The sequence below is a fragment of the Synechococcus elongatus PCC 6301 genome, from assembly GCF_000010065.1.
Taxonomy (GTDB): Bacteria; Cyanobacteriota; Cyanobacteriia; order Synechococcales; family Synechococcaceae; genus Synechococcus; species Synechococcus elongatus.
Genome location: NC_006576.1, coordinates 2,336,306 through 2,562,233 on the forward strand (window position 1 = coordinate 2,336,306; position 225,928 = coordinate 2,562,233).

Consider the following 225,928-nt stretch of genomic DNA (forward strand, 5'->3'; position numbering starts at 1 on the left):
GCACTCTCGACAGTCCCCATCTTTGTAGCCATCACATTTTTTGCCTCGCCGGTAGTTAGACGGCAACTGCGGGAAAAAGCAGAACGGAATGCTGAAACACAGTCCCAACTTGTTGAGGTTTTGAGTGGTATCCAGACTGTTAAAGCTCAAAATATTGAACTCAAAGCCCGTTGGCAGTGGCAAGAGCGCTATGCCCGTTATATTGCCGCAGGATTCCGTAACATCAACACGTCAACTGCGGCGTCTTCACTCACCAATTTCTTTAACCAACTGTCAGGCTTACTCGTTCTTTGGGTGGGTGTGTATTTAGTATTCGACAACCAATTGAGCCTTGGTCAACTGATTGCATTCCGTATTATTTCTGGTTACGTTACCCAACCGTTATTACGACTCGCTCAGTTGTGGCAAAACTTCCAAGAGACAGCTCTATCGCTTGAGCGTTTGGCCGATATCGTTGACACCCCCCAAGAATCGGATGATGACGACCAGGGCAAGATTCCAATGCCAATGATCAACGGCAAAGTTGAATTTCGGAATCTAAGCTTCCGCTTTGGCGAACAAGGGCCATTGCAGCTTTCGAACGTGACGCTGGAGATACCTGCTGGTGAGTACGTTGGTATTGTTGGGCAGAGCGGCTCTGGCAAGAGTACCCTCATGAAACTTTTGCCAAGACTTTACTCGCCGCTTGAAGGTGAGATTTTGATTGATGGCTACGATATCAGCAAGGTTGGACTATATTCCCTTCGGCGCCAAATCGGCATTGTTCCTCAAGATAGTTTGCTTTTCCAAGGAACCGTCGAAGAAAATATCTCTTTAACGAAGCCGAATGCAACAACTGACGAAATCATTACTGCTGCTAAAGCGGCAGGTGCTCATGATTTCATCATGACTTTGCCTTTAGGCTATAACACTCGTGTTGGTGAGCGTGGTGGTGCCCTTTCGGGCGGCCAACGACAACGAATTGCGATCGCTAGAACCGTCTTGCAAAATCCTCAGCTTTTGATCCTTGACGAGGCAACGAGCGCCCTAGACTATGATACGGAGCGTCAGGTCAGCATCAACCTCCAACAACATTTCCGGGGCAAAACAGTATTCTTCATTACTCACCGCCTAAGTACAGTCCGACATGCTGACCGAATTATCGTTATGGATAAGGGAGCTATGGTTGAACAGGGTAGCCATGATGAATTAATGGAACTTAGAGGTCGCTATTTCTGTCTATATCGTCAACAAGATGCTTTGAACTAACGAGAATTCCTTTGCACTGCTTCCATTTTTAAGAGAAAGACATGTCTATTTCATCGCCTACACCCAGTCCAGAACCAGCTCAAACCCCAGCTACGGATGCTTCTTTCAATCCTGATCAAGATGTAAGTCTGAATCAGAGTCGCTTATGGTCGCGACTGACAATTTGGACGCTAGTTGGAGTGACAGCTAGTGCAACTGCTTGGGCTTGCATCGCACAAATTGATGAAGCCGTACAAGTTCAAGGACAATTAGAGCCGAAAGCAGCAGTCAAGGATGTTCAAGCTCCTGTGGGGGGTGTTCTTGAACGGCTAGAAGTGAAGGAGGGGCAGCGAGTTACACAAGGCCAAATATTAGCGAGATTTAATGCGACTACAGTTGCAGAGCGGATTCGGTCTCTAACAGAGATCCGGGAACGCTTAGTTGCTGAAAATCAGACCTTCCGAGCGCAAATTGGCGAATCATCTGAAGGTTCAGTTTCCGTCAACCAACAACAGCGAATTGAAGCAGCCCGCCGTGAATTTGAAAGTCGGCAAGAAGCAGCTCGTTTAGAAGCATCTCAGCTTAAGCAACAGCAACTTCAAGTTGAAAGTGAACTACAGCAAGTTCGATACTCGCTAGACTTGAACCAGCGAATTCTCAATGACCTACGCCCCCTGTACGAGGAAGGGGGAATTGCTAGGACTCAGTACCTCAAGCAAGAAGAGACAGTTAGTCAGCTAGAAAGCACACTAAGAAAAAATCAAGCAGAACTCCAACGCTTGCAGTTTGCGGTCAGCCAAGCTGAAGCTCGCTTAACTAATACGCAAACAGTCACATTTTCAGAGGCTAGGGGACGTATTGAAGAAAATGCCCGTCGAATCGCTGAGATTGATAGTCAAATTACAGAAGCTAAACAAACATTGAAATATCAGATCGTTCGTGCTCCTCAAAGCGGAACAGTTTTCGATATTACAGCTCAAGGGCCGGGATATGTAGCAAACACCTCAGAACCACTAATGAAGCTGGTACCTGATGATGAACTTGTTGCTCGACTGTATATTCCCAACAAAGATATAGGATTTGTTCGGACTGGTCAGGATGTGGATATTCGTATTGACTCCTATCCGTTTAGTGAATATGGAGATCTCAAGGGTAAGTTGACGCGAGTTGGCTCAGATTCTCTTCCTCCCAACGATACCTATCAATATGTTCGCTTCCCAGCAGAAGTGACGTTGCAAGAACAAAAACTTGTTAGCCGGGGTCGGGAGCTGCCAATCCAATCAGGGATGTCTGTTTCGGCCAGTATCCGTCTACGTCAAAGACCTGTCATCACTTTGCTTTCAGATCTCTTCTCGCGTAGTAGTGATGCACTCAAGACAATTCGCTAGCTCTTAACTATCTCAATGGCTAATAATAACCAGCTACAAATAGATAGTCTAGTCGCTGCAATTCGCCGTGAGGCTACACAGCTCACAGATCATGAGGAAGCCTTTTGCACAACAATAGTCTCCTCTCAGCAACAGTCGTTAACTGAAATTGACAGATCAATCAATGCTGCAATACAAGCGGTGGAGGACTTGGTAAAGCCTCGTTTGTCCGCTCGGCCAAGCCCTCGTAATTTCTTCAAAAAACTCTGCACAAAAGTAGGGCTTACGATTCTTGATCGACTTGAGAGGCGACGTTGTAAAGCTGAACTTACTCTCCTAGAGACCATTCAATATTTACGGGCTAGTCAGCAACAGCTCAGAGCGGAATTTAATGATTTCCAATCTGTAACTGATCAAGCTTTAGTCCGACAGTTTAATCATCTTCAGCGGCAAATCGATCGCACAAGTGGTTGCGTAAACTTAAACCCTGACTTAGAAAAACTATTAGAAGCTTTTTACTGTCAATTTGAATCTGAATATCGAGGGTCTAGTGAATCTGTTCGCCATCGACTGAGACCCTATCATGATCGCCTACTCAACTCTGACTATCCTCTAGAAATCGTTGACCTGGGTTGTGGTCGGGGTGAATGGTTGTCTTTAGTTAATCAGCTTGGTCACAAAGCGAAAGGCATTGACTGTAACCCGGAATTCGTTAACCTTTGTAAGCAGCAAAATTTAGCGGTTGAGTTGGGAGATGCTATTGTCTGGTTGCATTCACAGGCAGATAACAGCTTAGATGTTATTTCTGCTTTTCATGTGATTGAACACCTATCTTTTACAACTCTAGCTGATTGGTTACAGCAAATATATCGAGTTTTAAAACCCCAAGGATGGTTGCTTCTGGAGACACCGAATATTAGCCAGTTCCATGTTGGGCTTGTTGATTTTTATCGAGATCCTACTCATATTCATAAGGTTCATCCCCAAACAATTAAGACTTTACTTCAATGTCTTCGGTTTACTGATATAGAGATAGGCTACGTTGATGCAAATGGAGATAAAGTTCAATGGTTGCCAACTGAAGAGGTAACGTTGCGAGATCCTGGACAATATGGAGCTTTACCAGCTGATATGGGCATTATCGCCCGAAAAAGAATAGGGCTCTGAGCTTATGCGGATTGCGATCGCAACAGTTCAAGTTCCCTTCTGCCGAGGAGGTGCAGAACTGCATGCAGAGCGTTTGCAAGCTGCTCTACAAAACTATGGATATCAATCTAATATTCTGACCATACCGTTTGCCTTCTCTCCCCCACAAGTAGTTAGCGAATCCATAGATATTTGGCAATCAAGAGCAATTCAGCAGCTTGTTGCGGCGAGCTGTGATGCTTTGGTTACACTTCGCTTCCCCGCCTATCTCATTAAGCATCCGAAACGCGTTCTATGGCTATTGCATCAGCATCGTGCAGTCTATGACCTTTGGGAGACACCCTACACAGATGAGCTATCTAAGAGTTCAGAAGGAAAAGCTTTACAACATAAAATTCAGGCTATTGACACAAGAGAAATTAGTCAATATCAACATCGATTTAGTAACTCAATAACGGTTTCTGAAAGACTTTATCAATTTAACGGTATCACCTCTGAATTTCTTTATCATCCACCACCACTGGTTGGTCGATACTACTGCCAGCCAGCTCAGCCATTTATTTTCTGTCCTAGCCGACTAGAGGATCTGAAACGTCAAGATTTATTGATTGAAGCAATCGCGAAACTACCCGATGTATGTGTAATCCTCGCTGGTGAAGGCGGTAACCGGCATCGTCTTGAAGCACTAATCTCAGATTTAGGACTGCAAGATCGGGTACGGTTGCTGGGGCATATCAGCGAAGCAGAACTATTGGCTTTTTATGCCAATTGCCGGGCAGTGTTCTATGCTCCCTATGATGAGGATTTTGGCTACGTTACGCTTGAAGCAATGCTTTCCCGTAAGCCCGTTATTACTTGTCTAGATTCTGGTGAACCTGCTCGTATTATTCAGCATCAACAGACAGGATGGATTTGCGAACCAACCCCTGATGCGATCGCTGAGGTTATTCAATGGTGTTGGCAACATTCACATCAACTAGAAGATATTGGCATTGCTGGATGGGACCACTATCAAAGCCTTGGTATTTCTTGGGAAAACGTGGTAAATCGTTTAACTTCTTCGTTCGCGTAGAAGTTGATCTGTAGAACTTTGCGGGTGTCATTAATTGCTATCAAGAGTTACAATGACAGGTCATTCAGCTGTGTAATTGTGGCTTTTTAACTATGCAGATTGGCATTATTGCTCCCAGCTCTGTCCCCTTCTGCATTGGTGGAGCTGAAAAATTTTGGTGGGGATTACAACGAGCCTTTAATGATCTAACACCTCACGCAGCTGAATTAATTAAGCTACCATCGCCTGAAAATAATATCTACGACTTAATTCAAAGTTATCAACGGTTTTCACGATTTAATCTGAATCATTTTGACCTGCTAATAAGTAGCAAATATCCTGCTTGGATGGTTAATCATCCCCGCCATCTTTGCTATCTTCAACATCGTCTTCGTGGCCTTTATGATACTGATAATGGTCATCAAGGAAATTTGAACTTAGCTCGCTATTCTCAACTCCAAAAAATTGAGAAAATCCTTGAAAAAAATGGCGATCGCTCCCAGCTAGAGCTTTTATTCTCTGAATTGAACGATTTCTTGAAAAATGAGCCTAGTGATTCTAAGCTTTTAGAGTTCCCTGGACAATTGATTCGGAAAGTTATTCACTTTTGCGATCGCATTGCCTTGAGCCCTACTGAGATTGCTGGTTACGCTGCGATTTCCCAAAATGTTGCCCAGCGCAAAAACTACCTTCCTGATTCGGTACGTCCGAAAGTAATTTATCATCCCTCTGATTTAGAAAAATTCTATTGTGATAAACAAGATTACTTTTTTACTATTAGTCGTTTAGATAACGCCAAGCGAGTCAGTTTGCTGATTTCTGCAATGCAGCAAGCTAAAACAGATATTCCATTACTGATTGCAGGGACTGGACCTGAATCAGAGAGTCTTAAAAAACAAGCTGGAAATGATTCCCGAGTTCGATTCTTAGGTTTTGTGAAAGATCGAGAGGTAATTGATCTCTATGCCAATGCTTTAGCTGTCCTTTATGTTCCCTATGACGAAGATTATGGGCTAGTTCCTATTGAAGCCTTTCGCTCTGGTAAGCCTGTTATTACAGTTACGGATGCTGGTGGCCCTTTAGAGTTTGTTCAAAACTTGACAACGGGTTGGGTCGTGCCTCCAAAACCTGCAGCGATCGCTCAAGCAATTGATGACTGCAGCCAGAACCCTAGTCGTGCAGCGGAGTATGGCAAGGCGGGGCAAGCGATCGCAGAAACGATTACATGGGAAAAGACTGTTCAAGAACTGCTAGATCTAGTCGAACCCAAATTACAGCCTGCTACACCGCGACGATCGCAGCTTGTAATTGGATCAACCTTCCCTGTTACCCCACCCCGGAGTGGCGGGCAAAGCCGAATTTTTAATCTTTATCGAGCACTCAGTCATGAATTTGAGGTTGAATTGATCAGCCTTGGCCCAGTTAATAGTGAGCCCAAAACCTATCAAATCAATCCAAACTTCTGTGAAGTTGTTATTCCTAAATCACCGATCCATCAAAAACTAGAAAGTCGGCTCGAGCGTCAAGCTGGTATTTCAATTGGAGATCTCGCTGCAACTTTTTATGGCGATCGCACACCGCAACTGCTTGAAGTGATTGAGCAGCGACGATCGCAGGCTGATGTTCTGATTGCTTCTCATCCTTACTTACTGCCTTGGCTACAGCCCAATTCCAGGGCTAATAAATTAGTCTATGAAGCACACAACTGTGAGTTTGACCTCAAGCGGGGTCTGTTTCCCCAAAACCGTAAAGGAACGAATTTAACCCAAGAAGTACTAAAGCTGGAAGAAAATGCTTGTCAACAAGCTGATCTGATTGTGGCTTGTCTAGAGGCTGATTGGGAGCGGCTCTGCCATCTGTATCACTGCCAAAAGACACCTTATGTTTTAGTTCCTAACGGAGTTAACTGCCAAGAAGTTACTTTTGTTGATTCCGCCCTGCGATCGCAGTGGAAACAAAAGATTGGTTATTCATCCTTTATTTTTCTATTTATCGGAAGTTGGCATCAACCGAATGTCGAAGCTGCCCACAGCATTGTCAGTTGGGCTATCGACTTCCCCGAGCAACAGTTTTTAATTGTGGGTAGTGTTGGCCACGCGATTGAGCAAGAGTTTAGACGAATTCCTCCTAATATTCATTGCTTGGGTGAAGTGGATGCACGGACTAAGCAAGTGGCTCTTAATGTCGCTGATGTAGCACTGAATCCTATGACGTCTGGTTCCGGTTCTAACCTAAAAGTAGTGGAATATTTAGCCGGTGGCTTACCGCTCATTACTACTGAGTTTGGAGTTCGAGCATTGCCTTTAGAACTGCAGGAACAGTGTCAGATTGGTGCTTTGAATGAGTTTCCAATGCTGATGCAAAAAGCGATTGATCAACCAGACTTACACGATCCTATCGCCCGCAGAAATGCTCGCTATATCGTTGAGCAAAAACTTGATTGGCGAGCGATCGCCAAGGACTACGCGATCGCCCTCAAAGAATTGTTGAAATAATCTAGTCCTAGCGAGCTTGAATTCTGACGCCTGAAGGTTGCAATTTAGACCTTTGCGAGGGTGACCCGCTCTGGCTGGTTCTGATATTTACCAAAGCGATCGGCGTAGGTGGTGTCGCAGGGTTCGCCTTCGAGGAATAGCAGCTGACAGATTCCTTCATTGGCGTAAATGCGGCAGTCGGCACCAGAAGAGTTGCTAAACTCCAGCGTCAAATGACCTTCCCAAGAAGCTTCTGCTGGTGTCGTATTTACAATGATGCCGAGGCGAGCGTAGGTGCTTTTGCCCAAGCAAACGACGGTGATGTTCGATGGGACGCGCAGTCGTTCCAGTGCCACTCCAAGGCCATAACTATGGGCAGGAAGGATGAAGTATTGACCATCCTGATCCTCATGCAATTCCACCGACTCTAGGTTGGCGGGATTGAAGCGCTTGGGATTGACGACGGTGCCGGGAATATGACGAAAGATCAGAAACTCTTGGGGCGACAACCGCAGGTCATAGCCATAGGAGGAACAGCCATAGCTGAGAACAGGGGCGTCGGCGCTGTGGCGAATCAGATTGGCCTCAAATGGCTCAATCATGCCGGCGCGGGCTTGTTCAACAATCCACTTATCGTTCTTGAGCATGGCGATCGCAGCAATTCATGCTCATCATAAGTTGCGATCGCAGAGGTTCTTCGATGGGTCAGCCACAAACTGCTGAGGGTTGGATTTCGGCGCTGGACTTGCAACCGCATCCAGAAGGCGGGTTCTACCGCGAGATCTATCGTGCTGACGGGATGGTTACTGCAGGCGATCGCCAGCGATCAGCGAGTACAGCTATCTATTATCTGCTGCGGGCCGGGGAGCGATCGCGATTACATCGCCTGAAATCCGATGAACTTTGGCATTTCTACGCAGGTCAGCCTCTGACTGTCCACCAGCTCATTCCTGAGCAGGGCTACCAGACGCTGACGATCGGGGCTGATCTCAGCCAAGGTCAGCAACTCTGTGGTGCAGTGCCGGCGGGTGTTTGGTTTGGGGCAACTGTTGCAGCCGAAACTGGATTCTCTTTAGTGGGCTGTACCGTCGCGCCGGGCTTCAGCTTCGAGGATTTTGAAATGGCGGAAGCAGAGGTCTTACTGCAGTTGTTCCCTAGGTCGCGATCGCTGATTGAACAATTAACTTGAAGCAAGCGGCGGAGCTCGAATGAGATAATGGAGACTCGCCATTTTCGTCATAGCAACGCCAATGAGCCGCGGTACCCTGTTCGACAAAGTTTGGGACTTGCACACGGTTGCCACCTTGCCCTCGGGCCAGACGCAGCTGTTCATTGGCCTGCACCTGATCCACGAAGTCACCAGCCCGCAAGCCTTTTCGATGCTGCGCGATCGCGGCTTGACCGTGAAATTTCCGGGACGAACGGTCGCAACGGTTGACCATATTGTGCCGACGGAAAATCAGGCGCGTCCTTTTGCAGACAGCTTGGCCGAGGAGATGATTGTCACCTTGGAGCGCAACTGCCGCGAGAATGGCATCCGCTTCTACAACATCGGTTCGGGCAGTCAGGGCATCGTCCATGTGATTGCGCCAGAGCAAGGCTTGACTCAGCCCGGCATGACGATCGCTTGCGGTGATAGCCATACCAGTACTCACGGGGCGTTTGGTGCCATCGCTTTTGGGATTGGCACCAGCCAAGTTCGCGATGTCTTGGCCTCACAAACGCTGGCGCTGAGTAAGCTGAAAGTTCGCAAGATCGAAGTCAACGGCGAGCTGCAGCCCGGCGTCTACGCCAAGGACGTGATTCTGCACATCATCCGTAAGCTCGGTGTCAAAGGTGGCGTCGGCTACGCCTACGAGTTCGCGGGTAGCACTTTCGCGGCGATGTCGATGGAAGAACGGATGACCGTCTGCAACATGGCGATCGAGGGCGGGGCGCGTTGCGGCTACGTCAATCCAGATCAGATCACCTATGACTATCTGCAAGGTCGTGAGTTTGCGCCCCAAGGCGAAGCCTGGGATCGGGCGATCGCTTGGTGGGAGAGCCTGCGCAGCGAAGCCGATGCGGAATATGACGATGTTGTTGTCTTTGATGCGGCGGAGATTGCACCGACCGTGACTTGGGGGATTACCCCCGGCCAAGGCATCGGGATCACGGAGACCATCCCGACGCCCGATAGTTTGCTCGATGAAGATCGGGCGGTAGCGGCGGAAGCCTACAGCTACATGGATTTGGAGCCTGGTGCACCGCTGCAAGGTACGAAAGTTGATGTCTGTTTCATCGGTAGTTGCACTAATGGCCGGTTGAGCGACTTGCGCGAAGCTGCCAAGGTTGCCCAAGGTCGCAAGGTCGCGGCGGGGATTAAAGCCTTCGTGGTGCCCGGTTCCGAGCGCGTCAAACAGCAAGCCGAAGCCGAAGGCCTCGACCAAATCTTTACGGCGGCAGGCTTTGAGTGGCGGCAGGCCGGCTGCTCGATGTGTCTGGCGATGAACCCGGACAAACTGGAAGGCCGCCAAATCAGTGCTTCTTCATCCAACCGCAACTTCAAGGGGCGCCAAGGCTCAGCTTCGGGTCGGACGCTTTTGATGAGTCCGGCGATGGTGGCGGCAGCAGCGATCGCGGGCGAAGTGACGGACGTTCGTAACTGGCTGAACTAGGTGCCGCCTCTGCGTCTGGCGATCGTTGGCGATATCCACGATCAGTGGACGCTGGCGGATCAACAACTGCTGCTGCAACTTCAGCCGGATCTGACGCTGTTTGTCGGTGACTTTGGCAATGAGTCGCTGGCCCTAGTTCAAGCGATCGCGGCGATCCCTTTGCGGAAGGCGGTGATTCTCGGTAACCACGATGCTTGGTACACGGCGACCCGCTGGCGGCGATCGCAATGTCCCTACGACTGGATGCGCGAAAATCGCTTTGAGCAGCAGCTAGAGGCGCTGGGGGGGCTTCATATCGGCTATGGTCGCCTCGATTTTCCTGAGTGGAATTTGAGCGTGGTCGGGGGGCGACCCTGTAGTGCAGGCGGCAGCCAGTGGCAGCATCGCCGCTTTTATCGCCACTACTACCAAGTTGGCAGCTTCCCTGAATCGGCGCAACGGATTGCCGATTGTGCGATCGCCTCACCCTGTGATCGTGTCCTCTTCCTCGCTCACTGCGGCCCCAGTGGTTTGGGCGATCAACCGGAAGATCCCTGTGGCAAGGATTGGTCGCGTCCCGGTGGAGATTTCGGCGATCCGGATCTGGCCATGGCGATCGCTCAAGTTCAGGCCCAGAAAGTAGTGCCCCTCGTCTGTTTTGGGCACATGCACCACCGCCTGCGGCATCGTCGCGATCGCCCGCGACGCAGTTGGCATCGGGATACTGCTGGCACGGTCTACCTCAATGCAGCTGCGAGTCCGCGCATCTTGAAAGCGCAGCAAACAACGCTGCACCACTTGCTCTGGGTTGAACTCAGCGACAGTCTGGTCACCGCTCAGCAGACTTGGTGGACGCCTGCGGGAGTCTTAGTTCAATCCGAAGAACTGCCGTTGGTGCCCCAGCCAGCTTGATAAAATCACCTGCGGACTGGGCGGAGAAAATGATGCAAGCAGCATGGCAGGAAATCTCGGGTGGTTTGACCGCACCGCGTGGCTTTCAGGCTGCAGGAATTACGGCGGGCCTCAAAGCGTCGGGGCAGCCGGATTTGGCGCTGATTGTCTCCGAGAGTGATGCGATCGCGGCCGCCGTCTTTACGACTTCGCAAGTGCGAGCTGCCTGTGTGGACTTCAGCCGTCAGCAGCTAGATGGCAACAGCATCGCCCGGGCAATTCTCTGCAACTCGGGGCAAGCCAATGCTGCTACCGGTGATCAAGGCTGGTCTGATGCCGTCGAGTCGGCGGAACAACTGGCGCAAGCCCTGCAGATTCCTAGTCATCAAGTGTTGGTGGCCTCCACGGGGGTGATTGGCCAGCGAATCAAGATGGAGGCTCTGCGTACCGGTATTCCTCAGGCGATTGCAGCGCTGTCTCCTGAAGGCGGACCTGCTGCTGCCCAAGCAATCCTGACCACGGATCTGGTCGCCAAACAGATTGCCCTGGAGCTGCCGCTGGGCGATCGCACCGTGCGGATTGGAGGCATCGCCAAAGGCTCCGGCATGATCCATCCCAACATGGCGACGATGCTGTCGTTCATCACCTGTGATGCGGCGGTTTCCCCTCAGCTCTGGCAGGAAATGCTGAGCCGAGCGGTCGATCGCAGTTTCAACCAGATCACCGTCGATGGCGACACCAGCACGAATGACTGTGTGTTTGCCCTCGCTAACGGCCAGTCGCGCACACCGGCGATTACCGAACGCGGCCCGATCGCAGATCAACTGGAAGCGATGTTGACTGCTGTTTGTCAGCACTTGGCGAAAGCGATCGCTCGTGACGGAGAAGGGGCTACCTGCCTGATTGAAGTGCAGGTCAAAGGTACGGCAGATGATGCAGCGGCTCGGGCGATCGCCCGCACGATCGCGGGTTCTTCATTGGTGAAATCGGCAATTTTTGGTCGTGACCCCAACTGGGGTCGGATTGCGGCTGCTGCGGGTCGAGCTGGCGTCCAGTTCAACTCGGAAAATCTGGGGGTTCGGCTGGGTGAGTTTGAACTACTCCGCAATGGCCAGCCGCTGCCCTTCGATCGCAATGCTGCCAGTCAATACCTCCGCGATCGCGCTGCAGGCGCTTACCTGCAAGACGATACGGTACTAATCCAAGTAGACGTGGGTGCTGGTACTGGGCAAGGGGTTGCTTGGGGCTGCGACCTCAGCTATGACTATGTCCGCATCAATGCTGAATACACCACCTAAAGGGCTCGATGCTCCCAGTGATCGTCAAAACAAAGAAGGCCTTCAGGTGTCTTGAAGACCTTTTGAGTAAATTAGGGCAGGAGTCGCTTGATCAGCTGCTTGAGGCGTTGCCGTTTTGATCCGAGGTCCGCTGTCGTCACAGCGGGGCGACTTTCGGGCAGCTCAAACACCACGTTAAACAGTCGTCGCTGCTGTCCTGCGGGGCAGGTGAGTGCCTCAACGCCATGCCACGCTTCAGGGGTATTGCGGAATAGGAAGCAGCGGTTGTTGAGAAACTGTGTGGGGATGATGGTGCCAAATTGGTTGAAGTCGGGATTCATCACCTTGGTTTTACGATCGCCTAGAACCAGCGTTGCCCCACCCCAAGCTGGATCCCAATTGGCATCGGTATTGAAGTAGAAAATCAGGGTGCCAATCTTCAGCTCGGAATCAAGGTGCGGCGACACTTCTGAACCACCCGTTCCCACATGCCAGGCAAAACGCATCAGGTAGCGATCGCTACCCAAGGCCTGACGAATGAATCGATGGAAAGACTCTGAAGTCTGAAGCTCAGTCAAGAATTGCTGCCACGGTAAGGGCAGATCTGTGAGTCGAGCGACGCCAGGAGCTGAGGCGCCAGCACTTGGCCCGTGGTAAATCGATGTCTCGTAGGCCAGGTAGTAGCGATCGTGAGGGCGCTGGCCATAGTGCCGACTGCGGCTTTCATGGCGTTCAAATAGACTGAGCGGAGGGAACTGCGCACACAATTGCTCAAATGCAGGAGCCGCAAGCAGCCCTACTGGGTTGAGCCACGGAAAAGGCGATCGCTGCAAGAAAGCATCCACGTCTAGGCCAGCGAGCACCTGCGGGTCTAGGAACGTTGTGGGAGCGAGCGTAGTGCCCATCTTTGATTTTTAGAAACCAAGCCAGTTCTTAGTCTAGGGTTCGAAACCAGAAATGAGACTGCCGCCTAGACCAGAATACCGGTGGTCACAGGTTGGTCTTTCTCGACAAGGATGGCAGGATACTGCCAAGCCCTCTGCTCCACTCTCTTTCTTCGGCCAAGGTTGACGCAATGATTGGCTACATCATCCTGCTGGTCTGCACGATCGCGTTGTTTGCCCTGTTCTATGTGGGGCTGAATTTGCACTGGGGCTATACGGGGTTGCTCAACTTTGGCCATGTGGCTTTTCTGCTGATTGGGGCCTACAGTGTTTCCCTGCTGGCGCAGCAGGGCTGGCCGCTCTGGCTCGCCGCGATCGCAGGAGTGACTCTAGCGGCTCTCTTGGGCTTGGTGATGGGAGTGGCGAGCTTGCGACTGAGTCAGGATTACCTCGGCATCGTCACGGTTGGACTAGCGGAAGTACTGCGCATTTTTGTCCAAAACGAAACGGGCTTGACTCAAGGCAGCTTTGGCGTTCAGGCTTATCCGATCATTCTGCAGGGCTGGGAACCGCCAATCTGGCAAACTCATTTACTGGTTGTGGGGCTGCTGGCGATCGCTGCTTGGGGCTATTGGCAACTGTGGCAGTGGTGGCGCAGTAGCGCGAGTCGGGGGAAACATTGGCTGGCGATCGTCGCCCTAGGGAGCAGTCTGATCGTTCTGCCGCCTGCGGCCTTGGGACTAGCGGACTATGAACGCTATCCGCGCTCGGGGCAAATGCTGCTGTTGCTGGGGGCGCTCTGGCTGACAGTCGCAGCGGTTGACCGCTTGGTGCGATCGCCCTGGGGGCGGGTGCTCAAGGCGATTCGCGAAGATGAAACGGTGGCGATCGCCCTCGGGAAGAATGTCCTGTCCTACAAGCTGCAATCCTTGGCACTGGGCGGGGCGATCGCGGGGCTAGCTGGAGTGTTCTATGCTTGGCAACTCACCGCCATCTACCCCGATAATTTCCGGCCTCAGCTGACCTTTGACGTCTGGACGATGCTGGTACTGGGTGGGACTGCCCACCGGTTTGGACCTGTCCTAGGCGCAGCGGTGTTTTGGCTCTACGACAGTCTGACGCGATTTCTCCTCCCGGCGATCCTACCTTTGGATGGATCGCAGATTGGTGCCTTGCGAATTGCCTTGGTGGGACTGTTGTTAATGGCCTTGATGATTTGGCGCCCCCAAGGCATCTTGGGACGACGGGAGGAACTGAGTCTTGGCCGCTGAGTCTTGGCTATTGGAAGCTGAAGGACTGAGTAAGCGCTTTGGCGGCTTGCAGGCGGTTCAGGATGTGCGGCTGCAGGTGGCTGAGGGGACAATCACCGGTTTGATTGGTCCGAACGGAGCGGGCAAGTCCACCCTATTTGCCCTGCTCTCGAACTTCCTCAAGGCAGATGCCGGAAAGGTGCGGTTTCGGGGCCGTGCGATCGAGAAGCTGCAGCCCTACCAATTGGCGCAGTTAGGTCTGGTGCGGACGTTTCAGGTGGCGCGATCGCTCTCCCGCCTGACGGTGCTAGAGAACATGTTGCTGGGCGGGCAACAACAGCGCGGGGAAAAGTTTTGGCAGGTTTGGCTCCACCCCCAAGCGATTCGTCGTCAAGAGCAAGAGCTGCGCGATCGCGCGTTCTCCCTCCTCAGTGATGTGGGGTTGGCTGCTAAAGCGCAGGACTACGCCGGCAGTCTTTCGGGTGGGCAACGCAAACTACTAGAAATGGCGCGAGCGCTAATGGCGCAGCCGCAGCTCGTGCTGTTGGATGAACCGGCCGCCGGGGTCAACCCAGCACTGATCGAAAAAATCTGTGATCACATCCAAACCTGGAATCAGCAGGGTATTAGTTTCTTGATCATCGAACACAATATGGACGTGATCATGTCGCTCTGCGATCGCGTTTGGGTGTTGGCCGAGGGCAAAAACCTTGTGGATGGTCCGCCTGCCCAGATTCAACAGGATGAACAGGTTTTGGCAGCCTATTTGGGACTGGAACTTGCCTGAACGGAGTCTTGGCAGTGGGAACAGGTTGTTGCGACCACAGGCTGACCACAGGCTGGGCAGAGTTGATGCTGGGGTGTTTGGAGCTGGCGATCGACGGCAATTCGCTCATCAAAAACGAAGCAGTCCCCTTGCCAGTGATTCTCTTCTGGCGCGATCGCTTCCAGATAGTTAAGAATTCCGCCTTCTAGCTGATAAACCGTTTCGATACCCTGTTCTAGGAGATAGGCAGAGGCCTTCTCACAACGGATACCGCCAGTGCAAAACATGGCAACCTTCGCTGGCGGCTGCGGTAAGAGTTGCTCTTGCACAAAGCGTGGAAAGTCACGGAAGCGATCGGTCTGAGGATCGATTGCCCGAGGGAAACTACCGAGAGCAATCTCAAAGCGGTTGCGCACATCAATCAGCACAACCTCAGGGTCTTGTAGCAATTGGTTCCAGTCCTGGGGGGCGACGAGGGTGCCTGTCCGTTCTGCTGGGTTCAATTCGGGACAACCCAAACTGACAATCTCAGGTTTCACCTTCACCTTGAGTCGGGCAAAAGGCCAATCGGTGACCGTGGCAGATTTGAAGCTGAGGTTGGCGAAGGGAGGATGCTGCTGGAGTTCCGACAGGAATTGAGCGATCGCTTCAGTGTTGCCCGCTAAGCCGGCGTTAATGCCTTCAGGGGCCAGCAAAATCGTGCCTCGTAAGCCCAGCGCCGTGCAGAGATCCTGCAGCCACTGTCGCCAGCGATCGCAGTCTCCAAGCGCAACGAAACGATAGAAGTTGATGAGAACGAGGCTCATGCCGGAGCAATGACGGGAGCACTGACAAACGGTTCAGGGCGCTCAGTCTTTTCGATAAAACTGCGAATATCGTTCAGATCGATGTAGCGATCAGTGGCATTCCGTAACTCACGCGCGATCATGCCATCGGTCGATACGACAGTGATGTGAGTCTGCTTGGCGCGCAGCAGTTCAATGGCACGCTCGAAATCACCATCGCCACTGAAGAGCACAATTTCATCATATTGCTCAACCGTATTGAACATATCAATAACGATTTCAATATCTAAGTTAGCTCTCTGAAAATAACGATTGCCGTTGGACTCATCATGAAACTCCTTCAGCATTTTCGTCCGCACGGTATAGCCTAAGCTAACTAGTGCGTCCCGAAACCCCCGTTGATCTTGGGGATCTTTGAGACCGGTATACCAATAAGCGTTAACCAGCTCAATTTCTGGTCGATTCGCAAAATAGTTCAGCACTCGACGAGGATCAAAGAACCAACCGTTCTTTTGCTGTGCATAGAACATATTATTACCATCAATGAAGATGGCCAAGCGACTAGGGCGAAATGCCATAAAGTCTTGCCTTTAACAATCAGCGAAAGGTTACTAGCCTTACAACCATCCTATAAATTTGCTGACCACGCAATTACCAACTGGGTTGTCAGGTCTTGGTGAGTCGAGGGCTGAGGGGCTGTCAGGATGGTAACAGGAATCGTCTTTTGGGTAGAGCCTAGTTGCTGGGACTGAGGGTTGGAAGGGGGGTGGTCTCAGTCAAGCCTGGCGTTGGTGACTGACGACTGGTGTACCAAAAACCGACGATAACTCCCGCGATCGCGGCGAGAACTATCATCCCGATGAGGCGGTGGCGGTAAGGCTGCGGGACGGTCTTGATTGGTCGCTGTTCAGCTCTGACTGAGGCGGTTGGTGGTTGGTAGCCTGCGGTGAGGGTCTCTGCGAGCCGTAGGTTAGTTTGCCAGACTAGCTTGCCCTGGGCGGTACAACCCTGGATTTGCACCATCGATACAGGAATCTGCAGTTGGTGCAGGACCTCTGTCAGATACGGGCGCAGGAGGATCTGCTGCTCGGCCGTGACTCCCTTCAGCCTAAGCTGTAGTCCCGTCGAGGTTTTCTGCCCGCTGACGGTCACGCCTTGGGGCCGCAACTGGGTATCGAGGAGTGCGGCAATGCTGTTAGCGTCCCCTTGCTGGGCTCTTTCGAGCGACTCCGTCATCCGCATCTGATCACCCTCAGTAAAAGCACTTGGCAGTAACGTACACAGATCGCTGAGCAGTATTGCAAGGCAATAGGCGATCAGGAACTTTATCGATAGAATCTGGGGCAAAGCGGTGATCCCCGTTGATCCCCAGCGAGCGATCGCCAGTCGCTAAGGAATGATTTCCCTATGAGCCTTGGATATCTTGCCCTAGTTCTGCACGCCCACCTACCCTTTGTGCGGCATCCCGAAAGTGACTATGTCTTAGAAGAAGAATGGCTCTATGAGGCCATCACTGAAACCTATGTGCCGCTGCTCTTGATGTTTGAGGGGCTGCAGCGGGATGGGGTGGATTTCAAGCTGACGATGAGTATGACGCCGCCCCTGGTGTCGATGCTTCGCGATCCCCTGCTGCAAGAGCGCTACAGCAAGCACCTCGATCAATTGATCGAGCTGGCAGAAAAAGAGGTTGACCACCATAGCCAGAATGGCCACCTGCGTTATTTGGCGGAGTACTACGTCGAAGAGTTCACACGGGTTCGTGAGACCTGGGAACGCTGCGATCGCGACCTCGTGTTGGCTTTAAAGCCCTTCCTGGAAAGCAACAACCTCGAAATCATTACCTGCGGAGCGACCCACGGCTATCTGCCGCTGATGCAGATGTATCCGCAGGCGGTCTGGGCTCAAATTCAGGTCGCCTGCCAGCACTACGAAGAAAACTTTGGGCGACCGGCGAAAGGGATCTGGCTGCCAGAGTGCGCTTACTACGAAGGAGTAGAGCGGATGCTAGCGGATGCTGGTCTCCGCTATTTCATCATGGATGGCCATGGCTTGCTCTATGCCCGCCCACGGCCACGGTTTGGCACCTATGCCCCGATTTTCACTGAGACTGGCGTGGCGGCCTTTGGACGCGACCATGAGTCTTCCCAGCAAGTTTGGTCCTCGGAAGTGGGCTATCCGGGCGCAGCTGAATATCGCGAGTTTTATAAAGACTTAGGTTGGGAAGCCGAGTACGAATACATTAAGCCCTACATCATGCCGAATGGGCAGCGTAAAAATACCGGCATTAAATATCACAAAATCACAGGTCGTGGCCTCAGCTTGCATGAGAAAGCACTCTACGATCCCTATTGGGCACGAGAGAAAGCCGCTGAACATGCTGCCAACTTTATGTTTAATCGGCAACGGCAAATCTCTCACCTGAGCAGCATGATGGGCCGTCCGCCGATTGTGCTCTCGCCCTACGACGCTGAACTCTATGGCCACTGGTGGTACGAAGGCCCTTGGTTCTTAGATTACCTATTCCGCAAGACTTGGTTTGACCAAAACCAGTTCTCAATGACCCATTTGGCCGACTATTTACGACAGCATCCTCAACAACAAGTTGCTCGCCCGAGTCAATCGAGCTGGGGCTTTAAGGGTTTCCATGAGTATTGGCTCAACGATACGAATGCTTGGATCTATCCCTATTTGCATAAGGCGGCAGAGCGGATGATTGAGCTAAGCCGTCGCGAGCCTGTTGATGAGTTGGAATGGCGAGCTTTAAATCAGGCAGCACGGGAATTGCTGTTAGCACAATCCTCGGACTGGGCGTTCATCATGCGAACAGGAACAATGGTGCCCTATGCTGTGCGACGCACTCGAGTTCATCTGCAGCGATTCACTAAGCTCTACGATGATATTCTGGCTGGAAAAATTGACTCAGGCTGGCTTGAAAAGGTAGCAGCGATCGATAATATCTTCCCATCCATAAACTACCGAGTATATCGGCCTCTCGATGGCTAAGTAATGCTGGATTCGCTGGGCTGACTAGGTAAGAATAAGTCAGCTCAGTGAGCCGACAGGCAATACAATAACGCTTGCTTAAGCAAGCGTTATATTCAGGTTCTTGGAGAAATGCCAACTACTAGATTGCCGCGTAACGATCGCGATCGCTGATGGTCATGGTCCCAGCAGCTGGAATAGTAGCCCCAGTTGAGGGTGCCCCCTGCCGCCAGAATCAGCTGATCAAGCTCATAGGCGCTGTATTCACGATAGTGATAATGACCGTCCCAGTTCCCCGCAAAGCCTGGATGGTAAGGCTGGGGGTTTCTCCCTTGAGTGATCGGTAGAAGATTTTCAGACCGGAAATAGTTGGGAGTGCTGAGAATCAGTTGCCCCGATGGCTTTAAACGGGTTAATAAAAACTGTAGGACGACTTGGGGATCAGCACAAAGATGCTCGAGGACTTCTGTAAAAATGATGCAGTCATAAAGACCTTGTTCTGGTAATTTATCGGCTTGATCAATGTGCTCTAGATCGATCGCAAAATACTGATCAATTTGAAATTTCTGGCGACATTTAGCCTCAGTAAAGCCAATATAGTCATCTGCGACAGGGCGATCGCTCAAGTCAAGAGTTAACTTTTCAAATAAGCGGGGATAAAGTGCAGAAGCTTCTGAGTTGCCGAATTCTAGAAGCCTAGCAGGGCGATCGCCAATCACAAATTCAACCGCATTGAAGAGTTCCCAAAAGCGACCTTGATGAACTTTGAGATAGTCCTCTTGGCCGATAATCAACTCGCCCTTCAATAGTGATTGCCAGAATTGTTGGAAGTGAGTCAAATCTAATCGAGGGTCTTGCACAAATGGTGGCTCAGGCCACGCAGTATAGGCACGATCGGCAAGGATTCGCCAAATCTCTTGATCATCAATGATTGTGGAAGGAGGCTCTGGTTTAAAGGGCTGAAGGACTTGAGAAACAGTTGCTCCCTGGGTAAATGCCCTTTGAAAGCTTGCTAGCAGCTGGGCACTAGGGCTTTGGTCTGTGATGATTTGATAAGCAGCGATCGCAATCTGCAAAGAGTTAGCTCTGCGATCAGGAGTTCGGAATAAGCGATCGCGAATTTTCTTGATCTTTTTCTTGAGTCGGCTCAGGGGCATTTGTCGATTCAATCTCGTTAGCTGCCGAACAGCTTCAGGATATCAGTGACTGTAGAACCTGCTGGATCTGTTGCTGAACTTGTCCATCAGCAAAAGCCTGGATTTGCTGTGTGGCTCGCGAGCGTAACTCTGACAGCTGAGCAGGATAGCAACCCAATTGAATTAGTTGATCAGCAACTTCGAGGGGATGCTGAGGATTCGCATAGGTGGCCGCAGCCCCCATCACTTCACGCAAAACGGGAATATTGGCTAAGAGGCTTGAGCGTCCACAGAGGGCAGCTTCAATCATGGGAATTCCGAAGCCTTCCTGCCATGAAAGGAACGTTAAGGCACGACAATGGCGCAACAGACAAATTTTCTCTGCTTCAGTGAGATAGCCAGTCCAAAGAATCTGATCAGTCGAACGAGATCGTTGCTGCAACTGCTGGGCATAGTCTTGCGTATGAACATCTGCTGTCCCGCCAATCACCAGAGGTAACTGAGTTCTAAGGACAGCTACCTGTTGAGCAGCGATCAGCGTTTCTAAGTTTTTGCGAGGTTCGATCGCTCCAACAAAGAAAAAATAGCGATCGCGTTCTAATCCATAGCGTCGGAGAACTGCGGCTGCGAAGTCAGGGCGATCGGTAAGGGCGAGGGCTTCTGCTGAAAAACTGACAGGCTGATAAAGGGTTAGTGTTCGGGATTCCGCCTGTGGGAACAACTCGAGGAATTGCTGGCGAGTCGTTTCAGACAGACAAATGATGCGATCGCTATAATCTGCGGTTGCTTGTAATCGTCTGAGAAAGGTCACTGCTTCATCGGGATGTCGTAAATAGTTTAAGGGAATTAAATCGTGAATGACTTGAATCAGTCGGCTACTTGAGGACACTCTAAGATTTAACGGTGAGCTGGTTAGGACGACAGGATAGTTCTTAGTCTTAAGAAAGAAAGGGCGATCGCTGATTTTTGCCTGTAGTCGTAACTTGCGATAGAAAAATGGATGATTGATGAGTTGATCAATCTGCTGAAGATATTGGATGCGATCGCCAATGATTAAGTTTGAATCTACTTTGATTGGTGTTTGCCGCGATCGCCCTAGTCGCTCAGCAAAGTAAGACTGCGCGAGCTGAATCCGTGACCAGTTAGACGGTTGATCAAGATGGCGATGGAGACTTAGGCTAGCCAAACGGCCCTGCGCTAAACCTCCTGCACCTGTCAATAGATGGAGGGGGTAACCACTCTGGTGCAGTAGGCGAATCATCGCCTTCGCATAGGTTGCAATCCCTCGATGGATTGGCCCCTCTAGATCGAGTCCATAGGCTAGAAGTAGAGGAGGGAAATTAGTCATCAAAATACTTGTGCTTGGTACTAAAATTGGTTGCTAGACTATCACTAAATATTCAAAAAAGATTCGCTTGAACTTGCGTTCTTCCTTGAATTGAGTTCAGGATCTGCTTAGCTTGTGCCATTAAGCCTTGTAGATAGGGATGGTCTAAGTCAATCGCTTGCCAATCTTGCCCAGACTTCTGAATCTTTGCTTGCTGGCGATTGCAATCAATTCTGAGAATCGATCCTTCTGCGTTTGTTAATCGCCAAATTGTTGAGTTGGCAATAGTTTCAGTGGTGAGTTGATAGGTGCGATCGCCATATAAAAAAGTGATCGAATCTAACTCTTGGCTCAAACGAATGCCAGCAATTTCCAGTTGGAGTTCGCGACGATCGTTCCAGATGTTTTCGCGCAGGTAATAGGCGACATCCACTCGATCCTCGGGAACGGGGCGATCGCCCCACCGCCAGTAGACAGCTGTCACCTTGGACTGTCCGTCGCTCAACGTCAGCTTGAGATGCTCTTGACCGTTGCCCATCCGGCGCTGATCGAGAATGGCCAAATTTTTGGCCCAGTAGAGCGGCTCATCATTGGCAATGCCAAAAGGCTGGAGCTGCTGTTGCTGCTCAAACAAGTTCAGGCTTGCCAGAGCGATCGGCAATTCTGCATCAATCTGGATGGCTGGACGCCGACAGTCCACCGGTAAACAGTCAGCTGCAAAGGCTTCCAGGCGCGATCGCCAAGCTGAGAGATTCTCAGCCGACAACGAAAAGCCACCAGCAGCTCGATGCCCGCCAAAGCGACCGAGTACATCGCGGCAATGTTCCAGCGCAGCAAAGACGTCAAATTCAGGGGTGCCTCGGGCGGACCCCCGCAGATGCCCGTCCTCTTCGTAGCTAGAAATGAACACGGGTACCCCGTAACGCTCCACCAAGCGGGAGGCCACAATGCCAATCACGCCATGATGCCAATTGGGCTGTGCCAAGACCAGTACCGCAGTCTGGCGATTATCAAAGCCCTCTGCCTCAACGATTGCGATCGCTTCCTCTGTAATCCGATCGCAGAGCCCGCGCCGCTCTTGGTTGGTCACCTCGCAAATCCCAGCCAATTCTTGGGCGCGATCGCGGTCTTCGGTGGTCAGCAGCTCAATCACCACCTGCGGATCGCCAATTCGACCGATCGCATTGATCCGAGGGCCGAGCTTAAAGCCAATATCCTCAGGTTTAAGGCTGCGATCGCTGGTCTTGACGCCTGCCGCCTCCATGAGGGCTTGCACACCCACCAGTTGGGACTGAGGCAAGAGCCGGAGTCCACGCTGGAGCCAGCGGCGATTCACCCCCGTGAGCGGAGCGAGATCGGCGATCGTGCCGAGGGTATAGAGCTCTAGTAGCGGGCGAATCAGTTCTGCTTGGCGATTGAACTGCTCCGCCACACAGAGTGCTAACACGTAAGCAACACCGACACCCGCTAGTCCGTGATAAGGCGACTCTTCCGGGAGAAGTTTGGGATTAAGAATGGCGTTAGCAGGCGGCAATTCTGGTGGGAGATCGTGGTGATCGGTAACAATCACCGTCAGCCCCAACTCGCGGGCTCGAGCGATCGGTTGATAGGCGGCAATGCCGTTATCGACGGTCAGCACCACTCGGACGCCAGAAGCCGCAAACTCTTCGACAATCCGCTCGTTAATGCCGTAGCCTTCCTGCATCCGGCTAGGAATGGCGTACTCTGCCTTGGCTCCCAACTGGCGAAAGGTGCGCAGTAGTAAGGCAGTACTGGTCATACCATCGGCATCGTAGTCGCCGCAGATGGCAATGCGATCGCCGCTGCGAATCGCTTTCTCAAGCAGCAGCACGCTCTCGACGAGGTCTTCAAATTCCTCGCGAGGATCCGGTAATTCTTGCTGCTCTGGCTTCAGGTAATCCCTTGCGTCAGCGATCGCACCGAGCCCTCGGTTGATCAGCACTTGCGCCAATACGGGCGGCAGATTGAGCGCAGTTGCCAGCACCGTTGCTTGAGAACTGCTAGGTGCAAGGATCCAACGCTGCTCGGGCAAAGGGGTCGCCGCTTGGGCCGGTAGACTGATCAAGACCTCGGTTCCAATTCGCTTCTCAATTGTAGGGAGACTCAATTTCCATGCCTGCCTTGCAAGCTCTGATCTTTGATGTCGATGGCACCCTAGCCGAAACAGAACGAGATGGACACCGCATTGCCTTCAATCAAGCCTTCGCCGAAGCGGGTCTGGACTGGGATTGGACGCCGGAACTCTACGGCGAACTGCTGAAAATTACTGGCGGTAAAGAGCGAATTCGTCACTACCTCGATCGCTGGCAACCGGAAGCGCCGGAGGTTGAGGATCAAAAAGCCTGGATTGCTTCGCTGCACGCCGCCAAAAATGCTCGCTACCACGAACTTCTGCACGGTGGCCACATTGGTTTGCGGCCGGGTGTCGAACGCTTGCTGCTGGAAGCACGGGAGGCTGGTCTGACCCTTGCGATCGCCACCACCACCACACCAGAGAATGTTCTCACCCTGCTGCGCTGCACCCTGGGCGAGGAGAGCATCGGCTGGTTTGCTGCGATCGGGGCCGGCGATGTGGTGCCTGCTAAAAAACCAGCACCAGATATCTACACCCACGTGCTCAAGGAACTGCAACTGGAGCCAGAGGTTTGTCTCGCCTTTGAAGATACCGCTGCTGGTCTAAAGTCCGCTTCTGGTGCTGACCTAGCAACCTTTATCACCCAGGGTTACTACAGCCGCGACCATGACTTTACCGGCGCGATCGCGGTGCTGGATGGCCTTGGCCATGAAGAAGAACCCTGTCAGGTGATCAGCGGGCCGGACTACCTTGCCCCAGCGGTTCGCCTAGAAGCCCTAGTGGAACTCCACGCCAGCCAAGCATGAGCGCCGTTTACACTCTCGCGGAACTGCAAGCAGCGATCGCGGCGGAGCCCGATCGCTGGCGACCGCTGGTGCTGACCAACGGCTGCTTCGATCTGCTCCATGCCGGCCATGTGCGCTATCTGCAGGCAGCCCGGAACTTGGGGCGATCCTTGGTAATCGGCCTCAACAGTGATGCTTCGGTACGGGGCATCAAACCCCAACCCGAGGGGCAACCGCCCCGCCCGATCGTGCCGGAACAGGAGCGGGCCGAAGTCCTAGCCGCCTTGGGTGCCGTCGATGCCGTTGTCCTATTCAATGAGCCGACTGCGACGGAATTGATTCAGGCCTTGCAGCCCGAAATCTACGCCAAAGGGGGAGACTATAGAATTGAGTCGCTACCCGAAGCGCCTGCAGTCCAGAGCTATGGCGGTGCCATTCAACTGATTGCTGTTGAAGTCCCCAGCTCCACGTCTGCCTTGATTGCGCGAATTCGGGGCGAGTCGGCTGATTCGCTGATCAAATCCAGTACCTCGCGCTGATGACTTCGTCTTTGTCTTCCCCCGGGCTCGATCTTGAACAGTTGCGTCAGCGACTCCGCAGTAAAAGCGATCGCCCGCGACGGCAAGCCATCACCCAGTTATTGAGCTTGGGTGAGCCCGGCATCGAAGTTCTCAAAGACTATCTGCAAGATTGCCGCGATCGCGGCTTTGATTGGGTCGCGGGCACGATTTTTCGGGAGCTACTGGCCCTGCAGGATGAAGCGATCGCGCTTTACCTCGCGGAAGCTTTTCCCTTTGGGTTGCTCTACCTGCCCTCGGAAAAAGGCATCGACTACCAGCCAATTCAAGACGCGCTGATCGAAGGGGACTGGCAGGAGGCCGATCGCCTGACCACGGTCAAACTCTGTGAACTAGCGGGAACGGCTGCCAAAACCCGTAAATGGCTCTACTACACGGAAGTTCTGAATTTTCCGCGACTGGATCTGGAGACGATCGACAAACTCTGGCGGGTCTACTCCGAGGATAAATTTGGCTTCTCAGTCCAGCGCGAACTCTGGCTGAGCGTCGATCGCGTCTGGGAGCAACTCTGGCCTCGCATCGGCTGGAAGCAAGGCAACATCTGGACGCGCTATCCCGGCGCCTTTACTTGGAGTGTGGAAGCACCCCGTGGGCATTTGCCGCTGACCAACCAATTACGTGGGGCGCGGGTGATGGCAGCGCTGCTAGAGCATCCGGCCTTTTCCGAGCCGCAACCCTAGCCGTTCTGGCAGTGGATTGTGCCAAGTTGCAATCGCTCTGTTAACGAACTGCCGAGCTTGTACCCCTCTGGGGTAGGCTATCTCTTAGCTCGTGCGCAACCGAGCCATCGGGATGCCTGAGGCAAGCTGCGGCGGCGTTCTGAACCATTGCTCTCAATCTCGTCCAGGAGGTCTACAAGGGAATGAAACAACTTGCACAGCGACTGTTCTCCTTGGCGCTTGTGCTGGCGCTTGTGCTGGGTATTTCCGTGCAGTCTGCACAAGCACTGTCTCTTCAATCGCCCCTGCTAGCGGTCGCCGAAGCAGAGATTCGTAACGAAGCTGATGCTCAGCGGATCGAAGCTGGCGGCAAACTCGACCTCAACAACATTGGGGTTCGGGCATTCCAACAGTTTCCGGGAATGTACCCCTACCTCGCCAGCAAAATTGTTCTGGGTGGCCCTTACGACTCCGTGGATGATGTGCTGAAGCTCGATCTCAGCGATCGCCAACGGGAAGTCTTCGAGCAGTACAAAGAGAACTTCACCGTTACTCCTCCCCGCGACGCCCTCAACGAAGGGGATGACCGGATCAACAACGGCATCTATCGCTAAGGCCTCGTCCCTGGGTTTGTAAGCTCGCAGCGGTCGAAGTCGCTGCGGGCTTTTCTGTAGCTTGATCCCTTTGCCAACGCCCTGCCTTTGTCTGACTCTGCTGCGCCTGCTGCCGGTTCCACCGCCTACGACGTGATCATCGTCGGTGCCGGTGCGGCTGGCCTCTACACCGGTCTCTGCCTGCCGTCCCATTATCGGGTGGCAATTCTCAGTAAGGATCTGCCGCAGCGATCGGCCAGTGACTGGGCGCAGGGGGGCTTGGCGGCAGTGACAGCTCCAGATGATTCAGCCGATTTGCACTACGCTGACACCCTTAAAGCGGGTGCAGACCTCTGTGAACCGGCAGCGGTCCGCTTGCTGGTTGAGTCGGCTCCACGTTGTGTGGCTTCGCTGCTTGAACTGGGGGTTGCCTTCGATCGCACGAACGATCATCTGGCCTTGACCCTGGAGGCCGCTCATTCCCGCCATCGGGTGTTGCACGCGGCTGACACCACGGGGCGGGCGATCGTGACGACGCTGCTTGAGCAAGTTCTGCAGCGCCCCAATCTTGAAATTTTGGCTCAGAGCCTGGCAGTTGACCTTTGGCGCGATCGCGAGGGTCACTGCTGTGGTCTCTTGCTCCTGCAAGGTCAGCAGCTACGCTGGCTAGCTGCCCGCGCCGTCATTCTGGCTTGTGGCGGTGGGGGGCAAGTCTTCTCGCAGACGACCAATCCAGCTTTGAGCACCGGCGATGGCGTGGCTTTGGCAGGCCGAGCAGGAGCGAAGCTGCGAGATCTCGAGTTTTTCCAATTCCATCCGACTGCACTGGTTTGGCCGGGTGCACCGCGCTTTTTGATCAGTGAAGCAGTCCGGGGCGAAGGGGCTCATGTGGTGGATGCCCAGGGCGATCGCTTCCTGTTTCGCTACGACGATCGCGGCGAACTGGCACCCCGCGAAATTGTCAGCCGTGCTATCTACCGGCATTTACTAGAGACGGGTACGGAGCAGGTCTGGCTAGATTTGCGACCGATTCCGGCAGCGACCGTCGAGCATCGCTTCCCCAATATCTTGCAGAAGTGTCGCCGCTGGGGTTTGGATCCCCTCCAGCAACCGCTACCGATTGCGCCTGCTGCGCACTACTGGATGGGTGGCGTCTACACCAATCTCAACGGCGCAACCACTTGTCCTGGCCTCTACGCCGTTGGCGAAACAGCTTGTACGGGCGTGCATGGAGCCAACCGCCTTGCCAGTAATTCCCTGCTGGAATGTTTGGTGTTTGGTCGTCAGTTTCAAAACCTGCAACTTCCTGCTGCGATCGCCGCTTCTAGTCGCCTCGATTCAGTCCACCCATTAAGCGTGATGGGCGATCGCGATCGCTGGAAAAAGCAACGACAAGCGCTGCAGGATTTGGTCTGGAAAGCTGCAGGCATCTGTCGCGATGCCGATCGCTTGCAGGCGGCGTTAGCCCAGGTCGAAGTCTGGCAAGCCGACTTGGACGCTGAGCCCCTCAGTCAAGCAATCGCGGCGATTCCCCTGGGACAGACCCAGCAGCTAGACGGTCTAGACGCTGAAGCGCTGAGGGATTGGGGCGAACTGCGCAACCTCTTAGCGATCGCCCAGTTGATCCTCAAAAGCGCTGATTTCCGCACAGAAAGCCGGGGTGGTCACTACCGGAGCGACTACCCCAAATCCAATCCAGGTTGGCGAGTCCATACGGATGTTCAATCAGGCCGATGGGGCACGACCGCGATCGGGCCATGAGCAATCAGCCAGTCTTTCAGAATATTGGGCCCGTAGGCCACGCGATCGCTAGAGCCAAACGGCTAAACCCAAAACACTGATAAAGACGCCCAGCGTGATTAAGCCAATGATCGTCATCTTGCGTTCATGGCCATCGATTTCATGCTCGAGGGTCTTTTCCATGCCCTCACGGAAGCTGTCAAAGTATTGCTGCCGCAGCGCTTCCTGTTCTTCGGGGGTCTTTCCTTCGAGGTCTCGATAATGTTTTTGGGGCACAGGACATTCCTCAGTTGCAACCGAACGCGAGTAAACCGCTTAAACCAGCCCCTAGCTTGCAATTTCCATCGCTGTTTGGCAATTGTGAATTGAAATCTGCCCAAGCGCGACTGCATTCGTCGGGATCAGCGCGATCGCAACCAGCGCACTGCAGCGGACGAAAACCGTGCCCTTCGGCACTCCAGAGGGAGAAGGATCAGCGACCATAGAGGGGCTGTTGTTATCGGACCTGTGCCGGTGCTCTCAGAAACCCGTCAACCGTCTGCCTTAGCGACTGTCTTAGCTCAATTACAGACGGTGCTGCTGGGCAAGGAACGACAAATTCAGTTAGCTGTCGCCTGCTTGTTGGCAAGGGGGCATCTGCTGATTGAGGATTTGCCGGGTATGGGCAAAACGCTGTTGTCTCAAAGCCTAGCCAATAGTTTGGGCCTCAGCTATCGGCGGGTGCAATTCACCAGCGATTTATTGCCCGCTGACTTGCTCGGTGTCTCGATTTTTGAGCAGCAAGAACAACGCTTTCGCTTCCATCCGGGACCGATTTTTAGCCAGGTGTTGCTGGCGGATGAAATCAATCGGGCTAGTCCCAAAACCCAGAGTGCGCTCCTGGAGGCGATGGCCGAACGGCAGGTCAGCCATGAGGGGGAAACCTACCCGCTGCCGCTGCCCTTTTTTGTGATCGCTACCCAGAATCCGATTGATCAAGCGGGCACGTTTGCACTGCCTGAATCGCAACTCGATCGCTTTTTAATGCGACTGGAATTGGGCTTCCCCAATCGTCAAGCGGAGCTAGCGATGTTGCGCGGCAGTGATGGCGATCGCCCTAGTGCCGCTTTGTCATCCATCCTCAATGCTGAGGCTTTGCAGGAGTTGCAACTAGAAGTTGCGAAAGTCCGCGCCAGCGATCCGTTGCTGGAGTACCTATTAGCCTTGGTGCAAGAAAGTCGGCAGCGATCACAGATTCCCAATCCGCTTTCGCCACGGGCGAGTAAAGCGATTCTGGCGGCGGCCAAGGCTTGGGCCTTTCTATCGGGACGCGATTATGTGTTGCCCGAGGACATCCAGGTGATTTTCCCGGCTGTGGCCGAACATCGACTGCGGGGCAGTGTCACGGGGCAGGGCGATCGCCGCTATGCGGAATCCTTGCTGGAAAGCGTGGATCCTGTGCGATGAACTTGCGGCGATACCTGATGCATTGGGGGCGATCGCGTTTTGAAGCGTGGTTGGCGCGACAGTTGCCGCCGCGATCGCCAATTCGCTTGAATCGCGAGCGAATCTTTATCTTTCCCAGTCAGTTTGGGGCAGTTTTTCTAGCATTGGATATCGCCTTTTATCTAATTGGCACCAACTACCAAAACAATTTGGTTTTGTTGCTGAGCTTTTTGCTGCTGAGTTTATTTTTGGGCTGCATTTTCCAGAGCTTTCGTAATCTCGATGGCCTCGAACTGGAAGCCTTGCCCGCCCCGGATGGACAAGTTGGTGAGCCTCTACGTCTGTCGGTACGTCTCAAGACTGAAACGCCGCGCTATGCCCTACGGCTGCATCTACCCAAGAGCGATCGCCCGCGCATTGCCGAACTACGATCGCCCAGTGAGACTGTCAGTCTGACGGTGATTCCCCTGCAGCGTGGCTGGTATCGTCCGGGACGGCTGCAAGTGCGCAGCGACTATCCCTTGGGGCTATTTCGGACTTGGACGGTCTTGGATCTGGGCTGGCAAGCACTGATTATTCCGCAGCCGGAACGCTGGCCGCTCCAAACTGCCGCGATCGCTGCCACGGCTGCCACCGCTGATCAGCCGATCTCTAGCTCGCAACCTCACCCAGCCACCAGTGAAGACTTTGTTGGTCTGCAACCCTATCAGCCTGGAGAATCGCTGCGGCGGGTGGCTTGGAAACAACTGGCGCAGGGACGAGGTCTACATAGCAAAGCCTTTGCGGGTGAAAGTGCGCAGCAAAGCTGGCTGAGCCTGCAACAGACGCCAGGACAGGATCTGGAGCAACGGTTACGGCGTTTGACTTGGGCTGTGCAGGAACTCAGTCGCCGGGGCGAAGCTTTTGGGCTTTCACTCGGGGCTCAACGTTGGGAAGCCGAGACTGGCAGCCAGCATCAGCGCACCTGTCTGCAAGCGATCGCCCTCTACGGGTTGGAGCGCTCCGTATGACGGCTGCTGTCTGGTGCCCGCCACGGTTGGGGTTATGCCTGCTGAGCGGCGGCTATCTGATTGCCCTACTGCTGCAGCTAGGCGATCTGCCGCCCGTAGCTGCTTTTGTCGCGATCACCCTGTTGATTTGGGGACTCATTCGCCAGTGGCAACAGCGATCGCTCTTACCCCAAACGCTGCGCCATGGTCTGACCGCGATCGCCCTGATCTTGGCGCTGTTGGTGGGCCTTCCTCAGGGGTTGCTCAGTGTCTTCCTCGGGCTGTTGACTCTTGCTTTTGCTCTCAAGTTGTTGGAACTCAAGGAAGAGCGAGACTACCAAGCACTGGTGTTAATTGCCTACAGTTTGGTGGCTCTGGGTTTTCTGCTCCGCCAAAGTTTGCTGGAAACGCTGGTCTTGCTAATGGCAATCGCTTTGGCGACCTTGGGATTGGCAGCCCTCTATCGGCCGCTTAGTCGCCCACGCCAGCCCTTTGCAGCTTTGTTGCGACTCCTGGGGCCTGCGATCCCGCTGTTACTTGTGCTGTTTTTGATTGCCCCACGCTTGCCGCCCCTCTGGGGAGTACCGGTCGGTCAACGGGCCGTGACCGGTTTGAGCGATCGGGTGTCGCCCGGAGAAATTGCTGACCTCAGCCGCTCCTCGGCCTTGGCCTTTCGCTTCAGCTTCCCCGAGGCATCCCTCCCCAGCGATCGCTTTTACTGGCGGGCAATGGTCCATGAACTGACGGACGGACGGAGCTGGCAGCCGCTGCCCTACCGTGATCGCTTCGATCCGGGTGAAGTCGCCCCAGAACTGACTGGGGAAGGCGCGATTCCCTACACCGTCATTGCCGAGCCGAGTCAGCGCACCTGGCGCTATGCCCTTGAACTCAGTCGGCCAACGAGCGAAGGCATTGTCCTCGATTCGCGCTTCGAGTTTCGAACCAAGATTCCGCTCAGCCAGCAGAGCCGCTATCAAGGCGTGACTTTTGAGCGCTATCAGGCGGACTTGACGCTTTCAGCGCGCGATCGCCAGCTCAATTTGCAGCTGCCACCAGGGAGTAATCCCCAAACCCGCGCTTGGGCGCAACGGCTTCGCGATCGCTTCTCGAATGATGATGCCGCGATTGTGCAGGCCAGCTTGCAGGAGCTCCAACAGCAGGAATTTCGCTATACTCTGCAGCCGCCGCTGCTCACAGCTAACAACAGCATTGATGACTTTCTGTTCCGCAGTCGGGCGGGCTTTTGCGAACATTACGCCAGCAGTTTTGCCTTTTTGATGCGAGCGGCTGGTCTTCCGGCGCGGGTCGTGACGGGCTATCTCGGGGGGGAGTGGAATCCGCAGGCCAGTTACTACAGCGTCTTGCAGGCCAATGCCCACGCCTGGACAGAGGTTTGGCTAGAGGGTCAAGGCTGGACTCGGATTGATCCAACTGCAGCGATCGCCCCACTGAGACTCAGTGAAGGGCTGGAAGCTGCGTTAACACCGGAAGACCGTGCCCAAGCCGCTGGTGGCCTCCTTGGTGCGGCAGTGCTGCGCCGTCTGCCACTGCTGGATCAGGCTTGGCAACTCTGGGCTTCAATCGACTACCGCTGGACCTCTTGGGTACTGAGTTACGACAACCAGCGTCAGCAGGAGATTTTGGCTGCGTTGCTGGCACAGGTAGGACAGGTTGGGCTGTCTCTCTTGCTCGTCGCAACTTTACTGATCGCCGCTGGGTTGATGTGGTGGCTGTCCCGGTGGTTGGATCAGCGATCATCCGAGGATCCTAGTCTGCGCATCTATCAACAGGCCTGCCGCACGATCGCCAAAGCCGGTTGGCCGCGCTACCCCCAAGAAGGACCGGCGGCCTATGCTGAGCGGCTGCAACAGCTTCAGCAACCCTGGACCGCGGTCTTCAGTCAGCTCACCCAGCAGTATTTGGCTCAGCGTTATGCCCAACAATCGTTGCCTGCCCAGTCCCTGCAGCGATCGCTCCAAGCGCTCCGGCGGAGTTTGCGGGTGAAGACTCGTTCCTCCTAGCGGACTTGTAATTACTGGCAGATGGCGTTGCCGCGATCGCGCCTCTAAAATGACTGCGTCCCAAGTGGAGACTCTGATGCTGAGCCAGCGTGAAAAAGATACCCTCATTGCCCAATCTGCAGGATGGTTGAGCGTCGTCCTCAACTTGGGTTGCAATGGCACCGGCTACATCTACCAACGACGCTGGCGAGCTTTCTGGATCGGGGGATTACTCGCTTTTGGCTGTGCCTTCATTGGAGGCGCTGGCGGTGCGGTGTTAGGAACCGCGATCGCCCGTAGTGAAAATTTGACCGATGAGGAGTCGATTGGAGCTGCAGCCACCCTCGGGCTCGTGGGTGTGTATCTAGGCTTTGGCGGCGTTGGAATTGGGTCTGCTGTTGAAGCGGGTTTGCGAGTCTCGCGGGTGCGGCAACAGCTGGAGGCTGCTGAAAAAGCTGAGAGTGAGGGATTGGCCTAGAACGCTCAGGGCGATCGCCTCAGAAAGCAGACTGACAGGGGCGGGCCGAAAGTTGATTCGGGCTGAAATGTCAGAATGAGGGCGTCGATCGCCTCAGCCCTGTGACCCTCGATTTTGATACTGCCCGTCAGCAGCTAGACGACCTCATTCACCGTTATCGCGATCGCGCTGATTTTCTGGCGATTCGCCTCGAAGAATCCCAGGCAACGGACATTGCCCTGCGGGGCGATCGCTTTGAAACCCTCAGTGAAAGTTTGGCGGTGGGTGGTCAGGTTCGGGCTTGCTGGAAAGGCGGTTGGGGCTTCGCCAGTTTCAATCGCCTCAGTCAATTGGAAGAACGACTGCAAGAGGCGATCGCGGCGGCTCGCTTGATCGGCACGGAAACCACGGAACTCGCACCGGTTGATCCGGTACGGGCAATTTGGACGGCACCGCTCACAGGGCGATCGCCGGACCAAGTGGCGCTGGCAGAGAAGAAGGCGCTCTGCCAGCACTACACCGAGATTTTGCGCAGTGGCGATCGCCGCATTGCCAGTACGAGTGTGCGTTACGGCGACAGTCACCAGCGGTTGCTGTTGGCAACCTCGGAAGGCACCTTGCTAGAACAGTCTTGGTCAGACTGGGAAATGCGCTTTGCCGCGACAGCTCGCGAGGGCGATCGCGTTCAGACAGGGCGTGAGACGACTGGCTCGCGGCGCGGCTGGGAAGATCTGCTGGGTCTGGATGGGGCTGTGCAGGGGGCTCGCGATCGGGCGCTGCAATCGCTTTCGCTGCCGGTTGTGGAAGCGGGGACTTATACGGTCGTTATTGATCCGATCCTGACGGGGCTGTTTGTCCACGAAGCTTTTGGCCATCTGTCGGAAGCGGATATGGCCTACGAAAATCCTGAGCTGCTGGAAGTGATGAGCTTAGGCCGTCGCTTTGGCCCAGAGACCCTACAAATTTTTGATGGTGCCGCCCCTGAGGGACATCGCGGCAGCTATGCCTATGACGATGAAGGTGTTCCCGCTAGCACGACGGCTTTAATTACGGATGGTGTCCTCACAGGGCGCCTGCATTCTCGGGAAACGGCTGGAAAACTCGGGGAAGCGCCCACCGGCAATGCCCGCTGCTTGGATTTTCACTATCCGCCGATCGTGCGGATGACCAATACTTGGATTGCGCCGGGAACAACGCCGGCAGCCGATCTGATCCAAGGCATTGAGCAGGGTGTCTTCGCCCGCAATTGGCTGGGTGGCATGACCAATGGTGAGATGTTCACCTTCTCGGCGGGCGAGGCTTGGATGATTCGTAATGGTGAGCTGGCGGAGCCGGTGCGTGATGTCACGCTCTCAGGCAATGTGTTCTCGACCCTAGCGGCGATCGAAGCGATCGGTGATGACTTTGTCTGGGATGAGTCGGGCGGCTGTGGCAAGGGTGGCCAGAGTGGTTTGCCCGTTGGCTGCGGTGGTCCGAGCCTGCGAATTCGGGATGTCGTCGTCGGTGGCGAAGCGAGTGATTAAAAAGCGTTCGCGCTAGACGGGACTCTAGGTCAGACGCGAGAATCAGAGATTGCTGTGTTTGTGATCGCTCTCTCCCATGCCGCAGGTTGTGCTCTATCAGCCCGAAATCCCGCCCAATACCGGCAATATTGCACGCACCTGTGCCGCAACAGACACGCCCCTGCATCTGATCGAGCCCTTGGGGTTTGAACTGAGCGATCGCTATCTCAAGCGAGCGGGCCTCGACTACTGGCCTTACGTCCAGCTGACGACCCATCCTGATTGGTCCGTATTTCGGCAACAGCAGCAACAGCAGGGCGGCCGACTGATTGCGTTTACAACCAAAGGGGAATTGAACTATCTCGACTGTGACTTTCAAGCCACTGATTGGTTGCTGTTTGGGCGAGAAACTAGTGGCCTACCGGAAGATGTTTTGGCCAGCTGTGACCATCGCGTTCGTATCCCCACACCTCAAGCAGGAGTGCGCAGTTTGAATCTGTCGGTGAGTGTAGCGATCGGATTATTTGAAGCGCGGCGACAAGTTTACTTTGCGACTAATCCTGCCTAGTTTGAGACTATTACAGCGGAGTCTTGGCAACGCTCTCAATGAACTGACTGAGATTGGAGCCATGTTTTAGCCTGAACTTAGGGATAGTCGCGAATCACATAGCCAACGCCTCGCACTGTCTGTAAAATTCGTTGCGGATTTGAGGCTTCTAGCTTTAATCGCAATGCTCGAATATAGACTTCAATAATATTAGACTCGCCCATGAAGTCATACCCCCAAACTTGCTCAAGAATTTGGTCACGGGTAACGACTTGTCGAGCATGTCTTAGGAGAAACTCGAGCAGATCAAACTCCTTAGCTGTCAGCTCTAGTCGTTGACTCCCTCGATAAACTTCATGGGTTAGACGATGGAGTGATACATCAGCAAACTGCAGGCGATCGGGCTCTTCTGGATTGACCCGACGTAATTGCGCCTTAACTCGTGCCAGCAGCTCCTCGATGCTGAAGGGCTTTGTGACATAGTCATCAGCCCCTGAGTTTAACCCCGAAACGCGATCGGAAATTTCATCCTTAGCTGTCAATAAAATGATTGGTGTTTGAACACCAGTCGATCGTAGCCTCAAGCAGATATCAACTCCAGAAAGAGTTGGTAACATCCAGTCCAGAATGAGTAAATCGGGTTGAATACTTCTTGCTAAAGATAGACCGTCTAGACCGTTGTTGGCAACTGTTACTTGATAGCCTTCTAAGCTGAGTTCTTGCTCAACAAACAGCAGAAGCTTCGGGTCATCCTCAATGAGCAAAATATGATTGTTCATGGCAAGGATTCCCAGTTGGGTAAGATGATGGTGAAAGTACTGCCTTCCCCTAGTTTAGACCGCAGCGTAATTTTGCCCTGCATGCCTTCAATCAAGCTTTTGGCAATTGCTAATCCTAGCCCAGTTCCATCACGCGATCGTGTCATGGCTTCATCCACTCGGTAAAATCGCTCAAAAATGCGACTTTGGTGAGCAAGAGGAATTCCTACTCCTTGATCGATTATGTGAATTAAGGTCTGTTGATTAGACTGCTCTAAATTAATGTAGACCACTTGATCTTGATTCGAATATTTGGCTGCGTTATCTAGCAGATTGATCAAAGCTTGCTCTAAACGATTTTGATCAGCGTAGACAACAATTTCACTCTTAGGGGTTTGCATAATAATTTGACGCCCAGTGACACGTCGTGTCATCTCAGCAACTTCTGCTATCAAAGTATTTAACACAGTCGGCATTAAGCGGAAATGCAGATTGCCGCTATCAACTCTTGCAAGATCTAGTAAATCTTGAAGCATTCGAATCGTTCTTTCAGCTTCTGCAGATGCTGTTTCTAGGGCTTGATTTTGATAAGAATTAAGATTGTCACCTCTTCTCAAAAGACTTTGCAGATATCCTGAAATCACTGTGAGGGGCGTTTTTAACTCATGGGAAACATTACCTACAAACTGTTGTTGTTGCTCCCAACTGATCGATAGACGATTCAACATGTCATTGAATGCCTTTGCAAGCCCTAAAATTTCCTCGGGAGCGTGGCGAAGTTCAAGAGGATCAGCTCCGAGATCAATGATTGAAATGTTACTAGCAATCTGGCTGATCTCCTTAATTGGAGCCATTGCTCTACGGATTCGACTAGCTATCACAACAATCAAGGTAAAAACCAGTAAAATACTGCCTAGCTGTAGTTGACTAAACAAAGAATCTAACTGTCTTTGATCTTCTGTAATATCTTGAAGCCAATATACATTTCCAATAGGATTTCCATCAAGACTTAGAGCAGTCTGAGCGAGAATAAAAGACTGCTGCTGTATCTGAAAAACTTTAGGATCATTCGATGCGGGTAACTTGTTAGCCACTTCAATCAGATCACTTGAGGGAATATTCATCCCTCTCGATCGCGCTAAAAGTTCCCCTCTAGGGCTGCGAACCCAAATGAGGAGCCTCGGTTTAGAAACTTGGGCGATCGACCGTTCAAGCTCTAGTTGAATGGAATCATTGAGACTACTGATCTTAATTATTTCAGGAAAACTATCAGAAATATAACTCAAATTTTGTTTGTAGCCATTAATCAGAGTTTGTTCTAATCGCCAAGATGACCACAAGGTGATGCTGCATACACCTAATGCGGAGATTAAGGTCAGCTCAAGAGTCAGCCTAAATTGTAAAGAGTTTGTAGCAACTCGACTTCCTCCAAGCTTGTTAAAAATTGATTGAATATGGCGAAACATTGATTTGGCTAGAATTTCCTTTGATCAAGCTGTTGCTTAAGCTTATAAAACATTTCTAAAGCGAGCAGTACATGATTTTAGTCAAATGCTGAACTGCTCGCTAGAACTTCTATCTTTTTAGGGTGTCATTGTTGAGAATTTTAGGCCAATTCGCATTTGCTTTTACAATTTTAGTTGCTGTGTCTTGCTTCCATTCCTTCTGGGCTTCTAAACTGTAATTAAGGTAAAGCTTGCCATCGCGAATTTCCCAAGCATTAGGAATCGTTGTAGCTAAAACACCTGCAGATGCTGCTTTAGCGCAATAACCGCCGTACTGCGGAGCATATTTAGTTGGGTTTTTTGCGAATAAGTCACGATTCATTGTGCTTGAGAACTGCCACTTTACACCATTCCAAGTGTGAGTAAATTTTGGACTCCCTTGAACGAGTGAATTGCTTCGAAAATATGCAACAACATCTTGGCCATCTAAAGCAATACCATTCTCGTTGTAAACGGCTGGAAAACGAGTGGTTGCTTGAGCGAGCCTAGAATGACTGATAGAAGTTTCGACAGATTGAGTAGAGGTTGCAGCTTCTAGGCGGGTAACAACGCTAACAGATGCTAGGCCGACCAAACTGCAGATCAGAAGATAGCTAAGTTTCATGGTTCCTTGATTGTCCTTGTTCTGCTAAATGACTAATTAAGGTTTCAAGCCTTTGGATGTGAGCTGAAAACAAAAAATCAGATTCAGCTAAAGCAAGATTACCGATGCATCACTCGATTTAAGTGATGATTGGATGAGGAGAGGCAAAAGAATGATTAAAAATGAACGATTATCCTGCCCACATTATTCAGGTTTAATTCATTGAGATCCTGTACAACCTATCCATTTTTCTGACTGATCGCTCAGGACTTATGAAGGGTTCAGGTTCCAGTGGGTTCCTTCTCAAAACTCCTTGGAAACATTTTTATTGCATTCTCGTCACATCTCCTGTGGCGGCGGGAACTCACGATCGCCTTTGAGAGATTGCTGAGGGCGGCATCCTTACTGGCTATGTGTGCCAGCACACTAGCCTTACTCCGACCACTGCCGCTCTCATGCAGACTGTAAAGAGATCTTGCAAGTTTGCGTTTTCTGCCCTTCTCATCTTGTCTCCATGACCGTTTTTGCCCAAGCTCACGCCCGCCTCGGTCTGGCTTGTTTGTTGGTGTCAATCACAGCCTCGGGCTGTCAGATCTTGCCGCCAAGCTCTGCTCAAACCAATCGGGAGCAGCAGCGATCGCCCATCACTGCGGTGGATGCTGCGGTAGTTGAACGGCAACCCCTCCAAGAAGCCACCCGGTACACCGGCACGACGGAACCTTTCCAATCTGTGTCGCTGCGGGCTCAAGTTGAAGGTCAAGTGCTGGGGCTTTCCGTCGATGTGGGGGATCCAGTTCAGTCGGGGCAGTTACTCGCCCGCCTAGACGATCGCCTGCAAAGCACCGCGGTAGTTGCGGCAGCGGCAGAAGTGGCGGCTCGTCAGTCTGAAGTGGCTAGCCAAAGAGCTGAGGTGATTGCTGCTATGGCCTCCGTCGAGCAAGCTCGCCTCCAGCTCCAACAGGCCCGATCCGATGCAGCCCGCCTAACGCGCCTGTTTCAGGCGGGAGCAATTTCTGCGCAGGAAGCTGAAACAGCTCAGACTGCCGTATTGACGGCCGAACAAGCGGTTCGCACTGCCCAACAACAGGTGCAAACCCGTCAACAGGCTGTGGCGGCGGCTGAACGTCGGGTGGTTGCCCAACAGGCGATCGCCAACCAAGAACAGGCGCGGCGCAACTTCACGCAGCTGATTGCGCCGGTCACCGGTCTGGTTTTAGAGCGCAGTACGGAAGCAGGTAACCTCGCTCGTGAGGGCGATGAGATTCTCACGATTGGCGACTTTAGCCGCATCAAAGTTGTCCTGCGTGTCTCTGAGCTAGAACTTGCCAACCTGCGGGTTGGACAGTCCGTCCAAGTCCGACTGGATGCTTTTCCCAAGCAGACCTTTACGGGGCAAATCAGCCGGATTGCGCCGGTAGCTGATCGCCGAACCCGGCTGATTCCTGTGGAAATTACCATGCCTAATCCTGATGGTCGGATAGGCAGCGGTTTATTGGCGCGGGTGGTACTGTCCAGCAGTGCGCCTGACCCGATCGTCGTCCCTGAAGCGGCGCTCTCGACCGGGGAGACGCCCACTACAAGCGATCGCGGCACTGTGTTCGTCGTCAAAAAGCAAGGCGATCGCACCACCACCGAAGCGCGATCGGTGCGGTTAGGACCTCGGGCCGATGGCCGTGTGGTCATTCAAAGCGGCTTACAAGCGGGTGAAACGATCGTGGTGCGCAGTGCCAGTCCTCTCAAAGCGGGCCAGCAGGTTCGCCTCAGCATTCTGTCCACAGCGGGAGACCAGAACGGATGAGCCCAACGCCGCCTCCGAAGCTCAGCCTCAGCGGGCTTTCGATTCGTCGCCACATCGGTACCCTGATGCTGACCTTGGCCACAGTGGTTGTGGCAGTCTTTCTTGTCAGTCGGCTTCAGGTCGATCTCTTGCCGTCGATCACCTATCCGCGAATTGGGGTGCGGCTGACGGCACCGGGACTGGCGCCGGAAATCGCCGTGGAAGAAGTCACCAAGCCCCTCGAAGAATCGCTCTCGGCGACTGAAGGGGTAGTGCAAATCTTCTCGCGCACCCGCGAAGGCGATGTCAGCATTGACCTCTTCTTCGAGCCGGGAGGAAACATTGACCAAGCCCTCAACGATGCGACGGCCACCTTCAACCGGGCCCGATCGCGGCTCCCCGAGGGCATTGAAGAGGCACGACTATTCAAGTTCGACCCATCCCAGTTGCCGGTCTACGAGTTTGCCCTTTCCTCCACTGAGCGATCGCCCCAGGAATTGCGCCTGCTTGCCGAAGAAGAACTGGCCCGAGAGCTGACCTTGCTGCCAGGGGTCGCAGCGGTTGATGTCACCGGCGGTCTCGAGGAGGAAGTGCGGGTTCTGCTCGACCCCGATCGCCTGCAGGCTTTAGGCATTGGGCTGGAGACCGTCCTCAATGAATTGCAAGAGAGTAACCAAGATGTTTCTGGTGGCCGACTGCTGGGCAGTGCTGAGCCCCTGACGCGGACAACAGGACGTTTTCAAGACGCCCAAGACATTTTAGATCTGACCTTCGAACGAGCGGGTAGCGAAACCGATCCGTCCCAGCAGTTACGGCTGCGAGACTTTGCCCAGGTCATTGACGGCAGCGCTGAGCAGCGGATTTTCGTCAGCCTCAATGGTCAGCCAGCCGTCAAGGTTAGCGTCCAGAAACAGCCGGAAGCCAACACGATCGCGGTTGTTGACGCTGTTAAACAGCGCTTGAACCAACTTCAGGCCAATCAAGTCCTCGGCGAAGGAGTGCAGGTATTGCCGACCTTGGATGAGTCGATTTTTATTCAAAATGCGATCGGTAATGTCACCAGCTCCGGTCTGGCTGGGGCTGGCCTTGCCGCGCTGGCGGTACTGCTCTTCCTCGGCTCTTGGCGGCAGACCCTGATCATCGTGATTTCAATTCCGCTGGCGACGCTGGCCGCGATCGTGATGATGCGACTAGCGGGCTTCTCCCTCAACATCTTCAGCTTGGGCGGACTGGCACTGGGCGTTGGCATTGTTGTCGATAACTCGATCGTCATGTTGGAGACCATCGCCGATGGCGTTGGCATCACCCCTGGTCGCGATAGCCGCAGTCTGCTTTCGCCGCGACAGGTGATTGAGCGGGCGATCGACAGCAGTCAAAAAGTTGAGTCAGCCCTGATTGCTTCAACGACCACCAACTTAGTGGCGGTACTACCCTTTTTGATGCTGGGTGGCTTTATTTCCCTGCTGTTCAGTGAGCTGATTCTGACGATCAGTTTTGCCGTGGCGGCTTCAATTTTGGTGGCGCTGACGGTTGTGCCGGCTATGGCCTCGCGACTGTTGGCTCGCAAGGAAACCAGTGGTCTCGATCGCTGGCCCCCGCTGCTGGCCTTTCAGCACCAATTTGCTCGACTGCAAACGGCCTATGGTCAGGTGCTCCAGCGTCTGATCAACCGGCCGCTGCGCACGATCGCGATCGCTTTTCTCGTCTTGGGTCTGAGTGGCGCCTCCTTGCTGGGCCAGCTCTCCCAGGAGATTCTGCCTCGGATTAATACAGGCCAAGCGCAGCTCTTTGTCCAGTTCCCACCAGGTACTCCCTTGGTGGACAACCAACGGGTGATGGCGGCGATCGAGCAGTTGATCCTCGAGCAACCCGAAACAGACTATGCCTTTTCGACGATTGGGGGCTCCCTGTTTGGGGCCAATACGACCACCAACGTTCTACGCAGTTCCAGCACAATCACGCTGAAACCTGGCAGTGATGTCGATCAGTTTGTTGAACGACTGACGCCCGCCTTCAACCAACTCAATTTGGTGGATACCTTGGTGCGGGTCACCCCAGGCTCAGTACGCGGTTTGATCACCAATAACTCGCCGCTACGCGGTGCCGATATCGACGTCATTCTCCAGAGTGAAGATCGCGAACAACTGGCGATCGCGGGTGAACAGGTGATGCGAGCTCTGGGGCAAGCGCAACTCGCCCGCTATCGACCCGACAGCGATCGCCGCGAACCAGAATTGCGAATCCAGCTCGATCGCGAACGAGCAGCGGCTCTCGGCCTGAATCCCAGTCGCGTGGGCAATACAATTCAAACCGCGATTGAAGGTTCGATACCAACCCGTCTACAGCGGGGCGATCGCCTGGTGGATGTGCGGGTGGAAGTTGCCAACACGGCCATCAATACGCCGGCTCAATTGCTGCAGCTGCCGCTGTTTAGCAACACGGGCTCGCTGATTCGCCTCAATGACATTGCCCGTCTTGAGACGGGGGCTGCCCCCTCCGAAATTCAGCGGATTAACCAACGACAGGTCTTCCAAATTGCCGGCAACCTCAGTCAAGGTGCCAGCTTGAGTGCTGCGATCGCAGAGGCTGAGCGCCTGATTGACTCCGTCGATCTCCCCTCGGGAGTCAGTTTGTTGCCCAGTAGCGCTGCCGAGAGCAACCGGCAGTTGCAGGCCAGTCTGCCGATTCTGGGTGGCTTGGCTGGCTTCTTGGTCTACGTGGTCATGGCGGTGCAGTACAACTCGCTGATCGATCCGCTAGTGATCATGTTCACGCTGCCTCTGGCCTTAGCCGGTGGCATCCTGGGGCTCTACTTCACGAACACCGCGATCGGTGCAACGGTCGTCGTTGGGGTGGTGCTACTGGTTGGGATCGTCGTCAATAACGCGATCATCCTGGTGGAACTGGCCAATCAACTGCGGGAAGAGCAGGGCTGCGATCGCCGCTCGGCCATACTGCAAGCGGCCCCGCAACGCCTTCGCCCCGTGCTGATGACGACACTCACTACCGTGCTGGGGATGTTGCCCTTGGCGCTGGGCATTGGTCAGGGCAGTGAGTTCCTGCAACCGCTGGGGATTGTCGTTTTCTCGGGGCTCTCCCTGGCAACGGTGCTAACCCTGCTGGTCATTCCCTGCTTCTACGTGCTGCTCCATGGGCTTGCTGAGCGCTGGACCCAGCATCCTTTGACAGTGACGGCCCTGCCGTTCGTGCCCGGGGGGCTGCCGCGTCCTTCGGTGGGCTCCACAGCAGACAAGTCCTCGATTGACCCCTAGGAGCAGACTGCAGCAACCTGCGATCGCTAGTAACCGCCAGTGGTTGGCTCAAAGGCTGATTGCTGAGCGGTTTTCCAGTAGCGAGAGAAGCGCTTCAGATCGACATAGCCCTCGATCGCTGCAAACTCTGGCCCATCGCAAATCTCGAGGTTAAAGTCCGCTTCGATCGCATCGGCGATCTGGTTGAAGCGGGGACTGGGGCTGTCGGTAGTCGCAATGCAATCCGCTCCATGGGCTTGGGCAAAGCGCCGCAGTTCTGTGGCCGGATCACCACGCCGGATCGTGACGGGCAACTCCAGCAGACATTCGTAGATGAAGACGACGCGCTTGAGGCTGATCTGCCAGTCCTTGAGCAAAGAGTCATCCCAGACCCAAAGCGCCGGAGCTTTGGGATGGCGCAGGAGAGCGGGGTTTTGGGGGCTGAGGGCATCCCCGTGGATCCAGACAATTGGTTTCATGGTTTAGCGCTGGCGAGAGTTAGAGCGATCGCGGTGCCAGCGTCCGCCTTGGCGGGGTTGGTCGCGAAATTCGGCCTTGGGAAAGAGCTGATCGGCGAGCTCGTCGTAGCTGCCGTCAAAGGGACAGCGATCGCGGCTGGGGCAATCCTGACAATCGCGATCGCCGTTGTAGCGCTGCAGGTTCTCGCGGTTAAACCAGTAGGGCTTGGTGCTGAAGGTGCTGGCTACCCACTGCCACGAGAGGTTATTGCTGGCGGGGTCGCCATCGAGTAAATGCTGAAGAAACCAGCGCGCACCCGCCTGCCAGCGAATGCGCCGCCAATGCACCAGATAGGCCGCCATCCACATGCGGGCATGGTTATGCAGGTATCCAGTCTCCTTCAGTTCACGACTGAAGCGATCCATGCAGGCTAAGCCTGTCTCAGCCGCTTGTAGGTCAGGCGGAAGCGCCTCGCTGTATTGTTGGCTGTCCCAGCCGGTTTTGTAGGGCTCACGATCGCGCCAAATGCGATCGCCCCACTCCCAATAGATCCGTTGCCAGTAGTCGCGCCAAGCCAGTTCCGTAATCAGTTTTTCGCCATCACTGCGCTGGCGAATTTGAGCCAAGACGCGATCGCGGACGGTTGCCAAACTAAGAACGCCGTGGCGAATGTAGGGCGACAGGCGTGTCACTGCACCGTCCAAAAAGTTGCGGCTTTTGCCATAGCGCAGCGGGTTGATCGCCTCGAGCTGAGCGATCGCGGCTTGATAGCCGCCTGGGATGGGACTGACCTGGGCATCCACGGCCGCCGCTTCTGGAAATTGCTGCTGCAGATAGTCGATCAGTTCTTGGCGATCGCGAAAAGATCGCCGCAGATCATGGCCATCGCTGGGTTCTGAGCTCATGTAAGCAGCAACTTTACAATTCTTCACTTTTAACACGCTGCCCGAGCTGGGGGCGATCGCCCACTTGGGTCAGGAGCTCGGCGCCTCAGAAAAGCTGGGACAATTAGGTCACGTCGATGCAGTGAGGAGTGGCGAGGGTGAGCGAGGATTGGACGCTAGCAGAACAGCGGTTGCAGCAGTATCGCTGTCAGACGGAGGACCTGCAGCTCAGCCCAGAGGCAGTGCAACAACTGCGTAGCGATCTGCATACTCTGGTCACAGCAGCGGACTTTCTGACCCTGGGAATCTGCGCTGAGACCTCAGCGATCGCCCAAGCGGCCTTGGCAGAGTATTGGGCCGCCCTCCAGCAGCCAGCCCTCGAACCGACCGATCTACCGGCAATCGCGGAGCCCTGTTTCCTCAAAGCCAATGGGCGATCGGGGCGGTTGCTCTTGGATACCTATGAAGGAGCCTACCGAGGCGTACTGATCACCGTGCATTCCGACCTAGCGGCAGGCCCGAGCGGCACCTACGGTCATTTTCCCCTCGACCTGTTTGCAGCAGCCTAGTTGCGGAAATTGTTGTTGTAGTGAATGACGGCTCCCGCCCACTGCAGCTTCTCGCGCAGGATGCGGTAGAAGGAGCGATCGCTGTCTAAAACCAGGAACTGAGCAGGCTTTTCGGCCATGCGAATATCCACTCGTTGGCCCGGCCAGATCGAAGTGGCCAAGACTCCATCCATCCAGAGCTTGATCGTGGGATCTTGGGTGCCCAGGGGCCAAACGCTGACCACCGATCGCGGTGGAATCACGATCGGGCGGCTGGATAAACTCATGGCGCAGATCGGCGTGACCGCTAAGGCATCGACGCCGGGATGGACAATCGGACCGTGGGCGGCAGCGGTGTAGCAGGTAGAACCCGTGGGCGTTGAGACAATCAGGCCATCTCCTTGGTACTGGTCGATGATCTCGCCATCGACTTCCATTTCGAGGATGCAAACAGACATGCGATCGGGTGCCGCCGGCTTCACACACATGTCGTTGAGGGCGTAGTAGGTCTCGCTAATGGGTTCGCGATTTTCGCGCCCGCCCTCATGCAGGCTAGCGGCCAGCATCATGCGCTGTTCCACCGCGTATTGATCGTTGCGCAGGCGATCCCAGAGTTCAGCCTCGGGTTGAAAAAAGTCTCGGGGCTGCGTCAAAAAGCCGAGGTGTCCCCCGACGTTGAAGGTCAACAGCGGAATGCCTGCATCGGAGAGGTGGCGAGCGGCGGCCAACACGGTGCCGTCCCCCCCCAAAACGATCGCTAGATCAATCGGTTCAGTGGCCGAAGCCAGGAAAACTGGAAAGGGATTATCGCGTGCCCCGCTCGGCCCCAACATGACGTGAATCCCTTGGCTTTCGAGGCAATGGGCGCAGTCATCTGCAGCCGCTTTGCTGGTGGGATCACCGGCTTTGTAGGCGATGATCACTTGGCGCAGTTGCACGGGCGCGCTCTTGAACGCAGGTATAGCCTCAGCCTAACCTCGATCAGCCCACGGTCAAAAGAAGAAGATCCTGATCCCTTCAACGCTGTTGCCTGGAATCAATCTGCGGGGATCACAAACGAGAGCGAACGCCATCGAGTAACCAACTGACGAGGCCGGCTCCCAACACCAGCCAGAGCAGCGGCCAAGTCAAAAACTGCTCAACGTTCTGGATAGGGATCCAGAAAAATAGCTTGGCGATCGTGAGGGCAATCCAGACCAAGGGCAGAAACAGACCTAGTGCGATCGCCATGGGCTCACACCTCCCCCAGAACAATGCTGCCCTGCCGCAGAACTTGCCATTGTCCATCGGCTTGCCAGCGCACGAGCTGTCGAGGCGAGGCCAGATGGATCCGGCCAGGGATCCTCGGCCAAAACGGTGACCTCAGGAAATTCCGCTGCGATCGCATCTGGGTTTAGTAAGGCCGGTTCTCCAGAACGGTTGGCACTGGTAGTCGCCAGTGGCCCTGTTTCAGCCAAAATTTGACGGGCGAGCGCACAGGCGGGAATGTGGAGTCCAATACTGCTGCGATCGAGGGGATTAGCAGCTGCGGGTAGGCGATCGCTGGCTGGGAGAACCAGCGTCAAGGCGCCTGGCCAATATTGATTAGCAATCGCATTCCACTGCGCCTGATCCTCAGGACTCCCTTGGGCGAACGGCCATAGTTCTGCTGCCGTCGCGGCCATCAGAATCAGGGGTTTTTCGGAGGGGCGTTGCTTGAGTCGATAGATTTGCGCCGCCTGATCTGGTTGAACTGCTAGGGCGGGCAGCGTATCGGTGGGAAAACTAATCACCTGACCGGCTTGCGCCGCTGTGATTACTGCCGCTAACGAAAGACGCACCATCGTCCTCAAGCACTCCAACTGGCCGAAACAAAGCGATCGCGGCCCGCTAAATCGCGATGACTTTGGATCTCAGAATAGCCAGGAATGGCCGCCAGCAAAGCCGTTACAGCGGTACTTTGACCGGCCATGTGTTCGCAGAGCCACAGACCGAGCGATCGCAAATAGTCAGGCGCCGCTTGGGCTAAATGGCGTAGCGCTTCTAACCCATCAGGGCCAGACTCCAGAGCTTGACGCGGTTCATGATCGCGGACTTCCGGCTCTAGGGCTTGCCACTCTTGAGTGGGAATGTAGGGCGGATTGGAGATAATTGCCTGCAGTTGACCTCGATAGTCGGCCAAAGGCACCAACCAACTGCCCTGATACCAGCGGATGCGATCGCTTAAACCATAGCGGGCTGCATTGTTCCGGGCGATCGCCAGAGCCTCAGCACTGTCATCGACGGCAAGGACGGTGATTTGGGGTAGTGCCCGCGCTAACGCGATCGCGATCGCACCGCTGCCAGTCCCTAAATCCGCCCAGAAGCCTGTTTGTCGGGCTGGTTCTGCTTGGGACCAAGCGATTGCTAGGTCGATGATCAGCTCTGTTTCTGGCCTGGGAATCAGGACAGCGGGGGAAACCTGCAACTCCAAGTCGCGCCAAGGCGCATGACCTGCCAGATACTGCACCGGACAGCGCTGTCGGATCCGTTGTTGCCAGAGATCCGCGATCGCTGCTAGTGGGCAACGTAGCTCAAGGCGATCGCCTGGGGCTGCCCAGCGTTGACGTTCTAGCGGAACGCCGGCCACTTCCCGGAGGAGCCAGTCCAATTCTTGGCGATCGATATCCGGCGCCAGTTGCTGCTGGTGCGATCGCCAAGTGAGCACAGCCTGCCAGGTAGTGGTTGCCATCCAAGGCTGGGGCTAGTTAGCCGGACGAGGTGTTGGGGTTGGGTTGGTGGCTCGTGGTGGAGTTGTCCCAGTTCCTGCTGCGGGTGGGGTTGTCGTCGTTGCTCGCGGCGGTGTGGTGCCGTTGGTAGGCGTGAGCTGCTTCACCAATTCTTGGAGGACTGGCAAGCTGCTGACCGGTGGAAGTAATTCGATCAAGCTCTCGTTACTCCCAGGCTGTGCCGCAGTCAGGGTGTTGATAATCGTCAACAAATCCGTGACCGTAATTGCGTATTCCCCTGCCTTCGCATTGGTGTCCTGTTTCTTGAGTTTCTCCAACTCTGCTGCCAAGGGTTCGTATTCCAAGAAGAGAGGAATGCGGCGGATGGCATTGCCCTTTGCGTCCTTCACCGGCTGACCTTGTTGATTGGTCATGGTGATTGAAAGGGACTCGGAGTAGAAGATTGGGACAAAGGCTTCAGATTCTAGCTGTTTGAGTTGCTCCGGCTTGATGTTCTTATCCGCTTTGTAGAGCTCCAGTGCCTTTGCCCGCTGTTTGGGATCCGGGATAATTTCGTAAGTGACCTTGGGGTCATTGGTCTTCTTCAAGAAGTCAAGAATGAGTTCCAAAGCTTTAGGCAACAGAAGTGAGCCAATTCTGGCGTCTTTGCCGAGGGGCTGATTACTCTTTTGTAGTTCTGCAAGAGCAGCTTGGGCTTGAGTTTGGTTGATAAAAACCGGGAAGGTTTTGTTAACTTCTTTTCCGTCCTTGTCCCGAGACGTGAACAACAGGGGCTGTTGTTCTTTGGTCAGGATGACAAAGACAGGGACTCTGCCAATGCGGGCTGCTACTTCTTGATCCGAAAGGGCGATCGCGGCAGGTGGGGCAATCAGAGGGATGGCAACGCCTCCAGATAGGGAGATGACTAGAGCGGCGGCACTGGTAAGAAATTTGTTCACGTCAATCCCTAATTCACGACGATGCTGGTGGCGTAGATCTTGAAGCAGGGCTCTCAGCCGACCTAACTCTACGCTGAATTTCGACTGTCTCGCCATAGACGGCCAAGAAGCAGAAGCGGTTCCAACCGGCTAAAATGCCTGCGAAGTTCAGACTGATCCATGATGCAGCGATCGCGGTCGGCTTGTGTTGCACTGATGTCTACAGTGCTACTGGTCAGTTGTCAAACGCAAGTCCAGTGGCCGTGGCAGGATCCGGGGGGGCTCAAGTTGGGTAGCCTGCTGCCGCTGACGGGAGATTTGGCTCAGTATGGCCGACCCATGCAAGACACTGCTGAATTGCTGGTGCAGACGGTCAATGCCTGCGGCGGGGTGCAGGGGCTGCCAGTCCGCCTGATTCCAGCAGACGATGAAACCAAACCCGATCGCGGCGTTGCGGCCATGACCAAACTGGCGGAAGTCGATCGGGTAGCAGGGGTGGTCGGCGCAGCGGCCAGCAATGTTTCGGATGCAGCCTTGACCCTAGCGGTCAACAACCGTGTGGTGATGATCTCGCCTTCCAGCACCAGTCCTCGTTTTACGGAACGGGCCCGCCGGGGGGATTTCAAAGGCTATTGGTTCCGAACGGCTCCCTCCGATGCGCTGCAAGGGCCAGCCTTGGCCAAACTGGCGCTGGATCAAGGCTGGCGATCGGTCTCGGTCATTGCCATCAATAATGACTACGGCAATGGGTTGCTGCGATCGTTCATTCCCGCTTTTGAGCAGGCCGGCGGAGTGGTGTTTAACCGCGATCAGCCGGTGCTTTACACGCCTGATGCCAGTAGCTTTGACAGCGAAGTGGAACAGGTTTTTCGCGATCGCCCCGATGCTGTGGTGTTGATTGGCTACCCAGATTCCGGCGCCCTCATTCTGAAAAGTGCTTACGAAAAAGGACTGTTGGGCCAGTCTACGCAAATGTTGCTGACCGATGGTCTGAAGACTGATCAATTGGCGGAGCTGGTCGGACGTAATCCTCAGGGTCGCTACATCGTGCAGGATCTCGTCGGCGTTGCCCCCAGTTCGGGCGGCCCGGGCCGCGAGGCGTTCCTCAAGCGTTATCAAGAGCGTTTTCAGCGATCGCCGCAGGTGTTTGATGCCAATACTTGGGATGCCGCAGCGCTCTTGGTTCTGGCGGCTGAGAAAAGTAAGTCCTTGGAAGGGGAAAAGCTCAAGGACAGCGTGGCAGCGATCGCTAATGGTCCGGGAGAGCCAGTCAGTGATATCTGTCAGGCCTTGGCCCTAGTGCGCGCGGGCAAACCGATCAACTATCAAGGGGCCAGTAGCGAGCTCAAGCTGGACAACAATGGCGATGTTTCTGGGCGCTATGACTTCTGGCAGTTTGATGCTGATGGCAAGGTCAAAATCCTCAAGACCGAGAGTTTTCAGTAGAGGATGACGCTGAGTTTCAGAGCTGATTGCCAAGCTGTGAAGATCTCCTTCAGGGCTTGTCGATGGGCGATCGCTGATTGTTTCCGGCGCTGCCTGGGCTCCGGCGATTGCTTGCCGATCGGCTCGGTGCGATCGAAGCACTAGACTGAGAACGAGCATGGAGCAAGCTGTGAGCGACGCCGAGATCCTGTTAGTCGATGATGAGCCTGGACTGCGTGAAGCCGTTCAAGCCTATTTAGAAGACAGTGGCTTTCGAGTGCGCACAGCTGCCAATGCCCAAGAGGGTTGGGAGCAACTTCAGCAAGCCCGTCCTGATTTGGTGATCACTGATGTGATGATGCCTCGGGTTGACGGCTATCAGTTTTTGGCTCAGCTGCGAGGTGATGATCGCTTCAAGGCTTTGCCAGTGATTTTGCTGACAGCGCGGGGGATGACGGGCGATCGCATCCAAGGTTATGAAGCGGGCTGTGATGACTACATTGCCAAGCCCTTCGATCCAGATGAACTGGTGGTACGGGTCGAGAACCTGCTGCGCCGGCGCCGAGAAACGATCGCGGCTGTTGCTGACACGGGTAATCCTGACTTAGCGGAAGTTGCGCGACAAGTCGCAGAAATTCGAGCCATGCTCCAGCAGAAGCCGCAGTTGCAAACGCAGGCCACACCGCTCGCCCTGGACCTCACCCCTCGCGAAGAAAGTGTTTTGAAATTGGTTGCTCAGGGCTTGATGAACAAAGAAATTGCCCGAGAACTCGATACCAGTGTGCGCAACATTGAAAAATACGTCAGCAGGTTGTTCAGTAAGACAGGCACCAACAGCCGCACAGAATTGGTGCGCTTTTCGCTAGAGCATGGCCTAGCTGATTGATTCATGCCCGGTTGATACAGCGAGAAAACTATCGATTTCAACGGCTGGTAACGGTCGGCTAAACCAGTAGCCCTGTCCGTATTCGCAGCCAATTGCCTTAAGAAATTCAACCTGCTCAGCGGTTTCAACTCCTTCGGCAACCGCTTGCATTCCCAACCCGTGAGCCATCGCCACAATCGTTTTAACAAGGGCACAACTTTCGGTGGAATGGGGAATATCTCTGAGGAAGCTTTGATCGACCTTCAGCGATTGAAATGGATACCGTCGCAGATAGCTAAGGGCAGAGTAACCCGTTCCAAAGTCATCAAGGGCGAGGGCAATTCCTTTGCGATGAAGAGTATCCAGCATTTGCGCAATAGTCGAGGTATTATCGAGCAGCATTTGCTCGGTAACTTCGAGCTTGAGATAGTTCGGTCGAAAGTTATGTCTTTGTAGGATTTTAGCTGTAATTTGGGTGAAGCGATTGCTGCGCAATTGCCGAGGTGAAAGGTTGACCGCAACCCAAAATGGATAGTTGTATTTCTGTTGCCAAATAGCAACATCTTGGCAGGCTTGTTCGATAACTCGATAGCCCAGAGGAATAATTAAACCGGTCTCTTCAGCGATGGGGATAAAGCGATCGGGGGGGATGTTACCCAGCTCAGGATCATGCCAGCGTGCCAGAGCTTCAAGGCCAACCACATGATTATCTTGCAAACTGATGATCGGTTGATAGAAAACCTTTAGTTGGTACTGCTCTAGGGCATGTCGTAGATGAGTTTCAAGTTGAATGCGGGCGTGAGCTTCAGCATTCATCGTCGGCATAAAGAGCTGGAAGTCATTGCCGCCATTACGCTTAGCGCTATACATCGCGGTATCAGCGTTGCGCATCAAAACTTCTGGCGTGACGCCATCGTTGGGATAGCAGGCAACACCAATACTTGCCGTGATCACGAGCTCCTCAGCCTCAATAGTGATTGGCTGAGAAATAATCTTGAGGAGCTGTTGAGATAGTTTTTCTAGGTGGATATTTTCCTTGACGGCAGGGCAGATAATCAGAAACTCATCACCCCCAAGGCGTGAAATAGTAATTTCTCGCGGGAGATGATAACGCAGCCGCTTCGCTATTTCTTGAAGCAGGCAGTCGCCATAGGAATGCCCCAAAGTATCATTGATATTTTTAAAGCGATCGAGATCGAGCAACATCACAATGACAGTATCGTTGCTGCGCTCACTCAAAGCAGTTGCTTGTCGCAGTCGATCAAGGGCAAGACTGCGGTTAGGCAGATCGGTTAAGCTATCATAATTAGCTTGATGATCAAGCAACTCGCGGTTCCGTTTTTGCTCAGTGATATCTTCTTTGACAGCAACAAAATGAATGATCTGTCCTGCTAAGTCCTTGACAGGCGAAATCGATGTGCGATCCCAAAAAAGCTCACCTGTTTTGCGCCGATTGTAAAGCTCACCGCGCCAAGTTTCGCCAGCCGTGATCGTCTCCCAAAGGTCTTGATAAAAACTAGGAGACATCAAGCCTGACTTGAGAAAGCGAGGATTTTTACCAATCACTTCATCAGCACCATAGCCAGTCATGAGTTCAAAGGCAGGATTAACATATTCGATGATGCCTTCGGCACTAGTAATCAAAATACTGGCAGGGCTATTTTCAGTTGCTTCTTGTAGTAATTTCAGGCGCTGCTGAGTCTGCTGGAGACTGGTAATATCGGTGAGAAGTGCGAGATAAGCTTTGGATTGCTGCCAAGGAATTGGTACGATCGAGACTTCGACATAGCGTAGGCTGCCGTCCGGTTGCACCAGATCGAGCTGAACCGTGACGTTAAGGGTTAACGGCAGCCCTAAATACTTACCTTGTAATTCGCTGAGGGATTGATCAAAGACTTGCTCAGCGACATGGTTGGCGAAGAGGACAGCACCTTGCTCATCGAGGACAAGAATACCGTTGGGATTGCTTTCAATCAGGACTTGAAAACGGGTTTCGCTATCTTGAACGAGGCTGAGAATATGATGCTCTTCAGTAATATCTCGGATATTCCCTACTAAGCTAAGCAGCTCGCCTGTCTCATCATGATGCAGCAGACAGTGGCATTCAAACCAGCGATCGCTATGAGCCGTTTTAACTGGAAAATCCCATAGATAATGCGATCGCTGATTGCCTAGAGAAATAGCATTGGCTTGAAGGCTTTCCAGCGAGCTATGACAATGCTGCAGAAAACTAGTGAGTGTAAAAGGTTCATGAAGAGAGCGGCCTATCTGCGTATAAATATGTGGCGGAGCAAGGAACTCATCTGCCTGACTTCGATTCCAGCTCCAGTGCCCAACTTTATGGCTGAGCCGCTGAACTTCTAGAGATTGGAGTTGTTGCCAATCGAGAAAGAGATTTTGATGAGAGTCTTGGCAGGAACCCGTGACGAGCAGGAAGCTGGCCTCTGACTCGACATCCGCAAGCCACTGTAATTCTAAGGTCAGGGGAATATGAACGACTTCAGTAGCCAAAGCCACTCGCAGCTGCTCAACTTGTGGCTCTAAGTTTTGGTCTAAGTGATTGCTAGCAAGAACTTTCTCAATGACCTGCTGGAGCCAGCTGGGAATCGACAGTGTATTGGGATCGCTAAGCAGACTAAGCTGTTGCGCCGAGGGACTGGCTAGCAAAAGTTGCCCTGCTGGCGTAAACAGCCATGTCAAAGCCTCGCCAGCGAGTTGCTGAACGTTGGCGGGCTCTAGAAAAGGCTGTAGCGGGGACGACATGCTTAACCTACGAAGAGGAGGCGAACGCCCGAAATTAACACTGCTGTTTCATTGTGCGCCGAGTCAGTCTAAAAAGCCCAGAGATTCTAATCTCCGGGCTCTCAAGCTCAAGTAGGACAGTGATTATTCGGCTGCAGTTGCTAACTCTGTGCTGCCGCGTACAAAACGGCGTGTCAGGGAATTAAAGAACATCTTGCCGATCGCTGCGACAAGATTTCCTTCTAGCTCTTGGAACATGGCCATATTCATCCCAAAAGCATCATTGGCTTCTTCAACAATGCGATCGGCGGTTGCTTCATCAACTGGCAACGTGTCCATGGCTTGCCGATAGGTTTGTTTGAAGGCTTTTTCATCTTCAATCGCTTCGAACTCGTAGAAGGCGGTGCCTGCCCCGTCCAAGTTCATGCCGCGTTGCGCGATCGTTTTCAAGATTTGACCGCCCGACAGGTCGCCCAGATAGCGAGTATAGGCATGGCCAACCAATAGCTCAGGTGCAGTGTTGGAGACCTCCCGAATACGAGCTACGTAGGATTGGGCTGCTTTGGAAGGTTGGATTTGTTGCCGCCAATCTTCACCGTAGTAGAAGGCGAGATCCCGCTCAAGGCTGGTCTTCCGATTCAGCACAGGAAAGTAGATGCCTGCAATTTTGTCGTTGTCGCGATGGCGTTCAAGCTCCTCTTCCATGGCGGAGTAGACGAAGTAGAGGTTCGCGACCAGCTTACGGTAGGAGTTTTTCTCGACAACCCCTTTGAGGAAGCACTTCACAAAGCCGACGTTTTCGGCCATGGTGTGTGCCTTTTTGGTGCCTTCACGCAGTTTGGTTGCTAGATTCGCGCCCATGCTTATCAAGTCCAGTCCTTGTAGTACAGCGGCCCCGTTCAACAGTTCGGAGCCTCGAAAAAAGGTTTTAATCGGGCTGGGCAAGATACCCGCCTAAAGGATCAAGGTAAACCGTTTTTTCTGAGCGTTGCCGTTAAGTTTCCTTACAGCGTGGCGATCGAGCCGGAATGGTTGGGGAGCAGGAGACTCGCATGCGCTGCGGATTAATCGGAACTGGCTTACTGGGGACCGCGATCGCGGAACGCTTGCTGACGGTTGGACAGCTGCTCACGGTTTGGAACCGAACGGCTGAACGGAGTCAGCCTTTAGTCGCTTTGGGGGCCACGATCGCCCCGACACCAGCCGCATTGCTAGCCGACTGCGAGGTTTGCCTACTCTTACTCAGTGATGCTGAGGCGATCGCTGCAACCCTATTGACGGAGGAATCGCGATCGCAACTTGTCGGCAAGACCATCATCCAGATGGGCACGATTTCGCCGGCTGAAAGTCGAGCGATCGCTGACCAAATCGCGGCGGCTGGTGGGCAATATTTGGAGGCACCGGTGCTGGGGAGCCTGCCAGAAGCACGCAACGGCACGCTGATCGTCATGGTGGGGGCTGAACCGGCTGTCTTTGAACAATGGCGATCGCTTTTGTGCCATCTCAGTCCTGAACCTGAATGGATTGGGCCTATTGGAACAGCGGCGACTCTGAAATTAGCGCTCAACCAATTGATTGGCTCATTGACCAGTGCCTTTGGCGGCAGTTTGGCGCTGCTGCAACGGAGTGGTCTAGCTGTAGAACCCTTCATGGCAATTCTGCGTCAGAGTGCGCTGTATGCCCCAACCTTTGATAAGAAGCTGTCGCGACTACTTAGCCATCAGTACGATAACCCCAACTTCCCAACGACTCACTTGGCGAAAGATCTCCGATTGTTCCGGGAAACTGCAGCGGATCTTGGGATCACAACGGATGCAGTCGAAGGAGTTGAGTCCATTGTCCAAAAAGCGATCGCCCAAGGTTGGGGCGATCAAGATTATTCAGCCCTCTACGAGGCGATTAATCCTGATTCAAACTAATCTGCTATTCACCAGTAGATCGCGATCTCCGTTGCTGAAACCAGTCACGGAGAAGCTGTCCACAAGGCTCAGCTAAGATGCCAGCCAGGACAGATAAATGATGATGGGAGACTGGACTATCAGGTAAATTGAGGAGCGATCGAATTGCCCCAGCTTTGGGGTCATCAGCGGCATAAATCAATTGCCCAAGCCTAGCCTGAATGATAGCTCCTGCGCACATAGGGCAGGGTTCAAGAGTGACGTAAAGGTGACAGTCACTAAGGCGCCAATCACCGATCCGAGCTGCTGCTGCCCGAATCGCTATTATCTCTGCATGGCCACAGGGGTCACGATCGCGTTCGCGACGGTTTTGTCCGGTGGCTAACAGGTGCCCTTGATGGACAATCACTGCGCCAATTGGTATTTCGCCTGCTGTCCCTGCGATCACTGCCTGCTCGTAGGCGATCGTCATCCAGCGATGATGGGTTTCGTATTCGGGATTCGCGATCGACGGTGGAGGAGGTGCAGCCATGATCACGTTCCTTGAAGTATTAGGAATGTTGTCGTTCGGTGAGGGGCATCTGCCCAACCTATCGGGGGACCTATCGACTTAAGGCAGTTGCTTGCTGACAAGCTTGCAAAAAATTCTGAATTAACCAGGGCTTGCCTCCAAAGTGAAGATGGAGATAGGAGGCATGGAGATTGGGCTGACTGTAGCCTTCTCCATAGTGCAGAGATCCATCAAAGTTTTGGAGCTGGAAGAGCGGCTGTGCGATCGGCTCTCGCAGGCTGGAACGGTGGAATTCATGACCCCAAACTACCTGTCCTTTTTGCAGCAAAGGACTCGCCTGTTGGGCTGTTGCTTCTCGATAGCCCAAGGTTAAGCGAGAACCCATTTGTGCTGTTGCTGCGATCGCTCCAACCATTGGATATTGCGTCTGCTCAAAGTCAATGATGTGCTGACGGAGATACATCAAACCGCCACATTCGGCATAGCAGGGAATCCCTTGAGTGATCGCAGTCTGCACGGCTTGACGTGCGAGTAAATTATCACTCAACTCAGCTGCAAAAACCTCAGGAAATCCACCACCTAGATAGAGTCCTTGGACACCTGCTGGGAGTTGTCGATCTTGAAGGGGACTCCACTCAATTAACTCTGCTCCAGCAGCACGTAGTAGATCGAAGTTGTCAGCATAGTAGAAATTAAAGGCCCGATCTCGAGCGATCGCAATGGGAACTGATGACTTTAGAGAGATTGATGGGGTGGTAGACTTGAAAGCCGTGCTATTTAAATCAGAATTTGAAAGCAATGGTTCTAGTCGATTCCAATCAAAACACTGTTGACCCAAAACAGCAAGACGATCGATGACCGATTGTAAGTGGGGGAGCTCCGATGTTGGAATTAGGCCCAAATGGCGATCGGGAATTTGAATCTCATCCTGTCTCCTTAGAACACCGAGAATTGGAATTTCTAAGGGCTCTAAAGCATCTTTCAGTAACTCTAAATGACGATCGCTGCCAACCCGATTGAGGACAAGCCCAGCAATCTTGAGGCGAGAATCAAAGTTTTGATAGCCATAAGCGATCGCAGCGATCGACCGAGCAGTACTACTGCAGTTCAAGACTAGGAGGATTGGAAGATTGAGAATCCTAGCGATATGGGCAGTACTGGCAGTATCTGTTTTGCCAGTTAGACCATCAAACAAGCCCATCACACCTTCAACTAAAGTGTAGTCTGCGGTTTGGCTGTGCTGCTGAAAGCAATGTTGAACGTAATCCTCATCAGTCAGGATTGGATCTAAATTTCGACAATCTCGACCCGTCACAAATCGATGAAACATCGGGTCAATGTAGTCAGGTCCAACTTTGAAAGATTGAACAGATGCCTGACGAGCTTTCAGGGCAGCGAGTAAGGTGAGAGTCGTAGTAGTTTTGCCAACACCGCTACGTTCACCAGCAATAATGAGAGCCATCGGTTAGTAGTAGCGCGGGGTATAAAGCCAGTGGCGACCAGCTGATTCAAACTGACGCGTTTTACTAGAACCAATTAAGACAACGGTATTCATATCAACTAGATCAGCCGATAACTCAGCTAGATCAATGATTTGAATAGATTGCTTTTCTCGGCCAATGTTTCTCGCCAAGAGAACGGGTGTCTCTGGCGATCGCCAAGCCAACAGTAAGTCCCGTGCCGCCTCCAATTGCCATCGTCTAGTTTGGGAGACTGGGTTATAAAACGCGATCGCAAAATCTGCCTGTGCTGCTGCTGTAATTCGTTCAGCAATAATCTCCCATGGCTTGAGAATATCCGAGAGAGAAATCGTGCAAAAATCATGACCAAGTGGTGCACCGACCTGGGCTGCAGCTGCCTGCATTGCAGAAATTCCTGGACAGATGCGAATATCAAGCGTTTGCCAATCTAGATTTTCTGCAGTTTCCAAGACTTCAAATACTGCTGCTGCCATCGCATAAATACCCGGATCGCCGGAAGAAATGACAGCAACCTGTCGACCGATAGCAGCTAAATCCAAAGCATATCGAGCTCGATCAAGCTCAACCCGATTATCAGAATCATGACGCTGGGTCTGAGGCGATCGCCAAGGCTCAGCTAGATTTAGATAGGTTTTATAGCCCACCCAATCAGTAGCGTGCTGCAGCATTTGTCGCGCTTCTGGAGTCAACCATTCGGCTGAGCCGGGGCCAAGGCCAACGATACTTACCCGTCCACAAGCTTGGCCAATTATTTCGGGTTGGATTGGTTCTTCTGCGATCGCAATAGCGATTGTGGAATTTTCAGCTAGTATTTGAATATCAGAGCCAAGGATGCGCCTAGCCTGGTCACTTGCTGTTGCTGTCGGTGATTCTCGAATCAAGCGGACAGAGACTTGAAATTTGGCAGCGATCGCTTGAAGAGTTGCATGATTAGCCAGTTCAAATGGCACTCCGATTAAAGCGATTGCATCAGGGGCAATCTGATTGTCTGATAATAAATGATCGATTGCGGAAATAGTCTCAGAAATATCGAAATTATCTTGTGATTGGATGAAGATCCCAATGTTTTTAGAATAGTAAGTTAGACACTGAGGCGGTGGCTGCTGAAGCTGATGTGTCACTTGAATACAATAGGTTGCTTCAGGATCAAAAGGTAGCCTTGTCGTTTTTAGCCAAGCTGCTTGGCCCTCAATCCGTACTGGCTGGCCATTGAGAAGATCCGCAATGAAAGTCTTAGCTGTGGACGGAAAGGCTAACTGATAGCCCGAGGGGGGGGATAAGAGAGTTGTTTGAAAGCGGATAGCCCCGGTCGTTGTGATCGCTGCATGTGATTGCAAAACTTGAGCAAGCTGCTGAGCCAGCTGATTCGCTCCTTGGAGACTACCGAGCAATGGAACCACCGAGCTGCCGTCTTCTGCGATTGCTAATACAGCAGGCTCTTGCCATTTGTTATTTAGGACTGGTGCCAAAGCTCTAATTAAAATCCCCGCCGAACAGATGCCAATAATAGTCTGACCTTGCTGAAATAGGTTGCGAATCGTCTCTCCAAAATCCTGATAAGTTTGATCGGCAGACTCAGTCCGTTTCTGCAACCCATAGATCATGGAATCGGGCAAGCATTGTTTGACTTGAGTCGCTGTTGCAAAACTCAGCTCGTTCAGGATGACAATTGCGATCGTTGTCATTGGGGCTGAGTCTGGCTAGGAATTAAAATAAGTGCCCAGTAGGGAACTGCCTGAGGGTCAACCGTTTTAATGTCTAGGATCTGCTGATTTGCTTGAGTTGCCCGCTCAATATAACGTGCTCGATCAAGAAGATTAAGCTCAGCTAAAATAGATTTAACTTTGGCAAAATGACGGCCAAGTTTGATAATAATTGCAGAGTCAACCTGACTTAGGCGATCGCGTAAGGTCTCTGCATCTAGGGTCGCTGGCATGATGCTCAAGACATCATTTCGATAGGTGATCGGTGCCCCTAACATGGCTGCACTCGCAAAGGTTGAGGAAATACCAGGCACCACTTCAGTCTGAAACTGGTCGGCAAGGCGATTAAATAAATACATGAAGGTTCCATATAGCATGGGGTCACCTTCGCAGAGAACAGCTACGTCTTGTCCTGCGGTTAAATGCTGAGCAATCTTAATCGCTGCTTGATCGTAATAGGGTTGTGATGATCGCTCCACACTGAAGGGCAGAGGCATGGGAATTTCAATCTGATCTGTGCGGATATAATCTGCAACGATTGATCGCGCTAGGGCCTTGCCATTCTCTAGCGTCGGATAAGCAATCACAGGCACTTGCTTAAGAATCCGATAGGCTTTGAGCGTCAGTAGCTCTGGATCGCCAGGCCCAATGCCGAGCCCGTAGAGACGACCAGTAGAACTCATAGTTCACTCTCCTGAGCGATCGCGTTCACTGCTGCAGCCGCGATCGCACTGCCGCCGCGACGACCATGAAGGGTCATAAAAGGAACATTACGAGAGTTCTCAGCAAGGGCTTGCTTTGATTCGATAGCTCCGACAAAGCCAACTGGAAAGCCTAAGATCACAGCAGGGCGGTCAGTCGTTTCATCAAGGATTTCCAGTAAGCGAAAGAGCGCGGTGGGTGCATTGCCAATGACAACAACTGAACCCTGTAATTGCGATCGCCATAGCTCCATTGCTGCAGCTGAGCGAGTGTTGTTAATTTGCTGTGCGATCGCGGGCACTTCGGGTTCATTCAAGGTACAAATCACTGGATTCTCAGCAGGTAATCGCTTACGGGTAATGCCATTGGCGACCATTTGAGAATCACAAAGAATAGGACATCCATCCTTGAGTGCTTGACGTCCTGAAACTAATGCTGTAGCTGAGGCTTCAAAGTCTTGAACAATGTCAGTCATCCCACAAGCGTGGATGAGACGGACTACAACCGTAGCCAAGTCCTCTGGCAAATGGCTAAGACAAGCCTCTTCACGAATAATGCAAAAAGACTTTTTATAGATGTCAGTGCCATTCCGAATGTAGTCGAACATGTGCCGAGCTAATGTACTCCGAATCTAAAGTAGAACTGGAACAATAGTATTCAGATCAAACTGCGACCGCAGCAGAAACTGAACGAGAGACTCCGAAGTTGATTGTCTGTGTTTCTGATAGCGCTTTAAAACCTCTGTTATGAATGAGATGACCTGATGAAAACTCAGGCTGGGACCTGAGATTCGATCAAAGCGATCGCTATCTCCAAAGAAGATATTATATCGTTCGTTTGGCTTTTGCTCTTCAGGAGAATCAGCTGCAAGAATCGTAATCTCTGCTGGACTTGACTGAGCACAAAACTTAGAACAAGCACTGATATGAATATTAATTGGATCGAGTGCTTGGCAAACTTGATCAATGGCTTGTTGCAACCGTTCTGCAAGAGGTTGCGTTGGAACTATTGCTGCTTGACAAACAGGGTGACCCGCACAAGCAATGATCACAGGTTCTTTAGCAGTTGTTGCAAAGCCTAACTCTTGGAACCGCTGCTGAGCCTCGATTACTTCACTCTTGTTTAGGTTGGGAACGATGAGGCTTTGCCAGGGTGTTAACCGTATCTCTTGGCAGTTTAGGGCTTCTAGAATTTGAATTAAAGCTGTGAGTTGTAAACCTGTGATCTGGCCAAGAAAAGAACGAATGCCCAGATAAAAAAGATCTGGATTGCTTTGGGGATAAAAGCCAAACTGTCGATAGGGCTGGCTGACTGGAAGCGATTGTTGAGTTGTCTCTAGAGACTGTCGCGATCGCTCTTGGATGACTTGTAAGAATTGCTCTAATCCCCAACTTTCGATCAGTGAGTGCAAACGGGGTTTACCTTGCCGACCTGCCTTCACTTCTTGGTTGCTATATTCGTAATAAATCGCAGTCAGTGTAGCAATCGTTGGGAGTAGCTGATCAGGAGTGATGATGTAACCAGTATCAATTAGCTGTTTTTTAACTGCCAGTTGTAGTAGAAAGGGAATCTCTTGCTGATTGGTCTGAATAGCAGTCAGTTGAACATCATTCAGACGATGTTCCCAGGCAACAGGCGATCGCGTGCCAATACCGACAGATCCACCCCCATCTAGACCAATGCTGAACTTAGCGGAAAGTTCACCATATTCAGGATGTTGTTGCAAAAACTGATCGATCTGTTGAATATATGGGCGAGTGTCGAGCAGCTCTTCTGGGTCAATCCCTGCGGTGGGACTAGCCATCAAATTGCGGAGGTGATCGGTCTGCGGATGAGTTGCTGCTAAACCAACGGCTTGCAGCTGATTCAGCTCAGACGAATCGATCGCTCGTTGAACACCGCGAATTTGCAGATTAGCGCGATTGGTAACCTGCACCTGATCGCACTGAAGCGTTGTTAGTAAATTGGCAATAACTTTTAGCTGGTTTAGATGTAGAGTCCCAGCAGGAATGCGAATACGCAGTAAAAAACCATCCTGAGCCCGAGTGCCATAAAATACCCCCGGGCAAGCATTCGCTTGTGTCAACCAACTCATCGCGATCGCCTTCTCTGTGCTGCGCAGAGAACTTCAGCAAATGAGTGTCTTTTCGACACTCCTCAAGGCTGGCATTCTGACTCCATGGGCTTCTAGATATCTCTATCAAGAGCAATCACATTGATAGCCGATTGTGATACCTAAAAGTTGATTACAGTTGCGGCACAGTACCGGAATCACACCGGACTTTCCCAATCCTTAAGTCTCAGCAGCATAGCATGGGGCTGGTCACTGCTTGCGGGAGCATTACTTTTTACGAAGACAATGGATACTCCTTCCTTAACTCCGTGGCTATCGATCGTTGGGATTAGCGAAGAAGGATGGCTGGCCCTAACCCCGATCGCACAGCAATGTATCCTGCAAGCCGACATTCTCGTGGGCAGCGATCGCCATTTTGATCTTCTGCCTTCCCTGCCAGGTGCGGAACAATGGCGCTGGGGATCCCCGTTTTCCGCCACGATCACCCAAATCCTCGAGCGGCGCGGCCAATCTATTTGCATCCTCGCCAGTGGCGACCCAATGTGCTACGGCGTTGGGAGTTTGCTGGCACAACGCTTGCCGCTGACTGAACTCCAGATTCTGCCTGCACCCTCGGCCTTTAGTTTGGCCTGCTCTCGCTTGGGCTGGGCTTTGCCGGAAGTGGAAACCCTGAGCCTTTGCGGTCGCGATCCAGCGTTACTTAACGCGCTACTTTATCCTGGCGCCAAGATTTTGGCCCTCAGTGCCGATCGCTCGACTCCAGCCACGATCGCAGAGCAACTCTGTCAGCAGGGCTGGGGGTCAAGTCGGCTCACGGTTTTAGAACATCTGGGCGGCCCTAAGGAGCGAAAAATTAGTGAAATAGCCGAGCACTGGTCTCAGCCCACGATCGCCTCTCTCAACACCGTGGCGATTGAATGCCATGCCCGCGATCGCGACTTGATTGTGCCGCCCCGCCTGACTGGACTGCCTGATGCGGCCTACCACCATGATGGGCAACTGACCAAACGGGAAGTGCGAGCGATCACGCTAGCTGCGCTAGCTCCCCTGCCCGGCCAACTGCTCTGGGATGTGGGTGCCGGCTGTGGGTCGATCGGCATTGAATGGATGCGTAGCGATCGCCGCTGTCGAGCGATCGCCATTGAGCAGCATCCGCAGCGGCTGCAAATCATTACACAGAATGCGATCGCCCTCGGGGTTCCGAACCTGCAAGTGGTTGCCGGTTCAGCACCGGCTACGCTGAGTGGCTTGCCCCAACCGGATGCCATCTTCATCGGTGGCGGTGTCACTGCTCCAGGTGTGCTCGATCAATGCTGGCAAGCGCTGCCGATGGGTGGGCGGCTAGTTGTTAACGCCGTTACCCTCGAAAGCGAGCAAGTCGTTTTGGCTGGACAGCAGCGCTGGGGGGGAGATTTAATCCGTGTGGCGGTGCAGCGAGCGGAACCGATCGGCCGCTTTCTCGGCTGGAAATCGCTGGCACCGATCACGCAATGGACGGTCAAAAAAACAGCCTAGGCGATCGCGCCTAAGCTGCTTAAGACAGACAGGAGGACTGGACAGGGAAGCGACTAGTGCAACAACTCCAAATAGTCACGGATCTGATTGCGTCGTCGCGGATGCCGCAGCTTTTGCAGGGCCTTAGCCTCAATCTGGCGAACTCGCTCACGCGATAGGTCGAGCACTTGCCCAATTTCAGCGAGGGAATAAATCTGCCCATCGCGCAGACCAAACCGCATCCGAATTACATCGCGTTCGCGGTGATTGAGTTCGAGCAATAACCGCTGCAGATCATTGCTGAGGGATTCCTGAGTCAATCGTTCTTCTGGGGTGAAATCGGTGGTTTCCAGCAAATCCCCTAGCTCCGTATCCTTTTCCTTGCCAACACGGGTTTCTAGGGAAATCGATTTGGGCACCCGCAACAGGACTTCCCGCACTTGATCGGGGGTCATCTCAAGTTCTTGAGCAATCTCCTCAAGGTTGGCAGTTCTGCCCTTTGTTTGCGCAATTTTGCGCTGGGCTTTTTTGATCCGGTTTAATTTCTCCGTCACATGGACGGGCAAGCGAATCGTCCGACTTTGGGTTGCGATCGCGCGGGTAATTCCCTGACGAATCCACCAATAGGCATAGGTACTAAATCGATAGCCTTTCGTCGGGTCGAACTTCTCAACAGCCCGCTCTAGTCCTAGGGTGCCTTCTTGAACGAGATCGAGAAGCTCTAGTCCTCGGTTTTGATATTTTTTAGCGACGGAAACAACTAAACGGAGGTTGGCCTTGATCATGTGATCTTTAGCTCGCTGGCCTTCTTTGCAGACCTGCTTTAATTCCTCAAGATCGAGCTGGCAGACTTCAGCCCAGCGATGCAGCCCCAGTTGTAGTGCTTGGCGTAATTCAGTCAAGGAACAATCGACAATCTTGGCCCAAGCTTCAAAGGAAGGACGGTGACCCAGCTGCGCGGTCAGGCGATCGCGGCCTTCCTGCAGGTCAACGTAATCCTTGAGAACCCCTCCTTCTTCAACGGCGACGCAATTCCGAACCGCCAACAACTGCATGTAGCGCTGCACCCACCGTGCCTCACTCACCTCTTCATCGCGCCCAAGGAGACGGACTCGCCCGATGTCTTGTAAATACAGCCGAATCAGATCGGTTGACTGGCGGCTAGAGACCGCTGTTTCCACGGCTTCAGAACTTGGAGTTTCTGACAAGTTAGCGACGTCAGACGAAACTGCTTCGTATTCCGTGGAATGAGTGAAATAGGCAGCCGTCATGGTGAATATCCAGTTTATTACAGGGATAACGACTGGCTGGAGCGATGCAATATTTTGCCGTCGACTTCAAGGCCAGTGCTTATCTGGAAAATAGTCTCTCTATAAAAAATAAAATTCTTGCCAGTGCCCCAGCTCTCTTTAGATTTTGGCCAAAATGTAAGTCCTCGGTAAAGCCCAGATGTTGCTTTGATATTTGCCCAGTTCAGTGCTTGGTTTCTTGAACTTTTGTATCCCTCTAGCTCACCATTGAGAACCATCAAGAATTCTGAGAAAACATGTGGCATCAACGCTGAGTTTGCATTGTTGGCGATCGCTCGTCTGAAATGACTCCCCTACTCGGAATCCAGCCTAGAGGGCCATTGCGGCTTTGCCCTAGGAGAATCGTGATTCTATGAGTGAGCCTCTGGGCTCTGGGGGCGCTGGAAAGGGTGCTTGCCTGCTGGCTTGGGGCTGTTAGAGCTGCAAAAATCTTTCTCAATGCGGCGTCCAGCCCCGCTTGGCTGTATTCTTGTTTCTCGACAGCGCCGAGTATGATGGAGGTTCCCCGCAATTCCCAGGAATGGGTCGGAACTCTTTAGCGCTTCATGCTCTTCATTTCCCTGTATGACGCAGCAGCTCGTAAAATCTGTGAGCAAAACTGGTTTTCGCTGGTGCTTCTCGAGCAGGTTTAGAGTCTTGGCATGATGGACAGAAGCGCGAGTCTACAGAAGCTGTCATTACCAAAACTCTGTGTGCCGATGCGCCGCCAGACAATGGGCGCAGAGTTGTCTGCTTTCGCTATCGATGCTGTTTGGGGTTAGGAGGTTGTCATTGTCACAGGGCTATCGCGTTGCAATTCTTGGAGCGACCGGTGCAGTTGGCACTGAGCTACTGCAGATCCTAGAAGAGCGTCAGTTTCCGATCGCTGAGTTACGGCTGTTAGCTTCCCCTCGTTCTGCGGGCCAAACCCTGACTTTTGCAGGAGAAACGCTGACGATCCAAGAAGCGACTCCCAGCGCCTTCCAAGGTCTTGATATCGTCTTAGCCTCCGCGGGGGGCAGCACCTCCAAAGCGTTGGCAGAAGCGATCGTGGCTGCGGGTGCTGTCATGATCGATAACTCCAGCGCCTTTCGGATGGATCCGACAGTCCCCTTAGTAGTGCCTGAGGTCAATCCAGAAGCCGCAGCCCAGCACCAAGGCATCATCGCTAACCCTAACTGCACGACAATTTTGATGGCGATCGCGCTGTGGCCGTTGCAGCAGCGCCATCCGATCCGCCGGATTGTGGTCTCCACCTACCAATCGGCTAGTGGTGCTGGGGCGCGGGCGATGGCAGAAGTCCAAGAGCAAAGCCGAGCCATTCTTGCCGGTCAACCCGCGATCGCTGAAATCCTGCCCTATCCCTTGGCTTTCAACCTCTTCCCCCACAACTCGCCTCTGACTGAGTCGGGCTACTGCGAAGAAGAGCTGAAGATGCTCAACGAAAGTCGTAAGATTTTTGGCCTGCCCGACCTTAAGCTGACGGCTACCTGTGTGCGAGTGCCTGTGCTGCGTGCTCACTCAGAAGCCATTAACGTCGAATTCACGGAGCCGTTCTCGGTGGCTGAAGCCCGGGAAGCGATCGCAGCTGCTCCTGGGGCGAGACTGCTAGAAGACTGGGACCGCAACTACTTCCCGATGCCGATTGAAGCCAGCGGCGAGGATGACGTCTTAGTCGGACGTATCCGTCAGGATCTGTCGGAACCAAACGCCTTGGAATTGTGGATCTGTGGCGATCAGATTCGCAAAGGTGCAGCTCTCAATGCAGTGCAGATTGCCGAACTACTGGTGAAACGCCAGTGGCTGCGATCGCCGGCTCTGACTCACTAAACGTTTGCAGCACGCGATGCCCCAGCCTTATCCCTTCGGCCGTGTGATCACGGCCATGATTACTCCATTCAATGCCGAGGGCCAGGTGGCCTACGACATTGCTCAGTCCTTAGCTGTCCACCTGGTTGAACAGGGCAGTGATGGCCTTGTGATTTGTGGCACCACTGGTGAGTCACCCACCCTCACTTGGGAAGAAGAACTGCAACTGTTCCGGGCCGTGAAAGAAGCAGTGGGCGATCGTGCCGCTGTGATTGCCGGCACTGGCTCCAATTGCACCCGTGAGGCGATCGCGGCCACCCAAAGTGCTGCAACCCTTGGGCTAAACGGTAGCTTGCAAGTGGTGCCCTACTATAACAAGCCACCCCAGGAAGGGCTGTATGCTCATTTTCGGGCGATCGCTGAAGCCTGTCCCGACCTGCCCCTGATGCTGTACAACATCCCTGGGCGAACCGGTCAAAGCCTTCAACCCGAAACGGTTGCTAGACTGGCGTCACTCCCGAATGTGGTCGCCATCAAAGCAGCCAGTGGCAATGTTGAAGAAGTCAGCGCGCTGCGTCAGCTGCTGCCCGATTCCTTTGCCATCTACTCCGGTGATGACTCGCTCACCCTGCCGATGCTGGCAGTCGGTGCCCAAGGCGTGGTTAGCGTTGCCAGCCATCTGGTTGGACCCCAGCTGCAAGCCCTCATCCAAGCGTTCGAAGCAGGGAATGTGGCACGAGCGCAACAGTTGCACCATCAGCTCTACCCGCTGTTTAAGGCGTTGTTCCTGACCACCAATCCCATCCCTGTGCGAGCGGCTATGGAATTGCTGGGCTGGTCAATCGGGCTTCCTCGTCTGCCCTTGGTGCCTGCGAGCGCAGAAATTCGTCAAGCGCTGGCGAGTTGTTTAACGGAACTCGGTCTTTACACCGCTTAGCAAGTTCCCCAAGTTTGTCCTTTCTTTTACTTGTTGACTCTCAAGCCTATGCCTTCTCAAAAACCCATCATCGTCTCCAAAACCAGTGCTGCTGCTAGCTCTAGTTCTGACCGGCTGCGGATTATTCCCTTGGGCGGTCTTCACGAGATTGGCAAGAACACTTGTATCTACGAAGTCGGCGATGAAATTCTGCTGGTTGATGCTGGGTTAGCCTTCCCGACGGATGGGATGCATGGTGTAAATGTCGTGCTGCCCGACATGACCTACCTACGGGAAAATCAGCATCGCATTAAGGCGATGGTGGTCACCCATGGTCACGAAGACCACATCGGTGGCATTCCCTTTCACTTGCGTCAGCTCGACATCCCGATCATCTATGGGCCACGTCTGGCGATGGCCTTGCTTGCCGGGAAGTTGGAGGAAGCCGGTGTTGTTGGCCGCGCCAATGTCAAAACCGTGCAACCCCGCGAAGTGGTGCGCATTGGTCAAAACTTCCTAGTCGAGTTCATTCGCAATACCCACTCGATCGCGGACAGTTTTACGCTGGCGATTCGCACACCCTTGGGTGTAGTGATTCACACCGGTGACTTTAAGTTCGACCACACGCCTGTGGATGGCGAAACCTTCGACATTCAACGGCTGGCAGATTACGGCGAACAAGGCGTTCTCTGTCTGGTCAGTGATTCGACCAACGCGGAGCTTCCCGGCTTCACGCCGTCTGAACGATCGGTTTTCCCCAATCTCGATCGTGCCTTTTCCCAGGCACAGGGTCGCTTGATTGTTACGACCTTTGCCTCATCGGTGCACCGGGTCAACATGATCCTCGAGCTGGCGAAGAAGCATGGTCGCAAAGTCACAGTCCTAGGGCGATCGATGCTCAACGTCATCGCTCATGCCCGCAATTTGGGCTACATCCATTGCAGCGATGATCTGTTCCTGCCCCCGAAGGAGCTACGGGATCATCCCGATCGCGACGTGCTGATTTTGACCACCGGCAGCCAAGGCGAGCCGCTGGCAGCCCTGACGCGGATTGCGCGACAAGAGCATCCACAGGTCAAGATTCGCCAAGGCGACACGGTGATCTTCTCGGCCAACCCAATTCCGGGCAACACCATCTCTGTGGTCAACACGATTGACCAACTGATGATGCAGGGTGCTCACGTTGTTTACGGCAAGGGTGCCGGCATCCACGTTTCGGGACACGGCTGCCAAGAAGACCAAAAGCTGATGATCGCGCTGACCAAGCCGAAGTTCTTCGTGCCGGTCCACGGCGAGCACCGGATGTTGGTACAGCACTGCAAAACGGCCCAATCGATGGGCGTGCCGCCGGAACACATGATCGTGATCGACAACGGCGACACGGTGGAGCTGACGCCGGAATCGATTGGTTTGGGCGATCGCGTCACCGCTGGGATTGAACTGGTCGATACCTCTCGTACGGGTTTGGTGGATGGCAAGGCGCTCAAAGAGCGTCAGCAGCTGGCCGAAGACGGCTTAGTCTCCCTGTCGGCACTGGTCAATAGCCAAGGTCAACTCGTCGACGCTCCCACGGTTCATCTACGGGGTGTTGTCACCTCGGCAGACCCGCGTCGCGTCAGCGTTTGGGCACAAAAAGAAGTGGAAATGGCGCTCGACAATCGTTGGGCTGACTACTGTCGCCGCTTGCCCAGTGGTGAGCTGGATGTCGATTGGGTGGGTCTACATGCCGAGGTCGAAGTAGGGATGCAACGCCGCCTCAAGCGGGAGCTGCAATGCGTGCCAATGATTCTCTGTACCTTGCAGTCAGTGCCTAGCGTGGCAGCACAGCCCGCTGAAGAAGATAACCGCATGCGCCGCCGCCGTTCTTCAGCTCCGATCAAAGTGGGCGCCAAGCTCTAAACCCTAAGAGCGATCGCTCTTTACGTCAAAGCCCCTGCATTGCAGGGGCTTTTTCTGTTGAGGGAGGGGTCAGATGCGATTGCAACGTCGTGAAGAGCTTAGGCTATAGACTCCGCGAGTTGCAGAAACTGATGGCGTTCTAGAGTCACTTCGCCGTGATCCGGCACCCACGCAATCCAGGCATCATTCAAGGCTTCACACATCAAGAGAGCACGGTCGTAGCTGTACTCAGAACAGCGATCGCGCAATTGCACCCACTGGCGCGGCATTGGAACGAACCGATCTGAAGCCGCAATGCCCTGAGAAACTGGAAGAATCGTGCTCATGGGCCACCTTTGGTAGCAACGGATACAAAAATTCTAGGTTTTGGTATTTGGCGATCGCTGAATTCCGGAACAAACTTAACCTCCTGTTGAGCCATGGGCAGAGAAGGTTGGTCAAGAGTCCTGAGCGCGACAGGCGAGAATAGAGAGCGATCGCTGCAGAAGTTCATGACCGAAACGCTCACTCAACTCGGCCAAATGGTTGGCCTGCCGGCTAGCCCAGAGGTTGCCGTTCTAGAAACCTTCGACAACCCCCACCCCGATCGCCAGTACCTCGTGCGGTTTGTTGCGCCGGAATTCACCTCGCTTTGCCCGCTGACAGGGCAGCCGGATTTTGCTCATTTGGTGCTCGACTACGTTCCCGATCAACGGTTGGTCGAAAGCAAGTCACTCAAGCTGTTTTTGGGCAGCTTCCGCAATCACGGTGCCTTCCACGAAAACTGTACCCTCACGATCGCCAAGCGCCTCGAAGAAGCGATGAACCCGACGTGGCTACGCTTGGGCGGTTACTGGTATCCGCGCGGTGGTTTGCCGATCGATGTCTTCTACCAATCGGGGGAACCGCCGGCTGGCGTTTGGGTACCAGAGCAAGGGGTTGCACCCTATCGGGGTCGCGGCTGATGCCAGCGGCAACTGAGACAGTTCAGCAGGCAGCGGTAGCCGACTTTCGTTACACACCTCCACCCGCAGCAGCTACGGCTCGACGGATTCTCGTCAAACCCAATCTGGGCTATCCGGTGGGGCCGCCTGTCACCGTGGGGATGCCGGTATTGAAAGCTGTGCTGACGGGACTGCGACAGGTTAATCCCAGCGCCGAAATCCTGATCGTGGAAGGGGTTTGCTCACCGGTGCCTCTGTCTGAAATTGCCGATCGCTTGGGGGTGCGATCGCTCTTGGATGAGGGCATGCAGCTTTTGGATGCTGACCAGCTGCCCCAGGCAGAATATCCCAATCGACTACCGAGCCCGACCCGCTTTGCCAGCCTTTGGGCTCCGCGGCTGCTAGCGGAAGTGGACTGCCGAATCACGGTCGGGACGCTCAAACAGACCAATCTCCAGAGCAGTCCGCTGATTTCTGCTTCGCTCAAAAATCTCTACGGACTGCTGCCGCGCGATCGCTACAAAGCGCGGAGTAGCCACTCGCGGGGACAACTGCATCGCCCTTCGGTGCCATTGGTGTTGCGCGACGTCTGGGGCTGCATTGGCCATCTGTTCGATGGGGCAGTCGTGGATGGCAGTTGGCGCTACATTAGTCCCGACTGGAAACCCGATCGCGCCAAGGCGGGTCAATGGCTCGGCCAAGTGATCTGGGGAGAGGATCCGATCGCGGTGGACCGCCAAGCCTGTCGTGTGGCTCAGTTCGAGGAACCGGAGTATCTGCAAACCTTGGCACAGTGGCGACAAAACCTCTTGACATGCCCCCCGTCCTAAAGAACAGGGATTCAAACAGCCTCGCGGCTTGTTCTTACTGGTTCAGCGACTGCACTTACAGAAGTGGGTTGCCCTACTTCGGCAGAGGTGCTTATCTCCCCAGTCGTTTGCTCTTGCGACCCGGTTTCGGCATGCCCTGCCGTACCGTTGTTCCATTCCGCGCCGACGACTTCTAACCCTCGCTTGAGGATATTGAGCGCGGCATTTTGGTCGCGGCAAATCGTTAAGCCGCAGTGTGGGCAGTCATGGGTTCTGGTCGAGAGTGACTTCTGCACCCGATAACCGCAACCAGAGCAGTCTTGGCTGGTGTAGGCCGGATTAACCGCGACGACGACTTTTCTCCAAAGTTTGCCGTAGTAGCCCAGCCAGTGGGTGAACTGCGTCCAGCCTGCATCGTGGATGGATTTTGCTAAGTGTCGGCTGCGAACTAAGTTAGGCACCCGCAAATCTTCATAGACCACGATGTCGTTAGACACCATTACGCGCCGTGCTTGTTCAATAGCCCAGCTTTTACGTTGGCGCTGAATTTTGAGGTGGACTTTGCCCATTCGCTGACGTTGCTTGTGGTAGTTCTTGCTCTGAGGCTTCGCTCCTTTCTTGAACCGCTTGGATAGCCGCCGTTGGGCCCGTCTGAGCCGCTTTTCTCCCTTGCGGAAAAACTTGGGACAAGCAACCTCAGCGCCATTAGAGTCCTTGGTGAAATACTTCAGCCCCAAGTCCAAGCCAATGACGTTGCCGCTGTAGACTCCAGCTTCCTGTCGTTCTACGTCCAAACAGAACTGAGCGTAGTACCCATCAGCACGGCGCACCACCCGAACGCGGTTGATTTTGGATGACAGAATTAACTGCCGAGCAGAACCGTCCAACCACAGCTCCAACTGACCCGCCTTAAAACCGTCGGTGAACGTGATCGACATCCCATCATCCGAGAGTTTCCAGCCCGACGTTTTGTACTCCACTGAGCGGGAATGCTTTTTGAACTTGGGATAGCCCTTGTGTTTCGCGCCCTCCTTGCAACGGCGATAAAAAGACTGAATCGACTGCCAAGTCCGTTCCGCGGCTGCTTGTCGAGCCTGCGAATTCAGCAAGCCCATCCAAGGCTGCTCAGCATCTTTAGCTAAGACAGCACAGAACTTTTGCAAGTCGTTTTTGCTAACCCCAGCGTTGTCTCGCCAGTAGCGAAGACAGCGGTTGTGGACACACTGAGCCGTGCGGATTGCTGCATCGAGTTGGGCAAACTGCTCAGGGGTTCCAGCTAACTTGGCTTCACGGATTAACATAGTCTTATCCTGGCATTAGTCAGGATAAAGCTGTCCTCAAGGACGGGGCTTTAAACCCAGCGCCAAGGGTAAACTGATCCAGCGATCGCCGGAGCGGGTATGGCTACTTTCTTCTCGCCGTTTCAGATTCAGCTGGGTTTGGGTGCTATCCCCCTTCAAGTCGGAGAGGCTTGCGATCGTCCCGCCCGATCGCTCACGACCGATTCCCGCCAGATCCAACCCGGCGACATTTTTCTGGCCTTGCGGGGCGATCGCTTTGATGGCCATGACTTTGTCGCTCAAGCCCTTGCCGATGGTGCGATCGCTGCGATCGTCGATAGGGACTATCAGCCGCCCAGTGATTTAGCCGCGGGCCATCTCCTGCAAGTGGACAATACCCTTTGGGCTTATCAGGAAGTGGCGCGGCTCTGGCGACAGCGCTGTTCCTTGCCCCTGATTGGCATCACAGGATCCGTGGGCAAAACCACGACAAAAGAACTGATCGCCGCGATGCTGGCGGTGCGCGGGCCGGTGCTGAAACCGGAGGCCAACTACAACAACGAAATCGGCGTTCCCAAGACCGTTTTGCAGATCGATCCCGATCACCATTGGGCAGCCGTGCTGGAAATGGGAATGCGCGGCCGTGGTCAAATTGCCGAGCTAGCCCGCATTGCCCAGCCAAATATTGCGGTGATCACCAACGTCGGCACAGCCCATATCGGTCTACTCGGATCCGAACAGGCGATCGCGGAAGCCAAGTGTGAACTGCTGGCGCAACTGTCCGGCACAGGGCTGGCAATTTTGAACGCTGATAACCACCGCCTGATCGCGACGGCTCAACGGCTGAACTTACCGCGCTGTCGCACCTATGGCTTGCAGAATGGCGACTTGCAGGGTCAGCTTATTGATCTAGAAACCTTGGTTGTTGAGGGTCAGCGCTTCCGGCTGCCGTTGCCCGGGGCTCACAACGCTCTTAACTTCCTCGCGGGTCTGGCGATCGCTCAGGAATTGGGGCTGGACTGGGAGGCTTTCCGCGACTTAAGCGTGACGCTGCCCCAAGGTCGGGCGCGGCGCATTGAACTGTCGCCGGATATCGTCCTGCTTGATGAAACCTACAACGCGGGCTTGGAGTCGATGTTGGCAGCGCTGCAGCTTTTGGCGGATACGCCGGGCCAACGCCGGATTGCAGTGCTGGGCACGATGAAGGAATTGGGCGATTTCAGCGAAACCTACCATCGCCAAGTTGGCGAAAAAGCGGCTGCCCTCGGTCTCGATCGCCTCTTGATCTATGCTGACCCGACAGAAGCGGCTGCCATGCAAGCGGGAGCTTCTGCGATCGCCACGCAGATCTTCACCAACGCTGAGGATTTGCTAAGCGAGCTCCGCCAGTCTGTCCAGACGGGCGATCGCCTGCTGTTTAAAGCCTCGCGCAGTGTCGCCCTCGATCGCATCCTCGCGGACTTTGTGGCAGTCTACAGTGCTGTCTGAGCGACGTGAAGAAATGTTAACCTCAGCCTTGGACGATGTGGAGTGCAAGCTGTGAAAGTGTGGCAACGCTGGGTCAAAGGATTGGTACTCGCGATCGCGATCGCATTGGTTGTGGCGCCGACTGCTGCTTGGGCAGCCAGTTCCGCAGCGATTCGTGCCTTTGATGATGCGGAGGTCACCCGCCAAGACTATTCCGGCCAAAGCCTGATTCAAGCGGAATTTGCCAGCGTCCGGCTCAAGGGCGTCAGCTTCCGAGGCGCTGATTTGCGCGGCGCAGTTTTCAATGGCGTCGATCTGCGTGAGGCCAACTTTGAAGATGCGGATTTCACCGACGGCATCGCCTACGTCAGCGATCTGCGCAATGTCAATTTCCGCAATGCCAATCTCACCTCGGCCATGTTGCTGCAATCAGAACTGCAAGGCTCTGATGTGACCGGTGCTGATTTCAGCTTTGCGGTGCTCAGCAAGCAACAAATTACAGCGCTCTGTGAAACTGCCAGCGGCACTAACCCCAAAACGGGCGCGGATACCCGTGAGTCGCTCGGCTGCCCCGACTAAATCTCAATCGATGACTCAACTCAGCGATCGCTTCTGGACTAAAGGGGCGATCGCTTGTTCTCTTTTTGGGGAAAATTGACTTCCTATGGACCCAGTCAGCACCAGTTCTGCGCAGCCTGCCACAACTGTCCAAGGCTTGCCGACGGTTATCCTGCCGGGCTACTTAGCGGGTGCTGCACCCTATCAGCCCTTGGCACAGTGGCTGAGCGATCGCGGTTTTCTAACCACGGTGGTGCCGCTCCAACGCAGCGACTGGTTCCCGACTTTGGGCGGTAGACCCGTGACGCCGATCCTAGAGGCGCTGGAAGCGACGGTTGCTCAAGTTCTGGCAGCCACAGGTGCAGCGAAAATCAATTTGATCGGCCATTCAGCCGGCGGCTGGATTTCACGAATTTGGTTGGGCGATCGCCCCTATGGGCCGACTCAGCAGGCTTGGCAGGGACGCGATCGCACGGCAGTGCTGATCTGCCTTGGCACCCCGCACCGCAGCCAAGAGCGCTGGACACGCCGCAATATCGATTTCGTCAATGAGCACTATCCAGATGCATTCTTCAAAGATGTTCGCTACGTCTGTGTCGCCGGTAAAGCCGTACAGGGGGCGCGCCGCTGGGGACAGTGGGTGGCTTACAACAGCTACAGCTTAACGATCGGTCAAGGCGACAGTTGGGGCGATGGGATCACGCCGATCGCGGCCGCCCACCTCGAAGGCGCTTTGAATCTAACCTACGAGGCGGTCTATCACTCACCCCGCCCGAATCGACTCTGGTATGGCAGCCCAGAAATTGCCGAACAGTGGCGATCGCACCTGGTTACAACAGCGGCGTAACGACCAGCGCAGCAACGACTCCAGCAACGTAACGTTTCTCCTGCGATCGCTGTGGATCAGGGTTGGCTTTGCCACCATCGGGAAGTGACCCGCGATCGGGGCGGGCCTTGGCTTTTCAGTCCCCAGGAGCAAGCGCATGAAGCTGGCCTATTGGATGTATGCAGGCCCTGCCCATATCGGCACGCTGCGCATTTCCAGTTCCTTCCGCAACGTGCACGCGATCATGCATGCGCCCTTGGGCGATGACTACTTCAACGTCATGCGATCGATGTTGGAGCGGGAGCGCAACTTTACGCCGGTGACGACCAGTGTGGTCGATCGCAATGTGCTGGCTCGCGGCTCTCAGGAAAAGGTAATCGACAACATTCTGCGCAAGGACACGGAGGAGCGGCCCGACCTGATCGTGCTGACCCCCACCTGTACCTCCAGCATCCTGCAGGAAGATCTCCAGAACTTTGTCGAGCGGGCCAAGGAAAGTGCTCAGTGCGATGTCCTACTAGCGGACGTCAACCACTACCGCGTCAACGAGTTGCAAGCTGCCGACCGCACCCTGGAACAGATTGTCCGCTTTTACCTCGATCGCGCCCAACGGCAAGGCACGCTCCCGAGTCAGCGGACGGAGCAGCCCTCCGTCAATATCTTGGGCATGACCACTCTCGGCTTCCACAACCGCCACGACACCACCGAACTGCAGCGCTTGATGGCGGACTTGGGGATTACCGTGAACGCAGTGATCCCAGCGGGTGCTTCTGTAGAAGAACTCCAGCATCTCCCCCGTGCTTGGTTTAACCTCGTGCCCTACCGTGAGGTGGGGCTGCTGACGGCACAGTACCTCCAGGACACCTTTGATCAGCCAATGGTGGCGATCGCGCCCATGGGCATTACTGCTACGGCAGACTGCATTCGCCAAATTCAACAGGTCTTGAATCAGCAGGGCGCTGCGGTCGATTTTGAACCCTTTATCGATCGCCAGACGCGCTTTGCCTCGGAAGCCGCTTGGTTTAGCCATTCCATCGACTGTCAGAACCTGACGGGCAAACGAGCCGTGGTCTTTGGCGACAACACCCATGCGGCGGCCTTCACCAAAATCCTCAGCCGCGAGATGGGTATTCATGTCGTGCTGGCTGGCACCTACTGCAAACACGATGCCGACTGGTTTGAGGCAGAAGTGGCAGGGTATTGCGACCGCGTGCTGATCAGTGATGACCACAACGCCATTGCCGACGCGATCGCGGAGCTTGAACCAGCCGCGATTTTTGGCACCCAAATGGAGCGCCATGTCGGCAAGCGGCTCAATATTCCCTGCGGCGTTATCGCGGCGCCAGTCCACATCCAGAATTTTCCCGTTGGCTATCGTCCCTTTGTCGGATATGAAGGTGCGAACCAAATCGTCGATTTGGTCTATAACAGCTTCACCCTCGGCATGGAGGATCACCTGCTAGAAATCTTTGGCGGCCATGACACCAAGGAAGTGCTGACCAAAACAGTTTCCGCCGGTAGCGATCTCGACTGGAAACCCGATGGGCTGACGGAACTGAACCGCATTCCCGGCTTCGTGCGCGGCAAAGTCAAGCGCAACACCGAGAAATATGCGAGGGAGCAAGGGCTGACGGCCATTACCGCTGAAGTGCTCTACGCTGCCAAGGAGGCACTCGGGGCGTGATCCCGCTGCCTAGCCAGTGCTGTTAGGATGCGAATGCTGTTGTCTGCGATGCAATCGTGACTTTACCGGAATTGCCTGCCCAGCCTGAACTGCTGAAAGCAATTTTGGAACCGCTGCTCGATGACTTTCTCTTCTGGTTTGATCGGGCAGAACAATTGCTGACCAAAGAGTCGATTGACTTCCTGACGCCAGAAGAGCAGGCTGCCCTTTGCAATCGCTTAGCGGTCGCCACCGCTGAGGTGCGATCGACCCAAGCGCTGTTCAAGGCGATGGACGGCAGTATCGGCATCGAAGTTGCAGTCATGAAGCCTTGGCATGCCTTGGTGACTGAGTGCTGGCAAATTGGTGCCCGCTGGCGGCGAGAGCAAGCACAGCAATTGCCCCCCGAGACGTCACAATAAAACTAGTCCTTGGTGCCTGAACAGACAGGAGGTTTGGTGGTGCTGCAAGCAATCTATATCCTGCTGTTCGCCGTGCTGGCTATTTTGGCGTTTGCCAATCTGTTCCGCAGTTTGTTTAGCCTGGGCATTGCCAGTCAGCGCGTGACCCAGGCCCCGGCTTGGGATGGGGCCTCAGTGCCTCATGAACCCCGTCAGCCCACGCTTCATCCGGAGTTGCTGGACGATCGCGGTCGCCTGATCAATGAGCCGTTGTTGGTGATGCGGCAGATCAGCGTCGAAGATGTGCGCGATCGCCTTGATGCGCTCTACGAAGCGTCACCGGAAAATAAAGGTGGCGACAGCGAAGAGCCCCCCACCGCTCCGCTCGCCTAATTACCAATCGCTCCAATCATCGCGCGCGGCAGGCTCGGCGGGCGTTGCCAACAGTTTTGCAGCGATCGCCCCTCCTACAAAGCCAAAAAGGTGGCCTTCCCAGGAGACGCCATCTTGCAGCGGCAGCACGCCCCAAATCAAGCTGCCGTAGAGGAAGAAAGCAACAACCGCAAAAATCAGCGTCGGGAGACTACGGTCAAACAAACTAGAGCTGAGCAGAAAGCCAAAGAAGCCAAATACTAGGCCACTCGCCCCAACATGAACTGATCGGGCCGATCCAAAGAGCCAAACCCCCAAGCCACTGACCAGCAGCGTGATTCCCAACGTCACCCAAAAGTCGCGCAGACTGCGGAGGATGATCAGCCCACCTAAAACCAGGAACGGTACGGTGTTCGCAAGCAGGTGGGCCAAGTTGAGGTGGAGGAAGGGCGCAAACAAAATGCCCCAAAGTCCGCCGAGATTGCGCGGGCGAATGCCGTAGAAGACCAAGCGATTGCTGAACAGCAGACTGTTGACTAGGGCGATCGCCCACATTGTTCCCAACAGGATTCCGAGGGACTGTACGCCTGCACCCCACTGCACCAGCGCGGTGCGTTTGGGCGGTTGGGGATCGAGAGGAGCCGTCATCGTCAATCTCAGAGCACTTGGGTTCCGGCGATCGCTGCCAGTTTACCAGCCGTGCAGTTTGCGTTTGAGTTGATCGAGTTCCTGGCGTAGCAGCGTGACTTCTTCGCGTAGAGTGGTCTGGCCGAGAACCAAATCCAGCCGCTGGGCGATCGCTTCTTGCAGCAGATCCGCTTCCGATAAACCTTGATCCTGAGCCTGTTGCTGGAGTTGCTGTTGCCAACTGCGGGGGCAGGCCGTGCCCAACCAGACGCGATCGCTACCGTTCCCTTGCCGGAGCCGTTGCAAAAGGCGTTGCTGTAAGTCCGGATCGAGCAGCACTAAATCTAAGGCCGCCTCGATCACATCGCCAGCATGGACGGCGTAGCGATCGCAAAAGGTTTCAAACTCGCGGGGCAGGAGTTGCAGCGGGCGATCGCTCAGTTCGGGGCCGGTCGTGAGGCTTCCTTCCCGTGCGATGGGCGTTCGCGATCGCTTTTTGAGGCGGTCAAAGGCGTCAGTCATCAGCAGCCCAGCTTTTCAAGGATCGTCCGGAAAGGATACTCCAGATCGGCATACCCCAGCGCTGCCAAACTCACGCCTTGGTCGATCGCCTTTTTAAATTGCTCCGATTCCAAAATTGAGGGCAAGATCGGATGGCCTGCGGCAACTTCCTGCATCGATTCCAAACTTTTCTGGCTCTGCTTGGCTTGGGTACGACCCAACCAGCGATCGCGGAAGGGCAAAATCCCCAGAATCTGTCCCTGAAAGGCTTCCACCTCGCTCATTTCCGCCACGAGGTCGAGGGTGCGCAAGAGTGAGTTCAGTCCTTTGGAAGAAGCCTCAGCGGGGATCAAGAGCTGATCGGCCGCGCCCACACTGGTCATGCAGAGCTGCGATCGCTGGGGCGGCGCATCGATCACGCAAAAGTCAAATTGATCCTGCAAAGGACTCAACCGCCGCCGCAAAACAATCGCCCCCATCCCACTTGTCGCTAAAAAATCTTGGGCGCTATCTAAAGCATCATCAGCGGGGATCAGGGCGAGGCGATCGTCCAAGTTCCACAAACTATCAACGACATCAACTTCTTTTTTGAGCACTTCCAGTAAGGTAGCTTGCTCAGAACTCAGCTCACAGCCTAGATAAAAACTCAAGCTGGATTGCGGATCAGCATCGATCATCAACACGCGCTTACCCCGCGCCGCCAGCGATCGCCCGAGGAAAAGTGCCGTGGTGGTTTTTCCTTGTCCGCCTGAGAGCGACGCGCATGTGACCGTCAGCATCGACAACCTCCCAAAGCGAAGACGAAATTATAGACCGGATTGCAAACTAAATTGCCTCCCTTCTTTTTTCTTCAGGCAAGGCGCTATTCTTAGTGCTGATCACCACTTGGGTAAAGCTCTGGTCAGCTCTACACTGAGTTGCTGGTTTTGTGTCATCCCCCGTACTCGCTATGACTTCCGAATCCAACCTGCCTGAATCTGCTGTGTCGCAGTCGGTGCGTCTGGAAGCCCCTCCCCAAGAAGCCTCACCAACGCCCGATAGTGGTGCTCCGCTCACCCTGCCGAGCAGCAATTCTGGCACCACTGCGAGTGAGGTTCAGGAATTGCTTCAGCAGGTGGTTGAATGGCTGTCGATCGATAAGCTAGTCACCCTCTTCCAGCAGTATCGCCAACCGGTAATTGCCGTTGGTTTGGCGATCGCAACCGTCATTCTTTTGAAAGTTGCCCTAGCGATTCTCGGCGCGATCAACGAAGTTCCGCTGCTCGAACCCACCTTCGAAATTGTTGGTTTGGGTTACTCGGCTTGGTTTATTTACCGCTACTTGCTCAAAGCTGAAAGCCGCAGCGAATTGCTGGCGCGTTTCAACGCCCTCAAAAAACAAGTACTGGGTGAGCGCTAATTTTTCTGGCGTCATCGCTGTCTGGGGGGCTAACCAGCCCCCTTTTTGTAGCAGCGGTCACGGACAAGATCACTGAGCGCTGATCAGACCAATTTGATACGCTAGCCTAAATAACCTTTGGGAACGGGACGAGTGGATATCCAACTGGGGCGCGGCAAGACCGTCCGCAGAGCTTACGGCATTGACGAAATTGCGCTTGTACCGGGCGATCGCACGGTAGACCCTGCTGTGACCGACACCCGCTGGACGATCGGCGGAATCGAGCGGGAAATTCCGATTCTGGCCAGTGCCATGGACGGCGTTGTCGACGTCAAAATGGCGGTGCGTCTCTCACAATTGGGAGCGATCGGGGTGATCAACCTTGAAGGCATCCAAACGCGCTACGAAGATCCAGAGCCGATCCTCGATCGTATTGCCTCGGTTGGTCCAACTGAGTTTGTGCCCTTGATGCAGGAACTCTACGCCGTTCCAGTCCAAGAGTCTCTGATCCGCAAGCGGATTGCCGAAGTCAAATCCCAAGGTGGCATTGCTGCAGTCAGTGCGACACCAGCCGGTGCTGCAAAATTTGGCCCTGTCGTTGCTGAAGCCGGTGCTGACCTCTTCTTCATTCAGGCAACGGTCGTTTCGACTGATCACGTTGCCCCCGAGGGGGTTGAACCGCTCGATTTGGCTGCTTTCTGTCAGTCGATGCCCATTCCAGTGATCTTGGGCAACTGCGTCACCTATGACGTTACCCTGAAGCTGCTGAAAGCTGGCGCCGCTGGCATTTTGGTCGGCATTGGCCCCGGTGCAGCCTGTACTTCGCGCGGGGTTCTGGGCGTTGGGATTCCCCAAGCGACTGCTGTCTCGGACTGTGCAGCGGCTCGCGACGACTACGAGCGGGAAACTGGTCGCTATGTACCGATCATTGCGGATGGTGGCCTAATCACCGGTGGTGATATCTGCAAGTGTATTGCTTGCGGTGCCGATGCTGTGATGATTGGCTCTCCCTTCGCACGAGCTGCAGAAGCGCCGGGTCGTGGCTTCCACTGGGGGATGGCGACACCGAGCCCCGTCTTGCCGCGCGGTACCCGTATCAAGGTAGGCACCACCGGCACGCTCGAACAAATCCTGCGCGGACCCGCACAACTGGATGATGGCACTCATAATTTCCTGGGTGCCCTGAAAACCAGTATGGGAACGTTGGGCGCGCAAACCCTCAAGGAAATGCAACAGGTTTCTGTGGTGATTGCGCCTTCCCTGCTGACGGAAGGGAAGGTCTACCAGAAAGCTCAGCAACTGGGGATGGGCAAATAAAGCAAATCAGCCTACATGAGCGATCGCTCATGTGGGTATGAAGAAACCGCTGCGGCCCAAAAGTTCTTGCGGCGCTCTGGAAAAGCATCACTTAGAATGAGGTTAGCGGAGACAAATGTTTCCGTTCACTCCTCACACCACACTTCGCCCGGGCAACGCTCGGGCGTTTTTTATGCGATCGCCCCTAAAACTCTGATCCCCATTGTTAACCCACTTATGAATTCTTTCGTTTCCTAGCAGACAGGGTCATGAGACATCCGCTATCTTAGGATTTTAATGACCTGATCCAAGCAAAGGCTGAACCTATGTCAGTAGCTGCCGCTGTGACAGACGCCACTTTCAAGCAAGAAGTGCTCGAAAGTAGTATTCCGGTACTGGTTGATTTTTGGGCGCCTTGGTGTGGACCTTGTCGGATGGTTGCTCCTGTTGTCGATGAGATTGCTCAGCAATATTCCGATCAAGTCAAAGTTGTCAAAGTCAACACGGACGAAAACCCCAGCGTTGCGAGTCAGTATGGGATTCGTAGCATCCCAACGCTGATGATCTTTAAAGATGGTCAGCGGGTAGATACGGTTGTTGGTGCTGTTCCCAAAACCACCTTGGCGAACACGCTAGATAAACATCTCTAGGATGTTTTTCTTGCTTTAACGTAACGTCTTCTTCATGTCAGCGCCTTGAGTTTTCCTCAGGGCGCTTTTGTGTGCTTGAGCCCTAATGATCGCCACGATCATCGGTGGTCTTTGCACAATAATTCCTAACAAAAAACCCCAAAAATTGGGGGTGTAGTGCTTCTGCTGTGACGAACGCTCAAGTTATGAAGAAAATATTGCAGGCACTCAGGAATAACTGCACAGAAATTTTGATTTTCTTAACCTTTGGCTTAAGCCAAGCGGGAGGAATCATCCACGGCCACATCTTGCCAGCGTCCTGAACCGATCGCCCGTAGGGCCTCTTGGAGATCGACGGCACCGGTATAGAGAGCTTTGCCAACGATCACGCCGCTCACCCCTTGGGCCTCGAGGGGCAGCAAGCTGAGGAGATCAGTTAGCGATCCGACACCACCCGACGCAATGACCGGAATGGAGACTGCAGCCGCGATCGCCCGCAATTCCTCCAGGTTCGGACCTTGAAGCGTGCCATCTCGCCCAATGTCGGTGCAGATCAGTGCGCAAGCGCCCAAGTCTGCCATCTGCTGTGCCAGTGCAACGGCTGTGAGCCCAGAATCTTCCAGCCAGCCCCTTGTGGCGACTTTGCCGCTGCGGGCATCGATCCCCACGGCAATCTGACCCGGAAATTCCCCAGCTAAGGCTTCAACGAGCGCTGGCCTTTCGACCGCCACAGTCCCGAGAATGGCCCGTTCAACCCCGCTGTCAAGCAGGCGAGCCACGGTGTCGCGATCGCGCAGGCCGCCCCCCACTTGAACCGGAATTGAGAGCCGTTGCGCGATCGTTGCGATCGCCTCCGCATTGACAGGTGAACCCTCCTTGGCACCATCTAGGTCGACCAAGTGCAGACGCTGGGCTCCGGCTTCGGCCCAGCGCAAGGCCATTCCCACGGGATCTTTGCCGTAGACTTCCGCCTGATCGTAATCCCCTTGGAAAAGGCGTACGCACTGCCCTCCGAGGAGGTCAATGGCTGGGATTACGTCCATGGAACTGACTTGAAACCTGCAGGATCTAGGCTATCAGTCAGACTCAGCTGTCTCGGCAGCGGCGATCGCTTGTAACGGCTGCCAACCGGGCTGCCAGAGGTCGCGATCGCGCAGGGCTTCTGCGTTGACCCAAAATCGCACTTGTTCATCACAGGCGGCGACGAGTTCAGCAAAGACGAGCTTGCCTTGGTTTTTGCGAGTGACGACCCGAAAATGCCGCCAGCCTAGGGTTTGCTGCTGAGCTGTCCACTGGGAGCCCACCAAGAAGGGAAATCGTTGCTTACGTGCCATTTAGTAAAACTGTACGGCAGTGACTTGGCTGCCGCGAATGGTTAGCAGGGGACTGACCTCAGGGTTGATCCGCTGCCAGAGTTCTTGGCGACCTTCAGTACCGGCGACAACCTGCCGACGTTGATAGCCGCTGGCTTCGAGGAGTGCTGCAGCGTCATCAGGAGCGAGGCCCAGCAGTTGATTGCGCAGGGTCACAATTTGAAGCGCTTTGGTCGGCCCCCATGCCCAACCGGCATTGGCGATTTTGCAGTCGAGTTGCCGGAGGCGATCGCCCCGCAACCAGCCCGATCGCGCCAGATCAGTCCGCAGCCCTGCACTGCCAACTGCTCCTTCAAACACGACCGGTGCCACTTGGAAATACTCGTAACCATCGACCTGATTGAGCACTCGACTGAGGACAGAGACAACAGCGCCGCTGTCTAAGCTTTGGGGGGCTGCTGAGACAGTCGCAGACGAGAGCAGACTGCCGTAAGGACTCGCAAATAACGACACACTCTCATCGCTATAGGCCGTAATTACCCGACCCAGTTGCCCAGTCACAGCACCGCACTCTGCTTGAGCGGCTTGGGGCCAAAGACCCAAACCCAGAACTGCTGCCAAACTAAGCCAAATTCGTTTGCTTGCCATGCCGATCACCTGCTCTCGCTGTATTTTGCGACTACCAGAGGATTTTGACAGCCCTATCCGCTCCTGTCAGCGTGCCCCCGAACCTGCTCTAATGGCGATCGCAGAAGGAATGAGCAAACGGGAATGCGGATCCTTGTCATTGGTGGCAGTCGCTTCATTGGGGTTGCCCTCGTGCGTCAACTGCTCGCTGCTGGGCACGCCGTCACGGTCTTCAACCGCGGCAGCCGCCCTGCTCTGGCAGGCGTGGAGCAATTGGTGGGCGATCGCCAAGATCCCGCTGCTTTGGCTCAACTGCAGGGCCGATCCTTCGACGTTGTTTTTGACAACACAGGTCGCGAAGCTGCCGAAACGCAAGCTCTAGTAGCTAGCCTTGACGGCCAGTTCCAACAGTTGATCTACGTTAGCTCGGCCGGCGTCTATGCCGCCAGTGATCAGCTGCCGCTGCGGGAAAGCGATCCGGTCGATCCCCAAAGTCGCCATCGGGGCAAGTTCGAAACCGAAAATTGGCTCCAGCAACAAGGGCTTCCTTTCACGGCTTTCCGACCGGTCTACATTTACGGCCCCGGCAACTACAATCCGCTGGAACAGTGGTTCTTCGATCGCATTCTGCGTGATCGCCCGCTACCCATTCCCGGAACGGGTCTGCATTTGACTCAGCTCGGACATGTCGAGGACTTGGCGACAGCGATGGTCGCTGCGGTCAAAAACCCCCGCGCGATCGGGCAGATCTACAACCTCTCCGGCGATCGCTACGTCAGCTTTGATGGCTTGGCTCGAGCCTGTGCGATCGCGGCCGGTCGCGATCCCCAAGCATTGCACTTGGTTCACTACGATCCCAAACAGCTCAATCTGGGCAAGCGCAAAGCTTTCCCGATGCGGGCTCAACACTTCATCACTGCGATCGATCAAGCTCGGCAAGATCTCGAGTGGGTGCCCCGTTTTTCACTGATCGACGGTTTGCAGAATTCCCTCCAGAACGACTATTTAGCGCGGGGACTAGATCAGCAAGCTGTGGATTTCAGCTTGGATGAGGAGATTTTGGCGGCAGTCTCCAGCTCACCCTAGGTAGTCTTGCTTGGTCGCAGGTAAGTCCAGCCTGAGATCAAGGTCAGAGCAACGGCAATCCAAAAGCAGCCCAGCCCGAGGGGTAAAAAACGCGGACTGAGGGGTGGCAATAACAGCGCGATCGCAGCGATTTGGACAACGGTTTTGAGCTTGCCCCAGAGATTCGCGCCGCTAATTTTCGGCTGGTTGACCCGCCAACCGGCGATCGTTAGTTCCCGCGCCAAAATCAAAAACACTGCCCAGGTAGGAACCACCTGTTGGGCCACCAGCACCAGCAAGGGTGCTAGCACCAGCAGCTTGTCGACCAAAGGGTCGAGGACTTTCCCGAGATCGCTGACCTGATTGAGGCGCCGCGCGAGCCAGCCATCCAGCCAATCGGTTGCAGCGGCTAGCAAGAAGACCACAAGGGGAACCCAAGTGGGTAAAAGACCCGGTTGCTCCATCCCCACCAGCAAAATCGGCACTGCGAAGAGGCGAGTGAGGGTCACCCATGTGGGCAGCGTGATCGTGGCCATTCGAAAATTTTTACCCCGGTAAATTAATCGCGACGATCGCGATCCCTAAAATTAGAGCAGACCTTAGGCTTCGCCCATGACTGCGACTGTTGCTGATTTCATGACCCGTGACCCGATCAGCGTGAAGCCACAGACCCCGCTGACAGAAGCGATTCGCATCTTGGCAGACAAGCACATCAGTGGACTGCCCGTGGTGGATGAAGCGGGTCAGCTGGTTGGAGTCCTCTCAGAAACTGATCTGATGTGGCGAGAGAGTGGTGTTCCGACACCGCCGCCCTACATCCAAGTGCTCGACAGCTTTATCTACCTTGAAAATCCAGCCCGCTACGAGCAAGAGCTTCACAAAGCCCTCGGTGAAACGGTCGCAGAGGTGATGACGGCCCAACCTTTGACGATCGCAGCCGATCGCCCGCTGCCGGAGGCGGCTCGCCTCTTTAACGATCGAAAGGTGCACCGGCTGTTTGTGCTCTCTGGGGATCACCAGGTGGTCGGCGTGATCACCCGCGGTGATATTATCCGGGCGATGGCACAGGGAGCCTAGGTGCGGATGACTCCGGCGGAAATATCAGCTCTTCTTGATTCGGAAGACTATGGCGATCGCCTCAAGGCGTTAAATGCCATTCGCAATTTGCCGTTGGCAGATGCCTTCGAATTAATTTGTAAAGCGATCGCGGATAGCAATCCGCGGGTTCGTTACGCTGCGGTCAGCCAACTTTCTAACCTTGGGCGTCACGATCGCGATCAAGCCCGCACGATTCTGCTCGATCGGCTGGAAAATGATTCCGAAACCGATGTGCAAGCCGCTGCCGCTGATGCGTTAGGAGCGCTGCGATTTACGGACGTCTATCCAGCGCTCGAGGCGACCTATCAGCAATCGTCCGACTGGGTTTTGCAGTTCAGCATCGTGGCCACCTTGGGAGAACTGGGCGATCGCCGCGCCTTTGATCTGCTGGCAGCGGCGATTGAATCGCCGGTTGAACTGATTCGAACAGCGGCGGTCGCCGCCCTGGGTGAACTCGGCGATGAACGAGCCGTCCCGCTACTCCTTCCCTTGGTCAGCGATGATGACTGGCAGATTCGCCATCGACTGGCGCAAGCTCTGCATCGCTTTACTCATCCCGATGCCCAGGCGGCTTTGGCCCAGCTTTCGCAAGACAAAGCGGCAGCTGTAGCTGCCGCTGCCAGGGGCGATGGTCTAGAAGCCTAGTCTTGCGCGTTCGGGGCAACCTGCTGCTCGAGTTCAGCGATCGCAGCGTTGATCCCGGCCAAACGGGTTTTTAGGTCATCCCGCATCCAACGCAGGAAACGCAGCTTGCGTGACTTGTACTCTTGCTCTGCAGCTGAACTGCTTTCGCAGCCAAGGAAAAAGGGAAACATGGACTGCACTCCGAACTGATGTAACGGATTATTACGCAACTTGCCCGACGGCGTCGGCAGTGGGGGCTACTTTTGAGCGAGCTGTTGCTGCAGTGTTTGGTAGCTCGGATTCTGGGGATCTAGCTTCAGCAACTGATCGAGATACTGTTGCGCTGTGTTTTTGCGGCCAAGCTGCAGCTCTAGTTGCACCAATTGTTCGAGAGCAAAGCGGTTGTTGGGCTCGCGTGCGACCACATTGCGGTAGCCCTGAATTTGTTTCAGTAGGTCCGCGCTGACCAACCCTGCAGTCTCGGACTCCTGACTAGCCTGCCAGCTCGATTGCAGGGCGCTAAAAATGCCAACTGCGCTGGTGCCGATAAAGGCAAAACCGCTGATGTAAACCAACAAAAGTTTGGCAATTCGGGTTTTGCGATCGCTAGCTGCCATACAGAGCCATCCGTCCTACTGGGAGAATTTTCCCAAGCGTTCATTGTCCGATAACGACGAAAAAAGGCGGAAAACCGCCCTGCGCGCGATCGTCACAGTCGCTATGCTGGTAAGCAATCAGCCTCTTGCAGGCACAGCAAAGCCTGCAGCAGATCTGGAGAGATTCTTCATGTCCACCTCGAGCAACTTTCGAGACGCAATTCGTGAGGCCCAGACTAGCGCACTCGTGGGCCCCAGTGTGGTTCGCCGTGCCCTGCCCTTTGTGGGTGGTGGTCTTGTGCTCACCTCCGTCGGTGTTTACGGCGGGCTCGGTGTCCTGGGCAGCAACCCTAGTCTGTTCATGCCCCTGTGGATCGGCTCAATCGTTCTACAGCTAGTGCTGTTCTTTGTTGCCCAAGGCATCGCCTCGCGCGGGAGCAATAGCACTGCCCTACCGCTATTGGCCCTGTATGGTTTGCTCACCGGCTTTTCGCTGACTGGGCTTATTAGTGTTGCCCTCGGCAGTGTCGGAATTGGCGGTCTAGGAGTCGCAGCCCTCGGCTGTGGGATCACCTTTATCTTGGCCAGCATCTTCGGGCAGAAAATGTCCGAATCGACCGGTCAAGCCTTGACCCAAACCGTCACCTTGGGTATTGGCGCTCTGTTCTTGGTGATGCTGGTGCAGCTGATTGGCGGCATCTTCATTCCAGCCCTACGGGGTGGGCTAGAGCTTTTGATTGCTGGTGCTGGCACTGTTCTCTTTATTGGTGCCGCTTTTGTAGACTTCTACACCCTGCCGCGCACCTACCGCGACGACCAATATTTGGCTGCCGCGCTGTCGATGTATTTGACCTACATCAACCTGTTCATCTTCATCCTGCGCTTCCTGATTGCGATTTCTGGTAACAGCCGCGACTAATCACAAGGCGATCGCCGGAACCCTGAAGAAATAATCTGCATGACGGTCAAGTCCAGTGAGGGCTTGGCCGTTTTGTTTAGGGTTCGGTTGAGGGGACTGAGCGATCGCGATGATAGGTGCATTGCAGCAAGCCCGTGGGATAGGACTGTGTTTTGACCAGCTGCCAGCGCTGTTCTGGGAATGGACTTGGAAAGAGAGGAATACCGTTGCCGAGCAAGATGGGATGAATCGAGAGGATCAGTTCATCGAGACAATCGGCTGCTAAACATTGCTGCACTAGCTGACCGCCGCCGACGAGCCAGAAGTTTCGACCCGGTTGCTGCTTCAGCTGGCTGACCCAAAGGGCTGGATTACCCTGTACAACCGTTATGGCTGGATCTGCTGTTTCCGTTAGCGATCGCGAAAAAACATAGATTTGGCAGCCTGGATAGGGGTCGTCACTCAGGCTCATGGAGAGTTCGTAGGTCTTGCGACCCATCAATACTGTGTCGATTTGGCTATAAAACTCGCTGTAGCCATAGTCTGCATCGTCAAACAGCCAATCGATGCCCTCATTGCGACGCGCAATGTAGCCATCCAAACTGGTTGCAATGAAGAGAATCAAACGCCGCTCAGTCATGGTGCTCAGCAATATCGAGGAAGGCGGGGTGATCGCCCCCATGACTGTAGCAACCTAGGGCGAAGGGCCCCGCAGCACTGGCATTGAATCACTCGTTAGACTGCGCCGCGATTGCACTGGAGCTGAGGCATCGCTGACTTGGGACCCAATTTTTGCTTGACGCGTTCAGGAAGCGCGCTATGATTCGGCAGCATTCCAGCGCTTCAAAACGGCTCAAACAGCCGCTTCCCATGGCCTACCCTATCCCGACCAATCGGGAAGAGCTGTTGACGCTCTGCCGTCAACCAGCTGATAGCGAAATATTAGCGACTGCGATCGTGGGCATTATTCAATGGGCTCGCACCCAAGGTCAAAGTTTAGCGGATTTACAGGCTGAAATTTTGACAGAAGATCAGCTCCTCGAACCTGAACAAAGACAGTGGCTGTCTGAGTTATTACTCAAGACTTGGCAGCAATTAGAAACAACGTCTGCCACTCACTCTGCTGAATCTTCCTAGCCTTGGGGTTGGTGTTTTGGCACAATCGTTAAGACATAGGATTGCGATCGTTGCTTTCACCCTGTGGCGGTGAGGTGATCAATCGGGGTGAGAGGATTAGGGATGACTAAAATCTTGTTGGTAGAAGACAACGAAGACAATTGGGATATGTTGTCGCGCCGTCTGACTCGCAAGGGTTTTGAAGTGGTCTTGGCTCACGATGGAGCTGCCGGTGTGGATACGGCACGGCGCGAGCAACCGGATCTGATTTTGATGGATATGAGCTTGCCAGTGATGGATGGCTGGGAGGCCACGCGCCAACTCAAAGCCGATCCTGAACTGCAACAGACGCCGGTGATTGCACTGACTGCCCACGCCATGGCTAGCGATCGCGAAAAGGCGATCGCCGCGGGCTGTGACGACTACGACACCAAGCCAATCGAGCTACCGCGCCTGCTCAGTAAAATTGCTCAGTTGCTCGAACGCTAGAGCCACCGTCGCGAGCCTTGGTTGCCCCCCTAACCCTCGACTGCCATGAAGCTGCGCCGCCAATTCCTGTTGTTTGGAGTGGGGACAACCTTTACAGCGATCGCTGCGATCTCCTTATCGGATGTCATTACCAATACCCGACTGAGTGAGTCCAGTCGTGAGGAGGTGCAATCCCTGCTGCAGCGTGAGCAAGAGAGCATCCTGTCGCGAACGTACACCGTGGTTCGGGTGCAGGGCACCTCGATCGAAAAGCAACTCAGTCGACAGATCCAGGTTCTCGATGAAGCCCTCCAACGAGCCGGCGGCCTCAGGACTGGCTCTCGCCTAGTGCGCTGGCAAGCTAAGAATCAATACACAGGCGCCATACAGCCTGTTGAGTTGCCGGAACTTCAGTTGGGTGGCCGCTGGCTCGATCAGGTTAGTCGCTTTGATCAGGCAGTGCCAGTGATTGACACAGTGTCTCGGCAAATGGGCGGCACTGTCACGATCTTCCAGCGGATCAACGATCGCGGTGACATGCTACGGGTCGCAACCACCGTCCCTAATCAGGATAAGCAGCGGGCGATCGGCACCTACATCCCTGTGACCAATCCCAGTGGCGATCCCAACCCTGTGATTGCAGCAGTTTTGAAAGGTCAGACCTATCGCGGGCCAGCCTACATTGTCAATGATTGGTACATCGCCATCTATCAGCCGCTCAAAGATGCTCAGGGGCGGGTTATCGGGATGATCTATGCCGGTCAACGTCAGGATCAAACCGGTGAACTAGCGCGCTCTTTTCAGGATTTGCGCTTTGGTCAAACCGGATCAGCTTTTGTTTTCCTGGGGCAGGGCAGCCAACGGGGCGAGACCATTCTGACCAGTGACCCATCGCTCCAGAAAAAAAACTTTTGGGATGCCAAAGACGCCTCAGGGCAGTTTTTTCTGCGAACTTCGATCGCAGATGCCATCCGCCAACCGGGTGCTTTTATTCGCGTTCGCTACTTGGCTCGCCCTTGGACGGAGGGGCTGCAATCGACGCAACCGGCTCGCCAAGAACAGATGCTACTGGTCTATTACCGCCCTTGGAACTGGGTTATTGGCATTCGCCAGGATAAGCAGGAATTTGCGGAACCCTTCCGCCGCCTAGAGGCTATTCAGCAGCGATCGCTCTACATTCAGTTACTGCTCGGTGTCATCATTGCGGTGCTCGGCGCAATCGCCGCCCGCGGTTGGGCTGCCCACTTAGGAATGCGCATTGAGCAGTTAGCCCATGCTGCCGATGCCATGGCCAGCGGCCAGCTCCAGCAACAAATTCCCACCAGTGGTCGCGATGAACTCACTGTGCTGGCCCAAGCCTTCAACCGGATGGCGGTTACACTGCGGGAGTTGCTGGTCAGTTTGGAGCATCGCGTCCAAGAACGTACGGCGGCTCTCCGAGAAACTAACGATCGCCTCGAACAGGCCCGTGAGCAGGCCGAAGCTGCAAACCAGGCTAAGAGTGCATTTCTAGCCAACATGAGCCACGAGTTGCGCACTCCCCTCAATGCCATCATTGGCTACAGCGAAATGATGATGGAAGAGGCAGAAGACGGCATCGAGGTCGAAGAACTCCTGCCCGACTTCCGCAAGATCAACAATGCAGGCAAACACTTGCTGGAGCTGATCAACAGCATTCTGGACCTCTCCAAAATTGAAGCGGGTCGCATGGAGCTTTACTTAGAAAGCTTCTCGCTGCCCGAGCTGATCAATGGTGTGAAATCGATTATCAAGCCCTTAATTGAAAAAAATCAGAATCAGCTGTTGGTGGACTGCCCAGCCGATATAGGGCTGATGACTGCTGATGTCACGAAGCTGCGGCAAACCTTGCTCAACCTTCTGTCTAATGCCAGCAAATTTACTCACCAAGGCACGATTCAGCTGCAGGTTGCTGCCCAGGGGGATCAGGTGGTCTTCAAGGTGGTTGATAGTGGCATTGGTATGTCACCGGAGCAGATCGATCGCATTTTTGAGGCGTTTGCCCAGGCAGATGATTCCACGACACGGAAATTCGGAGGCACAGGTCTTGGGCTTTCGATTAGCCGCCATTTCATAGAAATGATGGGAGGCAAAATTACGGTTGAGAGCGTTCTCGGGGAAGGCAGTACGTTCACCATTACCCTGCCGCGCCAAGTGCAACCGCCGCAGTCGATCCCTGCGGTTGATCCAGTCCTGACTGATGAGGCGATCGCAACGGCCACTGAACAGGAAGATCAAAACCAGCCTGTGGTCCTCGTTGTGGATGATGAACCTAGTGCCCGCGAGTTGTTGCGCCGCATGCTGGAAAAGGAAGGCTATCGCGTCGTTACGGCAGCAGGGGGAGCTGAAGGGTTGCAGCGAGCGCAGGAACTGCGCCCTGCCCTGATCACCCTCGATTTGATGATGCCCCAGGTGGATGGTTGGTCAGTGCTAACCGCTCTCAAAGCCGATCCAATGCTGGCGGAGATTCCAGTGGTGATGGTGAGCATGGTGGAAGGGCGATCGCTCTCCTATGCCCTCGGTGCAGCTGGCTACCTCCACAAACCAATTGATCGCGACCAGTTGCGGCGGATCCTGGAGGGCTATACCCACCCCGATCGCCAGCCGCTGGCACTGGTTATTGAAGACGACCCAGTCAACCGATCGCTGCTGCGGCAATTGCTCGAGCGGGATGGCTGGCAGGTCGCAGAAGCCAACCAAGGGCAACAAGGCCTAGCTGTTTTGGAGTCGCTGGAGCAGCCGCCCGACCTGATCTTGCTGGATTTGATGATGCCCCAGATGGATGGCTTTGCCTTCGTCGACGCGCTGCGAGCTAACGGTAACTGGCAAACACTGCCGGTGATTGTGGTGACGGCTAAAGATCTGACGGAACAGGATCGTCAGCGCCTGCAAGGGCGGGTCAGCCAGGTGATTGCCAAGGGGAATTTGGCGATCGATCGACTCCTGGCGGAAATTCGCCAAGTGGGGGCCAACCGTGTCTGAGTCGCTTGAATCCTTAGCCAGGCTCGCTCACTGGCGCCATGAACTACGGACTCCCATCAACGCCATTTTGGGCTACAGCCAACTGCTGCTGGAGGATTGGGCAGGCACCGCGATTGCTACAGACCTAGAGCGGATCGAATCAGCTGGGCAGGAGTTACTGCGGCTCGTCAATGAAATTTTGGATCCTCACAGCAGCGATCGCGGTCTAAGCCTCGACACCTACCAGGCCCGTCTGCGCTACGCCCTGCGGACGCCGGTCAACACTGTTTGCGGTTATGTCGAGCTGCTGCTCGAGGAAGACTCGCCCGAACTGGCCGAGAGCCGAGTTGACTTAGAGCGGATTAGCGCAGCGGGCGAGCGTTTGCTAGAACAACTCGAGGCCATGGCAGCTTGGGATCAGCCGGCGAGCCAAGCTTCGGCTGTGGCGCTGTCAGAGATGGAGGTGGAGGTTGCCGAATCGGTGCTCCGCTATCGCCAAGCAGCGGTGTCAGCGTCGGCAGTCACGGGCGGTCGACTGTTGGTTGCCGAGGACAACGAGATCAACCGTGATGTCTTGGAGCGTCGTCTGCGTCGTCTTGGGCATGACGTCGTCTGTGTTGCTTCGGGGCAAGAAGCTCTGAATCAATTAGCGCAACAGCCCTTCGATTTGCTGTTCCTCGATCTGATGATGCCGGGACTGACCGGTTTTGAGGTGCTGCAGCAGCTCAAGGCAGATCCCACCTTAGCTGAGCTGCCTGTGCTGATGATTTCGGCGCTGGATGACCTTGAGAGTGTGATTCGCTGTCTGCGCTTGGGTGCGACTGACTATCTGACCAAACCGTTTGAACCAACGCTGTTACAAACGCGTTTGGAGACTTGCCTCCAGCACAAACGTCTGCGCGATCGCGAGTTGGACTACTTGCGTAATGTTGCGATTGTCACGGATGCGGCGGTGGCCGTGGAGGCGGGTGACTACGATCGCGATCGCCTCCAGACGGTGGCAGAGCGCAGCGACGCACTGGGGCAGTTGGCACGCATGTTTCGCCAGATGACCCGCTCGGTAGAACAGCGAGAAACCCAGCTCAAGCAGACAATTCGGCGTTTAGAGCTGCAGATCGACACCGCTACCGTCAAAAGCCAAGTCAAGGAGATCACGGAGTCGGATTATTTCCGTGACCTTGAGAGCCGTGCCCGCCAAATTCGCCGCGATCGCAGCTATCGTTCTTCGCCCCCTGACCGCCATGCCTAATCCCAACGCCTTGGCGGAACTGCAAGCACTGGAGCTGTTACAAACTTGTACCCCGGCTGAACTAGCAGATCTGGCCCATTGCCTGCAACCCCAGACACTCCAAGCGCAAGAAGCTCTATTCCACTGTGGCGATCCAGCAGCAGCGCTCTACTGGATTCGCTCAGGACGGGTGGGCGTTTTTGTCGCCGATGGTAGCAACAACCAGCATGAGTCGTTGCTGCGCGTGCTGGGGGCCGGTGCTCTGCTGGGAGAGATGGCCCTGATCGATGGGCAACCACGATCGGCGACTTGTCGGGCCTTGGAACCGACGCAACTTTACGCGGTCACTAGCCAAGATTTTCAGCAGTTGCTAACGCGATCGCCCCAGTTTGTGCAGGCCTTGTTGGCAACCCTGAGCCAGCGGTTGCGCTATACCAATCAGTTCCTGAGTGAAGTGGGGGCGGGCGTGCAGCAGTTGGCAAGCGGCCAGTATGCCCCCCTAGCGCAACTGCAAAGTCCAGATCACTCCCTTGAACATCTGGCAACGGCTTTTGCCCAGATGGCTCTGAGGGCGCAGCAGCGGGAAGTGGCTCTGCAGGAACGGATTCGGCGTTTGGAATTAGAAGTCGATGCTTGTCGCCTCCAACAGTCTGTGGCAGAAATCACCGAGTCAGAGTTCTTCGTGCATCTCCAACAGCGGGCGCAGCAAATTCGGCGCAATCGCCACAAATCCTTGCCGCCCCAAGCCGATTCTGAATAAGGCGATCGCAGTTCACTACTCGCTACTGCAACAACAGAGCGGACGGAAATCCGAACTTTTCCCGACCTGCGCGGCTAGTGCAGGCTCTCCTATGATCAAGCCGTCCTGTCACTCTTTAGTTTGGGTATGGCGATTCTAGAGCAAGGCAATATCACGATTCATACCGATAACATTTTCCCGATTATCAAAAAGTCGCTCTACTCAGAGCATGAAATCTTTTTGCGGGAACTGATTTCTAATGCAGTGGATGCCATTCAAAAGCTGAAGATGGTGTCCTATGCCGGTGAATTAGAGGGTGAAATCGGTGACCCCCAAATCACACTGAGTATCGATCGCGATCGCAAACAACTCAAAATTGCCGATAACGGTATTGGGATGACAGCCGATGAGATTAAGCGTTATATCAATCAAGTTGCCTTTTCAAGTGCAGAGGACTTTATTGAAAAATATAAAGGCGGAGCTGATCAGCCTATCATTGGTCACTTTGGTCTAGGCTTCTACTCAGCTTTTATTGTTGCTGATCGGGTGGAAATTGAAACCCTCTCCTATCAAAAAGGAGCGACACCTGTTCATTGGACTTGTGATGGATCTCCAAGCTTTGAACTGTCAGAGGGGAGCCGTACGGAGCGAGGAACAACGATTATTCTTAATCTTAGTGAGGAGGAGTTAGAGTACTTAGAACCTGCTCGTATTCGTCAGCTTGTTAAGACCTATTGTGACTTCATGCCCGTTCCGATCGCTTTAGAGGGAGAAGTCTTAAACAAGCAAAAAGCAATTTGGCGAGAATCAGCTGGCAATCTCAAAGAAGAAGACTACCAAGAGTTTTATCGCTACCTGTATCCATTTCAAGATGAACCATTGTTATGGGTTCATCTCAACACAGATTACCCCTATCAAGTGAATGGTGTTCTCTATTTCCCGAAATTGCGGCCCGATATTGATCTAACTCAAGGACAAATTAAACTATTCTGCAATCAAGTCTTTGTCAGCGATCACTGTGAAGAAGTTGTGCCGCGTTTTCTCTTGCCGATGCGAGGGGTGATCGATAGTCCTGATATTCCTCTCAATGTGTCGCGCAGTGCGCTGCAAGCCGATCGCAAGGTGCGGAGTATTGCTGGCTTCATCGCCAAGAAAGTGGGCGATCGCCTCAAAGAACTCTATCGCTCGCAACGCGACCAATATCTCAATATTTGGTCAGATCTCAGCACCTTTGTGAAGTTTGGCTGTCTCAATGATCAAAAATTCAGAGAACAGGTCAAAGAGATTCTCGTTTTTCGGAGTAGTGCTGAGCTCAGCGAGGCGACCAGTAGCGATCGTGGTCAAGATAGCCAAGGTAATTGGTACACTACTCTGCAGGCCTACCTCGAACGCAACCAGGAAAAACACGAAAATCGTGTCTATTACTGTACGGATGCTGCTAGCCAAGCCACTTACATTGAACTCTTCCGTAAAAAAGGCCTAGAGGTGCTCTACCTCGATAGCTTTATCGATAGCCACTTTGTTAGTTTGCTGGAACAAGAGTATCAGGATGTCCGCTTTTCTCGGGTTGATGCCGAGCTAGACGACACCTTACTTGAAACAGAAGAAGCTGAAATTGTTGATCCGACAACGAACAAAACGCGTAGCCAAACCCTGAAGGAATTATTTGAAGCAGCGATCGCGAATTCGCGGATTAATGTGCGCACAGAATCCTTGAAGGATACAGATGCCAGCGCGCCGCCTGCAATGGTTTTATTGCCAGAAGCTGCACGGCGCATGCGCGAAATGAGTGCTTTCTTGGGACAAGATCCGGCTAATCTACCCGATGACCATGTCCTGCTCGTGAATACCGCGCATCCTCTTGTCCAGAACATCCTTAGTCTGCAGCAGGGGGCTATCCTCAGCAGTGATGGACACTCTCCAAGCCAGGTCCTGGCAGAGCAGCTCTGTCGACACATCTATGACTTGGCCTTGATGACCCAAAAAGGGTTTGATGCTGAGGGAATGAAAGCCTTCATTGAGCGTTCTAATGCGGTCTTGACGGCGTTGACGACTCGCCAGTGAAGGGTTTAGGGGAACTCTAAACTTCACAGAACGTCATCCTAGCTATCTCGCCCTCAGACGTGAGCCTCGCTAAGCTGAGGGCGACGATCCATTTCGTGGTGTGGGGTATGGGGTTGACTCTGTTTTCGCGATCGCGGCGTCGCATCCCAAGCGGCCGTACCAATATTATTCCGACGTCTCGAACTTCAAGAAGAGCTTACCTACGGGCGGGGATGGCCTTGCTTCAGCTGACTGCCTTAATTATGGTTTTGGTGTGGTTGCGCGATACCCCCCGAGGGGCTTGGGCTGAGAGCGATTGCCAAAACTCTGTCTTTTCTAGTCTCTGTCGCGATCGCTAATTTATTCAATTATTTCTTCTGAAGAAGTATCTAATAAAATAATGCGATCGCGCCCCTGCTGTTTGGCTTGATACAGAGCACGATCAGCACGTTCAAGGAATTGATCAAGTGTCAGAATTTCAGGTGTCCAGACTGCAATGCCAACACTAATGGTAATGGCGATCGCTTGTTGAGGAAGATGGAGAGATTGCTGAATAACGAGCTGGCGGATGCGATCCATCACTTGATATGCTTGCTTCCCATTGGTTTCAGGAAGCATTAATACAAACTCATCCCCCCCCAGCCGAGCAAAAATATCCACTTCGCGAATATTTTGTTGGCAAATATTGGTCCAGAGAATTAAAACCTGATCGCCAACCGTATGACCGTAGCTGTCATTAATTGTTTTGAAATGATCGATGTCAATGATCACTAAAGAGAGTGAAGTGTCACGTTGGATACGATAGATTCGGTTAAGTTCAGCTTGAGCAAGTGTAATAAACTGACGGCGATTCAGAATGCCAGTCAGGGCATCTGTTGTTGCCTGTTGCTGCAATTTTTGTTCTAGCTTCTTTTGTTCAGTAATGTCAGTTGAAATACCGAGTAATCCAATAATATTACTACTTTGTGCCGATTCATAGATAGGCGTTTTGATTTCTAGGTAGACTCGTAATTGTCCATCTTTAGGGTTGACGAGATGGATTTCTTCCGTAGTCTGCTCTCCTTGGAAAACACGAGAGTCGATAGCTTGTAATAATTTTGCAGCCTCTTCGGAGAAAAAGAAAAAATCATCCTTGCCCAAGATTTCTTCCAAAGAGCGATCAACAAAATCTAAAGCCGATCTATTGGCATAGATGTAACGAAACTGAAGGTCTTTCATATAGATATGAGAGCTGACCTGATCGAGTGCCGCTCGAAGACGTTGTGCTTCTACTAAAGCTTCTTGAAGTTGTTGTTTTGTTTTTCTCTCAGCTGTAACATCGCGCATGGCAATGACAGCGCCTAAAAATTGATTCTGATCATCAAAAAAAGGCCCACCTGAACAAACGACCCATCGTTCTGACTTGGATGGATCTTTGATCATCATTTCAACATCCTGAACTATCTCATGACGGAATGCTCTGAATAACGGTAGAGCATCAGTCGGCATAAGATCAGATCCATTGGGTTGATAGATGTTATAGAGGGCACTCCATTCGCTGGCTGAAGAGCGGGGGGGTAAGTAGCTATGCCAGCTTCTCGCAACTTGATTGAAAAGTACTAAGTTCCCTTCAGCATCGCAGGCAACTACACCATCACTCAAACTATCTAAAAGAATCCGTGTAAATTCTTGCTCACGATATAACGCTGTTTCGGCAATCTTGCGATCGTGAATATCTAAGCAGTGACCTATGTATCCAATGAAGTTTCCATGAGTGTCGTATCTAGGGCTCCCCTCCTCAAGAATCCAACGATATTCACCATCGTGACGACGTAAACGGTATTCAGCCTTATAACTATTGTGTTGTGAGAAAGCAGTTCTGTAATTACTCAAGTAGCTTTGAAGATCTGCCGATAAAACTCCTTCAATAGACCCGCTATCTAATTCTTGCTCTAAAGAACGTCCAGTAAAGTTAAGCCAAACTGAATTGAAATAATAATGGTCTCCATTTTTGTCTGCCAACCAGATGAGAACATGCCCAGAGTTGACAACAGTGCGATAGTTTTGTTCGCTCTCTCGCAATGCCTCTTCAGCCTGCTTTCGTCTAGTGATATCAATTGTCGACCCTACCATGCGATAAGGCTTGTTTTGTTCATCTCGAACGGCAATTCCGGTTGACTGAAACCAGCGATATTCTCCTGATTTTTGTTGAATACGATACTCCACATCGTAAGGATATTTAGCTGATGAAGAATGAGCATCTAAAGCTGATTGAACAAAAATACGGTCATCGGGATGTAAAAGACTGAAAAAGCTTGAGATTTTTGGGGGAATGTCACCTTCTTGATACCCTAAAATTTCAAGGGAACGAGAAGAAAAATAAAGATCGCTAGTAACGAGATCCCAGTCCCAAATTGCTGCTAAAGATCCCTGAAATGCAGGCTCAAGACGCTCTACACTCTGCCGTAATAAGTCTTCAGATTTCCGGCGCTGAGTCACATCATGAATAGTGCTAATAATATGAAACTTTGAATTTATTTTAATAAGTTTAGCTGTAACTTGTCCAATAAAATTACTCTGATCGGGACGTTGTAATCCAACTTCCAGGTCTTCACGAGAGCCTTGGGATAAGAGACAATCGATCATCCGACTGCGATCGTGCTGATTTTTCCAAAAGTTCAGATCAAGAATTGATCTTCCAATGACATTTTCTTTAGGTTGGTCAATTAGCTCTAGAAAACTTTGATTAACCCTAACAATTAGACCATCTGAAAGTTGTGTAATTAGAATAGCATCGGGACTTACATCGAAAATTTGCTCTGTCGTTGCCTGTTCTTCTTTGCTAACAGCGATCGCTTGTTGATTTTCTGTTAAAATTAAACCAAAAGTCCACAGCGTACTTGTAATTAAAAGCTGAAAGTCAGTTGCTAACTGCAAAAAACTTAGCTGAATCCAACGATCATTGACTAAATCGAGAATTGCTAGCATAGCCATACCGCTATAAGCAAACGTAGCAATTAGAAATATGCTGCCCAGAAAAAGAGCTGGAATTAAAAGAAACTGCTGACGATAAAAGTAGAGAAGTCTTGCTGTTAGGCCAGAACAAAGAGCGATCGTACCTGTCAAAATAGCTTGAGAAAGCGAAGAGGCTGGAGCATTAGCTTCAATGACTCCAAGCGCTGCCCAACTACTCAAAATTGTGAGCTGAAAAGAACGTCTTCCCCATGGATGGGGTAGACCTAGGATGTTTTGGGTCCCTAAATAGATCAGTGCTGAGCCAAGGATTAGTGCTGCATCAGCACTCACTCGGCTCACCGTATTATTGCTGGTAAATACGTGTAGTGCTAAACCAAGGATAAAACAGACGTTGCCAGCCCCCCAGCGATCCAGTTTGGGTGTGAACTGCATTAGGCGCGCTTGGATGGTCAGAGCAGTTGTCTGCAGACTATTGAGAATGATGAGGGTAATAGCTAAAGTCTGAAAGTCAATTTTCATAAAGCCTTGGCCCTAAATCGCTCAGACCCGTCCCGTAGTGACTTGAATATAGTGTGACTTGTTCACCTCAATTCAAGCTACCGAAACAATACTGACTTATTTCATCAAAGACCCATGTATTAATAAATATTAATAGTAATTAAAACTCTTACTTTATCTTTTAACTCTTGCTATTCCAATTAAGTATTCAACAGTAGGTGTTTTGAGGGGCTAGAAGAGTGCAATTTTTAGTTTAATCACCTCTCAAATATCCCAGCTTTTGCTGATTGATTAGTAGTAGCTGCCACTCTTGCGATGATGGATGGCTGTCCGAACCTCAGGATCTTGAACTTGACCTGATTCAACGACTGCATAGACCAGCCAATGATCGCCACATTCCATGCGATTAGCGACGCGACATTCTAACCAAGCGATGGCCTCAGCCAAGATAGGATGCCCTTGATCACTGGGGCTAGACTCAATACCCTCTAGACGATCGGCTCCAGGGCTGAAGGGTTTGAGAAAATGCTTTTGAATTGCTAGATTTTTGTCCTCGCCAAGGACATTGAGGACAAAGCGATCGCCTTGATGCAAGAGTGACTCGACGGCGCGATCGCGCGCAACTGCAACACTAATCCCTGGTGGATTAAAGGTTGCTTGTGAGACCCACGAAGCTAGCATGCCACTGCGGACATCCTCTTTTTGAGTCGTCAAAACACAGAGTGATCCGAGGATGCGTCCTACTGCTTGTGCGGTTGCTTCAGTTTCACTGTCTTGTAGTTTGGAGCTGCTTTGGCGACTCACTTGGCGGCGCTGTCGTTGCAGGGCTTGGGCGAGATCGGTGCCTGACTCTTCACAGATTTTTAGGGTTGCTGTTGTTGGTTTAAAGCGAACGCGAATCGGTTCAAAGGCAAGGCGAAAACCAGCATCTTTTAACTTGCTTTCCAGAAGATCGATCGCTTCACCACTCCAGCCAAATGAGCCGAAAACACCGACCGGCTTATCGCGCGCAACGGTTGCCAAAATTGTCCCCAACGCCGTTTGGATGGGTGTGGGTGCATGGCCTCCCAAAGTTGGGGATCCAATCACAACGCCGTCGCACCTTTCCAGTGTTCGGCGGATGTCATCCATGCTTTCAACTTCGCAATTTAAAGCTTCCACCCGAACGCCCGCCTTGGTAATTCCTTGGGCGATCGCCTCTGCGATCGTGGCAGTGCTGCCATAGGCCGAAGCATAGAGCAGCGCTACCATCTGTGGTTGTTGAAGTTGGCGATCGCTCCAACTGACATAGGCCGCTGTCAAATCGTGCAGGCCGTAGCGAATCAGCGGACCATGGCTGGGAGCATACCCTTGGATAGGTAGGCGGCTAAATTTAGCCAACACCGTCTGCACTTGGCGGACTTGGGGTGCCATGACGCAGTCAAAGTAGTAGCGCTGATCCTCGCGGAACGAAGTCCAGCCTTGATCAAAAATTTGGTCTTGGCATAGGTGTGCCGCAAAGAACTTATCAGAGAGCAGCCAACCTGTTTGCTCATCCAAAACGCAAAGCCCATCCGGCCAGCGCGGAATCGGCGTCGGCAGCAGTTGCAGAACCTTGCCCCGTCCGAGATCAAGACTTTCTTCTGTCCGGATAATCTTTAGATCTAAGGGTGGGATGGGGGCTTCTTGTGCCTCGACTTGCCAGAGCTTTTCAAGGGCTTGGGCGGCTGGATTCGAGACGATCACCTGCAACCCAGGATTGAGACGCATCAACTCCTTGAGGGTGCTAACGCGGTTGGGGCTGACGTGACTGAGGAGCACCGCATCGAGCTCACCAATCGGGCATTGAGCTTCAAGGCGATTGAGGAAAATTTCAGTAAAGGAAGCGCCGGGCGGGTTGATCAGAATCGTGCGATCGCCCTGCACAAGGTAGGCATTGCTGGTTGTGCCATGCCCAAGGCCATACTCCACTTCAAAGCGCAGACGTTCCCAGCTTCGAGCCCGCAGCACCATCAGTCCTGCAGCCACCCAGCTCGGTTGGATATCGCGGTGACGTCCTTCGCTCATGCCAGTCCTCTCCTCACCGATCGCTCGCAAGCCATTCTGCTCCCCTGCCCTTTGCACTCTATCCTCTTTGACTGTGGCGTTCTTGGTCTGACGCTAGTGAACTCAGAGTTCCTGTCCTAGATGGAGAACGGGATGACTCTCCTGAGTCAGCGATCGCCGGGTTAATCAGTCGGTTTTGAGTCAAGGCGATCGCTTATCGCTTCCAGTCAGCAGCCCTAGTAGTGGTTGCCGACTTTGCGGTGGTGAACGGCGGTGCGAACATCGGCCCGCGAGACACGGCCTTGTTCAACTTGGCAGTACACCAGCCAGTGATCGCTGCGATCCATGCGGCTGGCCACTTCGCACTCCAGATAGGCCAAGGCTGCTGTCAGAATGGGGCTTCCGTTGCTGGCGGTTTGGGTTTCGACACCGGCAAAGCGATCGGCCCCAGGTGGGAAACGCTTGAGGAAATGCTTCATCAGCGGTGCATAGTTGTCTTCACCTAGGATGTTGAGGACAAATCGATCGCCCACCTGCATCAGCGACTCGATTGCCCGATCCTTGGCGACCGCGACGGTAAAGCCCAGTGGCTTAAAGCTGGCTTGCACCACCCACGAGGCCAGCATGGCACCGCTGACTTCGCCCTTACGCGCTGTGATGATGTAGAGCCCACCACTCAGCCGTCCCAGCGCTTTATCGAGGTCGCTGTTCAGCGACTTCATCGTCTGGATAGCGTCAGCGCGAGTCAACCATTGGCCTAAGTCTGTGCCCGATTCTTCGCACTGCTGGTAGATCGCCTCCGTCGGCTGATCCTTGACGCGTATGGGTGGGAAAGCCGTATGCAGACCTAGATTACGGAACTGGGCCAGCAGAGCATCGATCGGCTCGTCATCGCCACCGTAGGAATCGAACAGGCCGATCGCTTGCTTATTGTGGGCAGCGGCAAAAATCGTGCTTAGGGCTGTTGCGACTGCCTCGGAAGGTTGACTGGGCGGCGTACCCAACACAATCCCCCGCGCACTGCTGACGGCTTCAATCAACTCCTGCGGATCGACGGCTCGCAGATCGACCATTTCCACCGCGACGCCTGTTTTGACCAAGCCGCGACCGATCGCTTGCGAAAGGCGATCGCTGTAGCCATAGTCCGACAGGTAGCCAATCAAAACGCTGGTTTCAGCAGTCGCTTTTTGCTCGCTCCAATGCTGATAGCGATCGACCCACTCTTGCAGGTTACGGCGCAGCAAGGGCCCATGACCCGTGGCGATCGTGGTGATTTCGCCGAGGGCTTTCATCCGTTTCAATGCCGCCAACACCGATCGCGCATTGGGAGCCATCAGGCATTCATAGTAGTACTGAAAATCGCCTTCGATCTGCTGCAGATCTTCATCGAAGGTGCGCTCGTCGCAGAAGTGCATGCCAAAGGCATCGCAGGTGAAGAGGATTTGGCTAGCGGGATCGTAAGTGAAGATTGTGTCCGGCCAGTGCAGGTTTGGCGCGCTGACGAACTCGAGCTCGTGACCCTGGCCAAGGTCGAGTCGATCGCCGTTTTTGACTTGCAGCTTTTGGAAGGGGCGATGGACTTGGTTCTCGAGGAACTGCAGCGCCACTTTAGAACCGACGACCGTTACATTCGGCGCGATCGCGAGAATATCGCCGACTAGACCGCTGTGATCCGGCTCCGTGTGACTGATGATCAGGTAATCCAGTGTGCTCAGGTCGGTCAGTTCCCGCAGCTGGTCAACATAGGTGGCCTGAAACTTGGCGTGGGAGGTGTCGACCAGTGCTTTGCGATCGGCTTCAATCAGAAAAGAGTTGTAGGTCGTGCCGTTCTGGAGCCCAAACTCGATATCAAAACGGCTGCGATCCCAGTCCAAAGAGCGAATCGTGGTGGTCTGAGGTCCAATGGCTTCAACGGCCAAGCTGAGGCGAGGCGCTGGGGTAGTGGCGACCATGAATCCCTCCGAGGCTGTAAATTCGCTGTTTTGTTATTGTGACGCGATCGCCCGCGTCTGGGTGAATGAGCCGGTTAGTCCTTGCCATTGGAAATTCGCGCTGGCATTGGGGGATCTTCTCTAGGGATCAAGCGCCTCAATTTTGGGATGCGATCGCTCCGCATCAGCCCTTCAGTCGGTCGGACCTCGCCACCTTCCTGCAAGCCCAAGATCCAGCAATCGTTGCGGATACGCCGATCGCGATCGCCAGTGTCGTCCCGCAGCAGCTGGCTTTACTCCCAGAAGACTGGCCTCAACGCCGGCTACAGCTTAGGGATGTGCCGTTGACAAATTGCTATCCGCAACTGGGCTTAGATCGGGCGATCGCGCTCTACGAGGCGGGCTGCCAAGCCGGTTGGCCCGTGTTGATGATTGACTGCGGCACTGCGATCACGATTAATGCCGGCGATGCAGAGGGACAGTTTGCCGGTGGGGCAATTTTGCCCGGAGTAACTTTGCAACTGCGATCGCTCGCCCAAGGAACGGCTGCTCTCCCGAGTGTCGAAATATCGGCTGAAGGCGATCGCTGGGGGATGGATAATCAGTCAGCGATCGCTAGCGGCGTGATCTACGGAATCGCAGGAGCACTCAGAGGGTTTATTGAAGATTGGCGATCGCATCATCCACAACGGCCGATCTATTTCACTGGCGGCGATGGTGAATTACTGGCAAAACTATTGACTGATTTACCGGATATTCGGGTTGAGCCGCATCTCTTGTTACACGGGATCGATCGCTTAGCTCAGGCAATGATGACAGACCCAGATTGATAGTCCTGAAGTTGTCGAGCATGGTCATGACTGTAAGGCCCAGCCGGGAGGCGATCGGGCGGAAAGCTAGCGATCGCTTGCACCTCATGGCGATCGCCCACTTGTAAATTCCCGGTAACCGTCACCGCCAAGGCAATACAGACGGCGTGAAGGCGAGGATCGCGATCGGGCGCACTATAAACCCCAACCAGACGATCGACGTTGACTAAAACTAGACCCGTTTCTTCCCGCAATTCCCGAGCCGCTGCTTGCTCTAATGTCTCGCCGCGATCGATCAGACCACCGGGCAGACTCCAGCCCCCATCATCAGCTCGCTGAATCAAGACCAGTTCGCCATTTGGCAAAGTCGCGATCAATGACACCGAAATGAGCGGACGCTTAAGGAGCGATCGCAGCCCAGCCCAAAGCCAAGACAACATTGAGTTAGCTCCTCAGAGTTGGAATGGGGAGATCAGCGATCGCTCGCATTCAATCTCACTCGGCAACGGCGACACCCAAATCAGTCAAGATTTGCCGCGCGTGGGTTTCGGGTTTGACCTTGGTGTAAATCTGCTCGATCTTGCCCTCGACATCGATTACATACGTGTGGCGCATCATGCCCATGTACTCCCGCCCCATGAATTTCTTGAGGCCGTAGCTGTCGTAGGCGCTGGCGACAGCGGCATCCGCATCAGTAAGCAATGTAAAAGGCAGCTCGTACTTCGCAATAAACTTCTGGTGTTTGCTGGCAGGATCTTTGCTGACCCCCAGAACAACAATCCCGGCTTGCTCAAACAAGCTGAAATCGTCCCGAAAGCCACAGGCTTCCTTGGTGCAGCCCGGCGTGTCGTCCTTCGGGTAGAAGTAGATCACCACTCGCTGACCTCGCAGGTCAGTCAGGCTGACGGGATTACCTTGTTGATCTGGCAGCGTAAAATCTGGCGCGCGATCGCCCACTTGTAACGGCATCGATCTACAGCAGAATGCAACGCCCCAACCCTAGCGATGCGGTTCCAGTGCCGTCAATTCCTAGTTGCGATCGTGGCCCAATCCCCAACCCTGTGACTTGGCGTACGAGTCCCGAACCACTCTTTTTATCAGCACAGACGGTGCATCTCTGGCGTTGCTCCCTGACGCGATCACTCAGCTCTGCTGAACAGGCGATCGTGGCAGCCGATTGCGATCGTGCCCAAGCCTACGGCTCTAACCGTCGTCACCAGTTCCTGTGTGGACGCTGGTGGTTGCGGCAGCTTCTCAGCCTCTATCTCCCAGAAGAACCAGCAGACTTTCGTTTCCAGCTCAGTCCAACGGGCAAGCCAGAATTGCCACAATCCAATCTCTGCTTCAACCTCAGTCACAGTGGCTCAACGCTGTTGATTGCGATCGCTTGGCAACCTGTGGGCGTGGATGTGGAACAACCGCGATCGCGATCTTGGTTAGCCTTGGCGCGTCGCTACTTCCCATCTGCCGAACTGGCAGCAATGCAACAGTCGACTGACTGCGATCGCTGGGGACTGGCCAGTTGGGTCTGTAAAGAAGCCTGGATCAAAGCCCAGGGACGAACTTTGGCCAATTCTCTCCGTCATTTGCAGTGTGCCTGGACTGCCAATGGGCAACCCCGGTTGTCTGGGCTAGGGAGCGAAGAAAGTCAGGTGCAGCTGCTGCAAGTCGATCCGCAGGAACAGCTGTGGGCGGCGATCGCGATGCCTGCTGGGTGGAACTACCAAACTTGGACAGCCGCCATAATCCGGAAAAATCATTAAGAGATTTAGCAATTTTTTCTTTTTCAGAGACTAAGTTTTTAGTTTGAAAAGATCTTCAGACTGAGGCGTGGCTCGGTTGCTTCTTCTACGTAAGCTCTTGACGGTCTTAGTCGTCCTGCTGGGGACAGGCTTGGCTGCCTATTGGGCGGTCGTCACCTATCGCAGCCAACAGGGGCTAGGGACTCGAGCCGCTACGCCCCTGCCGGAGTTTTTGGATCAGTTGCCAGACAACTTGCGGTTTCGGGAGCTGGATTCCCGCATTGGCAAAACCCGTTCCGTCAGCTTGGCACTGTCTGAAGTCAACTCCGCCCAAATGGTCAACTACATCTGGGGGGGATTCCAGCCCTCCTTTGCAGCTTTGGGTGTGACGCCAACAGTAGTTGGTTATAAGTTTGAACTGGAGGTAACACCCCAGCAATCCATTACGCGGGCGCTGCCAACGCAAGACTTTTCTCCCAGCTTCATTGGGGCTGTTGTGCCAGATGGCGATCGCGTTTTTGAACTTCGCTGTCAAAGTATCGAGCCGCGCCGAGTCAGTCTTGCCCCACCTGTCCTTGAGAGCAATCAGTTGGTCTGTGGACCAGACTCTGTCCCGTTAGCGACTGCCTCTACACAGCCGACAGCTCGTTAAACTAAAGTGGTAATGAGTCCAAGGTGTCTCATGAGTTGTCCCCTTCGTCGCTAAACCGATATGTCCGAGACTGCGGCTCAAACCCCGATTCGCTCCCTTGAGGACGCTCTGAATCGTTGCCAAGACAAAGGCATGCGAGTCAGTCGTCAGCGCCGCTACATCTTGGAATTACTTTGGGACGTTCAAGAGCATTTGTCGGCACGAGAAATCTACGATCGCCTCAGTCGGGCAGGCCGTGATATTGGTCATACTTCCGTCTACCAGAATTTAGAAGCCCTTGCCGCCAACGGCATTGTTGAATGTCTCGATCGCTCTGAGGGGAGATTGTACGGCAATATCAGCGACTCGCACAGCCACATCAACTGTCTCGATTCCAACCAGATTATTGATGTTCAAGTGCAGCTCCCGGCTGAGTTGCTCGAACGCTTAGAAGCTGAAACTGGCGTTCGCATTGTGGACTATCGCATTGATTTCTACGGTTATCAGCGATAGAGAAGTGCCTCTATTCCTGAGTGATAGCGATCGCGCCAACTGGGACACTAAAGCCCTCCCCGTGCGGGTGGCTGGGCCAGTCAAGACTGGCGATCGTGGATCGATCTTGAACTGAAATCCGTGTTGTTTGGACACTGTTCGCTAGACCAGGCTGGTAGGCTGTTGTCGGTCGGAGTCATTGCTCCACGCAGCGGTCTCGCGGTTCATGGCCTTGCCGTTATCAGTCAAAGTTGTTGGCGATTTGCCATTAATCCAGCTAGGTCTGGAAGCGGGTATGGCCGATCGCCCAGGTCTACAACTGACTCCGCCAGATGGCACAGTTGCTCCTGACGTAGTTTTGTGGGTTGCTGCCCAGCCCCTCGATGCGCAAACTGCATTGCGCTGGCGATCGCAGTATCCCGAGACGCCGATTCTGGCGATCATTGCCCTGCCGCAGCGATCGCAGCTTTCCATGCTGCAAACCCTAGGGATTGAGGGTGCTTGGGCGATCAGCAGCGATTTTGATGATCTGGAGGCGACCGTTCAGCAGGTTGCGGCAGGCCAAGCCCGTTGGCCGTTGCCCCAGGATCTGCGCACCCCGATCGCGCCGCCCTTAGGCTTTTTTCAATGGCTGCATCAATCCAGCTTGGTGCAAATTGACACACAGCTATTGGCGATCGAAGGACAACTGCGCCATCCCCACTGGAACTGGCTCGATCGCACTTTTATGACGGGTCGTCGTCGTGAGCTGAAAGCGGCCCGCGCCCTGATGGATTGGCTCTGGAATGGCGGTCAGCCGACTCCCCTATTGGCTTTGGCTCAGCCCCCTGCTCCTGCTGCTGAATCGCTGGTTCTATCGCCGACCGCGCGTCGCATTCGTGATCGTCAACATCTCAAGGTTCTGCTTTGGGATCAGCTGACAGAACGCCTGCAACAACCCCTCAGCAACCTAACAGGTCGCCCCCTAGAGCTAGATATTTTGCGCAGCGATCGTCAGCGCGAACTCTTGGCGATCATTCTGCGACGCCTCAATGATCTGATTGCCGATCTGCAGTTTTCACAACTGTCGACGGAGCAAATCGTCGAGAAGCTGCCGCAATTGCGCCAAGACCTCTGGCAGCAGAGCCTCAGTGATTTTTATGGCCGCTACCGCGATCTCCAGCTTGATAGCGCCACCATTGAATTGTCTAGCCGTCTCAGCGATGAGTGGACGCGCTTAGCACCGAGTTTAGTTGCCCGCCTGCACGGCGATCGCCAAGTGCTGTTGACTTTGGTGCATGGATTACCGGTGATGATTGACGGTACAGCCTATGCCCTCGAAGCCCCAGAAGCCCAAGCTCGCCTACAGTTGCTGTTAGAGAACCTGTTGCTGCGGCTGGCCAACGCGATCGTGCAGCCGCTCCTCAATTGCTTCGCGGAAGTGACAGCCATCAAGCAGGAATTCTACGACGCTCAGCATTTATCGAATCGTGAGCTAACTCGCTTTCGTAACCAACTCAACTGGGCTGATCGCTGGGAGCAGCTATTAGAAAATCCGCGCTCAATCTATGAAAGTCAGTGGCCTTTGCTGCACTTTGTTGCTGATGGTATCGATCGCTGCCAGGTTTATGCTCCGCGCGATCAAGAGCTTCAGCAGCTCTCCGGCGTCCAGCAGACAATCACCCTGGTCATGGAGGCGCGGGATGCGATTGCTCCCCAAGTCAGCGGTCTTATTCGGTGGTTGGGCAGCGGTGTGGTGTTTGTTCTGACCCAGCTCTTGGGTCGTGGCATTGGTCTTGTGGGGCGGGGAGTGCTGCAAGGGATTGGCAATGCTTGGCAACCCGATCGCCGCTTGAAGAGCGATCGCTGATATCCATTGCATTGTCCAGAGGGGGTGCGATCGTGATTCAACGGGTGCCAGCGTTCAGTCGCGCAGGGTTGCTCCGTCGCTTGTGAGCTTGAGTGTGAACCCATGAGTCGCTGCTCAAAGCACTGACAAAAGACAAGCAGCTACGGCTTGGGGCGCAGAGAGGTAGGGATTGTGACTGGTGTCCAAAGTCAGAAGGCGATCGCAACCTCCAGCTTCCGCCATGCGGCGCTGAGTAGTGGGACCAATCACTTTGTCCTGAGTGCAGAGGATGTAGACCTTGGGGACTCGCCCCATTCGCTCAGCCGTAACTTGCACTGGTGTGGTGAGAGGCGCCACCGCTTGGGGTGTAATCAACGATCGCACCAGGGCCATATCTTCGGCAGAACAGTCCGCATAACCTAACTCCTGTAAGGCTTCTGGCCGGCAAGTCGCCGAGAGTTGATCTTCGGAAAAGACAGTCGTGCCCGCCATCAGTGACTCGTTGTCCGTCTGGGAAATGCTCAGGGGACTCTCTCCATTTCGCAGTAGATAACCTGCCAGATAGACCAAGGTCTGAATTTTGTCAGGGTAAGCTTCTGCTGCTTGGCTGATCACCGCTCCGCCCAAGCTGTGCCCCACTAACACCACTGGCTCTGATTGGGCTTGTAGGATGTCGCAGACGGAGTCTGCATAGCGAGCAAGCGTCACCTCTGCTATGGGCTGAGGATTGCGACCATGCCCAGGTAGGTCTGGGCTGATCACGGTGTGTCCTTGCGACTCCAGTCGAGGAGCAACTTTATGCCAGACCCAAGCCCCTGAACCTGCGCCGTGAATCAGAACAAAGGTAGCCATTGTTGTTTTGCCTTGACCGCACAGGCCGACTATATCGGCGCTGAGGAAAGCTCTAGAAAAACTGAGGATTCATGACCAACCCTCATCGGCATAGCTGTTGTCAATTAAGACCAAAATTCTTGGGCGATCGCTGTTCACAATAAAGCCGGCACGATCGCACCGGCTTTCCACGCACAGACAACTGCATCTCCAAAAGTCAGGACTGAGTGAGGGTCAGCCTAGAATCTGGAGGAGGATTAGATCGGGGCCTGCATTCCGTTCCGATCGCGCCATTGCTGACGGCGTTCGGACCGTTGTTGTTCAAACTGCTGACGCTGCTCAGGGGTCAGGACGGCGCGGAGTTTTAGGCTGCGTTGAAAGCGGAGCTGCTGAGCTTGTTGCTTGAGGGCATTGACTTGAGCTTGCTGCTGCGTGAGTTGAGCATCGCTAGCGTTGCTCGCCCACAGCTGTCGGAGCTGGGTTTCTGCCGCTTTAATCTGCTCGCGCAGTCGCTTCATTTCTGCTTTGTCTTGCTCGCGGATGCCGCTTAGCTGTTGGCGTTGTTCAGGAGTCAGGTTCAAGCGCTCCCAGCGCTGCATGCGCTCGGGACGATTACCAGCCGGGCCCGATTGGGCATAAGCGATCGTTGGGATGGCCAGTGCCCCCAACAGACCTACCAGCGCGAGCTTCTGAATCAGTCGAGACATAGGAGTGAGAATGTAGAGGAACTCGCTGGGCTCTCTAGCAAATGCGGGGTAGCTGTTCGCCACTGAGCATTTCCAACAGGCGATCGCTGCCAAAGGGCTGACGCAACCGCACGAGACCTGGCGTAGCTGATTGGACGATGCCAATGCAACGAGGTTCCTGTTCTGGCCAAATTTGGCGCAAGATTTGTAGCGCGATCGCCACTTGATCGGTGGGTAGAAACGCCACAAATCGGCCTTCATTGGCAACCTGTAGTGGGTCTAAACCGAGGATTTCACAGACACCTGCAACTGCTGGATCGACTGGAATCGCCTTAGCCTCGATATCCATCCCAACCCCGACGGCTGCTAATTCATTGAGGGCACTGGCTAAGCCGCCTCGCGTCAGGTCCCGTAGACAATGAAGATCGATGCCTGCTTCCAGCAAACCCAAGACGGGCGATCGCAAACTTGCGACATCACTAGCGAAGGGCAGCTCTAACTCCAGCCCTTCGCGGCAGGCCATGACGGCAATGCCATGTCGCCCAAGATCGCCATTGATCACGATCGCGTCGCCTACCTGGATTTGTTGCGGACCAATCTGGCGATCGGGCGGCAACCAGCCAATGCCCGTTGTCGTGATGTAAAGGCCATCAGCCTTCCCGCGCTCAACCACTTTGGTATCGCCGGCGCAAATCTGAACCCCAGCGGCTTGGGCTGCGCTAGCCATCGACTGCACCAGTGTGTTGAGCGTTGCGATCGCCAAGCTTTCTTCGAGGATGAAGCTGGCGGTCAACCGGTGAGGAATTGCGCCCCGCATCAATAAATCATTGACTGTGCCATGCACGGCCAGAGAGCCGATGTCGCCACCGGGGAAAAACAGTGGTTGGATGACAAAACTATCCGTGCTGACGGCGATGCGATCGCTCGGTAAAGTTAGGACAGCAGCATCCGCTGCAACCGTTTGCTCTGTCTCAAAAACTGATCGAAAAACTGTCTCAATCAGCTGATTCATTTGGCGACCCCCGCTACCGTGGGCCATCTGAATGCGTTCGCTGCCGGTCAGAGGTAGCGGACAGTCCCAGCTCATGCGGTGCTTGCCGAAAGAGAGTCTTGCGTGGCAGTCAGTCACTCAGTCTGCGATCGCGGCGGACTTCTGCACTGCTGCTTTTCAAAATTAAGCTGCTTTGACAGCGAGAGGCTGCAGTTGTGATGAATTGCAAGGGCGATCGCAACGTAGCTCTACGACCGGCGATCGCCCTAGAGCGCAAAGACGACCATTAGCTACAGGAACGTTCAGGCAGCTTGGGCGCGGCTTCACTCCATTGCAAGACAATAATGGCCTCTTGGGTGGTGGGTGAATGGCTATGAAACTGCCGTAAAAAGCGCTTGGCCATGGCAATTTGCCTGGCGCTATATTGATGATGCATGATTTAGTTCGCTACCGAATAAACTGCAAATTAGGGCTAAAAATCTTCGCTGAATTTCTAGCTTTAGACAAATCAAGAGTGGCTCCCTATGAAATCAATTAAACGGAACTCAGACAGCCTCGGGCCTAATCCGTTTCCGACGATAGGGGCGGTAGACTTCGCGAACGCTAATCTTGGTGATGGATTGCTGAAAGTCTTGATGAAGCTGAGTAATCAAGCGATCGAGTTCAAGTTGTCCAAACTCAGAGATAACGATCTCGATGCGGTGATAAAGCTGCTGCGTATTTCGCTGTTTCTTAGCTGATCGCTTGTTCTGCCGAATCACCTTCAAGGCTTGACGAATGGAAATATTTAGTTCTTGACACTCTACAAGCTCGATCCCAACGGGTTGGGATTGAGAGCCGCCGGCTCTATCAATAAAGATCTGGTCATCGAGACTAGGGATGCTAAGCGCGGTAAACAGCTCATGGCGATGTTCCCAGAGGAAGCGATATTCATCTGCCATGCTGCGCTTGAATGTGCAGTGATTGGATACCCATTCCTCCCAACCTCCATTGGAAAGCAGGGCCTTTGCTTGAGTGAGCAAATATCCGATCGCAAGTGATCGCAATAACTTCTGTGATTCTAGCTTTTGAATTTCGAAATACAGGATATTCGCTTGATGACTAATTTTTGAAATATCTAAGGTTGCAGGTGAAACAATCTCAGCTCTTTGGGGAACCATAGAAGTATGCATTTTAATTTTCAAGTGCTAGGCACTGAAAGAAACAAGATGCCCTTACTTATAGCTGACATTTTTTGAATTTTCAAAAGAATTATCCCGAAGATGAATAAGATTTTTGATGCATGCGATGAAAGTATTTTTATTGACAATAAAAAAGAGTTTCGGCTTTGAATTTTTTTGACCTAATTGCTCCTTGTACCCTTTGAGCATTTGTCTTTAAAAATTAAGGTAAAAATAAATATTTTTCTTTAGTGGTTGAAAAATCAGCCCGTTTTATGGCTGACGATGAAACAGGGGAGTAATAAAAAAATCTCATGTATCGTTTTAAGACATGAATAATGAAATGAAAAATAAATTCCTACGCTGCTGGCATGCGTTTGTATTGAATCGGATTCATAAGGATTAACTTGGGGGAAAAAGTCAGCAGAGAAGACGATCGCAGAGGTAGCGCCCTGAGAGTGTCCGATTGTCATCCCCCCAGAAACAGACCGTTGACTCGCTCAGCCCAGATAAGCCGCAGATGTTTGGCCCGCGTAACGCCCCAGATTTTGACCCGTGCGTAGGGTGGGGCAATCAAGGCAATCGGTGCTCCCCGTTCAACAGCACTTTGGGCATGGCAATCCCAGAGCTGTTGTGCAGTGCAAGGAAATGTCAAACCAACGCGGCGCGCGGCATTACGCACAATGCCACTGACCCGAGCTGGGCTGAGAGCAGCGCCATGGCGACTCAGAAAAATCAGCGATCGCGCTTGGGTGTCGGGCGATCGTAGGTAGAGGAGATGGCTCCAGCAATGACTAGGCAGGAGCAGTTCACCGCCGCTAGGCAGGGTCAGCAGCCCTTGATTGCCGCCGATCGCACGGACATCCTGCCAGCGGATCATCGTCAGCTCTTCGGGACGCAGGCCAGCGTAATAAATCAGGCGAAGCATTGCGTTATTGCGGTGATTTCGCTCCGCTGCTAGCAACTGGCGGAACCAATCTTCGGCACGGTCAAGGGCTGTCATAGGACATCGCGATCGCCATCATCGCCATCACAAGTTGGCGCTACTTTAACGGCCCTGTCTAGCTCAGAACTGTTACCGCCACCACACTCCCCGATAAACTAGTGCCAGTTAGAGACCTGGTCTATGCCTTGGTTTGTCAAAATCGAGCGAGGGCTGGTGGAAAAAGCAGTTTTTGACCGCTATGTCCCCGCTCATTTGGACTATGTCCGTCAGCTCATTGCCGCTGGACATCAGGCCAGCAGCGGTTACTGGGGCGAGCGTGGCGGTGGCATGCTGCTCTTCCGGGCCGAGTCGCGGCGGCAGGCAGAGCAAATTGTTGCGGCAGATCCGCTGGTTCAGGCTGGTTGTGTGACCTACGAACTGCACGAATGGTGTGTGGTCTGCTCTGCAACAGCGCAGAATGGATCTTTGGTGTAATCACAGGTAACTATGGCCGATTCCGGCGGCATCAAAGTTCTGAGCGAGAATCGTCAGGCTCGTTTCCAATACGAAATTCTCGAAACCTTCGAGACCGGGATTGAACTTCTCGGCACGGAGGTCAAATCGATTCGGGCCGGAAAGGTTAACCTGCGCGATGGCTTTGCTTTGGTGCGCAACGGCGAGGTTTGGTTGCACAACATCCATATTTCGCCGCACCAGCAGGCGAGTGCCTACTACAATCACGACCCGCTGCGGACGCGCAAGCTGCTGATGCACCGTGAGGAAATTCGCAAACTGATCGGTAAGGTCGAGCAAAAGGGGCTGACCTTAGTGCCGCTGAAGATGTATCTGAAGCAGGGCTGGGTGAAAGTCACCCTCGGCTTGGGACGCGGTAAGAAACTGCACGACAAGCGTGAAACCGAGCGTCGCCGCCAAGATCAACGGGATATTCAGCGGGCAATCAAGCGCGCTTAGAGTGCACTGACCCGCACTCCAGCCCTGAAATCTTAGCGGGCGAGGAACTGCGTGATCCTGCGGGCAGCTTCTTCGAGGCGATCGCGGTCGTGTACTAGGGCAAAGCGAACAAAGCCTTCACCGCAGTCGCCAAAGCCGATGCCCGGCGAAGCGGCGACCCCGGTTTCGGCGACAAGTTTTTCGCAAAACTCCAGCGATCGCGTTTGCCACGGTTCCGGCAGCGGTGCCCAGAGGTACATGGTTGACACTGGCTTCGGAATCGTCCAGCCGGTAGCGGCCAGTGCATTGATGAAGATATCGCGGCGATCGCGGAAGCGTTGACGGGTCGCTTCGACACAAGCCTGTGGGCCAGTAAGCGCAGCAATCGCGCCGGCCAAAATGCCTTGATATTGGTTGAAGTCGACCACGGCTTTGAGTCGCCGCAGGGCTCCAATCAACTCCGCATTGCCGATCGCGAAGCCCACCCGAAAGCCGCCCATGTTGTAGGACTTGGAAAGCGAAAAGAACTCGATCGCCTGCTGTTTCTGGCGATCAGCTTGGAAAATTGAGGGTACCTCAACCCCATCAAAACCGAGGTCGGGATAGGGGAAGTCGTGGGCGAGCACCAGTTGATGGTGACGGCAGAAAGCTACAGCCTCTTCAAAAAAGGCTAGCGGTGCGATCGCGGTCGTCGGATTGTGAGGATAGCTGAGGACGAGTAGCCGCGATCGCGACAGAATTTCAGTTGGAATCGTACTGAAGTCTGGCAAAAAGCCGCGATCGGCCGTCGTCGGGAGGCGATAGATCTCTCCAGCGGCTAGGTAGACTCCGCCTGCATGGGAGGGATAGCCCGGATCTTGGAGCAGAGCAATCTCGCCAGGCTCCATCACCGCTAGCGGTAGGTGGGCCGTCCCCTCTTGAGAACCTATTAGCAGCAGGACTTCCGTTTCGGGATCAACACCGAGGCCGAACTTGCGTTCATACCAAGCCGCCGCGACCTGCCGAAACGGGAGTGTGCCCTGATGCAGCAGATAGCCGTGGGTGCTGGGATCTTGCAGACTAGCCGCGATCACAGCGACCACATGATCTGGTGCAGGCAGATCCGAGGAGCCGAGGGAGAGGTCAATGACCTCCCGACCCGCTGCGATCGCTACCGCTTTGGCCCGATCCATATCGGCAAAAACATTGCGTTGTAAGGGTGCGAGCCGCTGCGACAAACGAAAGTTAGGCATGAACTTAGAGATGGGCGTTGATCAGGGTCTGAATGCGATCGCGTCCAATGGCACCTTCGACGCGCTCTACCAGTTCACCGTTTTGGAACAGCAACAGCGTCGGAATGCCCTGAACTTGATAGCGAGCTACCGTCTCGGGATTCGGATCCACTTCCAGCTTGTAGACCGTGAGTTGATCGGCATAGGTCTGGGCGGCCCAGTCCATCAGCGGTGCAATTAGGCGACAAGGGCCGCACCAAGGCGCCCAAAAATCGACGAGAACCAATCCTGGGGCTTTCAGAACGGCAGATTCAAACTGCTGATCATTCAGCTCAGTTGCTGCAGACATCGTGGGACCAAACCTTGAGCGCACAACGATCTTCCAGTGTGCCATTGCGCTCGATGCTCGGGGCGAGATCCTGCCAGAATCCCGCCGGTCTGTCAGCGTTTGGGAATAGGGCGATTGGGCTGGCTAGATCCCTGCTAGGAAACCTGAGTCCAGCCCTTCTCTGGACGAGCTAGGCGAGCCAGCGAGCTGCATCCTTGGCGTGGTAGGTCAGGATTAGATCAGCCCCAGCCCGCTTGAAGCTAGTCAGGGTTTCTAGTACAACCCGCTCTTCATCGATCCAGCCATTGAGTGCTGCCGCTTTGACCATCGAATACTCGCCAGAAACGTTGTAAGCGGCGACCGGCAAGTCAGTGGTTTCTTTGATCCGGCAGATAATGTCCATGTAGGAGAGGGCTGGTTTGACCATGACGATGTCAGCACCCTCGGCCACGTCAAGTTCGACTTCCTTGAGCGCTTCGCGGCTGTTGCCCGGATCCATTTGATAGGTGCGGCGATCGCCAAATTGTGGAGTTGATTCCGCCGCATCGCGGAAAGGACCGTAGTAAGCCGACGCATACTTAGCCGAGTAGGCCATGATCGGCGTATCGCTAAAGCCCGCTTCATCCAAGGCATCGCGAATCGTGGCGACAAAACCGTCCATCATGCCGGAAGGGGCAATGATGTCAGCTCCTGCTTTGGCCTGAGACACCGCTGTTTTGCGCAGCAATTCCAAAGTCGGATCATTGAGGACGCGACCGGAGAGATCACCTACTTCCAGATAGCCGCAGTGGCCATGGGGCGTGTACTCGCACAGGCAGGTGTCAGCGGCAACAATCAGCTCAGGCACTGCTTCTTTGACAGCGGTTGCGGCCTTCTGAACGATGCCGCAGTCGTGCCAAGCGCCGGTTGCATCGTTGTCTTTGTCGGTGGGAATGCCAAACAGAATGATCGAGGGAATGCCAAGGTCATAGACCTCCTTGGCCTCTTCCACGATCTTGTCGATCGACAGTTGATAGACGCCAGGCATCGAGGTTACTTCCTTGGCGACGCCCTCACCGGGCACCGCAAACAAGGGATAGATGAAGTCGGCCGAAGTCAACGTCGTTTCGCGCACCATCCGGCGCAGAGTTTCGGACGATCGCAGGCGACGGGGACGATGCGTGGGGAACATGGACTCAGCTGTGGCACGTATTTTCTCAGTTTACGGTGGCGATTGAGAGCCGCTGCGTCACAAAACATGAAGCTTCTGATCGGGGCTGAAGCAATCGCTCGCTGTAGGAAATCGGATTCCGCTCTTGGGTGTCAGCCGACGAGGGAACCTTCCGTAACATTTAGCAATCTTGGATAAAGAAGCTGCCCAAGCTGGTTGCTGCTGTGATTCGTAAAAGATTGGGATGACCTTCTCCACCGCTGCTACCGCCCTGATTGGACTGGCGATCGCGACTGGATGTGCCAGTTGCAGCTCGGCCTCCTTGCCACCAACTGCTTCAGCCCCTGTGAAGACGGCAGCGAAGCCCACGGCTTTATTGGTGCCTGAGTCGGTGCCCGAGCTGACTACGGTGGAAGTAACGCCCCTGGTCGAAGGGCTGGAACATCCCTGGAGTCTGGCTTGGCTTCCCAACGGCGATCTGTTGATTACGGAACGGCCGGGACGGCTGCGATTAGTTCGCCAAGGAAAGCTGGAACCGACTGCGATCGCGGGGTTACCCGCCGACCTGTTTGCACAAGGTCAGGGTGGCTTACTAGATATTGCTGTTGATCCTCAGTTTGAGCAAAATCGCTGGGTCTATTTCAGCTACGCTGCTGGCACCGAAGCAGTTAATCGGGTTCAAGTGGCGCGGGGTAAGCTGAATGGCCTGCGACTGGAGAATGTAGAAGTCATCTTCACCGTGCGGCCCGATAAATCCAGTGCCCAGCATTTTGGCTCGCGGCTGGCTTGGTTGCCCGATCGCACCTTATTAATTGCGATCGGCGATGGCGGTAATCCGCCCGTGGAACTCAATGGTCGTTTGATTCGCCATCAAGCCCAGATGCCCGAGAGCGGTTTGGGTAAAATTCATCGCATCAATCGGGATGGCTCTATTCCTGCTGATAATCCGTTTCGGAATCAGCCCAAGGCTCAAGCCAGCTTATGGAGCCTTGGCCATCGCAATATTCAGGGCTTAGCAGTTGATCCGAAGACTGGAACAGTGTGGTCAACCGAGCATGGATCGCGGGGTGGTGATGAGTTGAATCAAATTAAAGCAGGCGAAAATTACGGCTGGCCTGAGGTTACCTTTAGCCAAGAATATTGGGGCGCTGAAATTACTCCGCTTCGGACTCAAGCTGGCATGATTGACCCGCATTTAGTCTGGACGCCAGCGATCGCTCCTTCTGGGATAACGGTCTATCGTGGTACAAAAGTGCCTGATTGGCAGGGCAAGATTTTTGCAGGCGGTTTAGTTGGCCGAGATATTCGCGTCATCCAGCTGTCTCCCGAAGGCCAAGCAACTAATGTTTCGCGTATTCCCATCGGAGCGCGAGTTCGGGACGTTCGCCAAGGCCCCAGCGGCGATCTCTATGTATTGACCGATGAGTCTTCGGGCAAGCTCATTCGTGTGCGATCGACGACTGCTTCAACTCAAAGCTAACTGGCTTGAACTGCTGTTTTCTAGGCTTGACTCATCCCTTTCATGGCAATCATTTCTAGGGCTGGGCTGCGATCGCCATTACAGGCAATCCTGCGAGGCGCTAAACAGGTCATGACTTGAAATCCTAGGGCTTGGTAAAGCTCTAAAACTCTGGGCGTTGCTTGATTAGAAGTAATCACCGGACCGGTTGCTGAAGCTAGCCACTGGGCAAGTCGAACTTGATCATCCCAAGTAAATCCCTCTTTAGCGTATTGCCGAAATTCGACATCGTAGGGGGGGTCAGCATAGATCAGATCTTGCTTGCCGACTACTAACTGATCAAAGTCACCGAGATAGAACTGATAATCCTGAAAAAGTTGGGAGTAATCTGAAAAGTCGTAGCGGTAATGAATCGTTTTATAGCGACCAAAGGGGACATTAAATTCACCCTTGGAGTTGAAGCGGCAGAGGCCATTAAAACCCGTGCGATTGAGATAGTAAAAATATTGGGCTGATAGGGCTGAAGGTAGCTCAGTCTGATTAAAAGCTTGCCGATATTGATAGTAGAGATCTGAATCGTTTTCGAGGGGAATTGTGATCTCTAATCCTGCTTTGACCTGCTGGTAGAAGTTGATCAAATGCGGATTAATGTCATTCAAAAGCGCCCGTTTGGGCTGCAAGCTGAGCGTGACAGCCAGCCCGCCACAAAATGGCTCAACGAGGCGATCGTAGGTGATGCCTTGAACGAGTTCTTGCAGTTTGGGTGCCAGCCAGCGTTTACCCCCAGCCCATTTCAGCGGTGGCTTCAACGGCGCGATCGCAGGATCAGGCATTGGGCGCTAGAGGCTGTATTGCATGAGTGCCGATCGCAGATCGGTACTGCGCGACCGCTGCAACTGTTCGTAGGCCTGACGTTCTGCCTCGGTCAGGCTTTTCGGTACCGCGATCGCCACTTTCACCAGCAGATCCCCGCGGCCCGTGCGAGTTGGCCAGCCCTTACCCCGCAGCCGCAGGGATTGTCCGGTGCGAACTCCGGCCGGAATCGTGACGTTGACCAAGCCATCCGGTGTGGGAACCGCGATCGTGGCACCGAGGGCTGCTTCATCCGGTGCGATCGGCACCTCACAGCTCAACTGGTCGCCCTCTAGCTGGAAAAACTCGTGGGGCTTAACCTCAATCTTCAGGTAGAGATCGCCGCGCTTGCCCGTATTGGGCATGATGTTGCCCTTGCCCCGCAGGCGCAGTTTACTCCCTGCTTTGATGCCAGCCGGCACCTTGACCTCAACCATTTCGCTGTTGATGCGGAGCTGCTTTTGCGTCCCCCGAAAAGCATCGCTGAGGCTGAGACTAATACTGGCTTCAGCATCCAAATTGACGGCACGAGCCCCAGCAGTGGCCTGGCTACCAAAACCGCCGGCAAAATCCTGAAAACCAGGACTGCGATAACCGGCACTGGCGCTAGCCGTCGCGCCGCCGCCAAAACGGCCGAGCAGTTCGTTGATGAAGTCATCAAAGCTGCCATAGCGGCCAAACTCAAAGTCCTCGAAGCCGACCCCAGGCCCTGGGCCACCTGTGGGGCCACCAACTCGGCTCCAATATTGGCCAAACTGGTCGTACTTGCGGCGCTTATCGGTGTCGGAGAGCACCTCGTAAGCTTCGTTGATTTCCTTAAAGCGTGCCTCAGCAACCTTGTCGCCCGGATTCATATCGGGGTGGTACTGGCGAGCCAGCTTACGGAAAGCTTTTTTGATCTCATCGGCACTGGCAGCACGCCCCACTCCGAGGGTTGCGTAGTAGTCTTTGAAGTCCGTCGCTGCCATGGCGAAACTACATCTCCGTCAGAAGCTGATTGCACTGCGTCCTCATTCTGCCACTGTGTTCCCTGTCTTCTGTGGCACCGAACCGATCGCTGGGGGGTGGAGAACCGATCGCGCAGCCACGCTAAAAGCGTTGGTTGAACTCTAGAACCGCCCGATTGTTGCCAGCGGTATCGGTTGTTCCCCGAATGCTGAGGCTATCGGTGAATTCGTAGCGCAGGTTGAACTGAGTTGGCAGGCCCAGTGTCAAAACTTGCAGCACTGAAACCGACAGATCATCGGTGATGTCAAAGCCGATCTGTCCGCCTAGTCCGAGGACTGTGTTGGTGTTGCCGACTTGGGCTAGAGACTGGACGTCGCGATCGGGAACTTCGGTCACCGTTGGGAAGAGCTGAATATTGATCCGCTCACCCAGCGCACTGTTGAAGAAGCCTTGGACGTTGTTGAGCAAGGCTTGACTGGCCAGCCCTAACAAAGCTGTGCCGCCACCAGAATTCGCCAAGCTATTGACTGTGCCGCCACCGATCAGCGTCAGCAACTCCCGTTCACTACGGGGCGGGCTGCTGGTGAGCTGGATGCTGCTCTGGAGGTTGCTGGCGAGGGTGTTGACTTGGGCGCGGACTCGCACCAGTTGGAAGCGGCCAAACCCACTCTGGGATGGATCACTCTGGAACGGCAAGACGATGCGATCGCTCCCTGTTTGTAGCGTCGATCCACTGAATTCGGGGATCGAAGCGACTAGGTTGACGTTGAGGAAGGGATCGAGACCGAGGTCCGGCCGGAAAATGACGCTGCTTGTCTGCCGGCGATCGAGGACAAAGGTGGAGGTGAAAAGATTTACCTGTCCAGACGTTAGCGTCAGCTTGCCATTGGGCGACAGCGTGGATCCCAGTGGGCCATCGAGGGTCAAATCCCCTGTTGCCCCAAAGCGAAACAGCGGTTCGGATTGAACCGACACCCCTTCTTCCAAGGCAATCTTGAGCTGTTGGAAGCGGACAGGCAGGGTGGGAGCACCCAAATCGCCACTGGCGAGGTTGGTGAGGCGATCGGGGCCAGGCAGCTGAATGTTGGCTTGATTGACCCGGATATCTCCCGCGATCGCGGGTTCTAGGGCAGAGCCCAGAATTTGTAGATCCGCCTCGGTCTTGCCGGTAAACAGGTTGGGTAAGGCGATCGTGGCGTCGCGGAGCGCGATGGTCAGTGGCTGTTCGCGATCGGGGTCACTGGCAGGCAAGAGTTGAGCAATTGGCAGGATGCCTTGGGCTGTGAGCGTACCGCCGTTGAAATTGCTGCTCAGGGTCTCGACCCGCAGGCGGTCCTGCGCAAAATTGATCTGGGCCGTCAGATTTGTCAGCGGTTGCTCAAACAGCGGCGAAGCCAACCTGGCATTTTCAAAGCGTGCTTGCCCCGAGAGGATAGGGGCATCAAGGGTGCCCCGCAGCCGCAGTTGTACATTCCCTTGTCCCCCCTGCCACTGCACCTGATCGCGGCTGAGCAGGCTCAAGAACTTGAGGCCGTTGTTGCTGATGTCGAGGTTGAGCTGAACTTCGTCGCTGGGTTGGCTGGCCAAAAAGGGCAACTCAAGGGGCAGACTGCCGGTCACTCGCACCGGTTCAGGATCATCGGCAATGAGAGCAAAACCAAAGGTCAGACGACCGTCGCGAACGTTAAAGCCGGTTTGTTCAGCCTGAATCGATGTGCCATTGAAGATGGCATTGCTCAGCTGGAGATCGCCCAAAATTTGCGGGTTATCGAGGCGGCCTGACAGGGTGGCTGAGAGTCCCAAGCTGCCTTGCATTTCAACGGGCAGTCGCAGGAATTGTTGAATACCCGCTAGCGATAACCCTTCGACAAAGAGTTCGCCTTGAGTTTGGTCGCTGAAGCTGCCGCTAAAGCTGAGCTTGGTCGCGCCAGTCTGCAGTTCAAAGGGTTCCAGTTGGATTTGGTTTTGTTTGACGGCCCCTTTGAGTAGTACGCGATCGGCGCGATAGTCTCCCCAAACCCAGTTACTACCTTGGAAGTCAAAGTCTGCAGTCAGTCCCTGACGCCAGGACCCACCCACGGTTGCCACCCCATCAAAGCGACCCGTGAGCTGGCGAATAGTAGGAAGTGTGGGCAGTGGCTGTTGTGCTTGTTCTTGCTGTTGCAACGCTTGGAGCTGACTCAGGCGCTGCAGCTGTTGGTAAAGAGAGGTGGCCGTGTCGTCGATGCCGGGTACCGAGGCGATCGCTGCAGCATCCGCGAACTCCGGTTGTTCCGCCAAAAAGCCCGATCGCTGCAGACTGCGCAGGAACCAAGCCAATTCTTGTGGGTTGCCCTGTTTAGCCTCGAGTCGTGCCGAGACTTGACCCGTACCAGCCAACTGAACTCGGCCTTGCAAACTGTAGAGGCTGTTATCCCGTGCCAGGGTTGCTTCTGTAAGCGTCAGCCAGCCATCACCCAGTTGGAACTGAGCGTTCAGGCGATCGCCCCGCACATAGCCGAGGCGAGGACGCAGCACCGAGAGATTGCCGCTGCCGGTGCCCCGCTGGAGGTTGAGGCGACCCTCGCCACTGACTCGCCCCGAGGTCACCAAGGGAATGCCGCGATCGCTCGGTAGGTTCAGTCCGGCAATGCTGAAGTTATCGGCCTGCCAGCGCAGATCGGAACCTTGGGCTTTGGCTTCAATCACGCCGCCACTCTGTTGCCAGCGGAAGTTCTGTAGCTGGAAGCGGCGATCGGTTTGCGCTAGGAGTTGTCCATCGGAGCTGCTCAAGGCGACCTGCAGGCCCTGCTGGTTGTAGCGCAGATTGCCCAGCCAATCGCGCCGTCGACGCTGAGCACTCCAACCCACATCGCGGATTTGCAGATCGCCCTCCAGTTGTGGCGCTTGGAAGCGACCGACTAGCCTACCTTGGAAGCCCAAGTTACCCTGCAGCGGCAGTGGCAGCGGCAGCGTTTGCAGGGCAACCTGCTGAATATTCAGGCCGATCTGGAGCTGTTGATCGGCGGTGGCATTGGGCCGGACTTGTCCTCGGGCGATGAGCCCGGAAGCGGCGAATTGGCGCAGCGCCAGCTGTTGCCCATCCCAGCCCCAGTCCAAGTTGGCCTGACCATCGGCCCAACGCTGACCCTGCCAAGCCAGATTAGTCAGGGCTAGGCGACTGTCGGCCTGAACGGTGGTCAGAGACAACGCGTTCAGACTGCCGTTCAGCTGGATTTGACCGCTCGCTTGGCCACCTAGGTCTGCTGTCAGTAGTTGCAGCGGCAGATCTCGGACCTGGACATCACCCTGCCAGCGATCGCCCTGACTGGTGAGCCGGGCTTGAATCGCACCACGACCCGTTTGAACTAGCGCAACGGCCTGCCAATCGGGCTGACGGTTGAGAAAAATCTGGCCGTTGACGGTTTGCTGCTGGGCGGTGGTTTGCCAGCGAACTTCTGCCTCGGGGCGATCGAGGGTTCCCCGAATCTGACCACTGGCGATTAGGGATCCCAGTTCCAGCTCGGTGGGAACCGCCGCTCCTAAGTTTTGCAACAGCTGTCGGCTGGAGAGACCCCGTAGATCTGCGGTGAAGGCGATCGGTCGGCTGGCTTGGCGTCCGACGCTGCCCTGAAGTGACAGTTGCCCCTGTTGGGCGATCGTGATCGCTCCTTGTTGAACGCGCAGTTGCTTAGCGTCCAGTTGGTATTGGGCAGTGGCCCGACCGAGGGCGAGGCCCTGCCACGTGGTGCCGGCGGCCGGCGTCAGGACAATCGCGCCCCGAAACGCTTCGCGTGCTTGCTCAATGTTCAGCTGTGCTTGCAGGGGGCCACCCAGTTTGAGCCCTGGCAAAGGCGATCGCGCCGTCGAGCTGCTGGCGGTTGTGGTCAGCTGAATCGTGCCGCCCTGATCGAACGTCCAATTTCCCTGTCCTTGGATTCGCCAGTCTTGCCAGCGGGCAGTGCCTCGTTGAACCGTAATCTGGCGATCTTGAAACTGCAGCGCTGCCGTCACTTGCTGCAAACGCACGGGGACTTCTGTTGCCTTGAGGGTTGCCGACTGCAACTGGGCTGAGCCGTTGATGGCCGTCACCTGTTGGTCCCGCAACTGCAGAGAGAGGTTACCGCTGGCGGTGCCGGCCTCAGCGATCGCTGGCAACCGCAGCGTTTGGGCTAACAAGCGTTGCACTTCGGGCAGGGCTACCTGCTGACTGCGCAGGCGAATTTCGCCATTCCTGCCGCCCTGAATCTCGCCTGCCACCCAGCCACGCTGGCCGGTACTCAATTGAGCCGTGGCTTGAAACCGAGCCCGCTGCTCTTGGGACAGTTGCAAATGACCGGCGATCGCACTGAGGCGGATGGGGACCAGCAGTTGATTCTGGGTATTGCGGGGCTGGAGACTGAGTTTTCCGCCCGCAACAACTAACTTGAGGTCGGGATATTCACTGATTTGAGCTTGGGTCGGGAAGGTATACCACTGGCCATTGCTGAGTTGCTGCAGACTGGCATCAACGTTTTCCAGACGCAGCTGTAAGGGCAGACGACCTTGGAAGAGGCCAGCCCAATCGATCCCGACTGTGGTGGTCTGCCAACTAACAAAACTCGGGCCTGAGACAGTACCAAGCTGCGATTGCCCTAGGCGCACCCCATCCCAGTTCCAGCCCTCGATATTCCCAAGCTGAATCGGTTGCCCCAAAGCAGCGGTCAACTGCTGCTCAGCCTGGGGAATCAACCAAGTTTCTGCCAGACGCTGGGGACCACCGAGGCCCACCCAAACGCCGCCCGCTAGCACCAAGCCACCCCCAAGCATCCACCAAGCGCGCCGCCGCGATGGAGGATTGGGAGCGTGGGGCTCGGGCGAAGCAACCATGGCGTCTTTGGGGCTAGGGCTGGTACGAACGCTAGGCCATTATCTGGCGTCACTTTTGACTGTCAACTAGAGATAGAACAGTTTGGGGTGACAGTCTTGCGATCGAGGCCAACCCAGAAGCGCGATCGCCCAGACCCAAGCCAGTGAGAGCTTGTTCTAAGACTCTATGCAGACTGTTTGAAGTGTGAATTTAATGACTGTTGCACTCCTGGTTGAGTTCCAAATAATTGCAACAATGATTCGATGGTTTGTAACAGGGTAACGGTCACGCGAGGTAGCGATCGGCCTATCCATGGCTGCGATTGAACAAGTGACCAGCCCGGCCGGCCATCGCCCATTTCTCACCATTCCTCAATCGATCGCGCAGGATGACTGCGCCAAGAACCCGTTGCTCGAGGCCCATGGCGTCTTCCCAGCGGCGAGGAACGGAAGCAGGTTAGGATCGAGCACGACCTTGCGAAACCCACCGCCGCCATGCAGGCAGGCAATCTGCGCGACCTGTATCAGCAGGTCATCTTGGAGCATTACAAAAAGCCTCGCCACCGAGGGACGACCGATCCGATTGACCGACGTCAGCGCGGTCATAATCCCTCCTGCGGCGACACCATTGAGCTGACCCTGAGCTTGGATGAAGCGGGCGATCGCATCGCAGCGGTCAAATTTGAGGGCGAAGGTTGTGCGATCGCCATGGCCTCAGCTGATTTGATGGCGGGGGCTCTCGTTGGCCGGACAGTGCCCGAAGCCCTAGAAATGGTCCAGACTTTCCAAGCCATGATGCGCGGGGAGACTGAATTTCCCCATGAGTTGCGCAAGCTCAACGTCATGAAAGGGGTGGCTCAGTTCCCGGTGCGAATCAAATGCGCCAACTTGGCCTGGCATACCCTCCGAGCGGCCCTAGATGCGCCGCGTTTGAGCGATTTCGTCAGTACTGAAACCAGTGAGGAAGCGTCGGCATGAACAGCGCTGCTACCGATTTCTTTGCGATCGCTGGTTGGCTAGGCTGGGCAACCCTCGCCCTGACGATTTTGACTGTGCTGGCGTTTGTCCTTGGGTGGGGCTTTCGCTTCCGACTGGTGGGGGTGACCGCCTTCACGATCGTGCTCATTGGCGGCTGCATTGGCTTTGCCCTCGGCTTCAAGCAGCCTGTCAGCATTGAAGGTGCTGCTCCTTTTAACGTGGTCTACGACGCTGGGGGCAGTGAGGCCGTGGTTGCCGTTGCCCCGACGATCGCGCCAGAAGCGGTTGAGCCGACCCTGAAGCAGGCAGCCTTCAACCTCTTTTCACGTGGCCGCTACAGCAGCCAGGGCGAACAACAGCTCCATATCCGCCTGCGTACGATTCTTCATCCCCAGCCCGGAATCTCTGAGCCGCTCTACCTCGGCGAGGTGAAGCGATCGCTGAATCAACTCGATGACGAGGCGATGCAAATCCTTGTCGATCCCCAGGCGATTGCTCGCTTGGCCGCTGCCGAAAATGGCTGAGTCGGTGCCGGCTCAGGGGTGGCCGCTGACGCAGCTCCCAGGGCTGAGCAATGGCGATCGCCAACAACTGGCAGCGCACGGCATTCACTTCAGCCTGGACTTACTCAAGCTGCGATCGGAAGCGGCGCAACTGGACTTAGCTCAGCAGCTGCGACAGCCCGTCCAGCGGGTGCGCAAATGGCAAGCTTTGGCACAGCTTTCGCATCTGCCCTCGGTCAACCATCGTTGGTGTGGCGTGCTGCTGCACACGGGCATCAGTAGCCCGCAAATGCTGGCGCTTCAGAGTCCGCCCCAATTGCATCAACGCCTGCATCGTCTCCAGCGATCGCTATTGGGCGATCGCAGTCCAGCCCCGACCCTTGGGCAAGTCGATCGCTGGATTCGCGAAGCCCAACAGTTTTTGCAACGGCGCTAGGCTAAGGGCTCGTTTGCCATGCGGTCGAGGTGCTCGGCGATTTTTTGAACCCCGCGATTGATCCGGCGGGTAATCGTCATCGGACTGATACCAAATTGCTGGGCCGCTTCTTTGCGGGTTAGCCCGCGCAGGTAAACAGATTCGATCGCTGTTCTGGCTTTTTCTTCCAGTTGGCCGATCGCTTCCACCAGCTGTTGACGCTCTTCAAGGGCGGCCTGCTGCCACTGCTGGCTGGTATCGGGCAGGGTTTCCACCAAGGTGACGGAAGAATCACCGGCTTGACTGAGCGTGGCATCCAGACTCATCGGCATCCGATTACGGCGAGCGAGGTGAATTTCTTGCCATTCCGTCATTGACAGATTGAGAGCAAAAGCCAGCTCTTGTTCCGTTGGGGCTCGTCCCCATTCATGGCGCAGGACCTCCCGCAATTGCTGTCCTTGACGCTGCAGTTCTTGCCAGCGGCGCGGAATCCGAATGCTATGACAACTGTCGCGTAAAAAATGAAGAATTTCGCCGCGTATATAGGGCACTGCAAAGGAACTAAATGCACACCCTTGATGAGGCTGAAATCGCTCGATCGCTCGAATTAATCCCATGAAACCAATCTGTTCCAGATCTTCATAGGGTTCAGAGCATTGCCGGCTTAATCGGTGGGCAATTTTGCGGACCAGCCCTAGATTGAGCTGAACAATCTGGTTGCGGAGGGCAATGCTGGGAGTCTCAGCGTAGGCGACCAGCAATTCCATCCCTCGGGTTCGTAACGCTGCTTGGTTCACCACTATCAGGCCTCCGAGGACTGTGTGAGGCAAAGAGAACTTGGGCATCCTAAACAGGGAGTTTGCTGTCGCTCTCTTTTCCCACCGTACGAAGGGGACTAGAGGAGTGCTATGAACTGCAATAATCCTTGATACTCCCTCGATATTCGTGACTCAAAAGCGTTGCTAAAGCTGAAATTTTGGGCCGTTATCGCGATCTTCGGTTAATCAGAACATGCTCTCGCAACAATGAAGAAATGTTGCGGCACTTTGAGCATGACCAAGGTCAACGCCCCTTGATCAATCACCTGATCCGCTGACCATTGAGTTCTGCTAGTTCAGCCCGCCCATTGGCAACGCCAATCTGGAAAACGATGGGTTTCTAGGGCTGGTCAGGGTTGAGGACAGCGGACTGCTCGGTCGTCAACACCGGTTGTTCAAGCGGCGTCAGGGCGGGTGTTGAGTCTGGAAACAGTTTTTGCAGGCTTTCGAGGAGGCTGGGAGTCATCACAATGCGATCTTGGTAGGCCGTAATGACGCGGGTGAGCGCTGGCAAGCTATTGCGCGAGGCTTCTAAGTAGAGTGGCTCAACGTAGAGCAGCGCTTGGTCAATGGGAATAACCAGCAAGTTGCCTTCGGCAGCGCGGGAGCCTTCGCGGTTCCAGAGCGTAATTTGCTCAGAAATCTGAGGATCTTGGTTGATGCGAGCCGTGATTTGCTCGGGACCAAAAATGAGGCGCTGGCGCGGAAATTCGTAGAGCAAGAGGCGACCGTATTCCTCGCCGTCTGATCGCCCCGCCAGCCAAGCAATCATATTGTTACGCCCCAATGGTGTGAAGGGCGTCAGGATCAGGAACTCTTCGCTCGCAGCGGTCGGTAAGCGCGTAATTAAGTAGTAGGGCTGAACGGTTGCCGTCTCGCCAGCGTAGATTTCGCGTGGGTAGGCCCACTGGTCATCGCGGTTGTAGAAAACCTGTGGATCGAGTACGTGGTAGGTCAGCAGTTGCGACGACTGAGCCTTGAAGAGGTCTGTGGGATAGCGCAAATGCGATCGCAGTACTGGCGCCATCGCATCAATCGGCTGGAACAGCGACGGGAAGAGTCTGGACCAGGTTTGAATCAGTGGATCCTTGGGGTCAACGATATAGAACTGGACGCTGCCGTTGTAGGCATCGATGATCACTTTGACTGAGTTGCGGATGTAGTTGAAGGGTTGCTCGCCCGGATCAGCGTAGGGATAGCGATCGCTAACGGTGTAGGCGTCCAAAATCCAAAATAGGGAACTGCGCCCCAAGCCCGAGGCCTCAGCTGTGTCGGCGTTGACAGAGACCAGGTAGGGCTCCGCGTCGTAGCGCAAAAATGGTGCGATCGCTCGGACGCGGTCTTCAATTTGGCGGCGGAACAGGACGCGAGTCTGGGCGGTTAAATCTCCGGAAAAGGGAAGGCGCCAGTCCCGTAGATACAAGGAAAAGAGCAGTCGCTGCGCATAGTTGCCCAGTGTGACGCCACCCTTGCCGTCGTAGATGTTGTAGACGTTATCGTTGCCGCTGGGATAGTCCAGCTCTTGGGTGCGACTGGGCGTGAAAACGTAATTGCGGGTGAGCTGGCCGTAGTAAATGCGCGGGTTTTCAGTCGATATCGCAGCTTTGACAGCTTCGGTGCTGATTCCCAAGCTGGCGTCGCCAATGATGCGGGTGTTGGCCCCGATGTCCTTGACGAAGTAGCGAGGCAACCCATCGGGAGCGCTGCTGTTGACTGGGCTAAGGGTGAAGCCATAGCCATGGGTGTAGACCAGGTGTTCATTGACCCAGGTTTTGGCGGCGGCGGGAATGGCGGTGTAGTCCAGCTCGCGTGCTGCAATAATCACTTGCTGCAGAGCATCCCCAAAGCTGGTCTGAAGGCGATAGCGATCGATTTGGGCGCTGGGGAAGCTGTAGTAGAGGCGGATTTGCTGCAACTGCCGATTGCTCTGCAGGAGCGGCCGCGTATCCCAAAGGCGAATATTCTGAACAGTTTCGCGATTAGCCGCCAGGACGGCGCGGTTGAGGCTGGGCTGGGGGTCAAACGTGCGCGTTTCAATTTGATCGAGGCCAAAAGCTCGGCGGGTAAACAGAATGGCCTGCTTCAGATAAGGCAGCTCGCGAGCAATTTCGTTGGGTTGCACCACCAGTTGCTGCACGATCGCGGGTAGGGTCACCCAGATCAGGACGCTGGCGATCGCTGCTAGTTGAAAGTTGCGAATCCAGCGCTGAGGCAGAAGCCCCCGCCGACTTTGCCAGAACAGGGCGATCGCGGCGATGCCAAACAGAATCATCCAAACCTGTAGCAGCGGTAGTTTGACCCAGCGATCGGTGAAGCCGATGCCATAGACCGCCCCCAATTCGGAAAACAGCAACTGCCGTTGGGCCAGCCAGCAATGTCCTGCTAGGAACAGGGCGATCGCGATCGCCAATCGCACTAGATGGCGCTGTTGACTAGGGGCAAAGCCGCGAAACTCAGCGTTGCTGACACTCTGCTTGGCGAGGTAATAGACAGCCAGAACCGCGCAAAAACTAAAGGCCAGCCCAATCCAGAGGTCAAACTGCAGCACCTCTAGGGCTGGTAGTCGAAACAGATAAAAGGCAAGATCCTGCTGGAAAATCGGATCGCGATCGCTGACGCTTTCGGCGGCAAAAGCGGGCCAAATGCGCAGCCATTCCCGCGAGGTCAACAGGGCGATCGCCAGACTGGTCAGGCTTGATAAGCCGATCAGGAGGGGCCAAGGTCGCCAGAGAAAGAGGACTAAGCTACCCACGCCTAGGAGCAACCCCATCCCTAGAGGCCAAGACCCTGCTGTGATCAGTGAGGATTGCAGCCAGTCCAGCGTCAGGATTTGCGGCAGGAATGGCAGCGCGCGGCCAGTCTGACAGTTCCAAGCGGCAAGGATGGCTTGGGTCGTCAAGGCTAGTAGGGCAATCCAGAGTAGCGTTAAGACCGTGAGCAGACCGCCCAACTGCAGGCGAGGTGCCGGGCGATCGGGTTGATCTGTTTGATGGCGCGCCGCCCAGCGCAAGTTCCCGCCAATCAGTCCTGTGATCGCAATGCCTACAACGCTGAACAGCAGCGCTTGTACCGCTAGTCGCCGCAAAAACACAGTCGGGATGCCTAGGGCTGTAAACCACAGGGTTTCAATGTGGATGCGTGTCAGCAAGCTCAGTCCTAGGGCGATCGCCGCGATCGCAAGTCCCCAGCGGCTTAAGTGGCGAGGCATGGACCAACCCAGTCAACGCACCGATCTTAGCCGTCGATCTGTTTCTGACTGCCTTGAAAATTGCTGGGTATTTCCCCCATCTCGACAAACACAGACTGTTTTAGTCTGTGTTTTTGAAGCAAAATCTGTAACCGTGCTAACATCCGTGTCATTGCAGCACCCGCCGTTTCGGCAGTGATCCATGACCCAAACGACACTCAGCACCAGCACCGTGAAGGCACTCAAGTGTAAAGAGTGCGGTCATGAGTATGACCTGGGTGCCAAGCACGTTTGTGAAGATGTCTGTTTCGGCCCGCTGGAAGTGGTCTATGACTACGACGCCATTCGCCAACGCGTCAGTCGCGCCACCATTGAAGCGGGCCCTAACTCAATTTGGCGCTATCGTCACTTCCTGCCTGTTACTGGCGAAGACGTCATTGACGTTGGCACCGGCATGACCCCTTTGGTTGAAGCCAAACGCTTGGCTCGCCGCTTGGGTCTGAAAAAGCTTTTCATCAAAAACGATGCGGTCAACATGCCGACCTTGAGCTTCAAGGATCGGGTCGTTTCCGTGGCGCTGACCCGTGCGCGTGAGCTTGGCTTCAGCACTGTTTCCTGCGCTAGCACCGGCAACCTCGCTAACTCAACGGCCGCGATCGCGGCTCATGCCGGTCTGGACTGCTGCGTCTTCATTCCTGCTGATCTGGAAGCCGGTAAAGTCCTCGGCACCTTGATCTATAACCCGACCTTGATGGCGGTCAAAGGCAACTACGACCAAGTCAACCGCCTCTGCTCCGAAGTCGCTAACACCCACGGCTGGGGCTTCGTCAACATCAACCTGCGCCCCTACTACTCGGAAGGCTCGAAAACGCTGGGCTACGAAGTGGCTGAGCAACTGGGCTGGCAACTGCCGGATCACATTGTGGCGCCGCTGGCTTCGGGCTCGCTGTTCACCAAAATCTACAAAGGCTTCCGCGAATTCGTCGATGTCGGTCTTGTCGATGACAAAGCCGTGCGCTTCAGCGGTGCTCAAGCCGAAGGTTGCTCGCCGATCGCCAAAGCTTTCCATGAAGGTCGCGACTTTATCGCCCCTGAAAAACCCAACACGATCGCTAAATCGATCGCGATCGGCAACCCTGCTGACGGCATCTATGCGGTTGAAATTGCTCGCAAAACCGGCGGCAACATCGAAGCAGTCAATGACACCGAGATCATCGAAGGCATCAAGCTACTGGCCGAGACCGAAGGCATCTTTACCGAAACTGCTGGCGGTACCACCGTCGCTGTGCTCAAGAAATTGGTGGAAGCAGGCAAAATCAATCCTGATGAAACCACGGTGGTCTACATCACCGGCAACGGTCTGAAGACCCAAGAAGCCGTTCAGGGCTACATTGCTGAGCCGTTCACGATTGAGCCGAAACTGGAAAGCTTCGAGCATGCGCTAGAGCGCTCTCGGACCCTCGATCGCTTGGAATGGCAGCAAGTGCTGATCTAGGCGATCGCCTTTTACTGATACAAATGAGCGGCAGCTGTGAGGCTGCCGTTTCGCTGAGTTCCCTTCTTTGACTTCTGCAAGTTCCATGGCCATTACTGTTCTGATCCCCACCCCCCTGCAAAAATTCACCAACAACCAAGCCAGCTTGGAATGTGAAGCAAGCGATGTGAAATCCTTGCTAGAGGCGCTGGAACAATCCTTCCCGGGGATTAAAGCGCGTCTGTGCGATGAGCAGGGCCAGTTGCGCCGCTTTTTGAACGTCTACGTCAACAGCGAAGATATTCGCTTCCTCGATGGCATTCAAACCAGCTTGGGCAACGGTGACGAAGTCAGCATTGTGCCGGCAGTCGCTGGCGGCTGAGATTACCAGCGCCACGTCATTTGATTGATTTGAATAACAAGAGGGGGCTTTTAAGCCCCTTTCTTTTTGCGGGTTGTTTGAATTAGGGATCGCCCAAACCGTGGCTTCGGCCAATCATCCACTGGCGACGGAAGTAACGCGCCAGACTGGTTTCCGGTAGCACCAGCGCGATCGGACGTCCATGGGGACAGGTGCGAGGTTGGCGACAGTGCTGCCAGCGATCGATCAAGGTTTGCTGCTCCTCAGGATAGAGCAGCGTGCCATTGCGGATCGCCGTTCGGCAGGCGATCGCGGCTTGTGCTGCGCTGAGATCCCAACCACGACTGAGTTCTAGCAGTGCCTCGACGAGATCCTCACGCTGGGCTAGCGCTGCGGGAATGTGCCGGATCGCCCAAAGATCCTCGCCAAAATCTTCGGCAGTAATCCCCAAACGATCAAGTTGGAGCCTTTGCTCTAGCGACAGTTTGGATAACAGGATTGGCTGCTGACAAGCCACCAATTGCCAGTCGTCTTGCAACTGTTCAAACAGAACACGCTCGTGGGCAATATGCTGCTCAATTAGCCAAAGACTATCGCCCTGTTCCGCCAATACATAGGTATTGAGAACTTGAGCGATCGCCCGCAGGTGACTCGGAGACTCGCTATAGCTACCTGTTGTTTCTGCAACTCGAAGTAAGGCTGTACTGGCGGGCAACTCAATTTCTTCTGCGGGATCGAGGGGTAGGGTTTGGGCGATCGCCTCTTGAATACGCTCACACCAGACTGGCAAATCCTGTAGGAATAACTCAGCCTTAGCCGGATGGCGGTGCCAATCGACTTGGCTGGGCGGCACTTGCAAATGCGCAAAGACAACCGGGAAGCGATCGCGGGGCAGGCTGCGATGTAACGCACCGATCATCGCTTGCTCCAGTTCCGACACCCGCACCACACGACCATTGACCGCAACCTTGACCCAATCGGGACGGCGACGGTGACAGCGATCGGGCAAGCCAACGACGACTTGCAATTGCCCTTCAGAACCAAGATCGAGAGACTGCGATCGCCAATCAGCAGGACTAGTATTGGGCAGTAATTGCAATAGTCGCTCTTGAGGATGATGAACAGGCGCAAACGCGAGCCAGGGTCGATCGTTCTGTGTGACTTGAACCGTGATGCTCGGGTGCGCCAAGACCAGATTTTGAATCTGCTGCTGCACCGCTCGCAGTTGTTGGGCCGGACTCGGCTGACTCTGACGACGCTCTAGCCAATCCTGAAAAAGCTGCTGGACTTCGACAATGCAACCCGGTGCGATCGCGATCGGGGTTGCAACTTGAGGCTGACCGCCGATGTCGTAACTGATTTGCCAACCTGCTGCAGCATCTGCCGTGCGACTGGCAATCGTCAGGCGACCCAGCCGCGCTAGGCTGTGCAGCGCTTCGCCGCGGAAGCCCAACTGTTCCGCCGTAAAGCGATCGGGGCTGAGCTTGCTGCTGGTATGAGCCAGGGCTGCGAGTTGCAGATTCTCGAGGGAAAGACCCATGCCATCGTCAGCTACGCGGACCCGCCATTGCTCGGGCCAGAGGTCAATCACAAGCCGCTGCGTGCCCGCATCTAAACTGTTTTCACAAAGTTCTCGGACAACCGCAGCCAGCGAATCGATAACTTCTCCTGCAGCCATGCGAGCGACCCAAGGCGCGGGCAGCGGTTGAATTGTGGGAGCGATCGCCATAGGAGCAGCTTGGCATAAAGCCAGCGATCACCAAGCTCAAATGCAGGAGATTGGCTGTCCCTGCAGACTGGGCTCAGCGTTTAGTAGCTCGCTTTGGCTTGTTGGTGTTTGGTTTTGCGGTGCTCGCTGGGCCAGAAGCTTCCGCCTGTTTCAGCAGGGAATCGGCAAAGCTGATCGCTTCCTCAGCAGAATTGCCGCCAGCCAGTTCCGCAAGTTCTTGCCGCCGCTGATCGCGATCGCGCAAGGCTTCCAGCTCCACATGGGTGCGATCGCCGCTGACCTGTTTGCGGACGCGATAGTGATGGTCAGCCAAGGCCGCAATCAGGGGTTGGTGGGTGACGCAGAGCACCTGATGGCGACGACCAAGTTGCTGCAGTTTTTCCGCAATCGCTTGGGAAACACGTCCCGAGACACCTGCATCAATTTCATCAAAGACTAAGGTTCCTACAGGATCCGCTTCTGAGAAGCAGAGCTTCAGCGCTAGCAAAAAGCGACTCATCTCACCACCGGAAGCCGTTTCACTCAGGGGTTGCAACGGTTCGCCCGGATTGGGACTAAAGCGAAAACAAACCTGCTCTGCTCCCGTTGGCCCCGGCTCCGATAAGGGCTGTAACTCCACCTGAAACCGAACCCGTTCCATCGCCAGTGGTGCGAGTTCAGCGATGAGCTTCTGCTCAAGGGTTTGGGCAGTTGCCTGTCGCAAGGCAGTCAGACAGGCACTTTCTTCAATCAGGGTTTGCTGTCGCTGCGCTAGCTCAGCCTCCCAATACTCCAGGCTTTGATTCTCATCGTTGTCGTCGGCAAGGCGCTGCTGCAGTTCCTGTTGATAGGCGATCGCATCCTTCAGCTCCGGGCCGTATTTGCGACAGAGTTGCTTAAGTAATTGAATGCGATCGCCAACGGCGGCCAAGCGATCGGGATCACTCTCTAAGCCTTCGCCGTAACGGTAAAGCTGGCGACTGACTTCTTGAACTTGGGCGATCGCCTCTTGCAGCAGTTGCAACCAAGGCTGCAGGCTCGGGTCAAAGACGACCATCTGGGTTAGCCCTTGCTCCGCTTCGCCCAGACGATCGCAGGCGGAACCGGCTTCCTCGCTTTGATCAAGCGCTTGATAAACGCGATAGCTCTGTTGCTGGAGTTCTGCGACGTGGGCTAGGCGATCGCGCTCTTGGCTGAGTTGCGTCAGCTCTTCGGGGTCAGAGAGTTCCGCCTGGGTCAGTTCCTCGAGCTGAAAGCGATCGAGGTCTTGCTGACGGAGGCGATCGCGATCGCTTTGGCGACGAGTTTCGAGGGTTTGCGCAGCTTCTCGATAGGCAGCGTAGGCCAGAGCAACTCCTTGCCGCTGTTTCGCTAGGGATTCTCCGCCAAAACTATCGAGCCAGTCCCGTTGCTGCGCGGTTTGCCCCAGCGCGACGGTCTGCCCCTGCGCTGTAATTTCAACAAGGTGTCGCCGCAATTCTGCCAATTGCTGACGGTTGACCAAAACGCCATTGACTCGCGATCGGCTGCGTAAGCCATTGCTGCTCTGCACCAGTTCCCGACTGCAAATCAGGCTGTCTTCGATCGCCTCGATTGCCTGCTCCTGTAACCAAGTCGCCAGATCCGGCGAAAGGGCAAAGGTCGCCTCCAGTAGGGCGCGATCGCAACCACTGCGGATCGGTCGTCCGCCGGGCTTGCCGCCCAACACACAATCAATCGCATCCAGCAGAATTGATTTGCCCGCCCCGGTCTCGCCGGTCAGGACGTGCAAACCTTGTCCCAGCTCAAGCTCTAGCTGGTCAATTAAGGCAAAATTTTCGATGCGTAGCGACTGCAACATGGCTTGCTCTCGCCCCGTCATGGGACTGCCATCGTTACAATACTTCAAGTCTTCTGCGTCCGGTGATTGCCATGCATGGGGTTCCAATTGCCCGCCGTCTGATGACAGAAGACGGCAGTCTGGTCTACGACCCAGAGGCGATCGCTCGCTATTATCTCAATCGGCCCTTTGCTGTCTGGAGCCGCTTCCTCGAAATTCTTTGGCCGCTGTTCAGCTTCATTTTCGGGCTTTGGTTCGATGCTCGCACCGGCGCGTCCCGCCGCAATCAGAACCAACGGGCAGTGCAACTGCGCGACCTGCTGACGGAACTCGGCCCTGCCTTCATCAAAGTCGGTCAGGCTCTCTCGACCCGTCCTGATCTGGTGCCACCGGCTTACTTAGAAGAACTGACGCGCCTGCAAGATCAGCTACCGGCTTTCCCCAACGCGATCGCCTTTGAATTCATTGAGGCGGAACTGGGTGTTCCTCCTGAGGCGATTTTTGCTGAGCTGAGTGACAATCCCGTCTCGGCCGCCAGTCTGGGGCAGGTCTATCGAGGGCGTCTGCATACCGGCGAAGAAGTGGCCGTCAAAGTCCAACGCCCGGGCCTCGCAGAGCGCATTGCCCTCGATCTCTACATCCTGCGCGGCCTAGCTGCTTGGGCGATGCGCAATGTCCGCCGCGTCAAAAGTAATCTGGTGGCGATCGCGGACGAATTTGGCCTGCGGATTTTCGAAGAGCTGGACTATCGCCAAGAAGCGGACAACGCCGAACGCTTTGCCGAACTTTATGGGCAGCTTCCCGATATCTACGTTCCCAGCATCTATCGCCAATACACCAGTCGTCGTGTCCTGACGATGGAGTGGATCCAAGGCACGAAGCTGACAGAACTTCAGGCGATCCGCAACCAAGGTATTGATCCGGCCTATCTGATTGAGCGAGGCGTGCAGTGCTCGCTGCGGCAGCTCTTGGAATATGGCTTTTTCCACGCCGATCCCCATCCGGGCAACCTCCTAGCCACTCCGGATGGTCAGTTGGCCTATCTCGATTTCGGCATGATGAGCCAAGTCGAGGACTATCAGCGCTACGGCCTAATTGAAGCAGTTGTTCACCTCGTCAACCGCGACTTCCAAGGCTTGGCGCGCGACTACGTCAAGCTGGAGTTCCTGACGCCCGATACGGATTTGACGCCGATTATTCCGGCCTTGGCGGGCGTCTTCAAAGATGCGATGGGTGCGAGCGTTGCTGACTTGAACTTCAAGAGCATCACCGATCAGCTCTCGCAGGTGATGTACGACTACCCGTTCCGGGTTCCTGCCTACTATGCGCTGATCATTCGATCGCTCGTCACCTTAGAGGGCATTGCCATTAACGTCGATCCCAATTTCAAGGTGCTCAGCAAGGCTTACCCGTTCATTGCTCGTCAAATCCTGACGGATCCCTCTCCCGATCTGCGGGCATCCCTGCGGGAATTGCTCTTTAACGGTGGACAGCTGCGTTGGAATCGCCTAGAAAACCTACTTCGCAATGCCAGCAATAGCTCGGACTACGACAGCGAACATCTGATTCAACAAACGGTGGATTTTCTGCTCAGCGAATCCGGTCAAGACCTTCGCGATCGCCTCGTAGAAGAACTGGTCAATAGCCTCGATCGCCTCGGTCGAGGAGCCTTGCCCTTGCTCCGCAATCAAATCCGGCAGCGGTTGGGCATGGATCCTGAACCCGACAGTACCTTGACCGATCTGCAGCCGCTACTGCGCGTTCTTTCGCTCTTGCAACAGGGACAACGCTTTGAGCCTCAGCGCTTTATCCCGCTGATTCCGGTGCTCGGTCGTCCTGAAGTCCAGCAGATGGGCCAGCAAGTGGTGACGGGTCTGGCTCAGAAAGCGCTGGTTCGCTTCATCCGCGAAGTAGTCGTAGGCGATCGCCGCAATAATGCGATCGCAGCTTAGAGCGATCGCTCTCAATTGATTCGCTCTAGCCAATGTTTGAGGGCTTTATCTGTGAGATCTGAGAGATTTTCTTGAAGCCCTGGAGCCTTGGCAAAACGGTAGGAGCCCATTCCCCAATTCACACTGAGCTTAAAACCAGAGCTACAAGGCCCCCAATAACCAGCAGTGATCCAGTTGGTCCAGTAGCGAATCCGTCGCACTTGCCCTGAGAAGTAGCGGCGATCAGACAACCAGAGAAAAATACAAAATTCACCCGCAGGATCGATCCGTAACTCTGCTAAATATTTCTTGCCTTTGCCATAGTAGATACCGCGATCTTGTGCTGTTTCTTGAATGCGCGGATCAAATTTCAGGATCTTGGCACGGAGCTTGAGAAGACCGGCTGATTGCTCTGGCGTGCAGCGTTTAATCCAGTTCTGCATCAAGCGTGGTGGCTCCGGTAAATCCTCTGAATGGCTAGGGAGCTGCAAGACTGGAATTTCTTGATGGCGCTGTTCTTGCGTCTCGAGGTTGAGCAAAGTCAAATAGTGTTTTTGGCGATGCTTCCGAATTTGATACTGATACAGCTCGAAAGAGAGCTGGCTGTAGCGAATATCCGTGAAGTTGTCAGCGTGATAACTGGGCGCGATCGCAAGCAATCGAATCGATCGCTGATAGTCAACCTGATCCGCAAAGGGCTGTTCTCGTTGCAACGCATCAAAATAACGAGTCAGTTGCGGAATCAAGTAGCGATCTTCAGCAACTTTGAGCTCAACAACTGTCAGCCGCTGTTGGCTGACTGCCAAAATATCGCAGCATTGATTACTAACTCGGAACTGGCGCTGCAGCGGTTGGCAATCAAGCAAGTGAGGCAAACAAGCCCAGATCAGCAACTCCAGCTCGCCTTCATTGGCAAACTTCCATTCGGCTCCAGACTGAGTGAGCTGAATTCCTTGCAATGTTTGAGCGATCGTTTTAGCCGCCATGACTGTGAGTTAAAGGTGCGATCGCTCCTTCAGTAGCTGATTCGCTCAGGACTTCTTCTCAGCGACTGCTAACAGTACCAAGATGCTATTGAGGAAGCCTTCAACTTCGCCTTGATAAGCGCCCAACGCACGCGATCGCTCTGCCGCAACTAATTCTGTAAGCAGGCGTAACCCTTGGCCTTGTTGCCAACGTAACAGAGCATCTTCGTCACCATTTGAGACGGCGTTGATCAGGGCTGCGTATTCTTGTGCAGCGGCACCAGCACGAATCCAACTGGGGCTAAAGCGACTGAGAGAAGACATGATGATTCCTGTGCTTCTTTCTAGTGTCGACGATCGCCCTCTGCAGATTTACATTTCGCAGAAAAAGCAGCTTAAATCAGAAACTTAGCTTTTAAGTACCGCTGCTCTGGGCTTCGAAGCGTTCATAGGCCTCAACAATGCGCTGCACTAAGGGATGGCGCACCACGTCCTGCCGACCGAGCTTACAGAAAGCAATACCTTCAACATTGCTCAAAATCCGTTCTGCCATGACCAGTCCCGAGGGGACCGAGGATGGCAAATCCGTTTGGCTGGGATCGCCTGTCACTACCAGCTTGGAGCCAAAGCCAATCCGCGTCAGCATCATCTTCATCTGAGCCGGTGTCGTGTTTTGGGCTTCATCCAAAATCACAAAGGCACGGTTGAGGGTGCGACCCCGCATGTAGGCTAGCGGCGCAACTTCAATCACCCCACGTTCCATCAGTGCCGAAATCCGCTCCGGCTCTACTAATTCATGAAGCGCATCGTAGAGCGGCCGCAGATAAGGATCAATTTTCTGTTGCAAATCACCGGGGAGAAAACCCAGCCGTTCGCCCGCTTCCACAGCAGGCCGTGTCAGAATCAGCCGCTCACATTGGTTTTCCAGCAGCGACTGCACCGCGACAACAGCCGCTAGAAAGGTCTTGCCGGTACCAGCAGGCCCAAGACCAAAGGTCAGCGTCTCCTTACGCATCGCTTGGATGTAGCGTTGCTGGCGAAAGGTGCGCGCCCGAATGACTTCGCCCCGACGGGTCCGCGCCAGCACGTCTTCCCGCATCGCCAACAGTTCTGGCTGACGCTGGGTATCGATCGCCTGTCGTGCCGTCAAAATATCGACTTCCGCGATCGCGCGCCCCTCAGACCAGAGAGCTTCCAAAGCAGCGACTATCTGCCCACAGAGCCGAATCTGAGTTTCGGTGCCCCGCAGCACCAATTCCTGACCCCGCAAAACGACATCTGCTCCCGTTTGGCGAGCGAGCAATTTGAGATTGGCTTGCCCTTCGCCACTCAGGGCGATCGCACTTTCCAAGCTCGGTAAAAAAATAGAGGTTGACTCCATTCAGAGCCCACCTCTCAGACAATGGGCGATCGCACGCACAGAGTGCATCTCAACCCTCAATTGAAATTTCAAAATTTTTGCGACGGATGCCGATTCCTATAGCGGTAGCGGCACCCCAGCTAGCAATTAGCGACGACGACGACGAGAGGCTTCGAGCTTGCGCTTGCGGCGTTGGCTCGGCTTTTCATAGTGCTCGCGTCGACGGACTTCGGGAAGAATGCCAGCTTTCTGGATTTTCTTCTTGAAACGACGAAGTGCTGACTCGATCGTTTCGTTTTCGCCTAGACGGACTTCAGCCACGCTTTGTAATCACCTCCCGAATAAAAGCTAAATGTTGAACTTCGAGACTTGCAGAATCATTATTCTACCGGATTGCGGTCTCGGCGCTGCGGTCGTTCTGTGTGGCGTGCTTGCCCCAAAACTTCCAAATGGATTTGCTGACCTGCTAGCTCCGCTGCGGCATTGAGGATGGCACGCACCGCCTGAAGGTTCCGCCCTCCTCGCCCCAAAATACGAGGCATGGCAGCATCTTCTGCCGCCAAACGCAAAAGAACCCGTCGACCGGCTTGCGTGGTCTCGCTATCTAAACGTAGCGACTCACCCGGTTCTAACAGGGGCTGGAGCAAATGGCGAACGAGCCCAACATAGTCGGGTCGATCAGCAGGAGCCTGAGACAAAACCTAGGCCTTGAGCTGTTCAAAGATTTGGGCTTTACGCAGAATGCTGCGCACGGTTTCCGTCGGTTGAGCGCCTTGTTGGAGACGACGGACGATCGCCGGCACATCCAGACGGGTTTCGTTGGTGCGGGGGTTGTAGAATCCCAACTCTTCTAGGGGCAGGCCATCGCGGCGCGAGGTGCTGTTGGTCGCCACGATACGGTAGCTGACTTCCCGTTTCTTACCGAAGCGCTTGAGACGCAGTTTGATCATGCGAATGCTCTGATGAGTGACATCAACTGAGATTGGCTAGAGATAGCCGACAATCTCTCAAATTACCATGGCTGGCAACCGAGAGCCAAACGACAGTCCTTGATTACAAGCCAAAGCCTTTTTTCTTCTTGCTGCCTTTCTTTTGTTTTTTCGGAGGGCCGTACCCCCGGAAACCGGGTTGAGGAGCCGGGGCCCCGCCACCGAATCCAGGCATGCCACCGCCAAAACCGGGCATTCCCATGCCGCCCATGCCGGGGAAGCCACCTTGGCTCATCTGCTGCATCATTGTGCGCATCTGTTGGAATTGCTGAATGATTTGGCGGATTTCGGCTTCCGTTTGCCCGCAGCCTTTGGCGATGCGGTGACGGCGGCTAGGGGAATTGGAAAGCAAGTCGGGGTCACGACGCTCCTGCGGCGTCATGGAGTTGATCATCGCCTCGACCCGTTTGAGCTGGCGTTCGCCTTGGCGTAGCTGCTCGTCGTTGATCTTGCCGCCCAGACCCGGAATCAGTTTGATGAACCCAGCCAGCGAGCCCATGTTCTTGAGCAGGCGCATCTGCTTGAGAAAGTCGGTGAAGTCAAATTTGGCCGCCAGGATTTTCTCCTGCATTTTTTCGACGTCAGCCAAGTCGATTTCTTCTTGCGCCTTTTCGACCAAGGTCAGCACATCGCCCATGCCGAGGATGCGCGAGGCCATCCGCTCGGGATGGAAGGGCTGGAGAGCCTCGACTTTCTCGCCCAGACCTACAAACTTGATCGGGTGGCCAGAAACGCGCCGAATCGAAAGTGCTGCCCCGCCACGGCTGTCGCCATCTAGTTTCGTCAGGATTGCGCCGGTGATGCCAATCCGCTCATGGAAGCTACGAGTCAGACTGGGGGCCTCTTGGCCGATCATCGAGTCGACAACCAGCAAGACTTCGTGGGGAGCGATCGCCTCTTTAACTTGGGCGAGCTCCTCCATCATTTCGGTGTCGATTTGGAGGCGACCCGCCGTGTCGACGATGACGGTGTCAATGCCTTCCTGCCGGGCTTTCTCGACACCTTGGCGGGCAATCTCAACTGGATTGGCGTCGCTACCCAGCTCGAACACGGGCACGTCGATCTGTTTGCCTAACGTGATCAACTGGTCGATCGCGGCGGGACGGTAGACGTCCGTGGCAACCAACAGGGTCGATCGCCCTTCTTTACGCAGATGCAGCGCCAGTTTTGCCGTCGCCGTAGTTTTACCGGCACCCTGGAGACCGGCCATCAAAATGACGGTCGGTGCCTTGGCCGCTTGCGCTAGGGGTACATGGGTTTCCCCCATGACCTGCACCAGCTCGTCGTAGACGACCTTGATGAATTGCTGATCGGGACGAATCCCGCTGATCACCTGCGTCCCGACTGCTTTTTCCTGGACTTGGGCGATAAATTCCTTGACGACGCCGAGGTTGACATCTGCCTCGAGCAGGGCGCGCCGAACTTCTTTGAGCGCCTCTTGGACATTCGACTCGCTGATTTTGTCCTGGCCCCGGAGCTTTGTCCAGGCCTGTTCTAGGCGTTCGGCAAGAGCGTCAAACATGAATGAGCGATCGCGTGGCAGTAACTTCCCCATCTTACGTTGGGGCCGAAATGCGCAAACTCACCTAGGAAAGACGGTAGCGCAGACACCGGAGCGCTTGCGACTGAGTGTGGCAGAGTGAACTCTAGCGTTCGCTCAGTCGTTCAGATGCGCAGCCCACTGCTCTTCGTTTGGGGACTGGTGTTGGCCATTCAGCCCAGCATGACTGCGGAGACCCTGCCGGATCTCCCGGAAGAGGTGCTGCGCCAAGAAATAATTACCGAGGCGCGATCGCCCTTGGATGGTCGCCCGTTGACGCCGGCGGAGTACGCGATTTTGCAGCAGCGCCTGCAGACCGACCCCGATCCGGTGCGGGGGCTCAATCCTCAGGTGTGGGAGCTCGCTTTTTTGCTTGGGGTTCTCAAAGCGGCGAAAAGTCTGTTTCCATTTCTGCCGTTGCCCTAGTAAACAAGGGTGTCAGTGGCTGCAGGCTACCGGTCCAAACCTGAAATTGCTCATTCAGCATCTGCCGGAAAATCTCCAGCACCAGCTCAAAGTCGCCGCTGATCGTCACCTCCCGATCGCTGTTGTAGTCGGTGTAGAAGCACTCAGCACTGTCAGGGCGTTCATCGCCGGCATCTAAAAGCAGCAAAAACTCTGCCTCAGTCAGGGTGCGATCGCTCTCTAAGACGGCATGGATGCGAATTTGCTCCTCATCTTGATAGCGCTGGACTTCCCAGCCCGGATAGTCGTAGGAGCGCAACTCTTTTTCGATTTCAATCAAGCGGGCACGCAGCAGAGCAGACATCAGCAAACAGCCTTGGGCGCAACGGTAGGAGGAGCAAAAAGGGTTTGGGGTTGGGGACGGTGGTGCAGATGCCAAGGCCCCTCGGAGAGACATTGGCCGAGATACCAGAGCGATCGACTGGGATGAGCCGCAATCTGAAGGGGAGCCTCAGCCTGCCACTCGGTTGGCGGCGGTAGGGGCTCACCGGGCCTGGGCGATCGCTCGGCATCCCAGCTCCTGAGCCGGAAGCGGCGCTGGCCTAGGCAGCGAATCTGGAGTTGAGCTGTGCGCCGACTCCATTGCTGTGAAGGGCTCTGACAATCCACTTGAAACTGCTGATCCAACCAGGACAGCTTCAGCGCCGATCGCACCCTCTCTGACTGCCAGGTATGGCGGCGCCATTGTTGGTGCAGATGGGCCATCGGCTGGGAAAGTCCCAGCTTCAGGCTGCCCAGAAAGGGGCGATCGCCCACGAGTCCGACCGAAACGGTACGGATCGAGGCTGCCGCAAGCTGCACGATCGCGGTTTGCCAGTCTCCCCAAAGCTGTAACTCTCCACAGAGCTGGCGATCGCGGTCCAAGGGCAGCAGTAACCAAGGGCGATCGCTGGGCCAAATCGCCAGCACTGCACTTACTGTCTCTGGATCTGCTGCCGTTACAAGGCCCTCCACTGCAGTACCGTGCTGGCGGATGAGCGCTGGAACGTCTCGGGGCTCTCGACAGATGGGCTGGGTGATCGCCCTGCCTTGAGCCTGCAGAGCTTCTCGAACACATCGCTGCGATCGGGCAGCCACAACCGTCCTTGGCAAAAGGACCAGTAGCTGGTGAGGCATCACAGCCCACCCTCAAGTTCTGAGGAATAACCAAGATCGCCTTGGGTTGGTCGCCAAGTCAGGGAATCCAGAATTTTTGCCACCCCAGAGAAAAATATCGTCAGAATGGGGTCACAATCGCCCCTCCGCGTTATGTCTTGGCTTGCCGACACGGCTACTCTCTCCCGCCTGCAATTTGCTGTCACCGCAATTTTTCACATGCTTTGGCCTGTCTTGACGACGGGACTAGCGATTTTCCTGGTGATTGTTGAGGGGATGTGGCTGCGGACGCGCAACCCGGATTACTACCATCACGCTCGCTTCTGGTCCAAACTCTACGTTCTCAACTTCGGGATTGGGGTGGCCTCGGGGCTGCCGATGGAGTTTCAGATTGGTACCAACTGGGCGCCGTTTTCGGAGGCTGTCGGCGACTTTTTTGGGAGCATCCTCGGCTTTGAGGGAGCGATGGCCTTCATGCTGGAGGCAGGCTTCTTGGGGATCATGTTGTTTGGCTGGAATCGTGTGCCGCCCCCGATTCACTATCTCGCCACGATGATGGTCGCCTTTGGGGCCAATCTCTCGACGTTCTGGATTTTGGCGGCTAACTCCTGGATGCAAACCCCGGCGGGAACTCTGCTCCAAGACGGGCATTTTCAGGTACTGGACTACTTCCGGATCATTTTCAATCCCTTCATGGTGGTCAGCGTCTCCCACATGTTCCTCGCGACCTTGGAGACTTCACTCTTCATGGTGGGCGGCATCAGCGCTTGGTACCTTTTGCGCGATCGCGAGGCTGAATTTTTCCGGCGATCGTTTGTCATTGTTCTCTCGGCGTTGATTGCGATTGCCCCGCTGCAAATCTGGGTCGGTCACCTCAGCGGCGAACAGGTTTGGGAATATCAGCCGACGAAACTAGCTGCGATGGAAGCGCAATGGAAAACAATCCCCGCTGGTGAGACTGCGCCTTGGAGTGTCTTGGCTTGGCCGGATACCCAAGCAGAAACCAACCGCTGGTCCCTAGAAGTTCCCCAAGCGCTGGGCTGGATTCTGGAATTTCAACCCCGCCTCAGTCGCCCTCTCAAAGGCCTCTCGGAGTGGGAACCCCGCGATCGCCCGTCCATGGTGGGTCTAGTCTTTTACGCCTTTCGGGTCATGGTTGGGATCGGGTTTGCCCTAGCGGGTCTGATGTTGTTGACTGGCCTGCAATGGCTGCGAGGCCGCTTGACCCGCGATCGTTGGTTGCTCTGGGGATGGGTCTTGGCAGCTCCTCTCGGCTATATCGCAGTGGAATCGGGCTGGATTGTTCGCTGCGTCGGTCGTCAGCCGTGGTTGGTCTACGGGCAACTGCGAACCTTAGATTCGGCCTCGGATGTGCCCGCAGGAGCCGTTGCCTCATCATTAGGAACCTTTTTGCTGCTCTATAGCGTTCTGTTCGTCACGGCGCTCTTTTTTGGGCGGCGCATCTTGCTCAAAGGGCCCGATCGCCAGTTGCCGCTACCGGAGACCATCCCTGCCGAGCCGGCTGTCGTTGAGTCTTAGTCCGCAGTCATCGAGAACTGTCCTATTGGTTATTAGGAGCGATCGCCCGTGGACGCCTTGCTGCATTTTCTGCCTCAGGTTTGGTTTGTCATTCTGGCTCTGTTCCTATTTCTCTATGTCGTCCTTGATGGGTTTGACCTTGGAGTTGGCATTCTCTCGCTGACAACTAGCAGTGAGAATCGCCGCACAATTTTGATGACCAGCTTGGGCAATATTTGGGATGCCAATGAAACTTGGCTGGTGCTGATGGGCGGTGCATTGTTTGGGGCATTTCCCTTGGCCTATGGCACGATTCTTAATGCACTCTATCTGCCCATTTTTTTGATGATTTTTGGCTTGATTCTTCGGGCGGTTGCTTTTGAATTTCGTGAGAATGCCGAGCGAAAACGCTTCTGGAATTTAGCGTTTGGCAGTGGTAGTTTTCTCGCTGCCCTCGCACAGGGATTTGCCTTAGGCAGTGTTTTGACAGGGATTCGCACAGACGCTGGCGGCCACTACATTGGCGGGCTTTGGGACTGGTTGAACTGGCACAGTCTGCTAGTCAGCTTGACGCTGATTCAGGCCTACGTGCTGATCGGCTCGACCTACTTGATTATGCGGACGGGGGGCAGTCTTCGGGAAACCCACTTCCAGACCGCTAAACTCGCCACCATTACAACCTTAGTTGGGGCGATCGCGATCACTGCAACGACCCCCTTTATTTCCGAAAGTGCTCGCGATCGCCTTTTGCAAGTGCCTTTCATCTATGGATTTACACTGATTCCTGTGCTTGGCGTTCTCTTGATTGCCATCCTCTGGCGCAGTCTGAGTCGGAAGCAGGAATTTGCTCCATTTATTTGGACTGTTTTACTCTTTTTACTCACTTTTATTGGTCTGGGCCTGCTTGTTTTTCCCTACGTCATTCCGCCTCAGATCACGATTTACCAAGCTGCTGCATCACCGAGTGCATTGGTATTCATGATTGTTTTTATCGGTTTCCTAATTCCAATTATGTTGTTCTATAACATCTATAACTACATTGTTTTTCGCGGTAAAGTTGTGGTCGAACATAGCGAAGCGGTTCTGCCTCAGGATGCCTAAAGCTGAAGTCTTAGGCTGGAGTGCTATCCCCTCCATCCCGGCGAGCAGGTTCCGAGTTTCGGCTCGTTCCGTACTATTCCCGACCATACCGAACTGCGGGCCGCCGCGATCGCCTCGGTCAAATTAGCGAACAAAAGCCTGAATATTCCCGTCTGTCTTATGTGCTTGCGCCCACTGCGAGATCCCCTGTCATGACACTGTTGCCCCATCGTCGGCAGTCGGCCATGCTAAGCCCGGGCCAAGCGCTGGCAGGCGTAGTCGCCATGGGGATTGTTGCGGCGCTAGCTATGCCTAGCGTGATGAAGGTTCAGCAACAAGCGCAGCTTGAGGAAGCGGTTTCGACCACTGAGCGCATTCTCAGAACAATCCATCAAAACGCGCAGAGCCGCGATCGCGACTGCAGCTTCTCGCTTGTAGGATTGGCTGTCTCGGTTGCGCCCAGCAACTGTTGGTCAGCAACTCCCTTGAATTTTGCCAATATTTCTTCGGCGATCCGCATCGACCCGGACAGTACGCTGATCGGGCCCAAAATTGCGATTTTTCAGGCTAGCGGTAATGTCGATCTCGATGGCGCAAGACAGGGACGGCGAGTCTTGGTGCTCGAGCACAGTCAGTTGCCCGGTCGTCGCTGCATTGAGGTGATTCACAGCGGTGGCATCAATAGCGGGATTTGGGATGGCCGTCAGTGCGATTGAGCAGGATCAGTCTCTTTGCCCCAACCGGCATCAGTCATCAGCACGGAGCACCCTGACAAACTGAGCGATCGCTCAAATCTGCTCCAGACTTGGTGCAACTTGCACCAGTTCAATCATGACTGGATCCTCGGCAGCAAAGTTGGCCGCCTGGGATTGCAGCTTCTGGGTTTCTTCGTCTGTGCGGGTGCAGGCAAAGCCGTAGCGGGCACGTACCCGTTCGGAGGCGGCGGCCAAGGCTGTGCAGCCCTGCTGTTGGAGCTTCGCCACAGTTAGGCGATCGCCCGGTTTGAGGTAGTCCAAAACAACCGTGGACGGGGAATAGAGCAGCGACTCACTGCCATCAGGCCAGTTGAGCTTCAGATAAACTTCAGGCATCGTCAGGGGCAGAACAACGGTGATTGCAATGATCCTGTTTGGGATTGTCGGGGTTTTTGCGGTCATTGCCCGTTGTCTCTGTTACCGAGTCAGAAGTGCTGCCCAAGACTCAAAGGCTTCTTGCAGAGCTGGCCTTGCCAACAGCAATGTAGGCCAATTGACAGAGCCGTAGTCCCGTCCAGATTGCAGGGGAAATTGTTCACCTGCCAGCGATCGCCAATCGGCACCGAGGGCTTGGGCCAGCACCCAAACGGCAGCGATGTCCCAGATCTTTGGCGTTGCTTCCAAAGCCCCGAGGGTCGTTCCCTCCAGTACGGTTAGGAAATTTGCAGTCGAGGCTCCCAGCATCCGAATTTTGCAGGGGAAGGGTGCGCTCCAGCGTTGCAGCACGATCGCGCTGCGGGTGCAAAGGCTAAAGAGTTGATTCGAGCCCAGGGATTCAGTGCGCAGCTGTAACGGTTGATGATTCCGCTCTGCCCAAGCCACCGGCGCTAAATCCGTCGATCGCGTATCCACCCCGCAATAAAAGCGCTGTAGCGGTGGCAAGGCGATCGCCCCAAACACGGGCCAGCCGCGATAGAGCAAGGCCAGTGAAATTCCCCAGATGGGAATCCCTTGGGCAAAGTTGGTGGTGCCATCGAGGGGATCAACCACCCAAGTCCAGTCGGCGCCACCAAAGGTTTGCTGACTTTCCTCGGTGAGCAAGGCGTGCTTCGGAAAGAGCTGAGATAGGCGATCGCACAGGGTTTGATCGGCCCAGCGATCGGCGGCGGTAATCAAGCTGCCGTCTGCCTTTTCTGTGGCTTGCAGCGTTCCAAATTCCAGTAGGAGGCGATCGCCGACTTCCTGACAGAGCGCTTCAATCGTTTGGGCGAGCGATCGCCAATCGGGTTGGTTCATCAGTCCAGCTCAGCCGCCAAGAAATCACTGAGGCGGACGCGGCTATCCTGCCGAAACTCTTGGACATTGACGCGACTGAGACAGGCGATCGCCACCAACATGCCCAGAGCCTGAAAAGCGAACACTAGGGCGTAAGCCGGGAACAAGGCGGCTCCGCCAGCAGCCAGTGCTTCTGCCGAGAGCCCCAATTTGCCCAAATCAAAATCGCCCCACCGCTGACCGTGGCCACAGCGCGGGACAGAGCTTGGGCCAGTCCCCAAGCGCCAATGAAGGTTCCAGCCGTCTCGGCCAAGGTGAAATCCAGCATCAGGATGATCGAGCCACTGGTAGCAATGCCAGCCCCGAGACCAAACAGCACGATCGCCGATCGCAACAAACTGGGCCAAGGCCCCCAACCCGCCGCAATGATCAGACAGAAGCAGAGCGCACTCAGACCACAGCCGACCTGAGCGGTCCGTTCTTTCCCCAATTTGGGCACCACCAAAAATCCGGTCACTGCCGTACCGATCAAGGTGCCAAAACCCCAGTAGGCATTGAGCTGCGAGGATTGCCCGACACTAAAGCCAAAGACTTGACCGGCGTAGGGTTCCAGAATCGCCTCCTGCAAGAACAGGCTGAAGGTCAGGACCGCCAAAAACCCGAAGAAGAAGCCGGTTTGGCGACTCGCCGTCAGAACCCGCAGGGCACGACCGAGAGTGATGCTGTCCTCGCGATCGCGGCTTTGCGATCGCTCTGCAAAACCAGAATAGCGCCGCTCTACCCCCACCGTTGCCAGCAGAATTGTGCCAAACACCAGGAGCGGCACCACGGTAAATAGCTGCTGCAGCGAGCCTTGGATTTCAGGCAGTGATGATTCGGCTCCAACCGACTTGAGCAAAATACCCGTCGTGATCCCGCCGATTACAATCCCCACCATCAGCATTGACCAGACAATACTGACTAACTTGGGTCGGGTGCGCTCATCCGTGACATCCACCAGCAGCGCCGCGAAGGGTGTCGAACTAGCACTGATGGCCACACCGTACAGGGCAAAGGATAATCCCAGGGCGATCGCATAGAGCCAGGTATTCCCGCCCCAGCCGCTTTGCTCAAAACTGGCGGCTAAGGGCCAGACCAAGCGCACTGCCAGACTAGCCACTAGGCAAAATGTGGCACTGCCCAGCCAGATGTAGCCGCTACGATGCAAGCCCCACAGCGGGCGAGTATCCGAGAGTTGCCCGAACCAGACCCGCACCGGTGCCACAAACTGATGCATGGCGATCGCACCCGCGACTAGTAACGCCGGCAGCCGGAGCTCATCGATCATGACGCGGTTGAGCACCCCCAGCGTCAGAATCGACATCACGCCAAGGGAGGCTTGAAACAGCCCTAGCCGCAACATCGTCCACAGACTGAGGGAAGGCGGCAAAGGCTGCGACTCAACCATGGTGGGCACAGACAAATGAGACATTCCTTCAACAATGCACTATCAACCCAGCCTAAGGCTGAGGCAGGCATCAGCCCCCCGCACGTGCCAGATTGTTGACGTTGCTGACGGCCCGTTTGATCCGTGCCAGCGCCAAGTTGTAGGCCGTGATCGCGTTGAGGGCGTTAGCTTCAGCTCTTGTTAGATCTCGCTGCGAATCAATCACTTCCGTCTGAGTACCAACACCGGCTTGGAAGCGGAGCCGTGCCAACCGTAGCGCTTCCCGAGCCTGCTCAACCGCCTTACGGGTCGTGCCAATATTGGCCAAGTTGGTCTGGAGATCGTAGAAAGCCGTCTCCACGTCCGTCCGAATTTGGTTACGAGTCAGAACAAAGTTCTGCTCGGCAATTTGGCCGTTCAGTTCCTGTTGCTGGGCGTTGGCATTGGCCAGACCGCCATCAAATAGCGGCACGTTTAGCACCAAACCAATCGAATAGTTGTAGCTGCTGGTATTGGTGAGGGTCGGTGACGGGAAGGTGAGCGCTTGGCTACCACTGCGAAGGTTGCTGTTAATCGCCCCATTGACGCCATAGGATGCCTGCAGGCCCAACTGCGGTAACACTTGGCCCCGCGCTGCCTGGGCTTGGTTGTAGCTAATGTTGCGCTGCAGCACTTCTCGCTCTAGTTCCGGACGATTTTGGAAGGCGAGCACGATACTCTCATCGAGGCTGAGATTCCAGGGTGCGGCCAGCTCCACGGGGTCCGCCGTCAAAACATTGACGTTTTGCGGCAGGTTGAGAGCCTGGACTAGGGCGCGGCGGGCTTTGTCCTGGTTGCCGATGCTGTCAACCAAGTTTTGTTGGTCTTGGGCAAGCTGAACCTGTTGGCGCAACACATCGAATTGAGTCCCGACTCCAGCGCGGAACAGGGCTTCGGCATCCTTCAAGCTACGTTCAGAGGCAACGACTGACTCGCGGGCAATCCGAACGAGCTGGTCCGCATTCTGCAGGCGGTAATAGGCCTCGGAAACCGTGAGCTGTAAATCCTCAAGGGCCGCTTCGAGATCCAGCTCTGCTTGGGTGACTTGGTCGCGGCTGGCAGCGAGCTGGGCCCCCCGAACAAAATCAAAAATCGTGTAATTGAGGTTGAGGGTGGCTCTAATCGAGCTTTCGCCCAAGGTCGTGAAGAGACTGCTGCCTGTGGGCTGAGTGGGAGTGCCCTCAGTCACGTTTAGTCTGGTTCCATTTTGTTGATAGCCGGCAGTGCCTTGAAGCCCCAAGGTTGGGTAGAGCGCTGCTTCGGTGCCCCGTAGAGCGGCCTGTCGTTGTTGAACCTGTAGCTGCCGAACTTGAATCTGAGGGTTATTGAGGCGAGCTAGGTTGAGGGCCTGTTCCAAGGTCAGGGGCTGAAGCGCCTCGGTTTTGACTTGATTGGGTTGATTGGGTAGCTGGAAAGGATTGGGATTCGCCTGCAGCTCTTTGAGTAGATTTGCGTCAGGAACAACTTCCTTGACCGGACCCGGTGCTGGAGTGGTCGTCGGTGTCGTCGCAGGTGGTGTGGTGGCCTGAGCGACTGTAGGGGTTGGCTCCGCTGTGGTTGCCTCAGCCAGCTCTGCGATCGCGGTAGGGGGGGTCACACCATGAGCTGCGATCGCCAGAGCGCTCAGAAAAGAGAGACGGTAGAGAAAAGCAGCCATGTAGGGTGTCTGAACAAAAGAGCAGGATAGAGGGTCAGCGGATCCAAGGTCAGGGAATTTTCTTTGCCCAAGGAATCCTTGCCTAATGTACCGAGAACCGCAACATTTGCACTTGTTCCCGATCACGCGGGTTGAAGCCAGGACAAGCTGGAGATATCCCAGACCCCTGAAAGGGTAGGGGCGATCGCCCTAGTACCAGATGGGTGATTCAAGGCAAGGTTTGAGGACTTACGCTAGCAGACCTCTGATCAACCCTGCAGTGGTGACTGCCACTTGTTTGGGCTGTCCTCCAGAACAGCTCACTGCTCAGCGGCAGGGTAAGTCAGGAAGAGCGGCCGCGATCGCAGGGTGAGTCAGGACGCCCTGGGCGACGTTCAGTCCCTCAGCCAGGCCTGGATCGCGATCACAACTGGCAAGGCCCTGGGCCGCGATCGCTTGAACATAGGGCAGGGTGCTGTTGTTCAGCGCTTGGGTGGCCGTCCAAGGCACCGCCCCTGGCATATTGGGTACGCCGTAGTGGACGACTCCCGCTTCGAGGTAGATCGGTTGGCTATGACTAGTGGGACGTAGGGTTTCCACACAGCCCCCTTGATCGACGGCGACATCAACCACCACTGACCCGGGGCGCATCTGGGCAATCAGGTCACGGTTCACCAAAATCGGGGCGCGTCGACCGGGTACCAGGACGGCTCCGATCAGTAAATCGGCCTGCGGTACACGGGCTTCAATTTCCGCAGGACTGCTATAGAGCAATTCGACGCGGGAGCCAAACAGGGCCTCTAGTTCTGCTAGCCGCTCAACATTAATGTCGACTATTTGAACTTTGGCCCCCAATCCGATCGCCATCTTGGCTGCTTCAGTCCCAACAATCCCGCCGCCCAGAATCATGACAGTGCCAGGGCTAACGCCGGGAACCCCGCCGAGCAAAACCCCCCGTCCGCCTTGCTGCCGCTCTAGGAAACGAGCGCCAAATTGTACCGACAGCCGTCCGGCAATCCGGCTCATCGGCATCAGTAGGGGCAAGCTGCCATTGCGGGCGGTCACGGTTTCGTAGGCGATCGCAGTGGTTCCGCTGGCTAGGAGGCGCTCTGTTAGTGGGCGATCGGCGGCGAGGTGCAGGTAGGTGAAGAGCAGCAGATCAGGCCGCAGATAGTCGTACTCTGCTGGCAGGGGCTCCTTAACCTTGACAACTAGGGGGTGTTGCCAGGCCTCGGTAGCTGTGGCGACCACCTTGGCCCCAGCCAGTAAATAATCCTCGTCCTGAAACCCGGAACCGACACCCGCCCCTTGCTCGATCCAGATCTGGTGCCCCTGTAGGGCTAAAGCCCGCACACTAGCAGGGCTCAGTCCCACCCGAAATTCTTGATCCTTGAGCTCACGCGGCACTCCGATGTCCATGCTGCGGTCCCGACTGAACGGGCTTATTGTGGCAGATTCCAGGGATCGCGGGGGTCATCCCCGTTTGTTGACAGAATGAAACATGATAAAGACAGGCATTCTGCTGCTATGGCCATGCTCGAACCTACTGTGACCCCCCACCGCGATCGCCCCCGCTTTGGCTTCAATGAGACTGCCGAAAAGCTGAACGGGCGTTTGGCGATGCTGGCCTTCGTCACCCTGATTGCTTTTGAACTCACGACGCACGAGGGCTTCCTGCATTGGCTCGGTCTGGTCTAGAACCGCAAACGGTGACTGATGCTACCCCTTTGCTGGGGCGATCGCTCCCAGAACTACAGGACTGGGTCGTGGCACAGGGGCAGCCAAGCTATCGGGCCAAGCAACTGTACCAATGGCTCTACGAGCGGAGCATTCACAATTTGGCGGAGATTAGCGTCTTCCCCAAGGCTTGGCGGCAGAGTTTGCAAGCGGTGCCGGTGGGGCGATCGCAAATTGTCGATCGCAGTGTTTCCCCTAGCGGCTCCATTAAATACCTACTGCGGCTCCACGATGGCGAAATTATTGAAGCGGTCGGCATTCCCTCGGGCGATCGCCTGACGGTCTGTGTCTCATCGCAGCTGGGTTGTGCCATGGCCTGCGATTTTTGTGCCACGGGCAAAGGCGGCTTCCGGCGGCATCTAGCGCCCCACGAAATCATCGATCAGGTGTTGACTGTTCAGGAAGACTGGCAACAACGGGTCAGCAATATTGTCTTTATGGGGATGGGCGAGCCTTTGCTCAACCTCGATGCTGTGCTGGCGGCGATTCGCTGCCTCAACCAAGACATCGGTATTGGCCAGCGCGGAATCACCGTCTCGACTGTCGGCATCCCCGGCCACATTCGCCGCTTAGCAGAAACCAAACGGGTGGGCGATCGCCCCCTGCAATTCACCTTGGCGGTCAGTCTCCACGCCCCCAACCAAGCGATCCGCGATCGCCTGATTCCCAGCTCACGCCACTACCCAATCACCGACTTGCTGCAGGAATGCCGCGACTATGTTCAGATCACGGGGCGGCGAGTCACCTTCGAGTACATTCTGCTGGCGGGGCTAAACGATCAGCCCGAGCAGGCAGAACAACTAGCCCAGCTCCTCCGGGGGTTCCAGAGTCACGTCAACCTCATCCCTTGCAACCCCATTGATGAGGTTGAATATCAACGCCCCAGCAAAGCGCGGGTGGATGCCTTTGCCGACGCCCTGCGTCAACAGCGGGTAGCGGTCACAGTGCGCTGGTCTAAAGGTCTTGGCGCCGATGCCGCCTGTGGTCAGCTGCGAGCCAACCGTTCCACCGCGACGCTCCCTGCCTAGGGCAAATAGTGGCGAGCGAGGCCGCTGTTGCTTCTACATTCAATCCCGAGGTCAGAATCGGCTGTGCTGCTGCGATCGGTCACTCCCCCTGTAGCGATCGCCAGTCCAGGTTGAATTTCTCCTTGAGATCCTTGGAGACTGCGACAAGGATCTGGACGCTGCCAGCCAAAAACAAGAGCGATCGCTGGGTTGAAGCGATCGCTCTCAGGGGATCTGAATTGTCAACCAACCTAGGGCTGGCTTGGGTCAACCCCACTGAGGCGGGCGAGATCCGATGCCAGGCGCGTAGGCTTCAATCACGCGGCCGGTGAGGCTGCAGGTCACTAATAAATAGTCGCAGCAGGGGCATTGGGTTTGCAGCACTTGACGGCTGGCAAAATGCTCCCGTTCTGCGGGGCGACCGCAATTGGGGCAGCGAATTTGTTGAATCGTTGGCATGGCTAAATCGATCCTTAGTCCGCAAGAGAGAACAGGCTGCATTAACAGTTTTTGTATTCCGATTTTTGATTCAGAATCGGCTATTACAGGCATCATATCGGCGAAAACTAGTCGGGGATCAAGAGAAAGCTGCTAACTTTCTTTAGTTTCCAGAAAAACCTAGCAGGGCAAAAGCTTTGGAGAAATTGGAAATTTTCCTAAAAGCTTCAAATAACTACATCACAATTTTGTCTTGGCTTCCTGTTGGCTAAGCAACATTTTTGGAGATGACTCCAAGTCGAATGGTCCAGCTCAGCGCGATCGCTCAACAGAAATCAAACCGATTTACAGTGCCATATCGATCGACTACAAAACTGTGGGGATTCCTAAAGACTTCCTAAAGGTGATCGCTCCTCACATCTGTCTGAGGCGCTTTCAATCAACGGAACAGGGGTGCGAAGATGGGGCCGCAGTCAGCCCTTTACCACGATGCAGCTTCTGGATTGGTTGGTCATCGGCCTCTATTTAATACTCAGCTTGGTCATCGGCCTCTACTTTGCCCGCCGAGCCTCGCGGGGAATTGAAGACTTTTTCCTGTCGGGGCGATCGCTGCCTTGGTGGCTGTCGGGAGCCAGTATGGCCGCCACCACCTTCTCGGTGGATACGCCACTTTATGTCGCCGGTCTGGTCGGAACGCGGGGCATCGCCGGTAACTGGGAATGGTGGTGCTTTGGTCTGGCACACGTCAGCCTGATCTACGTCTTTGCCCGTCTATGGCGGCGATCGGAGATTATGACCGATGCGGAGCTGACGGAACTGCGCTACGGCGGTCAGACAGCTGCTTGGTTGCGCGGCATCAAAGCTTTTCTGTTCGCCGTGCCGATCAACTGCATAGGCATTGGCTACGCGATTCTGGCGATGACCAAGACGATTGAGGCCTTGGGCATTTGGGACAGTTTGGGCCTCGATGTCGGTGAAAATGGCCGCCTTTGGAGTGTGATCGCCATCTGTGCGCTGGTGCTGGCCTACGCTGGCGTGTCGGGTCTTTGGGGTGTTGTCGTCACTGATTTTGTGCAGTTGCTACTGGCGCTGTTGGGGGCGTTGGTGGTGGCGGCGAGTGCTGTCAGCAGCTTGGGCGGTATGTCCGCCTTGGTGGAACGGCTGCAGAGCAGTGGTCTGGAGCGATCGCTCGATTTCCTGCCCTTCCGCTGGAGTGGCGGTAGTTTTGACTGGACCGAAAGTGCAGGTCTGACCACCACGACCTTCTTGGCCTATCTGGGGCTGCAGTGGTGGACCTTCCGTCGCAGTGATGGCGGTGGGGAATTTATTCAGCGACTAGCGGCCTCGCGCACAGAAGGCGATGCGGTCAAGGCGGTTTGGCTGTTCAACATCATTAACTATGTGGTGCGGACTTGGCCCTGGGTGATTGTTGGGCTCGCCGCCTTGGTGATCTACCCCAACCTCAGCGATCGCGAGTTGGGTTATCCCAAGTTGATGCTGGACTTTCTGCCGCCGGGTCTGTTGGGACTGGTTGTCGCTTCCCTGCTGGCGGCGTTCATGAGCACTGTTTCGACATCGATCAACTGGGGCGCCTCTTATCTGACCAATGACCTTTACCGCCGCTTTTGGCGACCCCAGGCGACAGCAGCAGAACTGGTGACCGTCGGGCGGCTGGCGTCGGTCGCTGTGACGGTGTTGGGAGCAGTGACTGCCTTCTTTAGCAACGATGTCGGCACGGTCTTCCGCTTGGTGATTGCGATCGGGACTGGCCCTGGTGTCGTGCTGATTTTGCGCTGGTACTGGTGGCGGATCAATGCAGCGGCGGAATTGGCGGCGATGCTGGCCGGCTTTATCGTCGGGCTCTCCACCTCCGTTCTGCCCTGGCTGCAAATTCCTGACTTTGGTCTGCGGCTCCTAGTAACGACCCTGATTTCTGCGGCGATTTGGGTGACGGTGATGCTATTGACCCCGCCCGAATCAGAAGCCGTGTTGCAGCAGTTTTATGTTCGGATTCGTCCGGGTGGCCCAGGCTGGCGACGGCAACAACAGGCCTCGGGGCTGGATTCGCTGCAGGATCTGCGCATTGATGGACTGCGGATTCTGGCCGCTTCGTGCCTGTTATTCGGCAGTATGTTCAGTGTTGGGGGCTTCCTGCTCTTTCAACCCCTGAGGGGCTGGCTTGCGTCGCTGACTGCCGTGATTGGTGGTGTTTGGTTACGGCAGCTCAGTCGTCATCGTCTTCCTACGCCGCTTTCCAAGTTGCCCTCATGATCAACATCCTGCGTCAGTACGTTCTACCCTTGCTGATTGTGCTGACTTTCTTTGTGGCGCTGGTGGCTGTTAGTGCCCGTGCCTTCCTGCCCGATGACATGTCTGCGCCTGCCCCGATCGAACCGGCTGCCGTGCTGTTGTGGCGGTAGCGTTGCCCGCTGGCTATGACTGGCAGCTGGGGCATCCTTGCGATCGCACTCAGCTGTTGGACTATTTGCAGGCTAGCGTGCGGGAGAGTCTGGGATCTGCCTCGCCCCTAGGCCACCTCAGCTCAACCCTCGATCGCTTTCTCAGCCGCGAAACCCCGATCTGGTGGGTGGTGACGGCTCGCGATCGCCAAATCGTGGGGGGGCTTTGGGCCGGGCGATCGCAGGAACAGCGACGGGGCGATCGCCAAACCCATGTTTTTCTGGTCTACGTCGAGCCAAGTCATCGCCGCCGAGGACTGGCGACTGCTCTTTTGATGCAGGCCGAAGAGTGGGCGCGGGCACAAGGCGATCGCGGCCTCAGTCTTCAGGTCTATGCTGACAATCCCGGAGCGATCGCCCTTTACCAACGCGCTGGTTTTAGTGTCGAGAGCCTGAATCTCAGTAAGCCCCTGTAGCCAAATGCTCAAAAGCGCCAGCCTGCCGCCGGGGGGCTAAAAGCGGTGAGGGCTGATTGTTAGCACAAGGAGCGCGGGATGGATCGCTCCGGAAGCCCTCTTTAGCTAAAGTATTTTTTATGCGTAGTGATGATCTCTACTTGATTGAGGACATGGAAACGGCCTTAGCCGACCCCCTCGATCAGCTCCTCCAAGCGGAAGACACCACCCCGCCAGATCCTGAAGTGATGCTGGCGCAGCTTCAGGATGCCAACGCCCTCAATCGTTTGGCAGCCGTTCGGGCTTTTGCGGCATTGACTGAGCCCAAGGCAATTCCTGCCCTGATCAAAGCGCTGGATGATAGCTGCTCCAATATCCGAACCGCCGCCGCCTATGCTTTGGGGCGCAACGTCAGCCACCAAGCTGTTGACGTTTTGATTGAGTGTCTGCGCCACGATCAGAACGACAATGTGCGGAAGGCCATCGCTTGGGCACTGGGCAACTATAGCGATCGCCGCTCGATTCAACCCCTGATTGAAGCCCTGCGCCGTGACATCGCCCCAGTTCGCCTCTGGGCAGCGAGTTCCTTGGGCAATACTGCCGTTGTCGACTACGAGACTGTCATCGGTGCTGTTCCTAGTCTGATTGAAGCCCTGCGCCGCGATGCGGAAGCGGATGTTCGCAGCAACTGCGCTTGGGCACTCGGTCAACTCTGCCGACCCCTACCGGCCAACATTGTCTATGCGACTGTCATTGACGCGTTGATTGAAGCGTTGGTCGAAGACGAGGATCTGAGCGTGCGCGAAGATGCCAAAGCCTCGCTGTTGCAGGTAGGTGATGCTCGCGCTTTGCAAATGATTGAAACGCTGCAGCAGGATGGCTTGCTCTGGTAAGTAGGGAGGGTTCGCTTTGAGAAGCGATCGCAGTCTGATAGGGCTTAGCGAGGTGGATGGATGCAGGGCGATCGCACCATTGGCTGCCGTCATTGGCTGCTGGGTCAAAAACCTAATTACCGAGCCTTAACCTCATCGAATATTTGAGCTACGGTAAGAGCATCTTGCGACAGCCTACTCGGTTTGTCCTGATCATTGTCTGAGTCGTTCTCCGCATCCCGATCGCTTGGATTGCTGCTATGACCCTAGAAACGCTGGAATTTGTCATTCATCCCGATGGTCGGGTTGAAGAGCAAGTGACGGGGATTCAGGGTAAGCACTGTACAGAAATCACCGCAGAAATCGAAGCTCAGCTAGGGCAGGTTGTTACACACCAACCTTCAGCTGATTACTTTGCCAATGCTGTAGTGGTTGCATCAGTTGAGCAATCCACGGTCCATTGATCGCGATCGCCTGCCCAGTTCGTTTGTCGGATAGAGGTTTTTATGTCTCACTTCAGCCGCATCAAAACACAGATTCGTAACCTCAACTTTCTTCAGTCGGCATTGACAGACCTCGGCATCGACTGGAAAGCAGGGCCTGTGCCTGTGCGGGGCTACCAAGGACAAACAGAAACGGCCACGGTGGCGATCGAGCAAAACAATGGCTACGACATTGGCTTCCGCTGGAATGGCCAAGAGTATGAACTGGTGGCTGACCTGCAATATTGGCAGCAACCTCTGACGGTGGAGCGTTTCCTCAGCCGAGTTACCCAGCGCTACGCCTATCGCACAGTACTGTCGACCACGGCCGATCAAGGCTTCCAAGTAGCGGAAGAAGTGAAGCAGGCGGATGGTTCGATTCGCTTGGTCGTCCAGCGCTGGAATGGCTAATGACGACGCCGGACCGTAGCGGGCTAGAACCAGAACTCGGAGGCAGTCTCCGTCATGGTCAAGCCCGCAGCGGCCTAGAGCCAGAGCTTGGGGGTGAGCTGCGTCAGAAATTAGTCTGGGTAGACGAAGTGACCTGCATCGGCTGCCGCTACTGTTCCCACGTTGCCACCAATACCTTCTACATCGAGCCGGACTACGGGCGATCGCGAGTGGTTCGGCAGAATGGTGACCCTGAAGAGCTCGTTCAAGAGGCGATTGATACCTGTCCCGTGGATTGCATCCACTGGGTCAATCCCAGCGAACTCCGTCAACTAGAAGCTGAACGTCGCAATCAAGTCATCATGCCGCTGGGCTTTCCCCAAGAGCGCTCGAAACAACGGCGACGAACTTAAACGTGTCTTTCTCTGATCATTTCTCAGCGGTCGCAGCCAGCTATGCCAAGGCTCGGCCTCGCTATCCGCAGCGTTGGTTCCGCTACTTGGCGCGCATAGTACCCGATCGCCAGCGGGTTTGGGATTGCGCCACGGGCAATGGTCAAGCGGCGATCGCCCTTGCGGAATACTTCAGCGAAGTGATTGGCAGCGATGCCAGTGCTGCTCAAGTTCGACAGGCCCGATCGCATCCGCGCGTTCAGTATCTAGTCTTTCCGGCGGAAGCGACCCCTTTAGCACCTGCCAGTCTGGATTTAATCACCGTTGCTCAAGCGGCTCATTGGTTTGATCTGCCGCAGTTTTACATCGAGGCGCAACGGCTGCTACGCCCGGGCGGGGTGATTGCCCTCTGGGGCTACGGTCTAGGCAGCCTCAATCCGGCGATCGATCACGTCTTCAATCACTTTTATCGCGACTGGCTGGATCCCTATTGGCCCCCAGAACGGCAATGGGTGGAGCAAGCCTACGAGGGGCTCTCCTTCCCCTTTGAGCCGCTGCCGACGCCGACCTTTTCGATGCAGTGCGATTGGACCCTGTTCGATTTGTTGGCCTATCTGCGGACTTGGTCTGGGGTGCAGCAATTTCAACGGCAGCGCGGCTTCGATCCGGTCTGGGCGATCGCGCCAGAACTGCAACGGGTTTGGGGCGATCCCCAGCGCTATCGCCGCATCACTTGGCCCCTGTTTGCCAAGGTGGGTCGCTGGCAGCCCGATCGCGTTCGTTAGGATCACAGAGCCGCCCGATCCACTCCGATGCGCTACCGACGCTTTGGCCGAACCGAGCTTGCCATGCCCGTGTTTTCCTGTGGGGGCATGCGCTACCAGCAGTCTTGGAAAGATGTGGACTGGCCGGAGATCTCGGTTGAGAGTCAAGCCAACCTAGAAGCGACTCTGGCGCGATCGCTAGAGTTGGGCATCAATCATATTGAGACAGCCCGCTATTACGGCAGCTCAGAACGGCAGCTCGGTAAAGCCCTAGCCGCCTATCCGCGATCGGAGATTATTCTGCAAACGAAGGTCCCCCCCAGCGAAGATCCGGCGGAATTTCTAGAGACCTTCGATCGCAGCATGAGCTTGCTGCAGACTGATTACGTCGACCTGCTGAGCATTCACGGCGTCAATAACGCAGAACTGCTGGATTGGGCGCTGCGCAAGGGCGGCTCTTTAGATGTGGCGGAACGACTGCAAGCAGAAGGACGGGTTCGCCACATCGGCTTTTCGACCCATGCACCGCTGCCAGTGATCCTAGAGGCAATCGCTAGCGATCGCCTTAGTTATATCAATCTGCACTGGTACTACATCTTCCAGACCAATCAAGCCGCGCTAGAAGCTGCCCAAAAACACGACATGGGTGTGTTCATCATCAGCCCCTCTGATAAGGGCGGACACCTCTACTCACCGCCGCAAAAACTGGTCGATCTCTGCGAGCCACTGCACCCCATGGTCTTCAATGACCTCTTTTGCCTCAGCCAGCCCCAAATCCATACCCTCAGCATTGGTGCGGCGCGGCCCAGTGATTTTGATCGCCACTTGGAAACCTTGCCCTTGCTTGACCAAGCGGATCAGGTATTGCCGCCAATCTTGGAGCGCCTCGAAGCAGCTGCCACTGCTGCACTGGGGCAAGACTGGCTGGACACCTGGATGGTTGGCTTGCCCACCCCTGACACCACCCCGGGGGAAATTAATATCCCGACGATTGTCTGGCTTTACAATCTTGTGCAAGCTTTCGACATGGTCAAATACGCCAAAGCTCGCTACAACTTGCTTGGTAATGGTGGCCACTGGTTTCCGGGGCAAAGGGCAGGACAGTTTGATCCAGTTGCACTCTCCGCAGCCCTCGATCAAAGCCCTCATCGCGATCGCATTCTCCAAATTCTCAAGGAAATGGATGCTTGGTTGGGGGGTGAGTCTGTCGTTCGACTCTCCCAAAGCAGCTGATCCTTAAGACGATCCCCTGCGCGATCGCCCAGACTTTAGGGAACTTTAAGGATACTTACAACGTCCTGCTAGGCAGTGAAGCTTTTAAGGGTGCCTAGTCATGTCAGCTTGCGCCACTACAGCCAAGAAGCTCATTCCGGTTTTCCCTACCTAGTCAGTCAAACTCATAACGATTATGATTTGGCCATATTGCTCTCCCTTCCCTCTTCACCACCATGTCTACCTCCTCCGCTCAATACAGTCCTGATTTAGTCCGTGCTTACCTGCAAGAAATTGGCCGGGTGCGGCTGCTGACCGCTGAAGAAGAGTTGTGCTTTGGCCGACAGGTTCAGCGCCTGATGATGCTCTTGGATGCTCAAACCGAGCTGCGCGATCGCTTGGGGCATGAGCCTAGCAAAGAAGAATGGGCTGCTGCTGTTGACCTGAATCTCGAAGATCTCGATCGCCAAATTGAGCAAGGTCAGCGGGCGAAACGCAAAATGATTGAGGCCAACCTGCGCCTCGTTGTTTCGATCGCCAAGAAATACCAGAAGCGTCACATGGAATTCTTGGATCTCATCCAAGAAGGCACACTGGGGCTGGAGCGTGGTTTCGAAAAATTCGATCCCTCCAAAGGCTACAAGTTCTCTACCTACGCCTACTGGTGGATTCGCCAAGCTATTACCCGTGCGATCGCCCAACAATCCCGCACGATTCGTCTGCCTATTCACATCACTGAAAAGCTGAACAAGCTCAAAAAAACCCAGCGCGAACTCTCGCAGCAATTGGGCCGCAGTGCCACAGCTTCAGAGCTGGCAGAAGTGCTGGAGCTGCCACTGGAGCAGGTGCGGGAATACATCCAAATGAACCGCCAGCCAGTATCGCTCGATGTCAAAGTAGGTGACAGCCAAGACACTGAATTGCAGGAACTGCTGGAAGACGAGCAGTCTTCGCCCTCAGATTACGTGGAACAAGAATCGCTACGCCGCGATCTACGCAATTTAATGGCAGAACTGACCCCCCAGCAACAGGCCGTGATTGCCCTGCGCTACGGCTTGGATGAAGGTGACAGTCTGTCGTTGGCCAAAGTCGGCGAACGCCTGAATATCAGCCGCGAACGCGTGCGGAAACTAGAGCGCCAAGCCATGGATCACCTACGTCGCCGCAGTCGTCTTCTGGCGGAATACGCAGCTAGCTAGGTTGTGGTGAGGGCGTGGCTCAACGACTGTCGCCGGCTGAGCCTGCTGGAATCAAGACTCTGACTGCCCGAGGTTCACTCCCCTCGGGCTTTGTTTTGGGGGAGTGATGGCGATGATTAGCAACTTGCATGTTCAGGTTTTGTCACAACCGCAAACTGGGATGGTTTAATGGGCTCAAGCTTGCAAAAAGTAGCAAATAATACAAAATGGCACCGCGATCGCTCAGACGGCTGCATTGGCATTGGGAGCAACAACGATCGCAATCAGACCTGATTCAGCCCCGCTACTCTCGGCAACAAGTGCTGGCATCTTGGCTCGGAGCCCTCGTCGGTATTGGTCTTTTGGGCTGGTTGACCCAAGCGAGTGGCTACCCTTTGGTAGCAGCTCCCATGGGTGCGACCTCGGTGTTGCTGTTCGGCTTACCCAATAGTCCTTTGGCGCAGCCGCGCAATGTCATTTTGGGCAATGGGCTCGGTGCTCTAATTGCTGTTCTGTGTGTGTTGCTCTTGGGTGCTAACCCTTGGAGCATGGGCTTTGCTGTCGGTGTCACGATCGCTCTCACCCAATTGTTGCGCTGTGTCCATCCTCCGGCGGGTGCAGTTGCTCTCCTCGGAGTGATTGTCAAAGCGAAGTGGGCTTACATCCTGCTGCCTGTTTTGAGCGGATCGATTCTCCTGTGCGTGATTACGGCGCTCTATAGTCGCTGGGCACCCGATCGCCATCATCGCCGCTATCCTGTGCACTGGCTCTAGCTAATCGACGTTCTTTAATCGGCAGTGATCTGCAACCAGTCCTGAAGTCGTTCGGGCAAGGGCGATCGCTGTCTTGTTTGGCTTTCTAGGCAAAGGTGAATGGTTTGGGCTGTGGCCACTGGCTGATGGTTGTGGCTGAGACGATAATCAACCCGAAAGCGATCGCGACCCAAAGCGGTAGCCTGTAACTCAATCTCTAGGCGATCGCCACAGTAGGTCGGACGTTGGTAGTCGATTTCGGCGTGCACAATTGGGAGGATGACCGATCCGCGATCGCTAAAGAAGCTACGAAGCTCAATCCCTAGTGCTGCGATCGCGGCTTCGTAGGCTTCGTGGCAAATCGACAGCAGTTGGGCAAAGTAGACCACGCCTGCAGCATCCGTATCTCCAAAGCGAATCACGCGTTGAAACTGATAGTCTGCCACGGCTCTAGCCTCTGCCAGTTAGTGATAGCAGCCATTGTTTTAGTCGCGACAGGCTCAAGGGAAGAAACAAGAGGCTTAAGCCCCTTGTCCTAACCCGCTCTGTCGCTACCCTTGTCAGACAGCGAAGAATCGCAGCCAAGCCGTTGTTAGCGATCGACGGAACCCATAATCACGTCGATACTGCCGAGAATCGCCATAATGTCAGCGACTTTCACGCCTTGCAGCAACTGCGGCAAGATCTGCAGATTGTTGAAGTCAGGGGCGCGGATTTTGAAGCGCCACGGGCAGATGTCATCCGCCCCTTGGATAAAGACGCCCAGTTCCCCTTTGCCACTTTCCAGACGCACATAGTGCTCGCCTGCTGGAATCTTGAAGGTCGGCGCGACTTTTTTGCTGACGTACTGGTAGTCAGGGCCGTACCATTCCGACTTCTTGCCCTCGGCCATTCGCCGCGCTTCGAGATTCTCGTAGGGGCCGCCGGGAATTCCAGCGCAAGCCTGACGGATGATCTTCAGCGACTCGCGCATCTCTTGAACGCGCACCCGGTAGCGGGCAAAGCAATCACCCTCCTCCGCGGTGATCACGTCCCAATCAAAGTCGTCGTAGCACTCGTAATGATCGACACGGCGTAGATCCCACTTGACGCCGGAGCCGCGCAGCATTGGGCCGGACAGACTCCAGTTCAGCGCTTCTTCCCGGCTAATCACGCCAATACCTTCAACCCGCCGACGGAAGATTGGGTTATCGGTAATCAGCCGTTCGTACTCATCCACCTTGGCTTGGAAGTAATCGCAGAAATCGATGCACTTTTCGAGCCAACCGTAGGGTAGGTCAGCAGCAACCCCACCAATGCGGAAGTAGTTGTTGTTGATTAAGCGCTGACCTGTGGCAGCTTCCCAGAGATCGTAGATTAGTTCCCGCTCGCGGAAGATATAGAAGAACGGCGTTTGAGCGCCGACGTCCGCCAAGAAGGGGCCTAACCAGAGCAAGTGGTTGGCAATCCGGTTTAGCTCCAGCATGATCACCCGGATGTAGCTCGCCCGCTTAGGAACGGGAATATTGGCGAGCTTTTCGGGGGCATTGACCGTGATGGCTTCGTTGAACATGCCCGCCGCATAGTCCCAGCGGCTGACGTAGGGCACGAACATCACATTGGAGCGGTTCTCAGCAATTTTCTCCATGCCGCGATGGAGATAGCCAATGACTGGCTCACAGTCGATGACGTTTTCGCCATCCAGCGTGACAATCAAGCGTAAAACCCCGTGCATTGACGGGTGATGCGGGCCCATGTTGAGCACCATTGGCTCGGTGCGGGTCTCCAGCAAAGCCATGCGGCGATCGCTCCTAATCGTCACTTCTCTGAATTATAGGTGGCGAGCTGATTGGCTCTGCTTTCAGCCAACTGAAATTCAGCCCTAATAGCATTTGGATTCCTGAACCTAGGGATTGAAAATCCGTCATTTCACCCTAATCGGGGCCTGATGGATTGATCGAATCTTGGCTCCTGGGGTGTTCTCTCTTGGCCACAAAAAAGCCTCCCGTTATGGGAGGCTATCTTGACTAGAAATTAAGAGGGTTTGAACAAAGTCCTAAGCGGCCCATTTGCGAGCGGCCAGTTCAGCCAAGTCGACAACTCGTTGGCTGTAGCCCCACTCGTTGTCGTACCAAGCAATTACTTTGACGAGATCGCCATCCATTACCAAGGTCAGGCTGGAGTCAACGATCGAAGACTCGTCAGTACCCCGGAAGTCGGAAGAGACCAAGGGCAGATCCGAGTACTTGATGATGCCCTTCATCGTCGTTTGAGAAGCTTTTTGCAGGACTTCATTGACCTGCTCAGTGATCGTCGGTTTCTCGACTTGAACCACCAAGTCAACGACAGACACGTTTGGCGTAGGAACGCGCAGCGCAATCCCGTTTAGTTTGCCTTTCAGCTCGGGGATCACCAAAGCAACGGCTTTAGCAGCGCCGGTCGTGGTGGGAACGATGTTAACGGCTGCAGCCCGAGCCCGACGTAGATCACGGTGGCTGGCGTCCAAGATGCGCTGGTCCAGCGTGTAGCTGTGGGTGGTGGTCATCGTGCCTTTGATGATGCCAAAGTTGTCATGCAGAACTTTGGCGACCGGTGCTAAGCAGTTGGTGGTGCAGCTTGCATTGCTGATGACTGCGAAGTCTTCGTGGCGGTATTCCGAATCGTTGACACCGATGACGTAGGTGCCGACACCTTCGCCTTTACCAGGAGCCGTGATCGGAACTTTCTTGGCCCCGGCTTGGATGTGCTTGGATGCGCCTTCAGCGGTGACGAACACACCTGTAGATTCAATGACGAGATCGATATCCCACTCTTTCCAAGGCAGGTTGAGGGGGTTGCGATCGCAGACGATTTTCATCGTCTTGCCGTTGACGGTGATCGAATTTTCGTCGTAGCTGATGTCGGCGTTGAACCGGCCGAGAACAGAGTCGTACTCCAGCAGGTGAGCAGCCGTCCGTGCATCCGAGGTGTTGTTAATGGCCACAACCTCTAGATCGGTGTTCTGCCGTCCAAACCAGCAACGGAGAAAATTCCGGCCAATACGGCCAAAGCCATTGATCGCAACTCGAATCGTCACTGCCCTATACCCTCGTACGTGCGTTCAGGTGTAAATACCTATTAAGCTTCATGATCATACTGCATTGAGACTCGCTCTTTCTGCTCGATCGTGGGGAAGAATGCTAAGCTAAGCCGCCGCCTGTGGTGGCATGAGGGTGGAACCACGATCAGATCTGTCCTCCCCGATTAGCTTGGGGAAAACAGTAAAAACGTGGGTTCAGATCACGGCTTGTTTGTCAGAGCTTGCTATGATATCGCCGGATTTGAGTCCCTTGGTGTGGACGTGAGGGTTGACGGATGACGATCGCGGTAGACCTACAGGGGCGCCCCTTTCACTTCATCGGAATCGGGGGCATTGGCATGTCGGCTCTTGCTCAAGTGGTGACCGAACGACAACTGCCAGTTTCTGGCTCTGATATTCGCCGCAGTCACATCACCGATCGCCTCGCCCAGTTGGGCGCTCAGATCTTCGATCGCCAGGCAGCCACCAACCTAGAGTTTTTTCAGGAAGCGGTTTCGGCAGGCCAGTCGCCCCAGGTGATTTGTTCAACGGCCATCCACGCCCATAACGAGGAGTATCAGGCAGCAATCGATCTGGGCTGTCCGGTCTTCCACCGCTCTGATTTATTGGCAGCACTACTGCGGGTTTACGAGAGCATTGCGGTTGCCGGTACCCACGGCAAAACAACCACCAGCGGTTTGATTGCCTATCTGCTCTACCAAGCCGGACTGGATCCGACCGTCGTCATTGGCGGCGAAGTCAACGCTTTGGGGGGTAATGCTCGCTTGGGCCAAGGCCGTCATCTAGTCGCTGAAGCTGACGAATCGGATGGTTCTCTGGTCAAGCTGCAAGCCGCGATCGGGATCATTACGAACATTGAGCTCGATCACCCGGATCACTACTGCGATCTGGAAGCGGTGATCAGTACTTTTAAGACTTTTTCGGACAATTGTTCCCAACTGATTGCCAATTGGGACTGCCCTACCGTTCGCGATCGCCTGCCCGGCACGATTAGCTACAGCCTCGACCCTGCCCGGGGTGCAGACTACACCGTCGATCAAGTCAGCTTTCGGGGGAGTGGCACCCAAGCACGGATTTGGGAGCGAGGTGAACTATTGGGACGGATTCACCTGCCGCTGCTGGAAGCGCATAACCTCAGTAATGCTCTGGCTGCGATCGCGGCTTGCCGCCATCTCGGAATGGACTTTGCCAGCATTCGCGAAGGGCTAGCAGGTTTTGAAGGGGCACGGCGTCGCTTTGAGTTCCGGGGATCGGCCCAAGGCATCCAGTTTGTTGATGACTATGCCCACCACCCCAGTGAACTGGCAGCAACCCTAGCGGCAGCGCGGTTGCAGATCGATTCGGGCTGTAGTCGGCTGCCCGAAGTGCCCAAGCGCTTGGTGGCTATTTTTCAACCCCATCGCTATAGCCGCACCCAAGCATTTTTGGCCGAGTTTGCCCAGAGTTTTGGCCCAGCTGACCTCGTGCTAATCAGTGATATCTATGCAGCGGGTGAGCGCAATCCGGGGCAGTTGAGCGGTCAAACTCTCGCCGATGCGATCGCTCAGTACCAGGCCAATGTGCACTATGCACCGGATCTGGAAGCTGTGGAGCAACGGCTGCATCAACTGCTGCAACCTGGTGATTTGGCCCTCTTTCTGGGTGCAGGCAACCTCAATCAAGTGATCCCGAGATTGCTGGACCATTACGCTTGCGATCGCTCGGCAGCCTGAGGGCGCGATCGTGACTGGCGCGGTTTCGCTGCTAGAGACCCTGCAGCAAGCGGTCCCCTTGGCTGGGTTCACCTCTTTCCGAGTGGGGGGCCTGGCTCAGTTCTATGACGAGCCTGCTTCGGTTGAGGCGATCGCGACAGCTTGGCAGTGGGCAAGATTGGCGGACTTCCCAGTCACCTTTTTGGGGGCTGGTTCCAATCTGTTGATCAGCGATCGCGGGTTGCCGGGACTCGTGCTGAATCTGCGGCGACTACAGGGCGCGACCTTTGATCTGGCGACCGGCTGCGTTGAGGTTGCTGCGGGAGAGCCGATTCCCCGTCTCGCTTGGGCCGCTGCTCGTCAAGGCTGGTCGGGTTTGGAATGGGCGGTAGGGATTCCCGGCACTTTGGGCGGGGCTGTCGTTATGAATGCCGGGGCGCAGGGTGGTTGTATGGCCGATATCCTCCAATCCGTCCAGGTGATCACGGATCAAGGCCTTGAAACTTGGTCACGCGAGCAATTGCAGTACGACTATCGCCATTCAGTGTTGCAAACAGGTCATGCCTGTGTGGTTTCGGCCCAATTGCAGTTGCAGCCAGGCTTTGAGCGATCGCAGGTGCTGACGACTACCAGCACGAACTTCCGCCAGCGCAAGCGCACTCAGCCCTACCATTTGCCCAATTGTGGCAGTGTCTTTCGCAATCCTGAGCCTCAGAAAGCGGGACAACTAATTGAAGCTTGTGGATTGAAAGGCTATCAAATTGGCGATGCGCAGGTCTCAGAATTACATGCCAATTTCATTCTGAATTGTGGTGCGGCGCGGGCTCAAGATATCTTGAGTTTAATTCGCCATGTTCAGGGAACTGTCGGCGATCACTTTGGTGTGAACTTGCATCCCGAAGTGAAATTGCTGGGTGAGTTTCAGGACGTTATCTGACTCGAATCGCGATCGCTCAACTCCTCTCGCTCTATTGCGCTCAAGTTTGGGGAATGGTTGCAATTAACGGACAGATTTCTGACTTCGTTACCGTTTGAGGGGTGGGCGTCTGCTGCCAGCGATCGCGATAGGATTCGAGCTGCGCCTTAAAGGTCTGAATCTGCTGGAGCTTCTCTTCTAGGGTGGCGATCTTTTGATTGAGCAATGTCTGCACGAGGCTGCAGGGAGGCGTGCCTTCGGCATAGACCGTTAAAATCTGCCGAATTTCCTCCAGCGAAAATCCTAAAGTCTGTGCCTGACGAATAAATTGCAGCTGCTGAATGGTTTGGGGCTTGTAATAGCGATAGCCATTTTCACCCCGCGTGCTGGGTTGAATCAGTTGCAGAGTTTCGTAATAGCGAATCGTGCCAACGGCGACACCGACTTGTTTGGCAATTTCACCAATTTTGAGCAGTGTAGCGGTCAATGCTAGGAGTCCTTGAACAACAGCATAAGAAGCGATTGTAAGCGCTAGCTGAAAATCGCTCCAAAGAACTCAACGGCTTCCTTGAGAGACTCGATCAGACGATCGATCTCGTCAGTCGTATTGTAGAAATAACAACTAGCCCGCGCCGTTGATTGGACTTGTAATTCACGGTGCAGTGGCTGAGTGCAGTGATGCCCGGCTCGAATCGCAATGCCTGACTGGTCGAGGATGGTCGAGAGATCGTGGGGATGGACTGCACCGGCGGTAAAGGCGGCGAGGGCAGCGCGATCGCGATCTTGCTCCGGCGTAGGTCCGTAGACGGTCAGCTCAGGAATTTCTGCCAGCCGTTGGAAGAGGTGTTGGGTTAGCTGCTGTTCGTAGGCGTGAATGCGATCCATGCCGATCGCGGTTAGATAATCAATCGCCGCGCCCAATGCGATCGCTTCTCCAATTGCCGGTGTTCCTGCTTCGAATTTGTGAGGAAGATCGGCGTAAGTTGCGTGATCAAGGAAGACATCGGCGATCATTTCACCACCGCCGAGGAAGGGCGGCATTTGACGCAACAGGTCGAGCTTGCCGTAGAGGAAACCAATGCCCGTCGGTGCACACATTTTGTGGCCAGAGCCAACCAGCCAATCGCAATCGATCGCCTGAACATCGATCGCCTGGTGGGGAAGACTTTGGCAGGCATCAATCAACACCCGCGCACCCTTGGCATGGGCGAGCTGACAAATTTCCGTGACCGGATTGCAGCAACCTAGCGTATTAGAAACATGGACGACCGACACCAGTTTGGTGCGATCGCTGAGGAGGCTACGGAACTGCTCGAGGTCGAACTGACCGGTCTCAGTCACCCCGACGAATTTCAGCGCCGCTCCTGTTTTCGCTGCCACAAACTGCCAAGGGATTAGGTTGCTGTGGTGCTCCATCGCCGAGAGGATGATCTCATCACCGGCTTGGAGAAAGTTCATGCCGAAGCTGTAGGCGACGAGGTTGATCGCCTCGCTGGCATTGCGGGTGTAGACAATCTCCTGTTCCGTCTTGGCGTTGATGAACCGCGCCACCTTTTGCCGTGCCCCTTCGTAGGCATCCGTTGCCTTGCCGCTCAGGGTGTGGACGCCGCGATGGACGTTGCTGTTGTAGCCCTCGTAGTAATCGACGAGGGACTGGATCACCGCTCTCGGTTTTTGCGAAGTGGCCGCATTGTCGAGATAGACCAAGGGCTGACCGTTGACCTGCTGCTGCAGGATCGGAAAGTCGGCACGAACCTCAGTCGCAAGATTGGTCAGGGCGATCGCAGTCATGGTTCAGCTCTAGGAGGCAGGGGACGGCTCGGGACGTTCGGCGCGGCAGCTGACGCAGCGGCTCAGGGCTTCGCGTAACTGGGCAGACGGCAGTTTTTGCAGGATTTCGCCAGCGAAGGCTTCAATCAGCAAGTGAGTCGCTTCGGCTTGGTTGAGGCCGCGACTTTGCAGATAGAAAATCTCGTCTTCACTCAGTTGGCTGACAGTTGCACCGTGGCTGCACTTGACGTCATCAGCGACGATTTCTAGTTGCGGCTTAGCGTCAATCCGTGCACGGGACGACAGCAACAGATTTCGGCTCAATTGTGCGGCATCGGTCTGCTGGGCGATTTGCGGCACCACCACGCGACCACTGAACACCGCCCGACCGCGATCGCTGGCAATGCACTTATGTAGTTGCTGGCTGCGGCCGTGGGGCTGGTTGAAGAACATGCCGCTGTGGGTATCGACGAGGCGATCGCCATCCGCCAGACTCAAACCGTCCAGAATCGTCTCGGCCTGAGAGCCATCCTGGGCGGCAAGGTAGTTGTGGCGCGACAGATGAGCGCCAGTGCTGACGGCAATGCCGTGGTAGCGACTGTCTCGTTCTTGCCGAACTGCAGTTGTGCCGATATGAATGGCGCGATCGCCATCTCGTTGGACGCGGCTGTGTTTCAGTTGGGCGTTGGCACCGAGTTGGATTTCGGTGACAGCGTTTACGAAGTAATCCGCCGTGCAGTCATTGCCGAGCGGCGCAAAATCTTCGATCAGGGTCAGGGCGCTATTCGCGCCCAGTTCAATCAAGGCACGAGGCTGGCTAAACGCTGTCTCGCTGGTGCTGCTGCTAATCCAGAGCAGATGCAGCGGTTGGGCGATCGCAGCTCCGGCGGCAACGCGAATCACGGCTGCTTGCCCAAAGCCTGCCGTATTCAGCGTGGCAAACAGGTCGTCGGCCAGTAAGTTTTGGGCGATCGCGGCATCAAAGCCCACCGTCAGGCTCAGTCCTTCTGGCCAATCCGCGCTGGAGAGATCGGCGCGAAACTGACCATCGACAAAGACGGCTCGTAGCGGTACATCCGCCAGCAACAGCGGTTCGACAAATTCAGCCTTTGCCTGAGCTGGAGCAGCGACAAAGGAGCGCTTGGGCAGCAGCGACAGATCGGTAAAGCGCCAGTCTTCAACCTTGGTCGAGGGAATCGCCAGATCCGTGAGGCGATCGCGGGCTTGGGCCTGTAACGATTCAGCGCCTGCAGCGGACTGCCCCAAGTCCAGCAGTTGCTGCAGAACGGTTTGTCGCTGCTCAACGGCAGAAATCGGTGCGGCGTCGGAGTTGACTTGCTCCAGCACAGAAAGCGTCATTAGACTGCCGCTCCTGCCAAAGCTTGATCCACCCATTCGTAGCCGGTTTCTTCCAGCTCCAGCGCCAACTCGGGGCCGCCGGTGCGGATGATTCGGCCTTCCGCCATCACATGGACAAAGTCGGGTTTGATGTAGTCGAGCAAGCGCTGATAGTGCGTGATCAAAATCGTGGCGTTGTCAGCATTGGTCAACTGATTGACGCCATCGGAGACGATCCGCAGAGCATCAATATCTAGCCCCGAATCGGTTTCATCCAAGATCGCCAGACTTGGCTCTAGCAGTGCCATCTGCAGAATTTCGTTGCGCTTTTTCTCGCCGCCTGAAAAGCCTTCGTTGACACCCCGACCGAGGAAATCAGGATTCATTTTGACCACATCCAAGCGAGCTTCCACTAACTCTTGGAAGTCAAAGGCGTCCAATTCTTCTTGCCCCGCAGCTTTGCGACGGGCATTGACCGCCACGCGCAGGAAATCGAGATTGCTGACGCCGGGAATTTCCAGCGGATATTGGAACGCTAAAAAGACTCCCGCTTGCGATCGCTCTTCCGGTTCGAGTGCCAGCAAATCCTGCCCTTTGTAGGTGATACTGCCACCGGTGACACGGTAGGCCGGATGCCCTGCCAGCACTTTGGATAGGGTGCTTTTGCCGGAGCCATTGCGGCCCATAATCGCGTGGATTTCACCGGCGCGAACTTCGAGGTTGACGCCCTTGAGAATGGCCGCGTCCTCCACCTCAGCGGTCAGATCCTGAATCGACAGGATCACATCACTGTTTTCGATAATCACGAGTCGTTCCTAAGCAGAAAGCGATGGGTCAAATGAAGAAGGTAGTTAGCCGACGGAGCCTTCCAGTTTGAGGCTGAGCAAGCGATCGGCTTCGACGGCAAATTCCATCGGTAGCTGGTTGAAAACGTCCTTGCAGAAGCCGCTGATCAACATTGACACTGCGTCTTCGAGGGAGATGCCGCGTTGCTGGAAGTAGAAGAGCTGGTCTTCACCAATCTTGCTGGTCGAGGCTTCGTGCTCAACTTGAGCGCCAGCATTCTGGACTTGGATATAGGGGAAGGTGTTGGCTGCGGCGCGATCGCCAATCAACATCGAGTCGCACTGGCTGTAGTTGCGCGCCCCCGTCGCCTGTGGCCCCACTTTGACCAAGCCGCGGTAGCTATTCTGCGATCGCCCAGCGGAAATGCCTTTGCTAACGATCGTGCTGCGGGTGTTTTTGCCGATGTGCACCATCTTGGTGCCGGTGTCAGCTTGCTGGCAGTTGTTGGTCAGCGCTACTGAGTAGAACTCACCGACACTGTTGTCACCCACCAGCACGCAGCTTGGGTACTTCCAAGTAATCGCCGAACCGGTTTCCACCTGCGTCCAAGAGATCTTGGAGTTGCGACCCTTACAGAGGCCGCGCTTGGTCACGAAGTTGTAGATGCCACCTTTGCCATTCTCATCGCCGGCGTACCAGTTCTGGACGGTCGAGTATTTGATCTCGGCATCATCCAAGGCCACCAGTTCTACCACCGCCGCATGCAGTTGGTTGGTGTCGAACATCGGTGCGGTGCAGCCTTCCAAGTAGCTGACATGGCTGCCTTCCTCGGCAACGATCAGCGTCCGCTCAAACTGACCGGTATCGCCACTGTTGATTCGGAAGTAGGTCGACAGTTCCATCGGGCAGCGCACGCCCTTGGGAATGAAGACAAAGGAGCCGTCGCTAAAGACCGCCGAGTTGAGCGCCGCGAAGTAGTTATCGCCGATCGGCACCACACTGCCGAGGTACTGCTTCACCATCTCGGGATATTCCCGCACGGCTTCGGAGATTGAGCAGAAGATCACGCCTTCTTCGGCGAGCTTTTCGCGGAAGGTGGTTGCGATCGAAACGCTGTCGAACACGGCGTCGACGGCCACATTCGCCAGCCGCTTCTGTTCACTAAGGGGAATCCCCAGCTTCTCAAAGGTTTCCAGCAGCGTTGGGTCAACTTCGTCCAAGCTCTGCTTCTTCTCAGCTTTTTGCTTGGGAGCTGCGTAGTAGACGATGTTTTGGTAATCGATCGCGGGGTAGCCCACCGCCGCCCAATCGGGCTCCTCCATCGTCAACCAACGACGATAGGCCTTGAGCCGAAACTCCAGCATCCACTCCGGCTCTTCTTTCTTGGCAGAAATCAGACGCACGACCTCTTCACTGAGACCTTTCGCAATTTTTTCGGTCTCAATATCCGTGACGAAGCCGTATTTGTAGGGCTGGTTAACCAGCGCTTGCACCGTGGCGCTCATGAATTGCGGTTCTCTCTCGGGGCGGCAGCAGACGGACGGGGAACAGGCTAAGCAGGCTGGGTCGTGGCACGGATTTGCTCAAGGCTGATCTCTTGATTCGGCCCGGCAAATTCGTTATCTGGCGTCAAGAACAGCATGCAGTGGCATTCCTTGCGCTCCCGCATGGGCACGCAGGGACAGTTCCAAAACGCTACTTCCACTTCCGCTTGTTTGTCTTCGTAGTGGCGACAAGGACAGAGGGCGGCGCCCAAGTCTTCCTTGTGCTTGGCAAGGCCTTCCAGCACCACTGCCGTTACCCCCGGATCGACACAAAAGTAGGTGCCGCTCCGCTTGGCGTAGGTTTCAGCAAACTTCCGCATTGTCTCCAAGCTTTTGTCGGAGGCTGAAGCTGGGCTGGTCGTCTGGGTCATGGGAAGAAGAGGGGAATGACGAAGTCGGTATAATCTGGGTTGAACAACACAGACGTTGCTTAACTACCTTAGGTTATTTGAACAACATCAATGTTGTCAAAGTCTTGGGTCAAAGTGCGTCTGCTGCGATCGCTGCCAAGTCCAACCAGATTCCCTCTTGCATTGTAGAAAGCGAATGCCCCCCGCTCACAGCCCTACAACGAAAGAAGCGATTCTCAGTCTCTTGCTAGAGCAGGGGCAGGCTACATCTGCTGCGATCGCCGAAGCCCTAGCGATCAGTCTCCAAGCAGTGCGTCGGCATCTCAAGGATTTGGCCACGGAAGGCTTGATTGAGCAGGAAGCGGTGGTCGCTGGCCTAGGGCGACCCCAATATCACTTCCGGCTGAGTCGCCAAGGGCGATCCCAGTTTCCCAGTAGCCACGATCGCTTTGCGGTGGATTTGCTGGACAGTCTCTCCGAAATGCTGCCGCCCCAAGAATTTGAAGCGGTCTTGGCTCACCAATGGCGCCGCAAGGCTGAAACCTACCGCCGTCAGTTGGGGCAAGGCAGTCTGGCCGATCGCTTGCAGCAGTTGGCAGCCTTGCGCCAAGCCGAAGGATTTATGGCCGAAGTCCATCCAGCACCCGATCGTAGCCCGCCCGCTTTTGTGATCACGGAATATAACTGCGCGATCGCCAGTGTCGCTGAGTCTTTTCCCCGCGTTTGTGACCACGAGCTAGCCCTGTTTGCCGAAACCCTGCCCGACTGCCATGTGGAGCGCACCCACTGGTTAATCGATGGTGAGCATCGCTGTGGCTACTTGATTCAACCCCAACCATGACTGCTGATCCTTTTGCCAACTTGCTCAGCCTTGAGGAAGTGTCTGCGATCGAAGCGACCTTGCTCCCCGCTCGCGATCGCTTCTCTTTGCGACTGGCGGCCTATTCCCTGCGTCTCCTGCAAGCCTTGGCTGCTGATCAGCAATTGGCGATCGCCGCGATCGAAGCCCCTCAGCTTCAAACTTGGCTGCAACAGTCTCCCCAACTTGCTGAGGCCCTAAAGCAACAAGGTTTGACCGTCGATCAGTCGTTTCTCGACTTTTGGACAAGACTGTTGCTCTCCGCAAAGCAACCTTTGATGCAAGCAGCCGAATTGGCGGCAGTCTCGCTGGAACAGTTGCAATTGACGACGGTGATCGACTGGTATCGCCAGCAATTTCAGCCGAATGCTGGGTTGCCGACGGCATGACGGCTGTTTTACAGGTCAATTGGCTGGCCTATCAAGCCCTGATCGAGAAAGTTGCGATCGCGATTGACCAATCAGGCTGGAGGCCGCAGCAAGTGTTAGCGATCGCACGAGGTGGGCTCTATCTCGGCGATGCACTCTCGCGCATTCTGCAAGTGCCGCTGGCCGTGATGGCCGTGCAGTCCTATGGCGGTGAGGCGGGACGCGATCGTGGGGCTGTCCAGATTGGTGCCAACATCGCCATGACCAGCGATCGCCTCTTGAGTCCGCTACTGCTGGTTGATGACCTGGTGGATTCTGGCGAAACCCTGCAGCAGGCGATCGCTTGGTTGCAACAAACCCAAGACGTGACGGAGCTGCGAACGGCTGTCCTGTGGCAGAAACCTAGTAGTTCGTTTCAGCCAGATTTTGCTGCCCAAGTCCTGACTGATAATCCTTGGATTGAGCAACCATTCGAACTCTACGATCGCTGGAATCGCCGATAACTCAGGCTGCTGACTAGGCTGTCTTAGCAGGCGCTTGGCTGAGGATTAGACCAGTTGAGCGCCGTAGTAATCCGGCTCTTGGCCCGGATGCCACTTGATGTTGCAGCCAATGCTAGGTTTTTGGTCAGCGCTGGGAGCGTCTCCTGTGAGGACTGCCGTAATCGCGGCTCGCAGGTCGGCCCCCGTCACTGGGCGATCGCTACTGGGGCGACTGTCATCGAGTTGACCCCGATAGACCAAGCGGCGATCGCGATCGAACAGGAAGAAATCGGGGGTGCAAGCGGCGGTGTAGGCTTTGGCGATCGCTTGGGTTTCGTCCAGACAGTAGGGGAAGGTAAAGCCGAGTCGCTCAGCCTGGGCTTTGAGCTGCTCCGGGCCATCTTGGGGATGGGTTTCCAAGCTGTTGGGGCTGATCGCCACAATGCCCAAGTCGAGGTAATCCCGTCCAATCGCAGCCAGTTCTTCCTCGACGTGTTTGACAAACGGACAGTGCTGGCAGATGAACATCACCAAGAGGCCGGCGCGATCGCTGAAATCTGCTAACTGAACAGTTCGGCCCGATACCACATCCGGCAGAGCAAAATCAGGCGCCGCAGTGCCTAAGGCCAGCATGGTCGAAGCTGTTTTTGCCATCATCCCTGAGCAGAATTCATCTGTCCTTGATGCTGTCGGATTCTGGCCTAGTCATCAAGTTCCGAGTCTGGGTGATCGCCCGGAAAACTGATGATATGCAGGTCAATGCCTTGACCCCGCAGCCGTTGCAGCAGGCGATCGGTCAGGGGTCGCTGCCACCACCATAGCCGTCGGCTGGTCGGACTTTCGCCAATCACCACCTGTGTGACGCGCTGTTCCGTCGCAACCTTGACGATCGCTCCCACTACATCGGTGCTTTCTACCCGCAAAAAAGCGCCCTCAAACATCCCGCAGAGGCGATCGCAGGTTTCTAGCTGCAGGACTTCGGCCTTGGTCAAAAACCGTTGCGGGTCTGCCACAAACAGGACGTAGAGCCGGGCATCCATTGCGCCACTCAGGCGGGCAGCCCGTCGGAGGAGACGGATCGATTGCGGATGGGTGGAGAGACAGACCAAGACACGCTCTCGTACACTAATGGCACCGGTACGAGTGCCAGCGGCTTGCTCTTCAATGCTGTCGGCGACCGATCGCAGCGCTAGTTCTCGCAGGGCAACGAGATGGTGCCGCCGGAAGAAATTTGTGAGTGCTTGCGGCACCTTATCGAGGGCATAGATCCGCCCTTCCCGCAGCCGTTCTTCTAGGGTTTCAGGTGTGACATCGACCACCACGACTTCGTCCGCTTCCTCCAGCAGGCGATCGGGAATTCGTTCGCGTACGATCACGCCGGTGATCCGCGCCACCAAATCATTCAGGCTTTCCAAATGCTGGATGTTGACGGTGGAATAGACATCTAGACCCGCCGCCAGCAACAGTTCTACATCCTGATAGCGCTTCTCGTGCTCTGAACCTGGGGCATTGGTGTGGGCCAGCTCATCGATCAGTACTAGCTGAGGCTGTCGCTGCAGGATGGCTTCGATATCCACTTCACTGAGGACAACCCCGTTGTAGTCGAGCTGACGCGGGGCGACTAGCTCCAGTCCTTGGGCTTGCTGGCGGGTTTCCTGTCGTCCGTGGGTTTCCAGAAGACCAATGACTACGTCCAGTCCTTCACTGTGCAGCTGCTGCCCCTCCTGCAACATCCGATAGGTTTTGCCCACACCGGGGGCCATACCGATAAAGACTTTGTGGCGGCCCCGGCGGGCTTTGAGCAGTGTTGTCATGCCAGCTAGGAAAGGGAAACTGCGATCGCAGTGGGAGCCATCCATTCGGGTTGCCCAAGGCGGAGGCCAGCAGCACTGAGACTCTCGCAGGAGTTTCGGCTGCAGTAGCGTGCCCAACTGATCGTCAGGGCGATCGCCAAGATGCTGTAGCCGACGACCACAACCCAGCGCAGCCAGCGTCGAATTTGCGGAGGACTGCACTGCAGGAACGCCAAGATCCCCAGGGTGGCACCAACCACGAGGCCCAGCGGCAAGAGGATCACTGCAAACACCAGAACGTAAACGCCGGCGTAGGGACCGCCACCAATCAGGCCTGGAATGACGCCGATCGGGAGCAGGGTCAGCAGCAACACGCCCCAAAAACTACCCAGAACGCTGCCCAGAAGACTGCGCCGCCAGCGTCGATTGATGGCTCCAGCGATCGCGCCAATCAGACCGCCCCCCACCAGAGCGATCGCAGCGGCCGCGATCGTGCCTCGAATCAGGTCGAAGAGGACTTGTTGGAAGAGCAGAGCAATCATCACCGTTGCAACGGGTCTCAGCGCTGCTAGCGTACCCAATGGGGTCGGAAATGGCTTGGCGATCGGGGAATGGGGAACCGAGCGCAGACGGGAAGCGATCGCCGCGTTATGCTGCTTTGCGAGGTGGAGGCTGACCCTCGCAGGGGAAAAACTTGTCGCTAACGGGATTGCTCTGGGCCGGAATTGGATTGCTCCTGACGATCGCAGGAACTTTTATTGAACCGGCAATTTTGGTGCCGAGCTGGCAAGAAGGGAGTCTACGGTGGTTGACCTATTCGTTAACCAGCTCAGCCCAAGTGGCAGCAATGCTGCTCACGAGCTGCATGGGCGGCGCCGAAGCTAGTTTTCTAGCCCAGGTTGCTTATCTGGCCCTCGGCTTGAGCCGCTATCCCGTTTTTAGCCAAGGTGGCGGGCTCGGCTATTGGCAAGAGCCGGGCTTTGGCTTTTTGATTGGTTTCTTACCAGCCGCTTGGCTCTGCGGCCGTTGGGCGTTTCGGCAACCTGTCACGCTGGAGCATCTCAGCTTAGGTTGCCTGCTGGGTCTGGCGACGGTCCAGTTTTTTGGGGCTATCTATCTGGGGCTACTGACCTTAGGCGGTGGCTTACATGGCGGGGCCACAGCTTTGCCAGGTTTGCTCTGGCAGTACAACATTTGGCCCCTCTCGGGACAGTTGGCGCTTGTCTGTGGTGTCACCCTGATCGCCTTTCTGTTGCGACGGCTTCTGCTCTACTAGAAAGGTTGCTCTGTACCCCTGACTTGGATGATGCGCTTTCGCTATCCCGCCTTTTGGATTCCAGCACTGGGCGGCTTGATCTGCGATCGCCTCAGCAAGATCTGGGTGGTAACTGAGTTTCAGCTCTATCAAAGCTGGCCGATTTGGCCTCAAGTCTTCCACTTCACCTATGTGCGCAATTCTGGTGCTGCTTTCAGTCTATTTAGTGGCGGTAGTAGCTGGTTGCGCTGGCTGTCCTTTCTGGTCTGCTTTGGCTTAGCAATCTGGGCTTGGTTTGGCCCGCGTATGACCCGCAGCGAACAATTGGGCTATGGCTTCATTTTTGCGGGGGCGTTTGGCAATGGTCTCGATCGCTTCTACGATGGCTCCGTCGTTGATTTTCTCGACTTCCGGTTGATTCTCTTTCCGGTTTTCAATATCGCGGATGTCTTGATCAATCTGGGAGTTGCCTGCCTGATCATTTCCTTTCTGCGACCCCTTTGGACCCGTCCCCGATCGAGTAAGCCACCCTTGTCATGATTCAGTGAACCGATCGCGATCGCAGGGTTAGCGATTTGTCGATGGTAGTTCTCAAGACGATTGGATCTGAGCATGCAAGAGCTGCCCAAGCGTTTGAAGCGCCTGATGAATGGCTTCAGTAAACGGCAGGCCAAAGTTGAGCCGAAAACAATGGCGATAGTTGCCGGACGGAGAAAACATCACGCCGGGCGCAATGATGATTTGTCGCTGGCGAGCTACTTCGTAGAGCTGTAGGGTATCGACGTGTGGCGGCATTTCAATCCAGAGGACATAACCACCCTTGGGCCGCGAGACCTTAGTGATGGCTGGAAAATAATCACAGATGGCTTGGGTCATACTTTGCATTTGCGAGTGATGAGCCTGCCGGAGTCGGCGCAGATGGCGATCGTAGCCACCATTCGCCAGGAAAGCGGCAGTCGTGAGTTGCGGTGCGATCGCGGACATGTAATTCATTGTCATTTTTAGCTGCTCAACCTTGAGCTGATATCTGCCAGCAACCACCCAGCCCACTCTTAATCCAGGTGAGAGTGTTTTACTTACAGAAGCGCAGTAGAGAACCCGTCCATCTTGATCTAGGGCTTTAATTGCTTTCGGACGACTACCCTCAAAGTGAAGTTCGCCGTAGATGTCATCTTCAATTAGGGGAATATCGCAATGATTAAGAAGATCAATAATTTGCTTCTTCTTGCTGTCACTCATACAGCTTCCCAAGGGGTTACTAAAGTTGGTAATTAAGACACAGGCGACAACTTTTCGAGTTTTCAACGCTTCTTCGAGATGCTCGAGTGAAATGCCCTCTTGGGGATGGGTTGGTAGCTCTAGGGCTTTGAGATGTAAGGCTGAAAGAGTCTCAAGTAAAAGGTGGTAGGTAGGAGATTCAATCGCAACAGTGTCACCCGGCTTAGTAATGGCTTTGAGGGAAAGATAGAGGGCTTCTGTGGTGCCGTTTGTGATCACAATCTGATCCGGTGTGGCCGAACATCCTGCATCCAATAGCCGCCTAGCCACTTCATGACGTAATTCCTCACACCCTTGGGGTGAACCGTAGCAATGGGCTGCTGCCGGTTGGGTACGCAGAACTTGTCCCATCAAGCGGTTAAGCGTTGCAATGGGGAGCAGTTCAGTCCCGGCGATCGCAGACCCCAGACCGACTGTTTGGGAATCACAGACGGCGTTGCTAACGCGAAAAGCAAGAGAAATCTCAACTGGGTGATTCACCGCTGTAGGAGGGCTAAAACTAGGCTCTTCGGGCAGTGAATGCAGGGCAGATTTGACGAAATAGCCCGACTGAGGTCGTGCCTGGATTAAGCCCCGATCTTCCAAAAGGCGATAGGCTTCCAGCACCGTTGAGATACTGATGGACCACTGGCGATGGAGCTTGCGAACGGAGGGCAAGCGATCGCCCGGCTGGAGCGTTCCTTCAAGAATCAAGCGATGAATGCGATCGGCAACGGCTTCATAGAGCGTTTGGCTCGGGGCTGAATCAATCATTTTGGCTTCCATGGCCGCTCGCCCAAACGATAAGAGCAGCACAGTTAGGGCTTCTGATCGCCATAACAGTTGTGAACGGTCTAACTGTACTCCTTGCAATTTACTCGAACTGTCTCTGGTTTGTGGCCAGTTGCTTGATCAGAATTGAAAAAAGCGTGATCGCAGCAATCGTAAATTCACAATCTCTGTCAGAAATTCTGGATTTTGAGTAGAGCGATCGCAGGTTTAAGGAGATGGGAGTATGAAAGAATACTCAGTCCTCAATCAGGGCTTAAAAGTCCTAAATTCTAGTGATTTTTGGATTGTGATCGCTCGCTTGCATCATTCTGCTTTGAGCGAAATTTCAACCAGAATCAGGCAATCTCTAGACTTCTGTTTTGCGAGCATCTTGACAACGTCCGAGCCTAAAGTATCTCGAAAATACGATCGCGCCGGCAATCTCTACTTTGTTGTTGATGATCCTAAATCTGGGCAGCGTCTGAGCTTAGGGTCAGAACGCGAAGTCAGAATCTGGCTGGAGCAACGCTACTACTCAAGGCCCGATCGCTAAATCAATCCTTGACCGCTCGCTTGCCAGTTCTCGAGTGAGATTGACCTAAAGAACCCCAATCTCTTTGAGCAGTTTTTTCTGCTGGCTAGCAGCCACCAAAGCATGAGCGGCTAGCGCGCCGCTGGTGGCTACTGGCGGCACTCCAATACCCGGAAAAACGCTGGCGCCGCAGAGCAACAAATTGGGGATGGGGGTTTGACAACCGGGGAATAGGCCTTGGTCGGCCCCGATCGCGGGCCCATAGCTGCCTTGAAACGTGTTGAGATAGTGAGCCTGAGTGCGGGGTGTCCCTTCCAGGGAAATGACGGCGCGATCGCGGACATCTGGAATCAACTGTTCCAGTACATCCCAAAAGATCTGGCAGCGATCGCGTTTTTGCGCTTCATAGGCAGCACTACCCGGCTCCAAATCCTTCCACAATGCCCAGGGCTCATTGGCTGGGGTATATCCGTGCAGGACTTGATGGCCTGTGGGCGCAAGGTCAGGTTGCAAGAGCGACGGCATGGAGAGCACCACCATGTTGCGATCGGCTGTGATGCCTCGCTGCCAATCCCCTACCCAAACATGGTGTAGAGGCAGATGCTGAAGGTCATCGCCGCGAAGCCCCAAATGGAGATGCAAAAATCCGTGGCAAGCCGGAGTTTGTTGCCGCTGCTGCCGCCAACGAGTCGGTAGACTCTTCTCCGGTAGCAGATTTAGGGTGTCCCAAATGCTGGCGTTGCTGACCACGGCTCGCCGGGCATGAATCACCTGGTCATCAGCACAGCGCACGCCCCGGGCGCGATCGCCCTCCACCAAAATTTCTGTGACGCGGCTACGCACTTGCAAATTGCCACCGTGTTTTCTGAGGCCACGCACAAGAGCTTCGGCGATCGCTGCACTGCCGCCAACGGGATATTCCAAGCAGGCATCGGGTTCAAACCACTCACCGAACAGCGTTACCATCGCCGCTGCACTGGTTTGATCGGCGGGCAGGCCACTGATCAAAAAGCACAGCAACTCCACCCAGTTGAGCAGGAAGGGATCGCGGAGGTGCCGGCGAGCGATCGGGCCAAAGGCACCTCCCAAAGCGGCCATTCGTCCCAAATGGGGCAGCAATTTACCCGCACTGCCAGCCAAGGTGTTGATCAAACTCAGCCCCGGACGGAGCGCCAACAAAGGCAGAGCATTGGCCGCTGCACTGTAGGGAGCCAGCCACGTCATAAAGTCCTGCCATTCTTGAGCAGCTGCAGGCCCTCGCAAGGCCGTGACTGTTTTGAGGAAATCTGCGTTACCAACCCCGATCTGAAACGTGCCTTCTGGGAGTAACACGCCCCACTCTCGATAGGTCAAAACTGGCACCTCTTCGCCGATCGCCCGCAGCACCTGCGCTAGCGGGTTGGTGCTGGGCCAGCGGCTTAGTCCTGACCAAAGTGAAGGCCCTGATTCAAAGTGAAAGCCGCGTCGCTCGAAGCCATGGGCTGCGCCCCCGGGACGATCGTGGGCTTTTAGAACAAGTACTTCTAATCCATAGCGGGCTGCCAACGCTCCGCAACAGAGCCCCCCCAGCCCACTGCCAATCACAATCAGGTCAACAGATTCACGGGACGACGACATGAGGTGTCTCGGCAAGGACTGAGGCGATCGCAAAACCCGTTCCAGTCAATCACTGTCGAGCTGTTGTCGATCACTGCTTAATCTAGGCGATTCCCACTGGCAGCGGCCGAATGCCCCTAGCCAAACAGGATGACTTGGCGCTCGGAGGCTGAAGCTAGCAATCGCTCTTTTGTCAAGTTTCGGCGGGGACATTGCTCTTGCAGGCACCACCCTAGACTTAATTACTTAATCTCTATCGGCTTAGAGTGTTTTCATGGCCTTCCGTTCCTTCCTCCCGCTTCGGCCCGGTATCAAGCGATCGCTTGCAGGTGGTTTGGCCGCCGCAATTGCAGCAGGTAGCTTTGCGACTACGGCTGGGGCGCGCAGTGCCCAAACCAGTGCCGCAGGGGCTACTCCTCAGCAAGTTGCTCAAGCCAAGCAGGAGCTGGTTCTTGTGTCCTATGCAGTCACCAAGGCTGCCTACGATCGCATCATTCCCAAGTTCACGGCCAAGTGGAAAAAAGAAAAAGGGCAAGACGTCACCATTCGCGGTAGTTACGGTGGGTCTGGCTCCCAAACTCGGGCCATCCTCGATGGCTTGGAAGCTGACATCGCGGCTTTGGCCCTGGAATCAGACACGGCTCGCCTAGAACGAGCGGGGCTGATTGGCAAAAACTGGCAAAGACGACTGCCTAATAACTCCAACCTCTCCAGTTCGGTGGTAGTTATTTGTACTCGTAAAGGGAATCCCAAAAAGATCAAAGGCTGGGCTGACTTAGCGAAACCTGGGGTTCGGATCGTGACAGCCAACCCCAAAACCTCTGGTGGGGCTCGCTGGAACTTCCTCGCGCTCTACGGTTCTGTCGCTAAGAATGGGGGCACCGATAAACAAGCCTTTGACTTTGTGAAGAAAGTCTATGACAACGTCCCTGTCTTGGCTAAGGACGCTCGGGAATCCACTGATATCTTCTACAAGAAGAATCAGGGCGATGTGCTCCTGAACTACGAGAATGAAGTGATTCTGGCGCGCCTCAATGGCGAAGATGTGGGAACCTGCATCACGCCGCAGGTCAACATTGCGATCGAAACGCCGATCGCGGTGGTCGATAAGGTCGCCAACAAACGAAAGACTAAGGCGATCGCTGATGCCTTTACTCGCTTTGTCTTTACCCCTGAGGCGCAAGAGGAGCTCGCTAAGGTTGGTTTCCGGCCGGCTAATGCCGCTGTCGCTCAAAAATATCGCAAGAATTTCCCCCCTCTGACCAAGCTCTACAACATCAAGAGCTTTGGTGGCTGGGCTGCTGCTGACAAGAAGTTCTTTGCTGATGGCGGCGTCTTCGACCAAATCCAAGGTCGTTAACGCCCCCTAAGCTGTCCTCTCACCCCAAACGATCGCCTCGAGGAAGTTTGCTCCCTCGGGGCTTTTTTCAGCTTTGTCGGTTGCCGCGATTGCCAGCGAGTCGGCTAGAGATCGAGCCTTGAAGCTTGAGTCCCACTGAAGTCTGAGGCATCTGCCCTTGCCAGCAGTCGACCCAGGGATTTTCAGAATCCTTAACAATAGGGAGAGTGATCCCAAGGAGTAGCGGATGGACGCGATTGACCTTGCCCAGCTTGCGAGCCAACTGGAGAGTGAGCAATCTCGCGATCGCCTGATTGCGCTGGCTTCTCTGCGGGACGTTGAGGCTGAGGATGCTGTCCCTTTGATCAAAAAAGTATTAGCTGATGAAAGCATCCAAGTGCGATCGATGGCCGTGTTTGCGTTGGGGATCAAACAGACTGCCGAGTGCCTACCGTTGTTGCTGGAAGTTTTAGAAACCGAAGACGACTACGGCATTCGGGCGAGTGCGGCTGGTGCTTTAGGCTATCTCCAAGATGATCAGGCCCTAGAACCGCTACTGCGCGTGTTCTATGAAGACACGTCTTGGCTAGTGCGTTTTAGTGCTGCGGTAGCCCTCGGTAATCTGCAAAATCCTCGAGCTCGTGACGCTCTGATTCAGGCCTTGGATAGTGAGGAAGTCCTGCTGCACCAGGCTGCGATCGCGGCCCTCGGTGAAATTGGTGCTGTCGATGCCGTCGATCAGCTGTTGCGCTTTGTGGCTGCTGAAGACTGGCTGGTTCGTCAGCGCTTGGCAGAGGCACTGGGAAAGCTCCCCTGCGACAAGGCCTTATCAGCGCTGCGCTACCTCGTTAAAGATAGCCATCCTCAAGTTTCTGCGGCGGCAGAACAAGCCTTACAACAACTGGAAACAGGAACAACGACTCAGCCTGAGAGTGATGACTTCCCAGGATGAAACAAATGGTGAAGAAAGTGATCCCCGCGCGTATCCTCGACTACAGTAATAGATGAAGCCACTGGGCTTCAGACAACAGAAAAGATTCCACTCCGTAGTGGATCAGCTGTTAGTTGAGAGGTAACCAAACACTGTCTCACACTGCCTTCTCTCAGGATTTGGAACGATACTTGATTGCTCATCGGCTCGTCCTCCTCTAAGGTTTTGGGAGCAACTTCCGATTGAATCGGGTCTGCCTCTAAATAAACTTCAGACAGTTGAGGATAACCACCGATTTGTAGCTTGACAGAATGTTCCAATCTTCATCAGAAAGACGTCTTTCCTGTATCAAGTCGAATATCCATTTCAGCGGATTCAATTCCGACATTACGACAGGTTATCTGTCTGGTTACGCAACAAGATCTTGTTCGATTTCACAGTTCAACAGAAAAAGCAAAAAGCGCACCCTAGGGATTGCTCGCCCAACGAGCCAAACCAAGACTGGATGCGCTTTTTGTTGTTGACTGGAAATTCAGAGAACTCCGAAAGACCTAATTCAGATTCTCATTCATGACTGGAGTGCGGCCTTTGAGGCTTTGGATTTGGCAGAGTAGGGTTTCGACTTCAGCCTGCAAGACCAAAAATTCAGTTTGATGATCGGTGCTATACAACAGCTTGAGGCGATCAAGCGGGGTGCTGGAGGCAGCCGGAGCGGGACGTTCGAGAACTGCGTTGCTCATTGTGCCGTGTAATGAAACTTAATGACTGAAGATTTGCGCATAGTACGCACCTCTTAAGGAATCCGCAAGGGTTGACACTTAATTTAAGATTTGCTTAAGACTAGGCAGAGAGTTGAGAGTCACCGGCGTTGAATAGATCAAAAGTCTGACGGCAGAACTGTTTCAGGCGATCGCTCACGTCTTCAGCTGGCAGTTTGGGGCCCCGAATTTGCCAATCTGCGATCGTAGACAGCCGCCATTGTTCTCCAACGTGACTCAGGCCAACGGCATCAATCCCTAGTAGTCTGCGATCGCTTGCTTCTGCGGTAGGCAATAAACGAACCTGTACCAAAATGCTGCGGCTTTGGTAGCGAGGGCTCCAGCCCGGTAGGTGAAAGCCAATATCAATCGAATCAGGGTCTAGCCACTGCGCGGTCTCTGGGTCATTGCGCCAAGGTTTGAGGTCCGCCCGAGCATCAGGGAACTGCTGTTTAAACAAGTTGACCAGTGTGGCTATCTTGCTGGCCAGCTGTAGATTGGTGGCTTGTTCAGCTGCGTTCACTCCCGAAGACCCTATCGAATGGGCGCAGAAGCGCGTTGGTTGTTGGGTAGACTAGCGCAATCTTTCGGGGGAATGGCATCAGCGCCTACAGGATAGGCGATCGCTCTCCCGTAGGCTGGAAATGACGTGGATGTTTCGGAGGCTGGTAGCCGTCGATGTACGAGAAGATTCAACCCCCTAGCGAAGGCAGCAAAATTCGCTTTGAAGCCGGCAAGCCGATCGTTCCCGACAACCCGATCATTCCCTTCATTCGTGGTGACGGCGCTGGCGTTGATATCTGGCCCGCAACTGAGCGCGTTCTCGATGCCGCTGTCGCTAAAGCCTATGGCGGTCAGCGCAAAATCACTTGGTTCAAAGTCTACGCGGGTGATGAAGCCTGCGACCTCTACGGCACCTACCAATATCTGCCTGAAGATACGCTGACAGCGATCCGCGAGTACGGCGTGGCAATCAAAGGCCCGCTGACGACGCCGATCGGTGGTGGCATTCGATCGCTGAACGTGGCGCTACGGCAAATCTTCGATCTCTATGCCTGCGTCCGCCCCTGTCGCTACTACACCGGCACACCCTCGCCCCACCGCACGCCCGAACAACTCGATGTGGTGGTCTACCGCGAAAACACCGAGGATATCTACCTCGGCATCGAATGGAAGCAAGGTGATCCCACCGGCGATCGCCTGATCAAGCTGCTGAACGAGGACTTCATTCCCAACAGCCCCAGCTTGGGTAAAAAGCAAATCCGTTTGGATTCCGGCATTGGTATTAAGCCGATCAGTAAAACGGGTAGCCAGCGTCTGATTCGTCGTGCGATCGAGCATGCCCTACGCCTCGAAGGCCGCAAGCGACATGTCACCCTTGTCCACAAGGGCAACATCATGAAGTTCACGGAAGGTGCTTTCCGGGACTGGGGCTATGAACTGGCCACGACTGAGTTCCGAACCGACTGTGTGACTGAACGGGAGAGCTGGATTCTTGCCAACCAAGAAAGCAAGCCGGATCTCAGCTTGGAAGACAATGCGCGGCTCATCGAACCTGGCTACGACGCGATGACGCCCGAAAAGCAGGCAGCAGTGGTGGCTGAAGTGAAAGCTGTGCTCGACAGCATCGGCGCCACCCACGGCAACGGTCAGTGGAAGTCTAAGGTGCTGGTTGACGATCGCATTGCTGACAGCATCTTCCAGCAGATTCAAACCCGCCCGGGTGAATACTCGGTGCTGGCGACGATGAACCTCAATGGCGACTACATCTCTGATGCAGCGGCGGCGGTGGTCGGTGGCCTGGGCATGGCCCCCGGTGCCAACATTGGCGACGAAGCGGCGATCTTTGAAGCGACCCACGGCGCAGCGCCCAAGCACGCTGGCCTCGATCGCATTAACCCCGGCTCGGTCATCCTCTCCGGCGTGATGATGCTGGAGTACCTAGGCTGGCAAGAGGCTGCTGACTTGATCACCAAGGGCATCAGCCAAGCGATCGCTAACCGTGAGGTCACCTACGATCTGGCTCGGTTGATGGAACCGGCGGTTGATCAACCACTCAAGTGCTCGGAATTTGCCGAAGCCATCGTCAAGCATTTCGACGATTAGGCGATCGCGCGAAAGCAAACTGGTAAGTTGGTGCTCAAGCGTCTTGTCTGGAGCACCTTTTTCATGCCTGCGGCTGCCACTTTGGCCGATTGGAAGGCCGCATCAGTTCCCGACTTTTTGGCGGAGCGCAGTCGTCAAGAACTGGCGCGTTTGGGGAATCCAGGTTGGTGGGGGCCGCCTGATCTCGAAGCTTTGGCGGAACTCATGCAGCTGGCCGCTGCTGAAGGCTGGCGTATCTTGCCGGCGGGGCGTGGTACGCGTCTTGACTGGGGCGGACTCGGACACCCTGTTGATGCAGTCATCAGTACGGCTGCCTGCGATCGCCTGATTGAACATGCCGCTGCCGACCTCACGGTGACAGTAGAAGCGGGGATGACCCTGGGACAGTTGCAGACCATCTTGGCTGAGACGGGGCAATGGCTGCCCTTTGACCCGATCGCAGGAGAGTCCTCTAGCTTGGGGGCTCTTGTCTCGACTGGGATGTCTGGTTCCCTGCGGCACCGCTACGGCAGTTTGCGCGACTTTCTGATCGGCATCACTTTCCTGCGCCACGACGGACAGTGGGCTAAGGGTGGGGGCCGTGTCGTCAAAAATGTTGCTGGCTACGACATGATGAAGCTGCTCCATGGTGCTTGGGGCAGCTTGGGATTGATTGGCAAGCTGACCTTTCGCACCTATCCCCTGCCTAATGCCTGGGGCACGATTGCTTGTCAGGGCGATCGCGAGGCGATTTTGCAGCTGCGATCGCAATTGGTTCGCAGTGACCTCACCCCTGTCGCTTTTGATCTGTTGTCGCCCGCTGCTGCCGCAGAACTAGAGCTGCGATCGCAATGGACGGTGTTGCTGCGGTTTGGCTCGGTTGCCGCCAGTGTTCAGGAACAGCAACAGGTAGTTGAGTTGCAGGCAACGCGGTTAGGTTTGGCTGCCATGACTGTCGCTGAGCCGGTTTGGGGTCAACTCAATCAGTCGTTTGAACCGCGATCGCGCTCAGCCACTTTGATCAAGTTCGCCCTGCTACCCAGCCAGTTACCGTGCCTTCTCGCCGAACTGGAGGCGATCGCCCCCACAGCATTGGGGCGAGTTCATGCAGCGAGTGGAGCCGGCTGGCTAGTCTGGCCCGAGGCGGAGCCAACGGTCGAAACCCTGCTGCGGCTGCGGCGCCATTGTGAAGTAGCAGAAGGCTTTTTGTCAGTGCCGGCAGCCTCTGTCAGCCTCAAGCAACAGCTGGATATCTGGGGCTACCCCGGTCAGGGGCTAGCGGTGATGCGGGCGATTAAACGACAATTTGATCCACAGTCCCGGTTAGCCCCCGGACGTTTTCTGGCCGGTCTGGAGGAGTGAGCGTGGCTGAAACTGAAATCCCAATCCCAGCAGCAACGCCCAGCCTCACGGATGCCTGCGTTCACTGCGGCTTTTGCCTCTCGGACTGCCCTAGTTATCGCGTTCTAGGGCGTGAGACGGACTCACCGCGCGGTCGTGTTTACCTGATGGACAGTCTCCAGCAGGGCCGAATTGAGCTGAGCGATACCGTTGTCGAGCATTTTGATACCTGCCTCGGTTGCTTGGCCTGTACGAGTGCTTGCCCATCGGGCGTCCAGTACGACCAACTGATCGAGGAGATGCGTCAGCGGATTGCGCAGGAGCATCGGCGACCCTGGCCTGAGGCAATTTGGCGAAAGCTCTTATTTGCGTTTTTGCCCTACCCAGAGCGACTGCGACCAATTTTGCGCCTTGGTCAGCTTTATCAAAGTTCAGGCTTACAGAACTGGTTGAATCGCCAACCCCTGTTGCAAAAGTTTCCGCAACTCGCAGCGGCTTCGGCGCTTTTGCCACCCCTAAGCCCTGCCAGCTTTCAAGACAACTGGCCGACTCTTTTGCCTGCCTTGGGCGATCGCCGCTATCGGGTCGGTTTACTCTTGGGCTGCGTGCAGCGACTGTTTAATCCAGAAGTCAATGCTGCAGCGATCCGTGTTCTCAGAGCCAACGGCTGTGATGTGGTGATTCCACCTCAGCAAGGTTGTTGCGGAGCTGTTGCTCACCACCAGGGTGAAATGCAACAAGCGCAAGACTTGGCACGAGCGGTGATCCGTAGTTTTGAAGCAGAAAACCTCGATGCAATTTTAGTGACTGCATCCGGTTGTGGTCATACCCTCAAGCATTACGGTGCGATTCTGGCCGACGATCCTGAGTGGTGCGATCGCGCTCAGCAACTAGCCGATCGCGTTCAAGATGTACAGGAGTTTTTAGCGACCGTCGGGCTGACGACTCCCCTGCATCCCCTTCAAGAACAACCGTTGGTGGTCGTCTACCAAGATGCTTGCCACATGCTACATGGGCAAAAAATTCGCAATCAACCACGACAGTTATTGCAACAAATTCCGGGTATTGAGCTGCGAGAACCCGTTGATGCGCAGCTTTGCTGTGGCAGTGCTGGTATTTATAACTTGTTACAACCAGCGATCGCAGCAGAACTCGGTCAGCAAAAAGCGCGATCGCTGGCTGAAACAGGTGCGCAAATGATTGCCTCAGCCAACATTGGCTGCTACGTTCAAATTCGGCATCATTTGCAAGCTCAAAGCAAAGATTTACCTGTTCTGCATCCCTTGCAAATAATTGATCGTGCGATGAATTTTCAAAATCACTAGACTTATTCGGCTTAAATTCGGTTTCTCCGCTAGCCTAAAGATCTAACGCTAATCGCAGACAAGCTGCAATGCGCTGGATAAGACCACGATTTTCTCTTTGGCAACACCCTCAGCGCGCTCTGATTATTGCAGTTCTTTATGGCGCAGCAGGACTGCTTTGGATCCTCTCTACAGATTCCTTACTGCAAACTTGGCTTCGTACCGAGGTTAGTGTTTGGCAGTGGTCAACACTTAAGGAAATTTTCTACTTTTTTCTGTCAGCAGTAGTTCTCTACGTCCTGCTCCGTCAGTGGCAGATTCTCCAAACCCTCTGCCACGCGAATCAGGAACAACGATTACAGCAACTGCTGCATCTTTTGGATGGCAATCCCTGGCCCTTATGGCTGGTGGAACCCCAAACTCTGCGCATCCTCGATCGCAATGCCGCCGCTACCGCTTGGGGAAATGCTGCCTATCTTCAGGAACTCGCCCCGCGCTCGCAACTGCTCAAGCAATGGGCTGAGAACCCAGATGCGCTGCGCCTGAGTCTCGATCTCAAGATTCCGAATGGGCAACTGCGTTCGGTTGGGCTACAGCGCTGCGCTTACCCTGATCCAGGGGCTTGGTTGATTGCCGCCAGGGACTGTGGTGATCTCCAGAGCTGGCAGCAACTGACCCAAGTGGGTTACTGGGAACTCGACGTCCAATCCCAACTGGTTCAGACTTCGCCGCTGGTCAACCGGCTACTGGGGAAACCCTCCGATCAGTGCCTCTTCTCTTGGCAGCAGTGGCTGGAGCACTTTCAACTTAGCGATCGTTTGCGATTGGAGCAAGCGATCGACACGGGAATGCAGACGGGGCGACCCATTCAAGCAACCTATGCCCTCGCGAGTGATTCTCAAGATCGTCAGTTAGTCGAGTTGCGAGCCGTCATCGTCAGGGATCTGGCCGGTAACGTGCGATCGCTGCGGGGGGTCCTTGAACCAAAGCATCAAGCACCACTCACTTCCCTTGAACCCTTGCCCTTATCGCTTGATCATCCGGCTGTCCTCCGTCGCATCTTGGAGGCGATTCCTGACCCGATTTACATCAAAGACTATAGGGGCGAAATCCTGCTGCAAAATCGAGCCTGTCTTGATTTACAACCCTTCGTAATGCCGGAGGTTATTAAACAAGAAGATATTAATGACTTGGCTACGATCGCCTCCGGTTTGCCAATCATTAATGAAGAGTGGACGATCAACCCTGAAAATTGGCCGAGCCAGCATTTTCTGATTAGTAAAGTACCGCTCCGTAATGAGCTTGGGCAAATTCTGGGGCTGTTGGGCATTCGCCGCAATGTCACCCGTTGGCGTCGAGCTGAGCAAGCCCGTAACGCGCTTTCAGATCAGCTAGAGCAGACCCTCGCAGCTGTCAGTGATGGTGTTGTTGTTTTAGATCAAAACTTTGTTGTCCGAGCGCTCAACTCTCAAGCAGCCCAACAACTGAAGAAAACGTCTGAACAGATCATTGGTCGAGTTTTTTGGGATTTATTTCCAGTAGAGCTAGGTGCCACCCTTCAGTCCGAGCTCCAACCACTGCAGCATCAGTCTTCGACAAGAACCTTTGAACTCTGGATTGACCCACTGTCAACCTGTTGGGAGGTAAATGTCCATCGTTCTACAGCTGAAATATCGCTCTATTTTCGTGACATTAGCGATCGCGTGATGAGCCGTCAACTGCTAGAAGAAATGGCGGAGCGTTTTCAACTTGTCACTCGTGCGACGAATGATGCGGTTTGGGATCGCAATCTACTCACTAATGAGATCTGGTATAGCGCTAACTACAGCCGCCTATTTGGGGGAGAAGAAAAAGAGATCACTCAAAAGCTTGTGCAGACTGTCGATTTGCAATGGCGCGATCGCCTCGATCCCGATCAACGCGAGCGAATCATGGCCAGCTTGTCCGGTGCGATCGCTAACGGTTTCAGCACATGGAGTGAGCAATATCGTTTTCTGCGGCAAGATGGCACCTATGCCCATGTCCTCGATCGTGGCTACATTGTTCGGGATGAGAATGGCCGGGCGATTCGGGCAGTTGGTGCCATGCAGGATATCTCTGCGATCGTGGCTGCCAATGAGCAATTGCGGTTGTGGCTAAGAGCTATTGAATCCACCGGAAATAGCATCATTATTGCGGATGCTCAACAACCGGATATGCCAATTATTTATGTCAATCCCGCCTTTGAAAAAATCACAGGCTTTAGTGCTGCTGAAGTGATAGGTCGCAACTTTCGATTTCTCCAAGGGCTCGAAACTCAGCAAGCTGAACTCGAAGAGATGCGCCGAGCCTTGGAGGAAGGGACGTACTGTGAGGTAACGCTACGCAGTTACCGTAAGGACGGCTCACTTTTTTGGAATCAGATTTCTCTTGCGCCCGTTCGAGATCAGAAAGGGCACCTAACCCACATGGTGGCCTCACAAACTGATGTCAGCGAGAGTAAAGCGTTCGAAGAAATGCTACTGCAACAGGCAACCCACGATGCTCTCACTGGTCTGCCTAATCGCCTGCTCTTTTTAGATCGCCTCGATCAAGCCGCTGCCCGTGCCCGTGGCGGTGGATCGCCGATCGCAGTACTCTTCATCGATCTCGATAATTTCAAAGCGATCAACGATGGCTTTAGCCACAGCGAAGGAGATGCCGTTCTGCAAATTGCTGCTGGACGATTGCAACAATGTATTCAAGAGCATGAAACGGTTGCCCGCCTCAGTAGTGATGAGTTTGTCATTCTCTTAACTGATCTGGACGTTCAGAGCAAAGCCCGAGTGAAGGCAGCCATGATTCAATCCCTGATGGCCAAGCCCTTCGAAGTGATGGGTAATCCGATTGAACTGACAGCGAGTATTGGGGTTGCGACCTTCCCCCACGATGGTCAATCGGGCAGTGAGTTGTTGCAGGCCGCTGATTTAGCAGTCTGTGCTGCCAAGCAACAGGGCAAAAATCTTTGGTGTTCGTTCTCAGAAGCGATGCGCGAACAGTTGCGCAGTCGGATCGACATTGAGAAAGACTTACGCCAAGCCTTGATTGATAACTCTCTAGAGCTCTATTTCCAGCCTCAAGTTGATTTGGTTACCCATCGGCTCTTGGGTTTTGAAACTTTAGTCCGCTGGAATCACCCCGAGCGCGGCTTAGTGGCTCCGGGTGAATTTATTCCGATTGCTGAAGAATCTGACCTCATTGATGCAATTGGATTGTGGGTGATGCGAGCGGCGGGTTTGACGCTCCGTCGTTGGATTGACCACGAAGGGTTTACAGGTAGCCTGTCTTTCAATATTTCAGCCAGACAATTCATCCGCCAAAATATTTTCTTGAAACTGTTTGATGTCCTCCAAGAGTTTCAGATTCCGCCGCACCAATTGGAAATCGAGCTGACAGAAAGTAGCCTGATCGAATCGCCGGAACGATTTGTGCAATGGCTCCAGGAAGCCCGATCGATGGGATTTCAAGTCGCTTTAGATGATTTTGGGACGGGTTATTCCAGCCTTGGTTACCTCAAGCGTTTGCCCATCAATGCTCTCAAAATTGATCGCAGCTTTATTCGCGATCTGCCGCACGACCATGACGATCAAGCGATCGTGCAGGCGATTGTTGCAATGGCCAAGGTCTTGAAACTTCGCACGATCGCAGAAGGCGTAGAACGCCTCGAGCAAGCCGCCTTCTTAGAAGCGATTGGTTGTGATGCTGTGCAAGGGTTCTTCTATGGCCCACCACTGCCCGAAGCAGAAGCGCTTGCCTTCCTGCACCGTTCCGCTTCCCCTGGGGTCTGAACGTTAAAATCAGGAGCTGTCTTCTGCTGATTGGCATGGCTCCTCAACTGCGTATCTTCGTGCCGCCCCATCCCTTAATTCGGCACTGGCTGGGCATTGCCCGCGATCGCCAGACGCCGACGCCTCTGTTTCGCACCGCGATCGCAGAGCTGGGCCGCTGGCTCGCCTATGAGGCTGTGCGGGAATGGCTACCAACGATTCCAGCGGCGGTGCAAACTCCTCTTGCAGAAACCCCAGCGGAGTTCGTCGATTTTTCGCAACCCTTGGCGATCGTGCCGATTCTGCGCGCAGGTCTGGGTTTAGTGGAGTCTGTCCAACAGGTTTTGCCGACTGCCCGCATTTTTCACGTGGGTCTCAAGCGGGATGAAGTCAGTCTTGAACCGCGCTGCTACCTCAATCACCTGCCAGAGCAACTTGAAGTGAACAGTCGCGTTCTGGTTCTCGACCCGATGCTGGCGACAGGTGGCTCGCTGCTCTATACCCTTGATTTGCTGCGCGATCGCGGTGTCTCTGCTGAGCAAGTGCGGGTGCTTTCAATTGTGGCTGCCCCGCCAGCGCTACAAAAACTCAGTCAAGCCTACCCGGCGTTGACGATTTACAGCGCCATCATTGATGAGCAGCTGAACGACAAAGGCTTTATCGTGCCGGGGCTGGGGGATGCTGGCGATCGCCTGTTTGGTACTCCTTGATCTGCTGACTGAATTCGCTAGGCTTCAGCGTTGAGCAAAGCCTGAACGGCCTGCCGAATGAAGCTTTCATCCTGCGGATTTTGGCTGGGGTTGCCCGCGCGGTGACCCCAGATCGAGGGAATTGGGCAATAGTGCGCCTTAGGAATCAACTGCGCTTCGGCCTCACAATCCTCTGGGGTGAAGTAGAGATCTGTTGTCGAGGGCATGACCAAGGTCTGAGCCGTAATGCTGCCGAGTGCCTTGGCTAAATCACCCCCAAAAGCAGGGCGATCGCTGACATCACAGCGCAACCAGGTGTCGATCATCGCCAGTAGATCGTGGGGATCGCGCTGACGATAGTTCGCTTCCCAACCCCGTTCCAAATAATCCTCTAGCGAACTGTAGCCCTGCTGCCGGTAAATACCCGCTCGATAAAAGGCCTGAGACGCAGCCCAACTGGCATAGATCCGCGCAAAGGCTTTGTAACCGCGATCGGGAGTGGCTTGAAACCGTTGACCATCCCAAGTTGGATCAGCGATCAACGCAGCGCGAAGGCTCTCCAGAAACAACCGGTTATGCTCGGTCGTTTTTGCCGTTCCACAGAGTGCTGCAATCCGCTGGACGCGATCGGGGAAAGCGATCGCCCAGTGATAAGCCTGCTGTGCCCCCATCGACCAGCCGTGGATCAGCGCCAGTTGCTCAATGCCCAGTACTTGGCTGAGGAGAGCCTGTTGAGCACAGACACTGTCCCAATGACTGAACCAAAACCCCTGCTCTGCCAGTCCGCAAGCCGGATCGTTGCTGGGAGAACTGGAAAGCCCATTCCCGAACTGATTGACGATGACGATGAACCAGCGATCGGGATCGAGGATGCGATCGCCTCCAATCAGCCAGTCGATCGTCGAATGCTGAGCACCGTAGGAGGTCGGGTAGAGAATCGCATTGCTGCGATCGCGGTTGAGTTCTCCGTAGGTGGCGTAAACGAGGCTCGCCTCGGGAAGGACAGCACCGCAGTCCAGCTCAAAGTTCGGCAGTCTAAACGTGCCGACCGTCATGCTTGCCCGAAGGTCGAGATCAGCGCCTTGTTCACAGCGAGATAACCGCGATCGAGATGCCCCCAGTAGGACGACAGCTTCTCATGGGCAGACGGTAGCGCATGGAAAGGAATCGAAGCGCAGAAATGGTGTTCGGCGTGGAAAGGCATATTCCACATCAGCCAGCGCAGCGGTGCCCACGTCAAGGTGGTGCGCGTGTTGGTGAGCGGGTTATCATCCTCGCTGCAACCGGAATGCTCGGCCAGCAAAATAGCGCGCAGAATCGGCTGACCCACCGCCAGCGGCAGTAACCAGGCTGTCACAAACAGTGGCTGCTTCAGACCAAGCGAAAGCGCAATCAAGGCACCGTAAACCGCCAGTTGCCAAAGCAGCGATCGCTGGACTTCTGACTGGGCTTCAGCCGGAATGTAGGGATAGTCGGCAAACTGCCCCGTTGCCACTTTGAAGTGTGTGCGGATTTTGCCCAGCCACCACGGTAGTCCACTTAGTTCCAACAGATACTGCGGCCAAGTTTGGGGTTTGGGATCCGCTAGTTCGGGGTCCTTGCCCGGAATTTGGGTGAAGCGATGATGCCACTTGTGATAGCGACGGTAAAAGCTGCTGTTGTAGAACGACAGCAACCCGGCAATCCAAGCGACTGTATCGTTGGCTCGGTTACTGGCAAAGGCGGTGCGATGCACGCATTCATGCACGGCCGCAAACATCGCTGCTAGTCCGAAGCCATAGGTCACCAACGCCGGTAGGCGAACGGCCCAACCGCCCCAGCCACTTAGCCAGAGCCCACCACTTACAGCCAGCAGGGCCAAATGCCCGAAGAATTGCTGCCAGCCCTTGGCATCCGATCGCTGGTTGAGCACAGCCAGCTCTTGGGCTGTCAATAATTTAGGCGCAGGAGTCATGACAAAAGGGGTTGTGGAAAAGGCGATCGCCCAAGGTCTCTTTCTAACCAATCGTGTCAATCTTTGTTGCTGCTGTAGCGATCGCTACCTGAAACTCGCTAGAAGCCTTTGAGGGTATGAGTTGCGGCCACGAGAGCCGGAACCGCAGCGGCGGGCCAGCACGCTTCGACTCGGCGATCGCTGGCGAGGATCAGACGCAGCTCGTAGGCATCTGCAAAACCTTCTGCCTCCAGCCAGAGCAAGGCGGACTCAGCCTCAATCTGCAGGCGTTCCTCGGGCATCAATTCAGGGGCAATCGCAGCGATCGTTTCAGCGAGTTGCTGCACGAGTCGACAAAAATCCGCCATCTCAGCGGCGGTCAGTTCAACTGCCCAATCTGTGGTTCCCACCAGACCCGGATAGCGATGGGCAGTCTCATCCCAACCCAAGCGCCAACCAGCGCCTTCTCGGAGAATTCGGCCCATGCCTACTAACGCAGGAGATCGGCAGCCCCCCGACCCGGCAGGGAAGGGAGTGGGGGATTAGCCGGTGTTGCCCCTGGGGGAGTCGGCTGAGCTGCTGGCGTTTCTGGCCGATCCTCGGGGGCAGTAACGGCGGTTTGCGGACGCGGCACCACAGCCAAAATGGCATCAATCAGGCGGTCGCGTTCGACGCGGGATAGCTTCGCGATCGCTTGCAGATCAGTTTGCAGTGGGTTGGGGGTCAGCGTTTCGAAGCCAGGATAGTCCTCTTGTTTCAGGACCCCATTGACACCCAATAGGTCCGCCATGGTCAATTTCCAGTCCAAGCGCGAAGCCAAACGGCGGTTCCGCAATTGCTGATGGAAACGAATCAGACGCGACACCAAGGTATCAGTTGGGCGCAACTCACCGCTGCGTGTACCGCGATAGCCATTGGCTCGCTCAAGGTTGGGTAACTGCTCGTAGACGAGCTGTCCAATTTCTTCTGGCCGGGGGGGCCGCTGGGCCTCGGCTGCCGACGCACAGCAGAGCAGGATGGCTAGCAGACTCCCCCAAAACCGCAAGTGGCGTTGCCGCTTCACCCGCCGATAATCTCCGGTTGATTGAGCTCGTCTGACATTTCTAAAATGGCGCGCAGCACGGGCTTAATGCCAGTTTCTTCGCTGAGGTTTTCCATCTCTTCGTAGCGAGCCTGCTTGGCGCGACGGGCGATTTGTAGGGTGACGTGATAGCGATTCGTGGAGTTAACAATCAGGCTCTCAGCTTTGAAGAGCAGATCTTGAGAATCCAGATCGAAGCGCTGGAGCATGATAATTCAGCAAAGGCGACAAGACTTCCAGTTTAGCGGAGTGGCTGAGCGATCGCCCTATTTGATGCTGTGTCAGAGCAGTATCAGGCTGTGCCGAAGCAGTGAGCGATCGCGGTAGCGGCTACGCTACAGAGTCGAGGCGCTCGGGAATTTGGTCGATGCTGCGCAACACCAGACTGCTTTTGCTAGGCATCTTCTTGTTGGTTGCCCTAGGGCTGGTGATCTGGGTGATCGATGCCCTGCAGCGGCTCTATTGGCAGCTCTCCTACAGCTCACCGCTGCTGGCTAGCTTCCTCGTTTTTGTCCTAGTTCTGCTGATCGTAGCGGTGGTCGGCAGCCTGATCTATTCCTTCAGTCGCTTTGGCCGATCGCCCCAGCGATCGCAGCCGATTCAGCTGCCCGAGGTTAAAGCCGAGGCTGCTGAGGAAAATCTCAAGGCGGTGCAGCAGCAAGTCAACCAAATTGCGGACGAAATCGCTCGTGAAGCCCTACTGGAGCGATCGCGCCAAATTGCTGCAGAACTGGAGCGCGGCGAGCTGCGGGTGGTGATTTTTGGCACGGGCTCCGCTGGCAAAACTTCCTTGATCAATGCCCTGCTCGGTCGGATTGTCGGCAAGGTTGAAGCGACAATGGGCTCGACGGAAGAGGGGCGAACCTACCGCCTAGGGCTGCGCGGCGTCGGGCGCGACATTCTGATCACGGATACGCCGGGTATTTTGGAGGCGGGTGTCGCAGGTCGGCTGCGGGAGAAACTGGCGCGGCAGCTGGCGGTGGAAGCCGACTTACTGCTCTTTGTGGTCGACAATGATCTGCGGCGATCGGAGCTAGAACCTTGCTTGGATCTGGCTCGCATTGGCAAGCGATCGCTGCTGATTTTCAACAAAGCGGATCTCTACGAAGACCGCGATCGCGAAGCGATTTTGGCGCGACTGCGAGAACGCCTCAAGGGGCTGATTCCGCCTAGCGACATCCTGACGGCAATCGCCAGCCCCCAACCCGTACGCCTGCCGGATGGCAGTTTTTTGCAGCCAGAGCCGGAGGTAACGACTTTGCTGAAACGGATGGCTGCGGTGCTGCGCAGTGAGGGCGAGGACTTAATTGCCGACAATATCCTTTTGCAGTCCCAGCGCCTCGGTGATGAAACACGACAACTGCTTGATCAGCAGCGGCAGCGACAAGCGGAGCAAATTGTCGATCGCTTTCAGTGGATCAGCGCGGGTGTGATTGCCGTGACGCCATTGCCGGGGCTGGACCTGTTGGGAACGGCTGCTGTCAATGCTCAGATGGTGATTGAAATTGGCCGCTTGTATGACTGTGATCTCGATCGCGATCGCGGGCGGGATCTGGCCTTGTCGCTAGCGCGAACGCTAACAAGTTTGGGCTTGATCAAAGGGGCAACGCAGATTGTGGCGGCGGCTTTGCAAACCAACGTGGCAACTGCCATTCTGGGTCGTGCAATTCAGGGCGTCAGCGCTGCTTATCTAACCCGAATTGCCGGCCGGAGCTTTATTGAATACTTCCGCCAAAACCAAAGCTGGGGCGATGGTGGCATCACGGAAGTGGTGCAGCAACAATTTCAGCTCAATCGCCGCGATGAATTCATTCGCAGCTTCATTCAAGATGCCTTAGTCCGAGTCGTAGAACCTCTGGCTGCCAAGCTAGAAGGACGGTTGCTCCCCCCGGGCGATCGCTCGCGCTGAGTGAGTCTGATTCCAATTACTTCTATCGACTACTCTACGATCGCCTCCAAACTGAAAGTCCTCTCCCAAAAACTCGAGAGAGGAACTTTCACGACGGCTTCGCTAGAAGACAGGCTGGAATCTAAGCGGCTTGGAGACCACTGTGGCGCAGCAACGGTTCAGTGGCCGGTTCGCGACCTCGGAAGTCGACAAATACGGTGAGCGGATGTTGGCTACCACCTTGGGCCAGCACCGTATCGCGGAAGCGGCGACCTAAGCTTTGCACGGCTGCTTCATTGCTAAGGTCTACTTCTTCAAAAGCAGAAAAAGCATCCGCACTCAGCACTTCTGCCCACTTATAGCTGTAGTAACCCGCCGCATAGCCGCCGGCAAAGATATGTCCAAAGGAGCAGAGGAACGCATCATCGGGGAGCGGCGCCAGTACCGAAGTCTTGGCCGCAATGCGATCGCGAACCGCTTCGACTGTCTCTGTTCCTTGCGGATCGAAGCGATGGTGAAGCTCTAGATCCAGCAGGCTGAAGTTGATCTGGCGCAGCATTCCAGAACCCGCCATGAAGGTACGGGCCGCCAGTAGTTTTTCGTAGTAAGCCTCCGGTAGCGGTTCGCCGGTTTGCCAGTGACGCGCCATGCCGAACAGCGTGGCTCTGTCGTAACACCAGTTCTCCATGAACTGGCTGGGCAGCTCCACCGCATCCCACTCGACATTATTAATACCGGAGCAACCGGGATGGTCGACGGTCGTCAGCATGTGCTGCAAGCCGTGACCAAATTCATGGAAGAGCGTTTCCACTTCTCCAAAAGTCATCAGGCTGGGTTGCTCACCCACGGGCGGTGTCTGGTTACAGATTAAATAGGCAACGGGATTGCGACTGATGCTGCGATCGCCCAGTTGGAAACGCGCCCGCCCCAAGCAGTCATCCATCCAAGCGCCCCCCCGTTTTTCGGGGGGACGGGTGTAGGGATCGAGGTAAAAAGCCGCGATCGCTTCTCCCTGTTCGTTCTTAACTTGGAAGTAGCGAACATCGCTCTGCCAAATTGGAGCTTGGCCATCCGCTGCTTCGATCTGAATCCCAAACAGGCGTTGGCAAAGACCAAATAGCCCTTCCAGTACTCGCGGCAGGGGGAAGTAGGGGCGCAGTTCCTCGGCATTGAAGGCAAACTTAGCTTCCCGTAGTCGCTCCGACCAAAAGCTGATATCCCACTGTTTGAGATCGTCGGCTTCAGGTGCCCCTTGCTCACGGGCAAACGCTTTGAGGGCTTCCAAATCTGCGATCGCGGCATCCCAGCTGGCAACTCTCAGTTCTTCCAGCAGCCCTTCAACCGCTTCCACAGACGGAGCCATCTTGCTAGCAAGGCTCAGCTCAGCATAGGTGTTAAAGCCCAACAGTTGTGCCTTCTGGCGACGCAGCTCCAAAATCTGCTGAATCAGAGTCCGGTTGTCTAGGTCACCTTCGGTGGCGCGGCGAATGTAAGCCCGATAGACCTGCTCGCGCAGATCGCGCCGCTGACTATATTTCAAAAAGGGGCCAAAGCTTGGGAAGTCGAGGGTGATTCGCCAAGGGCCGGCTTCGGGTGTTGCCTCTGTTTCACCAGCGGCTTGAGCAGCTTGAGCCGCCAAGGCCAGCAAACTCTCGGGCAGCCCAACAATTTCTTCTGGTGTGGTCAACGTCAGGCTAAAGGCCTTGGTGGCATCCAGCACATGGTTGCCCCCGCAGAGAATTGGATTAGGAGAAATGGCTTGAAACTCATCCTCTCCTAAGTATTTTTTTATCCAGCTGCTATTGACTTTACAGTTTGCGATTAGCTGAGGTTCCTCGGCAAATAAAACCCCTTGGACACCAAAAGGGTCAGATTGGAAATAGACATCGCGAGCATCGCTCAAGAGAATTTCATCTGCTTCGATTCTCGCCAAAATCTCCTTGGCAATAAAGAAACGGCGAAATACCATTTCAGCTGGTTCACCTTGAAGGTTCACATCAACGAGTTTGACCCGAGGTGAACTCAATAACTGATGACGGAGTTGGGCTGAAGGACTTGATGCAATTAAAAGAATATCTGCTGAGGTGTTACGGAGTGCAGAAGTTAAGAATAGGTCAATTTTGTCGTAGGTATAACCCACGATTGCTGAAAGAATGATGTTTTTTGCCATTCAGCCAATAGCCCGCCGCCTCTTCACTCGGGCTTGATTGTAGAGCAGAATTGTTGTCCGTTCTGAAAGGCTCTTGGAATTCTCTTGGCTGGCCGAACGGGCACTCTCAAGTTTGGATGGCAACTGTTCTAAGCCTACCCAGCGCAATCGCTGCCCGCTTTGACCAACGTTTTATAAAGGCGCTCAGTTAAACCCGACTGATCTTGCGCTGGCACGAATGCTTCTCCAGGCTGTTCTGGCACCCAAGGCAAGGTCATGGCGATCGCAGGGAGCCGCGTCTCAACATTGATGCGATCGGGTTGCTCTGGAACTTCACCGAGCAACAAGCGCTCATAGTCTGCACTGAAGTGGCAGTTGATCTGCCCGCGCCGCTGCCACAGAGCAAGGATTTGTGCGATCGACACCCAGCGGTAACGGCCTTGGTAAATCGCCTCGACTGTGGCGGGATAAATCCAGGCTTCAGGGTGGTGCGATCGCAGTTGCTGCAAGACCTCTGCTGCTCGCGCTGCCGACAGCTCGAAATAGCGTTCTAACAAGGCAATAACGGCAGTACGGGTAGAGGTCACAATAAGCTCCAGGGCGATTGTTCCCAGATGGCCGAATAAAACGGTAAAAGTCTCAGGCGGTACAATTTTGCTGCTGAGGGTTCAACTCAACATCCCAGTTTTCGCGAAAACTGAGCTCAAAATTTGGTAAAAAGTGTAGCAAATTGCTCACGAGCAGTTGTTACTTAGACTACTACTCTGTGTTCAACTCCCAAGTATCGAGCTGGCTAGTTTCCTCCTCCCAGACCCTGCCAATCAAAATCATTGAGTTGAATTGCCAAAATTCCTACTTGTTGATCGGGGTTGTAGCTCAAAGAGACGCCAAAGGCACGGCGACTATATTCCAATCGATAGGTAGTGTTGAAGGCTTGGTTGGTATCGAGGTTGATCGCACTAGTGACCCCAACCAAGAAGGGACCAAAGAGCTGTTGGGTAGCCCCTAACACTAAAACATTGCGATCGACGAGGCGATCGAAGAGGAAGGGTGAGAAGCCTTCGCCGGTCGATCGCAGATAATCAACGCGAAGATTGGTGTAGTCAAAGAAGTCCCCGGCAAATTTACCCAGGGTTAAATCTGCCCCGAATCGATAAGCGATCGAGTTTTGACTAGTACCATCGCTGTAATTCGAAATAACCCCCGTAATTTCGGGAACGATGCGTAATCCTGGCGAAACCGGCGCAGACGTGTAGCGTAGGCCCGCATCGGGGGTTGCTGGCAGGGCCTCTTCGCGCCACAGCGTAATGGGCAACGCTAAACCCGTCTCGAGCTGAAAACGATTAAGGTTTGCCAGGGCCGGTGAGGGTTGCGTGCCGATGAGGTTGGGCTGATCAGTCAGAGCAAGTAGATTTTGATAACTGGCTTGGAACCGGAAATTGAGTCCGTCAATGCGAGGGAAGGTGGTACTAGGACTGACGCCAGCGAGGGCGAGCAAATCGAGTCGACGGGTCTCTAGAGTGAGGCCATAGCTCTGCTGAACGGTTTGCACCCCTAAGGATCCATTAAAGCGGCGTTCACGATAGCGATAGTTGAGCAAGATATCAAAGAAGCCAAAGTCCTGCCGCAAGTCAGAGCTAATCCGGCTTTGGGTGCTGAGGTTCTCGGGATTAAGGCTGGCGAGATTAGTGATCAAGCTGAACTGGGTATTGGGAGCCAAGTTGGCATTCAAGCGCCCCACCAAGCCAAAGGCATCGAGGGGATTGACCGAGTTGACTTCCACATCGTTGCCTAGTTCGCGGCCTCCCCCTGCTAGGTTAATCGCCCGCTGCACCAAAAACTGGGGCGTGAGAGAGAGCTGCAGATTATTCTCGTTAATCACCGAGAACTCTCGTTCTAGAAAGGCCCCGTTGCGATCGACGCCATCAAAGCCAATGGTGAGAATTCCCCCTTCTCGCTCCTGCACCACGCTGTTGTTATCCGGCAGTGGAATGCGGAGGCTATTTTCTAGGACTAAACCGGAACCGAAAATACCCAGACTGCCGAGGCCATTGGGTGGCGCTTGATAGGTGGCTTGAGCAGAGCGAATCTCGGCCTGGGGTGGTGCAAATGGATCATTGGTCAGGGCAATATCTTGGGCTGTCCAGCCATCGGGACGCAGGTCAAGACGATCGGCCTGAAAACGGACATTCTGGACGCCACCGCGAATATCGAAGCCACTAATCTGGGTGGGTAGGACGGCCCCAGGATTGGTCAAGCTCTGGAGGTCGCTGGGGTCGGTGTATTCCCCGCCAAAGGCAGAGGTGACCAGCAGTTGGCCAATGCGACGCACATTCGTGACCGGCTGCTCAAGTTCTTCAACCGATTGGATGCGATCGGCAATATCCGTGCTGGGTGGAATAGAGGGATCGAGATCGCGCTCACCGGTAGGGCCTGTGTTAAATCGCCCTTGCGCATTGAGTAAGGTTCCTGTCTCTTGGAGCAGGTTGTAGGTAAGCTGGCTGCCCCGTGCCACCTGCTGCCCCCGCAGTAACCAAACCCGCCCCTCAGCCTTGAGGGTGTTGGCCTGCAGGTTGACTTGAATTTCGTCAGCAAACAGGACGCCACCGCGAAAGCGCAGGGATGCCCGACCTTTGGCAATCACCAATTGGCGTTCGCCATCAAAGCTTTGGCGATCCGCCTGCAACCGCACAATCCCCATGGATTCTAGGTTGGGCAGCGCCGGGGTTGTTTCGGCAGTCGGTGGGGGTGCAGTTGTTGGGGTTGTGGCGGGTTCTAGCGGACTGACTGCTGGTGCTGGAGTGGGTCGTCGCAGTCTGGGTCGAGCAGGGGGAGGACTAGGACTAGCTTCTGAAGAGGGGGGGAGAACAGAGCCTGGCGCGGCAGGACTGGCGGTGGCCGGAGCTTGAGCGATCGCCGGCTCCACAACCTCAGCGGGGGCTGCTACCTCGGCAATAACCGGAGTGGGGGGCAAACTGTCGAGCATTGCAGCCAGTCGATTTCAGCCCAACAATACTACCGTTCCTGCCAAGCGAAGCCGGGCGACACCAGACACCGCCTAGACTGACCCCCAATCGCTCCAAAACTCATTCACAAGACAAAGCCACCCGCAAATTTGCCGGTGGCTTCTATGGTGATTGGCGTAAAACAGAACCTAATCTTCGAGGTCTTTACGGCTCGGGGTCCGGGCCGGGTCACTCGACAGGAAGCCGAAGACGAAGAGAGCAACGAAGAAGAGTACGACGACGTAGACCGTAACCTTCAAAGCCAGCATTATTAGGGTTCTCCGCGAGCGTCAGAGCCGTCCAGGGGGAGAGCGCCACAAGCGCTCAACAGCCCTCTCATCATACCTGAGCCGATCCCCCATCCTGAGCCTGTAACGGAAGTTAGTGATCCCAAAGTGATCGCAGCCATTGCCAGAGCCGGAACAGGGCTTGCTCACACCAGGCGATCGCTCGATCGAGCCAGTCCACGAGGAACTGAAGTGGGTGGCGAATATAGCCCACGCTGGTGACTTGGGCATCCAGTGTGGTGTCGGCGATCGCAGGCGGTAGACCTATCCGCGGTGGGGTTCCTGCGATCGGTGGGAGAGAGATTGTTGTTGCTGCCGGTAGCGGTAAGGGTTCGGGCGTCGTAACTGCCGTCAGTTGCAAAACTTGCGCCAACGGTCGGAACGGCAGAAGTAAGAGCGATCGTAGACCGCGGAGTCCGAAGCGACGGCGGGAACTGAGCAGTTGGCGGCGTTGGGCTAACCACCAGACCAGCCGTTGTTGCAGCAATAAACGCTGCTCGGAGCTGAGAGACACAAGTTGATTGTGGTGATCGACTAGCACCAAGCTGCGATCGCTTAAATCAGTAGCAACGCCGCGCACGATCGCGCTAGGAGGGCGTCGTTGCAGCCAAGATCGGGGCGCATCGGCGAGCCGAAAAGTCCAGCGCTGGGCGATCGAGAGGACATCTTGAACCGGATGATCACTCGGTAGAGCTGTAGACTCTGCGGTCGATTGCCCAGCCATCGTCGGAGCCTGATCTCGCGATCGCCAGAAGGCGAGAAAGGGTACCGCTAAGAGTTCTAGGGTCCAGCGCGAAAACAGCTTGAGGCCGCGCAGTTTTTGGCGCACACGATCGCGCCACTGCCGTCCTTGGCGGAGGATAAGATTGAACAGCCGACTCTGGTAGGGACCTGCGGAAGTCATGCCGGATTGCGGAGACGACCCGATTCTATCCCGCTTGTGAAGGCTGACACTGCTGCGATCGCTGCCCTTGTGACGCTGCTGCGTCGGCAAACAGAAGTTGATTTACAGCCTCATTGGCGGTTGGCTCCGGCCACTGTTCAGGCGGAAGGCTGTCTAATTGCCCAAGGATTCGAGACTTGGTCGATCGCGGAGCGCAACGAAAAGCAGCACATTGCTTGGCCCCGCGGTCAGAAAACGCTTTGGCTTGCTTGCTGTTGGACGATTCCCGATCGCTGCGATCGCTGGCCTGTTGCTGATATGGCCTTGCGGCTGGCGCTGACTTGGTGGGCTGAAGCCGCTGAAGTCTACGTTGATGGGCAGTTAGTCCAGACTGGCGACCTGTTTGATTGCAGCAGTCGAGTGCTGTTGCGGGACATGGCCCAGCCGGGCGATCGCCTTCAGTTGTTGCTGCGTTTAGTCAGTCCTGGCCATGATGACGGTGCTTTGGTGCGATCGCAGCTGATTTTTGAGTCCTCAACAGACTTGCCAGAGCTAAGTTTTCTGGGGCAGGAGTTGGCGGTGGTCAACAGTTTTGCCGAACAGCTCCAGCCGGAGTTGCTGCCGAAGCTTGAAGCGATCGCCCAGTCTTTTGCAGACTTAGATTGCAGCCAAGCCGATACGGCAGATCGATTGGCACGACTGCGGGATCAACTTGCTGCGATCGCAGCTCCGATTCGTCAGCGCCGTGTCAGTCTGTTGGGTCATGCCCATTTAGATCTGGCTTGGCTCTGGCCCGTTGCAGAAACTTGGGAAGCCGCCCAGCGCACCTTTGAATCAGTCCTGCAGTTGCAGGCGGCATTCCCAGAGCTGACCTTTGGTCACTCCACACCGGCGCTCTACGAGTGGATTGAAAGGAATCGCCCCGATTTATTTGTGGCGATTCAAGCTCAGATTGCGGCGGGACGTTGGGAAGTGAATGCTGGCCCGTGGGTGGAGCCAGAGCTGAACCTAGTCAGTGCAGAATCGCTGGTGCGGCAACTACTCTATGGGCAGCGCTACAGCACCGAGACCTTAGGCGTCCAGAATCGCGTTGCTTGGCTGCCCGATAGTTTTGGTTTTTGCTGGCAGCTGCCGCAGCTGTTGCAACAGGCGGGAATCGATACCTTTGTCACTCAAAAGCTGCGCTGGAACGACAGCACCCAATTCCCACACGGCTTGTTTCGCTGGCGATCGCCCGATGGCAGTGAAGTGCTGGCGCTGATGTCGGCTCCAATTGGGACCGGAATCGATCCCGAGGCGATCGCTAACTACAGCTGGGAGTGGGAACAGCAGACTGGTTCGCAAGAATCACTCTGGCTGCCGGGCGTGGGCGATCATGGCGGTGGCCCCACCCGTGACATGTTGGAACAAGCTCGCCGCTGGCAACAGTCGCCTTGCTTCCCTCAACTGCAATTCGAGACGTTGACGGCTTATCTAGAACGGTTGGGCGATCGCGATCGCCTGCCAGTTTGGAACAATGAACTCTATCTGGAATTTCACCGAGGTTGCTACACCAGCCATGCCGATCAAAAAGCCTACAACCGCCAAGCGGAAACCGCTTTATACAGCGCTGAGGTTTGGGCTAGTTTTGCCAGCCTGCTGACGGGAGCGGACTATCCCAAAGTCAATTTAGAAGCAGCTTGGAAGGCAACGCTATTTAATCAGTTTCACGACATTTTGCCCGGCTCTGCCATTCCCGAAGTCTATGCCGATGCCGATCCGGAATGGCAACAGGCGATCGCGACGGCTCATCAGGTCAAATCCGAAGCCCTAACGGCAATCGCCGCTCACATCGCTTGGACAGCACCACCCAGGTCAACTGCGCAGCCTTGGCTAATCTTCAATGACTTGCCGGGCGATCGCAGTACGGTAATTGCGATCGACGGTCATTGGCGCATCTTTGATTTATCAGGCCAGGAACTCCCCAGTCAGTTCACGCCAACAGAGACGTTAGTCGCTGTCACAGTGTCGGGCATGGGTTGGCTGGGACTCTGGAGAGAAGCCGCGATCGCAACGATTCAAGCGATTGATCCAACCGCTCCACTGCACTTATCCAATGATTGGCTTTCCGCCGAAATTGATCCGGAAACAGGGGATCTCCTGCAACTACGCGATCGCCAAGGCCGAGAGCTGTTGGATGGCCAAGGCAATCAATACCAGCGATTCCAAGATCAAGGTCAGTATTGGGATGCTTGGAACATCGATCCGGCTTACGAGCAACATCCGCTCCCATCACCAGAGTTGCAGTCTCTGACTTGGCTAGAACAAGGACCGTTGCGCTGGCGACTCCGGCGTATCTTGAGCTGCGATCGCTCGACGATTACGCAGGATTACGTACTGACTGTTGCCGATCCTTGGCTGAAGCTGGAGACGACGATCGATTGGCAGCAGCGCCACGAATTACTCAAGGTCGCGTTTCCAACAACCGTCTCCGCTCCTGTGGCGACCTATGAGATGGCAGCTGGGGCGATCGCGAGAGCCAGACAGCCGCAAACGCCCGCCGAAGCGGCTCAATGGGAAGTTCCGGCGTTGCGCTGGGCTGATCTGAGCGATCTGCAAGGCGGGCTAGCGATTCTGAACGACTGCAAGTATGGCTATGACTGTCGCGATCGCCAGTTGCGGCTAACCCTACTGAGGGGGAGCACTTGGCCCGATCCCCAAGCCGATTTAGGGCAGCATCAGTTTGCCTACGCGATCTATCCCCATCCAGACTCTTGGCAGGCCGCGGGTGTTGCTCCTCTGGCGCGTCGCCTGAATCAACCGCTGACAGGGCAGCCAGCGCCCTTCGCTCAAGGAGCCTTGCAACCTAGCCAAACTCTTCTGAACTGGAATGCGGATCAGCTCCTGCCGCTTGCTCTGAAACGATCAGAAACGGGCGATCGCTGGCTGTTGCGTTGCTACGAGGCGATCGGTCAAACCGCAGAGCTGGTACTGACGGGCGATCGCACTTGGCAGATCGGGGCTCGTTTAGATGGGCTGGAACAACCGTTGTCCTCCTCTTCGACTGAGGTTCAACCTTGGCAAATTGCCAGCTTTGAGCTGCTGCAACCCACTCAAGAGAATTGAGGCTCAGTTCTGAACGACTGGCCTAGAGGGCATCACCATACTCTGCGATTAGAGCGATCGCCGCCTCTAAGCGTTGTCGACTTTGGGCGGTGCTGCTGCGCTGGTGTTGTTCGAGTGCCACAAGGAATTTAGCTTGAACTCGGAGAGCCGCTGGTTCTCTTGCTTCAACTGCTGCGTTTTAGCCTCGATTTCCAGCGTTCTACTCAGAGCTGAGATGGACCACGAGACAGCGTCACAACGATGAAGGCGTAGCAGCTTCATTTAAGGCTAGAGACGTTGACCCCAAGCCGCTGGAGAGGGATGGTTTCGGCATCGGTGTAAAACCTCAGAAGGGCTGCCGCTGCATAGAGAAAAGTGGTTAGCGATCGCGGTAAGAGGGCCAGTAAGCTCCGCATGGGTTCAGTCTAGCGATCGCCTTCAAACCGTCATCCACAGCAAGGCTAGTCGGTCTTAACGCGAGAGATTGCGCTTGAGAGCATTGAGCTCTTCCTCAATATCCCAGGCGTGGAAAGCAGCTTCGAGCGGGTCGTTAGGGTCAGCGGTGGGTGGGGTTCCCCAAGTCGCAGGGCTGGCTTGAACGGTTGCGAGTCGCTCTTTGACCTCTTGCTGTCGCACTTGCATTTGCCGATAAAGCTGTTGGCTCTGTTCAATCTGTTGCTTAACAGCGGTCATTTGGCCCCAGAGCTGATTGCCCTGCCGCAGCAAAGCGGCTTCGCGGGCTTGGGCGGGTTCCACCAAATCTAACCGTCCCTTGGCTTGAGCCTTCGCGATGCGTTCGTGCCACAGTTGCACATCGCGCGCCGTCGCCAAAATCTTCTCTTGCAAGGCCTGCTCTTGACTCTGGAGCTGCTTGATCAGGCGGAGCGTATCGCTGGCCTGTTCATCGAGCTGTTCTGCCAAGGCCTGCAACTCGAGATGGGGATTGTCACGCAGATACTCTTCAAGACGGTCCTCTAAGAAGCGGCTGACATCGTCGAAAATGCTCACCGTGCGCCCTCGGTTCTCTTGCTTTCAGTATGCGGGCTGATTGGGGGATGGCGAGGAACATGCGATGCTGACTGCGATCGCAGCATTTCCGGTCTGAACCGATATGGATCTTTCTTCCCGAATTTTTGTGGCGGGCCACCGTGGTTTGGTGGGGGCTGCGATCGTTCGGCGTCTGCAGGCAGCAGGCTACCAGAATCTTGTGACGGCTTCGCGATCGCAAGTGGATCTGCGGGATGCGATCGCGGTCGATCGCTTTTTTGCCGAGTATCAACCCGACTATGTTTTTCTGGCAGCAGCAAAAGTTGGTGGGATTTATGCGAACGATATCTATCCGGCAGACTTTATTCGCGACAACTTGCAGATTCAGACCAATGTGATCGATGCGGCCTACCGCCAGGGTTGCCAAAAGCTGCTGTTTTTGGGGTCGACCTGCATCTATCCCAAATTTGCGCCCCAGCCGATGCCAGAAAGCTGTCTGCTGACAGGGGAGTTGGAGCCGACCAATGAATGGTATGCGATCGCAAAAATCGCGGGTATTAAACTCTGTCAGGCCTACCGCAAACAATATGGCTTCAACGCGATTAGCTTGATGCCAACCAATCTTTACGGGCCAGAAGATAACTTCCACCCTGAGAATAGTCATGTTTTGCCAGCCTTGATTCGGCGCTTTTTGGAAGCGAAAGAAGCCAATCAAGCAGAAGTCGTTTGCTGGGGAACCGGCAGTCCTCGCCGCGAATTTCTCTACGTGGATGACCTGGCCGATGCTTGTCTGTTTCTGATGCAGACCTACAACGAACCTGAGATTGTGAATGTCGGTGTTGGTCACGACATTTCGATTCGCGAACTGGCAGAACTCGTGGCTCAAACGGTGGGCTACGGCGGCGCGATCGCCTGGGATAGCAGCAAGCCAGATGGCACGCCCCGCAAGCTCGTCGATGTTCAGCGGCTGACCCAGTTGGGCTGGACTGCTCAAACTTCGCTAGAACTGGGGTTGCGACAAACGCTGGATTGGTTCTTGGCCCATCGTCTGCAAGAAGCTCGTCTCTAAACAGCGCGATCGCAACTGTCCTGTCTGTCCTGGCTTTTCGGTTGGAGTGAATTTGCGAACCATTCGGGCTGAGCTGCAACAGTTCCTGCAGCTAGCGATTCCCTTGGCGGCTGCCCAAGTTGCTCAGGCGGCAGTGGGCTTTGTCGATACGGTGATGATGGGGCGACTCGGCCCGGAGCCCTTGGCGGCTGGGGGCTTAGCTTCAGCCCTTTTCCAGTTCATTTTGGCCACGGCTAGCGGGGTCGTGATGGCAGTCAGCCCGCTGGTAGCGGAGGCCCAGGGAGCGGGTAAAGACTACAAAATTGCGGCGATCGCGCGACAAGGTCTGTGGCTGTCGGTGCTGCTGGGGCTGCCGGTGATGCTGATCATCAGCCAGCTTGCCCGCCTGATGCCAGTGCTGGGGCAGTCGGCAACCACGATCGCCCTGGCCCGAGACTACTGGATGGCAGTGCTCTGGGGCATCATTCCCGGCCTTGGGTTTGCCATGCTGCGGGGCTACGTTGCAGCCCTTGAGCAGGCTCGGATTATCCTGCCGTTGGTGTTGTTTGGCACGCTAGTCAACGGACTGGGTAACTATTTGCTGGGCTACGGACAGCTAGGGTTTCCACGGCTGGAACTAACGGGCTTGGGCCTCTCAAGTGCCCTGGGGCTCTGGGTGATGTTTTTGGGCCTGCTCGCCTATACCGCCTGGCAGCCGAAGCTGCGCCGCTATCCCTTTTGGCAGGACTGGCGACGGCTGCAGCCGTCGATCTGCCGTCAGATTTTGCAATTGGGCTGGGCGATCGCGGTCACGGTGGCCGTGGAATTTGGCCTGTTTACAATCATCACAATTTTGATGGGAGCGATCGGCGTCGAGGCTTTGGCCGCCCATCAGACAGTTTCCCAAACAATCATCTTGATTTTCATGGTGCCCTTGGGCTGTTCCTTCGCCGTAACTGTGCGCGTTGGCTGGTGGTTGGGTCGCCAGGATGGCCTTGGAGCTCGACGTGCCGGTCTGGTGGGAGTAGGGGCGATCGCCCTGTGGATGCTGTTACTGGCGATCCCTCTGGCTCTATTCCCCCGCGCGATCGTCGGTATCTACGTGGATCTCAACAATCCTGTCAATGCCGGACTATTGAACTTGGCTTTACCCATGCTGCGCGTTGCCTCCCTGGCGCTGGTGCTCGATGGTGTGCAGCGTGTCGCGATGGGAGCGCTACATGGCCTGCAAGATACTCGCATTCCGCTGCTGCTTAGTCTGCTGGCTTTTTGGATGGTTGGGGTCGGCAGTAGCGCGATGCTAGGGTTTCAATTGGGTTGGGGCAGCACCGGTCTCTGGATTGGTCAATCTTTGGGCGTGGCGATCGCAGGGGGACTGTTCCTGCAGCGCTTTTTGAAATTGACCCAAAATCGAACATTCAAGCAACGCCTGCAGCCTCAGCCGCTAGCTACTCATCCCTAATTGCACTGAATCTTGAGGACTGGAGTCCCAGACTGCTAAGACGGGGATTGTAAGCCTTGCCCCCAGGCATGCAGCCCCTCCAACACTGGCAGCAGGGCTTGTCCACGCTCGGTCAAGGCGTATTCAACGCGGGGTGGTACTTCTGGATAGACCGTGCGATCCAGCACTCCATCCGCTTCAAGTTCACGGAGCTGGCTAGTCAAGACTTTTTGGCTAACCCCAACGAGCGATCGCTGCAGATCAGAAAAGCGACGCACCCCCTCCGCTAGCTCCCGAATAATCAGCAACTTCCAGCGACCTTGCATCACCCGCAGCGCTACTTCGGCAGGGCAATTGCTGTGATCATGACTTTCTAAATAGCCGGATTCTGAATCCATATTTACAAACAGCTAACCAACGTACTTTTGGCTTCGTTCTTGTCAAGAATACTGACCAGAAGTCACACTGATCAGTAAGGAAATGCGATCGCAGCTTGCAGTCTCAATTCACTAATTGATCCGCTGACTAATGAGTGAAAGATAGGCCTAGATCTCAATTCAGAAAAGAGGCAATCGCTCCCTAACCGCTGTGAATGGATGAAACCATGTCGATGCTTAGTCCTCATTCTATCCACTTAGAAGCAGGCACCCATGCTCTCTGTGCCTGTGGTCTGAGCAAATCCGGTAATTTCTGTGATGGCTCGCACCAAGGCTCTGGTAAAGTTCCCCAGATTCTCAAGCTGGAACAGCCTAAAACTGTCTACCTCTGTAACTGTAGTGCCAGTGGCAACCAGCCCTTTTGCGACGGCAGCCATACTCGCAGCGTGAGTCCAGTGGCGACCACTCGCAAGCCTTGGTGGAAGTTCTGGGGCTAGGGCTAGCTGTTCAAATCGACTTGTTAGGTTGAGGAGAGTCGGCGCGATCGCATGAGATCCCCAGTGGGTCTAGCCGGCGTCGACACCCCCACTTGGAGACTTCTGTCTGCAAGGCCGATGTCATTCCACTTTTGTTGGCTTCATTCTCGGTGACTGTGATGGTTTCGACTGCTGATGCCCGCTCGACTTTAACAACCCCGCTGTTTCGACCGGCAGCGGATCGCTTCCATAGCCAAATCGAGTGGCTGGATAGTTGGCACAGTTTTAGTTTTGGGAGTCACTACGACCCTGCTTGGATGGGCTTTGGGCCGTTGCGCGTGATCAATGACGACACGATCGCGGCAGGACGTGGTTTTGGCATGCACCCGCACCGCGACATGGAAATTGTCACAGTCATGGTTGACGGTGAGCTGACCCACCAAGATTCGCTGGGGAACCGCGAGGTGCTGCGGGCCGGAGAAGTGCAGCGGATGAGTGCTGGCACCGGTGTCGTTCATAGCGAAGTCAACGCGAGCGATCGCGCTTGCCGGCTCCTGCAAATCTGGATTGAACCTGTTCGTTTGGGGATTCCCCCTGCTTATGAGCAGAAGCCCTTTGCGCTCGCGACGGGCTGGACGCCGTTGCTCAGTCCCACACCCGATCAAGAGAGTATGGCGATCGATCGCCCCATCCGACTTTGGCGGGCGCAACCTGCTCCGGGCACGACCTTAGAAATCCCGATCGCGGCGGAAACCCTCGGCTGGATCCAGCTGATTGATGGAGCTGTCACGGTCGAGTCTGAGGCTGGCACTTCCCAGACTCTGGTGCGTGGGGATGGCCTCGGTTTCAGCCAAGGCCAAGTCCAGCGGCTAACTAGCAGCCAAGCAGGGACTGATCTCCTGTTGTTTGAGCTGGTTTAGCAACCGCTCAGCCAGAGGCAACCTTTGAGCCCTGTTTCGATGAGAACAGGGCTCAGACCTTTAGCCTTTCAGTGTTAATTGGCGAACTTTGCAATATCTCCCACTTTGAACTGAGAGCCAGAGACAATTTCACCAACACTAGAAGTGCTATCGACTTCTGTAATTCTGATCTGACCAATGGGTTGGCTGAGACGGCGAATCACTTGCCCCGTTGTTGGATCTTTAATAACTTGAGTGACGCGCTCAATCACAATTCGAGAACCCACTCGGATACCCGCAGAGGTTCCTTTGTTTAAAATGACTTGACGTCCGACAACCGCTGCAACGACAGCATTAATCGAAGGAGAGACTGGGGCGATCGCTTGTAGCTTTTCAGAGGCATTGATCACCTCTTTGGCAACTTGGTCAATGGCTTGCTCTGTGGCGATAAAGACTAATTTTTCTGGGTTAAAGGTTTGAGAACCACCCCCAATTCCCAAAACAGTAACCCGCGAATCAGAATGGCTAATATTGCCCGTTCCCTCTGCCACAGCCAAAATTTCGGCTGTGGAGGTGCTTACCATTCGAATATTGATTTGGGCGTAGGCATCGACATCGGTGGAGTTACCGCCAATACCAAACAGGAAGGAACCGCCAGATTGCCGAGTTTGCAGATCGAGGCGTGTGACAGAGCCGATAATGACGGCATCGACGCCTAAAATCTTGCCAATTTGAGCGGCAGTGGAGGGATCAGTCCGTCCTGAAGCCCCTAGATTTTGTTCATTGAGTACGGCGTCAATGCGACTCCGTTCAATCAATGTGTAGGTGCCATCTTTTACGAGTCGATTGACCAGAATATCGCTGACACCTTTAGAGACGTTAGGAAAAGCGGAAAGGACAGAGGGAGAACTGACATTGCTGAAGTCAAAGTCCAATACAGCAATGCGCCGCTTAGCTTGGTTTTGAGCTAACAGCAGTGGTTGCTTGGCCTTGATCACCAAAGACTGTTCAGCACTAGTAGCGATCGCTGGAGTCTGAATGAGACCTGTCAAAAGGCTGAGATTCAAAACTAGAAAGTGCTGGGGTTTGAGCATTTTTGACAGCAGCAAAGTGCTAAACGGGTGAATTAGCTCAACAGTGTATCAGCCCTTGAACACTCAAATTGACTCAGCTCAGAAAGTGAGTGAAAGCAGAGCGGCTCACGGCAGACTGCATCAACTTTTTGCCTAAACGGTTGTGACCCGATCGCCCTCCAGTGTGGTTGCAGACTGTAGAGTTTCAGTCGACCGCAGGTTGAATAAGGTTTGACCTTCGGCATCCGTACCCGTGACTGCGATCGTGCTGATCGATCGCTGCCAGAGGCGTTGATCGCTGGCAAAAATGGCGAGTCCTTGGCTGGGAGCCGGTAGGAGGGCAATCAAGCGATCGCGTTTATCGGTGAATCGGAAGGCGTTGTTGCCTAAATCACCGGCGCGACAGAGGCGCAAGAGTCCGAGCGGCAGCCGCTTGACTAAACCGAGTGTCGAGACAAGCAGGAGGTCTTGGCCCGAGGGCAGACTCAAGCAGCCTAGTGGTTGCTCGCCCTCCCGTAGGCGCAGGAGTCGTGGTTGACCTCGGGATATGCGACTCGCCAGCGGCAGTTCCGACAGCGACAAGCGCAGCAAACGACCACCACTACTGCCGAGCAAAACTTCTTGTTGGGGCGCACAGAGGCAGGCAGCTTGGATGATTTCTTCCTCCGCCAACTTCAGCAGTTGCAGTCCTCGATTAGAAATTTCCGCCAGCTCAGTCAAAGCTAGCCGTTTGACACGCCCTTGACTGCTGAGCGGCAGCAGCGATCGCTCTTCACTCGCAAGGGGCAAGAGTAGGGTGGCGGCGATCGCAGTGGACTGGCGACCGGTGGGCAAGAGATTGGCGATCGGACCCGGATGCACTTCACGCAGCGATCGCCGGTAGGCGCGGCCCTCGGCAGTGATCACCAGGAGATCTTGTCTGGGATCCGCCCACTGCAGAACTTTTGGAAAATCCGTTCGCTCTTGAGCGCCGGACTTAGCCTTCAGCCACGGTTCCAGTTCAGTAGCACTGGCAGCCTGCAGTTGCTCGCGATCGCTGAGGCAAAGCCAAGTCGATTCTTGGAAAGCAAAGCGCGGTGCAATGACTGGGGCAGAATCTGGGACTGCCGAGTCGGTTGCCGAGTTGAAGATCAGCTCGCCTTGAATTGGGCCGGCCGTTGCGGGTGTCGGAGCACTGATAGGAGCAACTGGTGCAGTGACTTGTCTAGGAGCAGCGATCGCTTCCGGTGGGATTTCCGGTAAGCGGGTGCGGTGCGGACTACCAAAGCGCCGTTTCAGGTCACGCAGATCTTTCTTCAGCGCTTTGAGCAGGGTAGGGCGATCGCCTAACAGGGTTTGCAGGCGGGCTTGTTGCTCCCGCAGGTTAGCCGCCTCCTGCTGCAGTTGCTCCTGCTCTAGGCTGGTGATTCGTCGCATCGGCATCGAGAGGACGGCATCGGCTTGGCGTTCATTCAAATCGAAGTGAACCTGTAGGCGCGCCCGAGCCGTGCCTCCATCCGGTGATTGGCGCAGAATTTCGATCAGACCATCCAAGTCACTAAGGCTACGCAGCAAGCCTTCCAAAATCATCAAGCGGCGTTCGGTCTGCTCGAGCTCATGCCCATAGCGGCGGCGCAGCGTTCCTTCCCGAAAGCTGAGGAACTGTTCCAGCAGTTGCTTGAGGCTGAGTTGCTGGGGTTGACCTTCGACGATCGCCAGCAAAATAGCGCCGAAGTTGCTCTGCAGGGCCGTGCGTTTGTAGAGCTGCTCCAGCACCTTGTCCGCTTGGGCATCGCGGCGCAATTCAATTACCACCCGCATTCCTTCGCGATCGCTTTCATCGCGAATATCAGCGATGCCCTGCAGCTTGCCGTCATTGACTAAATCGGCAACTTTTTCAATCCAGCCCGCTTTGCTGACTTGGTAGGGCAGTTCCGTGACGATGATCACCGGCCGACGGTGGCGGCCTTTCCCCGGTTGAATTTCTTCGATACGAGCGATGCCGCGCACCGGAATACTGCCGCGACCTTCGAGATAGGCATCGAGAATCCCTTGGCTGCCAATCACTTCCCCGCCAGTGGGAAAGTCGGGGCCGGGGACATAGCGCAGCAAGTCGCGATCGCTCAGTTGGGGGCGATCGATCAGGGCAATCAACGCATCGACAATTTCGCCCAAATTATGGGGCGGAATGTTGGTTGCCATGCCAACAGCAATGCCCGAGCAACCATTCAGCAGCAGGAACGGAAGCTGAGCCGGGAGAACTGAAGGCTCCTGTTGGGAGTTGTCGAAGTTGGCAACAAAATCAACGGTTTCTTCGCCGATTTCTTCCAGCAGTGCCACATGACTCACCGGCGCTAAGCGCGTCTCGGTGTAGCGCATCGCGGCGGGCGGATCGTTATCGATCGAGCCAAAGTTGCCATGCCCCGCCAGCAAGGGATAGCGACTGCTAAAGTCCTGTACCAAGCGCACAAGCGCGTCGTAAACTGCCTGATCGCCGTGGGGATGATACTTACCCAGCACGTCACCCACCACCCGCGCACTTTTGCGGAAGGGGCGATCGGGGGTCAAACCCAGTTCATGCATGGCATAAAGAATGCGCCGCTGTACTGGCTTGAGGCCATCGCGAGCATCGGGCAAGGCCCGACCCACGATCACACTCATGGCGTACTCCAGATAGGAGCGCTGCATTTCTTGGTGGAGTGCTGTCGGCAGAATGCGATCAGCGCCGTTGAACTGGATCGAGTCGGTCATGCCTTAGCCAAACTGGCGATCGTTGTCGCAGTAAGCAACGTGGCCTAGCATAACGGACGCTTTCGACCTGCTGTGGCAGACTCCAAAGTCAGTGCTTGCGAGGTCTGGTGATGGCGACCTTACTCTTGGTCGAGGACGACCCTACCAATGCTCGGGTCCTTTCCCGAATCTTGGAAAAACGGGGTGGCTACACCGTCCAGCACTGTGAAGATGTCGCCACTATCCTGTCCGTTTGTGCCAGCGGCGCGATCGCCCTTGTCTTACTCGACATCTCCCTCGCCCACAGCACTTATCAAGGTCGGCAACTGAATGGCATCGAAATTTCCCAATTGTTGCGTCAAAATCCCAAGACCGCGTCGATCCCGATCGTGTTGTTGACAGCCCACGCCATGATTGGCGATCGCGATCAGTTTCTACAGGCTAGCCAAGCCGATGCTTACATCGTCAAACCAGTGATTGACTACGACGCTTTTCTGCAGCTGATTCAGCAATTACAGGCGGTGCCCCGTTAGCCCTAGCAGGTTAGAGTCGGAGCGGGGTTGACGGCAAGTTAAGTGAATTTTGCGATCGCCCGTACCAAGTCACTGAGCGATCGCTGCAATGCCCCTACCGGATTATCAAGCCCTAATGCTGCCGCTCTTGCGATTACTAGCAGATCAGCAAGTCCATCGAACTCGCGACGCTATTGAAGCCCTAGCAGGGTCTTTCCAATTAACACCTGCTGAAAGACAGCACTTGTTACCCAGCGGCAAACAATTTACATTTGACAATCGAGTTGGTTGGGCACGCACCTACCTCAAGAAAGCAGGATTAATTGACAGCCCTCAACGAGGATTTTTGCAGATTACGACTATAGGGCAGGAAGTACTCCAACAAAATCCTCCGAAGATCGACGTTAGCTTTCTTGAGCAGTTCGATAGCTTTCGAGAATTTCGAGGGCTATCTGATACGAATACGGTTACTCCCGCGATCATGAATCTGACTCAAACTCCGAATACCCCTGAAGAAGATTTAGATGCGGTCTATCATCAGCTGCGGTCTGCTCTCCGGTCTGATTTGCTGCAAACGATCAAGAGCTGTTCGCCCGCCTTTTTTGAGTGCCTAGTTGTTGAACTGTTGGTGGCAATGGGCTATGGCGGCTCGCGTCTTGAGGCGGGTCAAGCGATCGGCCGAAATAACGATGAAGGGATCGACGGCATTATCAAAGAGGATCGCTTGGGTTTAGACATTATCTATATCCAGGCGAAGCGTTGGGAATCAGTTGTTGGTCGCCCCGAAGTTCAAAAATTTGCAGGAGCACTGCAAGGACAACAAGCCCGTAAAGGCATCTTCATCACGACTTCGACCTTCTCCAAGGAAGCTGCCGATTATGTTCGTAAGATTGAGTCAAAAATTATTTTGATTGATGGCCAAACGTTAGCCGAATACATGATTGATAACAATGTTGGTGTGGTGGTTGAAGCAACCTATGAGTTGAAGCGGATCGATCGCGATTACTTTACTGAAGACTGAAGGTAATTCATGACAGTCACGCTAACGGATGAGCGGTAACTGAGCGATCACAGCTGAAGCCATCAGAGACTTGATCAGCGATCGCAGTCCCCTCAGGAGCTACTAGCTCAGATTGGTTGAAGCAGGTGGCGAACTCGGTTGCCAGCGCGATCGCAAGTGAATGCCGACCCAAGACCCTAGGAGTGCCGCAACCAGCCAGACCCAGCCATGCAAACTGGTGGAGGCAATACCGGCCAAATAGGCGCTGATATTACAGCCGGCCGCCAGAAATGCTCCAAAGCCCATACTCAATCCGCCTGCGATCGAGAGCCCAACTGCATGGGGTTGGAGGCTACCTTGCCAGCGCCAGCGGCCTTCATAGGCGGCAGCCGTCAAAGCACCCAAAATCAGACCTAGATCGGTGATCACACTGGGGTCTGCCAGTAAGCTGCTGCTGAGGCGTCCCAGTTGGCGCCCCCAAAAGACGCTGCTCTGGGGATCCCAGCCCAAGTTTTGGGCAACTTGCGCAGTCGTCAGAGCCAAGCCCCAGGTCACTCGCCAAGGTTGGCCGTCAACCACGAGGGTGCCGGTATAAAGCAGGGCGGTCGCTGTCGCCGCCAGCCAGAGCCGCCGAGATTTGACCATCGGCAGGGGTGCCCAGCGCCAGAGAGCCACGGCCAGAATTAAGAGCAGCCACAGTTGCAGGAGGAGGGCACTGCCCCAACCCAATTGGCTGGCAAAAGACCAGGCTCCCAAGCAGGAAGCTGGCTCCACAGCGGCCGTGTCAAGGTCGCCCCAAACGCCCCGATGCCAAAGGCAATCAGGGTGATCAATAGGTTGTAAGAACCGCCGCCAACGGCTGCCAAAGTACCGCAACCACAGGCGCGGCTGAGCTGCATGCCAATGCCAAATAGGAAAGCTCCGCCCAGACTAGCCCAGCCCACCGGCGCGATCGCGGGTCGTAGCTCCCAACCCCTGAGTTCCGCCAGGCTAAAAACGCCAGCAAAAGCGATCGAGGTTAGCGCCAACAACCACAACTGCGCCAAGGCAGGATTGCCATCCTGACGCTGTAGCAGTTTGCGAAACCCGCTGCTAAACCCAAAGCGCCCGTGATACAGAACGGCCCCGATCGCTGCACCCAGCAATAACAACATCGTCTGCCGCCCACCATGTAAACTCGCTGCGATCGCGATCGCAATGACGGCAGCGCTGCTGCCCCAGAACAGTCGCCACTGTGGGAGTGCCTGATCGGGAGCAAAGGAGGGAACGTCACTACTGGCCATGGCTGTGCAAACGACAGTTACTTACGGTTAGGTTGCGTGGGTTTTGTGCTGGCTGGGAGGCTCACAGCCGCCGCCACCACTGGCAACGGCAGCACTGGCTAGCCATAGGGGCAACCCCAAGCTCAGTACCCCCAAGCTGAGGGAAAGAATCGGTCTAGAGAACCAACGCGATTGTGACATCTGTTTGAAACCCAAATGGAAGAGGCAAGAAAGGCCAGATCGCTGATGAGAAGTGCGATCGTGGCCTAACACAAACAATTCAAGTCCAGCGCCGGGGATTAAACGCGATCGGGACCAGTTTCAACCGGCAGATTGCTAGCGCTGTATTCGGTCCAAGACCCTTCGTAGATCCGCACCTTCGGATACTTGAGCAGGTGCTTGAGCACGAGGTACTGCAAGCTAGCCTCGCGACCCGTGCTGCAGGTAACGATCACATCTTTATCCGGTGTCACCCCTTTGGCTTCCAGAATTGCTTTCAGCTCTGAGAGGGGCTTCAGTTTGTGCGGATTTTTCAGACTCTCATTGGCGTTGTTCGCTTCGGTGAAGGTCGGCCAAGGAATGTTGCGGGCCCCCGGAATGTGGCCGTTGCGAATAAATACCTGTTGCTCCCCGCTAAACAGCGCCGGCGGGCGCGGGTCAACAAACGTGGATTTACCCGTCAACTGTTCAACCTGCTTGATATCAACCCGAAATGCACGATTGTCCTTGGGCGCAAACCGCGCTGCTTGGTAACGCGGATACTCTTTGGTCACCGGTAGACCTGCATCCTTGTAGCCCTTGTAGCCCCCATCGAGCACAGCGATGTTCTGCACCCCCGATCGCTCGAGCAGATAGGCCACCAAGGTTGCACCGAGGACATCATTGCCGTCGGAGTAAACCAAAACAGTGTCGTTGTTGCTGACCCCAGCTCGACCAAAGAGCGACGCCAGTTTTTCGGGATCCCAAATCTGCACCGGCAAGAAGCCATTCGGTCCCCGATAGGCGGCATCGGCAATATTGACTGCCCCGGGGAGGTGGCCCTCGATGTAGGCCAGGGGGTTGGTGCGGACATCAAGAATTTTTAGCTGTTTATTATTCAGCCGTTCTGCAGCCCAAGTCGGCGCCACAAATTGCACGGTTGCCTGGGAGGCAGCGGTCGCTGGTGTCAGCCAGCCCGGGACAGCCAAAAGGACGGCAACAACAAGAGAAATCACCGCTAGGAACGCCTTTTGGCGCGGCCAGCGGAGCGATCGCACGGACATACTCAACCTCAAACAACTAAAACCCGATCGATTTATTGGTGATTATTGCACGACTGCTGAATCCTGACCATGGGTTCTGCGCACTACAGGGGATTTCAGGGGCTAACTCCCCGATGAACGAGTGGGGTAGCAACGAAAAAGTCAGTGTTGGCGGTTCTTGGCAGCGCTGCTGGGCTGTTGCTGAATCCAGTACTGGAGTACCAGGGTCAGCAGCGCCACGATCGCCAAGAGAGAAGCGCAGGCAAAGGCAGCCGTCGCTTGGTACTCCAGATAGACCCGCTCGACGTGCAGCGTCAGGGTATTGGTCGAGCCGATAATCTTGCCCGAAACTACGGAGACGGCACCAAACTCCCCGATTGCCCGCGCGGTGCTGAGGATGATGCCGTAGAGCAAAGCCGGTCGAATCATAGGCAGGGTCACCCGCCAGAAGGTCTGCCAGGTCGTGGCTCCCAAACTCTGGGCGGCTTCTTCATCCTCCCGACTGAGAGTTTGCAAAACAGGAAATACTTCGCGGGCGACGAAGGGAATCGTCACGAACATCACCGTCAAGACCAGCCCTGGCGTGGCGAAGACAATCTTCAAATCCCAGCGGTTGACCAAATCGGCTAGCCAGCCAATTTGGGGGCTGTAGAGCAAAATCAGCATGAAGCCGGCAACCACTGGCGAAATGGAGAGCGGTAGATCCAACAAAGCCAGAACGATCGCCTGACCTGGAAAGGATTGCCGCACCAAGACCCAAGCGATCGCTACGCCAAATAAGGTATTCAGCGGAATTGCGACTGCGGTAATCAGCAGCGTCAAGCGAATAGCATGGAGGGCTTCGGGTTGCTGGATGCCTTGCCAGTAGGCTGCCAACCCTTCACGTAGCGCTTCCCAGAACACGACGACTAAGGGCAGCAGGACAATCGCCGTCAGAAACGCCAGCCCTATGCCAATCAACAGGTAGGCCTGCCAAGGGCGGGCTGAGACAGCGGGCGATCGCACGAAGACAGAGGGAGCCATCAGTACTTGTGGGAGAAACGGAACCAGAGCCCCAGGCTGTTGGTGACGGCGAGGAGCAAGAGCGACACAATCAACAGCACCAATGACACAGCTGTT

General features: G+C 54.9%; 223 protein-coding genes and 1 riboswitch (2 of these 224 cut by a window edge). Of the genes, 109 read left to right on the forward strand and 114 right to left on the reverse strand.

Translation table 11 applies throughout. From position 1 onward, the window contains the following. The 5 genes from SYC_RS11600 to SYC_RS11620 all read left to right on the forward strand — a co-directional run. On the forward strand, positions 1-1,248 hold the final stretch of the coding sequence (locus SYC_RS11600; RefSeq protein ID WP_011244500.1) for a peptidase domain-containing ABC transporter. The gene continues 1,755 nt to the left of window position 1, outside the view; the window shows 1,248 of its 3,003 coding nt (coding positions 1,756-3,003); its start codon lies off the left edge, out of view; it ends in the stop codon at positions 1,246-1,248. A gap of 41 nt (positions 1,249-1,289) precedes the next feature. Next, positions 1,290-2,615, forward strand: coding sequence for an HlyD family type I secretion periplasmic adaptor subunit (locus SYC_RS11605; RefSeq protein WP_011244501.1), 1,326 nt, complete (start codon positions 1,290-1,292; stop codon positions 2,613-2,615). A gap of 15 nt (positions 2,616-2,630) precedes the next feature. Beyond that, positions 2,631-3,761, forward strand: a complete 1,131-nt coding sequence (locus tag SYC_RS11610) for a class I SAM-dependent methyltransferase (protein ID WP_011244502.1) — start codon at positions 2,631-2,633, stop codon at positions 3,759-3,761. A 4-nt stretch (positions 3,762-3,765) separates the two neighbouring features. Continuing rightward, positions 3,766-4,812: a glycosyltransferase family 4 protein gene (locus SYC_RS11615; RefSeq protein WP_011244503.1), complete on the forward strand. Its 1,047-nt coding sequence runs from the start codon at positions 3,766-3,768 to the stop codon at positions 4,810-4,812. Between the two features lie 92 nt (positions 4,813-4,904). Beyond that, entirely contained in the window at positions 4,905-7,286 is a 2,382-nt protein-coding gene (locus SYC_RS11620) for a glycosyltransferase family 4 protein (protein ID WP_011244504.1), read from the forward strand. Positions 7,287-7,330: 44 nt separating this feature from the next. Here the strand turns inward: SYC_RS11620 and dcd are convergent, their stop codons facing one another. Next, the gene (gene dcd / locus SYC_RS11625; RefSeq protein WP_011244505.1) at positions 7,331-7,912 is read right to left on the reverse strand and encodes a dCTP deaminase; all 582 of its coding nucleotides are present in this window, start codon (positions 7,910-7,912) and stop codon (positions 7,331-7,333) included. Positions 7,913-7,965: 53 nt separating this feature from the next. Between dcd and SYC_RS11630 the strand changes: the two genes are divergently transcribed. From SYC_RS11630 to argJ, 4 genes are all read left to right on the forward strand, one after another. Further along, the gene (locus SYC_RS11630; protein ID WP_011378234.1) at positions 7,966-8,454 is read left to right on the forward strand and encodes a cupin domain-containing protein; all 489 of its coding nucleotides are present in this window, start codon (positions 7,966-7,968) and stop codon (positions 8,452-8,454) included. A gap of 61 nt (positions 8,455-8,515) precedes the next feature. Beyond that, positions 8,516-9,922: a 3-isopropylmalate dehydratase large subunit gene (gene leuC / locus SYC_RS11635; RefSeq protein ID WP_011244507.1), complete on the forward strand. Its 1,407-nt coding sequence runs from the start codon at positions 8,516-8,518 to the stop codon at positions 9,920-9,922. Continuing rightward, positions 9,923-10,813 carry a TIGR04168 family protein gene (locus tag SYC_RS11640; protein ID WP_011244508.1) on the forward strand — a complete coding sequence of 297 codons (891 nt, stop codon included), beginning with the start codon at positions 9,923-9,925 and terminating at the stop codon, positions 10,811-10,813. Positions 10,814-10,845: 32 nt separating this feature from the next. Beyond that, entirely contained in the window at positions 10,846-12,090 is a 1,245-nt protein-coding gene (argJ, locus tag SYC_RS11645) for a bifunctional ornithine acetyltransferase/N-acetylglutamate synthase (protein WP_011378233.1), read from the forward strand. Positions 12,091-12,161: 71 nt separating this feature from the next. On the opposite strand, the gene SYC_RS11650 is transcribed toward argJ, so the two are convergent. Further along, complete coding sequence (locus tag SYC_RS11650; RefSeq protein ID WP_011244510.1) at positions 12,162-12,974, reverse strand: 2OG-Fe(II) oxygenase; 813 nt, start codon at positions 12,972-12,974, stop codon at positions 12,162-12,164. A 170-nt stretch (positions 12,975-13,144) separates the two neighbouring features. Here SYC_RS11650 and SYC_RS11655 point away from each other — a divergent pair, with 170 nt between their 5' ends. Together SYC_RS11655 and SYC_RS11660 are read left to right on the forward strand one after the other, a co-directional pair. Then, positions 13,145-14,224 carry a branched-chain amino acid ABC transporter permease gene (locus SYC_RS11655; RefSeq protein ID WP_011244511.1) on the forward strand — a complete coding sequence of 360 codons (1,080 nt, stop codon included), beginning with the start codon at positions 13,145-13,147 and terminating at the stop codon, positions 14,222-14,224. After that, positions 14,214-14,990 carry an ABC transporter ATP-binding protein gene (locus SYC_RS11660; protein ID WP_011378231.1) on the forward strand — a complete coding sequence of 259 codons (777 nt, stop codon included), beginning with the start codon at positions 14,214-14,216 and terminating at the stop codon, positions 14,988-14,990. The genes SYC_RS11655 and SYC_RS11660 overlap by 11 nt, the downstream gene beginning before the upstream one ends. Here the strand turns inward: SYC_RS11660 and SYC_RS11665 are convergent. The 3 genes from SYC_RS11665 to SYC_RS11675 form a co-directional block, all read right to left on the reverse strand. Beyond that, complete coding sequence (locus SYC_RS11665) at positions 14,966-15,775, reverse strand: rhodanese-related sulfurtransferase (RefSeq protein WP_011244513.1); 810 nt, start codon at positions 15,773-15,775, stop codon at positions 14,966-14,968. The genes SYC_RS11660 and SYC_RS11665 overlap by 25 nt on opposite strands. Next, positions 15,772-16,332 carry an NYN domain-containing protein gene (locus SYC_RS11670; RefSeq protein ID WP_011244514.1) on the reverse strand — a complete coding sequence of 187 codons (561 nt, stop codon included), beginning with the start codon at positions 16,330-16,332 and terminating at the stop codon, positions 15,772-15,774. The genes SYC_RS11665 and SYC_RS11670 overlap by 4 nt, the downstream gene beginning before the upstream one ends. A 157-nt stretch (positions 16,333-16,489) precedes the next feature. Continuing rightward, on the reverse strand, positions 16,490-16,990 hold the full coding sequence (locus SYC_RS11675) for a hypothetical protein (protein ID WP_234701774.1): 501 nt from the start codon (positions 16,988-16,990) through the stop codon (positions 16,490-16,492). A gap of 171 nt (positions 16,991-17,161) precedes the next feature. Between SYC_RS11675 and SYC_RS11680 the strand changes: the two genes are divergently transcribed. Next, positions 17,162-18,757, forward strand: coding sequence for a glycoside hydrolase family 57 protein (locus SYC_RS11680; protein ID WP_011244516.1), 1,596 nt, complete (start codon positions 17,162-17,164; stop codon positions 18,755-18,757). A 95-nt stretch (positions 18,758-18,852) separates the two neighbouring features. On the opposite strand, the gene SYC_RS11685 is transcribed toward SYC_RS11680, so the two are convergent. From SYC_RS11685 to recJ, 3 genes are all read right to left on the reverse strand, one after another. Next, positions 18,853-19,893, reverse strand: coding sequence for a class I SAM-dependent methyltransferase (locus tag SYC_RS11685; protein WP_011244517.1), 1,041 nt, complete (start codon positions 19,891-19,893; stop codon positions 18,853-18,855). Between the two features lie 34 nt (positions 19,894-19,927). Then, the gene (locus tag SYC_RS11690; protein WP_234701775.1) at positions 19,928-21,133 is read right to left on the reverse strand and encodes a glycosyltransferase family 4 protein; all 1,206 of its coding nucleotides are present in this window, start codon (positions 21,131-21,133) and stop codon (positions 19,928-19,930) included. A gap of 139 nt (positions 21,134-21,272) precedes the next feature. Beyond that, positions 21,273-23,327, reverse strand: coding sequence for a single-stranded-DNA-specific exonuclease RecJ (gene recJ / locus SYC_RS11695; protein WP_011378230.1), 2,055 nt, complete (start codon positions 23,325-23,327; stop codon positions 21,273-21,275). 5 nt (positions 23,328-23,332) lie between these two features. Here recJ and SYC_RS11700 point away from each other — a divergent pair, with 5 nt between their 5' ends. The 5 genes from SYC_RS11700 (at position 23,333) to nadB (ending at position 27,670) form a co-directional block, all read left to right on the forward strand. Continuing rightward, positions 23,333-24,100, forward strand: coding sequence for an HAD-IA family hydrolase (locus tag SYC_RS11700; protein ID WP_011244520.1), 768 nt, complete (start codon positions 23,333-23,335; stop codon positions 24,098-24,100). Continuing rightward, positions 24,097-24,618 carry an adenylyltransferase/cytidyltransferase family protein gene (locus SYC_RS11705; protein WP_011244521.1) on the forward strand — a complete coding sequence of 174 codons (522 nt, stop codon included), beginning with the start codon at positions 24,097-24,099 and terminating at the stop codon, positions 24,616-24,618. The genes SYC_RS11700 and SYC_RS11705 overlap by 4 nt, the downstream gene beginning before the upstream one ends. Next, complete coding sequence (locus tag SYC_RS11710) at positions 24,618-25,337, forward strand: GUN4 domain-containing protein (protein WP_011244522.1); 720 nt, start codon at positions 24,618-24,620, stop codon at positions 25,335-25,337. The genes SYC_RS11705 and SYC_RS11710 overlap by 1 nt, the downstream gene beginning before the upstream one ends. 182 nt (positions 25,338-25,519) lie before the next feature. Further along, on the forward strand, positions 25,520-25,930 hold the full coding sequence (gene psbU / locus SYC_RS11715) for a photosystem II complex extrinsic protein PsbU (RefSeq protein WP_011244523.1): 411 nt from the start codon (positions 25,520-25,522) through the stop codon (positions 25,928-25,930). An 87-nt stretch (positions 25,931-26,017) separates the two neighbouring features. Beyond that, positions 26,018-27,670, forward strand: coding sequence for an L-aspartate oxidase (nadB, locus tag SYC_RS11720; protein WP_050738293.1), 1,653 nt, complete (start codon positions 26,018-26,020; stop codon positions 27,668-27,670). A 48-nt stretch (positions 27,671-27,718) separates the two neighbouring features. On the opposite strand, the gene SYC_RS11725 is transcribed toward nadB, so the two are convergent. Then, a complete protein-coding gene (locus tag SYC_RS11725) occupies positions 27,719-27,925 on the reverse strand; it encodes a DUF896 domain-containing protein (protein WP_011378228.1) in 207 nt (68 codons plus the stop codon). 231 nt (positions 27,926-28,156) lie between these two features. On the opposite strand from SYC_RS11725, the gene SYC_RS11730 reads away from it, so the two are divergent. The 6 genes from SYC_RS11730 (at position 28,157) to SYC_RS11755 (ending at position 34,590) form a co-directional block, all read left to right on the forward strand. Continuing rightward, positions 28,157-29,095, forward strand: coding sequence for an AAA family ATPase (locus SYC_RS11730; RefSeq protein WP_011244525.1), 939 nt, complete (start codon positions 28,157-28,159; stop codon positions 29,093-29,095). After that, a complete protein-coding gene (locus tag SYC_RS11735) occupies positions 29,092-30,084 on the forward strand; it encodes a DUF58 domain-containing protein (RefSeq protein ID WP_011244526.1) in 993 nt (330 codons plus the stop codon). Before SYC_RS11730 ends, SYC_RS11735 begins: the two co-directional genes overlap by 4 nt. Further along, entirely contained in the window at positions 30,081-32,084 is a 2,004-nt protein-coding gene (locus SYC_RS11740; RefSeq protein ID WP_011244527.1) for a transglutaminase TgpA family protein, read from the forward strand. The genes SYC_RS11735 and SYC_RS11740 overlap by 4 nt, the downstream gene beginning before the upstream one ends. 76 nt (positions 32,085-32,160) lie before the next feature. Next, entirely contained in the window at positions 32,161-32,541 is a 381-nt protein-coding gene (locus SYC_RS11745; protein WP_011378227.1) for a hypothetical protein, read from the forward strand. A gap of 101 nt (positions 32,542-32,642) precedes the next feature. After that, complete coding sequence (locus tag SYC_RS11750) at positions 32,643-34,043, forward strand: TldD/PmbA family protein (RefSeq protein WP_011244529.1); 1,401 nt, start codon at positions 32,643-32,645, stop codon at positions 34,041-34,043. Positions 34,044-34,119: 76 nt separating this feature from the next. Beyond that, complete coding sequence (locus SYC_RS11755; RefSeq protein ID WP_011244530.1) at positions 34,120-34,590, forward strand: tRNA (cytidine(34)-2'-O)-methyltransferase; 471 nt, start codon at positions 34,120-34,122, stop codon at positions 34,588-34,590. A gap of 77 nt (positions 34,591-34,667) precedes the next feature. Here SYC_RS11755 and SYC_RS11760 read toward each other — a convergent pair whose 3' ends face one another. The 3 genes from SYC_RS11760 to SYC_RS13655 form a co-directional block, all read right to left on the reverse strand. Further along, positions 34,668-35,348 (reverse strand): response regulator transcription factor, encoded by a 681-nt coding sequence (locus tag SYC_RS11760; RefSeq protein ID WP_011244531.1) that lies wholly within the window; start codon positions 35,346-35,348, stop codon positions 34,668-34,670. After that, positions 35,345-36,793 carry a sensor histidine kinase gene (locus tag SYC_RS11765; protein ID WP_011244532.1) on the reverse strand — a complete coding sequence of 483 codons (1,449 nt, stop codon included), beginning with the start codon at positions 36,791-36,793 and terminating at the stop codon, positions 35,345-35,347. Before SYC_RS11765 ends, SYC_RS11760 begins: the two co-directional genes overlap by 4 nt. 109 nt (positions 36,794-36,902) lie before the next feature. Beyond that, complete coding sequence (locus tag SYC_RS13655) at positions 36,903-37,436, reverse strand: YHS domain-containing (seleno)protein (protein WP_011244533.1); 534 nt, start codon at positions 37,434-37,436, stop codon at positions 36,903-36,905. Positions 37,437-37,929: 493 nt separating this feature from the next. On the opposite strand from SYC_RS13655, the gene SYC_RS11770 reads away from it, so the two are divergent. Continuing rightward, positions 37,930-39,213, forward strand: a complete 1,284-nt coding sequence (locus SYC_RS11770; protein WP_011244534.1) for an efflux RND transporter periplasmic adaptor subunit — start codon at positions 37,930-37,932, stop codon at positions 39,211-39,213. Further along, positions 39,210-42,464, forward strand: coding sequence for an efflux RND transporter permease subunit (locus tag SYC_RS11775; RefSeq protein WP_011244535.1), 3,255 nt, complete (start codon positions 39,210-39,212; stop codon positions 42,462-42,464). Before SYC_RS11770 ends, SYC_RS11775 begins: the two co-directional genes overlap by 4 nt. Before the next feature lie 26 nt (positions 42,465-42,490). Here the strand turns inward: SYC_RS11775 and SYC_RS11780 are convergent, their stop codons facing one another. Together SYC_RS11780 and SYC_RS11785 are read right to left on the reverse strand one after the other, a co-directional pair. Next, on the reverse strand, positions 42,491-42,922 hold the full coding sequence (locus SYC_RS11780; RefSeq protein ID WP_011244536.1) for a hypothetical protein: 432 nt from the start codon (positions 42,920-42,922) through the stop codon (positions 42,491-42,493). A gap of 3 nt (positions 42,923-42,925) precedes the next feature. Further along, positions 42,926-43,807 (reverse strand): FAD-binding domain-containing protein, encoded by an 882-nt coding sequence (locus SYC_RS11785; RefSeq protein ID WP_011378226.1) that lies wholly within the window; start codon positions 43,805-43,807, stop codon positions 42,926-42,928. Between the two features lie 137 nt (positions 43,808-43,944). Here SYC_RS11785 and SYC_RS11790 point away from each other — a divergent pair, with 137 nt between their 5' ends. Next, entirely contained in the window at positions 43,945-44,355 is a 411-nt protein-coding gene (locus tag SYC_RS11790; protein ID WP_011378225.1) for a DUF1824 family protein, read from the forward strand. Here SYC_RS11790 and SYC_RS11795 read toward each other — a convergent pair. The 5 genes from SYC_RS11795 to SYC_RS11815 all read right to left on the reverse strand — a co-directional run bounded on the left by SYC_RS11795 (position 44,352) and on the right by SYC_RS11815 (position 47,980). Further along, on the reverse strand, positions 44,352-45,272 hold the full coding sequence (locus tag SYC_RS11795) for an NAD(+) kinase (protein ID WP_011244539.1): 921 nt from the start codon (positions 45,270-45,272) through the stop codon (positions 44,352-44,354). The two genes, SYC_RS11790 and SYC_RS11795, sit on opposite strands and share 4 nt — an antisense overlap. Before the next feature lie 112 nt (positions 45,273-45,384). Continuing rightward, positions 45,385-45,564: a hypothetical protein gene (locus SYC_RS11800; protein WP_039755639.1), complete on the reverse strand. Its 180-nt coding sequence runs from the start codon at positions 45,562-45,564 to the stop codon at positions 45,385-45,387. Continuing rightward, positions 45,549-46,157: an L-threonylcarbamoyladenylate synthase gene (locus tag SYC_RS11805; protein ID WP_011244540.1), complete on the reverse strand. Its 609-nt coding sequence runs from the start codon at positions 46,155-46,157 to the stop codon at positions 45,549-45,551. Before SYC_RS11805 ends, SYC_RS11800 begins: the two co-directional genes overlap by 16 nt. Before the next feature lie 5 nt (positions 46,158-46,162). Continuing rightward, positions 46,163-47,044: a peptide chain release factor N(5)-glutamine methyltransferase gene (prmC, locus tag SYC_RS11810; protein ID WP_011244541.1), complete on the reverse strand. Its 882-nt coding sequence runs from the start codon at positions 47,042-47,044 to the stop codon at positions 46,163-46,165. Between the two features lie 12 nt (positions 47,045-47,056). Next, positions 47,057-47,980: a Tic22 family protein gene (locus SYC_RS11815; protein WP_011378222.1), complete on the reverse strand. Its 924-nt coding sequence runs from the start codon at positions 47,978-47,980 to the stop codon at positions 47,057-47,059. Between the two features lie 195 nt (positions 47,981-48,175). Here SYC_RS11815 and SYC_RS11820 point away from each other — a divergent pair, with 195 nt between their 5' ends. Together SYC_RS11820 and SYC_RS11825 are read left to right on the forward strand one after the other, a co-directional pair. Next, positions 48,176-49,405: an ABC transporter substrate-binding protein gene (locus SYC_RS11820; protein ID WP_231621396.1), complete on the forward strand. Its 1,230-nt coding sequence runs from the start codon at positions 48,176-48,178 to the stop codon at positions 49,403-49,405. A gap of 157 nt (positions 49,406-49,562) precedes the next feature. After that, a complete protein-coding gene (locus SYC_RS11825) occupies positions 49,563-50,270 on the forward strand; it encodes a response regulator transcription factor (protein ID WP_011244544.1) in 708 nt (235 codons plus the stop codon). On the opposite strand, the gene SYC_RS11830 is transcribed toward SYC_RS11825, so the two are convergent. Both SYC_RS11830 and SYC_RS11835 read right to left on the reverse strand, forming a co-directional pair. After that, entirely contained in the window at positions 50,259-53,012 is a 2,754-nt protein-coding gene (locus SYC_RS11830; protein ID WP_011244545.1) for a putative bifunctional diguanylate cyclase/phosphodiesterase, read from the reverse strand. The two genes, SYC_RS11825 and SYC_RS11830, sit on opposite strands and share 12 nt — an antisense overlap. A 123-nt stretch (positions 53,013-53,135) precedes the next feature. Beyond that, entirely contained in the window at positions 53,136-53,852 is a 717-nt protein-coding gene (locus SYC_RS11835) for a heme oxygenase (biliverdin-producing) (protein WP_011244546.1), read from the reverse strand. Positions 53,853-54,043: 191 nt separating this feature from the next. On the opposite strand from SYC_RS11835, the gene SYC_RS11840 reads away from it, so the two are divergent. After that, the gene (locus tag SYC_RS11840) at positions 54,044-54,910 is read left to right on the forward strand and encodes an NAD(P)-dependent oxidoreductase (protein WP_011378221.1); all 867 of its coding nucleotides are present in this window, start codon (positions 54,044-54,046) and stop codon (positions 54,908-54,910) included. Between the two features lie 4 nt (positions 54,911-54,914). On the opposite strand, the gene SYC_RS11845 is transcribed toward SYC_RS11840, so the two are convergent. From SYC_RS11845 to cobG, 6 genes are all read right to left on the reverse strand, one after another. Further along, a complete protein-coding gene (locus SYC_RS11845; protein ID WP_011244548.1) occupies positions 54,915-55,421 on the reverse strand; it encodes a nucleoside deaminase in 507 nt (168 codons plus the stop codon). A 70-nt stretch (positions 55,422-55,491) separates the two neighbouring features. Continuing rightward, the gene (locus tag SYC_RS11850) at positions 55,492-56,862 is read right to left on the reverse strand and encodes a cobyrinate a,c-diamide synthase (protein ID WP_011244549.1); all 1,371 of its coding nucleotides are present in this window, start codon (positions 56,860-56,862) and stop codon (positions 55,492-55,494) included. A 3-nt stretch (positions 56,863-56,865) separates the two neighbouring features. Beyond that, complete coding sequence (gene cobJ / locus SYC_RS11855) at positions 56,866-58,566, reverse strand: precorrin-3B C(17)-methyltransferase (protein ID WP_011244550.1); 1,701 nt, start codon at positions 58,564-58,566, stop codon at positions 56,866-56,868. Further along, on the reverse strand, positions 58,563-59,267 hold the full coding sequence (gene cobI, locus SYC_RS11860; protein WP_011244551.1) for a precorrin-2 C(20)-methyltransferase: 705 nt from the start codon (positions 59,265-59,267) through the stop codon (positions 58,563-58,565). Before cobI ends, cobJ begins: the two co-directional genes overlap by 4 nt. Further along, on the reverse strand, positions 59,264-59,893 hold the full coding sequence (locus SYC_RS11865; protein ID WP_011244552.1) for a precorrin-8X methylmutase: 630 nt from the start codon (positions 59,891-59,893) through the stop codon (positions 59,264-59,266). Before SYC_RS11865 ends, cobI begins: the two co-directional genes overlap by 4 nt. 24 nt (positions 59,894-59,917) lie before the next feature. Continuing rightward, positions 59,918-61,381: a precorrin-3B synthase gene (cobG, locus tag SYC_RS11870; protein ID WP_011244553.1), complete on the reverse strand. Its 1,464-nt coding sequence runs from the start codon at positions 61,379-61,381 to the stop codon at positions 59,918-59,920. A gap of 48 nt (positions 61,382-61,429) precedes the next feature. Further along, positions 61,430-61,618, reverse strand: a riboswitch (cobalamin riboswitch). A gap of 27 nt (positions 61,619-61,645) precedes the next feature. Between cobG and SYC_RS11875 the strand changes: the two genes are divergently transcribed. Further along, positions 61,646-62,875, forward strand: a complete 1,230-nt coding sequence (locus tag SYC_RS11875) for a bifunctional cobalt-precorrin-7 (C(5))-methyltransferase/cobalt-precorrin-6B (C(15))-methyltransferase (protein ID WP_011244554.1) — start codon at positions 61,646-61,648, stop codon at positions 62,873-62,875. 53 nt (positions 62,876-62,928) lie between these two features. Here SYC_RS11875 and sigC read toward each other — a convergent pair whose 3' ends face one another. Continuing rightward, the gene (gene sigC, locus SYC_RS11880; RefSeq protein WP_011244555.1) at positions 62,929-64,125 is read right to left on the reverse strand and encodes an RNA polymerase sigma factor SigC; all 1,197 of its coding nucleotides are present in this window, start codon (positions 64,123-64,125) and stop codon (positions 62,929-62,931) included. 783 nt (positions 64,126-64,908) lie between these two features. Here sigC and SYC_RS11885 point away from each other — a divergent pair. Genes SYC_RS11885 through SYC_RS11895 form a run of 3 tightly spaced genes read left to right on the forward strand, consistent with a single transcriptional unit; the run spans position 64,909 to position 68,767 of the window. After that, a complete protein-coding gene (locus SYC_RS11885; protein WP_011244556.1) occupies positions 64,909-65,973 on the forward strand; it encodes an aspartate-semialdehyde dehydrogenase in 1,065 nt (354 codons plus the stop codon). 16 nt (positions 65,974-65,989) lie between these two features. After that, complete coding sequence (gene dapA, locus SYC_RS11890) at positions 65,990-66,889, forward strand: 4-hydroxy-tetrahydrodipicolinate synthase (RefSeq protein WP_011244557.1); 900 nt, start codon at positions 65,990-65,992, stop codon at positions 66,887-66,889. Positions 66,890-66,937: 48 nt separating this feature from the next. Continuing rightward, the gene (locus SYC_RS11895) at positions 66,938-68,767 is read left to right on the forward strand and encodes a ribonuclease J (RefSeq protein WP_011244558.1); all 1,830 of its coding nucleotides are present in this window, start codon (positions 66,938-66,940) and stop codon (positions 68,765-68,767) included. A gap of 98 nt (positions 68,768-68,865) precedes the next feature. On the opposite strand, the gene SYC_RS11900 is transcribed toward SYC_RS11895, so the two are convergent. Continuing rightward, positions 68,866-69,093, reverse strand: a complete 228-nt coding sequence (locus SYC_RS11900; RefSeq protein ID WP_011244559.1) for a hypothetical protein — start codon at positions 69,091-69,093, stop codon at positions 68,866-68,868. A gap of 93 nt (positions 69,094-69,186) precedes the next feature. Here SYC_RS11900 and queF point away from each other — a divergent pair, with 93 nt between their 5' ends. Further along, complete coding sequence (queF, locus tag SYC_RS11905) at positions 69,187-69,711, forward strand: preQ(1) synthase (RefSeq protein WP_011244560.1); 525 nt, start codon at positions 69,187-69,189, stop codon at positions 69,709-69,711. Beyond that, positions 69,711-70,520 carry a DUF362 domain-containing protein gene (locus SYC_RS11910; protein WP_011244561.1) on the forward strand — a complete coding sequence of 270 codons (810 nt, stop codon included), beginning with the start codon at positions 69,711-69,713 and terminating at the stop codon, positions 70,518-70,520. The genes queF and SYC_RS11910 overlap by 1 nt, the downstream gene beginning before the upstream one ends. Positions 70,521-70,531: 11 nt before the next feature. Here SYC_RS11910 and SYC_RS11915 read toward each other — a convergent pair whose 3' ends face one another. Continuing rightward, positions 70,532-71,800 carry an RNA-guided endonuclease InsQ/TnpB family protein gene (locus SYC_RS11915; protein WP_011244562.1) on the reverse strand — a complete coding sequence of 423 codons (1,269 nt, stop codon included), beginning with the start codon at positions 71,798-71,800 and terminating at the stop codon, positions 70,532-70,534. Between the two features lie 99 nt (positions 71,801-71,899). On the opposite strand from SYC_RS11915, the gene SYC_RS11920 reads away from it, so the two are divergent. The 6 genes from SYC_RS11920 to SYC_RS11945 all read left to right on the forward strand — a co-directional run bounded on the left by SYC_RS11920 (position 71,900) and on the right by SYC_RS11945 (position 77,087). Next, complete coding sequence (locus SYC_RS11920) at positions 71,900-73,267, forward strand: UDP-N-acetylmuramoyl-tripeptide--D-alanyl-D-alanine ligase (protein ID WP_011244563.1); 1,368 nt, start codon at positions 71,900-71,902, stop codon at positions 73,265-73,267. Between the two features lie 51 nt (positions 73,268-73,318). Then, the gene (locus SYC_RS11925; protein ID WP_011378213.1) at positions 73,319-73,825 is read left to right on the forward strand and encodes a pentapeptide repeat-containing protein; all 507 of its coding nucleotides are present in this window, start codon (positions 73,319-73,321) and stop codon (positions 73,823-73,825) included. Positions 73,826-73,910: 85 nt separating this feature from the next. Beyond that, a complete protein-coding gene (locus SYC_RS11930; RefSeq protein ID WP_011244565.1) occupies positions 73,911-74,651 on the forward strand; it encodes an esterase/lipase family protein in 741 nt (246 codons plus the stop codon). 136 nt (positions 74,652-74,787) lie between these two features. Further along, entirely contained in the window at positions 74,788-76,314 is a 1,527-nt protein-coding gene (gene bchB, locus SYC_RS11935) for a ferredoxin:protochlorophyllide reductase (ATP-dependent) subunit B (RefSeq protein WP_011244566.1), read from the forward strand. A gap of 56 nt (positions 76,315-76,370) precedes the next feature. Next, positions 76,371-76,715 (forward strand): DUF2605 domain-containing protein, encoded by a 345-nt coding sequence (locus SYC_RS11940; RefSeq protein WP_011244567.1) that lies wholly within the window; start codon positions 76,371-76,373, stop codon positions 76,713-76,715. A 12-nt stretch (positions 76,716-76,727) separates the two neighbouring features. Beyond that, complete coding sequence (locus SYC_RS11945; protein WP_011244568.1) at positions 76,728-77,087, forward strand: DUF2973 domain-containing protein; 360 nt, start codon at positions 76,728-76,730, stop codon at positions 77,085-77,087. Here the strand turns inward: SYC_RS11945 and SYC_RS11950 are convergent, their stop codons facing one another. Genes SYC_RS11950 through SYC_RS11960 form a run of 3 tightly spaced genes read right to left on the reverse strand, consistent with a single transcriptional unit; the run spans position 77,088 to position 78,973 of the window. Then, on the reverse strand, positions 77,088-77,714 hold the full coding sequence (locus tag SYC_RS11950) for a rhomboid family intramembrane serine protease (RefSeq protein ID WP_011244569.1): 627 nt from the start codon (positions 77,712-77,714) through the stop codon (positions 77,088-77,090). Between the two features lie 42 nt (positions 77,715-77,756). Next, positions 77,757-78,215 (reverse strand): hypothetical protein, encoded by a 459-nt coding sequence (locus tag SYC_RS11955; protein ID WP_011244570.1) that lies wholly within the window; start codon positions 78,213-78,215, stop codon positions 77,757-77,759. Further along, positions 78,215-78,973: a ParA family protein gene (locus tag SYC_RS11960; RefSeq protein ID WP_011244571.1), complete on the reverse strand. Its 759-nt coding sequence runs from the start codon at positions 78,971-78,973 to the stop codon at positions 78,215-78,217. Before SYC_RS11960 ends, SYC_RS11955 begins: the two co-directional genes overlap by 1 nt. Before the next feature lie 170 nt (positions 78,974-79,143). Here SYC_RS11960 and SYC_RS11965 point away from each other — a divergent pair, with 170 nt between their 5' ends. The 3 genes from SYC_RS11965 to trxA (SYC_RS11975) all read left to right on the forward strand — a co-directional run bounded on the left by SYC_RS11965 (position 79,144) and on the right by trxA (SYC_RS11975) (position 81,518). After that, a complete protein-coding gene (locus tag SYC_RS11965; RefSeq protein WP_011244572.1) occupies positions 79,144-79,593 on the forward strand; it encodes a CAAD domain-containing protein in 450 nt (149 codons plus the stop codon). A 132-nt stretch (positions 79,594-79,725) separates the two neighbouring features. Further along, positions 79,726-80,889 (forward strand): GuaB3 family IMP dehydrogenase-related protein, encoded by a 1,164-nt coding sequence (locus SYC_RS11970; RefSeq protein WP_011244573.1) that lies wholly within the window; start codon positions 79,726-79,728, stop codon positions 80,887-80,889. 305 nt (positions 80,890-81,194) lie between these two features. After that, complete coding sequence (trxA, locus tag SYC_RS11975; protein ID WP_011244574.1) at positions 81,195-81,518, forward strand: thioredoxin; 324 nt, start codon at positions 81,195-81,197, stop codon at positions 81,516-81,518. 251 nt (positions 81,519-81,769) lie between these two features. On the opposite strand, the gene hisA is transcribed toward trxA (SYC_RS11975), so the two are convergent. The 3 genes from hisA to SYC_RS11990 are packed head-to-tail and all read right to left on the reverse strand — an operon-like array spanning position 81,770 to position 83,458. Then, positions 81,770-82,540 (reverse strand): 1-(5-phosphoribosyl)-5-[(5-phosphoribosylamino)methylideneamino]imidazole-4-carboxamide isomerase, encoded by a 771-nt coding sequence (gene hisA, locus SYC_RS11980; protein ID WP_011244575.1) that lies wholly within the window; start codon positions 82,538-82,540, stop codon positions 81,770-81,772. A gap of 33 nt (positions 82,541-82,573) precedes the next feature. Next, the gene (locus SYC_RS11985) at positions 82,574-82,831 is read right to left on the reverse strand and encodes a TIGR02450 family Trp-rich protein (RefSeq protein ID WP_011244576.1); all 258 of its coding nucleotides are present in this window, start codon (positions 82,829-82,831) and stop codon (positions 82,574-82,576) included. After that, on the reverse strand, positions 82,832-83,458 hold the full coding sequence (locus SYC_RS11990; protein WP_011378210.1) for a hypothetical protein: 627 nt from the start codon (positions 83,456-83,458) through the stop codon (positions 82,832-82,834). It abuts the gene before it with no gap. A gap of 123 nt (positions 83,459-83,581) precedes the next feature. Here SYC_RS11990 and SYC_RS11995 point away from each other — a divergent pair, with 123 nt between their 5' ends. Continuing rightward, the gene (locus SYC_RS11995) at positions 83,582-84,523 is read left to right on the forward strand and encodes an NAD-dependent epimerase/dehydratase family protein (protein WP_011244578.1); all 942 of its coding nucleotides are present in this window, start codon (positions 83,582-83,584) and stop codon (positions 84,521-84,523) included. Here the strand turns inward: SYC_RS11995 and pgsA are convergent. Further along, positions 84,520-85,029, reverse strand: coding sequence for a CDP-diacylglycerol--glycerol-3-phosphate 3-phosphatidyltransferase (gene pgsA / locus SYC_RS12000; protein WP_039755939.1), 510 nt, complete (start codon positions 85,027-85,029; stop codon positions 84,520-84,522). The genes SYC_RS11995 and pgsA overlap by 4 nt on opposite strands. Positions 85,030-85,114: 85 nt before the next feature. Here pgsA and SYC_RS12005 point away from each other — a divergent pair, with 85 nt between their 5' ends. Continuing rightward, positions 85,115-85,579: a CBS domain-containing protein gene (locus tag SYC_RS12005; RefSeq protein WP_011244580.1), complete on the forward strand. Its 465-nt coding sequence runs from the start codon at positions 85,115-85,117 to the stop codon at positions 85,577-85,579. Between the two features lie 6 nt (positions 85,580-85,585). Beyond that, positions 85,586-86,245 carry a phycobilisome degradation protein NblB gene (gene nblB / locus SYC_RS12010; protein WP_011378209.1) on the forward strand — a complete coding sequence of 220 codons (660 nt, stop codon included), beginning with the start codon at positions 85,586-85,588 and terminating at the stop codon, positions 86,243-86,245. Here nblB and SYC_RS14020 read toward each other — a convergent pair. Together SYC_RS14020 and SYC_RS12015 are read right to left on the reverse strand one after the other, a co-directional pair. Then, entirely contained in the window at positions 86,242-86,415 is a 174-nt protein-coding gene (locus tag SYC_RS14020) for a hypothetical protein (RefSeq protein ID WP_173282536.1), read from the reverse strand. The two genes, nblB and SYC_RS14020, sit on opposite strands and share 4 nt — an antisense overlap. A gap of 66 nt (positions 86,416-86,481) precedes the next feature. Then, entirely contained in the window at positions 86,482-86,841 is a 360-nt protein-coding gene (locus SYC_RS12015; RefSeq protein ID WP_011244583.1) for a tetratricopeptide repeat protein, read from the reverse strand. Between the two features lie 169 nt (positions 86,842-87,010). Here SYC_RS12015 and SYC_RS12020 point away from each other — a divergent pair, with 169 nt between their 5' ends. After that, entirely contained in the window at positions 87,011-87,739 is a 729-nt protein-coding gene (locus SYC_RS12020) for a Bax inhibitor-1/YccA family protein (protein WP_011378207.1), read from the forward strand. 76 nt (positions 87,740-87,815) lie between these two features. Here the strand turns inward: SYC_RS12020 and SYC_RS12025 are convergent, their stop codons facing one another. After that, positions 87,816-88,358, reverse strand: coding sequence for a dihydrofolate reductase family protein (locus tag SYC_RS12025; protein ID WP_231621282.1), 543 nt, complete (start codon positions 88,356-88,358; stop codon positions 87,816-87,818). Between the two features lie 230 nt (positions 88,359-88,588). Here SYC_RS12025 and SYC_RS12030 point away from each other — a divergent pair, with 230 nt between their 5' ends. The 7 genes from SYC_RS12030 (at position 88,589) to SYC_RS13905 (ending at position 96,650) form a co-directional block, all read left to right on the forward strand. Further along, positions 88,589-88,855, forward strand: coding sequence for a hypothetical protein (locus SYC_RS12030; protein ID WP_234701776.1), 267 nt, complete (start codon positions 88,589-88,591; stop codon positions 88,853-88,855). Positions 88,856-88,957: 102 nt separating this feature from the next. After that, positions 88,958-89,323 carry a response regulator gene (locus SYC_RS12035; protein WP_011378206.1) on the forward strand — a complete coding sequence of 122 codons (366 nt, stop codon included), beginning with the start codon at positions 88,958-88,960 and terminating at the stop codon, positions 89,321-89,323. A gap of 45 nt (positions 89,324-89,368) precedes the next feature. Then, the gene (locus tag SYC_RS12040) at positions 89,369-92,302 is read left to right on the forward strand and encodes a Cache 3/Cache 2 fusion domain-containing protein (RefSeq protein ID WP_070105209.1); all 2,934 of its coding nucleotides are present in this window, start codon (positions 89,369-89,371) and stop codon (positions 92,300-92,302) included. Beyond that, the gene (locus tag SYC_RS12045) at positions 92,295-93,530 is read left to right on the forward strand and encodes a response regulator (protein ID WP_011244589.1); all 1,236 of its coding nucleotides are present in this window, start codon (positions 92,295-92,297) and stop codon (positions 93,528-93,530) included. The genes SYC_RS12040 and SYC_RS12045 overlap by 8 nt, the downstream gene beginning before the upstream one ends. Further along, positions 93,523-94,269 carry a Crp/Fnr family transcriptional regulator gene (locus tag SYC_RS12050; protein WP_162010031.1) on the forward strand — a complete coding sequence of 249 codons (747 nt, stop codon included), beginning with the start codon at positions 93,523-93,525 and terminating at the stop codon, positions 94,267-94,269. The genes SYC_RS12045 and SYC_RS12050 overlap by 8 nt, the downstream gene beginning before the upstream one ends. Before the next feature lie 126 nt (positions 94,270-94,395). Beyond that, positions 94,396-96,312 (forward strand): molecular chaperone HtpG, encoded by a 1,917-nt coding sequence (gene htpG, locus SYC_RS12055; RefSeq protein ID WP_011244591.1) that lies wholly within the window; start codon positions 94,396-94,398, stop codon positions 96,310-96,312. 107 nt (positions 96,313-96,419) lie between these two features. Further along, a complete protein-coding gene (locus SYC_RS13905) occupies positions 96,420-96,650 on the forward strand; it encodes a hypothetical protein (RefSeq protein WP_152034137.1) in 231 nt (76 codons plus the stop codon). A gap of 1 nt (position 96,651) precedes the next feature. Here the strand turns inward: SYC_RS13905 and SYC_RS12060 are convergent, their stop codons facing one another. The 3 genes from SYC_RS12060 to SYC_RS12070 form a co-directional block, all read right to left on the reverse strand. After that, positions 96,652-99,765, reverse strand: a complete 3,114-nt coding sequence (locus SYC_RS12060; protein WP_011244592.1) for a sensor domain-containing diguanylate cyclase — start codon at positions 99,763-99,765, stop codon at positions 96,652-96,654. Between the two features lie 270 nt (positions 99,766-100,035). Continuing rightward, complete coding sequence (locus SYC_RS12065; protein ID WP_011244593.1) at positions 100,036-101,790, reverse strand: diflavin flavoprotein; 1,755 nt, start codon at positions 101,788-101,790, stop codon at positions 100,036-100,038. A gap of 215 nt (positions 101,791-102,005) precedes the next feature. Further along, a complete protein-coding gene (locus SYC_RS12070; RefSeq protein ID WP_011244594.1) occupies positions 102,006-103,721 on the reverse strand; it encodes a diflavin flavoprotein in 1,716 nt (571 codons plus the stop codon). 65 nt (positions 103,722-103,786) lie between these two features. Between SYC_RS12070 and SYC_RS12075 the strand changes: the two genes are divergently transcribed. Next, a complete protein-coding gene (locus SYC_RS12075; RefSeq protein ID WP_011244595.1) occupies positions 103,787-104,530 on the forward strand; it encodes a pantothenate kinase in 744 nt (247 codons plus the stop codon). Here the strand turns inward: SYC_RS12075 and SYC_RS12080 are convergent. Both SYC_RS12080 and bcp read right to left on the reverse strand, forming a co-directional pair. Beyond that, a complete protein-coding gene (locus tag SYC_RS12080) occupies positions 104,503-104,949 on the reverse strand; it encodes an NUDIX domain-containing protein (RefSeq protein ID WP_011244596.1) in 447 nt (148 codons plus the stop codon). The genes SYC_RS12075 and SYC_RS12080 overlap by 28 nt on opposite strands. Positions 104,950-105,004: 55 nt before the next feature. Further along, positions 105,005-105,478, reverse strand: coding sequence for a thioredoxin-dependent thiol peroxidase (bcp, locus tag SYC_RS12085; RefSeq protein WP_011244597.1), 474 nt, complete (start codon positions 105,476-105,478; stop codon positions 105,005-105,007). A gap of 92 nt (positions 105,479-105,570) precedes the next feature. On the opposite strand from bcp, the gene SYC_RS12090 reads away from it, so the two are divergent. From SYC_RS12090 to SYC_RS12105, 4 genes are all read left to right on the forward strand, one after another. Continuing rightward, a complete protein-coding gene (locus tag SYC_RS12090; RefSeq protein WP_234701777.1) occupies positions 105,571-106,272 on the forward strand; it encodes a 4'-phosphopantetheinyl transferase family protein in 702 nt (233 codons plus the stop codon). A 67-nt stretch (positions 106,273-106,339) separates the two neighbouring features. Beyond that, a complete protein-coding gene (locus SYC_RS12095) occupies positions 106,340-106,903 on the forward strand; it encodes a hypothetical protein (protein ID WP_011244599.1) in 564 nt (187 codons plus the stop codon). A gap of 60 nt (positions 106,904-106,963) precedes the next feature. Then, a complete protein-coding gene (locus tag SYC_RS12100; RefSeq protein ID WP_011244600.1) occupies positions 106,964-107,395 on the forward strand; it encodes a Fur family transcriptional regulator in 432 nt (143 codons plus the stop codon). 205 nt (positions 107,396-107,600) lie between these two features. Beyond that, positions 107,601-109,223, forward strand: a complete 1,623-nt coding sequence (locus SYC_RS12105) for a DUF3685 domain-containing protein (RefSeq protein ID WP_011244601.1) — start codon at positions 107,601-107,603, stop codon at positions 109,221-109,223. A 114-nt stretch (positions 109,224-109,337) separates the two neighbouring features. Here SYC_RS12105 and SYC_RS12110 read toward each other — a convergent pair whose 3' ends face one another. From SYC_RS12110 to SYC_RS12130, 5 genes are all read right to left on the reverse strand, one after another. Beyond that, entirely contained in the window at positions 109,338-110,054 is a 717-nt protein-coding gene (locus SYC_RS12110; RefSeq protein WP_011244602.1) for an alpha/beta fold hydrolase, read from the reverse strand. A gap of 236 nt (positions 110,055-110,290) precedes the next feature. Further along, the gene (locus SYC_RS12115) at positions 110,291-110,740 is read right to left on the reverse strand and encodes a Spy/CpxP family protein refolding chaperone (RefSeq protein WP_011244603.1); all 450 of its coding nucleotides are present in this window, start codon (positions 110,738-110,740) and stop codon (positions 110,291-110,293) included. A gap of 34 nt (positions 110,741-110,774) precedes the next feature. After that, positions 110,775-111,806: a hydrogenase expression/formation protein HypE gene (hypE, locus tag SYC_RS12120; RefSeq protein WP_011378195.1), complete on the reverse strand. Its 1,032-nt coding sequence runs from the start codon at positions 111,804-111,806 to the stop codon at positions 110,775-110,777. Between the two features lie 449 nt (positions 111,807-112,255). Continuing rightward, positions 112,256-112,882: a hypothetical protein gene (locus tag SYC_RS12125; protein ID WP_011244605.1), complete on the reverse strand. Its 627-nt coding sequence runs from the start codon at positions 112,880-112,882 to the stop codon at positions 112,256-112,258. A gap of 457 nt (positions 112,883-113,339) precedes the next feature. After that, positions 113,340-113,873, reverse strand: coding sequence for a tyrosine-type recombinase/integrase (locus SYC_RS12130; protein WP_011244606.1), 534 nt, complete (start codon positions 113,871-113,873; stop codon positions 113,340-113,342). A 123-nt stretch (positions 113,874-113,996) separates the two neighbouring features. Between SYC_RS12130 and SYC_RS12135 the strand changes: the two genes are divergently transcribed. Together SYC_RS12135 and smpB are read left to right on the forward strand one after the other, a co-directional pair. Further along, positions 113,997-114,290 carry a YciI family protein gene (locus SYC_RS12135; protein WP_011244607.1) on the forward strand — a complete coding sequence of 98 codons (294 nt, stop codon included), beginning with the start codon at positions 113,997-113,999 and terminating at the stop codon, positions 114,288-114,290. A gap of 12 nt (positions 114,291-114,302) precedes the next feature. Next, a complete protein-coding gene (smpB, locus tag SYC_RS12140) occupies positions 114,303-114,767 on the forward strand; it encodes an SsrA-binding protein SmpB (protein ID WP_011244608.1) in 465 nt (154 codons plus the stop codon). Between the two features lie 32 nt (positions 114,768-114,799). Here smpB and SYC_RS12145 read toward each other — a convergent pair whose 3' ends face one another. The 3 genes from SYC_RS12145 to hemB form a co-directional block, all read right to left on the reverse strand. Then, positions 114,800-115,978 (reverse strand): LL-diaminopimelate aminotransferase, encoded by a 1,179-nt coding sequence (locus tag SYC_RS12145; RefSeq protein WP_041677043.1) that lies wholly within the window; start codon positions 115,976-115,978, stop codon positions 114,800-114,802. A 4-nt stretch (positions 115,979-115,982) separates the two neighbouring features. After that, the gene (gene trxA, locus SYC_RS12150) at positions 115,983-116,306 is read right to left on the reverse strand and encodes a thioredoxin (RefSeq protein WP_011378192.1); all 324 of its coding nucleotides are present in this window, start codon (positions 116,304-116,306) and stop codon (positions 115,983-115,985) included. 169 nt (positions 116,307-116,475) lie between these two features. Continuing rightward, entirely contained in the window at positions 116,476-117,456 is a 981-nt protein-coding gene (gene hemB / locus SYC_RS12155; RefSeq protein WP_011244611.1) for a porphobilinogen synthase, read from the reverse strand. Between the two features lie 223 nt (positions 117,457-117,679). Here hemB and SYC_RS12160 point away from each other — a divergent pair, with 223 nt between their 5' ends. Further along, complete coding sequence (locus SYC_RS12160; protein ID WP_011244612.1) at positions 117,680-118,915, forward strand: PQQ-dependent sugar dehydrogenase; 1,236 nt, start codon at positions 117,680-117,682, stop codon at positions 118,913-118,915. Positions 118,916-118,935: 20 nt separating this feature from the next. On the opposite strand, the gene SYC_RS12165 is transcribed toward SYC_RS12160, so the two are convergent. The 3 genes from SYC_RS12165 to SYC_RS12175 form a co-directional block, all read right to left on the reverse strand. Next, positions 118,936-119,727, reverse strand: a complete 792-nt coding sequence (locus tag SYC_RS12165; protein WP_011378191.1) for a DNA adenine methylase — start codon at positions 119,725-119,727, stop codon at positions 118,936-118,938. Positions 119,728-119,733: 6 nt separating this feature from the next. Beyond that, positions 119,734-120,714, reverse strand: coding sequence for a DnaJ C-terminal domain-containing protein (locus SYC_RS12170; protein WP_011244614.1), 981 nt, complete (start codon positions 120,712-120,714; stop codon positions 119,734-119,736). Between the two features lie 121 nt (positions 120,715-120,835). Next, the gene (locus SYC_RS12175; RefSeq protein WP_011244615.1) at positions 120,836-125,542 is read right to left on the reverse strand and encodes a translocation/assembly module TamB domain-containing protein; all 4,707 of its coding nucleotides are present in this window, start codon (positions 125,540-125,542) and stop codon (positions 120,836-120,838) included. 474 nt (positions 125,543-126,016) lie between these two features. Here SYC_RS12175 and sufU point away from each other — a divergent pair, with 474 nt between their 5' ends. From sufU to SYC_RS12190, 3 genes are read left to right on the forward strand one after another with little or no spacing between them, the layout of a single operon-like run. Then, complete coding sequence (sufU, locus tag SYC_RS12180; protein WP_011244616.1) at positions 126,017-126,499, forward strand: Fe-S cluster assembly sulfur transfer protein SufU; 483 nt, start codon at positions 126,017-126,019, stop codon at positions 126,497-126,499. Further along, entirely contained in the window at positions 126,496-127,023 is a 528-nt protein-coding gene (locus tag SYC_RS12185; RefSeq protein WP_011244617.1) for a Ycf51 family protein, read from the forward strand. Before sufU ends, SYC_RS12185 begins: the two co-directional genes overlap by 4 nt. After that, positions 127,016-127,438, forward strand: a complete 423-nt coding sequence (locus SYC_RS12190) for a DUF4332 domain-containing protein (protein WP_011244618.1) — start codon at positions 127,016-127,018, stop codon at positions 127,436-127,438. Before SYC_RS12185 ends, SYC_RS12190 begins: the two co-directional genes overlap by 8 nt. Here SYC_RS12190 and SYC_RS12195 read toward each other — a convergent pair. After that, positions 127,435-128,214 carry an RNA polymerase sigma factor SigF gene (locus SYC_RS12195; protein WP_234701778.1) on the reverse strand — a complete coding sequence of 260 codons (780 nt, stop codon included), beginning with the start codon at positions 128,212-128,214 and terminating at the stop codon, positions 127,435-127,437. The two genes, SYC_RS12190 and SYC_RS12195, sit on opposite strands and share 4 nt — an antisense overlap. Positions 128,215-128,575: 361 nt before the next feature. Next, positions 128,576-131,443 (reverse strand): UPF0182 family protein, encoded by a 2,868-nt coding sequence (locus SYC_RS12200; RefSeq protein ID WP_011244620.1) that lies wholly within the window; start codon positions 131,441-131,443, stop codon positions 128,576-128,578. A gap of 181 nt (positions 131,444-131,624) precedes the next feature. On the opposite strand from SYC_RS12200, the gene thrC reads away from it, so the two are divergent. Together thrC and SYC_RS12210 are read left to right on the forward strand one after the other, a co-directional pair. Next, a complete protein-coding gene (gene thrC, locus SYC_RS12205) occupies positions 131,625-132,917 on the forward strand; it encodes a threonine synthase (RefSeq protein WP_011244621.1) in 1,293 nt (430 codons plus the stop codon). An 85-nt stretch (positions 132,918-133,002) separates the two neighbouring features. Then, a complete protein-coding gene (locus SYC_RS12210; protein WP_011244622.1) occupies positions 133,003-133,278 on the forward strand; it encodes a MoaD/ThiS family protein in 276 nt (91 codons plus the stop codon). Positions 133,279-133,360: 82 nt separating this feature from the next. On the opposite strand, the gene mutL is transcribed toward SYC_RS12210, so the two are convergent. Both mutL and recN read right to left on the reverse strand, forming a co-directional pair. Next, positions 133,361-134,986 carry a DNA mismatch repair endonuclease MutL gene (gene mutL, locus SYC_RS12215; RefSeq protein WP_011244623.1) on the reverse strand — a complete coding sequence of 542 codons (1,626 nt, stop codon included), beginning with the start codon at positions 134,984-134,986 and terminating at the stop codon, positions 133,361-133,363. Between the two features lie 73 nt (positions 134,987-135,059). Continuing rightward, positions 135,060-136,805, reverse strand: coding sequence for a DNA repair protein RecN (recN, locus tag SYC_RS12220; protein ID WP_011378188.1), 1,746 nt, complete (start codon positions 136,803-136,805; stop codon positions 135,060-135,062). A 71-nt stretch (positions 136,806-136,876) separates the two neighbouring features. On the opposite strand from recN, the gene SYC_RS12225 reads away from it, so the two are divergent. Next, on the forward strand, positions 136,877-138,736 hold the full coding sequence (locus SYC_RS12225) for an ABC1 kinase family protein (protein ID WP_011378187.1): 1,860 nt from the start codon (positions 136,877-136,879) through the stop codon (positions 138,734-138,736). Between the two features lie 11 nt (positions 138,737-138,747). Here the strand turns inward: SYC_RS12225 and SYC_RS12230 are convergent, their stop codons facing one another. From SYC_RS12230 to ffh, 7 genes are all read right to left on the reverse strand, one after another. Further along, on the reverse strand, positions 138,748-139,701 hold the full coding sequence (locus SYC_RS12230) for a hypothetical protein (protein ID WP_011244626.1): 954 nt from the start codon (positions 139,699-139,701) through the stop codon (positions 138,748-138,750). A 45-nt stretch (positions 139,702-139,746) separates the two neighbouring features. Further along, a complete protein-coding gene (locus SYC_RS12235; protein ID WP_011378186.1) occupies positions 139,747-140,004 on the reverse strand; it encodes a hypothetical protein in 258 nt (85 codons plus the stop codon). Positions 140,005-140,095: 91 nt separating this feature from the next. Continuing rightward, on the reverse strand, positions 140,096-141,061 hold the full coding sequence (locus SYC_RS12240) for a PhoH family protein (RefSeq protein ID WP_011244627.1): 966 nt from the start codon (positions 141,059-141,061) through the stop codon (positions 140,096-140,098). 126 nt (positions 141,062-141,187) lie between these two features. Continuing rightward, complete coding sequence (gene rpsU / locus SYC_RS12245; protein WP_011244628.1) at positions 141,188-141,361, reverse strand: 30S ribosomal protein S21; 174 nt, start codon at positions 141,359-141,361, stop codon at positions 141,188-141,190. Between the two features lie 59 nt (positions 141,362-141,420). Beyond that, complete coding sequence (locus SYC_RS12250) at positions 141,421-141,738, reverse strand: KH domain-containing protein (RefSeq protein ID WP_011378185.1); 318 nt, start codon at positions 141,736-141,738, stop codon at positions 141,421-141,423. Positions 141,739-141,741: 3 nt separating this feature from the next. Next, positions 141,742-141,990, reverse strand: a complete 249-nt coding sequence (rpsP, locus tag SYC_RS12255; protein WP_011244630.1) for a 30S ribosomal protein S16 — start codon at positions 141,988-141,990, stop codon at positions 141,742-141,744. Between the two features lie 103 nt (positions 141,991-142,093). Next, entirely contained in the window at positions 142,094-143,551 is a 1,458-nt protein-coding gene (gene ffh / locus SYC_RS12260) for a signal recognition particle protein (protein ID WP_041677044.1), read from the reverse strand. A 147-nt stretch (positions 143,552-143,698) separates the two neighbouring features. On the opposite strand from ffh, the gene SYC_RS12265 reads away from it, so the two are divergent. After that, complete coding sequence (locus SYC_RS12265) at positions 143,699-143,995, forward strand: hypothetical protein (protein WP_041677046.1); 297 nt, start codon at positions 143,699-143,701, stop codon at positions 143,993-143,995. On the opposite strand, the gene SYC_RS12270 is transcribed toward SYC_RS12265, so the two are convergent. Then, positions 143,952-144,338, reverse strand: a complete 387-nt coding sequence (locus SYC_RS12270) for a hypothetical protein (RefSeq protein ID WP_011244633.1) — start codon at positions 144,336-144,338, stop codon at positions 143,952-143,954. The genes SYC_RS12265 and SYC_RS12270 overlap by 44 nt on opposite strands. Continuing rightward, entirely contained in the window at positions 144,338-145,111 is a 774-nt protein-coding gene (locus SYC_RS12275) for a hypothetical protein (RefSeq protein WP_234701779.1), read from the reverse strand. The genes SYC_RS12270 and SYC_RS12275 overlap by 1 nt, the downstream gene beginning before the upstream one ends. 171 nt (positions 145,112-145,282) lie before the next feature. Here SYC_RS12275 and SYC_RS12280 point away from each other — a divergent pair, with 171 nt between their 5' ends. From SYC_RS12280 to SYC_RS12290, 3 genes are all read left to right on the forward strand, one after another. After that, positions 145,283-146,668: a cytochrome ubiquinol oxidase subunit I gene (locus tag SYC_RS12280; protein WP_041677050.1), complete on the forward strand. Its 1,386-nt coding sequence runs from the start codon at positions 145,283-145,285 to the stop codon at positions 146,666-146,668. A 48-nt stretch (positions 146,669-146,716) separates the two neighbouring features. Then, entirely contained in the window at positions 146,717-147,748 is a 1,032-nt protein-coding gene (gene cydB / locus SYC_RS12285; protein ID WP_011244636.1) for a cytochrome d ubiquinol oxidase subunit II, read from the forward strand. A gap of 191 nt (positions 147,749-147,939) precedes the next feature. Further along, on the forward strand, positions 147,940-148,443 hold the full coding sequence (locus SYC_RS12290) for a hypothetical protein (RefSeq protein ID WP_011378179.1): 504 nt from the start codon (positions 147,940-147,942) through the stop codon (positions 148,441-148,443). A gap of 72 nt (positions 148,444-148,515) precedes the next feature. Here SYC_RS12290 and SYC_RS12295 read toward each other — a convergent pair whose 3' ends face one another. The 6 genes from SYC_RS12295 to ald all read right to left on the reverse strand — a co-directional run bounded on the left by SYC_RS12295 (position 148,516) and on the right by ald (position 154,217). Beyond that, positions 148,516-148,818 (reverse strand): MSMEG_0570 family nitrogen starvation response protein, encoded by a 303-nt coding sequence (locus SYC_RS12295; RefSeq protein ID WP_126147814.1) that lies wholly within the window; start codon positions 148,816-148,818, stop codon positions 148,516-148,518. Positions 148,819-148,899: 81 nt separating this feature from the next. After that, complete coding sequence (locus tag SYC_RS12300) at positions 148,900-149,718, reverse strand: inositol monophosphatase family protein (protein ID WP_011244639.1); 819 nt, start codon at positions 149,716-149,718, stop codon at positions 148,900-148,902. Next, the gene (locus SYC_RS14170; RefSeq protein WP_272912063.1) at positions 149,718-149,843 is read right to left on the reverse strand and encodes a hypothetical protein; all 126 of its coding nucleotides are present in this window, start codon (positions 149,841-149,843) and stop codon (positions 149,718-149,720) included. The genes SYC_RS12300 and SYC_RS14170 overlap by 1 nt, the downstream gene beginning before the upstream one ends. Continuing rightward, a complete protein-coding gene (locus tag SYC_RS12305; RefSeq protein ID WP_272912064.1) occupies positions 149,843-151,144 on the reverse strand; it encodes a BCD family MFS transporter in 1,302 nt (433 codons plus the stop codon). Before SYC_RS12305 ends, SYC_RS14170 begins: the two co-directional genes overlap by 1 nt. Positions 151,145-151,214: 70 nt before the next feature. Next, positions 151,215-152,819, reverse strand: a complete 1,605-nt coding sequence (locus SYC_RS12310; protein ID WP_234701780.1) for a TolC family protein — start codon at positions 152,817-152,819, stop codon at positions 151,215-151,217. A gap of 306 nt (positions 152,820-153,125) precedes the next feature. After that, on the reverse strand, positions 153,126-154,217 hold the full coding sequence (gene ald / locus SYC_RS12315; protein ID WP_011244642.1) for an alanine dehydrogenase: 1,092 nt from the start codon (positions 154,215-154,217) through the stop codon (positions 153,126-153,128). 114 nt (positions 154,218-154,331) lie between these two features. Here ald and SYC_RS13910 point away from each other — a divergent pair, with 114 nt between their 5' ends. Together SYC_RS13910 and rlmN are read left to right on the forward strand one after the other, a co-directional pair. After that, a complete protein-coding gene (locus SYC_RS13910; protein WP_265575013.1) occupies positions 154,332-154,496 on the forward strand; it encodes a chlorophyll a/b-binding protein in 165 nt (54 codons plus the stop codon). 11 nt (positions 154,497-154,507) lie between these two features. Beyond that, positions 154,508-155,563: a 23S rRNA (adenine(2503)-C(2))-methyltransferase RlmN gene (gene rlmN, locus SYC_RS12325; protein WP_011244644.1), complete on the forward strand. Its 1,056-nt coding sequence runs from the start codon at positions 154,508-154,510 to the stop codon at positions 155,561-155,563. 79 nt (positions 155,564-155,642) lie between these two features. Here the strand turns inward: rlmN and SYC_RS13915 are convergent, their stop codons facing one another. Together SYC_RS13915 and SYC_RS12330 are read right to left on the reverse strand one after the other, a co-directional pair. Then, positions 155,643-155,792, reverse strand: a complete 150-nt coding sequence (locus tag SYC_RS13915) for a hypothetical protein (protein WP_155813930.1) — start codon at positions 155,790-155,792, stop codon at positions 155,643-155,645. A 17-nt stretch (positions 155,793-155,809) separates the two neighbouring features. Continuing rightward, complete coding sequence (locus SYC_RS12330) at positions 155,810-156,001, reverse strand: hypothetical protein (protein WP_011244645.1); 192 nt, start codon at positions 155,999-156,001, stop codon at positions 155,810-155,812. 468 nt (positions 156,002-156,469) lie between these two features. On the opposite strand from SYC_RS12330, the gene SYC_RS12335 reads away from it, so the two are divergent. The 11 genes from SYC_RS12335 to SYC_RS12380 all read left to right on the forward strand — a co-directional run bounded on the left by SYC_RS12335 (position 156,470) and on the right by SYC_RS12380 (position 164,897). Continuing rightward, positions 156,470-158,251, forward strand: coding sequence for a sodium:solute symporter family protein (locus SYC_RS12335; protein WP_041677052.1), 1,782 nt, complete (start codon positions 156,470-156,472; stop codon positions 158,249-158,251). Beyond that, positions 158,248-158,400 carry a hypothetical protein gene (locus SYC_RS14025; RefSeq protein ID WP_011244647.1) on the forward strand — a complete coding sequence of 51 codons (153 nt, stop codon included), beginning with the start codon at positions 158,248-158,250 and terminating at the stop codon, positions 158,398-158,400. Before SYC_RS12335 ends, SYC_RS14025 begins: the two co-directional genes overlap by 4 nt. Beyond that, positions 158,391-158,855: a GNAT family N-acetyltransferase gene (locus SYC_RS12340; RefSeq protein ID WP_011244648.1), complete on the forward strand. Its 465-nt coding sequence runs from the start codon at positions 158,391-158,393 to the stop codon at positions 158,853-158,855. The genes SYC_RS14025 and SYC_RS12340 overlap by 10 nt, the downstream gene beginning before the upstream one ends. Before the next feature lie 119 nt (positions 158,856-158,974). Next, complete coding sequence (locus tag SYC_RS12345) at positions 158,975-159,727, forward strand: HEAT repeat domain-containing protein (protein WP_011244649.1); 753 nt, start codon at positions 158,975-158,977, stop codon at positions 159,725-159,727. Between the two features lie 239 nt (positions 159,728-159,966). Further along, positions 159,967-160,170: a DUF2997 domain-containing protein gene (locus SYC_RS12350; protein ID WP_011244650.1), complete on the forward strand. Its 204-nt coding sequence runs from the start codon at positions 159,967-159,969 to the stop codon at positions 160,168-160,170. Positions 160,171-160,212: 42 nt separating this feature from the next. Continuing rightward, entirely contained in the window at positions 160,213-160,599 is a 387-nt protein-coding gene (locus tag SYC_RS12355) for a DUF1257 domain-containing protein (protein WP_011244651.1), read from the forward strand. After that, positions 160,599-160,991: a ferredoxin gene (locus tag SYC_RS12360; RefSeq protein ID WP_011244652.1), complete on the forward strand. Its 393-nt coding sequence runs from the start codon at positions 160,599-160,601 to the stop codon at positions 160,989-160,991. The genes SYC_RS12355 and SYC_RS12360 overlap by 1 nt, the downstream gene beginning before the upstream one ends. 2 nt (positions 160,992-160,993) lie before the next feature. After that, positions 160,994-161,755 carry a class I SAM-dependent methyltransferase gene (locus tag SYC_RS12365; RefSeq protein ID WP_011244653.1) on the forward strand — a complete coding sequence of 254 codons (762 nt, stop codon included), beginning with the start codon at positions 160,994-160,996 and terminating at the stop codon, positions 161,753-161,755. 27 nt (positions 161,756-161,782) lie between these two features. Continuing rightward, on the forward strand, positions 161,783-162,967 hold the full coding sequence (locus tag SYC_RS12370) for an aldo/keto reductase (RefSeq protein WP_011244654.1): 1,185 nt from the start codon (positions 161,783-161,785) through the stop codon (positions 162,965-162,967). A gap of 215 nt (positions 162,968-163,182) precedes the next feature. Next, a complete protein-coding gene (gene sigA2 / locus SYC_RS12375; protein WP_011244655.1) occupies positions 163,183-164,145 on the forward strand; it encodes a circadian expression RNA polymerase sigma factor SigA2 in 963 nt (320 codons plus the stop codon). Positions 164,146-164,351: 206 nt separating this feature from the next. Further along, positions 164,352-164,897 carry an HPP family protein gene (locus SYC_RS12380; protein WP_011378167.1) on the forward strand — a complete coding sequence of 182 codons (546 nt, stop codon included), beginning with the start codon at positions 164,352-164,354 and terminating at the stop codon, positions 164,895-164,897. 14 nt (positions 164,898-164,911) lie between these two features. On the opposite strand, the gene SYC_RS12385 is transcribed toward SYC_RS12380, so the two are convergent. From SYC_RS12385 to SYC_RS12395, 3 genes are all read right to left on the reverse strand, one after another. Further along, positions 164,912-165,322 (reverse strand): acyl-CoA thioesterase, encoded by a 411-nt coding sequence (locus SYC_RS12385; protein ID WP_011244657.1) that lies wholly within the window; start codon positions 165,320-165,322, stop codon positions 164,912-164,914. A gap of 146 nt (positions 165,323-165,468) precedes the next feature. After that, positions 165,469-166,653 carry an NAD(P)H-quinone oxidoreductase subunit H gene (locus SYC_RS12390; RefSeq protein ID WP_011244658.1) on the reverse strand — a complete coding sequence of 395 codons (1,185 nt, stop codon included), beginning with the start codon at positions 166,651-166,653 and terminating at the stop codon, positions 165,469-165,471. Between the two features lie 258 nt (positions 166,654-166,911). Then, the gene (locus tag SYC_RS12395) at positions 166,912-167,931 is read right to left on the reverse strand and encodes a type I glyceraldehyde-3-phosphate dehydrogenase (RefSeq protein ID WP_011244659.1); all 1,020 of its coding nucleotides are present in this window, start codon (positions 167,929-167,931) and stop codon (positions 166,912-166,914) included. Between the two features lie 278 nt (positions 167,932-168,209). On the opposite strand from SYC_RS12395, the gene murC reads away from it, so the two are divergent. Together murC and murB are read left to right on the forward strand one after the other, a co-directional pair. Beyond that, a complete protein-coding gene (gene murC / locus SYC_RS12400; protein WP_011244660.1) occupies positions 168,210-169,646 on the forward strand; it encodes a UDP-N-acetylmuramate--L-alanine ligase in 1,437 nt (478 codons plus the stop codon). Positions 169,647-169,656: 10 nt separating this feature from the next. Next, on the forward strand, positions 169,657-170,562 hold the full coding sequence (gene murB / locus SYC_RS12405) for a UDP-N-acetylmuramate dehydrogenase (protein ID WP_011244661.1): 906 nt from the start codon (positions 169,657-169,659) through the stop codon (positions 170,560-170,562). Positions 170,563-170,602: 40 nt separating this feature from the next. Here murB and SYC_RS12410 read toward each other — a convergent pair whose 3' ends face one another. The 6 genes from SYC_RS12410 to SYC_RS12435 are packed head-to-tail and all read right to left on the reverse strand — an operon-like array spanning position 170,603 to position 176,350. Continuing rightward, the gene (locus SYC_RS12410) at positions 170,603-171,028 is read right to left on the reverse strand and encodes a heavy metal-responsive transcriptional regulator (protein WP_011378165.1); all 426 of its coding nucleotides are present in this window, start codon (positions 171,026-171,028) and stop codon (positions 170,603-170,605) included. Positions 171,029-171,072: 44 nt separating this feature from the next. Beyond that, complete coding sequence (locus tag SYC_RS12415; protein WP_011244663.1) at positions 171,073-172,332, reverse strand: SufS family cysteine desulfurase; 1,260 nt, start codon at positions 172,330-172,332, stop codon at positions 171,073-171,075. A gap of 9 nt (positions 172,333-172,341) precedes the next feature. Beyond that, complete coding sequence (gene sufD / locus SYC_RS12420) at positions 172,342-173,670, reverse strand: Fe-S cluster assembly protein SufD (protein ID WP_011244664.1); 1,329 nt, start codon at positions 173,668-173,670, stop codon at positions 172,342-172,344. Then, the gene (gene sufC / locus SYC_RS12425; RefSeq protein ID WP_011244665.1) at positions 173,670-174,455 is read right to left on the reverse strand and encodes a Fe-S cluster assembly ATPase SufC; all 786 of its coding nucleotides are present in this window, start codon (positions 174,453-174,455) and stop codon (positions 173,670-173,672) included. Before sufC ends, sufD begins: the two co-directional genes overlap by 1 nt. 45 nt (positions 174,456-174,500) lie before the next feature. Next, positions 174,501-175,940, reverse strand: coding sequence for a Fe-S cluster assembly protein SufB (gene sufB / locus SYC_RS12430; protein ID WP_011244666.1), 1,440 nt, complete (start codon positions 175,938-175,940; stop codon positions 174,501-174,503). A 47-nt stretch (positions 175,941-175,987) separates the two neighbouring features. Further along, complete coding sequence (locus SYC_RS12435) at positions 175,988-176,350, reverse strand: ferredoxin-thioredoxin reductase catalytic domain-containing protein (RefSeq protein WP_011244667.1); 363 nt, start codon at positions 176,348-176,350, stop codon at positions 175,988-175,990. A 175-nt stretch (positions 176,351-176,525) separates the two neighbouring features. Here SYC_RS12435 and sufR point away from each other — a divergent pair, with 175 nt between their 5' ends. From sufR to SYC_RS12450, 3 genes are read left to right on the forward strand one after another with little or no spacing between them, the layout of a single operon-like run. Continuing rightward, positions 176,526-177,170: an iron-sulfur cluster biosynthesis transcriptional regulator SufR gene (gene sufR, locus SYC_RS12440; protein WP_011244668.1), complete on the forward strand. Its 645-nt coding sequence runs from the start codon at positions 176,526-176,528 to the stop codon at positions 177,168-177,170. Next, positions 177,167-177,577 (forward strand): hypothetical protein, encoded by a 411-nt coding sequence (locus tag SYC_RS12445; RefSeq protein ID WP_011244669.1) that lies wholly within the window; start codon positions 177,167-177,169, stop codon positions 177,575-177,577. Before sufR ends, SYC_RS12445 begins: the two co-directional genes overlap by 4 nt. Continuing rightward, a complete protein-coding gene (locus SYC_RS12450; RefSeq protein WP_011244670.1) occupies positions 177,574-178,059 on the forward strand; it encodes a phosphoribosyltransferase in 486 nt (161 codons plus the stop codon). Before SYC_RS12445 ends, SYC_RS12450 begins: the two co-directional genes overlap by 4 nt. Before the next feature lie 45 nt (positions 178,060-178,104). On the opposite strand, the gene SYC_RS12455 is transcribed toward SYC_RS12450, so the two are convergent. The 3 genes from SYC_RS12455 to SYC_RS12465 are packed head-to-tail and all read right to left on the reverse strand — an operon-like array spanning position 178,105 to position 180,373. Further along, on the reverse strand, positions 178,105-178,692 hold the full coding sequence (locus SYC_RS12455; protein WP_011244671.1) for a thioredoxin family protein: 588 nt from the start codon (positions 178,690-178,692) through the stop codon (positions 178,105-178,107). 47 nt (positions 178,693-178,739) lie between these two features. Continuing rightward, positions 178,740-179,852, reverse strand: coding sequence for a sensor histidine kinase (locus SYC_RS12460; RefSeq protein ID WP_011378162.1), 1,113 nt, complete (start codon positions 179,850-179,852; stop codon positions 178,740-178,742). A 5-nt stretch (positions 179,853-179,857) separates the two neighbouring features. Further along, entirely contained in the window at positions 179,858-180,373 is a 516-nt protein-coding gene (locus SYC_RS12465) for a hypothetical protein (protein WP_011378161.1), read from the reverse strand. 152 nt (positions 180,374-180,525) lie between these two features. Between SYC_RS12465 and SYC_RS12470 the strand changes: the two genes are divergently transcribed. Both SYC_RS12470 and lspA read left to right on the forward strand, forming a co-directional pair. Continuing rightward, a complete protein-coding gene (locus SYC_RS12470; protein WP_011244674.1) occupies positions 180,526-181,107 on the forward strand; it encodes a biotin transporter BioY in 582 nt (193 codons plus the stop codon). 27 nt (positions 181,108-181,134) lie between these two features. Continuing rightward, positions 181,135-181,626 carry a signal peptidase II gene (gene lspA / locus SYC_RS12475; RefSeq protein ID WP_011244675.1) on the forward strand — a complete coding sequence of 164 codons (492 nt, stop codon included), beginning with the start codon at positions 181,135-181,137 and terminating at the stop codon, positions 181,624-181,626. Positions 181,627-181,677: 51 nt separating this feature from the next. On the opposite strand, the gene SYC_RS12480 is transcribed toward lspA, so the two are convergent. Next, positions 181,678-183,159: a PLP-dependent aminotransferase family protein gene (locus tag SYC_RS12480; RefSeq protein WP_231621285.1), complete on the reverse strand. Its 1,482-nt coding sequence runs from the start codon at positions 183,157-183,159 to the stop codon at positions 181,678-181,680. A gap of 199 nt (positions 183,160-183,358) precedes the next feature. Here SYC_RS12480 and SYC_RS12485 point away from each other — a divergent pair, with 199 nt between their 5' ends. Continuing rightward, positions 183,359-183,667 (forward strand): hypothetical protein, encoded by a 309-nt coding sequence (locus SYC_RS12485; protein ID WP_011244677.1) that lies wholly within the window; start codon positions 183,359-183,361, stop codon positions 183,665-183,667. A gap of 45 nt (positions 183,668-183,712) precedes the next feature. Here SYC_RS12485 and SYC_RS12490 read toward each other — a convergent pair whose 3' ends face one another. After that, complete coding sequence (locus SYC_RS12490) at positions 183,713-185,263, reverse strand: phytoene desaturase family protein (protein ID WP_011244678.1); 1,551 nt, start codon at positions 185,261-185,263, stop codon at positions 183,713-183,715. A 253-nt stretch (positions 185,264-185,516) separates the two neighbouring features. Between SYC_RS12490 and SYC_RS12495 the strand changes: the two genes are divergently transcribed. Further along, on the forward strand, positions 185,517-186,602 hold the full coding sequence (locus tag SYC_RS12495) for a sulfate ABC transporter substrate-binding protein (RefSeq protein WP_011244679.1): 1,086 nt from the start codon (positions 185,517-185,519) through the stop codon (positions 186,600-186,602). A 226-nt stretch (positions 186,603-186,828) separates the two neighbouring features. Then, a complete protein-coding gene (locus SYC_RS12500) occupies positions 186,829-187,533 on the forward strand; it encodes a HEAT repeat domain-containing protein (protein WP_011244680.1) in 705 nt (234 codons plus the stop codon). 530 nt (positions 187,534-188,063) lie between these two features. Here SYC_RS12500 and SYC_RS12505 read toward each other — a convergent pair. Beyond that, on the reverse strand, positions 188,064-188,252 hold the full coding sequence (locus SYC_RS12505; protein WP_039755663.1) for a hypothetical protein: 189 nt from the start codon (positions 188,250-188,252) through the stop codon (positions 188,064-188,066). A gap of 100 nt (positions 188,253-188,352) precedes the next feature. Beyond that, positions 188,353-188,793: a hypothetical protein gene (locus tag SYC_RS12510; protein WP_011244681.1), complete on the reverse strand. Its 441-nt coding sequence runs from the start codon at positions 188,791-188,793 to the stop codon at positions 188,353-188,355. A 155-nt stretch (positions 188,794-188,948) separates the two neighbouring features. Between SYC_RS12510 and SYC_RS12515 the strand changes: the two genes are divergently transcribed. The 5 genes from SYC_RS12515 to upp all read left to right on the forward strand — a co-directional run bounded on the left by SYC_RS12515 (position 188,949) and on the right by upp (position 197,495). After that, a complete protein-coding gene (locus SYC_RS12515) occupies positions 188,949-190,376 on the forward strand; it encodes an NADP-dependent isocitrate dehydrogenase (RefSeq protein ID WP_011244682.1) in 1,428 nt (475 codons plus the stop codon). A gap of 63 nt (positions 190,377-190,439) precedes the next feature. Further along, a complete protein-coding gene (locus SYC_RS12520) occupies positions 190,440-191,717 on the forward strand; it encodes an FAD-binding oxidoreductase (protein ID WP_041677054.1) in 1,278 nt (425 codons plus the stop codon). Beyond that, on the forward strand, positions 191,714-193,021 hold the full coding sequence (locus SYC_RS12525) for a (Fe-S)-binding protein (RefSeq protein WP_011244684.1): 1,308 nt from the start codon (positions 191,714-191,716) through the stop codon (positions 193,019-193,021). The genes SYC_RS12520 and SYC_RS12525 overlap by 4 nt, the downstream gene beginning before the upstream one ends. Before the next feature lie 68 nt (positions 193,022-193,089). Further along, a complete protein-coding gene (locus tag SYC_RS12530; protein WP_011244685.1) occupies positions 193,090-196,806 on the forward strand; it encodes a GGDEF and EAL domain-containing protein in 3,717 nt (1,238 codons plus the stop codon). 35 nt (positions 196,807-196,841) lie between these two features. Beyond that, positions 196,842-197,495, forward strand: a complete 654-nt coding sequence (upp, locus tag SYC_RS12535; RefSeq protein ID WP_011244686.1) for a uracil phosphoribosyltransferase — start codon at positions 196,842-196,844, stop codon at positions 197,493-197,495. Positions 197,496-197,512: 17 nt separating this feature from the next. Here upp and SYC_RS12540 read toward each other — a convergent pair whose 3' ends face one another. The 5 genes from SYC_RS12540 to SYC_RS12560 form a co-directional block, all read right to left on the reverse strand. Further along, positions 197,513-198,529, reverse strand: coding sequence for an alpha/beta fold hydrolase (locus SYC_RS12540; protein ID WP_011244687.1), 1,017 nt, complete (start codon positions 198,527-198,529; stop codon positions 197,513-197,515). Then, the gene (locus SYC_RS12545; protein WP_011378153.1) at positions 198,526-199,428 is read right to left on the reverse strand and encodes a fatty acid desaturase family protein; all 903 of its coding nucleotides are present in this window, start codon (positions 199,426-199,428) and stop codon (positions 198,526-198,528) included. Before SYC_RS12545 ends, SYC_RS12540 begins: the two co-directional genes overlap by 4 nt. A gap of 98 nt (positions 199,429-199,526) precedes the next feature. Beyond that, entirely contained in the window at positions 199,527-199,892 is a 366-nt protein-coding gene (locus tag SYC_RS12550) for a DUF1818 family protein (protein ID WP_011244689.1), read from the reverse strand. 5 nt (positions 199,893-199,897) lie between these two features. Beyond that, on the reverse strand, positions 199,898-200,470 hold the full coding sequence (locus SYC_RS12555; RefSeq protein WP_011244690.1) for a hypothetical protein: 573 nt from the start codon (positions 200,468-200,470) through the stop codon (positions 199,898-199,900). Beyond that, positions 200,467-200,697 carry a DNA-directed RNA polymerase subunit omega gene (locus SYC_RS12560; protein ID WP_011244691.1) on the reverse strand — a complete coding sequence of 77 codons (231 nt, stop codon included), beginning with the start codon at positions 200,695-200,697 and terminating at the stop codon, positions 200,467-200,469. Before SYC_RS12560 ends, SYC_RS12555 begins: the two co-directional genes overlap by 4 nt. 158 nt (positions 200,698-200,855) lie before the next feature. Between SYC_RS12560 and SYC_RS12565 the strand changes: the two genes are divergently transcribed. Continuing rightward, on the forward strand, positions 200,856-202,397 hold the full coding sequence (locus SYC_RS12565) for a YcjF family protein (protein ID WP_011244692.1): 1,542 nt from the start codon (positions 200,856-200,858) through the stop codon (positions 202,395-202,397). A gap of 121 nt (positions 202,398-202,518) precedes the next feature. Here the strand turns inward: SYC_RS12565 and SYC_RS12570 are convergent, their stop codons facing one another. From SYC_RS12570 to SYC_RS12585, 5 genes are all read right to left on the reverse strand, one after another. After that, complete coding sequence (locus tag SYC_RS12570) at positions 202,519-204,546, reverse strand: M3 family metallopeptidase (RefSeq protein WP_011244693.1); 2,028 nt, start codon at positions 204,544-204,546, stop codon at positions 202,519-202,521. 134 nt (positions 204,547-204,680) lie between these two features. Further along, a complete protein-coding gene (locus SYC_RS12575; protein ID WP_011244694.1) occupies positions 204,681-205,112 on the reverse strand; it encodes a hypothetical protein in 432 nt (143 codons plus the stop codon). A 206-nt stretch (positions 205,113-205,318) separates the two neighbouring features. Then, positions 205,319-207,511, reverse strand: coding sequence for a DUF3769 domain-containing protein (locus tag SYC_RS12580; protein ID WP_011244695.1), 2,193 nt, complete (start codon positions 207,509-207,511; stop codon positions 205,319-205,321). Between the two features lie 168 nt (positions 207,512-207,679). Beyond that, complete coding sequence (locus tag SYC_RS13660; RefSeq protein WP_011244696.1) at positions 207,680-207,799, reverse strand: photosystem II reaction center protein I; 120 nt, start codon at positions 207,797-207,799, stop codon at positions 207,680-207,682. A 112-nt stretch (positions 207,800-207,911) separates the two neighbouring features. After that, entirely contained in the window at positions 207,912-208,721 is an 810-nt protein-coding gene (locus SYC_RS12585) for a hypothetical protein (RefSeq protein ID WP_011244697.1), read from the reverse strand. Between the two features lie 36 nt (positions 208,722-208,757). Here SYC_RS12585 and SYC_RS12590 point away from each other — a divergent pair, with 36 nt between their 5' ends. Beyond that, a complete protein-coding gene (locus tag SYC_RS12590; protein ID WP_011244698.1) occupies positions 208,758-211,805 on the forward strand; it encodes an alpha-mannosidase in 3,048 nt (1,015 codons plus the stop codon). A 257-nt stretch (positions 211,806-212,062) separates the two neighbouring features. Here the strand turns inward: SYC_RS12590 and SYC_RS13920 are convergent, their stop codons facing one another. Continuing rightward, positions 212,063-212,200, reverse strand: coding sequence for a hypothetical protein (locus tag SYC_RS13920; protein ID WP_011378149.1), 138 nt, complete (start codon positions 212,198-212,200; stop codon positions 212,063-212,065). A 55-nt stretch (positions 212,201-212,255) separates the two neighbouring features. Beyond that, positions 212,256-212,792: a TIGR04376 family protein gene (locus SYC_RS12600; protein ID WP_011244699.1), complete on the reverse strand. Its 537-nt coding sequence runs from the start codon at positions 212,790-212,792 to the stop codon at positions 212,256-212,258. Between the two features lie 103 nt (positions 212,793-212,895). Between SYC_RS12600 and fcl the strand changes: the two genes are divergently transcribed. Then, positions 212,896-213,840 (forward strand): GDP-L-fucose synthase, encoded by a 945-nt coding sequence (fcl, locus tag SYC_RS12605; protein WP_011244700.1) that lies wholly within the window; start codon positions 212,896-212,898, stop codon positions 213,838-213,840. Between the two features lie 46 nt (positions 213,841-213,886). Next, entirely contained in the window at positions 213,887-215,281 is a 1,395-nt protein-coding gene (locus SYC_RS12610) for an MATE family efflux transporter (protein WP_011244701.1), read from the forward strand. 35 nt (positions 215,282-215,316) lie between these two features. On the opposite strand, the gene SYC_RS12615 is transcribed toward SYC_RS12610, so the two are convergent. Further along, positions 215,317-215,658, reverse strand: coding sequence for a winged helix-turn-helix transcriptional regulator (locus SYC_RS12615; protein ID WP_011244702.1), 342 nt, complete (start codon positions 215,656-215,658; stop codon positions 215,317-215,319). 212 nt (positions 215,659-215,870) lie between these two features. Between SYC_RS12615 and SYC_RS13665 the strand changes: the two genes are divergently transcribed. Next, on the forward strand, positions 215,871-216,134 hold the full coding sequence (locus SYC_RS13665; protein WP_234701781.1) for a CDGSH iron-sulfur domain-containing protein: 264 nt from the start codon (positions 215,871-215,873) through the stop codon (positions 216,132-216,134). A 158-nt stretch (positions 216,135-216,292) separates the two neighbouring features. Further along, positions 216,293-217,033, forward strand: coding sequence for a pirin family protein (locus SYC_RS12625; RefSeq protein ID WP_011378147.1), 741 nt, complete (start codon positions 216,293-216,295; stop codon positions 217,031-217,033). 74 nt (positions 217,034-217,107) lie between these two features. Here SYC_RS12625 and SYC_RS12630 read toward each other — a convergent pair whose 3' ends face one another. Together SYC_RS12630 and SYC_RS12635 are read right to left on the reverse strand one after the other, a co-directional pair. Beyond that, on the reverse strand, positions 217,108-218,106 hold the full coding sequence (locus SYC_RS12630; RefSeq protein WP_011244705.1) for a CsgG/HfaB family protein: 999 nt from the start codon (positions 218,104-218,106) through the stop codon (positions 217,108-217,110). Between the two features lie 132 nt (positions 218,107-218,238). Further along, positions 218,239-220,815, reverse strand: coding sequence for a DNA gyrase/topoisomerase IV subunit A (locus SYC_RS12635; RefSeq protein ID WP_011244706.1), 2,577 nt, complete (start codon positions 220,813-220,815; stop codon positions 218,239-218,241). A gap of 110 nt (positions 220,816-220,925) precedes the next feature. Between SYC_RS12635 and SYC_RS12640 the strand changes: the two genes are divergently transcribed. Further along, on the forward strand, positions 220,926-221,327 hold the full coding sequence (locus SYC_RS12640) for a response regulator (protein ID WP_011244707.1): 402 nt from the start codon (positions 220,926-220,928) through the stop codon (positions 221,325-221,327). Between the two features lie 88 nt (positions 221,328-221,415). Further along, positions 221,416-222,327: a restriction endonuclease gene (locus tag SYC_RS12645; RefSeq protein WP_011244708.1), complete on the forward strand. Its 912-nt coding sequence runs from the start codon at positions 221,416-221,418 to the stop codon at positions 222,325-222,327. A 102-nt stretch (positions 222,328-222,429) separates the two neighbouring features. Here SYC_RS12645 and SYC_RS13395 read toward each other — a convergent pair whose 3' ends face one another. The 6 genes from SYC_RS13395 to cysT form a co-directional block, all read right to left on the reverse strand. Continuing rightward, positions 222,430-223,080, reverse strand: a complete 651-nt coding sequence (locus SYC_RS13395) for a YeeE/YedE thiosulfate transporter family protein (RefSeq protein WP_162010032.1) — start codon at positions 223,078-223,080, stop codon at positions 222,430-222,432. After that, on the reverse strand, positions 222,990-223,589 hold the full coding sequence (locus tag SYC_RS13400) for a YeeE/YedE thiosulfate transporter family protein (RefSeq protein WP_011244710.1): 600 nt from the start codon (positions 223,587-223,589) through the stop codon (positions 222,990-222,992). The genes SYC_RS13395 and SYC_RS13400 overlap by 91 nt, the downstream gene beginning before the upstream one ends. Positions 223,590-223,616: 27 nt before the next feature. Beyond that, the gene (locus SYC_RS13925; RefSeq protein ID WP_155813932.1) at positions 223,617-223,769 is read right to left on the reverse strand and encodes a hypothetical protein; all 153 of its coding nucleotides are present in this window, start codon (positions 223,767-223,769) and stop codon (positions 223,617-223,619) included. Between the two features lie 98 nt (positions 223,770-223,867). Beyond that, positions 223,868-224,830 (reverse strand): sulfurtransferase, encoded by a 963-nt coding sequence (locus SYC_RS12655; protein WP_011244711.1) that lies wholly within the window; start codon positions 224,828-224,830, stop codon positions 223,868-223,870. A 141-nt stretch (positions 224,831-224,971) separates the two neighbouring features. After that, on the reverse strand, positions 224,972-225,832 hold the full coding sequence (gene cysW / locus SYC_RS12660; RefSeq protein ID WP_011244712.1) for a sulfate ABC transporter permease subunit CysW: 861 nt from the start codon (positions 225,830-225,832) through the stop codon (positions 224,972-224,974). After that, positions 225,832-225,928 carry the 3' end of a sulfate ABC transporter permease subunit CysT gene (gene cysT, locus SYC_RS12665; RefSeq protein ID WP_011244713.1) on the reverse strand. 770 nt of this gene lie beyond the right edge of the window, so the window shows 97 of its 867 coding nt (coding positions 771-867); its start codon lies off the right edge, out of view; its stop codon occupies positions 225,832-225,834. Before cysT ends, cysW begins: the two co-directional genes overlap by 1 nt.

Excerpts from the sequence above, each read along its gene's own strand:
- SYC_RS11605 (WP_011244501.1), top strand. The coding sequence starts at position 1,290 with ATGTCTATTTCATCGCCTACACCCAGTCCAGAACCAGCTCAAACCCCA.
- SYC_RS11610 (WP_011244502.1), top strand. The coding sequence starts at position 2,631 with ATGGCTAATAATAACCAGCTACAAATAGATAGTCTAGTCGCTGCAATT.
- SYC_RS11615 (WP_011244503.1), top strand. The coding sequence starts at position 3,766 with ATGCGGATTGCGATCGCAACAGTTCAAGTTCCCTTCTGCCGAGGAGGT.
- SYC_RS11620 (WP_011244504.1), top strand. The coding sequence starts at position 4,905 with ATGCAGATTGGCATTATTGCTCCCAGCTCTGTCCCCTTCTGCATTGGT.
- dcd (WP_011244505.1), bottom strand. The coding sequence starts at position 7,912 with ATGCTCAAGAACGATAAGTGGATTGTTGAACAAGCCCGCGCCGGCATG.
- SYC_RS11630 (WP_011378234.1), top strand. The coding sequence starts at position 7,966 with ATGGGTCAGCCACAAACTGCTGAGGGTTGGATTTCGGCGCTGGACTTG.
- leuC (WP_011244507.1), top strand. The coding sequence starts at position 8,516 with ATGAGCCGCGGTACCCTGTTCGACAAAGTTTGGGACTTGCACACGGTT.
- argJ (WP_011378233.1), top strand. The coding sequence starts at position 10,846 with ATGCAAGCAGCATGGCAGGAAATCTCGGGTGGTTTGACCGCACCGCGT.
- SYC_RS11650 (WP_011244510.1), bottom strand. The coding sequence starts at position 12,974 with ATGGGCACTACGCTCGCTCCCACAACGTTCCTAGACCCGCAGGTGCTC.
- SYC_RS11655 (WP_011244511.1), top strand. The coding sequence starts at position 13,145 with ATGATTGGCTACATCATCCTGCTGGTCTGCACGATCGCGTTGTTTGCC.
- SYC_RS11665 (WP_011244513.1), bottom strand. The coding sequence starts at position 15,775 with ATGAGCCTCGTTCTCATCAACTTCTATCGTTTCGTTGCGCTTGGAGAC.
- SYC_RS11670 (WP_011244514.1), bottom strand. The coding sequence starts at position 16,332 with ATGGCATTTCGCCCTAGTCGCTTGGCCATCTTCATTGATGGTAATAAT.
- SYC_RS11675 (WP_234701774.1), bottom strand. The coding sequence starts at position 16,990 with ATGACGGAGTCGCTCGAAAGAGCCCAGCAAGGGGACGCTAACAGCATT.
- SYC_RS11680 (WP_011244516.1), top strand. The coding sequence starts at position 17,162 with ATGAGCCTTGGATATCTTGCCCTAGTTCTGCACGCCCACCTACCCTTT.
- SYC_RS11685 (WP_011244517.1), bottom strand. The coding sequence starts at position 19,893 with ATGCCCCTGAGCCGACTCAAGAAAAAGATCAAGAAAATTCGCGATCGC.
- SYC_RS11690 (WP_234701775.1), bottom strand. The coding sequence starts at position 21,133 with ATGATTCGCCTACTGCACCAGAGTGGTTACCCCCTCCATCTATTGACA.
- SYC_RS11700 (WP_011244520.1), top strand. The coding sequence starts at position 23,333 with ATGCCTGCCTTGCAAGCTCTGATCTTTGATGTCGATGGCACCCTAGCC.
- SYC_RS11705 (WP_011244521.1), top strand. The coding sequence starts at position 24,097 with ATGAGCGCCGTTTACACTCTCGCGGAACTGCAAGCAGCGATCGCGGCG.
- SYC_RS11710 (WP_011244522.1), top strand. The coding sequence starts at position 24,618 with ATGACTTCGTCTTTGTCTTCCCCCGGGCTCGATCTTGAACAGTTGCGT.
- psbU (WP_011244523.1), top strand. The coding sequence starts at position 25,520 with ATGAAACAACTTGCACAGCGACTGTTCTCCTTGGCGCTTGTGCTGGCG.
- SYC_RS11735 (WP_011244526.1), top strand. The coding sequence starts at position 29,092 with ATGAACTTGCGGCGATACCTGATGCATTGGGGGCGATCGCGTTTTGAA.
- SYC_RS11740 (WP_011244527.1), top strand. The coding sequence starts at position 30,081 with ATGACGGCTGCTGTCTGGTGCCCGCCACGGTTGGGGTTATGCCTGCTG.
- SYC_RS11745 (WP_011378227.1), top strand. The coding sequence starts at position 32,161 with ATGCTGAGCCAGCGTGAAAAAGATACCCTCATTGCCCAATCTGCAGGA.
- SYC_RS11755 (WP_011244530.1), top strand. The coding sequence starts at position 34,120 with ATGCCGCAGGTTGTGCTCTATCAGCCCGAAATCCCGCCCAATACCGGC.
- SYC_RS11760 (WP_011244531.1), bottom strand. The coding sequence starts at position 35,348 with ATGAACAATCATATTTTGCTCATTGAGGATGACCCGAAGCTTCTGCTG.
- SYC_RS11765 (WP_011244532.1), bottom strand. The coding sequence starts at position 36,793 with ATGTTTCGCCATATTCAATCAATTTTTAACAAGCTTGGAGGAAGTCGA.
- SYC_RS13655 (WP_011244533.1), bottom strand. The coding sequence starts at position 37,436 with ATGAAACTTAGCTATCTTCTGATCTGCAGTTTGGTCGGCCTAGCATCT.
- SYC_RS11770 (WP_011244534.1), top strand. The coding sequence starts at position 37,930 with ATGACCGTTTTTGCCCAAGCTCACGCCCGCCTCGGTCTGGCTTGTTTG.
- SYC_RS11775 (WP_011244535.1), top strand. The coding sequence starts at position 39,210 with ATGAGCCCAACGCCGCCTCCGAAGCTCAGCCTCAGCGGGCTTTCGATT.
- SYC_RS11780 (WP_011244536.1), bottom strand. The coding sequence starts at position 42,922 with ATGAAACCAATTGTCTGGATCCACGGGGATGCCCTCAGCCCCCAAAAC.
- SYC_RS11785 (WP_011378226.1), bottom strand. The coding sequence starts at position 43,807 with ATGAGCTCAGAACCCAGCGATGGCCATGATCTGCGGCGATCTTTTCGC.
- SYC_RS11800 (WP_039755639.1), bottom strand. The coding sequence starts at position 45,564 with ATGGCGATCGCACTAGGTCTGTTTCTGCCCTTGGTCTGGATTGCCCTC.
- SYC_RS11805 (WP_011244540.1), bottom strand. The coding sequence starts at position 46,157 with ATGGTGCGTCTTTCGTTAGCGGCAGTAATCACAGCGGCGCAAGCCGGT.
- prmC (WP_011244541.1), bottom strand. The coding sequence starts at position 47,044 with ATGGCAACCACTACCTGGCAGGCTGTGCTCACTTGGCGATCGCACCAG.
- SYC_RS11820 (WP_231621396.1), top strand. The coding sequence starts at position 48,176 with ATGTCTACAGTGCTACTGGTCAGTTGTCAAACGCAAGTCCAGTGGCCG.
- SYC_RS11825 (WP_011244544.1), top strand. The coding sequence starts at position 49,563 with ATGGAGCAAGCTGTGAGCGACGCCGAGATCCTGTTAGTCGATGATGAG.
- SYC_RS11830 (WP_011244545.1), bottom strand. The coding sequence starts at position 53,012 with ATGTCGTCCCCGCTACAGCCTTTTCTAGAGCCCGCCAACGTTCAGCAA.
- SYC_RS11835 (WP_011244546.1), bottom strand. The coding sequence starts at position 53,852 with ATGGGCGCGAATCTAGCAACCAAACTGCGTGAAGGCACCAAAAAGGCA.
- SYC_RS11840 (WP_011378221.1), top strand. The coding sequence starts at position 54,044 with ATGCGCTGCGGATTAATCGGAACTGGCTTACTGGGGACCGCGATCGCG.
- SYC_RS11845 (WP_011244548.1), bottom strand. The coding sequence starts at position 55,421 with ATGGCTGCACCTCCTCCACCGTCGATCGCGAATCCCGAATACGAAACC.
- SYC_RS11850 (WP_011244549.1), bottom strand. The coding sequence starts at position 56,862 with ATGGCTCTCATTATTGCTGGTGAACGTAGCGGTGTTGGCAAAACTACT.
- cobJ (WP_011244550.1), bottom strand. The coding sequence starts at position 58,566 with ATGACAACGATCGCAATTGTCATCCTGAACGAGCTGAGTTTTGCAACA.
- cobI (WP_011244551.1), bottom strand. The coding sequence starts at position 59,267 with ATGAGTTCTACTGGTCGTCTCTACGGGCTCGGCATTGGGCCTGGCGAT.
- SYC_RS11865 (WP_011244552.1), bottom strand. The coding sequence starts at position 59,893 with ATGTTCGACTACATTCGGAATGGCACTGACATCTATAAAAAGTCTTTT.
- cobG (WP_011244553.1), bottom strand. The coding sequence starts at position 61,381 with ATGAGTTGGTTGACACAAGCGAATGCTTGCCCGGGGGTATTTTATGGC.
- SYC_RS11875 (WP_011244554.1), top strand. The coding sequence starts at position 61,646 with ATGGATACTCCTTCCTTAACTCCGTGGCTATCGATCGTTGGGATTAGC.
- sigC (WP_011244555.1), bottom strand. The coding sequence starts at position 64,125 with ATGACGGCTGCCTATTTCACTCATTCCACGGAATACGAAGCAGTTTCG.
- SYC_RS11885 (WP_011244556.1), top strand. The coding sequence starts at position 64,909 with ATGCTGTTTGGGGTTAGGAGGTTGTCATTGTCACAGGGCTATCGCGTT.
- dapA (WP_011244557.1), top strand. The coding sequence starts at position 65,990 with ATGCCCCAGCCTTATCCCTTCGGCCGTGTGATCACGGCCATGATTACT.
- SYC_RS11895 (WP_011244558.1), top strand. The coding sequence starts at position 66,938 with ATGCCTTCTCAAAAACCCATCATCGTCTCCAAAACCAGTGCTGCTGCT.
- SYC_RS11900 (WP_011244559.1), bottom strand. The coding sequence starts at position 69,093 with ATGAGCACGATTCTTCCAGTTTCTCAGGGCATTGCGGCTTCAGATCGG.
- queF (WP_011244560.1), top strand. The coding sequence starts at position 69,187 with ATGGGCAGAGAAGGTTGGTCAAGAGTCCTGAGCGCGACAGGCGAGAAT.
- SYC_RS11910 (WP_011244561.1), top strand. The coding sequence starts at position 69,711 with ATGCCAGCGGCAACTGAGACAGTTCAGCAGGCAGCGGTAGCCGACTTT.
- SYC_RS11915 (WP_011244562.1), bottom strand. The coding sequence starts at position 71,800 with ATGTTAATCCGTGAAGCCAAGTTAGCTGGAACCCCTGAGCAGTTTGCC.
- SYC_RS11920 (WP_011244563.1), top strand. The coding sequence starts at position 71,900 with ATGGCTACTTTCTTCTCGCCGTTTCAGATTCAGCTGGGTTTGGGTGCT.
- SYC_RS11930 (WP_011244565.1), top strand. The coding sequence starts at position 73,911 with ATGGACCCAGTCAGCACCAGTTCTGCGCAGCCTGCCACAACTGTCCAA.
- bchB (WP_011244566.1), top strand. The coding sequence starts at position 74,788 with ATGAAGCTGGCCTATTGGATGTATGCAGGCCCTGCCCATATCGGCACG.
- SYC_RS11950 (WP_011244569.1), bottom strand. The coding sequence starts at position 77,714 with ATGACGGCTCCTCTCGATCCCCAACCGCCCAAACGCACCGCGCTGGTG.
- SYC_RS11955 (WP_011244570.1), bottom strand. The coding sequence starts at position 78,215 with ATGACTGACGCCTTTGACCGCCTCAAAAAGCGATCGCGAACGCCCATC.
- SYC_RS11960 (WP_011244571.1), bottom strand. The coding sequence starts at position 78,973 with ATGCTGACGGTCACATGCGCGTCGCTCTCAGGCGGACAAGGAAAAACC.
- SYC_RS11965 (WP_011244572.1), top strand. The coding sequence starts at position 79,144 with ATGACTTCCGAATCCAACCTGCCTGAATCTGCTGTGTCGCAGTCGGTG.
- trxA (WP_011244574.1), top strand. The coding sequence starts at position 81,195 with ATGTCAGTAGCTGCCGCTGTGACAGACGCCACTTTCAAGCAAGAAGTG.
- hisA (WP_011244575.1), bottom strand. The coding sequence starts at position 82,540 with ATGGACGTAATCCCAGCCATTGACCTCCTCGGAGGGCAGTGCGTACGC.
- SYC_RS11985 (WP_011244576.1), bottom strand. The coding sequence starts at position 82,831 with ATGGCACGTAAGCAACGATTTCCCTTCTTGGTGGGCTCCCAGTGGACA.
- SYC_RS11990 (WP_011378210.1), bottom strand. The coding sequence starts at position 83,458 with ATGGCAAGCAAACGAATTTGGCTTAGTTTGGCAGCAGTTCTGGGTTTG.
- SYC_RS11995 (WP_011244578.1), top strand. The coding sequence starts at position 83,582 with ATGCGGATCCTTGTCATTGGTGGCAGTCGCTTCATTGGGGTTGCCCTC.
- SYC_RS12005 (WP_011244580.1), top strand. The coding sequence starts at position 85,115 with ATGACTGCGACTGTTGCTGATTTCATGACCCGTGACCCGATCAGCGTG.
- nblB (WP_011378209.1), top strand. The coding sequence starts at position 85,586 with ATGACTCCGGCGGAAATATCAGCTCTTCTTGATTCGGAAGACTATGGC.
- SYC_RS14020 (WP_173282536.1), bottom strand. The coding sequence starts at position 86,415 with ATGTTTCCCTTTTTCCTTGGCTGCGAAAGCAGTTCAGCTGCAGAGCAA.
- SYC_RS12015 (WP_011244583.1), bottom strand. The coding sequence starts at position 86,841 with ATGGCAGCTAGCGATCGCAAAACCCGAATTGCCAAACTTTTGTTGGTT.
- SYC_RS12020 (WP_011378207.1), top strand. The coding sequence starts at position 87,011 with ATGTCCACCTCGAGCAACTTTCGAGACGCAATTCGTGAGGCCCAGACT.
- SYC_RS12025 (WP_231621282.1), bottom strand. The coding sequence starts at position 88,358 with ATGACTGAGCGGCGTTTGATTCTCTTCATTGCAACCAGTTTGGATGGC.
- SYC_RS12030 (WP_234701776.1), top strand. The coding sequence starts at position 88,589 with ATGGCCTACCCTATCCCGACCAATCGGGAAGAGCTGTTGACGCTCTGC.
- SYC_RS12035 (WP_011378206.1), top strand. The coding sequence starts at position 88,958 with ATGACTAAAATCTTGTTGGTAGAAGACAACGAAGACAATTGGGATATG.
- SYC_RS12040 (WP_070105209.1), top strand. The coding sequence starts at position 89,369 with ATGAAGCTGCGCCGCCAATTCCTGTTGTTTGGAGTGGGGACAACCTTT.
- SYC_RS12050 (WP_162010031.1), top strand. The coding sequence starts at position 93,523 with ATGCCTAATCCCAACGCCTTGGCGGAACTGCAAGCACTGGAGCTGTTA.
- htpG (WP_011244591.1), top strand. The coding sequence starts at position 94,396 with ATGGCGATTCTAGAGCAAGGCAATATCACGATTCATACCGATAACATT.
- SYC_RS13905 (WP_152034137.1), top strand. The coding sequence starts at position 96,420 with ATGGGGTTGACTCTGTTTTCGCGATCGCGGCGTCGCATCCCAAGCGGC.
- SYC_RS12060 (WP_011244592.1), bottom strand. The coding sequence starts at position 99,765 with ATGAAAATTGACTTTCAGACTTTAGCTATTACCCTCATCATTCTCAAT.
- SYC_RS12065 (WP_011244593.1), bottom strand. The coding sequence starts at position 101,790 with ATGAGCGAAGGACGTCACCGCGATATCCAACCGAGCTGGGTGGCTGCA.
- SYC_RS12070 (WP_011244594.1), bottom strand. The coding sequence starts at position 103,721 with ATGGTCGCCACTACCCCAGCGCCTCGCCTCAGCTTGGCCGTTGAAGCC.
- SYC_RS12075 (WP_011244595.1), top strand. The coding sequence starts at position 103,787 with ATGAGCCGGTTAGTCCTTGCCATTGGAAATTCGCGCTGGCATTGGGGG.
- SYC_RS12080 (WP_011244596.1), bottom strand. The coding sequence starts at position 104,949 with ATGTTGTCTTGGCTTTGGGCTGGGCTGCGATCGCTCCTTAAGCGTCCG.
- bcp (WP_011244597.1), bottom strand. The coding sequence starts at position 105,478 with ATGCCGTTACAAGTGGGCGATCGCGCGCCAGATTTTACGCTGCCAGAT.
- SYC_RS12100 (WP_011244600.1), top strand. The coding sequence starts at position 106,964 with ATGTCCGAGACTGCGGCTCAAACCCCGATTCGCTCCCTTGAGGACGCT.
- SYC_RS12105 (WP_011244601.1), top strand. The coding sequence starts at position 107,601 with ATGGCCTTGCCGTTATCAGTCAAAGTTGTTGGCGATTTGCCATTAATC.
- SYC_RS12110 (WP_011244602.1), bottom strand. The coding sequence starts at position 110,054 with ATGGCTACCTTTGTTCTGATTCACGGCGCAGGTTCAGGGGCTTGGGTC.
- SYC_RS12115 (WP_011244603.1), bottom strand. The coding sequence starts at position 110,740 with ATGTCTCGACTGATTCAGAAGCTCGCGCTGGTAGGTCTGTTGGGGGCA.
- hypE (WP_011378195.1), bottom strand. The coding sequence starts at position 111,806 with ATGAGCTGGGACTGTCCGCTACCTCTGACCGGCAGCGAACGCATTCAG.
- SYC_RS12125 (WP_011244605.1), bottom strand. The coding sequence starts at position 112,882 with ATGCATACTTCTATGGTTCCCCAAAGAGCTGAGATTGTTTCACCTGCA.
- SYC_RS12130 (WP_011244606.1), bottom strand. The coding sequence starts at position 113,873 with ATGACAGCCCTTGACCGTGCCGAAGATTGGTTCCGCCAGTTGCTAGCA.
- SYC_RS12135 (WP_011244607.1), top strand. The coding sequence starts at position 113,997 with ATGCCTTGGTTTGTCAAAATCGAGCGAGGGCTGGTGGAAAAAGCAGTT.
- smpB (WP_011244608.1), top strand. The coding sequence starts at position 114,303 with ATGGCCGATTCCGGCGGCATCAAAGTTCTGAGCGAGAATCGTCAGGCT.
- SYC_RS12145 (WP_041677043.1), bottom strand. The coding sequence starts at position 115,978 with ATGCCTAACTTTCGTTTGTCGCAGCGGCTCGCACCCTTACAACGCAAT.
- trxA (WP_011378192.1), bottom strand. The coding sequence starts at position 116,306 with ATGTCTGCAGCAACTGAGCTGAATGATCAGCAGTTTGAATCTGCCGTT.
- hemB (WP_011244611.1), bottom strand. The coding sequence starts at position 117,456 with ATGTTCCCCACGCATCGTCCCCGTCGCCTGCGATCGTCCGAAACTCTG.
- SYC_RS12160 (WP_011244612.1), top strand. The coding sequence starts at position 117,680 with ATGACCTTCTCCACCGCTGCTACCGCCCTGATTGGACTGGCGATCGCG.
- SYC_RS12165 (WP_011378191.1), bottom strand. The coding sequence starts at position 119,727 with ATGCCTGATCCTGCGATCGCGCCGTTGAAGCCACCGCTGAAATGGGCT.
- SYC_RS12170 (WP_011244614.1), bottom strand. The coding sequence starts at position 120,714 with ATGGCAGCGACGGACTTCAAAGACTACTACGCAACCCTCGGAGTGGGG.
- SYC_RS12175 (WP_011244615.1), bottom strand. The coding sequence starts at position 125,542 with ATGGTTGCTTCGCCCGAGCCCCACGCTCCCAATCCTCCATCGCGGCGG.
- sufU (WP_011244616.1), top strand. The coding sequence starts at position 126,017 with ATGCAGGCAGGCAATCTGCGCGACCTGTATCAGCAGGTCATCTTGGAG.
- SYC_RS12185 (WP_011244617.1), top strand. The coding sequence starts at position 126,496 with ATGAACAGCGCTGCTACCGATTTCTTTGCGATCGCTGGTTGGCTAGGC.
- SYC_RS12190 (WP_011244618.1), top strand. The coding sequence starts at position 127,016 with ATGGCTGAGTCGGTGCCGGCTCAGGGGTGGCCGCTGACGCAGCTCCCA.
- SYC_RS12200 (WP_011244620.1), bottom strand. The coding sequence starts at position 131,443 with ATGCCTCGCCACTTAAGCCGCTGGGGACTTGCGATCGCGGCGATCGCC.
- thrC (WP_011244621.1), top strand. The coding sequence starts at position 131,625 with ATGACCCAAACGACACTCAGCACCAGCACCGTGAAGGCACTCAAGTGT.
- SYC_RS12210 (WP_011244622.1), top strand. The coding sequence starts at position 133,003 with ATGGCCATTACTGTTCTGATCCCCACCCCCCTGCAAAAATTCACCAAC.
- mutL (WP_011244623.1), bottom strand. The coding sequence starts at position 134,986 with ATGGCGATCGCTCCCACAATTCAACCGCTGCCCGCGCCTTGGGTCGCT.
- recN (WP_011378188.1), bottom strand. The coding sequence starts at position 136,805 with ATGTTGCAGTCGCTACGCATCGAAAATTTTGCCTTAATTGACCAGCTA.
- SYC_RS12225 (WP_011378187.1), top strand. The coding sequence starts at position 136,877 with ATGCATGGGGTTCCAATTGCCCGCCGTCTGATGACAGAAGACGGCAGT.
- SYC_RS12230 (WP_011244626.1), bottom strand. The coding sequence starts at position 139,701 with ATGGCGGCTAAAACGATCGCTCAAACATTGCAAGGAATTCAGCTCACT.
- SYC_RS12235 (WP_011378186.1), bottom strand. The coding sequence starts at position 140,004 with ATGTCTTCTCTCAGTCGCTTTAGCCCCAGTTGGATTCGTGCTGGTGCC.
- SYC_RS12240 (WP_011244627.1), bottom strand. The coding sequence starts at position 141,061 with ATGGAGTCAACCTCTATTTTTTTACCGAGCTTGGAAAGTGCGATCGCC.
- rpsP (WP_011244630.1), bottom strand. The coding sequence starts at position 141,990 with ATGATCAAACTGCGTCTCAAGCGCTTCGGTAAGAAACGGGAAGTCAGC.
- ffh (WP_041677044.1), bottom strand. The coding sequence starts at position 143,551 with ATGTTTGACGCTCTTGCCGAACGCCTAGAACAGGCCTGGACAAAGCTC.
- SYC_RS12265 (WP_041677046.1), top strand. The coding sequence starts at position 143,699 with ATGCGCAGCCCACTGCTCTTCGTTTGGGGACTGGTGTTGGCCATTCAG.
- SYC_RS12270 (WP_011244633.1), bottom strand. The coding sequence starts at position 144,338 with ATGTCTGCTCTGCTGCGTGCCCGCTTGATTGAAATCGAAAAAGAGTTG.
- SYC_RS12280 (WP_041677050.1), top strand. The coding sequence starts at position 145,283 with ATGTCTTGGCTTGCCGACACGGCTACTCTCTCCCGCCTGCAATTTGCT.
- SYC_RS12290 (WP_011378179.1), top strand. The coding sequence starts at position 147,940 with ATGACACTGTTGCCCCATCGTCGGCAGTCGGCCATGCTAAGCCCGGGC.
- SYC_RS12295 (WP_126147814.1), bottom strand. The coding sequence starts at position 148,818 with ATGCCTGAAGTTTATCTGAAGCTCAACTGGCCTGATGGCAGTGAGTCG.
- SYC_RS12300 (WP_011244639.1), bottom strand. The coding sequence starts at position 149,718 with ATGAACCAACCCGATTGGCGATCGCTCGCCCAAACGATTGAAGCGCTC.
- SYC_RS12305 (WP_272912064.1), bottom strand. The coding sequence starts at position 151,144 with ATGGTTGAGTCGCAGCCTTTGCCGCCTTCCCTCAGTCTGTGGACGATG.
- SYC_RS12310 (WP_234701780.1), bottom strand. The coding sequence starts at position 152,819 with ATGGCTGCTTTTCTCTACCGTCTCTCTTTTCTGAGCGCTCTGGCGATC.
- ald (WP_011244642.1), bottom strand. The coding sequence starts at position 154,217 with ATGGACATCGGAGTGCCGCGTGAGCTCAAGGATCAAGAATTTCGGGTG.
- SYC_RS13910 (WP_265575013.1), top strand. The coding sequence starts at position 154,332 with ATGCTCGAACCTACTGTGACCCCCCACCGCGATCGCCCCCGCTTTGGC.
- SYC_RS12330 (WP_011244645.1), bottom strand. The coding sequence starts at position 156,001 with ATGCCAACGATTCAACAAATTCGCTGCCCCAATTGCGGTCGCCCCGCA.
- SYC_RS12335 (WP_041677052.1), top strand. The coding sequence starts at position 156,470 with ATGCAGCTTCTGGATTGGTTGGTCATCGGCCTCTATTTAATACTCAGC.
- SYC_RS14025 (WP_011244647.1), top strand. The coding sequence starts at position 158,248 with ATGATCAACATCCTGCGTCAGTACGTTCTACCCTTGCTGATTGTGCTG.
- SYC_RS12345 (WP_011244649.1), top strand. The coding sequence starts at position 158,975 with ATGCGTAGTGATGATCTCTACTTGATTGAGGACATGGAAACGGCCTTA.
- SYC_RS12350 (WP_011244650.1), top strand. The coding sequence starts at position 159,967 with ATGACCCTAGAAACGCTGGAATTTGTCATTCATCCCGATGGTCGGGTT.
- SYC_RS12355 (WP_011244651.1), top strand. The coding sequence starts at position 160,213 with ATGTCTCACTTCAGCCGCATCAAAACACAGATTCGTAACCTCAACTTT.
- SYC_RS12360 (WP_011244652.1), top strand. The coding sequence starts at position 160,599 with ATGACGACGCCGGACCGTAGCGGGCTAGAACCAGAACTCGGAGGCAGT.
- SYC_RS12370 (WP_011244654.1), top strand. The coding sequence starts at position 161,783 with ATGCGCTACCGACGCTTTGGCCGAACCGAGCTTGCCATGCCCGTGTTT.
- sigA2 (WP_011244655.1), top strand. The coding sequence starts at position 163,183 with ATGTCTACCTCCTCCGCTCAATACAGTCCTGATTTAGTCCGTGCTTAC.
- SYC_RS12380 (WP_011378167.1), top strand. The coding sequence starts at position 164,352 with ATGGCACCGCGATCGCTCAGACGGCTGCATTGGCATTGGGAGCAACAA.
- SYC_RS12390 (WP_011244658.1), bottom strand. The coding sequence starts at position 166,653 with ATGGCTTTGCTGGAGACCCGCACCGAGCCAATGGTGCTCAACATGGGC.
- murC (WP_011244660.1), top strand. The coding sequence starts at position 168,210 with ATGACGATCGCGGTAGACCTACAGGGGCGCCCCTTTCACTTCATCGGA.
- SYC_RS12415 (WP_011244663.1), bottom strand. The coding sequence starts at position 172,332 with ATGACTGCGATCGCCCTGACCAATCTTGCGACTGAGGTTCGTGCCGAC.
- sufD (WP_011244664.1), bottom strand. The coding sequence starts at position 173,670 with ATGACGCTTTCTGTGCTGGAGCAAGTCAACTCCGACGCCGCACCGATT.
- sufB (WP_011244666.1), bottom strand. The coding sequence starts at position 175,940 with ATGAGCGCCACGGTGCAAGCGCTGGTTAACCAGCCCTACAAATACGGC.
- SYC_RS12435 (WP_011244667.1), bottom strand. The coding sequence starts at position 176,350 with ATGACCCAGACGACCAGCCCAGCTTCAGCCTCCGACAAAAGCTTGGAG.
- sufR (WP_011244668.1), top strand. The coding sequence starts at position 176,526 with ATGCCCCCCGCTCACAGCCCTACAACGAAAGAAGCGATTCTCAGTCTC.
- SYC_RS12445 (WP_011244669.1), top strand. The coding sequence starts at position 177,167 with ATGACTGCTGATCCTTTTGCCAACTTGCTCAGCCTTGAGGAAGTGTCT.
- SYC_RS12450 (WP_011244670.1), top strand. The coding sequence starts at position 177,574 with ATGACGGCTGTTTTACAGGTCAATTGGCTGGCCTATCAAGCCCTGATC.
- SYC_RS12455 (WP_011244671.1), bottom strand. The coding sequence starts at position 178,692 with ATGGCAAAAACAGCTTCGACCATGCTGGCCTTAGGCACTGCGGCGCCT.
- SYC_RS12460 (WP_011378162.1), bottom strand. The coding sequence starts at position 179,852 with ATGACAACACTGCTCAAAGCCCGCCGGGGCCGCCACAAAGTCTTTATC.
- SYC_RS12465 (WP_011378161.1), bottom strand. The coding sequence starts at position 180,373 with ATGATTGCTCTGCTCTTCCAACAAGTCCTCTTCGACCTGATTCGAGGC.
- lspA (WP_011244675.1), top strand. The coding sequence starts at position 181,135 with ATGATGCGCTTTCGCTATCCCGCCTTTTGGATTCCAGCACTGGGCGGC.
- SYC_RS12485 (WP_011244677.1), top strand. The coding sequence starts at position 183,359 with ATGAAAGAATACTCAGTCCTCAATCAGGGCTTAAAAGTCCTAAATTCT.
- SYC_RS12490 (WP_011244678.1), bottom strand. The coding sequence starts at position 185,263 with ATGTCGTCGTCCCGTGAATCTGTTGACCTGATTGTGATTGGCAGTGGG.
- SYC_RS12495 (WP_011244679.1), top strand. The coding sequence starts at position 185,517 with ATGGCCTTCCGTTCCTTCCTCCCGCTTCGGCCCGGTATCAAGCGATCG.
- SYC_RS12500 (WP_011244680.1), top strand. The coding sequence starts at position 186,829 with ATGGACGCGATTGACCTTGCCCAGCTTGCGAGCCAACTGGAGAGTGAG.
- SYC_RS12505 (WP_039755663.1), bottom strand. The coding sequence starts at position 188,252 with ATGAGCAACGCAGTTCTCGAACGTCCCGCTCCGGCTGCCTCCAGCACC.
- SYC_RS12515 (WP_011244682.1), top strand. The coding sequence starts at position 188,949 with ATGTACGAGAAGATTCAACCCCCTAGCGAAGGCAGCAAAATTCGCTTT.
- SYC_RS12520 (WP_041677054.1), top strand. The coding sequence starts at position 190,440 with ATGCCTGCGGCTGCCACTTTGGCCGATTGGAAGGCCGCATCAGTTCCC.
- SYC_RS12530 (WP_011244685.1), top strand. The coding sequence starts at position 193,090 with ATGCGCTGGATAAGACCACGATTTTCTCTTTGGCAACACCCTCAGCGC.
- upp (WP_011244686.1), top strand. The coding sequence starts at position 196,842 with ATGGCTCCTCAACTGCGTATCTTCGTGCCGCCCCATCCCTTAATTCGG.
- SYC_RS12540 (WP_011244687.1), bottom strand. The coding sequence starts at position 198,529 with ATGACGGTCGGCACGTTTAGACTGCCGAACTTTGAGCTGGACTGCGGT.
- SYC_RS12545 (WP_011378153.1), bottom strand. The coding sequence starts at position 199,428 with ATGACTCCTGCGCCTAAATTATTGACAGCCCAAGAGCTGGCTGTGCTC.
- SYC_RS12550 (WP_011244689.1), bottom strand. The coding sequence starts at position 199,892 with ATGGGCCGAATTCTCCGAGAAGGCGCTGGTTGGCGCTTGGGTTGGGAT.
- SYC_RS12560 (WP_011244691.1), bottom strand. The coding sequence starts at position 200,697 with ATGCTCCAGCGCTTCGATCTGGATTCTCAAGATCTGCTCTTCAAAGCT.
- SYC_RS12565 (WP_011244692.1), top strand. The coding sequence starts at position 200,856 with ATGCTGCGCAACACCAGACTGCTTTTGCTAGGCATCTTCTTGTTGGTT.
- SYC_RS12570 (WP_011244693.1), bottom strand. The coding sequence starts at position 204,546 with ATGGCAAAAAACATCATTCTTTCAGCAATCGTGGGTTATACCTACGAC.
- SYC_RS12580 (WP_011244695.1), bottom strand. The coding sequence starts at position 207,511 with ATGCTCGACAGTTTGCCCCCCACTCCGGTTATTGCCGAGGTAGCAGCC.
- SYC_RS13660 (WP_011244696.1), bottom strand. The coding sequence starts at position 207,799 with ATGCTGGCTTTGAAGGTTACGGTCTACGTCGTCGTACTCTTCTTCGTT.
- SYC_RS12585 (WP_011244697.1), bottom strand. The coding sequence starts at position 208,721 with ATGACTTCCGCAGGTCCCTACCAGAGTCGGCTGTTCAATCTTATCCTC.
- SYC_RS13920 (WP_011378149.1), bottom strand. The coding sequence starts at position 212,200 with ATGCGGAGCTTACTGGCCCTCTTACCGCGATCGCTAACCACTTTTCTC.
- fcl (WP_011244700.1), top strand. The coding sequence starts at position 212,896 with ATGGATCTTTCTTCCCGAATTTTTGTGGCGGGCCACCGTGGTTTGGTG.
- SYC_RS12615 (WP_011244702.1), bottom strand. The coding sequence starts at position 215,658 with ATGGATTCAGAATCCGGCTATTTAGAAAGTCATGATCACAGCAATTGC.
- SYC_RS13665 (WP_234701781.1), top strand. The coding sequence starts at position 215,871 with ATGCTTAGTCCTCATTCTATCCACTTAGAAGCAGGCACCCATGCTCTC.
- SYC_RS12625 (WP_011378147.1), top strand. The coding sequence starts at position 216,293 with ATGGTTTCGACTGCTGATGCCCGCTCGACTTTAACAACCCCGCTGTTT.
- SYC_RS12630 (WP_011244705.1), bottom strand. The coding sequence starts at position 218,106 with ATGCTCAAACCCCAGCACTTTCTAGTTTTGAATCTCAGCCTTTTGACA.
- SYC_RS12635 (WP_011244706.1), bottom strand. The coding sequence starts at position 220,815 with ATGACCGACTCGATCCAGTTCAACGGCGCTGATCGCATTCTGCCGACA.
- SYC_RS12640 (WP_011244707.1), top strand. The coding sequence starts at position 220,926 with ATGGCGACCTTACTCTTGGTCGAGGACGACCCTACCAATGCTCGGGTC.
- SYC_RS12645 (WP_011244708.1), top strand. The coding sequence starts at position 221,416 with ATGCCCCTACCGGATTATCAAGCCCTAATGCTGCCGCTCTTGCGATTA.
- SYC_RS13400 (WP_011244710.1), bottom strand. The coding sequence starts at position 223,589 with ATGGCCAGTAGTGACGTTCCCTCCTTTGCTCCCGATCAGGCACTCCCA.
- SYC_RS13925 (WP_155813932.1), bottom strand. The coding sequence starts at position 223,769 with ATGTCACAATCGCGTTGGTTCTCTAGACCGATTCTTTCCCTCAGCTTG.
- SYC_RS12655 (WP_011244711.1), bottom strand. The coding sequence starts at position 224,830 with ATGTCCGTGCGATCGCTCCGCTGGCCGCGCCAAAAGGCGTTCCTAGCG.
- cysW (WP_011244712.1), bottom strand. The coding sequence starts at position 225,832 with ATGGCTCCCTCTGTCTTCGTGCGATCGCCCGCTGTCTCAGCCCGCCCT.